Genomic DNA, 227,549 nt, shown 5'->3' with positions numbered 1-227,549 from the left:
CCACATCGGCCGTGACCTGCAGTTCATCCGGATCAACGGCACGGTGGTGGGGTCGCTGGCGGGGCTGCTGATCTATACGGTCTCGCATGCGGTGGGGGGCTGAAGGTTCTGTGGGCGAGGAGCGGCCTGGCGAGGAGCGGTCCGGGGAGCGGTCCGGGGAACGGTCGGGGGAACGGCACAAGGTCGCCGTCCTGATCCGGGACGGCGTACTCCCGATGGAGCTTGGCCTGGTCCACCAGCTCTTCGGCAACGCCCGCGACGCGTCCGGCGCCGCGCTGTACGACGTCCGCACCTGCGCCCTGACCCCCGGCAGGATCCGCACGGACGCCGACTTCCCCGTCCACGCCGAACACGGCCCCGAGGTGCTGGCGGACGCAGGGACGGTGATCATCCCGGCCTCGCACGAACAGGACGAGTCGCTGCGGCGGGGTGAGCTTCCGCCCGCGCTCGCGGAGGCCCTGGGGGCCCCTGAGGCTGTGGGGGCCCCAGGGTCCGGCTCCGGCGCCCGTATCGCCTCCATCTGCACCGGCGCCTTCGTGCTCGCGGCAGCGGGCCTCCTGGACGGCCGCAGGGCGACGACGCACTGGCTCTCGGCGGACCTCTTCGCCCGCACGTTCCCGGCCGTGACGGTGGACCCGGACGTCCTGTACGTCGACGAGGGCCGCGTCCTCACCTCCGCGGGCGAGGCGGCCGGCATCGACCTCTGCCTGCACATGATCCGCCGCGACCACGGCGCGGCGGTGGCCGCGGCCGTGGCCCGCCGCACCGTCGTACCCCCGCACCGCGAGGGCGGCCAGGCCCAGTACATCCAACGCCCGGTGCCGGAGCCCGGGTTGACGTCCACGGGCAAGGCACGCGCCTGGGCCCTGGAGCGCCTGGGCGAGCCGCTGACGCTGGCGGAGATGGCCGCGCGGGAGTCCATGAGCGTACGCACCTTCAGCCGCCGCTTCCGCGAGGAGACGGGCCTGACGCCGATGCGGTGGCTGGCCACGTGCCGGGTGGACCGGGCCCGCGAACTCCTGGAGGAGACGGACCGCACGGTCGACCGCATCGCGGCGGAGACGGGCTTCGGCACGGGAGCGTCGCTGAGGCAGCACTTCCAGGCGGGCCTCGGGGTGTCGCCGGGGGCGTACCGGATGACGTTCAGGGGGGTCAGGGGGGCGGGGCCGCGGCCCTCGGGCTGAGTACGGCTACTCAGCGGCGGATGCGGTGGGCGGCCTGAGTACGCGTACTCTGTCGGCCCCGTGACGGCGGCGGCATGGTCGTACGCATGACAGCGAAGTCGACGCACACGAGTGCTAGTGCCACTGCTACTGCTAGCGAGACCGAGACTCCGGCCGCGGCGGCCCGCGCGCCGATGGCGGCGAACCTGCTGGGCCAGCTGCCCGCACGCCCTCCGCTGGGCCGCTGGACGACCCGCGCCGCGGGCGCCGGGGTCATGGCGGCGGCGTACCTGCTCTGCCTCCCCTGGGACCTGCGCAACCGCCCCGAGACGCCGGGCGCGATCAACGAGACGTCACCGGTGACGGCGCTGGGCATAACGGGCCTGGCCGTGTCGATGCTGGTCCTGGCGGCCTACTTCGGCTTCCGGGACCGCCTCGGCTGGGCGCTCCTGATAGTGGTGGGGCCTCCGGCGACGTTGATGTACGTCTCCTTCGACAGCCATCCGGAGCCGGACGCGGCGGTGTGGCCGGTGGCGTGGGCGTTCTTCGTGCTGGTGATGGGTGCGGGAGTGCTCGCGGTGGCGGGTTTCGCGCGCTTGTTCAGGGACAGCGAGGGCTGAATCGCCGTCTGTCAGCCCCGGCGATCGACGAGGACCCAGGAGGCGAGCGCCACGCCGCCCGCGACGCCGAAGACGGCAGGCCAGGCGCCGACTTTCTTGGCGAGGGGATGAGCCCCGGCGAAGGCGGCGACGTACGCGGCGCTGAGTCCGACCGCGGTCTTGCGGCCCGCGCCCTGCTGCCACTGCCGCGCGGCGGCGGCACCCGCGGCGGCGAGGACGACGCCACCGAGGGGCCGCTTCTTGCTCCACCGGGCGACGGCGAACCCACCGACGAGCCCACTGGCGGCCACTGCCGCGGCCGGTACCTTCGCCATGCTTGCCTCGCTTCCACGACGTACGGCCTTCAACGCGCTATATGGGTTCCCGAGGCTAACGCGCCGCCCGGAAAGCCTTGCGGCGAGGGGGCCTGCCCCACGTAGGTTGGTGCGCGGGCACGCCGCGGCGCCTGGCGGCCCGAAAGCGCACCCGACGAGGGACCGATAGCAGTGAAGACCGTCAAAACCCCTGCCCGCATCCGTACCGCCCTGGTCATCGGGGGTGGAATCGCGGGCCCGGTAGCGGCGATGGCGCTGCACAAGGCGGGCATCGAGGCGACGGTCTACGAGGCGGGCGACTCCGGCGGCTCCGGCGGCTCCACGAAGCGGGAGGGGGAGGACGAGGGCCCGAGCGCCGGGATGACGATCGCCCCCAACGGCCTACAGGCACTGGAGGCGATCGACGCGGCGGACGTGGTGGACGCGATCGGAACCCCGGTGACGGCGATGGCCCTGCGCAGTTGGACGGGCAGGTCCCTGGGCCACTTGCCCGCCCCACCGCACCTCCCCGTGACGCGCTTCGTCTGGCGGGCGGACCTGCACCGGGCGCTCGACGAGGAGGCGTCACGCCGCGAAATCGCGATCCACTCCTCCAAGCGCCTCTTGGACGCGACGGACACGGGCACCGGGGTGACGGCCCGCTTCTCGGACGGCTCGCAGGCGCGGGCGGACATCTTGATCGGCGCGGACGGTTTGCGCTCGACGGTGCGCAGGCTGATCGACGCGTCGGCGCCGAAGCCGCACTACGCAGGAACACTGACGTTCACAGCAAGGGCTGTGGGGTGCCAACTCCCGTCCACGGAGGGGGTGTTGTACAGGTGCTTCGGCAAGCGGGCGTACATGGCCTACCAGATCTTCGACGACGGCTCGGCGACATGGTTCGTGAACCTCCCGCACCGCGAGCCGATGACGCCGGCGGAGGCGCAGGCGGTGGGAGCGGTGGAGTGGCTGAAGCGCCTGAGGGAGGCATTCGCCCAGGACCGCACCCCGGCCGCCGAACTCCTCGACGCGACCCCCGAGTCGGCCCTCCTCATCACGGGCCCGGCGGAGACGATGCCCCCGCTCCAGAGGTGGAGCCGAGGCCGCATGACCTTGATCGGCGACGCGGCCCACGCGACGCCGGCGACGTCGGGCCAGGGGGCATCGCTGGCCACGGAGAGCGCGGTAGAACTGGCCCGCTGCCTACGGGACTTGCCCGTGGCCGAGGCCTTCAAGGCGTACGAGTCCCTGCGCCGCCCCCGAGTGGACCGCATCCTGAAACACACAACGGCCACGGCAACGGCCACCTCCGCGGCAGCCCGCACGGCCACTCCCCGCCCGGCGGGCCCACTGAGCCGCGCCTTGCGCGACGCGGTACTCCCGGTGGCGACGAAGGTGGGCGGCGGCGCGGGGGCGGTCTGGGGGGCCTGGCAGTTCGAGCATCGGATTGAGTGGGGGGAGGGGGTGGGGGAGGCTTCGCTTTAGGGGTGGGGGCGTGGGGGCGCGGGGGGCGAGTTGCAGAAAACTTCCGGTAGCCGAGCCCCTTGGGGGCGCGGCACTGGAATTTTTCTGCAATTCCACGTTCTGGAGAGCCAGGGCTTCGGCTCAGGACGGTCCGCCGGCGCGGAACGCGTGGATGAAGCGGGTCCAGGCAGGATGGCGAACGGCGAAGTAAGGGAGTTCGGGACTCTTGGAGTCACGTACACAGGCGGTGCCGGACGTGAACGCGGCCTCCACACACTCGGTACCGCTTCCCCCGCTGTAGGAGGACTTGAACCAGTCGAGCCGCTGCCCGTGAGCCATCAGAGTTCCCTCAGTGTTCGACGGATGGTCTCTGTGGATGCTGCCAGATCCAGGGCCTGGGCACGGAGGTAATCGAACGCCATTGTGTAGCGATCGAGCTCTGGCTGCTTTTCCATGAAAAGACCGCCGCCCAGGATGTCCACGTACACCACATCCAACTCCTGGACAGTGCCCCGCAGCACGACGAAGCTCCCGACCGCTGCGGCATGGGCTCCGGCTGCGAACGGCAGTATCTGCAAGGTCACGTGGGGCGACGCTGCCAGATCCAGCAACCGCTGAAGTTGCTCTCGCATCACGTCCGTGCCGCCGACGCAACGACGGATAACTGCCTCGTCCACGATGGCCCAGATGTGAGGAGGCTCCTCACGTGTGAGGAGTTCTTGCCGCTTCATGCGGATATCCACCATGTGCTGCACCTCCCGCTCCTCGCAGCGCATTTCGGAGGCACGGTGCACCGCCTCGGCGTATGCGCGGGTCTGGAGCAGACCAGGGACGTACATGCAGGCGTAGTGATCCTCTCGGACCACTTCGTCCTCCAGGGTGAGCATCAGGTTCATGGACTCGGGGATCGGGTCGGCCAGGGAGCGCCACCACCCTTGAATCTTGGCCCCTTTGGCGAGCTCGACCAGAGCCCGGCGTTCATCATCGGTCGTCTCGTACTCGCGACAAAGTGCGTCGACCGCGGGCCACTTGACGGTCCCCTCCTTGGTCTCGTAGCGGCTGAGGGTGGCTTTGGAGATGCCTACACGGGCGCCCGCTTCTTCGAGGGTCAGTCCCTTGCGCTCACGTAGACGGCGAAGGTCCGCGCCGAGTTGGCGACGGCGGGTGGTTGGTCCAACTGGCATGGCCTGCCCTTCGTGTTGATCGCAACGAGCGTGCCCGTGTGGCGGGACCTGGGCAAGGTTGCGTGCGCCGGGGGCGTGCGGTCAGCCTCGTGCTCCTTGAAATCCCTTATGAGAGTTCCATTTTGGAAGTTCCACTGCAACCCTGAGTGATGGAGCGGAAGCACCGTGCGACGCTCGGAGGTGTGAGGGAGCTGGACAGTATGGGTGGACCGATCTGTGAAGTACCGCGCATCGGCTGGGAACTGGCATTTGTCGCGGAGCCCGAAGAGGTGGCGGCCTTGCGTCGCATCATTCGGCTGCACCTCGTCCGATGGGGGCTGCCTCATATGGTCGATACCGCGCAACTGTGCGTGAGTGAGCTCGTCACGAATGTCATCGATCACGTGGGAGTTGGCACGCCGACAGTCCTTGGCCTTTCGATGCGTGGGGCGTATGTGCGCATCGAAGTCCGGGACCCGGATGCGCGAGCGCTGCCCACCCTCGTTGCGGCAGAACGGGACGCGGAAGGTGGGCGCGGAATGGCCATCGTGAGTGAGGTGGCCGAGCGGTGGGGGGTTCTGCCCGGGCCGGACTCGAAGGTCACGTGGTGCGAGCTGGAGGCGGGGGGCGGGGTGGGGAACGGAGCTGTGGGCAGTGCCCATGTCGGTCGGGCCGAGGCCGTGCTCGAGGGCTATCTGCAGGCAAGTAGTGAGCGCCTTACGGGGAGTTCACGCCTGGCAACTGCCGCGACGGAAATGCTGGTGATCGATGTGCTGGCCGACCTCCTGCACTGGCTTCATGCGCACGGGTGCGATATGGACGGTGCCTGGGATCGAGCGCAGTCTCGTTTCGAGGGGGCGTGGGCGGCCAGCGGTGACGTTCGGTCAGGTTGATCACTTCGTAGTGAAGAATCAGTCAACTTTCGACGCGGCTACATCGGAGTCGATCGCTCGCGGCCCACGATGGCTGCGTGGAAAGTGAACGAGGTATAGGTCATATAGCCGGCGTCGCGCCTGGAGCGGTTTTCCACCGTCGCGCTGACGTCTTGCGAGCCAAACTGCACGGTGACCAACAGCGAGGGATCTCCATGCTGCGGGATCCGGACGGTAGTAGGGTTGCTGACGCCATTGTCCTGAATGGTGGTTACGAAGACGACGAGGACCATTGGACTTGGGTGCGCTACACGGGGGCGTCGCCTGACAGGGACCGCGACACAGTGACGAAGAAGCTCCTGCGGAGTCAATCTTGGTCGTATGCCGACAATGCGGCTCTCAACCTGAGCCACGAGCGGAAGCACCCCATTCGGATCCTTCGTGGCTACAAGGGAGACGAGCGATACTCCCTGCGTGATCACTACAGATATGACGGTTTGTATGAGATCACCGTCGTGCGTACGGCCACGTCCGCGTCACCTGCGCCTGACGGCACTGCCATCCTGATCTGTCAGTTCGACCTGCACCGGCTCCCTGATTCGCAGCAGCAAGTAACTCCCGTTGAGAAGCGGATCGCCGAACTCCTAGAGCAAGGGGAGCTGGACGGCAACGATGCTGAGAAGATCCCCGAGACCCGTACCACGCAGGTGCAGCGACTGGTCCGTGATGCCGCAGCGGCGCGGCGCATAAAGGATCTCTACGACGGTCGTTGTCAGGCGTGCAACGTTCGTCTGGTGGGTCCGGATGACAAGCCTTACAGCGAGGGCGCTCACATAAAACCGCTTGGCAATCCGCATGGAGGGCCAGATGTCGAGCGCAACATTCTCTGCCTCTGCCCTAACTGCCACGTTCGCCTTGACTTCGGCAGCATCCTCATAGAGGACGACTGGTCGATCGTCGTGCGCAGCGGAGGGGAAGGAGCGAGCGTGCTACCGAAATTGACTGTGAAGAAGGGGCACCAGGTGCACCTCGACTATGTCCGCTATCACCGCAAGTGGTGGGGTAGTGGGAGCAAGCCCTAGCTGATGCTCTCTGTTGGGGGCCTGCCGGGCCCGGTTCCTGGCAGGCCCGGCATGGTTAGGAAGTTCCGCCCCCGTGACACCCCCCATACCCCCGCCCCGACCCACACCAACAAGCCGCATCCCCCCGAGGCGGCCACCCCACAGCCCGGCCCCGCGCCGCCAGTGTCGTCGCGTACTGCGGTAGTAGCGATACGTCCGTCGGCTCCGTGCCCTCTGAGGCTGCGAAGGCCTCGTAGGACGGGACCGTGCCTGTGACGATTCCCAAGTTGGGGGTGCCGGAGGCTGCGAGTTCTCTCAGGGAGGACTCTATGGTCGCCAAGTGGGCCTCGTGGGACGGGTATTCGGACTCCAGGGACGGGTACGCCGTCAGGAGTTCTTCCAGTTCCGTCGAGGGCCAGTGGAGGACCGCCACCGGGAAGGGGCGGGACAGGGCCTCTCTGTATGAGCCCAGTTCTGCCTGGATCCTGGAGATTTCCGCGCGGAGTTCCGCGGGGTTGTTCGAGCCCAGGGACCAGATGCGCTTCGGGTCGTGGAGTTCGTCCAAGGGGATCGGCGAGGTTGAGACCTCGTCCGCCAGCGCGTCCCACGCGTCGTGGGGTGCGCCCAGGAGGCGGCGTACCCGGTGGCGGCCGAAGAGCAGCGGGCGTTGTTCGTAGGACGGGGTGCCCGTGGTGTCCGAAGGCGGGAGCAGGAGTTCCACCGCCTCCGTGAACGTCTCCTGCGCCTGCGGCAGTTCGTCGTGGGACTCCAGCGACTCCGCCACGATCACCCATGGCGCCGGGTCGCGAGGGGCTGCTGCCCGTACGCCGTCGATGATCGCCCTTGCCTCCGCCTCGTGGCCGTACTCCCAGAGATTGGCGGCCTTCAGGGCTCGGATCAGGGTGGGGGCCGCCGGGGGGTGCTGGGCGTCGGGGGCCAGGAGGCGGTCGTAGAGCGTCGTCGCGCGATCGCGCTCGCCCGCTAGCTCTAGGTGGGCTGCGGCCTGAAGGAGGAGCTGCTCGGCGTCCTCGGGGTACAGGCCGGCCGTGCGCTCCAGGCGCTCGGCTTCGGCGATGTGGTCGGCAGGCGTGTCGGGGCGCATACGAGACACCGTACTGCCGAGGGGGTGGGTTACAGCAGGGTTGCCGTGTCGATCCGGCTGGTCCGGATCGGCGTGGCGTGGGCATGGCTAGTTCCGGGCGTCCGCTCTATCGTGCGGGCGGCCGTGAGTGTGGCCGTGGGTGTGGGTGGGTGGCGTGAGTCGGGAGGTGCCTGGTCGTGCGGGAGTGGCGGGAGTGGCGGGAGCGGGTTCCTGTTGTGGTGCAAGGGCGTCGCCTTCGGCGGCGCACCGGGCTCGCCCGCGGGCTCTGGAGCTGCGCCGAAGTCGCCGTCACCCTCGGCGTCGTCCTGCTCCTACTCGTCGTCCATCAGCTCTGGTGGACCAACCGCCAGGCCCGCGCCGACGCCGAGCACAAGGTTCAGGCCCTTGAGAGGGAGTGGGGGAGGGAGGGAAGCGCTGATGCCGGGGGGTCGTCGTCGCCTGTCGCTGAGCCCTCCGCCTCCTCGTCCTCCGGCGGCTCCGGATCCCCGGATGCCTCCGGGCGCTCCCGTCCCGCCGCCCCCCGGAGCGAGCCCGCCCCCGCGCCCCGCTGGGACCAGGCCTACGCCGTCCTGCGCATTCCGCGTATCGGGATCCGCGTGCCCGTAGCAGAAGGGGTGAGCAAGGGAGCCGTACTCAATAAGGGGTACGTCGGGCATTACCCGCGCACCGCTCAGCCCGGCCAAGGCGGGAACTTCGCCCTCGCGGGGCATCGCAATACCCACGGTGAGCCCTTTCGCCGCATCGACCGGCTGAGGGGCGGGGATGAGGTCGTCGTCGAGACCAAGGCGGGGACTTTTACGTACGTCGTCGAGAAGAGCCTTGGTCAGACCTCAGCCCGTGACAGTCGGGTCATCGCTCCCGTCCCCCGCAGTGGCGTCAGGAAGGGGTACGGGTTCAGCTCTCCCGGGTACTACATCACCCTCACCACCTGCACCCCCGAATACACCTCCAAGTACCGGCTCATCGTGTGGGGGAAGTTGCGGTCCATGCGGCCCCGGTAGGCGAGGGCGGGGCCTCACCGCCCCCGAGGGCGCGGCCCCTCACCGCCCCCGAGGGCGGAGCCCCTCACCGCCCCCGCAGCCCCAGCACGCTCGCCGCCCCCAGCGCGCCGAGCCCCGCCGACACCACCAACGCCACCTGTGTCCCATGCGCCGGTGAATCCGTCGACGTCGATACCGCGATCATGAGCGCGACCCCGGCCGCCGAACCGACGTACCGCGCCGTGTTGTTCGCCCCCGAACCCATCGCCGCGCGTTCGGCGGGGACGGACGTGACCGCGAGGAGGGGGAGTGCCGCGTTCAGGAGGCCGCTGCCCGCGCCCGAGATGACGAGGCCGGGGATCAGGAGGGGCCACGGGCCCGAGGTGGCCGCGGGCAGCATGGTCAGGACCGCCGCCGCGTGCAGGGCGAAGCCCAGGGCCAGTTGGTGGCGGGGCGAGACCTTGCCCGACAGGCGGCGTGCCTGCAGGGCCACCGCGAAGGACGTACCGGACCAGATCACGAGTAGCGCCGCCGTGCCCATCGCGGACAGGGAAAGCGTCTGCTGGAGGAGGGTGGGGAGGTAGCTGAACAGCGCGATCACCGCGAAGCCCGTGAAGAAGCCGCCCGCCGACGACGCCAGGAACGGCGGACGGCGGAGCAGGGCCAGGTCCAGCATGGGGGCCGCCGAGCTGCGTTCCACCGCCGCGAAGGCGGCGATCAGGGCTGCCGCCGCCAGGAGCAGCGCCACCACCGGTGTACGCAGCCAGCCATCCCTGCCGAGTGTCAGCGCCGCCACCAGCGCCACAAGCGCGAGGCCCAGCGTCAGCGCTCCCGCGAAGTCCGGCCGACCGCCGCGCGCGGCCCGGGATTCCGTCAGCGCACGCGGGGCGAAGGCGGCCACCACCAGGGCGGCGAGCCCCAGGGCTCCGTACGACCAGCGCCAGTCGGCCAGCGCTATGCCGCCCGCCAGCAGCGGGCCCACCGCGATGCCTCCGCTCACGAAGGCTCCCCAGATCCCGGTCGCCCGGATCCGGCCCTGCCCCGCCGGGAACGCGTGGACCAGCAAGCCGAGGCTGGCCGCGAGGATCGCCGCGCTCGCCGCGCCCTGGGCCACCCGTGCCAGCGTGAACAGCCAGGTCGACGTGGCGAGGGCGCCCAGCGCCGTGGTGATGCCGAGGGCGACCGTCCCGGAGAGGAAGACGCGGCGGCGGCCGTAGTCGTCGGCGAGACTGCCCGCCACCAGGAGCAGGGCGGCCAGGCCCAGCGGGGTGCCGTTGAGCAGCCAGGCCTGGGCGGAGAGCGGGGTGTGCAGGGAGGCGGCCGTGTCGGGGAGCGTGACCATCGGCGCGGTGTACGTCATCAGGGCCACGGCGGTGGCCGCGCTCGTAACGGCGAGGGTGGCGGCCGGGCGGGGCGAGGGCGCGGGTGCCGCCGGGGACGGAGCCGCGACGGGCGGGGCGGGAGCTGCGGGGGCGGGGGCTGCGGGGGCGGGAGCTGTGGTGCGTACTAGCCGGGGCATGGCCTGCTCCTCCAGGGGTGGGCTGGGGCGGTTCTCGTGAGCTTCCGTGTAGGTTCAGTCATTGAACCTGCGTACGACGACACGACCGTAGCAGGGCGAGTTCAGTCACTGAACCTGGAATCCGTAAAGTCGTTAAGGTGGGTCCATGGCTCTCGGCAAGGACTACGCGGCGCAGGAGTGCTCCATCGCCCGCGCGCTTGAGGTCGTCGGGGAGCGCTGGACGCTGCTCGTCGTCCGCGACGCCCTCTATGGAGTGCGGCGCTACAACGACTTCCTCGTCCACCTCGGCATCCCCCGCGCGGTCCTCGCCTCGCGCCTGCAGACGCTCACCGCCGCCGGCGTCCTGGAGAAGCGGCCGTGCGCGCGGGCTCCTTCGCGGCACGAGTACGTCGTGACGGAGCGGGGCCGCGCGCTCTGGCCCGCCCTGCGCGCGCTCGGCGCCTGGGGGCGCGACAACTTCTCCGAGGCGGGGGCGAAGCCGTTGCGCTACTTCCACCACGCGGCCTGCGGCACCGAACTCGGCGTCGTCGGTGAATGTCCCGGCTGCGGCATCCTCGTACCCGTCGAGGACGTCGAGATGACGCCCGGTCCCGGGCTGGACCAGGACCCGGCCGATCCGGTCAGCCGGGCGCTGCTCACGCCCCGGCGGCTCCTTACGGCTGTCGAGACGGCTGCCGAGACCGATCCTGTATAACGGGCACAGTAAGTACTACGACTATTACGTCTATTGCGTCGAGGAGAGGGGGTCGGACTTCATGCAGGACGCGCTTCGCGGCTGGAAGGCCGCCCTCCGTCCCACCGGGCTCCTCCTCTTCCTCCTCATCGAGGTCGTTCTCCTCGACGCGAGCAGCCTCACCGCCGCCGTCGCGCTCGCCGCGACCGCCGCCGCCGGGTCCGCGCTCGCCGCCTGCTCTGTCATCGCCGCGCGCTGCGCGCCCGTCGTACCCCGCACCCGCGTGCGTACGGCCATCCGCGACCGCGAGAAGCGCACCGCGTTCCTGCCCCAGCGCGATCCCGACGCCTCCGGGCGCAGGCGACCCCGAGCGCCGGGCCGTCTCGTCCTGACGGCCGCGTAGGGAGCACCGGAAACCCGAAGCCCCCTTCGCGGGCCGTCACGCCGAAAAGTGCATTTCACCTTTTCTCTCGGCACGACGAGACCCCCGGAGGGCTCCATGCCCGCGTTCCTGTCCGCTTTCATCTCCCTCTTCGCCGACCTGGTCGGCTCCCTCGCCGACCTGCTCCAGCCGGTCTTCCACGCCTCCGCGACGGCCGCCGCCATCGTGCTCTTCACCGCCTGCGTACGACTCCTCGTCCACCCCCTGTCGCGGGCGTCGGCCCGTGGCCAGAAGGCGCGCGCCAAGCTGTCGCCGCGGATCGCGGAGCTGCGCAAGAAGCACGCCAAGAACCCCGAGAAGCTGCAGAAGGCGGTCATGGAGCTGCACCGGGAGGAGAAGGTGTCGCCGCTCTCCGGATGCCTGCCCAGCCTGTTCCAGCTGCCGGCCTTCTTCCTGCTCTACCACCTGTTCTCCAACTCGAAAATTGGCGGCGAGGCGAACTCGCTCCTCGGGCACAAGCTGTTCGATGCGCCCCTCGGCGGGCGGTGGGCGGACGCGCTCGGCGACGGCGGGGTCTTCGGGGCGCAGGGGCTCGTCTACCTCGGGCTCTTCGCGATCGTCGCGGCCGTCGCGACCTTCAACTTCCGGCGTACGAAGCGGCAGATGGCCGCGACGGCCGCGGCCACGCCCGCGGGTGACGCGGGCCAGCAGGTGCCCGGCATGGGCGCGATGACCAAGGTCATGCCGTTCATGTCCTTCATGACGCTGTTCACCGTGGCCTTCGTGCCGCTGGCCGCCGCGCTGTACGTCGTCACCAGCACGACCTGGAGCGCGGTCGAGCGCGCCGTGCTGTACCGGGACATGCCGTACGGGGCCGGAGCGGGCGCCTTGGCTACTGCCCAGTAAAGGTCCGGTCTGTGAACAGGGTCTTGCGGAGTGGACGGTGACCTTGGAGGATCTTCCAATCCTCCGATGGCCGCAATCCTTCCCCGAGCTCTCAACTCCGTTCGAGCAGGGGAGGCCCCAATCCGGGCCACGCGGCGGTCAGGACGCGGGCGCGACTCGACCAAGGGAGATTGACCATGAAGCTGCTGCGAGTCGGTACGGCGGGGGCCGAGCGCCCGGCGCTCCTCGACGCCGAAGGCACCCTGCGGGATCTGTCGGCGACCGTCACGGACATCGACGGAGCGCTGCTCGCCGACGCGGACGCCCTCGACCGGATCCGGTCCGCCGCCGAGGCGGGGGGACTGCCCGCGCTCGACGCGCAGGGGCTGCGGGTCGGGCCGCCGGTGGCCCGGATCGGCAAGGTGGTGTGCATCGGGCTCAACTACCACGACCACGCGAAGGAGACCGGGGCCACGCCACCCGTCGAGCCGGTGATCTTCTTCAAGGCGGCGGACACGGTGGTCGGGCCGCACGACACGGTCCTGGTGCCGCGCAAGTCGGTCAAGACCGACTGGGAGGTGGAGCTCGCGATCGTCATCGGGCGCACCGCGCGCTACCTGGAGTCCGACGAGGAGGCGCTCGCGCACGTCGCCGGGTACGCGGTGTCGCACGACGTCTCGGAGCGCGAGTTCCAGATCGAGCGCGGCGGCACCTGGGACAAGGGCAAGAACTGCGAGACGTTCAACCCGCTCGGCCCCTGGCTCGTGACGGCGGACGAGGTGCCCGACCCGCAGGCGCTCTCCCTCAAGCTCTGGGTCAACGGCGAGCTGAAGCAGGACGGCTCCACCTCGCAGCAGATCTTCCCCGTGGCCGAAGTGGTGCGCTACGTAAGCCAGTTCATGACCCTGTACCCGGGTGACGTCATCAACACCGGTACGCCGGCGGGGGTGGCCATGGGGCAGCCCGAGCCGAAGCCGTATCTGCGGGCCGGTGATGTGGTGGAGCTGGAGATCGAGGGTCTTGGCAGGCAGCGCCAGGAGCTGAAGCCGGCGTAGCCTCGGGCGGGGGCTACTTGGGGCCCTGGGGTGGAGTTCGGCGGGGTTCTGCTGACTCCACCTGCGGGTGCGTCGTGGCTGGGCGCGCAGTTCCCCGCGCCCCTGACGGGGTCCCCTCAGGGGCGCCCCGCTTACGCGAAACGCTCCAGTGCCTCGACCACCAGCGCGTGGTCCGACGCCTGGGGGAGCCCCGACACCACCACAGTGCCGATGACACCCGCGCCCCGCACCGTGATCGGGAACGCGCCGCCGTGCGCCGCGTACATGTCCGGGTCAAGGCGTGAGGACTCCTCGAACGTCGTCCCCTTGGCGCGGAAACGCGTGCCGACCAGGAAGGACGAGCAGCCGTAGCGCTCGACGACCCGGCGCTTGCGGTGGATCCAGGCGTCGTTGTCCGGGGTCGAACCGGGCAGCGCCGCGTGGAAGAGCTGCTGCCCGCCGCGGGTGATATCGATGGCCACCGGGGCCTGGCGTTCGCGGGCCAGGCCGACCAGGAGTGTGCCGAGTGCCCAGGCGTCCTCGTATGTGAAGTGGGGGAGGATCAGGCGGAGTTCCTGGGCCTCCAGCTCCTCGACCGTGGGCGGCTCGGGCCGCTGGGAGCTCGGGGTCGGGGTTGGGCTCGGGGTCGGGCTCGTCATACGACCACCGTCACACCGTCGCGGGCCGAGCGGCGCGCCGCCTCCAGGACGTCGAGGGCGGCTGCGGCCTCGTGCGCGGTGACGGGGTTCGGGCCGGTGCCTCGCAGGGCCGCGGCCACGGCCGCGTAGTACGCGGGGTAGTCGCCGGGCAGCGTCTCGACCGGGGTGCCGCCGCCGGTCAGCGGGGACTCGCCGGAGCCGACGCGGCCCCACATCGACTCGGGCTCCACGCCCCAACTGCCGTCGCCCGTGGGCCGCTTGCCGTCGCGGAGGGCGGCTTCCTGCGGGTCGAGGCCGTACTTCACGTAGCCCGCCACCGAGCCGAGGGCGCGGAAGCGCGGGCCGAGCTGGGCGGTGGTGGCGCTCATGTACAGGTGCGAGCGGACGCCGTTCGTGTGCGTGATCGCGATGAACGTGTCGTCGTCGGCCTCCGCGCCGGGGCGGCGTACGTCGGATTCGGCGTACACGGAGCGGGCGGGGCCGAAGAGGACGAGCGCCTGGTCGACGACGTGGCTGCCGAGGTCGTACAGCAGACCTCCGATCTCTTCCGGGTCTCCGGACTCGCGCCAGCCGCCCTTGGGCTGCGGACGCCACCGCTCGAATCGGGATTCAAAGCGCCATACGTCGCCGAGTTCGCCGTGGGGGGCGACGGAGCCGTCCGCGCCGCCGGATACGAGCTTCTGGAGCGTACGGAAGTCGTTGTCCCAGCGGCGGTTCTGGAAGACGGAGAGAAGGAGTCCGCGTTCGTCGGCGAGCGCGGCGAGCTCGCGGGCCTCGGCGGCGGTGCCGGCGATGGGCTTGTCCACGACGACCGGGAGGCCCGCCTTGAGGGCGGCGGTCGCGAGGGAGACGTGCGTCTTGTTCGGGGAGGCGATCACGACCAGGTCGAGCTCGTCCGCACGGCCCCAGAGCTCGTCGGCGGAGGCGGCGAAGCGCAGCTCGTCGCCGAACTCGGCGCGGGCCTGCGCCTGCCGCTCGGGGTTCGACGTGACGACCGTGTCGAGGACGAGGCCCTCGGTGGCGGCGATCAGCGGGGCGTGGAAGACGGAGCCCGCGAGGCCGTATCCGACGAGGGCTACGCGGAGAGGGGAGCCTGTGGAGCCTGAGCCTGTACCAGTCATGCTTTCCACTTAAGCAACGGTGTTGCCAAAGCGCAAGCGCGGGCGACAATGGGGGTGTGAACAGGACCAATGGCAGGGTGGCGGCGGCAGGCAGCAGGGTCGGCGGGGGAGCGAACCTCCTCGCGCTGCGCGGGCACAACGCGGCCCTGGTGCTCGACCTGCTGCGCACGGCGGGCGAGGCGGGCATCAGCCGCCTCGAACTCGCCGAACGCACGGGGCTCACCCCGCAGGCCGTCAGCAAGATCACCGCACGGCTGCGTACGGAGGGCCTCGCGGCGGAGGCGGGCCGCGGGGCGTCCACGGGAGGCAAGCCGCGGACGCTGCTGCGGCTGGTTCCGGAGGCCGGTCACGCGGTCGGCCTGCACCTGGACCGCGACGAGCTGACGGCGGTGCTGGCCGACCTGACGGGGCGGGTGGTGGTGGAACGCCGGACGGCGCTGGACTTCGGTGCCGGGGCGGAAGCGGTGGTGGATGTGGCGGTGGGGGTGGTGCGGGAGCTGGGCGACTCGCTCGGCGGTGACGGCGGAGGTGACGGGGCCGCTGCTCCCGGGCTGCTCGGGGTCGGGGTCGCGCTGCCCGGGCCGCTCGATCACGCCGCCGGGGTCCTGCATCGCGTGACCGGTTACCCCGCGTGGGACGGCTTCCCGCTGCGGGACGCGTTCGCCGGGCGCCTCGGGCTGCCGGTCGTCGTGGACAAGGACACGAACGCGGCAGCGCTCGGCCTCGCGCTGGGCGGGGTGGCGGACTCCTTCGCGTATCTGCACCTCGGTACGGGGCTCGGGGCGGGTCTTGTCCTGGGGGGAGGCTTGTACCGCGGGGCGCGGACGGGGGCGGGCGAGTTCGGCCACCAGGTGATCCGGCTGGACGGCCCGGTGTGCGGTTGCGGCGACCGCGGCTGCATCGAGGCGCTGTGCCTGGCGGCGGTGGCCCGGGGCGATCTCGACGAGGCGGCGCGGGTGCTGGGGGCGGGGGCGGGGAACCTGGTCAGCCTGCTGGACATCGATCTCGTACTGCTCGGCGGCCGGGTGGTCCTGGCGGACCAGGAGCGTTTTGTACGGGGAGTGGGCACCGTGGTCGCAGAACGCGCGCGGCGGGGCGGCGGAGGCAGGGAGGTCCCGGTCACCATCGCCTCCGGGGGCGAGAGGGGGGTCGCGGAGGGCGCGGCCCAACTGGTCCTTGCCCCGCTCTTCGGCCGGGCGGATGTGGATGTGGCGTTTCCGGGTGGGTGGGTGTCCGGGTAGCGGTAGCTGGAGGCGGTGGAGCTCCTGGTGGCAGGAGTCGGTGGTGGTGTCCGGCAGCGAGGGCGGCAGCGGGGGCGGGAGTCGGGGGCGGTCGAGTGTTCCGCGGTCGGCACCTACGCGCTCGCCCCTCCGGCAATCGCAATTAACGGAAAGTCGGCTGATAGGGCGGACTTGCGCGGTCCAGTCGGCGGTACCGGGCCGTGGCGGGGCCGGTAGGCATGGGCGGGCGTGGCATGGTCGCCGCCCACGGCAAGTGGCATACCGCTGCCCCGCCCCGCCCCCGCCCCGCCTCCGCTCCGTACGGCCCCCGCTCCCCGCTCCCGCCCCTCCGCGCTCAGCAAAGGCCCCTTATGCGACTCCGCCGCTCTCTCGCCTCCGGCGTCACCGCCGTCGCCGCCGCCCTCGCGTCCACCGTGAGCGGAGTGGGTCCAGCGTTTGCGATGGGCCCTCAGATGTGTGCGGTGGGGGAGCCGTTGGGCTCGGCCTCCTGCGGCGCGACAGACGCGACAGACACGGCGGACGCGGCGGACACGGCGGACGCGACGGGCGCGGCGGATGCGACAGACGCGACGGACGTAGCCGTTATGGCCGCCGCCCCACCCCGGCAGCTCACGCAACTCACGCGCGCACAGGCCGCAAGCCCCGCTGAAGCCTCCGCCGAACCCGTGGCCCAGCAGCCCACCTGCGCCGCCCCCGACAGCGGCGGTTTCCCCATCCGGACCCGGATCAAGGGCGGGCCCGCCGCCTACGAAGCCGGCGGCGGCTACCGCACATGGTCCCTCAAGTTGACCAACACCACCCGTGGCACCTGCGGTGACATCCACCCCGTAGTCGTCATCGTCGACCGGGAGCGCGAGCTGCTGCCCCGGCAGATTCAGCTGGACTTCCACGACGGCGAACGGTGGCGTCCGGTGGGCTTCGAGCGGACCGACCGGGACGAGAACGTCGGTGTCTTCGACGACGGGTTCCCCGGGTTCAGGGTCAAGGCGGGGCACACCCTCACCGCCAAGGTCCGCCTCTCCTTCACCTCCGCGGCCCGGTCCGAGCACGCCGTCATCTCCGCCGCCGTCGTCCAGCGCCGTGACGACGACGGCGACTGGGTGGGCGAGTCCGACGACTACCCGTTCGGCATCGACGTCGAAGGAAGCGAAGACGGAAGCGGGGACGCAAGCGGGGACGAGCGCGACGACGGAGGCGCGCGGGACGCGGGCCGGGACGGCGGCAGCGACCCGGGCGGGCACGGATACGGCCGCGGCGACAGCGGGCGGCACGAACGCACCGACGCCGGCGGCTTCTCGTACGCCGATGAACTCGCCGCGACCGGCCCCCGCGCCCTGCTCGGAGCCGGAGCCGTCGCCGCCGCTCTCTTCGCCGGAGGGTGGGGCCTCGTCGTGGCCACCCGGCGGCTGCGCGCCGGCCGAGGACGCTGAGCCCCTGGCGGCGGGCAGGATCCCCAGCCCCGAAGACATGGGAAGACCGCACCGACGCCGCGTACAAGGTCGACAAGGGCGAACTCCGCGCCGCCCACGGTGACAGCGGGCGTACACCGGCCGGGTCAAGATCACCGCATCCTGATTAGGCTGTGGGGCGTCGGCACACAGTCGTCCCGGCGCCCCTTCAGTTGACTTGCAGACCGCTGACCGCAGGAGTGCACCGCATGGCAGAGCGCAAGCCCATCGAATCGTGGCTCACCGACATGGACGGCGTGCTCATTCACGAGGGTGTCCCGATCCCCGGCGCCGACGCGTTCATCAAGAAGCTCAGGGAGTCCGGCAAGCCCTTCCTGGTCCTGACGAACAACTCCATCTACACCGCGCGTGACCTCCAGGCCCGCCTCAACCGCATGGGCCTCCAGGTGCCGGTCGAGAACATCTGGACCTCGGCGCTCGCCACCGCGAAGTTCCTGGACGACCAGCGGCCCGGCGGCACCGCGTACGTCATCGGTGAGGCGGGGCTCACCACGGCCCTGCACGACATCGGGTACGTCCTGACGGACCACGACCCGGATTACGTCGTGCTCGGCGAGACCCGCACGTACTCCTTCGAGGCCATGACCAAGGCCGTACGTCTGATCAACGGCGGGGCCCGCTTCATCTGCACCAACCCGGACGAGACCGGGCCCTCCAACGAGGGGCCGCTGCCCGCAACCGGCTCCGTCGCGGCCCTGATCACCAAGGCGACAGGCCGGAACCCCTACTTCGCGGGGAAGCCGAATCCACTGATGATGCGGACCGGCCTGAACGCCATCGGCGCGCACTCCGAGACGAGCGCGATGATCGGTGACCGCATGGACACGGATGTCCTCGCCGGTCTTGAAGCGGGGATGGAGACCTTCCTGGTGCTCACGGGGCTCACGACTCGTGCCGACATCGACCAGCACCCCTTCCGGCCGTCCAACATCGTGGACTCCATCGCCGATCTCGTCGACCGGGTCTGACCGTCTGACCTGGGCAAAGGCCCCGTTTTCGGCCCGCTCGCCCACCCGTTCACCCCGTACCAAGATGCGAAGGACCCCTGCGCGCGTGAACCTCGTATGAGGAGGTTCACGATGCGTAGAGAACCACTCACCCTGCGTGGGATAGCCGCGGTCGCCGTACTGGCCGCGCTGCCCGTCACCGCGGCGACGCCCGCCCACGCCCATGACCAGGGCAAAGTGCACGCCACGGTCACCCCGTCCAGTGCCGCGCCCGGGGCCCAGGTGGAGGTGAGCGTCTCAGGCTGTGACGGGACGACCGGGTCCGCGGGGTCCGGGGCGTTCAACGGTGAAGCGAAGCTCACCGGCCGGGACGGCGAAAAGTACACGCTGAACGGCTCCGCCATGGTCAAGAACGACATCGCGGGGACGTACGACATCACCGTCATCTGTGACGGCCACCCCCACCAGGGCGTCGGCTCCTTGCAGGTCGTCCAGCAGCACTCCGCCCCCGTATCCCCGGTCCACGCGGGCGGCGGCGGCACCGCGCGGCTGGCGACGCAGACCCAGGAGGCGGGGCCCGGCACCCGGCACGCGGTGATCGGCCTGGTGCTCGCCGGGGTGGCGGCCGTGGCCGTCGCCCTGCGCAGCGTCCGCCGGCGCCGCTCCGAGTGACGGGCGGCGACCGACATGTCGGGCCAGCAGAAGCCGGGCCAGGAGAAGGAGACAGGGCACGGGCGATTCCTCACCGGGATCGCCTGGGCGCTGGTGCTCGTCGGGCTCTGGCTGTGGGGCAGCGAGATCACTGACGTGGGCGGTGGTGTCTCGGCGCCCACGACCGGTGACGTCGCGGCGGTGGGCCGTCCGTTCGCCGTCGAACTCCCGGACGCGCACAAGCCGTTGAGCGCCGCGAAGCCGCAGCGTGTCGATGTTCCCTCGGTGAAGGTGCGGGCGCCCGTGGTCGCCCGCGGCCTCGACGGGGACGGCGCCATCGATCCGCCGCCCTACACGCAGGCGGGCACCGTCGGCTGGTACGGCGGCGGGACGCGCCCCGGTGCGGCGGGTACGTCGCTGTTCGTGGGCCACGTCGACACCGAGACGCGCCCCGCGGTCTTCTACGACCTCAGCGCGGTGCGCCCCGGCGAGAAGGTCCGCGTCACCCGGGACGACGGCTCGGTCGCGGTGTTCACCGTGGACGACGTCCAGGTGCTCAGCCGCGACCGCTTCGACGCCCAGAAGGCGTACGGCCCCCACGAGGAGGGCCGCGCCGAACTCCGCCTGATCACCTGTGGCGGCACCTTCGACCGGGAGACCCGGACGTACTCGGCGAACGTGGTGGTGTCCGCCTACCTCACTGGGGTGGAGCCGTAGGGGCGGCGCCGAGGCGCGAGGGCACTCCCGCCGCGCTCGCGCCCACGGCCCTGCCCCCGGCGGCGGCCCCTTCCCGGACGGCCCGCAGGCCAAGGCCCCCGAAGACCGCGGCGAACACGGCCCAGAGCAGGACCTGCGAGGCGACCGACAGGACGCGGAAGTCCCACAGGAGCGTCGCGTCGACGGGCACCGGGTCCGGGTTGTCCGGCAGCAGGAAGAGCACGGCGAGGACGGCGACCGTCGTGAGGGCCGCCGCGATCTGCCGCACCGGCAGAGGTCTGGGTGCCAGGCGTACGTACACCTGCCAGACCAGGAACATGCCGAGGACGCCGATCGCGACGGACGCCAGCCACATCGCCTGGCGGTCGCCGACCGTGCCCGAGTCGCCGACGCCCGGCGGGTTCGCCGGGTAGCGCAGACCGGGCAGCAGAGAGACGGCGAGGAAGGCCGCTCCCGCGAAGGTCAGGGCGCGCGGCCACGGAGCCGAGCGCGGGTCGCGGCGGTGCACCAGGGCGTACGCCACGGCGAAGAGGATGCCGAGGGCCAGACCCGCGACGACCGCGGCGACGACCAGGCCCGCGTGCTGGGTCGAGCGCGTGAAGAGCTCCTCGTGGTGCTGCACGGACTGAGCGGCGCCGTGCGCGTGCTCCTCGGCGGCCGAACGCTTCTCCTCGACGCGGATCGCCCGGTCCATCAGCGGCTCGGCGAGCAGCAGGGAGAAGAGACCGGCCGCGAGGCCCGCCGCTCCTCCCGCCGCGAGTCCCCGGCCGAGCAGGGGCAGTACAGGTGAGGACGAGGGGGAAGGCATGGTGCTCGGTCCGTCCCCGGTCAGTGGCACGGGGCACCGAAGAGGTGCCTGCCGTCGTGAGCGAACTCGTGCAGATAGCTGCCGGTCGCCGAGATGAGCGAACCGTTGTCGATGAAGACCGCGTAGAGCGCGATCAACGCGAGAATGGCCGCGGCCGACGCGATGAGCCAGTCGCGGGTCTGGGTCGCGGCGGCCTGGGCCGCCACGCTGTCGGTGTGTGCTGCGGTGTGCCCGGAGAGGACTGACATACCGATGGGCCTCCTTCTGGGGTTTCCACGCCCCATCGCAGGAGGACGACAGCTCAGTTCCTGACTTCCGCGCGCCTTGCGGCACGCGGTCACAGTGGCGGGACCGCCCCGGAATCGCACCGGGTTCCTGTCAACCGTCGCCTCGATGTATGGACTTGTCGTCCCGGAGAGTCCCAGTTGGCGATGGACACTGTCAACAGGGCGTGTGTCACTCAGGGGTGCGGGCAACCCGGCCCGGTCGGCGGCCCGCTCCCCCCGGAGCCGTCGACCGGGCTGGTCCTCGACCGCGCGCGCACGGGCTGCGGGAGTAACCCGGCGCCGGCGCGGGAGGTTCACAGGGCCATTCCGGCATACGAAATGGACGATCAGGCCGGGGGCTTGGGCCGTTGAGACGACTGTAGAACGGATGAGCGCCTGAGCCTAGAGGGCGATTGACGCCAAGTCGTGACCTGCTCCCTCTGCGTGATCACCGCAGGTGGCGCCGGTCCTCGGCGAGGCCGCTACTCAGGCCCGGACCAACTGCCGCGCAGCGCCGCGTCGTCGAGTGAGCCCTCGACCACTTCGGTGGCGACCAGCTCCATGACCAGCCGTTCCTTGCGCGCGTACCGCCGTAGGACGTCGAACGCCTCGTCCAGGTCGGTGTGCCAGCGTTCGGCGAGCATGCCCTTGGCCTGTTCGATGCGGATACGGCTGGTCAGAGCTCCCTGGAGCTGCGTGGCCAGGGTCCGGGACTCCCTGAGGGTGCGGTGGTTGTGCAGCCCCACCGCGGTGGCGTCGGCGATCGTCTGCGCCATCCGCAAGTCTCCCTCCGGCAGGCTGTTCAGGGCCGCCTCGGGTACGAAGACGTTGAGCGCGCCCAGCATGGAATCGCGCTGCCGCAGCGGCACCGCGTAGGTCGCGCCGATGCCGTGCTCGCGGGCCCGCGCCGTGAACTCCGGCCAGCGTGCGGCGGTTTCGGCGGCGGTGATCCGGACGGGCGGCACGGGCCGCCCCGTACCGAGGCTCTCCACACAGGGGCCGCCCTCCCGCTGGATCTCAAGCAGGTCGAGTGCCAGATGCCGGGGATGGCCGCTCGCCGCGGGGGAGAGCTTGCTGTGGCCGTTGACCATCACCCCCGCCGCCGTGGCCTCCAGGAGTTCCACGCAGTGGCCCGCGACGCGCCTGAGGTAGCGCTCGGGGTCGAAATCTTCGGAAAGCGTGTCCGAGGCCTCCACGAGGACTTCGGCCAGCCTTAATTCGGAGGTGCGATCCTGCATGATCTCTCCCCTGGTGGCCTTACCCCGCGCCCTGCGTCTACCCGCAGCCGCCGCGCTGTAACAGGTCTCCTACAGGTCTTCGCAGCGGACGGGCGGCCCTCGTGGGCAGGGAGTGCGTATGTCAGGATTGAGAATCGGACAGTGCGCCCAAGGGGGAGTGGATGTACCACAAAGGCACCGGCCGCGGTCATCGGATCGCGGCCAGGGGGGTGAAGGCTGCGGCGGCGTTTGCGGGGGCTGCGCTGCTGCTGTCGGGGTGCTCCTCCGATGACGGGGGCTCGGAGGAAGCGTCGGGGAAGCCGATCAAGCAGCAGCCGAAGGGCTCCGACCCCTACTGGGTCAACCCGGAGGGCAACGCGGCCAAGCAGGTCACCTCGTACGAGAAGGACGGCAAGAAGGACGACGCCGAACTGATCCGCAAGATCGCCGAACAGCCGGTCCCGGAATGGATCATCCCGGAGAACGCGGAGGACCAGGCGCGCGGCTTCACCGAGGCCGCCGACAAGGCCGACAGGGACGCCCTGTTGGTCCTCTACAACATCCCGCACCGCGACTGCGGTCAGTACTCCGGCGGCGGCGCTGCGGACGGCAACGCCTACCGCGAGTTCGTCGACCAGGTGGCCAAGGGCATCGGCGACCGCCGCGCCACGGTCATCCTGGAGCCCGACGCGGTGCTCCACATGGTCGACAACTGCACGCCCGAGGAGTTCCACGAGGAGCGCTACGACCTCCTCAAGGGCGCCATCGGGAAGCTCAAGTCCCTGAAGAACACCAAGGTGTATCTGGACGCGGGCAACGCGGGCTGGAAGAACCCTGATTCGCTCTGGGAGCCCCTGAAGTGGTCGGGCGTCGAGCAGGCCGACGGCTTCTCGGTCAACGTCTCCAACTTCCAGACGACCGAGGCCAGTACGGAGTTCGGCAAGAAGCTGTCGGCGAAGATCGGCAACAAGCCGTTCGTCATCGACACCGCGCGCAACGGCAACGGCCCGTACACGAAGGGCAAGGACGCCTGGTGCAACCCGCCGGGCCGCGCGCTGGGCGAGACGCCCACCACCAAGACCGACGATCCGCTCGTCGACGCCTACCTCTGGGTCAAGCGGCCCGGCGAGTCGGACGGCACGTGCCGGGGTGGGCCCAAGGCGGGGGCCTGGTGGCCCGAGTACGCGTTGAGCCTCGCGAAGGCAGCCGCCAAGTAGTAGCGCCCCGTAAGGGGCGCGGGGAACTGCGCGCTCAGCGCGCGAAAAGCCGCAGTCGCGTCTGCTCAGTACTCGGCAGACGCGACTGCGGCTTTTCTGTGGTTGCTCGCGCAGTTCCCCGCGCCCCTTACGGGGCCCGTCCTACGGCACGTGAACCCACTGAGCCTTGCTCGGGGTGCCCTGGTCGTCCGTCACGAAGAGCATGTACCAGCCGGACTCGACCAGGCTCCGCTCCTGAGGAATCGTCACCGTGACCCCGTCCTTGGCCTTCTTAAGGTCGAGGGCCACCGACGTCTGGTCGATGTCGGTCACGTGCGTCGACGCGCTCGGCCGGATGAGGCGGGCCGTCTTGATGGACGAGGCATGCTTCGACTTGAACGTCCCGGACCCGCCCCGCTTGATCTCCTTCGGACCGTCGCCCAGCGTCGGCTGCGAGCCGTGGTAGAGGTACGGCGGCGTGTAGATCTCGATGCGCTGCTCGAACTCGCCGGGCTTGGTGTTGGCCTCGTCGGCGTAGAGCGAGTCCGAGCCGAAGAACATCACGCGGCCGTCGGGCAGCAGGATCGAGCCCGAGTGGTAGTTGCGGCCGACCTCGGGGTCCGCGACCCGCTTCATGTTGCCGGTCTTGGCGTCGTAGATCCGCGCCTGCTTGATGTTCGAGTCACCCCGGCCGCGGTAGTCCTCCGAGCCGCCGGATATGAGCACCGAGTCGTCGGGCAGCGTCGAGGCCTGCGGGTAGCGGGTGCCCTTCTCCATCTCGGGGCCGTCCACGAACTTCGGGCTGTCGTCCTTGAGGTCGACGATGCGGGTCTTCTTGCTGGACTTGTCGGACTCGCCGACACCGCCGCCGCCGACCACCATGTACTTCTGGTCCTGCGCGGGCGGCAGTTCCACCGTGTTGGAGGTCTCCAGGAGATTCGGGTCGCTCAGCCCGGGGATCCCCTTCCAGCTGCCCTTCTTCTCCAGGTCCCAGGTGCCGGGCTTGCGGCCGACGTCGTCGGGGCCGTAGCCCGCGTTCGAACCCGAGTAGAAGAGCCTGCCGTTCTCCAGCTGGAAGACCGCCGGGTAGGTCGGGAACTGGCGGACCTGCTTGGTGTAGGTCCACTTCTTGGTCTTCGGGTCGTACACCTCGTTCTTGCCCGGGACCAGCTGGCCGATCTCGTCGAGGCCGGAGAGGCTGAGCACCTTGCCGTCCGAGAGCGTGGTCAGCGTGGGGTACCAGCGGGCCTCGTTCATCGGGTCGACCTTGATGTACTTCTCGGCGACCGGGTCGAACTCGAAGGCGTCCTTGATCCCCTGGAAGTCCTTCTTGTCCAGGGCGAGCTTCTGCGCGATGCCGTACGTGTTGCGGGTGGCGGCGCCGCTCAGGCCCTGCACGCGGTAGTTGTCCTGCGTACCCGTCTCGTACTTCGTGCCGCTCTTCTGCGCCTCGACGTACACCCGGCCGAGGCCCGGTTCGTTGCGCACGAACGCGCCGGTCTGCTTGTCGAAGACCTTCTTCGCGCGCTCGATGACGACCGGGTCCTTGGAGACGAACGTCTTGCCGTTCTTCTTGCCGGTGAACTTCGTGCCCTTGGGCAGCGTGATCGGCTTGTCCGGGTCTTCGTTGTGCACCACCATCAGGCCGCCGGCCTTGGTGATGTCGCCCTTGAGCTTCTCGTAGCGCTGGGTGCCGCCGGCTATCAGCAGATTGCCGTTGGCGAGCTGGGTGTGGCCGGTGCAGAAGAGGTCGACGGGCGTCTTGATCTTCTTGATCGTGTTCTTGACCGGGTCCCACAGGCGCGTGTCGAACTTCTTGGCGTCGAAGTTCTTCTGGTTGTTGCCGGAGCCCGCGACCAGGAGGATCTTGCCGGTGTGCAGGAGGGCCGCGTGGATGGTGTTCTGGCGGTACTCCTCGGGGAAGTTCACGACCTCCCAGTGGCCGTTGTCCGCCTTGTACTCCGGCTTGTTGATCTTGTAGTCGTGGTACTTCTCCGAACCCACGCGCCAGAGCCACGGGCCGTTCATGCCGGCCAGCGCTATGACCACCGCCGCGCCTATCGCTATGCGGCGGGCGCGGCGGCGGCTGGAGCGGTCTTTCATTTCTTACGTCCCCCAAGGGCGATCTGCATGGTCTGGTCGTTCGCCGCCCAGCTGGGCTTCTGCTGCGGCGCGTGTGGTGCCTGCGGGGCGTCGTGCGCCTGCGGCAGCTGGGCCGTGGCGTCACGCTGCTGCGGCACCATCGGGTCTCCGCCGCCGGGCGGCGGCTCCGAAGGTCCGGATCCGTGCCGGGACCCGCGCTTCTTCTTGTCCTGCCGCATGCCCCACCGCCAGGCGAAGATCGGCGCGGCTGTGATCAGGAGGGCGAACGTGGCCCAGGTGATCATCGCCGGGTGGACGTGGTCGAAGACGAACGCGGCGGCCATCGAACCGCTGAAGACCAGGATGAAGAACAGGTGGATCCGGAACGTGCCGAACAGTGTGTCCGGGCTCGCCGAATCGCCCTTGGGAGTCACCACGAACTTGCTCTTGCGGCGCAGCACGGCGTCGAGTAGGGAGCGCGCGTACACCGGAGCGGACAGCGCGGACATCACCATGCCCGCGATGCCGCCGGAGCCCTCGGGCTCGTGCGGCGAGACGTTGTGGCGGCGGTTCCAGATGTAGAGGCCGATCTGCAGCGCCGACGCGTTGCCGTAGAGCATCAGCCAGATCGTCGGGTCGATGTTCACGCCGGATGCGCCGAGGCCCAGGAACAGCGCGCAGGAGAGCGCGGCCAGGATCCAGTTCATGGCGGACATCGGGTAGAAGATGACCATCATCGTGTAGTTGAAGAGCCGCCCGGGCGGCAGCGAGAACGGCGCCTTCCAGAACTGCTTGAGGATGGTCTCGTACGTTCCGCGCGACCACCGCAGCTGCTGCGTGAAGAAGTCCGTCCAGGCGTTGGGGCCCTCACCGACCGCGAGCACGTCCGGGGTGTAGACCGACTTCCACTTCTTGCCGGTCCTGGGGTTCGTGGCGCGGTGGATCTCGAAGCCCGTGGCCATGTCCTCGGTGATCGAGTCGTACAGACCGCCGATCTGCTTCAGGGCGCTGATGCGTACGGCGTTGCTCGTGCCGACGAACATGGGGGAGCCGTAGGCGTTGCCCGCGCGCTGGATCAGGGCGTGGAAGAGGAACTGCTGGGACTCGGCGGCCTTGGTGATGAAGTTGTCGTAGTTTCCGTATACCTGCGGGCCGATGACGAAGCCGACGTTCTCGTCACGGAAGAAGCCGAGCATCCGCTCCAGGTAGTTCGGCATCGGGACGTGGTCGGTGTCGACCGACGCGAAGAAGTCGTAGTCGCCGCCGTGAGCGTCGAGCCAGGCGTTGTAGTTGCCGTGCTTGGTCTTGGCGCGGTGCGGGCCCTTGCTCATGTTCCACTTCGCGACGCCCTTGCGGGAGAAGTGGTGCACGCCGAGCCGCAGGCAGACCTCCTTGACGGCGGGGTCGTCGCCCTCGTCGAGGAGCCAGACGTGCATCAGGCCGCGGTGGCGGATGCGGACCGCCGCCTCCAGCGTTTTCGTCACCATCTCCAGCGGCTCCTTGCCGGGCACGAAGGAGGTGAGGAAGGCGACTCTGGTGCCGGTCTCGGGCACCACGGGTATTGGGTCACGGGCGACGAGCGTGGCGTGCGCGTTCGAGAGCACGTTCATACAGCGGAAGAACTCGATCAGGCCGATCGAGACGAGCATGACGATGTCGAGCGCCGGCAGCCAGTCGTTCGCCACGTAGTCGCGCTTCGTCCAGTGCTCCGGCTGGAGCAGCCAGCCGAGCAGCACCAGGGAGAGCAGCGGCGCGGCGCCCAGCATGAGGGCGGCCCGGATCCGGTGCGGCTCCTGCGAGAGCAGGGAGCGGTACTGCACCTTGTACGGCTTGGTCGGATCGGGCTGCGTGAGCGGCCCCGCGAGACGGCTGTAGTGCTCGTAGTCGTATCTCGGCAGCGCCTTCTTGATACGCCTGAACCCGCCTGTCCGGTTCGTCGGCACCCTCAGCTGGGTCGTCTCTGACGGGTCGTTCGGCCGGGCGCCCGTCGGCGTCGACGTCATGAGTCATCCCCCCGCACGCGGTCGCCCGCGTGTTCGTTGGTCCTTCCGCCCGGTCAGGTCCCCCTCGACCCGCTCGGACGCATCAATGGCAGGCCACCGTCCCCTTAGACATGGAACAGCTACCTTCCGGTTGCATGATGCCCCCCTCGGCATCCATTCGTTAACGGGACCCCCGCCCCTGCCCCCGCGGGCTTCGGCCGGGCGGGCCCCCAACTGCCCCGCACCGCCTGCCTCATGAGAGCCAATGGCTCCAGCACAAGGTTCTACGCCCCTAGCCATGATCGCAAGGGCGAAACAAGGTGTTTACCGGTCATACGAGCGATTTCAGTTGCCTGTTGGGACAGGAGCGCTCAATCGCGTTCGAATATTACCGAAGTGTTCCCGTATCGCCCGCTCAGCCCGGAGCGTATCGCCGGAACGGACCGCGTCGAGGATCTCGCGGTGCTGGCGGCAGGTGACCTTGGGATCCTGCGGCACGTCCACGAGATCCATGCGTACGTTGTGGAAGGCGTCCCAGAACGCCTCAAGGACCTCGCCGAGCAGCGGATTGCGCAGACAGCGGTAGAGAGTGGCGTGAAACGCACGGTCGGTTTCGGTGTGCACCGCTCCCTGGCCGCCGGCGTGGATGTCGTCGGCCGCCGCCGCCTCGGTGTCCATCTGATCCACGAGGGCGTCGAGTTCGGCCAGATCCGCGGCCGGGATACGGCCCGCGAGGCGCGCGATGAGCCCGGTCTCCACGGCCTCCCGCAGCTCCAGGAGCTGGAGCAGGCTGTCCTCGCCCCGGTAGTGGCCGGCCACCGTGCGGAATGTGAGGCCCTCGATCATGGGGGCCATCGACATGGGCCCGACATATGTGCCGAAACCATGCCGGATCTCTACGATGCCCATCGCCTGCAGAGCCTTGAGCGCCTCTCGCACGGAGTTCCGGCTGACGCCGAGGCGTGCCATCAGCTCGGGCTCGGTGGGCAGGGTGGCGCCGGAGGGCAGCCGCTGGTCGATGATGAGCTTCTTGATCCGCTCCTGTATGTCGCGCGCCATGGCGCAACGGTAGCGGTACGGGCGCCGGTGGCGACCTTGCGTGCGGCTTGCTCGCGGCGTGCGTGAGGGGGATCGCGGAGGGATCCGTCCCGCGTGCGCGCATGACGAAAGCCCCCCGCGTGAACGGAGGGCTTTCGCTGTCTGTGCGCCGCCAGGGACTCGAACCCCGGACCCGCTGATTAAGAGTCAGCTGCTCTAACCAACTGAGCTAGCGGCGCGCGCTGACCTGGAGAACTCTACCGGACGCGGGCGGGTGCTCCGGACCACCCAGGGGCCTCGCACGGGCGCCCCGGGGCATTGCCGGGGGCGGGCCGGGGAAGCGGCGGGTGCGGGAATGCGGGGCGGCTCCATCATTCGGACCGTCAACATGCGATATCGCGCGACAGTTGAGAAGCTGACGACTGTGCAAATGCGACGCAGGCATTCTTTCCTGGAGTGTGAGGGGAATCGCATGGTGGGTGCTCCGGCATTCGAGGAATTCGATCCCGAGAGCGACTGCGACTGCCCCGGATGTATTCACTGGCGACGGACCAAGGCCCACGCGCTCCCCGTACGAGAGGGTGGCCACCCGGCGGCGCACGGCGCGCGGCGCGCTCTGGTGCTGGCCGCGGCGGCGGGCTCCGTGCTGGGGGGTGGGCAGGTCCTTCCGGCGGCGGCGGCTCCGGGCCCGGCGCTTCCGGGGGCCCCGGGGGCCCCGGGGGTCCCGGAGTCTCCATCGTCCCCGGCGGACGACGACCCGGACCCGGGCCCCGGCAATCCGCAGGGCGGCACGGGCGCGCTGCACGGAGAGTCGCGGAAACCGGGGACTCCGGGGCCCACGGCGGCCTCGACGGCCCTGCCGACCACGCGGGCCGCGATCATCGCCCGGGCCCAGAAGTGGGTCACGGCGAAGGTGCCGTACAGCATGAGCAAGTACTGGTCCGACGGTTACCGGCAGGACTGCTCGGGCTTTGTCTCCATGGCCTGGAACCTCGGCCGCAACGAATGGACGGGCAGCCTCGCCTCGTTCGCGGTCCGCATTACGAAGAACGAGCTCCAGCCGGGAGACATTCTCCTCTTCCACAATCCGGCGAACCCCGAGAAGGGGTCGCACGTGACGATTTTCGGCGGCTGGGCGAACACCGCCCGTACGCAATACACCGCGTACGAACAGACCCGCCCGCACGCCCGTAAACAGGCGACTCCCTATGCCTATTGGAGCAATGCGAGCCGCTATCTGGCCTACCGCTACAAGGGAGTCACGAGCGGCACCGCGGGCGGCTCGGGTCCGACCAGAGGGACGCCCTATCCCGGGCCAGGTTCGTTCGGCCCCGGTGCGAACAACAAGTACGTCACCCAGTTGGGCAAGGCGCTGGTCGCCCGGGGCGGCGGCCGCTTCTACAGGTCGGGCCCAGGCCCGCGCTGGACGGACGCGGACCGCCGGGCCACGCAGGCGTTCCAGCAGGCACAGGGCTGGACGGGCAGGGACGCGGACGGCCTGCCCGGCCCGGCGACCTGGTCCTACCTGATGACGGGCAAGGGCCGCGACATTCCCGGGGCGGGCGGCGGCGCGGGCGGTGCCCAGGGCAGGGCTCCGGCGTACCCCGGCATGGGGGTGTTCCGCCCCGGCCGGACGGACCCGGCGGTCGAGAAGCTGGGCCGCCAGCTGGTGAAGAGGGGCTTCGGCAGGTACTACGCCCAGGGCCCGGGCCCCCGCTGGGGCGAGAACGACCGCCGCAACGTCGAGGCGTTCCAGCGAGCGCAGGGCTGGCGGGGCGCGGCGGCGGACGGGTATCCGGGGCCTGAGACGTGGCGGCGGTTGTTCTCGTGAGACGCGGGCAAAAACGTGACCCGGTTACGGATGAGACCGGGGCACGAATCGAACCGGCGCACAAACGTGACCTGGTTGCGGATGAGATCGAGGCACGTATGAGGCGGAGGCAAGGATGAGTGCGACAGCGGCATCACGGTCACAGGCCCCCCAGCCGGAGGCCCCGCAGCCGAAGACCCCCGACGCGAAGTCTCCCCAGCCGCAGGGCCGGCAGCTCGACGCCGCTCCGGATCTGGTCCTTGCCCCGGACTCGACCGCCCGACGGCGGCTGATCCAGAGCGAGGCCACCACCGAGATCCCCATCCATCTGCTCTTCCGCGACGACCCCGCCGATCCCGGGTCCGGCCCCGGGATGCCGCTCGGTTCCGCCGTGGTGCGGCGCAGGCAGGGGACGGGGGAGCAGCCGCGTACCGCAAGCGCACGGCGGCCCCCCGCCCCCGTGGTGGCCAGGCCCCTGCCCGAGGTCGATCCCGCGCTCGGCGAGCGTCCTGCGCGGGTGCTGCCCGGGATGGCCGGGGTGCTCGGCGGGAGCGTGGGCGTGGCGGGGTGCACGGTCGCGCTGTGGTGGGCGGGGGTGCTGCCGGAGACGGTGGCGCAGGCGGTGCGGCTGCCCGGCTCCGAGGGGTACGACGCGTACGCCGGGCTCGGCATCGCGCAGTGGGCCTCGCTCGCGGGGTCCGGGGCGCTCGCCCTCTTCGGGTTCGGCGGTCTTGCCCGCGGTCGGGTCGGCAAGGCGTGGGTGCTCACCCTCTTCGGGCGCTACCGCGGCAGCGTCCGCCGCACGGGCCTGATGTGGGTCAACCCGTTGCTGCTGCGCAGGCGTGTCGACGTACGCCTGCGGCACTGGCGCAGTGAGCCGATGCCCGCGGTGGACCGGAGCGGGGTCGCGCTGCGGGTCGTCGTCCTCGTCGTCTGGCGGGTCAAGGACGCGGCGCGGGCGACGCTCGGGGTCGCCGACCACCAGGAGTATCTGCGCGAGTGCGCCGAGGCGGCGACCGCCCGCGTCCTGTCCCGGCTGCCCGCCGACGCCTTCCACGACGACACCCCGACCCTGCGCGACGCCGACGCCGTCGGTGACGCGCTGACCCGGATGCTCGCGGCGGACGCCGAACCGGTCGGCATCGAGGTCTTCTCGGCCCAGCCGACGCGGATCGAGTACGCCCCCGAGGTCGCCGAGACCATGCGCCTGCGCCGGGTCGCCGCGCTGGACGCGCGGCACCGCGACAGCGTGCTCACCTCGGTGGTGGACTCCGTCGAGGACACGGTGACCCGGCTGACCACCCGCGGCCTGGTCGAACTCGACGACTACGAACGCAAGGCCTTGGTCAAGGACCTGACGGTGGCGTTCTATACGGGGCATGGAGACCGATGACCACACCGCTGACCACGGCGCCCCTGCCCTCGCGACCCTCGCCCAGGACGCCTGGAACCTGACCGCCGACCGGCCCCGCACCCTCCTGGGGATCGCGGGGCCGCCCGGCGCGGGCAAGTCGACGCTCGCGCGGGCGCTGGTGGAGGCGATCGGTGAGGGCGCCGCGTATCTCCCGCTCGACGGCTTCCACCTGTCGAACGACCAGCTGGCGCGCCTCTCCCTGACCTCCCGTAAGGGCTCGGAGCCGAGCTTCGACGTCCGGGGATACGTGGCGCTGCTCCACCGGATCCTGACGGAGACCGCGGACCACGACATCTACGTACCCGATTACGACCGCACCCTCCACGAGCCGGTGGCCGCCCGCCACCGCGTCCCGCCGACCGCCCGCCTTGTGGTCACCGAGGGGAACTATCTGGCCTGCGATCTGCCCGGCTGGCGGGATGCGCGGCGGCTGATGGCGGAGTGCTGGTACGTGCAGGCACTTGGAGAGGTACGTCAACTACGCCTGATCGAGCGCCAGTTGGACGGCGGCCTCACGCCCGACGGGGCGGCCGCGTGGGTGGCGACGAACGACGGCCCCAACGGTGATCTCGTGGAGAAATCGCGCCGTCGCTGCGATCGGATCCTCTCGACTATTGGTATGGACATGTTCAACTACCGCCCATAATCTGGGCTTGGTCTAGACCGCAGCACTCGCTGCACCCAACTGCACCCACTGCATCCGCAGTGCCGCAGGCGCGCCCGCACGGTTCACGGAACCCCCACGTTTCCCCTGGAGCGGCAGCATGCGAAACAAGAAGATGTACGCGGCCATGCTCGGCGCCACCACGGTCGGGGCCCTCGCGCTCTCGTCCGGTGGCGCGAGCAGTCACGGATACACCGACCTGCCGGCCAGCCGCCAGATCAACTGTGCCAACGGCACGGTGAGCGGCTGCGGTTCCATCCAGTACGAACCCCAGAGCGTCGAGGGTCCCAAGGGCTTCCCGGCGTCCGGCCCCGCCGACGGCAAGATCTGCTCGGCGGGCAACGGCGGCTTCGACTCGCTCAACCAGCCGAAGGCGCCGGGTGGCGGAGCCTGGCCGACGACCAGCGTCAGCGCCGGTCAGAACTACACCTTCCGCTGGCAGTTCACGGCACGCCACCGCACGACGGACTTCAAGTACTACATAACCAAGCAGGGCTGGGACGAGAGCAAGCCGGTGACCCGGGCCGCGCTCGAAACCACGCCGTTCCTCAACGTCCCCTACAACGGCCAGCAGCCGCCCGCCACGCTCTCGCACTCCGGGACCATCCCCGGCGGCAGGAGCGGACACCACGTGATCGTCGCGGTGTGGACGGTCTACGACACGGCCAACGCGTTCTACGCCTGCTCGGACGTCAAGTTCTGAGCCTCGCTTGAGGCTCCTCCGCATTCCCCGCGGGTAGGTTCCGCGTACGCCGTCCATGACCAGGACGGCGTACGCGGAGCAGTACGGGAATCAACCATCGGGGGATGCAGTGGAGTTCATGTTCTACGCGGTACCGGCGTTCATCGGCGCCGTGGTGATCGCGATGGCGGTCAAGGTGATCAAGCGCTCGCTGGAGCTGCGGCAGGCGTGGTCGAGCGGTCTGACGGCGGAGGCGCGCTGCCTGCGCACCTACACCACGACGAGCAGCCACAGCGACAGCAGCCGCGTCACGACCACGCTGCACCACGTCTACGAGTTCACACCGTCCGCGTCCGCGTCTGTGTCCGCGTTTGCGGGTCGCCCCGTCCGCTTCGAGGAGGAGAACGGCCCGGCGACGACCATCGAGGGCGACATCGTCACCGTGCACTACGCGGCCGACCGCCCGGAGAGGGCGACGGCGTACGCCCCGAGCCCCGTCAAGAACGCGGCGGGCACGCTCGGCATGCTCTGCTTCCTGGGCCTCATGCTCGCCTTCTCCATCTACTTCATGGTGACGGCGAACGACATGTTCGCCTCGGACCTGCCGTAGCCCTCCACGCCTCGCTCTCCCTATCTGACGGCGCATCAATTATGGTGCGCGGCCATGAAGTCCACCGGGAGTACGGTCGCGGAACTCGTACAGGCGCGCTGGGAAGACCACCGCCCAGGACTGCACTTCGAGCAGCGGACGCTGACCCATCACCAGGTCACGGCGGGCGCCGCGGCGAGGGCGGCGCTGCTTGCCGACCTGTTGCCGAGAGGGGCTCAGCCGCACATCGGTGTGCTGCTGGACAACACCCCGGAGTACCCGCTGTGGCTGAGTGCGGCGGCGCTGGCGGGGGCGGCGGTGGCGGGCATCAATCCCACGCGCAGGGGAGCGGAACTGGCCCGCGACATCATGCACACCGACTGCCGGATCCTGATCACGGAGCAGTCGCACCTCCCGCTGCTCGACGGCCTTGAACTCCCGGGCGTACGCGTGCTGGTGACGGACACGACCGCGTACGCCGACCTGCTCGCGCCCTACGAGGACGCGCGCCCCGAGATATCACCGACGGTGACCCCGGCCAGCCGCATGCTCCTCTACTTCACGTCGGGCTCGACGGGGGCGCCCAAGGCGGCGATCTGCAGCCAGGGCAGGCTCGCGGCGGCGGGCCGTTCCCTGGTCACCCACTTCCAGGTGGGCCCGGACGACACCCACTACATCTGCATGCCCATGTTCCACGGCAACGCGGTGATCGCCGACTGGGCGCCCGCGCTGGCGGGCGGCGCGGCGGTGGCGCTGCGACGCCGCTTCTCGGCTTCGGAGTTCCTGGACGACGTACGGAATTACGGGGCCACGTACTTCACGTACGTCGGCCGGGCGGTGCAGTACTTACTGGCGACGCCCGAGCGCCCCGACGACGGGCAGAACCCGCTGCGCGTGGGCTTCGGCACGGAGGCCGGGGCGGTGGACGCGGCGCGGTTCGAGAAGCGGTTCGGGGTGCGGCTTGTGGAGGGCTACGGCTCTTCGGAGGGCGGCGCGGCGATCCAGCGGGCGCCGGGGACTCCGTCCGGGGCGATAGGGCGGGCGGCGCCGGGGGACGACTTGGCGGTGGTGGATCCGGCGACGCGCCGAACATGCCCGCCGGCGGAGTTCGCGGCGGACGGCCGCCTGCTGAACGCGGATGTGGCCATAGGGGAGTTGGTGAACAAGGGGCGGTCCCCCTTCGAGGGGTACTGGCGCAACGCGGAGGCGGATGCGGCGCGGCTCCGGGACGGGTGGTACTGGACGGGAGACCTCTTCTACCGGGACGCGGAGGGGTTCCTCTACTTCGCGGGGCGTACGGACGACCGGCTCCGCGTGGACAGCGAGAATCTGGCGGCCGCGATGATCGAGAACATCCTGGCGCGGTGGGAGGGGGCGGCGGCGGTGGCGGTGTACGCGGTGCCGGATCCGGTGGCGGGGGATCAGGTGATGGCGGCGGTGGCTCCGCGCCCCGGGACGCCCTTCGATCCCCTCGCCTTCGCCGAGTTCCTCCTCGCCCAACCGGACTTGGGTACGAAGATGGCGCCCCGCTTTGTGCGGGTGGTGCGGCGGATGCCGGTGACGGCGACGAATAAGGTGGCGCGGGCCGCCTTGCGCGGGGAGGGGTTTTGCTGCGGGGATCCTGTGTGGTGGCGGGGCCCGGGGGTGGCCGCCTACCACCGGCTCACCGCCACCGCGGAGGGTGCCCTGCGGGCCCAGTACCGGGCTCAGTCCCGCGAGGGGCTCCTACCCGGCTGAGGCCCGCGTCCGCCTCCGGCCGGTCCCTCTCCCGCCCACCCGCCCGATCACCCCGCAGCGGCCTCTGGACGAACAAGCTTTCCCGCCCACCCGCCCGATTGCCCCGCAGCACGACCGATTGCCCGCAGTCGGCAGCGCTCGCGAGGGGACGTGTCGGTATTTCCGCCCGGAGCACGGTTCGCGGCGCTCCGGTGCCGCAGTAGCCCATCGGCCACCGGACGATGGCGAGGACGGACATACCGGCGCGGCCCCGCACCCACAGACGGACAGGCGCCGCATACCGTGACCCCATGCCAGGGGAGAGCGTATGGGTGGGGTTGAGGCGGCCGACGTATCTGGGGAGTAGCGCGCCCTGGAGGGGCGTGGCGTATCTGGCAGGGGGCGTGCTGCTAGGCATCGCCGTACTCATCGGCGGTCTCGCCGCCGCCCTCGCCGTAGTACTCATCGGCCTCCCCCTGCTCGCCCTCCTCATCTTCACCGGCATCCCCATCGCCGCCCTCGAACGCCGCCGGACACTGACGGTCACCAGCCCGCCGGGCGGCCCGACCGTACTGTCCGTGGAGATCCCGTGCCGAGCCCAGCACCGAAACCGAGCCCAGCCCTGAGGATCGTCGTCGCCGAGGACAGCCTGCTGCTCCGCGAGGGCATCATCGGCCTGCTCACCCGCTTCGGCCACGAGGTGCCGGCCGCGCTCGGTGACGCGGAGGGCCTGCGCGCCGCTCTCGCGCTGCGGGCCGAGCGGCCGAAGCTGCCGGTCCTGGTGCTCAGCCAGTACGTGCAGCGTGCGTACGCAGCCGAGCTCCTCGACACCGGGGACGGCACCGGCGTGGGCTATCTGCTCAAGGACCGGGTGGGCCAGGTCGAGCAGTTCGCCGAGGCGGTGACGCGGGTGGCGGAGGGCGGCACGGTCGTCGACCCGGAGGTCGTATGACAGCTGCTGAGGCGTCGCCGCGACCCCCTCGAACAGCTCACGCCGCGCGAGCGCGAGGTGCTCGGACTGGTGGCCGAGGGCAAGTCGAACGGCGCGATCGCAGCCCAACTGGTCGTCAGCGAGGCCGCGGTGGGCAAACACATCGGCAACATCCTCGGCAAGCTGAACCTGCCACAGGGGGACGGAACGCACCGCAGGGTGCTCGCGGTGCTGGCGTATCTGCGGGCCTGAGCGACGCCGATCCTGTTGATCCTTGTACTGGCCGTCGGAGCAAGGTCCGGTCGATTACGATCGACAACCATGAGCACGTCAGACCACATACGGGCAGGCCTCACCCCACGCCAGGCCCGGCGTATACGGATCGCCGCGGCCTCGGTGCTGATGGCCGCGGCGGCCGTGGTGCTCGCCGTGCGCCTGGCGAGCCGGTCGTCCGTCCTGGTCGTGGGGGTGTACGGGCTGCTGCTCGTCCTCTGCGGTCTGGTGATCGAACTCAGCAGGCGCGGGCGGACCAGGCTCGGCAGCTATCTGCTGGCCGCCGGTCTGGTGGCGGCGCTGCTCATGGACTGGGTGGTGCTCGCCTGACCGGTGCGGAATCAGCGGACGGCGCCTCGCGGAGCCCGTAGTCCGTACATGCAAAAAGCCCCTCGCTTCCGCGAAGGGCTTCTCACTGTCTGTGCGCCGCCAGGGACTCGAACCCCGGACCCGCTGATTAAGAGTCAGCTGCTCTAACCAACTGAGCTAGCGGCGCCTGCTGACTCGAAAATAATACCTGGTCCCGAAGGGTGCTCAGGACCGCCGCCAAGGGGCGGGGGGTGCCCCTAGATCGCCAGCGAAAGCAGCACCGGCGCCGCCCCGCGATTGAGCGTGTCCGCCGCTTCCCGCAGCCGGTGCGCGTGCTCCATCGGCAGCGAGAGGGCCAGGCAGCCGACCGCGGAGCCCGCGGTGATGGGGACGGCGGCGCAGACCGTGCCGACCGCGTACTCCTGGAGGTCGAGGACGGGCACCGTCGCGGGCTGGGCGGCGAGGCGGTTGAGCAGGACGCGTTCGTTCGTGATCGTCCGCGAGGTGAGGCGGGCCATCTTGTGGCGGGAGAGGTGGTCCCTGCGGCCGTTCAGGTCGAGCTGGGTCAGCAGGCTCTTGCCGATCGCGCTGGCGTGCGCGGAGGAGCGGAAGTCCACCCACTCGTTGACCTTCGGGGTGCGGGGGCCGTCCGCGAAGTCGGTGATCTTGATTTCACCGTCCTCGTACCGGCTGATGTAGACCGCGGCGCCGATCGAGTCGCGCAGTCCGTCGAGGGTCCGCTTGAGCTTCTCCCGCAGCGCCTGGTCACGGCGGTGGGCCGAGCCGAGGCGGGTGAGGGTTTCCCCGGTGACGTACGCGCCGTCAGCGATCTGCTCGACGAAGGCCTCGCGGCGCAGCATCCGCAGCAGGGCGGCGAGCTGGGGCGCGGGCAGTTTGGTCTGCCGGGCGAGCTCGACGTCGGTCACTCCCGCGTTGTGCCGGGCGACGATTTCGAGCACTCGGAGGGCGCTCTGCACCGAGTGCTGCGGCGTGGTCGGCTCATGTTTCAGCGCCACGGCTTCCCCCTGCGTGCAACGGTTCCGGACAGCTGTGCTGTGTCCACAGTAGTGGCCAAGAGGCCGATAGGGAGCGGCTGTTGACGAGAATGGTGGCGCGCTCCGGCTCTGTCAGCAGGAACGCGCCACCCTGGCATATGCCAGCGTCAAGACCCAGTCGTGCGGCCGGCAAAGACTGACCCCACGTGGACCCGGACGATCACAGCACCGCGCTGAGGAACTCCCGGGTCCGCTCGTGCTCGGGCTCGGTGAAGATCTTCTCCGGGGTCCCGGATTCGATCACTCGGCCGGAGTCGAACATCAGGACCTGGTCCGAGATGTCACGGGCGAAGTTCATCTCGTGCGTCACACAGAGCATCGTGATGTCCGTGGTGTGCGCGATGTCCCGCAGGACGTCGAGTACGCCCGCCACCAGCTCGGGGTCGAGCGCGGACGTGACCTCGTCCAGGAGCAGCACCTGCGGGCGCATCGCCAGGGCGCGCGCGATGGCGACGCGCTGCTGCTGGCCGCCGGAGAGCTGGGTCGGGTACTTGTCGATGTGCTCGGTGAGCCCGACCAGTTCGAGCAGCTCGCGGGCGCGCTGCTCGGCCTCGTCCTTGGAGAGGCCGAGCACCTGGACCGGCGCCTCGGTGATGTTGCGCAGGACCTTCATGTTCGGGAAGAGGTTGAACTGCTGGAAGACCATCCCGATGTTCTTGCGGACCTCGCGGATGTACTTCTCGCCCGCCGGCACGAGCTTGCCGTTCTTGGTCTCGTGGGTGAGGTACTCCCCACCGACCTTGATCGTGCCCTCTTCGGGCTTCATCAGGGTCATGAGGAGGCGCAGGATCGTCGTCTTGCCGGACCCGGACGGGCCGATCAGCGTGACGTGCTTGCCCGAGGCCACCGAGAAGTCGAGCTCGTCCAGGACGACATGGTTACCGAACCTCTTGGTGACCTTGTCGAAGCGGATCAGCTCGCTGCCGTCCACCGTCGGGTTGATCGTTTCCTTCGAGATGCTGCTGTCAGCGGACAAGGCGACGCTCCAAGACTCGGAGAAGGACGGAAGCCGGGTAGGCGATGACGATGAAGGCGATGCCCACGATGCTGATGGCCTCGTAGGTGAAGGTGGCCTGGGTGAATCCCTTGGCCTCGCCCAGCATGTCCAGGGCGCCGATGGCGGCGATCTGAGGGGAGTCCTTGAGCATGGACACCACATAGTTGCCCAAGGCGGGGATCACGCGGCGGATGGCCTGCGGCAGGATGATCGCGGTCCAGGTGCGGCGCTTGGGCAGGCTGAGCGCGGTGGCCGCCTCCCACTGGCCGACGGGGACGCCGTCGATGCCCGCTCGGTACACCTCGGCGGTGTACGTCGAGTAGTGCAGACCGAGGCCGACGATGCCCGTGGTGAGCGGGGACATCGTGGGGCCGAACTCGGGAACGACCGTGAACAGGAAGAACAGCTGCACCAGCAGGGGAGTGTTCCGGATGAACTCGGTGACGGCCGTCACCGGCCAGCGGATCCACACCTGATCGGAGCGCTGTGCGATCGCCCAGAGCAGACCGAGGGAGAACGCGATCAGGGTGCCCCAGCCCAGCGCCTGGAGAGTGACGAGCACTCCGTCCCAGAACAGCGGCATGAAGTCCTCGACATGGGACCAGTCCCAGCTCACTTGGCACCCCCGGTACCGGTCACGGCGTCGATCGTCGACTTGGAGCGCAGCCCGCTGAGCAGGCCGATCTTCTCGGGCGCCTGGCCGACCCTCGACTTCGCGTGCCGCTCAAGGAGCCGCATCCCGCGGGTGAGGAGGAACGCCAGCACGAAGTACACCACCAGGAGCACCGTGTAGACCGGGGCGCTCTCGGCGGTGACGAGACGCCACAGGTTGCCCGCGAACGTCATGTCGGCCACCGCGATGAGCGAGACCAGCGAGGTGCCCTTGAGCAGCTCGATGAGCAGGTTGTTGAACGGGGGCAGCATCTCGGGCCAGGCCTGCGGGATCTCGATCTTCCGCAGCCGCTGCCCCTGGGTGAAGTTCAGTGCCACACCCGCCTCACGCTGGGCGACCGGTACGGCCGCGAGGGCACCACGCACGATCTCCGAGCCGTACGCCCCGTACGTCATCCCGAGCGCCAGCACACCGGCGGCGATCGGCACGAAGCTGAAGCCGAACAGCATCGGCACGGTGAAGGCCATCCAGAACATGAAGACCAGGGCCGACGTGCCGCGGAAGATCTCGAAGTAGGTGCCGGCGAGGAACCGTACGATCCAGTGCTTCGACGTACGCAGCACACCGATCGGGAAGGCGATCGCGAAGGCCAGTGCCGCGCTGTAGACCGTGATCTGCACGGTGATCCAGAGCCCGGGCAGGAACCACTTCCCGATGAAGTCGGCCGTCATCATGAGGAGGCCCCCTTCACGGGCGGGCACAGATCATCGAGCGTCAGGTCGGTCATTTCCGCCTTGGTGAACCCGAACTTGCCGACGATCCGCAGGAGTTCACCGCTCTTCTTCATCTTGTGAAGCTCCTTGTTGAAGGCGTCGCGCAGGTTCTTCTCCGAAAGACGGAACGCGAAGCCGCCCGCGCCATAGGCGGGTTTGCCGCCCATCTTGGGCTGGAAGGGCTTCGTCACCTCGGCCCGGTTGTTGCCCTTCACCACGTCACGCGTGGTGATGGCGGTGCCGGCGAAGACGTCCACACGGCCCTGGACCACGGCGTCGAGCCCTGCCACCGGGTCCGGGAGGATGAGGATGTCCTTGATTCCCGCGTCCTTCGCGTAGTCGATCTCGGCGTACGCGGTGCCGCTGGCCATCTTGAGCTTCTTCTCGACGACGTCCTCGTACCGCGTGATGTTGTGCGGATTGCCCTTCTTCACGATGAAGGCGTCGAGCATCAGGTAGTCGGGATCGGAGAACAACACGCGCTCGCAGCGGCCCGGGTTGATGTACATCCCGGCGGACACGACGTCGAACTGCTGCGCCTGGGTCAGTCCCGGGATCAGTGCGCCGAACTCGGTGGGGACGGCCGAGACGTTCGGCACGCCGAGGCGCGGAAAGATCACCTTGGCGATCTCCGGCGCCTCACCGGTGACCTCCCCCTGCTTGTCGATGTAGCCGAACGGGAGCTCGCCCGCCACGCCGATCCTCACGGTCCCCGCGTCGCGGAGCCGACTGAGCAGGTCCCCGCCCTCAACCTTCCCTTCCTCCGGGACCTTGGTGCACCCCGCGGCACCGATCGCCCCGAACGCCGCTGCCCCCGCGAGCAGGGAGCGCCGGCGCAGTCTGCCTGTGAATCCCTCGTTGTTCTCATGTGGTGGAGCCATGGGCGCGCGACTACCCGAGTCCGCACAAGATATGCGGATGTATTTCAGCCCGTGATGGGAGTGAGATGCTCCGGGTTGTGGGGCAGTCATGGGGCATGAGCGATCGCCACATTGAACTCTCCCTCGACAAGCGGGGCGTGCGCTGCACCGCCAAACTGCTCGACGACCGCGCCCCGATCACCTGCGAAGCGGTGTGGAACGCACTGCCACTGAGCGAAGACGTCTATCACGCGAAGTACGCCCGCAATGAGATCTACGCCCTCTTTCCGGCTTTCGCGGACCGCGAGCCGCCCCTGGAGAATCCGACAGTCACCCCCATCCCCGGCGACCTCTGCTATTTCTCCTTCAACGGGACACAGTTGGGCACTCAGGCGTACGGGTACGAACCGGGCGCCGACGTCAAGGCGGGCGCCACGGTCGTGGACCTCGCCCTCTTCTACGAACGCAACAACCTGCTGCTCAACGGCGACGTCGGCTGGGTTCCCGGCATCGTCTGGGGGCAGGTCGTCGAAGGCCTCGACCAGATGGCCGAGGCCTGCAACGACCTGTGGCGCGCGGGCGCGCAGGGCGAGACGCTGAGTTTCCGCCGAGCTTAGGTTCAGGCCGCCGTGGGCGGCGCGATGCGCGCGCTGCCCGCGGTGTACAGGGCGTGCGCGGCCCGCAGGACCAACGCGTCGGCGTGCCGCGCCGCCACGATCTGCACTCCGATCGGGAGCCCGTCCCGGTCCACCCCGCACGGCACCGTCGCCGCGGGCTGCTGCGTCATGTTGAACGGGTAGGTGAAAGGGGTCCATCCCGTCCACCGTCGATGGCCGGAACCTTTCGGTACCTCCACCCCGGCCTCGAACGCGGTGATCGGAAGCGTCGGAGTGACCAGGAGGTCGTACGTCTGATGGAAGCGGCCCATGCGACGGCCGAGCTCCATGCGTACGTCAACTGCCGCGAGGTAGTCGAGCGCACTGGCCCGGGCGCCCTGCGCACAGATCTCCCGGAGCCCCGGGTCGAGCAACTCCCGCTGCCCGAGCGCCAGATGCTGGATCACCCGCGCCGCACCGCTGAACCACAGCGTGTGGAACGCCTCCACCGGATCCGTGAAGTCCGGGTCGGTCTCCTCGACATACGCACCCTGCGCGGCGAGGGACTCCACCGCACGGCGCACCGCGGCGGCGACCGCGGGCCGCACCGCGACCTGGCCGCCGAGCGTGGGTGAGTAGGCGATGCGCAGACCGCGTACGCCGCCGTCGATGCCCGCGCGGAAGCTGTCCGCCACCGGGCCGAGCTGCGACCAGTCGCGCCCGTCGGGCCCGCTGATGACGTCCATCACCAGGGCCGCGTCCGCCGCGTCCCGCGTCATCGGCCCGACATGCGCGAGCGTGCCGAACGCCGATGCCGGATACAGCGGCACGCGCCCGTACGTCGGCTTCAGCGCGAAGATCCCGCAGAAGGCGCCCGGGATCCGCACCGAGCCGCCGCCGTCCGTGCCGAGGGACACCGGTGCCGCACCGAGCGCCACGGCCGCCGCACTGCCGCCGCTCGATCCGCCCGCGGTGCGCGAGGGATCGTACGGATTGCGGGTGATCCCGCTCTGCGGGCTGTCCGTGACGCCCTTCCAGCCGAACTCGGGCGTCGTCGTCTTGCCGATGAACACCGCGCCGTGCTCCCGCAGCCGCGCCACCGACGGCGCGTCCTCCTCCCAAGGTCCCTCCGGACGGACGGACTTCGAGCCACGCAGCGTCGGCCCGCCGCGCTGCAGCAGGATGTCCTTGACCGTGACGGGAACCCCGTCCAGCAGACCTTGCGGCTCACCGCTGTGCCACCGCGCCGCACTCGCCTCGGCCTGGGCGACGGCCTCCTCGGAGTCGACGCGCACGAAGGCGTTCACCACGGGCTGCACCTCGGCTGCCCGGTCCAGGGCCGCGCGTGTCGCGTCGACCGGACTGAACTCGCCCTTGCGATAGCCGTCGACGAGTTGTACCGCGGTGAGATCCGTGAGCTCGGTCATGCACGCTCCTCAGGGGGCCTCAGGGGGCAGGTAAGTGGCTCGGTGAATGACCCGGCGAAGGATCAATGACCGGGTACATACCCGCGTTTCTTGTCGACCACGTTCGGCAGGGGCCGACCGGCCGCCCACTCCTCGTACAACTCGACGAACTGCGCGCCCAGTTCATCGCGCCAGCCCACCGTGTCGCCGCTCATGTGCGGGGACACGAGCAGCCCCGGAGCCGTCCACAGCGGGCTGTCCGCCGGCAGCGGCTCGTGCTCGAAGACGTCGAGCGCCGCGCCCGCGATCCACCGCTTGGCCAGGGCCGCCGCGAGGTCGTCCTCCACGACGAGCGCGCCGCGCCCGATGTTGATGAAGCGCGCCGACGGCTGCATCATGCCGAAGCGCCGCTCGTCGAACATGCCGCGCGTGTCGTCCGTGAGCGGCGCCGCGCACACCACCCAGTCGGCGCGCGCGATGAGCCGGTCGAGCTCGTCGGCCCCGTGCACGCCGTGCTGCGCGGTGCGTCCCACCAGGGCCGTGATGATCCCAAGCCCCTTGAGCATGCGGACGATGGCGTGTCCGATCGGTCCCGAACCCACGACGCACGCCCGCGTGCGCGCCACCCGCTGCGTCTCGCGATGCAGCCAGCCGCGCTCCTCCTGGAGCCGCAGCGTGCGCGGCAGATCCTTGGCCATGGCGAGGACGAGAGCCGCGACGTACTCGGCGATCGGCTGGTCGAAGACGCCACGGGCGTTGGTGACCAACGTGTCGGACGCGGCGAGCTCCGGGCACATCAGGCGGTCCACACCCGCGCTCGCGGTGTGCACCCAGCGGGGCCGCGGCCCCTCACCCGGCCAGGCCAGACGTACCGCGTCGGAGAGGAAATCCCATACGAGGAGCACATCGGCGTGGGGGAGTTGGGCCGCGAGGCCTTCCGCGTCCGCGTGCACGATCCGGGCACGGCCGGTGAGGCTGCCCAGACGGGGCGGCGGGGCGGGCGACGGGGCGTCCAGGACCAGAACGGTTGTATCGGACATCGGATCAGACGTTGATTCGGACGTTGATTCGGACATCGGGGAGAAACCGTTTCGCAATGAGAGTCCGCTTCCCTGAGAGTGTGTCGGCCAGAGCCGTCTGAGATGCGCGGATTGACCACGCTCGCACCTGAAACTACCTTCGTCAACAGAGGTGCTCTATCACAAGCACCCCACAACTGAGTACGCTCCGTACGAGGCTGTAGCACTCTCTGTTGCGCTTTCTTGGCGCCTGCCTTCTGCCCAATCCCGACGTCCCGGCGCGTCGCCGGTCCTCCGCATCTCCCGGCCCCCGGCCGGTCCCTCCAATGCACGCACGCACGAACTTGGGGCCTGCTCATGGACGTCTCTTTCCTCGGCGGACCACACCCTCAGCGCGGTGTAGGTGTCGTCGCCCCTTTCGACTTCGCCCTCGACCGGGAACTCTGGCGCTGGGTCCCGGACGAGGTCTCCCTCCATCTGACACGCACTCCGTACGTGCCCGTCGAGGTAAGCCTTGACCTGGCACGACTGGTCAGCGAGCACGAAACCCTCGCCGAGGCGGTGCGTGCGCTGAGCGCCGCCGAGCCCGAAGTCCTCGCCTATGCCTGCACGTCCGGCAGCTTCGTCGGCGGTACCGCTGGTGAGCGCGCGATGTGCGAGGCGATGACCCGAGAGGGGGCGGTCAGTTCCGTCACCACCTCCGGCGCGCTGCTCGAAGCGCTGGAGGACCTGGACGCGCGGCGCATCGCGCTCGTCACGCCCTACACCTGGTCGGTGACCCAGTCCCTGGAGGACTACCTGGCCGAGTCCGGGGTCTCCGTCACGGGCCGCGCCTATCTGGGCCTGACCAGGCACATCTGGAAGGTGCCCTACCGGGACGTGGCCGACATGGCCAGGCGGGCGGTGCTCGGCGGGGCCGACGCGCTCTTCATCAGCTGCACCAACCTCGCCACGTACGACGTCATCCCGCAGCTGGAGGCCGAGCTGCGGATTCCGGTGATTTCCGCGAACCAGGTGACGATGTGGTCCGCGCTGCGCCGTCTGGGTACGCATGCGGTAGGGCCCTACCAGGCGCTGATCAACCCGAGCGCCAGGCCGGGCGCGGGTCCGGTCACCGGGCCCGGCGATCTGCCGGGCGTGGTGCCGCTCGATCCGCCCCAGGGCCTGCCCGAAGGACCACCGACGCTGCCTTGAAACGCTGCCTTGAAGGAGGCTGGAAGTGACCGCACTTGGTTTCCTCTATCCGGGTCACTCGGCTGAGGACGACTACCCCCGCATGGAACAGATGCTGGGGAGTGATGTCCGGCTGCAGGTCGTCCACACCGACATCGGCGAGGACGCGCACCGGGTCGACGCGCTCCTGGAGATGGGCTCGCCGGAACGGCTCGCGGCCGGTGTCGAGGAGCTGCGCCTGTCCGGCGCGGAGGCCGTGGTGTGGGCCTGCACCAGCGCGAGCTTCGTCTTCGGCTGGGAGGGCGCGCATGATCAGGTCCGCACGTTGGCCCGGGCGGCGGGCCTGCCGGCGTCGAGCACGTCCTTCGCCTTCGCCCACGCGGTGGGCGAGGTGGGCGCGGGCAGGGTCGCTGTCGCGGCGACGTACCCGGAAGACGTGGCTGCCCTCTTCGCCACCTTCCTGAAGGCGTCCGGCGTGGAGGTCGTGTCTACGCGGGGGAGCGGCATCATCACGGCGGCGGAGGTGGGGACGTGGGGCTGGGATGAGGTCAGTGCCATGGCCCGGGCGGGGGATCACCCTGACGCGGAGGCGCTCTTGCTCCCCGATACGGCGCTGCATACGGCGGCGTACGTCCATGATCTGGAGCGGGAGCTGGGCAAACCGGTTCTGACGGCGAATCAGGTCACGGTGTGGGAGGGCTTGCGGTTGGCTGCTCGCCGGGTGAACGCGCCGTCGCTGGGGGCGTTGTTCACTCAGGAGCCGGTGGTGCAGGTTCGGGGGTAGGGCGGGGGCGCGTGCGTGCGCTGGGCTTGGGCGGGGGTGGGGTGCGGGTCCGTCTTGGGGGCGGGGCGGTGGTGTGCTGGGCCGGGGGTTGTGCGGTTCCGTTCTGAGGGCCGGGCGGCGGTGTGCTGGGCCGGGGTGTGGTGCCTGTCTGTCTTGGGGGCGGGGCCCGTGGTGCGGGTGGCCGGGGTGCGGTGCTGCTCCGTCTGTGGGTGCGGGGCCGCGCCGGTATGTCCGTCCTCGCTATCGTCCGGTGGTCGCTGTGGTGCTTCGGCTCCGGAGTGCCGCGAGCCGTGCTCCGGGCGGAAATACCGACACGTCCCCTCGCGAGCGCTGCCGACTGCGGGTGTTCTGGGGCCATTCCCCCACCCGTCCCCACCCCGCTGCGGGGCATGTGCGCTTGCTCCCATGGGTGCTGCGGGGCAATCGGGTGGGTGGGCGGGAGAGCTTGTTCGTTCAGGGGCGGATGCGGGGTGATCGGGGGGGGGGCGGGGGGGGGGGCGGCGGGGGGGGGGGGGGGGCCCGCCCCCCCCCCCCCCCAAATCCGCCGCGAAGCGGCGAAAAGGCCCTCCCCGGCCAGGGGGAATAAACCGGAGCCCCCCTCCTGTTAGAACCTGCGGAGCAGGAAAGACACCGCAAAAGCACGCGCAGCAGGAGGCAGGACCCCGTGACACTGGACCCGAGCGACGACATCCGCGGCGAGCAGCACGGCAGCGCGCCAGTCCCCCTCTCCGTGCTTGACCTGGTGACCGTGGGAGCGGGCCGGACCGCCACCGACGCCCTCCGCAAGAGCGTGGACATCGCCAAGCTGGCCGAGCGCCGCGGATACCACCGCTACTGGGTGGCCGAGCACCACTCCATGCCGGGCGTGGCCTCCTCGTCCCCGGCGGTCATCCTGGCCCACCTCGCCGCGCACACCGAGCGGATCCGCCTGGGATCGGGCGGCGTCATGCTGCCCAACCACGCCCCCCTCGTCATCGCCGAGCAGTTCGGCACACTGGAGGCGATGGCCCCGGGCCGCGTCGACCTGGGTCTTGGCCGCGCCCCGGGCACGGACGGCGCGACCGCCGCAGCCCTGCGCCGCACGGAACGCCTGAACGAAGGCGCCGACGACTTCCCCCAGCAGCTCGCCGAGCTCACCCGCTTCCTGGACGACGACTTCCCGGACGGCCACCCGTACAGCCGTATCCACGCCGTACCCGGCCCGATCCAGGCGACCTCGCCCGGCGGCGTCCAGTCCCCGCACCGGCCGCCCCTGTGGCTGCTCGGCTCCTCCGGTTTCAGCGCCCGCCTCGCCGGAGTGCTCGGTCTGCCGTTCGCCTTCGCGCACCACTTCTCCGCGCAGAACACGATCCCGGCGCTCGACCTCTACCGGGAGTCGTTCAAGCCCTCCGCGGTCCTCGACGCCCCCTACGCCCTCATCGGCGTATCGGCGCTGGCGACGGACGACGAGAACGAGGCGCGCCGCCAAGTCCTCGCCGCCGCCCTGAACATGGTCCGCCTGCGCACCGGCCGGCCGGGACTCGTCCCGACGCCGGAGGAGGCCGAGAGTCACGAATTCTCGGAGATGGAGCGGGAGTTCATCAACAGCTGGAACTCCAACGTCATCCACGGCACCGCCGACCAGGTCCGCACCGGTCTCGACGACCTCGCCAAGCGCACCGGCGCCGACGAGCTGATGATCACGGCCAACGCGCACAGCGGTGACGTACGCCTGCGCTCGTACGAGCTGATCGCGGACGCCTACGGACTGCCCGCGTAACCGTCAACCGGCGGCCAGCAGCGCGGAGATACGATCCGGCGTCACCGGGCGGGAGTAGAGCCACCCCTGCCCGGTGTCGCAGCCGATCCGCTGCAGCCGCGCCGCCTGCGACGTCGTCTCCACGCACTCCGCGGTGACGGTCAGGCCGAGCCGGTGCGCGAGCTGCACAAGGGCCTCGACGATGACCTCGTCGGCGGGGTTGAGATGGGCCTCGCCCGCCTCGGCGTCGTACTGGAAGCCTCGTACGAAGGAGCCGTCCAGCTTCAGGACGGACACCGGAAGCCGGCTCAGATAGGCCAGGTTCGAGTAGCCGGTGCCGAAGTCGTCGATAGCGATGCGCACCCCCATGTCGCTGAGCGACTGAAGTGCCTGCAACGGCCGGCCGGTCGAACCCATCACGGCCGACTCTGTCAGCTCCAACTGGAGGAGTTGTGGGGAGAGTTGGGTCTCGGTGAGGATTTCCGCGACGTCGGCGACCAGGTCCGAGTCCCACACCTGGCGCACCGCGACGTTGACGCTCATGAAGACCGGCGGGTGCTCCGGGTGGTCGAGCTGCCACTGCCGGGCCTGCAAGCAGGCGGTCCGCAGCACCCAGCGGCCCAGCTGCACGATCGATCCGTCCTCCTCCGCAAGTCCGATGAACCGATTCGGCGTCAGCAGGCCGAACTGCGGATGGCGCCACCGCACCAGCGCCTCGACCCCGTTCAGACCGCCGTCGCCGAGGCCCACCAACGGCTGGTAGTCCAGGACGAATTCACCGCGGTCGACGGCCGGGCGCAGTGAACTCGCCAGCGCCTGCCGGGTCATACGGTGGGCGTTGCGCTCGGGGTCGAAGAGGGTCCAGCGGGCCTTGCCGTCCGACTTCGCCCAGTAGAGGGTCGTGTCGGCGGCCTGCATCAGACAGGTCGTCGTCGTCCCGGCGGCCCGGCGCTCCACGACGCCGATGGACGCCGAGACGGAGAGCCGCTGGCCCGACAGGTCGAAGGGCTCCTGCAGCGCCTTGAGCGCCGCGTCGGCGAGGTCGGCCAGCTGGTCGGTGCCCGTCGAGTCCTCCACGAGGAGCGCGAACTCGTCGCCGCCGAGCCGGGCGACCAGCGGCGGCCCCGTCCTGCCGTGACCGGCCTCGTCGGCGCACCGCGTGAGCCGTTCGGCGACGGCCGCCAGGAGCCGGTCGCCGACCCGGTGGCCGAGGGTGTCGTTGACCGCCTTGAACCCGTCGAGGTCCAGATAGCAGAGGCCGATCCGGCCGGTGCCCGTGTCGTCGTACGCACCCGCTTCGAGCGCGGCGGCCAGGCGTTCGAAGAACAGGCTGCGGTTGGGCAGCCGGGTCACCGGGTCGTGCATCTGGAGGTGCCGGAGCCGGGACTGGAGCTCGCGGCGGGCGCTGATGTCCGTGGCCGCGAGCAGGACCGTACGTCCGCCGGGCATCGGTGAGACGGTGACCTGCACCCACAGCGAGTGCCCGTCGGGGTGTTTCAGGCGCCGGGTGCAGCGCAGTTTCGCCTGGCGCCCGCGCAGGACCTCGCGGTAGGCGTGCCAGGTGCGGGCGTCCGACGCCAGGTCCACCAGGTCGGCGGCGAGGCGGCCCGCCAGCTCTTCCGGGGTCGCGCCGAGCAGCTCGGCGAGCGCGTCATTGGCGTCCATGACCAGACCCTCGCTGTCGACGATGCCGAGGGCGAGGGGGGCGGCGGCGAAGGCGGCCCGGTGGTCGGGCCGTTGCCCCGGATGGCGACGCTCCGTGATGGGCGCCCTGGCGAGGTCGGGTGCTGTGACCGCTGTGGGCGCTCGGCCTTCAGACGTTCGGTTCACCACTTGCTCCCGCAGTGCAGTTGTTCGGCGAGGCCGGGCCCGCGCAGGAAAGTGTGCCGATCATAGGGGCTGGCCCGAGGGTGCATCCAGCCACAGCGCGGTGCCGCGTGGCGGCCGGAACCGGCATAGGACAGACGCATGCCCGGTGCGGGTTTGGCACGCGCCCGGCGGCAGATCGTTTCTGCTCTCCCATGTACTGCTTACTTTGCGGCCCCATCCGCACGTCGACCACTTGTGACGTTCCGTGAGCGATCCACGGGCCTCTCTTCACCCGGCTGGGCCAGACAAACAGGGCGTACTCCCCCTAAGCGGCACAGGGTGGGTGGGATGCCTCGTAAACGCCACCCGGAGGTCGACGTGCCGCGTCAGCTGTCCCCCTGGGGACTCACCCGTGGGGAAAGGCCACGGTTGCGCGGCACGGCCGCGGCCCTCACTTCTCTGACCGCGCTCGCGGCCACGGGGCTCGTCGCGGGCCCGGCGGTATCCCAGTCGTCCGCTGTGCCCTGCGCGCTCCAGCGCACACCGGCGCACCACTCGGAGGGCGTCGACACCTGGAACGCCGCCTATCCGCGACCCGACCGGGCCCTCGACGCGGTGATGGTCTTCCTCTCCTTCCCGGACTCGCCGCCCCTGACCGACACCAGGGAACTGGCGGCCGACCACTTCCCCGCCACCAGCGAGTTCTTCGACCACGCCTCCTACGGAAAGTTCACCCTGCGCCCGCATCCGCAGCGCGCCTGGGTCGAGATGCCGCAGGACTCCACCTCGTACGCCATACAGCGCGACTGGAACACGTCCCGGCGCAGCGCCTATCTGCGCGACGCGATGGCCGCGGCCGATCCGCACGTCGACTTCTCGCGGTACGACCTCGTCTACTTCGTGGCCGACCCGGACGCGCCCGGCGTCGACTCCGACGCGACGAAGGTCGTCAACTTCGACCGGCCGCTGCGGGCCGACGGCACGGACATCAAGCGCATCGTCACGGTCTTCGAGCGGCACCCGCCGGACCGCAACGTCCTCGCCCACGAGACGGGACACGTCTTCGACCTGCCCGATCTCTACCACCGGCCGACGGACGGCAAGGGCGACTGGGACACGTACGTCGGCGACTGGGATGTCATGGGCAGCCAGTTCGGGCTCTCCCCTGACCTCTTCGGCTGGCACAAGTGGAAGCTCGGCTGGCTGGACCCGCGTCAGGTGGAGTGCGTGGCGAGCGGCGGGCAGCGGCTGACGCTTGAGCCGCTGTCGGTGAGGCCCGCGCGCGGGGGCGTCGGCGGCACGAAGCTGGCGGTCGTGCGCACGGGCCTGGACAGCGTCATCGCCATCGAGGCGCGCGGCACCGGGGGCAACGACCGTGCGACCTGCAGCGAGGGCGTGCTCGTCTACCGGGTACGCAACGAGGCCTCGTCCGGGGGTGGGCCGATCGAGGTCGTGGACGCCCACCCGGATTCGGAGGCCTGCTGGGGCGGGTCGGTGTATCCGCCGCTCGCGGACGCGCCGGTGAGGACAGGGGAGAGCTTCACGGTGCCGGGGGAGGACGTCCGGATCGAGGTCGAGGGGCGGACGGCGTCGGGGGCGTGGACGGTGAAGGTGTCGGTGGACTGAGCCTCGGCTGCCGCCGGCCGCGCATGCAAGAAGCCCCTCGCTTCCGCGAGGGGCTTCTCACTGTCTGTGCGCCGCCAGGGACTCGAACCCCGGACCCGCTGATTAAGAGTCAGCTGCTCTAACCAACTGAGCTAGCGGCGCCTGCTGACGTCGTAGACCTTAGCATCCTGATCGCCGCCAGGAAAAATCGATATACGGACCGCGGACCCGGCCGCGGCGCGGGCCGCGCGGACGCAGGCCCAGAGCATCACCTCGGGCCCCGGAAGCCAGGGATGGCGGGCGTCGGGGGCGACGAGCCAGCGCGATTCGAGGTGCCCTTCGAGGCGGCCGGGCGGCGGGGTCACGCGGTGGTCCGCGGTGATCGGCGGCACGGTCACGGCGTCGCCCGTGCCGTGACAGAGCACGCCCGGCACGGCACGGCCCCACTCCTCCCAAGCGAGCAGCGAGGGCAGTCGCTGGGCGGTACCGGGGGCGGCGAAGAGCAGCATGCGGCCGCGGTGGGCCGCGACGGGGCCCGAGCCGGGGCCTTCGTCCCATAAGCGGTCGAGCATCCGGCGCCCGAAGACGGCGGGCACGCTCACCACGTCGAAGACGGAGCCGCAGGGGAGGACGGCCGGGGCGGTGGGCCGGGTGCGCCAGTGGGTGAGGGCGCTGCGGGGATACGTTTCCGCGGAGGCGAGCCAGGCGGCGCCCTCGGTCGTGACGGCGGAGGCCGTGGAGGCGCCGGAGACGGTGGCGGTGGCGGGGGTGGGGTTCGGGTGGAGACGCGTGCTGCTCATGGCGGATACATCTACCGGTAGCGAGCATTCCATTTCTGAGAGTTGCCAGAAATCGGGACAGCGGCGGGGGTGGGGGAGTACCTTGCCCTCGCGACTGGCATATGCCCCGCGATCTTGTTGCGGGGACAGCCGGGAACCGGGGGCCTCAGGCCTCCGGACCGCTTCCGCCTGCCCCGGCCCCGCGCAGCAGGTCACGCCCGAACTCGACCATCTTCTTCGCGTAGTCCTCGGTCCACTGCGCGCGCTCGGCGATCGCGGCGTGCGTTAGGCGGTCGAAACGCCGGGGGTCGGCGAGCTGGGCGGCCGCCATGGCCTGGAACTCGATGGACCGGTCCGTCGCGGCGCGGAAGGCGAGGGTCAGCTCGGTGGCGCGGTCGAGCAGCTCCCGGGGGTCCTCCATCGACTCCAGGTCGAAGAAGTGCTCCGGGTCGGCGGCGGCTTCCGCAGGCTCGAAGAGCAGGGGCGCGGGTCGCAGACGCTGCTCGGTCGGGGGCCGCTGGGGCTCCGCCATGGTTCTTCCTCCTCGTACGGTGTCCGGCCGTGGGACCGTCTTCCATTCTCCCTTGCCGCGCAAGAGGGCCGTGGGCACAGGGCTTACGGCCGCCATGGCGTTCGCTGTGCGCCTCGCCCGGGATCAGGGCCGCCATGCCACGCGGTGTTCAGCCAGGCGGGCCAGGACCGCGTGGTTCGCCTCCCAGCCATCTGGGAATTTCACTGTGACGCCCAGCTGGACCGGTTCTGTCGAGGGGTGGTCGTCCAGGAGGTCGCTGACGCCCGCTCGGCAGATCATGATGCAGGCGTGGCGGTGGCGGGATGCCAGGACGCAGAGGCGGCCCGTCTCCAGGTGGAACGCGGTGGCGTCAGGGCGGCCGGAGAGCGGGTGAAGGACCACCGTCACGTCGTACTCGCGGCCCTGCAGGCGGTTGGCGGTGTCCACCGTGACGTCCCTGACCCCGAGCTCCGCGAGGGCCGCCCGCACTGCCGCCGCCTGGTCGCGGTGGGCGGTGCCGACGGCGATGCGGTCGGCTGTCAGGGGCGTGGGGTCCGGGTCGCGCTCCGACGTCGCCGCGCCGCCGCGGTCCAGGAGGCGGCGGACGACCTGCGCCACCGCGCGCACGGCCTCCGGGTCCGTGCGCGGCGTGTTCCGCGCGGGCAGTTCGAGCAGGCCCCAGCCCGACTCCGCCGCCTCGTCGATGACGCGGTCGGGGCCCGAGCCGTCCGACGGCACACCGAAGCCGAGCCGCCGGTCGCCGTGGTCCGTGCCGCTGCGGAAGGGCGTGTACGGATAGAAGGCGGCGGAGACCAGCGGAGCCGCCGACGCCGGGAGCCGCCACGACACCGGGAGCCGGTGCTGGGGCAGCTCGGGATTGTGCGCGAGCAGCGTCGTCACCGCGCTCGCCGCAGGGTCGTACGCGAGGCCCGCCCACTGCTCGGCGCCCACGATCGAGAACGGGTCGAGCTGGCCGGGATCGCCCACGAACAGGGCCCGCTCGAAGAGCCCGGCCACGGCGAGCAACGCGTCCGAACGCATTTGATACGCCTCGTCCACGATGGCGTGCGGCCAGGGCGCGTCGAGCTTGGCGGCGTCGACGTGCGCCCACTTCGCGGCGGTCGACACGACGACGTCGAGCCCCGCCAGGTCAGCCGCCTTCGTGGACGTACGGACATGGGGCAGGTCGTCGAGCGCTCTGTCGTACGCGTCCGGGTCACTGCTGTGCAGGCGGCCGACCGGCAGCTCGGGGTCCTTCTCGGCGAGGCGCAGGACCAGGTCGTCGACCTGCGCGTTCGTCTGCGCGATCACCATCAAAGGGCGGCCCGCGGCGGCCAGTTCGCGGGCCGCGCGGACCACGAGGGTCGACTTTCCCGCCCCGGGCGGGGAGTCGACCACGACACCGCGGTGCGCGCTGTGCAGCGTGTCGTGCAGGATCGCGTCCGTGGCCCGCGCGGCTGCCGCGCCGGGGTCGAAGGGGGCTGACACTGGACTCACAGGGTGTCCTCCGCGGTCACGGGGTCAGGGCGCTCGGCGGCGTCGCCCGGCGGGCCGCCGTGGGTCCAGGGGGTCGCTTCGGGGTCGGGCAGTTTGGGGCCGCCGCGCTGCTCGTGCTCGAAGAGCGTCCAGCAGATCCGCTCGCCCTTCTCGGGCAGGGATCCGGGCTCGGGCTCCTTGCCGCGGCCCATCTTGTCGATGATGCGGAGTACGACGGATGCGGTGCCGGTGCCGGTGCCGGTTCCGGTGTCGGCGTCGGTGCTGGTCTCGGCCTCGTACGCGACGAACTCGGCTGTCTGCGGCTTCCCTTGGAGCGAGCGGTAGACCTTCGCGCGCTCGGCCAGATGCGGTCGGTCGTCCGTGCGGACCGTGACCAGGGGCCGCGGCCTTGGACTCTTGCTCTCGCTGTACGCCATGACGACCTCGGTCACCTCACCGGTGAAGGCCTCGCCCGCGAGCCGGCGGCCCGCCATCACCAGGGGGTCGTCGAGCGCCTCCTGGGCGTCGAGCCTGGACTGCTCGCGCTCGCGCGCGCCGAGCTTGTTCGCCGCTGTCACCGCGTCGTCGATGCGGGGCTGCGGGGGTTCGCCCGCCACCACGCGGTCCCGGTGGCCGGTGAACGACCAGCGGTCGCGGGTCCAGCGGTCGGCGGCGTGCGGGGCTTCGGGGAGGGTGCAGAGCGCGTCGAGGCCGCGCCACACCGCGTCCCACGTGGGGCGGGTCCTGCTCTCGATCAGGGCGCGGATCTCCCGCTCGGCGGCGGCCAGCGCGGCGAGGCGGGCGTCCGCCTGGATGCCGTCCTCGGCGGTGGCGAGGGCTGAGCGCGCGTGGTCGTAGCGCTCGATGGCAGGGGCGAGCAGGCGGTTGTCGAAGGCCGGGTCGGTGGCGGGGCCCGCGGGCGGGCAGAGCAGCTGACCGTCCTTGCCCCTGGCCAGCTCGGCGCGGCGGGCCGCGTCGGCCCCTGACGTTCCTTGCGGGGCCTCGATCCAGGCGAGGAGGGCGCCGAGGTGCTGGTCCTCGAGGCTTGACTGGCCGGTGGCCCAGTGCCGGGAGAGCAGGTCCGTCATGGCCACCAGGAGGGAGGAGCCCGGGACGCGGGCCCGCTCCCCGAAGTGGGTCAGCCAGCGGCCGAGCAGGGGGACGCGGGGCGGGGCGGGATACGGCGTCTGAGGGTCCTGCTCGGCGGTGCGGCGGAAGCGGGTGGAGCGGCCGATGAGCCGTACGAAGTCGATGCCGGCGCGGCTCGGGACGATCAACTGCGGCGCGTCCGCGCATAGTTCGACCTCCACCTTCACGCGCTTGCCGGTCTCCGGGTCCGTCTCGCTGCGCTCCGCCGCTTCGACGTCGTCCGTGAACGTGTCGACGTACTCCAGGACGGTGTCCGCGAGTTGGGCGAGGAAGGTGAAGCGGAGGTCGCGGTCGCGGGGCTGGGGGACGACGAGGATCCGGGGCGAGGTCCGCTCCGTCCCGACGAGCGCGCCGAGCGGGGCGCCGGCCTCACCTGCGGTGATGAGGGGGACGAGGACGAGGGGGCGCTGGGTGAGGTGCCGGTGCCGCACGGTTGCCCTTGGCTGGGCACGGCCTGTGGTGACGGCCTCCAGCCGGGCGAGGTTGTCGATCAGTGACATCAGCGCTTCCTCCCCCTCGGGCCGTCGCCGGTTCCCCCGCCGCTGCGCGGCGGGAGCTCCCCACCCGCCCACCCGATCACCCGGCACCGAGCGGGCACCGAAGAACCCACCGCAGCTCCAGTCAGCACCCCGCACCCCCCGCCCCGCCCAAGGTGCCCACGCCCGACAACGCCTCGGCCCGCAGTGCCGCCGCTCTCCGCAGTGTCGCCACCGCCGGGTCCGTCGGGTCGCCCGACGTGCCTGACGCTGCCGAGAGGACTTCGCCGATGGTTGTCAGGCCGCCCAGTTCGCCCCGGACCGAACGGCCAAGCGCTGTCACCGCGCCCTCCTCGCGGGAGCGTTCGCGGCAGTGGAAGGCCAGTTCGCAGGCGGCGAGGCACTCGGGGGCGTACGTCGCCGGGACCGATTCGACCGCTGCCGTCAGCTCCGCGGCCGGGCGGGTCACGTCGAACGTCGTGCCCTCGGGGAGCGCCGCCGCGATGTCCTCGATGCGGGTCAGCCGGGCCAGCTGGCGCCTCGTCACCGAGAGCTGTCTGCGTACGTCGATCGCCGAAGCCGTGGGGGAGTTCGAGAAGTCCTTGGGGCAGACCAGGAGCACGTGGTGCCGGACCCGGGGCGCGGGGTCCATGTGCGCCGCCACCCGCTCCAGGGCCAGTGCGTACACCGCGGCCTGGCGGGCCGCCGCGCCCACCTTCGCCGCGTCCGCCGAACCGTCGATCATCGGGAAGGACTTGATCTCGACGACCGTCCAGGTGCCGTCGGGGTGGACCACCACCGCGTCCGGTTCGAGGAACGCGGGCGTCCCGGCGACGTCGAGCGCCAGCATGGGATGGTCCAGGAGGGTCCAGCCCCCCGTCGATGTCGCCTCGCGCAGCGCCAGTGAGGTGCGGGCCGCGCGCCCCTCGGGGCCCACCGCGGCGAGGTCAGGCACGGACGACTCGCCCGGCATCGGCTCAGGGCCGCCCCCGAGCCGGCCGTGGACAAGCCGCAGCAGCTCCGCGCCGCCGTCCGCCTTGACCTTCGCCTCGAAGGCGTTGCCCCGCATGAAGGCGAACTGCGACTGCCCGAAGGAAGCGGGAGAGCCGAGCGACTGCGCGAGCGCCGTCTTGTCCACGCCCGCCCCGTCGAGCAGGGCCCGCCGCCGGCAGCCCGGATTCGCGGCGAGGGCCGCGAGGGCGCGGGCGTCGAGCGGCTGAGCGGGGACGTCCGGTCCGCGCAGCTCAGCGAGCCGCTCTCGCAGTGCTGTCCCCCGCTTCGGCGGGGCGGGCACTCGGCTCGGCGCCTGGCTCGGCAGGCCGCCTGCGCGGCCGGGGAATTCGCTCACCTGTCGAAGTCTGGCACCCGCCACTGACAATTGAGGACTCTGGGGCGGCGGAGACGGACGGCGAGCCCACCTTCGCGGCCGAGCCCGAGCCCGTGACCACCGAAGACGTCCCGGCGACCGCCAGCGGCAGCCGCACCCTCGCCTTGACCCGGTCCGCGAGCGCCAGCACCGGCTGAACCAGCAGCAGCCCGAGGCCCATCACCACGGCGCCGGCGACCGCGTCGAGGAAGTAGTGGTTCGCGGTGCCCATCACGACGATCGTGGTGATCAGCGGGTAGGCCACCGCCGCGGCCCTGACCAGCGGCGAGCGCCCGTGACGCCACAGCATCACCCCGCACCACAGCGACCACCCCACGTGCAGGCTGGGCATCGCCGCGTACTGGTTGGTCATGCCGCCGAGCCCGCGCGGCGCGCTCGCCTGGCCGCCCCACCAGCCGTAGTCGCTGTACTGCGCCATGGTGTCGACGAAGCCGTGGCCCACGCTCAGCAGGCGGGGCGGGCAGGTCGGCAGGAGCGTGAAGCCGACCAGGCCGATCAGGGTGGAGACCATCAGCCACGCGCGTGCGGCACGGTAGTGGACCGCGCGGCTGCGGAAGATCCAGACGAGAACCACCGGCGTCACCAGATAGTGCAGCGACGCGTACCAGAAGTCGGCGGGTATGCCTATCCAGGAGTGTGCGGTGAAGATTCGGTTCAGCGGGTTCTCGGCGTTGAGGCGCAGGAACTTCTCGACCCGGAGTATGCCGATGCCGTGGTCGACGGCGCTCGCCACATCGCCCCGGGCGAGCAGCCGCCCCGCCGAGTACGCGGCGTACACCAGCACGAGCAGCGGCAGCTCCGTCCACCAGCGGAGCTTGAACCCACTGGTACCCCCGGTGCCCGGAGCATCCATCTGCGGCATCCGGTCGGTCCCCCATCTGTTCATGGTCATGCGGTGTTCAACGCCGCCTCACCATACGGCGTACGCGAAGGTCCGCTGAGGCGTCCCCCGGTCGTCAAAGACGCAGAGATCGACGAGCGGGTTGCCCCTTACCGGGCACGAGTGATCGGGACTTCGCGCGTGAGTGATGATGGAGGGAACGGACAGTTGCCTGTCCACTGAATTCGGACAGTGCTGTCCACTGAATTTGCTCGATGGCAGCCGACGGCCCCGGCCGGTGGCCGCCGGTTCGGAAAGGCTCGACATGGCACCGCGCATCCTGCTGGCCCGGCACGGACAGACCGAGTGGTCACTGTCCGGGAAGCACACCGGCAGGACGGACATCCCGCTCCTGGAAGAGGGCCGCAACGGCGCGAAGCTTCTGGGCGAGCGCCTGCGCCGCGCTCCCTTCGACGGTCTCCCGGACGTGGAGGTGCGCACAAGCCCTCTCGCCCGCGCGCGGGAGACCTGCGAGATCGCCGGCTTCGGGGACCGTGCCACCGCCTGGGACACGCTCATGGAGTGGGACTACGGCGCGTACGAAGGGATGACCCCGGCCGACATCCAGGCCGTGCGCCCCGGCTGGTTCATCTGGCGGGACGGCGTGCCCGGGGGCGAGACCCTGGAGCAGGTCACCGCCCGCGCGGACGAGGTGGTGGCATGGGCGCGGGACGCGGACCGTGACGTCCTCGTCTTCGCGCACGGGCACATCCTGCGGTCCATCGGCGCTCGCTGGCTCGGCCTCGGCATCGACTTCGCCGCCCGCATCCGCCTCAACCCGACGTCGATCTCGACGCTCGGCTGGGCTTATGGCGAACCGGCCATCGAGTCATGGAACGAGACCGGGCACCTCGCGTAGCCGTGAGAGAGCCGCCAGGTAGCCGTCACACCGCTCGTGGCAGTGAGGCGTGCCGCTCCAGGAAGCCGCAGACTCCCGAGGCGCGGCGGTGCGGCAGCAGCACGCGGGCCGTCGTCGCGAGCATCGACTGGATGCGCGAGGACTGCACCTCGTCGAGGAGCGAGAGGACCCGCAGCCCCGCCGTCGCCGCCTCGTCGGGGCGTCCCGCGCGGGCGAGGTCGTCGGCGAGCTCCGCGGTGTAGAGGGCGATGTTCCGGGTGAACTGCGGGGTCTGCGCCGAGGCCACGCCGACCGCGCGCCGGGCGTGCCGGGCCGCCCGCTGCCAGTCGCCGAGCGCCGACCAGCACTGTGCCTCAAGGCCCTCCAGCTCGGCCCGGCCGTAGAAGCTCATCCACTCCGGGTCGGCGTCCGATGGGCCACGGTCGAAGAGGGCGTGCGCGCGGGTCAGCGACTGTTCGCAGCCCGCCCGGTCGCCGAGCCCCGCCCAGCCCCCGGCCTCGCGCAGCGCCAGCAGCGAGAGCAGCCGGGGCGACGAGAGATGCCGGGCGGCCCGCGTCGCCGCCTGCGCCGCCCGCATCGCCTCCCGGGGGCGCCCGGCGTCGCGCGCCAGGAACGCCGTATTGCAGAAGGCGTGCGCCTCCAGGCCGAGATCGCCGGCCATCCGGGCTGTCGCGAGGGCCTCCGCGTAGTGCGAGCGGGCGTCGTCGAAGCGGCCCGAGTCATGCGCCAACCAGCCCACGGAGATGGCGAGTTCACCGGCGCTCGCCTGCAGCCGGTCCGTCGTGGACTGGCGGGTGGTGCCCGCGTCGAGCAGGGCGTAGGCGGTCCGCAGCGGGGCTGCCGCACGGCGGTAGAGGCCGTCGGCGCCGTGCCGGTCGTCGAGCAGCCGGATGTGGCGTACGGCCTGCTCGACCGCGGTCACCTCGGCCTCGCCGGCCCGGCCGCCGCGCTGTGCCGCGGCTTCGGCCGGGGCGTGGGCAAGCCCGAAGGACCCCAAAGAGGCGGCGGCCACGGTGGCCGTGCCGCTCATGAATGCGCGACGCCGCACGTCGCTCTCCTCGTTGCTCTGGATCTCGTACGGGTCGCACTCGTGCAGTGAGGAGCCGGACGGCTCGGACGGGGGAGACTCATACAGCTGGATCGTGGTGTGTGACACGGGCGCTCGGGACTCGGTGCGCGCCCCCCGCCCGCGCACTGCCGAGCGGGGGGCGAAGCCCAGATCCGTCAGCGTCCGGCCGGGGAACATGTGCAGGAAGACCCGCTCGTAGGCGTAGTTGGGACAGCGGATCTCGCCTGCCTCGACGCGCCCGATGTAACGGGCGTCGCAGCTGACGCGCTCGCCGATCTCGCGAGCGGCCCTGCGGACCGCGGCGGCGAACTCACCCGGCGAGCGCTGGCCGCGCAGACGCCGGAAGAGAAGATTCGGTCGTGGAGACGGAGTTGACGATGTCATCGGTGACGACGCCATGGCCTGACCCTCTCGTACGGATCGTGCCGGAGTGTGCCGGATCCTGCGGACCCGACGGTTCTGCCCCTGTTCCGGTGGAGCAAGAAGGTACCCGCTGTGACGAGTCCGCCACACGGAGTTTGGCTACAAACCGGATATCTCACCCATGATCTGCCATGAAGTGCCATCCTTTGCGGCGGAGTTGTGCCGTAGCTGTTGACGCCGTCCCGCGTTGAACCATGCGGAGAGGGAGCGACATGGCTTCCCCTTCTGTGGAGGAGGGGTCCCCTTGTTGGAGATCGGCGTGGAGAACGACGAAGCGCGGGCGTCGCTGACGACGGCACGGCACCTGCCGACCCAGGACCGCAGCGCACCCCCGCCACAGGGCGGCCGGACCACCGAGGTCCCCCAGCCACCCGACTTCTGCGACCTGGTCACGGTCCCGGCCCGCCAGGGCCTGGAGGCGGTGGACATCCTGCGCCGCGGGTCCGGTGACGCAGTCGGCCCCGTCCTGCACGACGGAGGCTGCGACACCCTCGGGTTCCTCGTGCCGCCCGGCACCGCCGACGGCTGGGACCTGCCGGGCAGCGCGTGTACGCAGACCTTCGGCCGCGGCGGCAGATTGCACGCCGAGCAGGAGCCCGTCCCCCCACCGCCCCCGGTCGCGGGAACCGGCTGGCTGCTGCCTCCGGGCGAGGCCGATCCGGTCACGGACCCCGCTGTCCTGCGCGCCGCGCTCGGCATGGCGGCCCGCACGATCGAGGCCGCCGACAACTGCCGTTGAGCTTTTGAAGAAGCGGTTCTCCAAGGTCATCGGGCCGCACCGTCCGCGTACGCCGATAATGGTCCGATGGCAAGGAACAGGCGATCCCGGGAAGAGGCGGAAGCCGTCGTCGAGAACGTGGACGGTGGGCTCGCCGAGCTGATGCCGGACCGGGACAGGCCGCGCGCGTGGACGCTGCTCGTGGACGGCGCCCCGCAGTCCCATGTCGACCTCGACGACCCGGCGTATCTCGACTTCGAGTACCAGCGCAGGATCGGCCATGTCGCCGACCTCGTCGCCCCGGCAGGAAAGCCGGTCCAGGCCCTGCACCTCGGCGGCGGCGCCTTCACCCTCGCCCGCTACATAGCCGCGACCCGGCCCCGCTCCACCCAGCAGGTCATCGAGCGCGACACGGCGCTCGTCCAACTCGTACGCCGCGAACTGCCGTTCGACCCGCAGGCGCGGGTGCGGGTGCGCGGCACCGACGCCCGCGAAGGGCTCGCGAAGATCGCGGACGGCTGGGCTGACCTCGTCATCGCCGATGTCTTCAGCGGCGCCCGCACCCCCGCGCACCTCACCAGCACGGAGTTCCTCGCCGACGTACGCAGGGTCCTGAAGCCCGGCGGTCTCTACGCGGCGAACCTCGCCGACGGGCCGCCGCTCGCGCATCTGCGCGGCCAGCTCGCCACCGCCGCCACGGTCTTCCCGGAGCTCGCCCTCATCGCCGACCCCGCCGTGCTGCGCGGCAAGCGCTTCGGCAACGCGGTGCTCGTCGCCTCCGGTCTGCCGCTGCCGATCGCCGAGCTGACCCGGCGCAGCGCCGGGGACTCGCATCCGGCGCGGGTCGAGCACGGGCGGGCGCTCATCGACTTCAGCGGGGGAGCGGCGGCCGTCACGGACGCGAGCGCGGTGGCTTCGCCTGCTCCGCCGCGGTCGGTGTTCCGCTGAACCGGCGGGCGGATTCGTTTTGAACCGGCCGGTCAGTAGTCGCTGATCTCGACCGATGGGGCGTGGTCGTGCCAGGTGCAGAACACCGCGATGTTCTTGGAACCCGACGTGAATTCCACCCGGATCCAGGTGTCCTGCTTCCACACCTGCACCGACCAGCCGGCCGCCGGGGTCGCCGAGACCAGCGTCGCGGAGTCCTTGCCGAGGTCGAAGACGACGCGGCCTCCGTCGGAGGAGTAGCTCTTCACGTTCGCGGGGGAGGGGGCGGGCTTGGAAGAGGTGCTCGGCTTGGCGGTGCTCGACTTGGACGGCTTGCTCTCGGGGGTCTTCGAGGGCTTCTGCGACGTCGAGGGCTTTCGCGTCGGCGTCGGCGTCGGGTCCGGGCGGTGCGTGGAGGACGAGAGCGGCTCGGACCGGTCGCCGTCGGCGGCCAGCGGGACGGCACGCGGCGGGTCGTACGCGGTGCCCGCCATGACCGTGTGGACACCCCACCAGGAGAGCGTGACTGCCGCGCCCGTGGCCAGCGACCAAGCTATTGCGTGTATGAGTCCTCTGCGCATCGCGAGCCATACTGCACCACCATCGCCGCCCCTGTCCCAGGAGGACCGGGGTCACTCGTATGGCGTACGGTGCCGCCCATGGCAAGTGTGCTCGTCGTCGAGGATGACCAGTTCGTACGCTCCGCACTCATCCGGCATCTGACCGAGGCAACGCACACCGTGCGCAGCGTCGGCACGGCCCTCGAGGCGCTGCGCGAGGTGGCCCATTTCCGTTTTGACGTGGTGATCCTGGACCTCGGTCTGCCCGACCTGGACGGTTCCGAGGCGCTGAAGATGCTGCGCGGCATCACCGACGTACCGGTGATCATCGCCACCGCGCGTGACGACGAGACCGAGATCGTCAGGCTCCTGAACGACGGCGCCGACGACTACCTGACCAAGCCGTTCTCCGTCGAACACCTGTCGGCCCGCATGGCCGCCGTACTGCGCCGCTCGCGCGTGAGCGCCGGGGAGGCGCCGCCGAGCCGCGAGATCCGGGTCGGCGGGCTCGCCATCGACCCGCTGCGGCGCCAGGCCGAGCTGGACGGGGCGCGGCTCGATCTGACCCGGCGCGAGTTCGACCTGCTGGCGTTCCTCGCGGGGCGGCCCGGTGTCGTCGTACCGCGCAAGGAGCTGCTCGCCGAGGTGTGGCAGCAGAGTTACGGCGACGACCAGACCATCGACGTACATCTGTCGTGGCTGCGCAGGAAGCTGGGCGAAACGGCCGCACGGCCGCGCTATCTGCACACGCTGCGGGGTGTCGGCGTCAAGCTGGAGCCACCGCTGTGAGGTGGGCACTCGTCAAGGTGTGCCTTGCCGTCACGACGATGGTCGTGGTGGCCTTCGCGGTACCGCTCGGCCTCGTCATCCAGGAGATGGCGCGGGACCGGGCCTTCTCGAACGCCGAGCGGCACGCGGCCGGCATGGGCCCCACCCTCTCCATCACCACCGACCGCGATCAGCTGACGCGGGCCGTCGCCACCTCCGAGGCGGGCGGCGAGGGGCGGATGGCCGTGTACGTACCGGCCGTCGACGAGGCGCCCGCCCTGGACATCGGCGACGGGCGTGCGGACGCGGCGGCCGTGGAGACGACACGCAAGGAGGGCCGGGCGCGGACCACGACGGTCGAGGGCGGCTTCGCGCTGCTCCAGCCGATGGCGCTCAGCTCCGGCAAGATCGCCGTGGTCGAGATCTTCGTGCCCGAGGGCGCGGTCAGCAACGGCGTCACCACGGCGTGGCTGGTGCTCGCGGGGGTCGGCATCGCCCTCATCATCGGCTCGGTGGCGGTCGCGGACCGTCTCGGCGTACGGATGGTGCAGCCCGCCAAGCGGCTGGTGGGCGCGGCGCGGTCCCTCGGGGAGGGGACGCTGGGGGCGAGGGTCCCGGAGGAGGGCCCTACGGAGCTGCGGCTCGCCGCGGTGGCGTTCAACTCCATGGCCGACCAGGTGGTGCAACTCCTGGCCAACGAGCGGGAGTTGGCGGCAGACCTGTCACACCGCCTGCGTACCCCGCTGACGGTGCTCCGGCTCAACGCGGCCTCGCTGGGGGACGGTCCGGCGGCCGAGCAGACCCGCGTCGCGGTGGAGAAGCTGGAGCGCGAGGTCGACACGATCATCCGCACCGCCCGGGACGCCAAACCGCGGACCGTCACGGTCGGGCCAGGCGCGGGCTGCGACGCATCCGAGGTGATCCAGGAGCGGATGGCCTTCTGGTCGGCGCTCGCGGAGGACGAGGGGCGTGAAGTGCGCGTCGCCGGGGTGGAGCGGCCGGTGTGGATACCGGTGGCACGCCCCGAACTCGTCGCCTCCCTCGATGCGTTGCTCGGCAACGTCTTCCGGCACACGCGGGAGGGCGCGGCGTTCGCGGTGGACGTGCACAGTGGCGAGGACGCGGTGATCGTCCTGGTCTCGGACGCGGGGGCGGGGATCGCCGACCCCGAGGCCGCGTTGGCGCGGGGCGGGGGGTCGGGGGCGGATGGGTCCACTGGCCTGGGGCTCGACATCGTGCGGCAGCTCGCGGAGTCCACCGGTGGCGATGTCCGCATCGGGCGGTCCGTGCTCGGCGGGACCGAGGTCCGCATCTGGATCCAGCTGGACGGACGGCGGCCGGTGGTGGGCGGCCGCGGGCACGGGGGTTCTGTACGCCGCCGTAAGCGCGCCCCGAGCGTGCGCTAGGCCTTGCCGGCCGGGGGTGCGGTGGGGCGCGGCTGCAGTCGGCGCCGCCGCCACTTCGCGGCGGATCTTTCCCGCCGACCCGCCCGATTACCCCGCGGCTGCCGGGCAATCGGGCGGGCGGGCGGGAAAGATCCGCGCGGAGCGCGGGAAAGCGCCACTGCCCGAGCCCGGGAGGAGCAGATCCGCACCCACCATTAACCGCCCCCGATCGCTCCCTTAAGCCCGCCCTAAGATCCAGACCCCAGGTCCGGTTCGCCCCATAAGTCGCGCTTCCCGAAGCTAACGTGCTGCACGCACCCCAACCCCCCGCACAGCTAAGGCAGGCACGCGATGAGCAGTACGCATCGGCGCACGGTGAGCAGCAAGTCCAAGGTCATAGGCGGGCTCGTGGCCGCAGGCCTCGTCGGCGGCGGCGCCTTCCTCTTCTCCGGGACGGCGCTCGCGACCAAGGCCCCCGCCGAGACCCCCTCCGAGGCCTCCGCGAAGACGGCGGCAGCGGCCAAGTTCGCCCCGTTCGTGGACACTTCGCTCGCCCCCGCGTATGACCTCGTCGACACCGCCGACAAGACCGGCGTCAAGGAGTTCACCCTCGCCTTCGTCACCTCCGGCGGCGGCTGCGAGCCCCTGTGGGGAGGCGTCACCGGCCTCGACGACGACAAGGTCGCCTCGCAGATCGGCGCCCTGCGGGCCAAGGGCGGCGACGTACGCGTGTCCTTCGGCGGGCAGGCGGGCTCCGAGCTCGGCCTCAAGTGCGGCAGCGCCGACGAGTTGGCCAAGGCGTACGGCAAGGTCATCGACAAGTACAAGCTGACCAAGGTCGACTTCGACATCGAGGGCGCCGCCCTTCCGGAGACCGCCGCCAACACCCGCCGCGCGCAGGCCATCACGCAGCTGCAGAAGGAACACGAGGGCCTGGACGTCTCGTTCACGCTGCCCGTCATGCCCGAAGGGCTGACCCAGCCGGGCGTCGATCTCGTCGCCGACGCCAAGAAGAACGGCGTGAAGGTCTCCGCGGTCAACATCATGGCGATGGACTACGGGCCCTCCTACAGCGGTGACATGGGCCAGTACGCCATCGACGCCGCCACCGCCACGCAGAAGCAGATCAAGGGCGCCCTCGGCCTGTCCGACGCCGAGGCGTGGAAGGCCGTCGCGGTCACCCCGATGATCGGCGTCAACGACGTCACCACCGAGGTCTTCAAGGTCGACGACGCCACGGAGCTGGTGAAGTTCGCCGAGGAGAAGGGGCTCGGCTGGCTTGCGATGTGGTCCTCGACCCGCGACAAGGCTTGCGAGGGCGGCGCCAACAACGGTGCGCAGCCCACCTGTTCCTCCATCGAGCAGGAGCCGCTCGCCTTCACGAAGGCGTTCGCCGCCTACAAGTAGCCACACGCCATCACGTACCACCCCCCACGGCGCCTCGACCGGCATCCCCCCCCACCCGGTCGGGGCGCCCACCTCCATGGGTCAGCTCATGACGTCCTCCCGCGGCAGCTCACCGGCGGCCGCGACCGCCGCGTACCAGTGGGCGCTGGACTTCGGGGTGCGGGCCTGCGTCTCGTAGTCGACGTACACCGCGCCGAAGCGCTTGCCGTAGCCGTAGGACCATTCGAAGTTGTCCATGAGCGACCAGAGGTAGTAGCCGCGGACGTCCGCGCCGTCCGTGATGGCCCGGCGCACGGCGGCCAGGTGGCCGTGGAGGTAGGCGATGCGCTCCGGGTCGTGGACGCGGCCTTCCGGGTCGGGCTTGTCGTCGTAGGCCGCGCCGTTCTCGGTGATGTACAGCGGAAGCCCCGGAGCCTCCCGGGTGTAGCGCATGATCAGGTCGTGCAGCCCCGTCGGGTCGATGGTCCAGCCCATCTCGGTGCGCTCGCCCGGCGTCTGGTGGAAGGCCACGTCGTCGGCCCCGGGCCACGGGGAGTGCGCGCTGGCGCCGTGCCCGTCGGCCCGCGCGTCACCCGCGGCGTTCTGCTCGGCCGAAACCAGCGCCGGTGTGTAGTAGTTGAGGCCGAGCGCGTCCAGCGGCTGGTGGATGGCGGTCAGATCGCCGTCGTGCACGAAGGACCAGTCGGTGACCCGCGCCGTGTCGGTGAGCAGGTCCGCCGGATAGGCGCCGTGCAGCATCGGGCCGTGGAAGACGCCGTTGGCGAGGTTGTCGATGCGGCGGCGGGCGTCCATGTCCTCGGGGTGGTCCGAAACGGCTCTGACCACCGAGGAGTTGAGGCTCACCGCCACCTGGGCGCGGGCCGGCAGGGCGCCGCGCAGCGCCTGTGTGGCAAGGCCGTGCGCGAGGTTGAGGTGGTGCGCGGCCTGCAGCGCCGCCGCCGGGTCGGTGCGGCCCGGGGCGTGCACCCCGGAGCCGTACCCCAGGAAGGCGCTGCACCACGGCTCGTTGAGCGTGATCCACGACTCGACCCGGTCGCCGAGGGCCTCGGCGACAAAACCGGCGTACTCGGCGAACCGGTACGCGGTGTCCCGCACCGGCCAGCCGCCCGCGTCCTCCAGCTCCTGCGGCAAATCCCAGTGGTAGAGCGTCAGGGCGGGCTTGATGCCCTTGTCGAGCAGCTCGTCGACGAGCCGCCGGTAGAAGTCGAGGCCGCGCTGGACGGCGGGGCCGCGTCCGGTGGGCTGCACCCGCGACCAGGAGACGGAGAACCGGTAGGCACTGAGACCGAGGTCCGCCATGAGCGCCACGTCGTCGCGGTAGCGGTGGTAGTGCTCGACGGCGACGTCACCGGTGTCGCCGTCGGCGGTCCTGCCCGGCGTATGGCTGAAGGTGTCCCAGATGGAGGGGGTGCGGCCGTCCTCGCGTACGGCGCCCTCGATCTGGTACGCGGAAGTGGCGGCGCCCCAGAGGAAACCGTCAGGGAAGGTGATCGACTCAGGCATGGAAGCGCTCCCATGGGAGGGGGAAAGGACAAGGAAAGAGGGGGTGGGCAGGTGGGCGGGTGGCCAGGGCCGAGGCGGCGGCGGCTCGGCCCTGGCGGGCAGGACGGGCGGGGCGGAGGGACTCAGCCCTTGACCGCGCCCTGCATGATGCCGCTCACGATCTGCTTGCCGAACAGGACGAACGCCAGGAGCAGCGGCAGGGTGCCGAGCAGCGCGCCCGCCATGATCACCGCCCGGTCCGGGATATACCCCGTACCAAGGGAGTTGAGCGCCACCTGCACGGTGGGATTCGACTGGTTCAGCGCGATGATCGGCCAGAGGAAGTCGTTCCAGGCCATCACGAACGTCAGAAGGCCGAGGACCGCCATCGCGGGCCGCGCCGCCGGGAACACCACGTGCCAGATGATGCGCATGCTGCTCGCGCCGTCCATCCGCGCCGCCTCGATGAGCTCGGTCGGCAGCGCCTGCAGTAGGTACTGCCGCATGAAGAACACCCCGAAGGCGCTCACGAACGTCGGCAGGATCACCGCCTGGAGCTGGTTGGTCCACTGCAGGTCGGCGATCCACAGATACAGCGGTACGACACTCAGCTGCGGCGGCACCATCATCGTGCCGATCGTCAGCAGGAGCAGCAGCCCGCTGAACTTGAACTTCAGCTTGGCGAAGGCGAATCCGGCGATCGTGGAGAACAGGACGGTGCCGATGGTGATGCTGCCCGCCACGATCGTGGTGTTGAGCATCGCGTCGCCGAGACTGGCCTCGGTCCAGGCCCGTTCGAGGTTCTTGAAGAGGTTCCCGCCGAACCACAGGGGCGGCGGGGTCTGCGCGAGCCGCCCGCTGTTGCGCGAGGCCGCGATCGCCGTCCAGATCAGCGGCGCCAGCGAGACGGCCGTGAACAGCGTGAGCACGAGGTAGGTCACGGGCCCCGCGTGCATCGTGCGGCCGGCCTTCAGGCCCAGGGTGCGGCCGGCCTTCGGGCCCGTGGTGACGGCAGGCTTCAGGCCCAGGGTGCGGGACTTCATTGGGCCTTCCTCAGACGTCGGGCGATCAGCAGATTGATCGCGGCGATGAGCAGCAGGACCACCAGCATCAGCCAGGCCACGGCGGACGCCCTGCCCAGATGGCCGTTGATCCAGCCCTGGTCGTACAGATAGAGCCCCAGTGTCTGGAACTGGTGGTCGGCGCCGCCCTTGGACCCGGCGGTGCCGCCGAACAGCAGCGGCTCACCGAACAGCTGGGTCGCCCCGATGGTGGAGACGACGACCGTGAACAGGATCGTCGGCCGCAGCATCGGGATGGTCACGTGCCGGAACTGCTGCCAGCGCGAGGCGCCGTCCAGCGAGGCCGACTCGTACAGGTCGTGCGGCACGGCCTGCATCGCCGCCAGGTAGATCAGCGCGTTGTAGCCGGTCCACCGCCAGATGACGATCGACGACACCGCGAACTGCGAACCCCAGGAGGACTCACGCCAGTTGACGGGATCGATGCCGACGGACCCGATGATCCAGTTGACCATGCCGCCGTCCCACGCGAACAGCAGCGTGAAGACCAGTGACGCGCTTGCCACCGAGGTGGCGTACGGAGCGAGCATCGCCACCCGCCACAGGGTGGAGCCCCGCAGCTTGTAGTTGAGCAGATGGGCTATGCCGAGCGCGATGGCGAGCTGGGGAATGGTGGAGATGATGCCGATGGTGAAGGTGTTGCCGAGCGCGTTCCAGAAGTAGTCGCTCTGCAGCAGGTTGGTGTAGTTCTCCAGGCCCAGCCAGGTGCTGTCGTCGAGGTTGGTCAGCTCCAGGCGGTGCAGCGAGGCCCAGCCGGTGTAGAGCAGCGGGAACAGGCCGAAGGCCCCGAAGAAGAGGAAGAACGGCGCGACGAAGACATACGGCGACGCCTTGATGTCCCAGCGGTACAGGCGACTGCGCCACGAGGACCTGGGGGAGTCCTTACGACTCCCGGACGCGGCCGGGGCCGCGTCCCCCTCTTCGGGGGACGCGGTCTCGGCGTACTCAGCGGTCTCGGACATGCGCGTCACTGTCCCAGAACATCCTTGATCTCCTTCTGAGCGGCCTCCCAGCCCTCGGCAGGAGACTTGCCCTGCTGCTCCACCTGGAGCACACCGATGTCGGTGATGGACTGGCCGATCTGGGCGTCCTTGAGGCCGTAGATGACCGAGGGGATGTTCTTGGCGATGTCCGCGTAGATCTTCGTGATGGGCGCGTTGTTGAAGTACGCCTTGGTCGCGGGCGACGGCTTCAGCGTGTCGTACGCCGACGGGGTGGAGGGGAAGCTGGCCTGCTTGGCGAAGACCTTCGAGAGCTGCTCGGGCTGCGTCAGCCAGACGGCGAGCTCGGTCGCCTCCTTCTTGTGCTTGCCCGCGCTCGGCACGCCGAGGAACGTTCCGCCCCAGTTGCCTTCCTTGGGCGCCTTGGCCATGTCCCACTGACCCTTGCCGCTCGCGCCCGTCTTCTCCTGGATGTAACCGGCCATCCACGCGGGGCAGGCCACGGTGGCGAACTTGGCGTTGGCGAAGCCCTGGTCCCAGGTCGGGTCGAACTGCTTGAGCTTGGCCGACATGTCGCCCTTGGCGACCTTCATCGCCGCGTCCCAGGCGTCCTTGCGGCCCTGGCTCTTCTCGTAGATCTCCTTGCCGCTCTTGTCGTAGTACCGCTCGGTGGCACCGGCGAAGACAGCGTTGTAGACGCTGGAGGCGGAGTCGACGAACTTGGTGCCGTCGGGCGCCTTCTTCATGTACTTCTCGCCGAGCGCGACGTACTTGTCCCAGTCGCCGGACCACGCCTTGGCGAGCTCCTCGCGGTCGGTGGGCAGACCGGCCTTCTTGAAGAGGTCCTTGCGGTAACACAACGCGGTGGGGCCGATGTCGACACCGAGGCCGATGGTCTTGCCGTCGTCGGTCGTGCCCTGGTCCCACTTCCAGTCGAGGTACGTGGACTTGTCCACGCCCTTGGCCTTGCCCAGGTCCTCGAACTTGGCGCCCTGGGTCTGCACGACCTCGGTGATGTTGCTGACCTCGATGGCCGCCACGTCGTTGACGCCGGCGCCGGACTGGAGCTGGGTCAGGAGCTTGGGGTAGTAGGCGTCATTACGCTCGATGACGTTTTCTTTGATCTTGATGTTCGGGTGCGACTTCTCGTACTCCTTGTAGAGCCCGGCTTGCTTCAGGCCCAGTACGCCGAACGTGCCGACGTTGAGCGTGACCTTGCCGTCGCCGCCCTCGGAACCGCTGTCGTCGTCACTCGAACAACCGGCCAGCAGGCTCGTTGCCAGCGTGGCCACGGCCGCGAGGGCCACCAGCCGACGTGGTCGGCGGGAACTCGTGCGCATTGCGTCCTCCAATTGCCTGACGTGCCGACCCCCCGGCCAACTGCACTACTTGCCCCGTTGGTTGACTCTTCGGCTCGGGCGGGGAACGTGCGGGATGTGTACGTGTCAGGTAGTGTGGGAGCGCTCCCACAGGTGATGAGTTGAAGAGTCGTGGCTCGGAGCGGGGGTGTCAAGGGACCGGACATAGAGTTATGTGTTCAGTTATCGGGCTGTTACGGGGGCGGTCGCCGTCCGGCCGATCCGACCGGCGATGATCAGGCTGTTACATTCCTCTACATTCCTCGCCCGGGGGAAGTGCGACGGGAGGCGGACAATGCCAGCTCACGGACCGCGCGGCCGCAGTGGCGGACGACCGACCCTGGAAGAGGTCGCCGCGAGGGCGGGAGTGGGACGCGGCACGGTCTCCCGCGTCATCAACGGCTCACCGCGGGTGAGCGAGACGACCCGCACGGCCGTCGAGGCCGCCGTCGCCGAGCTCGGTTACGTCCCGAACACGGCGGCCCGCGCCCTGGCCGCCAACCGCACCGACGCCATCGCCCTGGTCGTGCCGGAACCCGAGACCCGCTTCTTCGCCGAGCCGTACTTCTCCGACGTCCTGCGCGGGGTCGGCGCGGAGCTCGGCGAGACCGAGATGCAGCTGCTGCTGATCTTCGCGGGCAACGACCGCAGACGTCAGCGCCTGGCCCAGTACCTCGCGGCCCACCGCGTCGACGGGGTGCTCCTGGTCTCGGTGCACGCCGACGACCCGCTGCCGGACCTCCTCGCCCAGCTGGAGATCCCCGCCGTGATCAGCGGCCGGCGCTCCGCCGAGGAGGCACTGCCCTCGGTGGACTCCGACAACTTCGCCGGCGCCCACTCGGCGGTGGAGCACCTCCTGTCGCGCGGCCGCACCCGTATAGCCACCATCACCGGCCGCCTCGACGTCTACGGCGCCCAGCGCCGCCTCGACGGCTACCGCGCGGCGCTGTCGGACGCGGGCCGGGGCGTGGACGAGCGCCTGATCGTCCCCGGTGACTTCACCGAGGAGGGCGGCCGGCGGGCGATGACGGAGCTCCTGGCGTCCTTCCCCGACGTGGACGCGGTGTTCGCGGGCTCCGACGTGATGGCGGCGGGCGCCCGCCAGGTGCTGCGGGAGGCGGGGCGCCGCATACCCGACGACGTGGCGCTCGTCGGCTTCGACGACTCGGCGATCGCCCGGCACATGGACCCGCCCCTCACCAGCGTCCGGCAGCCGATCGAGGAGATGGGCCGGGCGATGATCGATCTGCTGCTGGCCGAGATCGCGGACGACCGCCCGGCGAGCGCCCGCCGCCTCGACCGCCGCCAACTGGTGCTCCCCACGGAACTGGTGGAGCGGGCGTCGTCCTGAGAGGGCGGGCGGGCCGCCGACGCGGGAGAGAAGGGTGTGCGCCGGGCGGCCGGGGCGGCGACCAACGAAAGAAGGGCCCCGGTTCCTGAGAACCGGGGCCCTTCATCAGGGTGAGTGACGGGACTTGAACCCGCGGCCACCTGGACCACAACCAGGTGCTCTACCAACTGAGCTACACCCACCATGTCCGGTCGTTTTCGTTCTTCCGACCGGCCGAGAAAAAGTGTACAGGGTCCGAAGGGGTGCTCGCGCACGCGTTTTCCGGACCCCGTACAGGGGGCTGCGCGCGGGCTACTCCGTGGGCAGCACGTACTTGGCCGCGATCGTTTTCGCGGTGTCGGAGTCCGGGCCCGGCTGCGGCACGAAGACCGCCTCCCGGTAGTAGCGCAGCTCCGCGATGGATTCGCGGATGTCGGCCAGCGCACGGTGGTTGCCGTTCTTGTCCGGGCTGTTGAAGTACGCCCGGGGGTACCAGCGCCGGGCCAGCTCCTTGATCGAGGAGACGTCGACGATGCGGTAGTGGAGGAACTCCTCCAGCGTCCCCATGTCGCGCAGCAGGAAGCCGCGGTCGGTGCCGACCGAGTTCCCGCAGAGCGGAGCCTTGCGCGGCTCCTTGACGTGCTCACGTACGTACGCCAGGACCTGCTCCTCGGCGGCCGCCAGCGTGGTTCCGCCGGCCAGCTCGTCGAGGAGCCCCGAGGCGGTGTGCATTTTGCGCACCACCTCGGGCATGGTCTCCAGCGCCGCGTCCGGCGGGCGGATCACGATGTCCACACCTTCGCCGAGCACGTTCAGTTCCGAGTCGGTGACCAGTGCGGCCACCTCGATAAGTGCGTCGTCCGTCAACGAGAGCCCGGTCATCTCGCAGTCGATCCACACCATGCGATCGTTCATGCGTCTTACCCTACGGCGCACTCCTCTGGCCGGGCAGAGGCGGACGACCTGGAGCGTACAGATCCGAGCTCGGCTTGCCCGGATCCGCGGACAGCGAGGCCGAGGGACCAAGGGCGCTCGCGGCCGCCGTACGCCGCGTCTGCGACGGAACTGGACCGTTCTCCGTGCTCATCGCCGGTGCGGCCTGGACGGGCGGTGCGGATTCCAGCATGGCCCGCTCACCCCCCTGCGGCCTGCGGGCGCGGTAAGCGGCCCGGTAGGCGGCGGGCGAGGAGCCCAGCTGGCGCCGGAAGTGGCCGCGCAGGGCCACCGGCGAGCGGAAGCCGCAGCGGCCCGCGACCTCGTCGACGGAGTAGTCGGAGGTCTCGAGCAGCCGCTGTGCCTGCAGGACGCGCTGAGTGATCAGCCACTGCAGGGGAGCGCTCCCGGTGAGCGAGCGGAACCTGCGGTCGAAGGTCCGCCTGCTCATGTAGGCGCGCGCGGCCAGCGTCTCCACGTCGAACTGCTCGTGGAGATGTTCCAGGGCCCAGGCGACGACCTCGGCGAGCGGGTCGGCACCGATCTCCTCAGGTAAAGACCTGTCCAGATAGCGCTCCTGGCCGCCGGCCCTGCGCGGAGGCACGACGAGCCTGCGCGCGAGCGCGCCCGCCGCTTCGTTGCCGTGATCCGTGCGCACGATGTGCAGGCACAGATCGATTCCGGCCGCGGTCCCCGCGCTCGTCAGCACATCCCCGTCATCGACGAAGAGCTCACGCGGGTCCACGTGGACGGACGGATATCGCTTGGCCAGCGTCGGTGCGTACATCCAGTGCGTGGTCGCCGGACGGCCGTCCAGCAGACCGGCCGCGGCGAGCACGAAGGCACCGGTGCACAGACCCACGATGCGAGCGCCCTCTTCGTGCGCGCGGCGCAGCGCGTCGAGCGCCTCCGGCGGTGGCGGCGATGTGATCGACCGCCAGGCCGGCACGACGACGGTGCCCGCGCGCCCTATCGCTTCCAGGCCATGCGGCGCGGTGAGTTCGAGCCCTCCGGTCGTCCGCAGCGGGCCCTCTTCACCGGCGCATACCAGCAGCCGATATCGGGGCACCCCGGCGTCCTGCCGGTCGATCCCGAACACGGAGAGCGGTATGGAACTCTCGAAAATGGGGCCGCCGCTGAACAGCAGCACCGCGACAATCTCCCTGCGGCGGCGCCCGGAGAGTTTCCGAGACGCGGCTTCCTGCACGGCAGTGGAGTCGTGGCTCATGGTGCTAAGCCCCCCTCGGTCGTCGCGGCTCCCTGGTCTTGACCTGCTCTGTGGTCTCTACGCGGTCTGCGTTCTCGGCGTTCTCGGCGTTCCCGTCGGACCTGTCGCTCCTGCACGTTTCCCCTCGGTCCTCCACCAGTCCCCCGCCGTAATACAGTCATGATCGAATCTACTGCGTCCTGTGCCGCCGGGGTGACCAGTTAAGGACCCGGCATTATGTCGACATGGCAACTTGGCGTGAAGCAGTCGATCACGAAGCGTTGCACTCACGGGCGTTGCTGGGAAGTGCGCCTCAGCTCGGTGGCCGGTCCCCGTAGGGTGCGAGCGCCTTCTTCCTCCCTTTCAGCCCTGGTGGGAGGGGGGTTGGGCACCCCTTCGGCCAAGGAATGCATGGCCATAGGAAGTTGGCTGAAAAGCTACGGGGGAGTACGCGTGAATCGGTCAGTCCTCCGGCGCGGACCCACCAGCATGCCGACCGCTCCTGTGCGCCCCCGAGCCCGCCCTCCCGTGCCGCCCGCGACGCTCCTGGCCCTGCTCCTCGATCAGCCGCGCCGCCCCCCGCTCGGACTGCCGGAGAAGCAGCCGGCAGACCCCCGTCACGGCCACCAGGCCGAGGGCCGATCCGGCGGCTCCCGCCAGTGAGGTCCCGTACCCGACGAGGACGACGGGAACCAGGACGCAGCTGAACGCGGCCCAGCGCACGACATCGCTCGCGGAGTCCTGTGAAGGGGTGGGTGGCGTCTCCTCGGCGCGTGGCGTCGGGACACCGCCGCGCGGGCGCTCGCGCGCCCCCTCCGGCGGGCGCCGGCGGCGCTGCGTCGTGACTGGTGAGGACGCGGGCGACGGTCCTGGCACGGCGGGCTCCCTGTGGCGGTGGCGTACCGCAGTTCAACGCGTGGTCGGGCGGCCGGTCACTGGCGTGAAAGCGGGGCCACGCGAGTGGGTGCCCAAACCGCCTGTACGGGGCAGCAACCATTGCCATACGGGCGCGGCTCATGCATGCTCCGGTGAACGCCGTGAGGCTCCCGCAGGGCCTGTCGAAGGCTCTGGGCAGGAGAGGAGTGTCGCCGTACCCTTAGGGGTATGGGGTTGGGAAGATGATTCCCGGACACAGCTCCGGTGGTCGTCGCCACTCTTCCCCGCCCGACCCCACCGCTGTCCGTTGTGCCCGTTCCGTCCGTCCTGTCCGTCCCGCTCCATACTGCGCCGTACGACCCGAACAAAGCCGACCCTCCCACAGAGGACTCCTTCGCCGAGACACCCATGGCCGGTCACGAATTCTCCGAACCCGCGGACCGCAAGCGGCAGGTCGCCGATCCCACAGCGACCCCCCAGGCGGCGGAAGAAACACGTCACTCCTGCGATCCGGCCTTCCGGCACGGGGTCGTCGTCGGCTTCGACGGCTCGACCTCCAGTGAGCGCGCGCTCTCGTACGCGATCGGGATGGCCCATCGCTCCGGCTCAGGCCTGATCATCGTGCATGTCGCCAACCGGCTCCCCACCACGGTGTGGGCGGGCTGCGAACCGCCGGTCTTCGTCGACGTGCCGGATCACCGCACGGAAGTGCTCGGACTCGAACTGGCCTGTGCGGACTATCTGGCCGAGGTGCCGTGGATCCTGGTCGAGCGCGGCGGCGACATCTGCCACGAACTCGAAGAGGTCGGCCGCGAGTACTCCGCGGACGCGATCGTCGTCGGATCGACGCACGGCATCGTGGGGCGCATCTTCGGCTCCGTCGCGGGCCGGCTCGCGCGCCGTGCGCAACGCCCCGTCATCGTCATTCCCTGACTGCCCGTCGTCCCAGGTGGGATGAGGGTGATGTGGGGTCAACTTCCTTGTGGTGTAGATAAATCTACTCGTGCGTAGAGGTGCTGAGTGCCCTTGTGAAGGGTACGTACAGGTGGCACGACAACCTGCCGACCGGGGAGTGACGGCTACCGGCCGAGGCAGGCGCGGGTCAGGGGAATGGGCGCCCCTGATCCTTGAGGAACGGCCCCTCGCGCGCCCGGTGGCACGCGCGAGGGGCCGTTCACTGCCGTGGTGCGGGACTACTCGACCGTGACCGACTTCGCGAGGTTGCGCGGCTTGTCGATGTCGCGGCCCAGGGCCAGCGCCGTGTGGTAGGCGAGGAGCTGGAGCGGGATGCCCATCAGGATCGGGTCCAGCTCGTTCTCGTTCTTCGGGACGAGGATCGTCTGGTCGGCCTTCTCCTGCTCCTGGTGCGCGACCGCGAGGATCTTGCCGCTGCGGGCCTTGATCTCCTCAAGGGCGGCGCGGTTTTTCTCCAGGAGGTCGTCGTCCGGGACGATCGCGACCGTGGGGAGCGCGGGCTCGATCAGCGCGAGGGGGCCGTGCTTCAGCTCGGACGCGGGGTAGGCCTCGGCGTGGATGTACGAGACCTCCTTGAGCTTCAGGGAGGCCTCGCGGGCCACGGGGTAGCCGCGTACGCGTCCGATGAAGAGCATCGAACGGGCGTCCGCGTACTCCTTGGCGATCTTCTTGATCTCGTCCTCCTGCTTGAGGATCTCCGAGATCTGTCCCGGCAGCTTGCGCAGGCCCTCGATGATCCGCTTGCCGTCGGAGACCGACAGGTCGCGGATGCGGCCCAGGTGCAGGGCGAGCAGGCCGAAGGCGACGGTGGTGTTGGTGAAGCACTTGGTGGAGACCACGCAGACCTCCGGGCCCGCGTGGACGTACACGCCCGCGTCGGCCTCACGCGCGATCGCGGAACCGACGACGTTCACGACGCCCAGGACGCGGGCGCCCTTGCGCTTCAGCTCCTGCACGGCCGCGAGCACGTCGTACGTCTCACCGGACTGGGAGACCGCGATGTACAGGGTGTCGGGGTCCACGACCGCGTTGCGGTAGCGGAACTCGGACGCCGGCTCCGCGTCGGCGGGGATGCGGGCCAGCTCCTCGATCATCTGGGCGCCGATCATGCCCGCGTGGTACGAGGTGCCGCAGCCGAGGATCTTGACGCGGCGCACCTTGCGGGCGTCGTGCGCGTCGAGGTTCAGGCCGCCGAGGTGCACGGTGGAGAAGCGGTCGTCGATGCGGCCGCGCAGGACGCGGTCCACGGCGTCGGGCTGCTCGAAGATCTCCTTGTGCATGTACGTGTCGTGGCCGCCCATGTCGTACGACTCCGCCTCCCACTCCACGGTGGTCGGCGAGGCGGTCGTACGGGAGCCCTCGGTCGTGTACGTGCGGTAGTCGTCGGCCTTGATGGTGGCCATCTCGCCGTCGTCGAGGGTGACGACCTGGCGGGTGTGCGAGACGAGCGCGGCGACGTCCGAGGCGACGAACATCTCCTTCTCGCCGATGCCGAGGACGACGGGGGAGCCGTTGCGGGCGACGACGATGCGGTCGTTGAAGTCGGCGTGCAGGACGGCGATGCCGTACGTGCCCTCGACGTGGCGCAGGGCCTCGCGGACCTTCTCCTCCAGCTTGTCCGCCTGGGAGCGGGCGATGAGGTGGGTGAGGACCTCGGTGTCCGTCTCGGAGAGGAACTCGACGCCGTCGGCGGTGAGCTTGGCGCGCAGCTCGGATGCGTTGTCGATGATGCCGTTGTGGACGACGGCGACCTTGTTGTCGCCCGACATGTGCGGGTGGGCGTTCTCGTCGGACGGGGCGCCGTGGGTGGCCCAGCGGGTGTGGGCGATGCCGGTGGTGCCCTTGAAGCGGGCGGGCACCTTGGCCTCCAGGTCGCGGACGCGGCCCTTCGCCTTGACCATCTTCAGGCCGGAGGTCTTGGGGCTGGTGATGACGACGCCCGCGGAGTCGTAGCCGCGGTACTCCAGGCGCTGGAGGCCTTCGAGGAGGAGGGGGGCCACGTCACGCTTGCCGATATAACCGACGATTCCACACATAGAGGGTTTCCTAGCCGTAGATGAGGCGGCGCAGTTGCCGGAGGGTGAGCTCGGGCGGCGCTACCGCGCGGTACTGGAGATCCGCCGAGATCTGTTCGAAGATCGCCGCGTTCAGCAGGCCCTGACCTTGCAGTTCGCGGTGGCGGCGACGGACGAATTCCTCGGTCGTCTCGTCGAAGTAGGCGAGCACGTCCTGGATGACCCGCAGAGCTTCGCCCCGCTGGAGCGGGGTGCTGCGGGTGAGGTGGTCCACCAGGTCGTCGTGCATTCGTTGATCCTGGAGGAATAGCCCTCCGGGTGCAACAATCCTGCCCGGAATCGGGCAGGGGCGCGTCGAAAACGAGCCCCGGGGTAATCAGGGGGTCCTTGAGGATTCTTCCACCGGCGGGCCGCCGAAGTGGTCTACACCCTTGACCCGGCACGGGGTGCAAGGTACGCATGGTGACCATTCGATTGCGATGCACCACAGTGAGGCGCCACCCGTGACGTAGCCCCGTCGAAGGGACCCGCTCGTGAGACAGCACCACAGATCGACCCGCCTGTTCGGCTCGCTGCTGCTCGTCGCGGCGGCCGGATTCTCGTCCGTCGCCGCGGCGCCGGGCGGCAGCGGCGGCCAGGAAGCGGCCACGGCCGCCACCCCGATCCCGCTCGGCCAGGTCATCCCGGCCCCGGCGTCCGCCGCCCCGGGCGGATCCCCGTACGAGATCAACTCCAAGACCCGCATCCGGGTCGACGACTCGCGTGACGCGCGGCGGATCGGCGGCTATCTGGCGGGCGTCCTGCGCCCCTCCACCGGCTACTCCCTGAAGGTCACCGACGACGGGGGCCGCGACGGCATCCGGCTGCGGCTCAGCTCCAAGGACAAGTCCCTGGGGAACGAGGGCTACCGCCTGGAGTCCAGGGGGGGCTCCGTCACCATCACGGCCCGCAAGGCCGCCGGGCTCTTCTACGGCGTCCAGACGCTGCGGCAGCAACTGCCCGCCGCCGCCGAGAAGAACAGCGAACAGCGCGGCCCCTGGCTCGTCGCGGGCGGCACCATCGAGGACAAGCCGCGCTACGAACACCGCGGCGCGATGCTCGACGTATCGCGGCACTTCTTCTCGGTGGACAAGGTCAAGCGCTACATCGACCAGATGTCGCTCTACAAGGTCAACAAACTGCACCTGCACCTGAGCGACGACCAGGGCTGGCGCATCGCCGTCGACTCCTGGCCCAGGCTCACGACGTACGGCGGCTCCACGCAGGTCGGCGGCGGCAAGGGCGGCTATTACACCAAGGCCCAGTACAAGGACATCGTCCAGTACGCGACCTCGCGTCAGCTGGAGGTCATCCCCGAGATCGACATGCCGGGCCACACGAACGCCGCGCTCGCCTCGTACGCCGAACTGAACTGCGACGGCGTCGCGCCCCCGCTCTACACCGGCACCGAGGTCGGCTTCAGCTCGCTGTGCGTCAAGAAGGGCGTGACGTACGACTTCGTGGACGACGTCATCCGGGAGATCGCCGCGATGACGCCCGGCAAGTACATCCACATCGGCGGCGACGAGGCGCACTCCACCAGCCACGAGGACTATGTGGCGTTCATGAACAAGGTGCAGCCCGTGGTCGCCAAGTACGGCAAGACCGCGATCGGCTGGCACCAGCTGACCGGCGCCACGCCCGCCAAGGGCGCCCTCGCGCAGTACTGGGGCTATGACGCCACCGGAGCCGCCGAGCGCGAGCAGGTCGTGAACGCGGCGAAGAACGGCACCAAGCTGATCCTCTCGCCCGCCGACCGGGCCTACCTCGACATGAAGTACGACAAAAACACCCCGCTGGGCCTCGCCTGGGCGGGCTACGTCTCGACCCAGCGCAGCTACGACTGGGACCCGGGGACGTATCTGAAGGGCGCGCCCGCGGAGTCGATCCAGGGTGTCGAGGCGCCGCTGTGGTCGGAGACGATCTCGACGTCGGCGCACATCGAGTACATGGCGTTCCCGCGCCTGCCCGGCATCGCCGAGCTCGGCTGGTCGCCCGCGTCGACGCACGACTGGAACGCGTACAAGGTGCGGCTCGCCCAGCAGGGGCCGCGCTGGGACGCGCTGGGCATCGGGTACTACAAGGCGCCCGACGTGCCCTGGCCGGGCAAGTAGGCGTTACACAAAGGAGTGGGCTCCCGGCCCGCGGCGCAGCCGCTGATGATTGCGGCGTCCCGGGAGCCCACTCGGCTTGAGGGGGCCGCTTACGCGATCGGGTTCTTCAAGGTCCCGACCAGCTGCAGCGCCCCTGACGGGTCGGCGAGGTCGACCATCTGTTCGTTGTCCCGCAGCTGGAGCCGGTTCAGGCAGGACCTGGCGAACTCGGGGGCGAACATGTCGTACTGCTTGAACTTGTCGGCCAGTTGGGGCGTGGCTTCCTGGTAGGCCGTCACGCACTCGGCGACCGTGCCCCAGAACGTGTCCTCGTCGACCAGGCCCTCCGTGACGAGGTTCGCGGACAGGAACCGGAAGAAGCAGTCGAAGACGTCCGTGAAGATCGACAGGAGCTTCTGGTCGTCGGGGACCTCGACCCGCAGGCGCTCGACCGTGGGCGGAAGCACCGCGTCGGGGTCCATGACCGCGATCTCCTCGGCGATGTCCTTGAAGATCGCCCGCTGCACGACGCCGTCCTTCAGGACCAGGATGACGTTCTCACCGTGCGGCATGAAGACGAGGTCGTACGCGTAGAAGCTGTGCAGCAGCGGCGTCAGATAGGCGTGCAGATAGCCCCGCAGCCACTCGGCCGGGGTGAGACCGGAGCGCTCGATGAGGGCGCCCGCGAAGGACGCGCCTTCCAGGTCGGTGTGCAACAGGGATGCCATGGTGGCCAGTTGCTCACCCTCGGCCAGGGACGGCACGGGGCTCTCGCGCCACAGGGCCGCGAGCATTTTGCGGTACGGGGAGTAGCGGTCGGTGGCGGCCTCGTACTCCAGGTGGCGATAGCCGACGGCCGCGCGCTCGCGGATGATCGTGAGGCCCGTCGACTTGAAGGTGTCGTCGGTGTCGATGAGGTGCGCGAGCCAGTCGTTGATCGCCGGGGTCGCCTCCATGTACGCGGCCGAAAGCCCGCGCATGAAACCCATGTTGATGACCGACAGGGCCGTTTTGACGTAGTGCTTGGCCGGGTCGCTGGTGTTGAAGAACGTACGGATCGACTGCTGGGCCAGGTACTCGTCGTCGCCCTCGCCCAGGCACACCAGGTGCCGCTGGGCGACCTCCGCCGCGAAGGTCACGGAGAGTTTGTTCCACCACTGCCAGGGGTGGGCCGGGATCAGGAGGTAGTCCTGAGGGTCCAGGCCCTGGTCACGGAGTCTGCGGTCGAAGCGGTCCAGGGTCTCCTGGCCCAGCTCGGCCCGCAGGAACGATTCGTAGTCGATGCCCGCGCCCGCCGTGAACACGGCCCGGTCCTTGCGCGCGGCCAGCCACACAAGGCGTACGGGGCTCGCGGTCTCGGGAGCGTACGAGAGGTACTCGTGCACGCCGAAGCCGAGCCGGCCGTTGTTGGCGACGAAGCAGGGGTGGCCCTCGGTCATGCCCGTCTCGATCTCCTGGAAGCCGGAGCGGGAGAGCTCGGCGGCCGGGATCGCGGGCTTGGTGAGTTTGTAGCAGGTGCCGGAGAGAGTGGAGGAGATCTCCTCCAGGTAGACCGGCAGGATCTCGTCGCTCAGGCCGAGGGCCGAACGCAGCTCGACGAAGAAGTCGAGGGCGTTCAGCGGGAGTTCGGTGCCGTCGCGGTGCCGGGTGATGGACGTGGCGTCGACCTGCCAGTGGTCGAGCCGAAGGCGACGGGCGGTGAAGCGGTAGCGGGTCAGGGCGTCGTCGCTGCGGATGACGTATCTGTCGTCGCCCACGGGCTCCGGGGTGAACAGCCGCTCGTGCGAGAACTCGGCGATGGCCTTGCGGATGAGGAGACGGTTGGCCTGCTCCCAGCGCTCGGGGGTCAGGTGCGCCGTGGCGTCGGACAGGGTCATATCGCCGATTCCCTTTCGCGTACTGCTGCTTCGAACTGCTGGCGGGTGCAGAAGCTCAGCAGAGCCTTCTTCTCCGGCTTCTGGATGACCTGGGCCGCGCGGAATCCGACGGCTTCGTTGAGGGCGTGCACGGCCTTGTTGTCGACGTCGGGCTCGACCACCACGCGCTCCGTCGCCGGGTCGGCGAAGAGCGTCTCCATGACCTTGGTGATCACGTCCCGCGTGAAGCCGGGGATGCGGACGTCGGACGGCGCGGTGAGGAAGTGCATGCCCACGTCGCCGGGCTCGGGCTCGTAGAGGCCGACGAGTTCGACGTACCGGGGGTCGTAGCGCTCCATGAGGAAGGCGGGCACGCCTTTGTGCAGACCGATGAACGCGTCGTGGTGCTCATGGGCGGCGATCGCCATGTACTCGCGCTCGACGTCCGGCAGCGTCGCGCCCTGCATCATCCAGAACGAGGCCTTGGGGTGGGTGACCCAGCCGTGCAGGAGTTCGGCGTCCTTCAGGGGGTCGAGGGGGCGCAGGGTCAGGTCTGAGGTGTTGCTCATACGGCGAACTCCTGGAACGCGATGGACTTCTCGACGGGGTAGTACTCGGCGCCGAGCAGCTCACCGATGATGTACGCGTTGCGGTACGGGCCCATGCCCAGGTCGGGGCTGGTCAGCGAGTGGGAGTGCACGGCGCCGTTCTGCAGGAAGATGCCGCGGCCCGTGGTGTCGATCGAGTAGTTGCGGGCGACCTCGTAGCGGCCACGGCCGTCCCAGCGGATCCTCTCGCGCACGGGCTCCAGGAAGTCGGGCGTGACGTACTGGTAGCCGGTGGCCAGGATGAGGCCCTCGGATTCCAGCTCGAAGTCCTTGTCCTGCTCGTCCTGGTGCAGGCCGAGGGTGTAGGTGCCGTTCTCGTGACGTGCGCTGCGCAACGAGGAGTTGGTGAGCAGCCGTGTGGGCACCGGGCCGCCGAGGTTCTTCTGGTAGAGCAGGTCGAAGATCTCGTTGATCAGTTCGCCGTCGATGCCCTTGAAGAGGGTCTTCTGCTGGTCCTGGAGGCGGTAGCGGGTCGCTTCCGGCAGCGCGTGGAAGTAGTCGACGTACTCCGGAGAGGTCATCTCCAGCGTCAGCTTCGTGTATTCGAGGGGGAAGAAGCGCGGGGAGCGGGTGACCCAGTTGAGTCGGTAGCCGTGTACGTCGATCTCGCTCAGGAGGTCGAGGTAGATCTCGGCGGCGGACTGGCCGCTGCCGACGAGCGTGATCGACTCCTTCTTCTGGAGCTCCCGCTTGGACTGCAGATAGCGGGAGTTGTGGATGAAGTCCCCGCCGAGGTCCGCGCAGGACTCGGGGATGTGCGGCGGGGTGCCGGTGCCGAGGACGAGGTGGCGGGCGCGGAAGGTGTCGCCGGTGGTGGTGCGGACGACGTAGAGGTCATCCTCGTACGTCACCTCGCTCACCGTCGTACTGAAGCGGACCGAGGAGAGCTTCGCGGCGGCCCAGCGGCAGTAGTCGTTGTACTCGGTGCGCAGCGGATAGAAGTTCTCGCGGATGTAGAAGGAGTACAGCCGCCCCGATTCCTTCAGGTAGTTGAGGAAGGAGTAGGGGGACGTCGGGTCCGCGAGCGTGACCAGGTCCGACATGAACGGGGTCTGGAGGTGGGCGCCCTCCAGGAACATGCCGGAGTGCCACTCGAAGTCCGGCTTGGACTCCAGGAAGAGGCCGGTCAGCTCGTCGATGGGTTCGGTCAGGCAGGCGAGGCCGAGGTTGAAGGGGCCAAGACCGATACCGATGAAGTCCAGTGGTTCGCGTGATGCGTGTGCTTCACGTGGTTCTCGGTGATCAGGAAGCGCGGTCAAGGGTCTCTCCCAGGTACTGCTCGGCGTGGCCGGCGATCAGATCGAGGACGGCCGTGATGTCGGCGACCGTGGTCTCGGGGTTGAGCAGGGTGAACTTGAGGTACTGGCGTTCGCCGACCTTGGTGCCCGCGACGACCGCGTCACCGGAGGCGAACAGGGCCTTGCGGGCGTACAGGTTGGCGCGGTCGATGGCGGACGGGTCGCAGATCGCCTCGGGGATGTAGCGGAAGACCAGCGTCGAAAGCTGGGGCTCCACGACCACGTCGTAGCGGGGGTCGGCGGCGAGCAGCTGCCAGCCCTGGCCCGCGAGGTCGCGTACGGAGTCGAAGAGGTCACCGATGGCGTCGGCGCCCATCACGCGCAGCGTCATCCATAGCTTGAGCGCGTCGAAGCGCCGGGTCGTCTGGAGGGACTTGTCGACCTGGTTGGGGATGCGCTCCTGCACCATGCGGCGCGGGTTGAGGTATTCGGCGTGGTACGTCGCGTGGCTCAGCGTCGCCCGGTCCCGCACCAGGACGGCGGAGGAACTCACAGGCTGGAAGAAGGACTTGTGGTAGTCGACGGTGACGGAGTCGGCGCGCTCGATGCCGTCGATGAGGTAACGGCTCGTGCGCGAGGCGAGCAGGCCGCAGCCGTACGCCGCGTCGACGTGCATCCAGGTGCCGTACTGCTCGCACAGTTCTGCGATCTCGGGCAGCGGGTCGATGGAGCCGAAGTCGGTGGTCCCCGCGGTGGCGACGACCGCCATGGGGGTGAGGTCGTTGTCCCGGCAGCGCTCCAGCTCGCGGGCGAGGGCCACGGTCTGCATGCGCTTTTCGTTGTCGGTGGGGATGGTGACGACGGCGTCCTCGCCGAGGCCGAGCAGCGTCGCGGCTTTCTGGACGCTGAAGTGGCCGACCTCGGAGGCGAAGATACGCAGCCGGGTGAGCGGCTTTCCGGCCTTGGCGGCCTCCTCGCGGGCCAGCAGCAGGGCCTGGAGGTTGGACTGTGTGCCGCCGCTGGTGAACACGCCGTCGGCGGCCGGTCCGAGCCCGATGCGTTCGGCGGTCCAGTCGATGAGGCGGCGCTCGATGAGTGTGCCGCCCGCGGACTGGTCCCAGGTGTCGAGGGAGGAGTTGACGGCGGAGAGCACGGCCTCGCCGAGCACGGCCGGGATGACGACCGGGCAGTTGAGGTGCGCGAGGTAGCGGGGGTGGTGGAAGTAGACGGCGTCGCGCAGGTAGAGCTCGTCGAGCTCGTCCAGGGCGGCGATCGTGTCGTGCAGGGGCTCGTCCAGGTCGACGGCCTCGATCCGGGGCGCGAGGTCGTCGACGGAGATCCCGGTGAAAGGGCGGGAGGTGGTGGCGATTCTGGCCGCCACCCGCTCGACTCCCTCGGTCACGGAGCTGCGGTATCGCTCCGCGGTGGTGTCGTTGAGCAGGTGCGAGCGCATGAACGGTCCTCTGGGTGAGGGGACTTGTGGGGAAGTGAGGTAAGCCTAACCTAACTTCTCTGCCGGTTGTAGTCGGGGGTCACCAGAGGCGGGGTCACCGGCGCGGAAACTGGAGCTGCCCCCTCCGTGGGCATGGAGAGGGCAGCTCGTGGCGCTTGGTGTGCGCGGGGCGGGGCGTGCGCGGGGTGCGCGCGGGGGCTCAGCTGACCTTCTTGGCCTTCTCGATCGCGTCGGCGAGGTCCTCGAGGATCGGGGCGCACTTGTCGTACGAGTAGATCGGCTCGGTGACGCGCGGGATGACCTGGCCGGCCTTGACCGCGGGCAGCTTCGCCCAGGTCGGCTTGTCCTTGCCCAGGCCGGCGGGCTGGAGGGTGGCGGTGCGGTTGTCCATCATGATGATGTCCGCGGCGTGCTTGTTGACGTTCTCCCAGCTCAGGTTCTCGAACCAGCCGCCGCTCGCCTTCTTGGCGCTCTCGGACGGTTCGACGAAGTTCACGCCGAGGGACTTGAAGTACTCCAGGTCGGCGGAGAGATTCGTGCCGGAGACGTAGAAGATGTCCTGGCTCGCCGAGCCGACGAGGACCTTGATGTCCTTGTTCGCCTTGGCGACCTTGCGCAGCCGCTCGGCGGCGGCCTCGAAGCGCTTCTTCGCCTTGACGACCTTGTCGGCCTTCACGTCCGCGCCGAGCGACTCGGCGAGGGCGAGCAGGCGTTGGAGGGGCTGGGTCATCTGGCGGTCGTAGACGCTGATGCCGACGCTCGGAGCGAGCTTGAGGATCTTGTCCTTGCTGTCCTCGGGGACGGACCAGAGGGTGCCCGCGTCGTCGAACATCGTGGAGACGAGGAGGTCGGGGGCGAGGCCCGCGTACTTCTCGATGTTGAACTTGCCCCATTCGTTGCCGAGGACCGTCACCTTGCTGACGTCCATGTCGCCGGCCTGGACATCGGCCTTGCCGTCCTTGGTCTTCGTCGGGCCGAAGACGCCCTTGACCTCGATGCCGTAGTCGAAGAGGGCGGCGGCGACGCCGGTGAAGGCGACGATGTTCTTCGGCGTCGACTCGCTCTTGGCCGTCGTGCCGCGGTCGTCCTTGAAGCTCCAGGGGCCGGAGTCCGCGCCGCTCTCCTTGCTCGAACCGTCCTTCTTCTCGTCGCCGCAGGCCGCCAGCAGGGCCGTGAGGCCGAGGGCGCCGCCGGCGGCGAGGATGCCACGGCGGGAGGGCTGGGGGAGACGGGCGTGGGACATGAGGTTCTCTGCTTTCCTGAGGCGGCTGCGGAGCCACTGGCCTGAACTAGCGCTTAGGTTAACCTAACCTAAGCTGATGTCCAGCGGCTCCCGCGGTCGCCTTCCCCGGGACGCGGGTGGTTATCCCGCGAATCCCAGCTCCCGGGCGATCAGCATCCGCTGCACCTCGCTCGTGCCCTCGCCGATCTCCAGGATCTTGGAGTCCCGCCACATCCGGGCCACGGGGTACTCGTTCATGAAGCCGTACCCGCCGTGGATCTGCGTGGCCTCGCGCGCGTTGTCGACGGCGACCGTGGACGAGTAGAGCTTCGCGATCGCCGCCTGCTTCTTGAAGGGCTCACCGCCGACGAGGCGCGATGCCGCGTCCCGCCAGCCGACCCGGGCCATATGGGCCCGCGTCTCCATGTCGGCGATCTTGAACTGGATGGCCTGGTTGGCCCCGATCGGCTTCCCGAAGGCGTGCCGCTCCTTGGCGTACTTCACGGACTCGTCCACGCAGCCCTGCGCGAGGCCCGTCGCGAGCGCGGAGATCGCGACGCGGCCCTCGTCCAGGATCCGCAGGAACTGGGCGTAGCCGCGGCCCTCTTCGCCGAGGAGGTTCGCCACCGGCACCCGTACGTCCGAGAAGGACAGCTCACGGGTGTCCGAGGCGTTCCAGCCGACCTTCGAGTACGGCGCCGCGACCGTGAAACCGGGCGTGCCGGACGGGACGATGATCGAGGAGATGAGTGGACGGCCGTCCGCCTTGCGGCCGGTGACGGCGGTGACCGTGACCAGGCCCGTGATGTCCGTGCCGGAGTTCGTGATGAAGCACTTGGAGCCGTTGATCACCCACTCGTCGCCGTCCCGCACCGCGGTCGTGCGGGTGCCGCCCGCGTCCGAGCCGCCGTCCGGCTCGGTCAGGCCGAAGGCGCCCAGGAGTTCACCGGAGCAGAGCCGGGGCAGCCACTCCCGCTTCTGCTCCTCCGTACCGAAGAGGTGGATCGGCATCGCGCCCAGCGAGACACCCGCCTCCAGGGTGATGGCCACGGAGGAGTCGACCCGCGCCAGCTCTTCGAGCACGATGCCCAGGGCGAGATAGTCGCCGCCCATCCCGCCGTACTCCTCGGGGAAGGGCAGGCCGAAGAGGCCCATGCGGCCCATCTCGCGCACGATCTCGTACGGGAACTCGTGGCGTTCGTAGAGGTCGCCGATCTTCGGGGCGACGACTTCGTGCGCGAACTCCTCGACCGTGCGGCGGAGTTCCTCGTGCTCGGGGGACAGACGGTGGTCCATCGTTCTTCACTGCTCCTGAGGGGAGGTGCCGGTCAGGGCACGGACGGTGCGGGAGGGGCTGGGTCGGCCCAGTTGTTCGGCCATCCACGCGCTGGTGGCGCTGAGGCGGCCGAGGTCGACGCCGGTCTCGATGCCGAGGCCGTCGAGCATCCATACGAGGTCTTCGGTGGCGAGGTTGCCGGTGGCGCTCTTCGCGTACGGGCAGCCGCCGAGGCCGCCCGCCGACGCGTCGACCGTGCTGACTCCGTGCCGCAGGGCGGCGAGGGTGTTGGACAGCGCCTGGCCGTATGTGTCGTGGAAGTGCACGCCGATGCGGTCCGTCGGTACGCCCGCCGCGTTCAACTCGGTGAGCAGCGACTGGACATGGCCCGGAGTGGCCACGCCGATCGTGTCGCCGAGGCTCAGCTCGTCGCAGCCCATGTCCAGGAGCGCCTTTGCCGTGCGGACGACCTGGGCGATGGGCACGGGGCCCTCCCAGGGGTCACCGAAGCACATGGAGAGATAGCCGCGCACCCGTACTTCCTGCTCACGGGCGCGGGCGACGACCGGCTCCGACATCGCGAGGGCCTCGCCGAGGGTGCGGTTGAGGTTGGCCTTGGCGAAGGACTCCGTGGCGCTGACGAAGACGGCGATGCCGCGGACCCCGAGGGCCAGGGCGCGGTCCAGGCCCCGGTCGTTCGGCACGAGGACGGGGAGCTGCGCCTGCGCGTTCAGTTCGAGGTCCCGGACGAGCGGGAACAGCTGCTCGGAGTCGGCCAGTTGGGGCACCCACTTGGGGTGCACGAAGCTGGTCGCCTCGATGGTGGTGAGGCCCGCGGCGGCGAGGCGGTGGATGAACTCCGCCTTGATCTCCGTGGGGACGACCGCCTTCTCGTTCTGCAGGCCGTCCCGGGCGCCCACTTCGTAGATACGGACGCGGGGCGGCAGGCCCTGGGCGGGGACGGTCATGGGGAGCGTCACTTTTCCTCCTGGGGGGCCTCGTCGGGGATCACCACGGCCAGGATCTGGTCCATGGCGACGGTCGCGCCCGGAGTGACGTCGAGTTCGGCGACGGTGCCCGCGTGCGGGGCGGAGATGACGTGCTCCATCTTCATCGCCTCCACCACGAGCAGGCTCTGGCCCGCGGTCACCCGATCGCCGGTGGAGACCTTGACCACCGTGACCGTGCCGGGCATGGGGGCGGTCAGGGCGTCGGCCCCGCTGTGCGCGGCGCCGGTGAGGCTCGCCTCGACGGGGTCGTGGTCCTGGATGTGCCAGGCGTCGCCCTCGCGGCCGAGCCAGTCGCCCGCGTGGCGGAAGGTGTGCAGCGTGCCGTCGACGGTCACGGAGACCGCGCCGGGACCTACCGTGCGGGCGCCGCCGCCCCGGAGTTGGTGAGTGACGGGTTCAAGTCCCGCGGCGCGCAGCCAGTGGGTGAGGGGAGCCGGGGTGCCGCCGAGCCGCCAGCCGCTGGGCCGCGAGAAGGGGTCGGTCCAGCCGTCGCCCGTGGGGGCGAGACGGGACTCCCGCAGGGCGGCCGCGGCTTCGTACACCTCGTCCGGCACCCCTTCGGGGACCAGCCCTTCCGCCTCGCGCTCCACCAGGCCCGTGTCCAACTCCCCGGAGACCACCGCCGGATGGGCGAGGAGCCGTCGCAGGAACCCCGCGTTGGTCGGCACCCCCAGCGTGACCGTCTCCGCAAGGGCGGCCCGCAGCTTGCGCAGCGCGGTCGGGCGGTCGGGGCCGTACGCGATGACCTTCGACAGCATCGGGTCGTACAGACTCCCGACCTCCGTGCCCTCGCTCAGCCCCGAGTCGGTCCGCACGCCGTCGCCCTGCGGCTCGTGCAGGGCGAGGACGGTGCCCCCGGACGGCAGGAAGCCGCGGGACGGGTCCTCCGCGCAGACGCGGGCCTCGATCGCGTGCCCCGTGAGCGTGATGTCCCGCTGGCTGTACGGGAGTTCCTCGCCGGCCGCCACCCGCAGCTGCCACTCCACCAGGTCCAGGCCCGTGATCAGCTCCGTGACCGGGTGCTCCACCTGGAGCCGGGTGTTCATCTCCATGAAGTAGTACGAGGCCGGGTCCTTGCCCGGCACGATGAACTCCACCGTGCCCGCGCCCGCGTACCCGCAGGAGCGTGCCGCCTGGACCGCCGCCTCGCCCATCGCCGCGCGCGTGGCCTCGTCCAGGAAGACGCTCGGGGCCTCCTCGATGATCTTCTGGTGGCGGCGCTGCAGCGAGCACTCGCGCTCACCGAGGTGGATCACGTTCCCGTGGCCGTCCGCCAGGACCTGGATCTCGATGTGCCGGGGGCGGTCGACCCAGCGCTCCACGAGCAGGGTGTCGTCACCGAAGGAGGACCGCGCCTCGCGCCGGGCGGCGGCGATCTCGTCCGCGAGCAGGGCGGCGTCCCGCACGAGCCGCATGCCCTTGCCGCCGCCGCCCGCCGAGGGCTTGAGCAGGACCGGCATACCGATCTCCCGCGCCGCGCCGGCCAGTTGGGCGTCGCTCAGGCCGCTGCCGGAGGAGCCGGGGACCACCGGGACGCCTGCCTCGCGCACCGTCTCCTTGGCGCGGATCTTGTCGCCCATGAGGGAGATGGCATCGGCGGGCGGGCCGATGAAGACGAGTCCGGCGTCCGCACAGGCCCGCGCGAACTCCGCGTTCTCCGCGAGGAAGCCGTACCCCGGATGCACGGCCTGGGCGCCGCTCCTGGCCGCCGCCTCCAGCAGCCGCTCGGCCGAGAGATAGCTCTCGGTGGCCGGTGCAGGGCCGATCCGCACGGCCGTGTCGGCCTCGCGAACGTGCCGTGCGTCCGCGTCCGCGTCGCTGAACACGGCGACCGAGCGGACGCCGAGCGCCCGCAGCGTACGGATGACGCGGACCGCGATCTCGCCCCTGTTCGCGACCAGAACCGTGTCGAACATCGTCCCTCTCCTGAAGTCGGTCATGCCTCACATCCGGAAGACGCCGAAGCCGGGCTCGCCCAGCGGCGCCTCAGCACACGCGGTCAGAGCGAGGCCGAGCACCTGCCGGGTCTCCATGGGGTCGATCACGCCGTCGTCCCACAGCCGCGCGGTGGCGTAGTAGGCGTTGCCCTGCTGTTCGTACTGGGCGCGGACCGGGTCCTTGAAGGCCTCCTCGTCCGCCTGGGACCACTCCTCGCCCCGCCCCTCCAACTGGTCGCGCTTGACGGTGGCGAGGACCGAGGCGGCCTGCTCGCCGCCCATCACGGAGATCTTGGCGTTCGGCCACATCCACAGGAAGCGGGGGGAGTAGGCCCGGCCGCACATGGAGTAGTTCCCCGCGCCGTACGAACCGCCGATCACGACCGTCAGCTTCGGCACGCGCGTGCAGGCCACCGCCGTGACCATCTTGGCGCCGTGCTTGGCGATGCCGCCCGCCTCATAGTCCCGGCCGACCATGAAGCCGGAGATGTTCTGCAGGAAGACGAGCGGGATGCCGCGCTGGTCGCACAGCTCGATGAAGTGGGCGCCCTTCTGGGCGGACTCGGAGAACAGGATTCCGTTGTTCGCGATGATGCCGACCGGGTGGCCGTGGAGGTGGGCGAAGCCGGTGATCAGCGTCTGGCCGTACTCCGCCTTGAACTCGGCGAAGCGTGAGCCGTCGACCACGCGCGCGATGACCTCGCGTACGTCATAGGGGGTGCGGGAGTCCGTCGGCACCGCTCCATAGAGCCCGAGGGGGTCCACCTTCGGCTCCTCGACCGGGCGCACGGACCACGGGAGTTCGCCGCGCCCAGGGAGTGTGGAGACGATCGTCCGCACGATGCGCAGGGCGTGCGCGTCGTCCTCCGCGAGGTGGTCGGTCACCCCGGAGACCCGGGAGTGGACCTCGCCGCCGCCGAGCTCCTCGGCGGTCACGACCTCGCCGGTCGCGGCCTTCACCAGGGGCGGGCCGCCGAGGAAGATCGTGCCCTGATTGCGGACGATCACCGCCTCGTCGCTCATCGCCGGGACATACGCGCCGCCCGCCGTGCACGAGCCGAGGACGGCCGCGATCTGCGGGATGCCCGCACCGGACATCCGCGCCTGGTTGTAGAAGATCCGCCCGAAGTGCTCGCGGTCGGGGAAGACGTCGTCCTGCATGGGCAGGAAGGCGCCGCCCGAGTCCACCAGATACAGGCAGGGGAGGCGGTTCTCCAGCGCGACCTCCTGGGCGCGCAGGTGCTTCTTCACCGTCATCGGGTAGTACGTCCCGCCCTTGACGGTGGCGTCATTGGCGACGATCACACAGGTGCGCCCGGAGACCCGGCCGATGCCGGCGATCACCCCGGCCGCCGGGGCGTCCCCGCCGTACAGCCCGTCGGCCGCGAGGGGGGCCAGCTCAAGGAAGGGCGATCCGGGGTCGAGCAGGGCGTCCACGCGGTCGCGGGGCAGCAGCTTGCCGCGGGCGACATGGCGGGCCCGGGCCCGCTCGCCACCGCCGAGCCTGGCCGCCGCGAGCTTGGCCCGCAGGTCCTCGACGAGGGCGGTGTGCGCCGCCTCGTTGGTCCGCCATGCTTCGGACGCGGGATCAGCCGCGCTCGCAAGGACCGGTGCCTGCAGCATCAGTCGAGCCCCCTTGCTCGGTTAATGAGCGTTAACGCGTTTCCTTCAGGTTAACGAGCGCTAACCGCCCTGTCTAGAATTGATTCCATGGCCACCAGAACCGACGCCCCCACCCGTCGCGAGCAGATCCTCAAGGAAGCCGCCCGGCTCTTCGCCGAGCGCGGCTTCCACGGAGTCGGAGTGGACGAGATAGGGGCGGCGGTCGGCATCAGCGGGCCCGGTCTCTACCGCCACTTCGCGGGCAAGGACGCGATGCTCGCCGAGCTGCTCGTCGGCATCAGCGGGCAGCTCCTGACCGGCGGCAAGCGGTGCGTGGCCGACACGGACGGATCGCCGAGGCAGGTGCTCGACTCGCTCATCGAGGGGCACATCGACTTCGCCCTCGACGACCGCTCCCTGATCACCCTGCACGACCGCGAGCTCGACCGCCTGCGGGACACCGACCGCAAGCTGGTCCGCCAGCTCCAGCGCCAGTACGTGGAGATCTGGGTCGACGTCGTGCGCAAGGTCTACCCGGACCTCGCCGAGAACGCGGCCCGGGTGTCCGTGCACGCCGTCTTCGGGCTGCTCAACTCGACGCCGCACCTGAGCCGGCGCGACGCGCTGCCGAGCCGTGCGGCCATGGCGGAGCTCCTTCACCGCCTCGCGCGCGGGGCGTTCGCCGCCGCGGTGGCGTGACGGGAGCGACAGGACTTCTCTCTGGACGGTCCGGTGACCGGCGGGTAACGTTGCCCTGAGCAAGCGCTTAGTCGTGTGCGCTTGGCCGAGCCTGTGCCGTATCGAAGGAGTTTTCCGTGCGCCGTACCGTTTTCGATGAAGACCACGAGGCGTTCCGGGAGACCCTGCGCGCCTTTATCGAGGCCGAGGTCGTCCCGGTCCACGACGAGTGGTTCGCCGCGGGTCAGGTGCCGCGCGAGTTCTACTACAAGCTGGCCGAGCTGGGCCTCTTCGGCATCAACGTCCCCGAGGAGTTCGGCGGCGCCGGCATGGAGACGCACAAGTTCGAGGCCATCCAGTACGAGGAGACCGCCCGCGCGGGCGTCAGCTTCGGCGGCAGTGGTGTCCATGTGCTGCTCGCCCTGCCGTACATCAAGATGCTCGCCACCGACGAGCAGAAGAAGCGCTACCTCGAGAAGTTCGTCTCCGCCGAGGAGATGTGGGCCCTGGCGATGACCGAGCCGGGCACCGGCTCCGACCTCGCGGGCATGAAGACCACCGCCAAGCTCTCCGAGGACGGCACGCACTACGTCCTCAACGGCTCCAAGACCTTCATCACCGGTGGCGTCCACGCCGACCGCGTGATCGTCTGCGCCCGCACCTCCGCGCCCACCGCCGACGACCGCCGCTTCGGCATCTCCCTCTTCGCCGTCGACACCAAGTCCGAGGGCTACTCCATCGGCCGCAAGCTCGACAAGCTCGGCCTGAAGACCTCCGACACCGCCGAGCTGGCGTTCGTCGACGTCAAGGTGCCCGTCGAGGACCTCCTCGGCGAGGAGAACAAGGGCTTCTACTACCTCGGAAGCAACCTGCCCTCCGAGCGCTGGGGCATCGCCTACGGCGCGTACGCGCAGGCCAAGGCCGCCGTCCGGTTCGCCAAGGAGTACGTCCAGGACCGCACGGTCTTCGGCAAGACGGTCGCCTCCTTCCAGAACACCAAGTTCGAGCTCGCCGCCTGCCAGGCCGAGGTGGACGCCGCCGAGGCCGTCGCCGACCGCGCCCTTGAGGCCCTGGACCGGGGTGAGCTGACCGCCGCCGAGGCCGCGTCCGCGAAGCTCTTCAACACCGAGGTCGCGCACCGCGTCATCGACAAGTGCCTCCAGCTGCACGGCGGCTACGGCTTCATGAACGAGTACCCCATCGCCCGCCTGTACGCGGACAACCGCGTCAACCGCATCTACGGCGGCACCAGCGAGGTCATGAAGATGATCATCGCCAAGGACATGGGCCTGTAAAGATCGCCCTGTAGAACTTGATTCATGAACAAGGCACTTGAGTCCCTCCTCGATCTGCTCGACCTGGAGCAGATCGAGGAGGACATATTCCGGGGCGTGAGCCGTTCGGCGCTCGTCCCGCGCGTCTTCGGCGGCCAGGTGGCCGCCCAGGCGCTGGTGGCGGCAGGACGCACCGTCCCCGCCGACCGGCCCGCCCACTCCCTGCACGCGTACTTCCTGCGTGCGGGCGACCCGGGCGCGCCGATCGTCTACACCGTCGACCGCATCCGTGACGGCCGCTCCTTCACCACGCGCCGGGTCGTCGCCGTCCAGCACGGGCAGCCGATATTCCACCTCTCCGCGTCCTTCCAGACGTACGAGGAGGGCCTGGAGCACCAGACCGGCATGCCGTCCGCGCCGGACCCCGAGACGCTGCCGACCGCCGCCGAGATGCTGCCGCGCCATCTGCCGGCCCATGTCGCCGAGCGCCTGATCGAGGCCCGCGCGGCCGTCGACCTGCGCTACGTGGACGCACCGCCCTGGGCCACGGTCGGGCAGCCGCGCGAACCGCGCTCCCAGGTGTGGTTCCGCACCAACGGCAAGCTCGACGAGTACGCCGACCGCGCCGCGGACCCCTTGCTGCACGTCTGCCTCGCCACGTACGTCTCCGACATGACGCTGCTCGACTCGGTGCTGCTCGCGCACGGCCGGGGCGGCTGGGCGGTCGGTGACGTCGTCGGGGCCTCGCTCGACCACGCGATGTGGTTCCACCGCCCCTTCAAGGCCGACGAGTGGCTCCTGTACGACCAGGAGTCGCCCTCGGCCTCCGGCGGGCGCGGCCTCGGCCAGGCGCGGATCTGGACGAGGGACGGGCAGCTCGCGGTGACCGTCATCCAAGAAGGCGTGGTGCGCGTTCCGCGTTGAGTGGTTCGCGTTCCGCGCTGATCGGACATACCGTCCGGTACATGAGTGACCAACCGTCAGAGGGCGGTGGCGAGAGCACCTTCACCGTCATCGTCGCCGCCGTCGCCAACCTCGGTATCGCCGTGGCCAAGGCCGTCGCCGGTGTCGTCAGCGGGTCGAGCGCGATGCTCTCCGAGGCGGCGCACTCGGTGGCCGACACCGTCACCGAGCTGATGCTCCTCGTCTCGCTCAAGAGCAGCGACCGGCCGGCCGACGAGGACCATCCGCTCGGCTACGGAGGGGCGCGTTACGTCTGGGCGCTCCTCGCCTCCGTCGCCACCTTCGTCGGCGGTGGTGTCTTCGCGGTCTACGACGGCATCCACACCCTCACGCACCGCGCCGACCCGGGCGATCCGCTCGTCTCGTACATCGTCCTGGCCATCGCCTTCCTTCTGGAGGGCTACTCGCTGCGTACCGGTCTCAAGCAGGCGCGCGGCGCGGCGGACCGCTTCGGGGTGCACGTCAAGCACTACCTGCGGCACACCCCCGACACCGCGGTGAAGGCCGTGGTCATGGAGGACTCGGCGGCGCTCGCGGGCCTGGTGCTCGCCGCGGCCGGACTGCTCGGCGGGCAGCTCACCGGGTCCGGCGTGTGGGACGGCGTCGCCTCACTCTGCATCGGCGTGCTTCTCGTGTACGTCGCGTGGGTCCTCGGGCACGCCAACTCCGAGCTGCTCATCGGGCGCCCGCTGCCCAAGGAGATGCGCGTCGCGATCCGCGCCGAGCTGCTCGCCGACCCGTACGTGGTGGACGTACTGGAGCTGACCACGCTGCTCCAGGGGCCCAAGGAGGCCTTGGTCGCCGCCAAGGTCGACTTCCGGGACATGTCCACGGCCGGGGACATCGAGCGGGCCTGCGACCGGATGGCGCGCCGCATCCAGGAGCGCTTCCCCGCGATCAGCCGCGTGTATCTGGACCCGACGCCGGGCCCGGGCCCCGCTCAGGACTCGGGGGTCAGCCCCGCCGAGTCCAGCAGGTAGGCCGTCAGCGGGTCGTAGAAGCGCGGGCTCGTGACGTGGTCGTCGAGCGGGACCGTCACCTGGAGGGTGCCCTCGGCCTCGCCGATGAACAGCGCCGGGTCGTTGCAGTCCGCGTACCCGACGGAGTCGATGCCGCGCTGGCCCGCCCGTCCGGCCCAGCCGTGGTCGGCGACGACCAGGTCGGGCAGCGGGCGGCCCTCGCGATCGAGGCCGTCCAGGATCGCGTTCATCGGCTCGGGGGAGTGGGTGTGCCACAGGGTCGCGCCGCGCTCAAGGACCGCCACGTCCGCGAACTGGAAGACCATGCCCTCGTCGGCGGTAAGACCCTCCGGGATGACGACGATCTCGCAGCCCGCCGCGCGCAGGGCGGCGGCCGTCGCACGGTGCACGTCGAGCAGGCCCCCGGGGTGGCCGGTGGCGAAAAGGACCCTCTCCTTGCCGGCCGCCGCCTTGCGCAGGCGCGCCGCCATCCGCTCCAGGGCGTCGACCGTCAGCTCCGGGTCGATGGTGTCCTGGCCGTGCCGGAACGCGTCGTCGTCGATGACACCGCACCGCTCCGCCATCACCGCGAGGACGTCCTGCTCGTCGCTCCAGCGGTCGCCGAGCTCCAGGCCGAGCCAGTAGTGGCGGTCGCCGTTCGCGAGCTTGCGGTAGTGGCTGAGGTTGTTCTCGCGTGGCGTGGCGACATCGCCGGCGATGCGAGTGCGTACGAGGTGGTCGACGAGGGCGGCACGGCTGGGTATCGGCATGGACCCCATTGTGCCGTCGGTGACCGGGCGGTGGCGGGGTGTCCCGACGCTTGGACCTGTGAGTTGCGACCCTCCGCAGGCCCAGGTCACCTCTCGCGGCCCAGCGCGAACCACAGCTCCATGCGGACATCGGGGTCGTCCAGGTCCGTCCCCAGAAGCGCCGCGCACCGGGTGATCCGCTGCCGCACCGTGTTGCGGTGGACGCCGAGTGCTGTCGCCGTGCGGTCCCAGCTGCCGTGCAGGGAGAGCCAGGTGCGCAGGGTGCCGGTCAGCGCCTGGCTGTCGCCGAGCGGGGCGAGCAGCACGCGCGCGTGGGCGTCGGCCTCCTCGGGGGCGATCAGGGAAGCGAGGCCCGCCTCGCGGTGCCGGACGAGGACGGCCCGGGTGGCTTCGGCGCGGCGCAGGGCGCGGGCCGCCTGGGCGTCGGCGGCGCGCAGGTCACCGGTGGCGGCGGGGGCGGAGGCGCCGAGGGTCCAGCCGGGCTGCGCCGCGAGGTCGCGGCCCGCGGGGAGCAGCAGCCGTACGAGATCCTGCCCGGCATCCGCGTCGACCAGGCCGCTGCCCAGCGCGGCGGCCAGCGCGGATGCGGCCACGGAGTGGGCCACCGGGTCGTCCCCCGCATCCCCGCGCGCGTGCACCACGGTCCACTCGTCGGCCCCCAGGAGTGATGCCACATCGCCCGCCGCCGCGCCCAGGAGGAGCCGGACAAGCGCCGCCGACCGGGCGGACTCGGCGGCTCCCTGGTGCCTGCCCATGAGGAGGGAGAGCAGCACGAGGGCCACCCCGGTGATGGTGTGGTCGCCGGGTTCGCGCTGCTCGGCGGCGATCCCGAGCGCGAACCCCTGCCCGCCGCCGAGCGCGTACGCGGCGAGGTGGGTGCTGCCCACGCCGCCCACGCCGCCCACAGAGTCGGTGGCGGAGGCGGGAGCGGGCCCGGTCCGCCCCGTAGGACGGACGACCCCGGAGAGGTCGCGCACCGCCTGCCGCACCGCGCTCCCCGGAGCCGTACCCGCCGTGTGCAGCACCGCGCCGTCCGGCGCGTAGAGCACCGCCCAGCCGCCCAGACGCGCCGCCAGGAGACGCAGCACCGCGGGGACGGGATCAGGGCGCGCGGCGGCCGTGGCGAGCCCCTGCTGGGCCTCCGTGACGCGGCGCAGCTCCGCATGCCTGGCCTCCGCCACGAGCCGCCACACCGCGCGGGCGACCCCGCTGAACGTCGTGCGCGGCGGCACCTCAAGAAGCGGCAGTCCGTAGTGGTCGCAGGCCGTCACCAGGGCGCGCGGGACCGTGTCGTGCACCGGCGCGACACCGAAGCCGAGGGCCGCGCCGCCCGCCTCGACGATCCGCGCCACGTAATCGTCGAGGTAGACCCCCGCGCCGACCGGGTCCGTGATGTGCACGCCCGCCGTCAACAGCAGTTCGCCGCCCAGGAGATACGGATACGGGTCGGCCATCTCCGAGGTGTGCACCCAGTGGATGGCCGCCCCGCTCTCCGCGGCGTCGGGGCCCGCGATCTGGCGCAGGCCCAGGTCCTCCCGGGCCAGGAGCGCGGTGAGCGGGACCGGCGGTGTGGGGGGAGCGACAGCAGGGGCAGGAGGTGCGGCAGGTGATGCGGCGGGGTCCGGCACGGTGGATGTTCCATCCATTTCGATCACGAGGAGTGGATGAAACGTACACTTCAGCGTTGCTTTCCAGCCACCTAAGGTCGTGCCGACCCCAGGCCGTGGGTACGGGCGGATGTCCCCACGGCCGGTCGTTGCCACCCCCTACCCCCATCTGCACGACACGCCACCGAGGTGCGCGAAGGAGGGCCCTATGGCCGTCGACTACACAGTGATCGTCGTCTATCTCGCCGGCATGCTCGCCATGGGCTGGTGGGGCATGCGCCGCGCCAAGTCCAAGAGTGAGTTCCTGGTCGCGGGACGCCGCCTCGGTCCGTGGATGTACTCCGGGACCATGGCCGCCATCGTCCTCGGCGGCGCGTCCACCATCGGCGGCGTCGGCCTCGGCTACCAGTACGGGCTCTCCGGCGCCTGGATGGTCTTCACGATCGGCCTCGGTCTTCTCGCGCTGAGCGTCTTCTTCTCGGCACGCATCGCCCGCCTGAAGGTCTACACCGTCTCCGAGATGCTCGACCTGCGCTACGGAGGCAGGGCGGGCGTCATCTCCGGAGTCGTCATGTGGGCGTACACGCTGATGCTCGCGGTCACCTCGACCATCGCGTACGCCACGATCTTCGACGTCATATTCGACATGAACCGCACCCTGGCGATCATCCTCGGCGGTTCGATCGTCGTCGCGTACTCGACGCTCGGCGGCATGTGGTCGATCACGCTCACCGACATGGTGCAGTTCGTGGTGAAGACGATCGGCGTACTGCTGCTCCTGCTGCCCATCGCCGTCGTCAAGGCCGGTGGCTTCGGCGAGATGAAGGCCAAGCTGCCCACCGAGTACTTCGACCCGCTGGGCATCGGCGGCGAGACGATCTTCACGTACGTCCTGATCTATACGTTCGGAATGCTCATCGGGCAGGACATCTGGCAGCGCGTCTTCACCGCGCGCAGCGACAAGGTCGCCCGCTACGGAGGCACCGTCGCCGGTACGTACTGCCTCGTCTACGCGATCGCGGGCGCCGTGATCGGCACGGCGGCCAAGGTCATGTACCCGAAGCTGCCGAGTGCCGACGCGGCCTTCGCGACCATCGTCAAGGACGAACTGCCCATGGGCGTACGGGGCCTGGTGCTCGCCGCGGCGCTCGCCGCCGTGATGTCCACGTCCTCCGGGGCCCTGATCGCCTGCGCGACCGTCGCCAACAACGACATCTGGTCGCGCCTTCGCGGTGTCGTCGCCCCGAAGGAAGAGGGTGAGGCGCACGACGAGGTGAAGGGCAACCGTCTCTTCATCCTGATCATGGGCATCGCCGTCGTCTGCATCGCCATCGCCCTCAACGACGTCGTCCAGGCGCTGACCGTCGCCTACAACCTGCTCGTCGCCGGTCTTCTCGTGCCGATCCTCGGCGGGCTGCTGTGGAAGCGCGGCACCGCGGAGGGCGCGCTCGCGGCCGTCGTCGCCGGCGGGCTCTCGGTCATCGGGCTCATGTGGGGGTACGGAATCCTCGCCAACGAGCCGATCTACTACGGCCTGTTGATCTCTCTCGGCGTGTACGTCGTCGTCTCCCTCGCCACCAAGCCCACCGACGCGAACATCCTCGCCGCCTGGCGTGAGCGGCTCGCGGGCCGGGGGGCCGAGGAAGCGGAACCGGAAGCGCCGGTCGCCGTCTAGCTCTGCGCGCGGCCCACTGTCAGTGGGCCGCGCGACACTTGTCCCAGCAGCACAGCACCACTCGTACCAACAGGAGGAACCCGACCATGAGCAGCGCCGAGACCCCGACCCCCCGCGGCCCGGTCGATTCCTCCCGCATCCCCCGGTACGCGGGCCCGGCGACCTACGCCCGGCTTCCCCGCCTCGACGAGGTGGGCGGCAAGACGGACATCGCCGTGGTCGGCGTGCCCTTCGACTCCGGTGTCTCCTACCGCCCCGGCGCCCGTTTCGGCGGCAACGCGATCCGCGAGGCCTCGCGGCTGCTGCGTCCGTACAACCCGGCGCAGGACGCATCGCCCTTCGCGCTCGCGCAGGTCGCGGACGCGGGCGACATCGCCGCCAACCCGTTCAACATCAACGAAGCGGTCGAGACGATCGAGGCCGCGGCGGACGACCTGCTCGGCTCGGGCGCCCGCATGATGACGCTCGGCGGCGACCACACCATCGCCCTGCCGCTGCTGCGTTCCGTCGCCAAGAAGCACGGCCCGGTCGCCCTGCTCCACTTCGACGCGCACCTGGACACCTGGGACACGTACTTCGGCGCCGAGTACACGCACGGCACGCCGTTCCGCCGGGCCGTCGAGGAGGGCATCCTCGACACCGAGGCGCTCTCCCACGTCGGCACGCGTGGCCCGCTCTACGGCAAGCAGGACCTCACCGACGACGAGAAGATGGGCTTCGGCATCGTCACATCGGCGGACATCTACCGCCGCGGCGCCGACGAGGTCGCCGACCAGCTGCGCCAGCGCATCGGCGACCGCCCGCTGTACATCTCGATCGACATCGACTGCCTGGACCCGGCCCACGCGCCCGGCACCGGCACCCCCGAGGCGGGTGGCATGACGTCGCGCGAGCTCCTGGAGATCCTGCGGGGGCTCTCCTCCTGCAACCTCGTCTCGGCGGACGTCGTCGAGGTCGCCCCCGCCTACGACCACGCGGAGATCACGGCCGTCGCCGCCTCGCACACCGCGTACGAGCTGACGACGATCATGTCCCGTCAGATCGCGGAGGGGCGGGCGGCCAAGTGACGCACGACCACGACGTAGTCCTGCGGCCCACGGACGCGCAGACGGAGGCGGCCCTGAACCCGCCCCCGGGGCGCAACGGCGGCGATCTCGTCGTGGAGACCCTCCAGGGCCTCGGCGCGACGACGGTCTTCGGGCTCCCCGGCCAGCACGCGCTCGGCATGTTCGACGCGCTGCGCCGCTCCTCCCTGGCGTACGTCGGCCTTCGCGTGGAGAACAACACGGGCTTCGCGGCGGACGCGTACGGCCGGATCACCGGCGAGGTGGCCCCGCTGCTGCTCTCCACCGGACCCGGCGCGCTGACCTCGCTGGCCGCGCTCCAGGAGGCGGCGGCCGGGTCATCGCCGGTCCTCGCGATCGGCAGCCAGGTCCCGGTGGCGGGCCTGGGCGGCGGCCGGCACGGCTACCTCCACGAGCTGCGCGACCAGCAGGCGTCGTTCCGCGACATCGTGAAGTCGGTGCACACGGTGCGCACGGCCTCGCAGATCCCCTCCGCGATCGCGGAGGCCTGGGAGTCGGCGCTCACCGCCCCGCACGGTCCGGTGTGGGTGGAGATCCCGCAGGACGTACTGCTCGCGGAGACGACCCTGCCGGTCGTCACGGCGATGGACGCGACCCCGGACGAGGTCGTCCCGCGCCCCGAGCTGACGGCGGTGGCGGCCGACCTGCTGTCCCGGGCCGAGCGCCCGGCGATCATCGCGGGCGGTGGAGTCGTACGTTCGGATGCTTCCGGAAAGCTCCTCGCCCTCGCCGAGCTGGTGAACGCCCCGGTCGTCACCACCTTCGGCGGCAAGGGCGCCTTCCCCTGGGAGCACCCGCTCTCGCTCCAGTCGTGGATGGAGGACCGGCACACCACGGACTTCCTGGAGGACGCGGACGTCCTCCTGGTGGTCGGCTCGGGCCTCGGCGAGCTCTCCTCGAACTACCACACGTTCAAGCCGCGCGGCCGGGTCATCCAGATCGAGGCGGACGCCGGAAAGCTGGAGTCGAACCACCCGGCGCTCGGCATCCACGCGGACGCGCGGCTCGCCCTGTCCGCGCTCCTGGAGACGATCGACACCCCGAGGGAGGACACTTCCGCCCCCGAGCGGGTCCGGGCCGTGCTCGACCGTGTCCGCGAGCGGATCGCCGCCCAGGACCTCACCCTGGAGCAGCAGGTCATCGCCTCGGTGCGCGAGGCGCTGCCGGACGCGTCGCCGTCCTTCTGGGACATGACGATCCTGGCGTACTGGGCCTGGTCCGCCTTCGACGCACGGCACCCGAACACGATGCACTCGGCGCAGGGCGCGGGCGGCCTCGGCTACGGCTTCCCGGCGGCGCTCGGCGCGGCGGCAGCCGACCCGACCACGCCGGTCCTCGCCGTCTCGGGCGACGGCGGTGCGATGTACTCGATCGCGGAGCTGGCCTCGGCCAAGCAGTACGGCCTGCCGGTCACCTGGCTGATCGTGGACGACGGCGGCTACGGAATCCTCCGGGAGTACATGTCGGAGGCCTTCGGCGAACCTACGGCGACGGAGCTGGCGCGGCCCGACTTCGTCAAGCTCGCGGAGTCCTTCGGGGTGCCGGGTGTGCGGACGACTCCGGAGACCCTCCGTGACGATCTGGCGAAGGCGCTCGCGGAGCCCGGTCCGTCCGTTGTCGTGCTCCCGGCGGTGCTTCGGATGTTCGAGCCGACGCACCTCTGAGCCTGCGTTTTTCTGTGATCGGCGGCGGGTCCCGTGACACGGGCTGATTACAGATCGGTCATCTGTTCCCAAACTCGTGCATCCATATGGCGGTACCGGTGAGTCATCTGAGGTGAGTGTGCCGGGGGGCGCGCTTGTACGGGCCCCGTGGGTCTTGTACGGACCCAAGGGGATGGGAAGACTCCATGACTCACCGGACATCCGGTATATCCACGCGTGCCCGCATGCTCTCGGCGGGCCTCGCCGCCGGAGTGCTCGTGCCGCTCGGTACGGCCACGATCGCCACGCCCGCCGTCGCCGCGACGACACCGCAGGTCACCTGCACCTCCACGCAGGCCGGCCTGGCCGCCAAGCTGACGAAGGACATCACGGCGGCGCTGAAGAACCGCAAGGGCACCGTCGCGGTCGGCCTGCGCGACCGCGCCACGGGCACCACCTGCACCCTGCGCGCGACCACCTCGTTCGACTCGGCGAGCGTCGTCAAGGCGACCGTCCTCGCCACGCTCCTGTGGGACGCCCAGAAGACCGGCCGCGCGCTGACGTCCCGCGAGAAGACCCTCGCGACCTCCATGATCACCAAGTCCGACAACGCGGCCACCAGCACGCTCTGGCGCCAGCTCGGCGCGACCAAGGTGAAGGGCTTCCTCCGGGCCGCCGGGATGACGAAGACCGTGCCGGGATCCGGCGGCTACTGGGGCCTCACCCGGATCAACGCCACCGACGAGCAGAAGCTCCTCGCCCTGATCACCGGCGACAACACCGTCCTGACCGAGGCCTCCCGCGGCTACCTCCTCAAGCTGATGGGCAATGTGATCCCCTCGCAGCGCTGGGGAACCCCCGCCGGCGCGCCGTCCGGCGTCAAGATCCACGTCAAGAACGGCTGGCTGCAGCGGTCGACCCACGGCTGGCGGGTGCACAGCATCGGCGCGTTCAAGGGCGGCGGCCACGACTACACCCTCTCCGTGCTCACGCACGGCAACAGCACCATGAACTACGGCGTCGCCACCATCCAGGGCGTGGCCAAGGCCATCCACAAGGACCTGACGCCCACGACCTCCGCGGCCGGGCGCTACGCCCCGACCGGCACGCCGCGGGAGGCGTTCGTGGCGGCCCCCGGCAACTGACAGAGCAGCTGACAGGTCCCGCCCCGGCGAGGCCTCAGGTCCTAGGACCTGAGGCCCGTCTTTGTTGCGGCGGGATGAAATCCGCATCCCGCCGCGTTGGGCCTCTCGGCAGGTCAGGTCGACGGGAGGCAGCACGTGGTGGAGCAACGGGGCGGGGTCCAGGAGGAGAAATCCGGCTGGGCGAAACGTTTGACGGGGTACGCGTGGCGCTACCCCAAGGACGTCGTGCTCGCGCTCGGCTCCTCGCTCGCCGGTATGGCCGTCATGGCGCTCGTCCCGCTCATCACCAAGGTGATCATCGACGACGTCATCGGGGACAAGACGCGGTCCATGGGGCCCTGGGTCGGCGCCCTCATAGGCGCCGCCGCCCTCGTCTACGTCTTCACGTACATCCGCCGCTACTACGGCGGCCGTCTCGCCCTGGACGTCCAGCACGACCTGCGGACCGACATGTACGGGACGATCACGAGGCTCGACGGACGGCGGCAGGACGAGCTGTCCACCGGACAGGTCGTCGGGCGAGCCACCAGCGACCTCCAGCTCATCCAGGGCCTGCTCTTCATGCTGCCGATGACCATCGGCAACATCCTGCTCTTCGTGATCTCCCTGGTGATCATGGCGTGGCTCTCCGTGCCGCTCACCCTCGTCGCGCTCGCCGTCGCCCCCGCCCTGTGGTTCATCGCCAAGCGCAGCCGCAGCCGCCTGCACCCCTCCACCTGGTACGCGCAGGCCCAGGCCGCCGCCGTCGCCGGAGTCGTGGACGGCTCCGTCTCCGGAGTACGCGTCGTGAAGGGCTTCGGCCAGGAGGACCAGGAGACGGGGAAGCTCAGGGAGGTCGGGCGCAAGCTCTTCGCCGGACGCCTTCGCACCATCCGCCTCAACTCCAAGTACACGCCCGCCCTCCAGGCCGTGCCCGCGCTCGGCCAGGTCGCGATGCTCGCGCTCGGCGGCTGGCTCGCCGTACGCGGACAGATCACGCTCGGCACGTTCGTCGCCTTCTCCAGCTACCTCGCCCAGCTCGTCGGACCCGTACGCATGCTCGCCATGGTCCTCACCGTCGGCCAGCAGGCCCGCGCCGGCGCCGAGCGCGTCCTGGAGCTCATCGACACCGAGCCGACGCTGAAGGACGGCACCAAGCAACTGCCCGCCGACGCCCCGGCCACCGTCGAGTTCGACGACGTCTCCTTCGCCTACGAGGACAACCGCCCCGTCCTCGACGGCCTCTCCTTCGAGATCCGCTCCGGCGAGACCCTCGCCGTCGTCGGCACATCCGGCAGCGGCAAGTCCACCGTCTCGCTGCTGCTGCCCCGCTTCTACGACGTGACGCACGGCGCCGTCCTCATCGGCGGGCACGACGTGCGCGAACTGACGGCCGACTCGCTGCGCGCCGCCATCGGGCTCGTGCCCGAGGACTCCTTCCTCTTCTCCGACACCGTGCGCGCCAACATCGCGTACGGAAACCCGGACGCCACCCAGGAGGAGATCGAGACCGCGGCCCGCGCCGCCCAGGCCGACCGCTTCATCTCCGAGCTGCCCGACGGATACGACACCACCGTCGGCGAGCACGGGCTCACGCTCTCCGGCGGCCAGCGCCAGCGCGTCGCGCTCGCCCGCGCCATCCTCACCGACCCCCGCCTTCTCGTCCTCGACGACGCGACGTCCGCGGTGGACGCCCGGGTCGAGCACGAGATCCACGAAGCGCTGCGCGGCGTCATGGCAGGCCGTACGACCCTGCTCATCGCCCACCGCCGCTCCACCCTGAACCTCGCCGACCGCATCGCCGTACTCGATGGCGGCAAGCTCGCCGCCATCGGCACGCACGAGGAGCTGACGGAGAACTCCCCGCTCTACCGGCGGCTTCTGACCGACCCCGACGAGCTCGGCGGCGTCTCGCCCGGCCGCGCGGTCCCGGTCGAGCTCCCTGAGGACACCTCCGTACGCGACGAGCTGGACGCCGAGTTCGACGCCGAGCGCGGCATCACGCCCGCCCTGTGGACCGGCGACCGCGAGCCACGCGACACCGCGATGGACGGGACGCCCGCGACGCCCGAACTCCTCGCCCAGGTCGACGCGTTGCCCCCGGCGACCGACACCCCCGGCATCGACGAGGCACGCGCGGTCACCCCCGAGGAGTCGTACGGGCTTCGCAGGCTGCTCGCCGGTTTCGGCAAGCCGCTGCTGCTCGCGCTGCTCCTGGTCGCCGTCGACGCGGGCATGGGGCTGCTGCTTCCCGTACTGATCCGGCACGGCATCGACGAAGGCGTCTCGCAGCTCGCGCTCGGCGCGGTATGGGTGGCCGCCGGGCTCGCGCTGGTCACCGTGCTCGTGCAGTGGGCGGCGCAGATCGGCGAGACGCGGATGACGGGACGGACGGGCGAGCGCGTGCTCTACTCCCTCCGTCTGAAGATCTTCGCGCAGCTCCAGCGGCTCGGACTCGACTTCTACGAACGGGAGTTGACCGGGCGCATCATGACCCGGATGACCACGGACGTGGACGCCCTCTCCACCTTCCTGCAGACCGGCCTCGTCACCGCGTTCGTCTCCGTCGTCACCTTCTTCGGCATCATGGTCGCGCTCCTGGTGATCGACGTGCAGCTGGCCCTGGTCGTCTTCGCGACGCTGCCGCCGCTGATCATCGGCACGTTCTTCTTCCGCCGCTCCAGCGTCAAGGCGTACGAACTCGCCCGTGAGCGCGTCTCCGTCGTCAACGCCGACCTCCAGGAGTCCGTCGCCGGGCTCCGCATCGTGCAGGCCTTCCGGCGCGAGCGCTTGGGCAGGAAGAAGTTCGCCGCGGCCAGCGCCGACTACCGCAGCGCGCGCATCCGCGGGCAGTGGCTGATCTCCGTCTACTTCCCGTTCGTGCAGCTGCTCTCGGCGGTCGCGGCGGCGGCGGTGCTCTGGGTCGGCGCGGGCCGGGTCGAGGCGGGCACGCTGACGACCGGCGCCCTGGTCGCCTACCTCCTGTACATCGACCTGTTCTTCGCCCCCGTCCAGCAGCTCTCCCAGGTCTTCGACGGCTACCAGCAGGCCACCGTCTCGCTGGGCCGCATCCAGGAGCTGCTCCAGGAACCGACCTCCACCAAGGCCGCGGACGAGCCCATGGACGTCCTGTCGCTGCGCGGCGAGATCGCCTTCGAGGATGTCGACTTCGCGTACGGATCCGCCGACGAACCCGAGGAGGCCCTGAGCGACGTGCGCCTTCGGATCCCCGCGGGCCAGACCGTCGCCTTCGTCGGCGAGACCGGCGCCGGCAAGTCGACGCTGGTCAAGCTCGTCGCCCGGTTCTACGACCCGACCGGCGGCCGGGTCACCGTCGACGGCACCGATCTGCGCTCCCTGGACCTCACCTCGTACCGCCACCGCCTCGGTGTCGTCCCGCAGGAGGCCTACCTCTTCGCGGGCACGGTGCGCGACGCGATCGCCTATGGGCGGCCCGACTCCACGGATGCCCAGGTGGAGGCCGCGGCCCGCGCGGTCGGCGCGCACGACATGATCGCCACCCTGGACGGCGGCTACCTCCACGAGGTCTCCGAGCGTGGCCGCAACCTCTCCGCGGGCCAGCGCCAGCTGATCGCGCTCGCCCGCGCGGAACTCGTCGACCCGGACATCCTGCTCCTCGACGAGGCGACCGCCGCCCTCGACCTCGCCACCGAGGCGCAGGTCAACCAGGCCACCGACCGCATCGCGGGCAAGCGCACCACCCTGGTCGTCGCCCACCGCCTCACCACGGCCGCCCGCGCGGACCGCGTGATCCTGATGGACCACGGCAGGGTCGCGGAGGACGGCACGCACGAGGAGCTGCTCGCACTCGACGGGCGCTACGCGACGCTGTGGCGGACGTTCGTGGGGGAGACCGAGCCGTCGGCCGCGTAATCCGGTGCACGAATCCGGCCGTCCCCGCAACCATGCGCCCTTCGGTCGGCGTCCGTACATCAGTACGCTGATGCGGAAGTGGCAGGAGGGGAACCGGTGAGCAGTGGACGCATACGGCGGCGCATCGCGCTCGGTGCCGCCGTCCTCGCGGCCGCCGTCCTGCTGGGCGTGGTGGGCGCAGGCACGGCGCAGGCCCAGGCGCAGGCGGGCCGCTGCGGCGGGCACAAGGTGCGCACGCTTCCCTTCAGCACCGGCAAGGTCGTGGTCTACAAGAGCCGCGGCTATGTCTGCGCCATGACCGTCGCCAAGCGCCCCGGCGCCCGCAAGACGATGTCCGTCAGCGTCCAGGCCCGCGGCAACCGCCCGGCCAGGGACAAGGGCCGCTACACCCATCACGCGGGCCCCGTGACAGTGCACGCGGGGCATCGGTGCGTGTGGGTGAAGGGCGCGGTCGGCCGAGGGAGCGCCAGCTCGGGCTGGATCCTGTGCTGATCCTGCACTGAGGCACCTGCCCGCATTTGTGCCGTACTGCGTCCTGGTGTGACGCAAGAGCCCCTAGTAGTGAGCGAGTTGCTCCGATAAGTTCCGGCGGACGCAACCGTGAACACAAGGGGAGAGTGCATGCGCAAGGCGCTCAGATGGCTGCTGTCGCTCGTGGTGCTGATAGGCATCGGCTCCGCGGGCACAGTGAGCGCGGCAGGGGCGGCCACCGCCGCCGAGCCGCGGGCCACCGACAGCAAGTCGACGGACAGCACGGCGACCGACATCAAGGACCGGCTCCTCGCGATACCGGGCATGAGCCTGATCGAAGAGAAGCCCTATGCCGGCTACCGCTACTTCGTCCTCAACTACACCCAGCCGGTCGATCACCGGCACCCCTCCAAGGGCACCTTCAAGCAGCGCCTGACGGTGCTCCACAAGGACACCGCCCGCCCGACGGCCTTCTTCACCAGCGGCTACGGAGTCTCCACCAACCCCAGCCGCAGCGAGCCGACGCGGATCATCGACGGCAACCAGGTCTCCCTGGAGTACCGCTACTTCACGCCGTCCCGCCCCGAGCCCGCCGACTGGTCCAAGCTCGACATCTGGCAGGCCGCGAGCGACCAGCACCGCATCTTCAAGGCGCTCAAGCCGATCTACGACAAGAAGTGGGTGGCGACCGGCGGCTCGAAGGGCGGCATGACCGCCACGTACTACGAGCGCTTCTACCCGCGTGACATGGACGGCGTCGTCGCGTACGTCGCCCCCAACGACGTGGTGAACAAGGAGGACTCGGCCTACGACGAGTTCTTCAAGACGGTCGGCACCAAGGAGTGCCGCGCCAAGCTGGAGGCCGTCCAGCGCGAGGCGCTCGTGCGCCGTGAGCCGCTGGAGAAGAAGTACGCCGCGTTCGCCGAGGCCGGCGGCTACACCTTCAAGACGGTCGGCAACCTCGACAAGGCGTACGAGGCGGTCGTCCTCGACATGGTGTGGGGCTTCTGGCAGTACCAGCCGGAGTCCGCGTGCGCGGACGTCCCCGACGCCAAGTCCGCCTCGGACCAGGTGATCTTCGACTACATCGACGCGGTGGGCGGCTGGTCCTCCTACGCCGACCAGGGCCTGACCCCGTACACGCCGTACTACTACCAGGCCGGTACGCAGCTGGGCTCGCCCGACATCACCCAGCCCTGGCTCGGCGACCTGAGCCGCTACGGCTACCAGCCGCCGCGCAACTTCGTGCCGCGCGACATCCCGATGAAGTTCCAGTCGGGCGCCATGAAGGACGTCGACCGCTGGGTGCGGCACAACTCCCAGCGCATGCTGTACGTCTACGGCGCGAACGACCCGTGGGGCGCCGAGCCGTTCCGCCCCGCCAAGGGCGCGAAGCACGACTCGTACGTCTTCACCGCGCCGGGGGCCAACCACGGCGCGAACGTCGCGGGCCTCGTCCCTGCCGAGAAGGCGAAGGCGACGGAGCGGATCCAGGCCTGGGCGGGTGTCTCCACCTCGGCTTCTCCCAAGCCGCTGGCTCCGTACGACGCGAAGCTCGACCGCAAGGACGAGCGGAAGCAGCTGACTCTGCGGCCGTAGGGCGCCGTTGATCACCGGCTTCGCCGGGTTCGTCCTCAAACGCCGGACGGGCTGTTCACCGCCCGTCCGGCGCTCACACCCGCACCGCGCACCCCACCGGCTTCCCGCCCCCCAGCGATACGTACAACTGCGTCGCGTCGGGGCACAGGGCCCGCTCCGAGACGGCCACCGTCACCCGGTACTCCGGGGCCTTCGCGCCCGACCCGTCGCACGCGGTCTCCCGCACCTCGCCCCGCCCCGCGCTGTAGACGCAGTCCCCGACGACCGTCCGGGGCCCGCCCCCGCCCCCGGGGTCCCCGGGATGCGGCTCCTCCAGGTTCCGCATGCAGGCGTAACCCCGCGGCACCGCCCCGTTCCCGTTCTCCTCCGCCGCGGGCCGGTCCTCGCTGATGTGCAGGACGAAGTCCGTGCGTGCCGGGCAGGAGGGGCCCTCCGTGACCTTGCCGTCGTAGCGGGCGATGACGCGCGCCGCGGCCCGCTCGCTCGTGCACGGCACCTCCGCGTAGGTCTCGCGCCCCCGTGAACCGCACTCGTCCACGGCGAGGAAGACCGCGCCGTGCCCTGACGACACCGAAGCGGACGGCTCGCGGCCGTCGAGCCGCCCCGACGAACCCGGCCCCGGATCGTCCGACTTCTGGCACCCCGTCACCCCGCCGAGCAACGCCACCACCGCGAGCAGCGGCAGCGCTGTCGTCCTGCCAAACACGGCAAGCATGGCAAGCATGGCAAACCCCCCGATTGTGCACCCAGCGTGGCCCGCCGGAGCGGGCGCACGCCAGGTGCGCGGGGGGCTTTGGGTCAGGTGGAGGGGGTGAACCGGGGGCGCTGCGTACGGATCAGTACGTCAGGCCGTACCCGACCGGGTACAGCACCTGCGCCGGATCGTCCGCCCGCTGCACCGGCACGGGCAGCCGTCCGTGCGGCTCGGCGCGCCCCGCGATCACCCGTACCGCGGCGCGCAGTTCGACATCCGTCCAGCAGTACGCGGCCAGCGACGCGCCCACCGCGGGCAGGCGTGCCACGTCGTACGGGTTGCGGATCGCCAGTGCGATGACGGGGACGCCGGTGGCGACCAGCGCCCGCACCAGGGCGACCTGCGCGCTGCCCGCCCCGACGTTGTACGTGCCCACGAGCACCGCGTCCTTGCCCGCGGCGGCGGCCACCGCTTCGGCGATCTTCGCGGCGGAGGGGGCGGTGCCCGTCGGCAGCACCGTCGGCGAGAAGCCGAGGTCCGTCAGCTCACGCCCCAGAATGGTCGTCGGCGGTCCTGTCGTCCCCGACGGTGACGCCGGGTCCGCGCCCACCACGAGTACGTTCCGTCGCGTACGCCGCGACAGCGGGAGCAGCCCGTCCTTGTTCAGGAGCAGCGTCGTCGTCTCCTCGGCGATCCGGTCGGCGGCGGCGAGGTGCGCGCGGGTGCCGACCGTACGGTCGACGCCGCGCGAGGTGACGTAGGGGTCGGAGAACAGGTCGAGTTTCGCCTTGAGACGCAGGATGCGCAGCAGCGACGCGTCGAGCCTCTCCTCCGTCAACTCGCCATCCCGCACGGCCTGGAGCACCGCGTTCCAGGCGATCTCCGGCTTCGGCGGGTTCAGGAGCTGGTCGACGCCCGCCTTCAGGGCGAGCACCGGCACGCGGTCGTCGCCGTACTTCGTGCGGACGCCCTGCATGCCGAGCGAGTCCGTGACGACGACGCCGTCATAGCCGAGTTCCTCGCGCAGGATGCCGGTGAGGATGGGGTGGGAGAGGGTGGCCGGGTCCTCGGCGGGGTCGAGGGCGGGGACCACGATGTGCGCGGTCATGATCGAGTCGATGCCCGCGGCCACCGCCGCGCGGAACGGCGGGGCGTCGAGCGTCTCCCACTGCTCGCGGGTGTGGTGGATGTAAGGCAGCTGCGAGTGGCTGTCGTCCTTGGTGTCGCCGTGCCCGGGGAAGTGCTTGGCGGTCGAGGCGATGTCCGCGCCCTGATAACCCTTGACCTGCGCGGCGACCAGGCCGGCGACCGCTTCGGGGTCGGAGCCGAAGGAGCGTACGCCGATGACGGGGTTGGCGGGATTGACGTTCACGTCGGCGACCGGGGCGTAGTTCTGCCGGATGCCGAGGGCGCGCAGTTCGGTGCCGGCGATGCGGGCGGCCTTGCGCGCGGTGGCCTGCGAGCCCGCGGCGCCCAGGGCCATCGCGCCCGGAAGCAGCGTGGCGGGGATGCCGACGCGGGCCACGGCGCCGTGCTCCTGGTCGGTCGAGATGAGCAGCGGGATGCGGGCGGTGGGGGACTGCTCCGGGGCGTCGGGGGTGAGGGCGGCGCGCTGGATGCCGTTCGAGAGGTCGGCGATCTGGTGCGGGGCGCGGGTGTTGTGGGCCCAGCCGAAGTAGATGATGCCGCCGAGGTGGTACTTGGCGACCGCGTCCGCGGCGGTGCGTACGCCGAGTTCCTCCAGGTTGGCGTCGATGTCCGCCTGGTCGGGCTCCGTGGCGGAGTGACCGTACACATGCATCACGAAGAGCTGGCCGACCTTCTCCTCGATGCTCATACGGGAGATGAGCTCGCGCAGCTTCCGGTCGCGGGCCCGGCCCTGGTCGCCGCTGCCCGCCGCGCGGGCGGCCGGGGCGGCGAGCGCCGTGGCGGCGACGGCCGTGGCGGTGAGCAGCGTGCGTCTCGATGCGTTTCGGTGGGACATGTGTGCTCCTTCGGGGGCGGAAGCCGGACCGGAGCCGGGCTGGGGAAACCGGCTGAAGGAAACTTTCCGAGATTCACGGATATCCCGAAGATTTCTGCCAGTCAAGGGACCGGGCAGCCGTGGTGAAGAAGCGGGGCGGAGAGAGGGGCCGTCACCGGCGCTGTTGAAGGGGGGCGCACCGGTGACGGCATGCTGTCGGCCGCAGGCGGCAGAGAGGGTGGTCAGCGTTCGCAGCCAGCAGCGATGCCGACACCGCCTCGCGGAGACTCACCCGGCAGCACGCTGCTTGGACGCCGGTCCGCGTGCGGGGGTTCCCCGCTGGGGGCGTTTTCCGGAAAGTGGTGCGGGTGGGGGTGGTGGGGGGTCAGTGGGGGCGCCCCGCCGTCACGAGAGGGGGCTCTGTGGTGCGGGGTTCCGTGGCGTTGGGCTCTGGGGTGCGGGGTTCCGCACCGGCGGGCCGCGTGGCGTTGGGCTCCGTGGTGCGGGGTTCCGTGGCGTTGGGTTCCGTGGCGTTGGGTCGCGTGGCGTTGGGCTCCGTGGTGTGGGGTTCCGTGGTGTGGGGTTCCGTGGCGTCGGACCCCGTGCCGCCAATCCCCCCGGCTTCCGGCCGCCCCCGGACCCCCGCCGCCTCCGGCCACCGCGCCTGCAGCGTTCGGACCGTCTCGGCGATCGCGGGGCGCCGTGACGCTCCCGCCCGCCACAGCGCGTACAGCCGCCGCACCGGCAGCGGATCCAGCCGCACCGTGACCGCGCCGTCCGGTATCGGGCCCCTGCCCAGGCGAGGGATCAGCGCGATGCCGAGCCCCGCGGCGACCAGCGCGACCAGGGTGGGGTTCTCCTCCGCCATGTGCGCGATGTCCGGCTCGCAGCCCGCCTCCCGGAGCGTACGGACCAGCCACTCGTGGCAGACAAGACCCGGCGGCTGCGTGATCCACCGCTCGCCCTTCAACTCCTCGCGGCGCACGGAATCCCGCCCCGCGAGCCGGTGGCCCGCGGGTACGACGAGGTCGCAGTAGTCGTCGCCGATGACGGCCTGTTCGACGCCGGGAGGCGCCGGCAGCGGCGCGATGTCCCAGTCGTGCACGACCGCCATGTCCACCGCGCCCTTGGCCACCAGGTCCACGGAGAGATGCGGGTCGATCTCCGACATCCGGGCGTCGAGCGCGGGATGCCGACGCGCGAGATCCGCGAGCACACCCGGCAGCAGGCCACGCGCCGCCGAGGCGAACGCGGCGATGGACAGGCGCCCCGCGGGCACCCCGCGCCGCTCTTCGAGCTCCGTCTCCGCGCGCTCCACGATCGCCATCAACTCCTGCGCGGTGGCCGCGAGATGGCGCGCCTCCTCGGTGAGCGCGACACCCCTGCCCCGCCGTTCGAGGAGAGTGGTGCGGGTCTCGCGCTCCAGCTTGGCTATCTGCTGGGAGACGGCGGAGGGGGTGTAGCCGAGCGCGGTGGCGGCGGCGCCGACCGTGCCGTGCACGGATACGGCGTGCAGAGCGCGGAGCCGAGCGAGATCGAGCACGTGAGAGCCACCCCATTCATCAGCGTTGCTTCATCCCATCATGCAGAGATCCGCGCTGGTCCTACATGGTCGCGCCGGGTGATCCTCGACGCATGCGACCCGCACATGTCCTTCTGGCCGTCCTCGTCACCGCCGTATGGGGCGTCAACTTCGTCGTCATCGAGGTGGGCCTCGACCACTTCCCGCCGCTGCTCTTCTCCGCCCTGCGCTTCCTGGTGGCGGCGCTGCCCGCGGTCTTCTTCGTGGGGCGGCCCAAGGTGGCCTGGAAGTGGATCATCGGGGTCGGACTCGTCCTGGGGGTGGCCAAGTTCAGCCTGCTGTTCATCGGCATGGACGCGGGGATGCCCGCCGGGGTCTCGTCCCTGGTCCTCCAGATCCAGGCGGTGTTCACGGCCCTCTTCGCCTTCGTGGCCCTCGGTGAACGACCGGGCCGCGTACGGACGTTGGGCATGCTGATTGCCCTGGCGGGCATCGCCGTCGCCGCGGTCGACGAGGGCGAGGCGGGCCCGCTCACGGCCTTCGCCCTGCTGATCGGCGCCGCGGCCTGCTGGGGCGCCTCCAACGTCCTGACCCGCAAGGCGTCCCCGCCGGACGCGCTGAACTTCATGGTGTGGGTGAGCACGGTCCCGGTCCTGCCGCTGCTCGGGATCTCGCTGCTCTTCGAGGGCCCGTCGGCGGACCTCGCCGCCCTGCGCTCACTGGACTGGCAGGGCGCGGGCATCATCGTCTACGTCGCCTGGATCACGACGGTCTTCGGCTTCGGCGCCTGGGGCTATCTGCTGCGCCGCCACCCCGCGTCGACGGTGGCTCCCTTCTCCCTCCTGGTCCCGGTGTTCGGGATGTCGTCGGCGGCGCTCTTCCTCGACGAGTCGGTGAGCCCGCTGGGGTGGTGCGCGGCGGCGCTGCTCGTGGGCGGCGTGGGACTGACGTCCCTGGCCGGTGTCAGGCGTCGCGGTTCAGCAGCCGCGACAGGAAGTCCCGCCCCGGGCCGAGGAGTTCAGGAAGCGGCGCCGCGTCCTCGTACCACCGCTTCTCGTACTCCCAGCACAGCCAGCCGTTCCGCCGCTCCTCGCTGAGCAGCACGTCCACGCACTCGGCGAGCGGCAGGACTCCCTCGCCGAGGCCCAGCGGCGTCGTGTCGTCGGCCGACGCGATGTCCTTCACCTGTACGTAGCCGAGGTACGGCCCGAGCGCCGCGTGGCTCTCGGCGGGGGACTCGCCGCCGAGCCAGGTGTGCATCACGTCCCACAGGGCGCCCAGGTGCCGGTGGCCGACCGCGCCGAGCACGCGGGTCGCGGCGGCGCCGGTGCGGTGCGAGTCGTGGGTCTCCAGGAGGATGCGTACGCCGTAGTCGGCGGCGTACTCGGCCGCGGTACCGAGCCGCCGGGCGGCCGTCGCGTCGGCCTCATCCGCGCTCTGTTCGGTGCCGCCGCCGGGGAAGACGCGGATGAAGGGGGCGCCCAGGTCACGGGCGAGGGTGAGCAGGGACCGTATGTCTTCGAGGACGGGTTCGTCGTCACCGGGCGCGGCCACGCGCGCGTACCCGGCGACACCGAGGATCTCGACGCCCGCGGCCTTGAACTGGGCGGCCACATCGGCGCGCTCGGTCAGCCCGAGCCCAGGGTGGACCGGCTCTTCGGGGTGCGCGCGCAGTTCGACGCCGTCGTAGCCGTGGGTGGTGGCGAGACGCAGCACGTCGGCGATCGGGAGTCCGGGTACGCCGAGCGTGGAGAAGGCGAGTTTCATGACTCCGACCCTAGGGGCAGCCACCAGTCCTGCCCCAAGAGATCGACTCCAAACGAGCGGTGCGGTTTCTCGTCGACGAGGACGAAACCGTGCCGCTGGTAGATGGCGCGGGCCGAGCCGAGGATGTCGTTGGTCCACAGGACCATCTCGCGATAGCCCACCTCGCGGGCGAAGTCGACGCAGGCGCCGACCAGCCGCGCCCCGATGCCGTGCCCCCGCGCGTCCGGCTCCACGAGCAGCAGCCGCAGCCTGGCTGTCCCCGGCGCCTCGTCGCGTACGCACATCACGCACCCCACGGGCCGCCCGTCGAGCTCGGCGATCCACACCCGCTCCAGGTGGGGGTCGTGATCCTCGGCGAAGTCGGCGATGATGCGGGCGACCAGGCCTTCGTAGTCGGCGTTGAACCCGTACTCGGCGGCGTACAGGGCGGCGTTGCGCTGCACGATCCACCCGAGATCCCCGGCCCCGGGCTCCCGAAGAACCACCTCGGGGGTCTGCGTGACCCTGCCCTCCTCCAGGATCTTCCGCACGGTCCGCATGGCCTCGGCGAGCCGGCTGCGCTGGTCGGGCGCCACGGTGGAGAGCAACGACCCGACCGCCTCGCTCGACCGCTCGTCAAGGAGCGCTGCGGCCTCGCGCCCCCGGGCGGTGAGCGTGATGCTCTGGCGCCGCGGATCACGCGCGGAGGGAGCACGCTCGACGAGCCCGGCCTTCTCGAACTTGCCGAGGAGGCGGCTCAAGTACCCGGCATCGAGGGTCAGTTCGGCCCGCAGGTCGGCCGCGTCGGTGCGCGTCGAGTGGGCGAGTTCGTAGATGACGCGGGACTCGGTGAGGGTGTACGGGACGTAGGTGTGGCGGCTGTAGTCGAGGGCACCGATGAGGTTGGTGTAGAAGCGGTTGAAGGCGCGGATGTCACGGATGGGAGCGTCGGGGGCGGCATGCGGCATGGAGTCACTCCGGAGACCATCGGACTGGTTCACCTTTGACTGAGTCAACGGTACGCCGCGCCGCGCTCGATGGCCACGCCTTGCCGTGTCCGGGAACGCGGGCTCAGGTCAGTCCAGGTCTCCGGCCTTCGGGAAGCCGTCCGTCGTGATGGTGATGTCGCGCCCCTGGAGAGGCAGGACCAGGTCCTGGCCGAAGGGGGTCTTCGTCGCGTCCTCGTAGGTCCCGGTCCCGGTCGGGCCGCGGTGGACGGTGCAGACGCCGTCCTCGGGGTCGATGACCACGTAGAGGGGGATGCCGCATTCCGCGTAGAGGTGGAACTTCTTGGCGAAGTCGTTGTCCCGGCTGCTCCGCGAGACGACTTCGATGACCGCCTCCAGGCTGTGCCACTCGAAGCGGCCGCGACTGTTGCGCTCGGCTCCGGGGGCGACGATCGCGAGGTCGGGCGCGTAGCCGTACTGGCTGGAGGGGAAGTCGATCATGACGTTCGAGAGGGTGGCTCCGCGACGGGCGAGCTGCTGTTCGATCTGCGGGGCGGCCTCAATGATGACGTCCCACTGGTACTCACTTCGCGGCGTCATGATGATCTTCCCGTCGGTGATCTCGACGCGGTAGCCGCGGGGAAAATCGACGCCGTCCAGTACGTCCCAGGCGCTCGGTGCATCCATGGCCATGGCGGTGGGCCTCCCCTTCCCCGGTGATGTCAACGACATCAAGCCCTCACCGACACGGCGGCGCCGTAGACCCCCGCACCATCAGCTCGGCCCCGATCGTCGCCACGCCCCCGGGCGGCGGCGCCTCCGCGCCCGTGGCGAGGCGGCCCGCGCGGGCGCCCGCCTCGTGCAGCGGCAGTCGTACGGTCGTCAGGGCGGGGACGGCGTCCACCGAGAAGGGCAGGTCGTCGAAGCCCGCCACCGAGATGTCCTCGGGAATGCGCAGGCCGCGCTCGCGCAGGGCCGCCGCCGCGCCCAGGGCCACCGTGTCGTTGGCGGCCACGATGGCGGTCAAGTCCGGTGAGCGGCGCAGGAGTTCGAGGGTGGCTTCGTAGCCAGACTGCCGGGTGTAGGGGCCGTGGACGGTCAGTTCGTCCTGGTCGCCCTTGCCCCCGGCAGCCGCGAGCGCGTCCCTGTGGCCTTCGAGCCGGTGCCGCGTGGTCGTGCGCTCCCTGGGGCCCGCCACGTAGCCGATCCTGCGGTGCCCCAGGTTCAGCAGATGCTCGGTGAGCCGTCGGCCCCCGTTGCGGTTGTCGAAGGTGAGCGTGGCCGTCGCCGCGTCCGAGTCCACCAGCGGCGGCCGTCCGCACAGCACGATCCGGGTGCCCGCGTCGGCGAGCCGCGCCAGCTTCGCGGACATCGCCGCCGCGTGCCCGGGATCTTCCAGGGCGCCGCCGGTCAGGACGACCGCGGCGGCGCGCTGGCGTTGCAGCAGCGTCAGATAGGTGAGTTCGCGCTCCGGGGAGCCGCCCGTGTTGCAGACCACGGCCATCCGCTCGCCGCCGGCGCGCCCGCCGGGACCGCCGATCTCGGACTGGACGGCGCCCGCCATGATCCCGAAAAAGGGGTCGGCGATGTCGTTCACGAGGATGCCGACCAGGTCGGAGGTGGCCGCGGCGAGCGAACTCGCGGGCCCGTTGAGTACGTAGTCGAGGTCGTCCACGGCCCGCAGCACGCGCTCCCGGGTGGCCGCGGCCACCGGGTAGTTGCCGTTCAGTACCCGGGAGACGGTAGCGGGGGAGACCTGGGCGAGGGCCGCCACGTCCGCCAAGGTCACGGTCATCTCGTCGTCCTCCGGTCACGGCTCGCTGGTCCGAAGCTCTTGTCCGAACCTTGTGCGGCAGGCTAGCTTCTCCAGTGATAGAAAGCGCTTGCTATGCGCCTACGGCGTACGGAGGGACTGCTGTGACTCGCAAGACGGTGCGCATCGCCATGAACGGTGTGACGGGACGAATGGGCTACCGCCAGCACCTCGTCCGATCCCTGCTCGCCCTGCGTGAGCAGGGCGGACTCCCCCTGGGCGACGCCGAGGGCACGGTGCTGTGGCCCGAGCCGGTCCTCGTCGGCCGCAGGGAGCACGCGCTGCGGGACATCGCGGAGCGCCACGGACTCGACCCCGAGAAGAACGTCTCGACCGACCTGGACGCGGTCCTCGCCGACCCAGCCGTCGACATCTACTTCGACGCGCAGGTCACCTCCGCGCGCGAGGAGTCACTCAAGCGGGCCATCGCCGCGGGCAAGCACATCTACACGGAGAAGCCGACCGCGACCAGCCTCGCCGCGGCCCTCGAACTGGCCCGCCTGGCCGAGTCCGCCGGCATCAAGCACGGCGTGGTCCAGGACAAGCTCTTTCTGCCGGGCCTGCTCAAGCTCAAGCGCCTCATCGACGGCGGCTTCTTCGGCCGGATCCTCTCCATCCGGGGCGAGTTCGGCTACTGGGTCTTCGAAGGCGACTGGCAGAGCGCCCAGCGCCCGTCCTGGAACTACCGCGCCGAGGACGGCGGCGGCATCGTCGTCGACATGTTCCCGCACTGGGAGTACGTACTGCACGAGCTGTTCGGCCGCGTACGCACCGTCCAGGCGCTGACGGCGACGCACATCCCGCAGCGCTGGGACGAGCAGGACAAGCCCTACGACGCGACGGCGGACGACGCCGCGTACGGCATCTTCGAACTCGAAGGCGGCGCGATCGCGCAGATCAACTCCTCCTGGACGGTCCGCGTCAACCGCGACGAACTGGTCGAGTTCCAGGTGGACGGCACGGAGGGCTCTGCGGTCGCGGGCCTGCGCAACTGCCGCGTACAGCACCGCGGTTCCACCCCGAAGCCGGTCTGGAACCCCGACCTGCCCGCCACCCACTCCTTCCGCGACCAGTGGCAGGAGATCCCCGACAACCAGGAGTTCGACAACGGCTTCAAGGCGCAGTGGGAACTGTTCCTGAAGCACGTGTACGCGGACGCGCCCTACCACTGGGACCTGCACGCGGGCGCGCGCGGCGTGCAGCTCGCCGAACTGGGCCTGAAGTCCTCAGCGGAGGGCCGCCGCATCGAGGTTCCGGAGATCGCCCAGTGACGGTTCTGCTTCCCGGCCCGGACGGCACGACGTACGCGTACGAGCCCAACCGCACCCCTGCGGTCAGCCTGGCCGCGTCCACCCCACTCACCTCCCGCACGGTCTTCTCGGCAGCACACGTGGTCGCGGACCCCCGCGCCGACGTCTCCCCGGACTCCCCGGCGGCCGTCGACTGGGACGCGACGCTCGCCTTCCGCCGCCATCTGTGGGCGCAGGGCCTGGGCGTGGCCGAGGCGATGGACACGGCCCAGCGGGGCATGGGCCTTGACTGGAAGGGCGCGGCGGAACTGATCGAACGCTCGGCGGCGGAGGCGAAGTCGGTCGGCGGCGCCATCGCCTGCGGCGTCGGAACGGACCAGCTCACGGCGCCGGCCGACCTGCCGACGGTCGTCGCCGCGTACGAGGAGCAGCTGGCCCTGGTCGAGGCGAGCGGAGCCCAGGTGATCCTCATGGCCTCGCGGGCGCTCGCCGCGGCGGCCACGTCGCCGGATGACTATCTGTCGACGTACGGCCACCTTCTCCGTCAGGCGAGCGAGCCGGTGATCCTGCACTGGCTCGGCCCGATGTTCGACCCGGCGCTCACGGGCTACTGGGGGAGCGAGGACTTGGACGCGGCGACCGACACCTTCCTGGAGGTCATCGCCGCGCACCCCGACAAGGTCGACGGCATCAAGATCTCCCTCCTCGACCCGGAGCGCGAGATCGCCCTGCGCCGCCGCCTACCGGACGGCGTCCGCTGCTACACGGGCGACGACTTCAACTACCCCGAGCTGATCGCGGGCGACGACCGGGGCTTCAGCCACGCTCTGCTGGGCATCTTCGACCCGCTGGCTCCGCTGGCGGCGGAGGCGGTGCGGTTGCTCGACACCGGTGACACGAAGGGGTTCCGCGCCTGCCTCGACCCCACGGTCGAACTCTCCCGCCACCTCTTCCAGCCGCCCACCCGCTTCTACAAGACGGGCGTGGTGTTCCTGGCGTGGCTGGCGGGCCACCAGGAACACTTCACGATGGTGGGCGGCCTCCAGTCGGCGCGTTCGCTGCCGCACCTGTCCCGGGCATACGAACTGGCGGACGCCTTGGGCCTGTTCCCGGACCCGACGCTCGCCGAGTCCCGCATGAAGAACCTGCTCACTGTCTACGGAGTCCCGCAATGACCGAGGCCCTGGCGCGTTTCTCCATCAACCAGATGACGGTCAAGCAGCTGTCACTGCCCGAACTGGTCGCGGCCTGCACGGATTTGGGCATCCCGGGGATCGGCCTCTGGCGAGCGCCGGTCCAGTCGTACGGAATCGAGAAGACCGCCAAGCTCATGCGCGACGCGGGTCTGACCGTCACCACCCTCTGCCGGGGCGGCTTCTTCACCGAGATCGACCCGCACGCGCGCGTGAAGGCCATCGAGGACAACAGGGCGGCGATCGACGAGGCGGCGACGCTCGGTACGGACACGCTGGTCCTGGTCTCCGGAGGGCTACCGGCCGGCAGCAAGGACCTGGGCGGGGCACGGGAGCGAATCGCCGACGCGCTGGCGGAACTCGCCCCCTACGCGGCATCGCGCGGGGTCCGCCTGGCCATCGAGCCCCTCCACCCGATGTTCGCCTCGGACCGCTGCGTGGTCTCCACCCTGACCCAGGCCCTGGACCTGGCGGAACGCTTCCCCGCGGATCAGGTGGGGGTCTGCGTGGACACGTACCACGTGTGGTGGGACGACCAGGCCCCCGCGCAGATCGCCCGCGCGGGGCGCGGGGGTCGCCTCCACGCCTTCCAAATGGCGGACTGGGTCACGCCGTTGCCGGAGGGAGTGCTGAACGGGCGGGGCCAGCTGGGGGAGGGGTCGATCGACATGCGGGAGTGGAGGGGGTACGTGGAGGGGGCGGGGTACGGGGGCCCGATCGAGGTGGAGCTGTTCAACGAGGCGTTGTGGGCGGGGGATGGCAAGGAGCTCCTGGCGGAGACGGCGAGGGGGTACCTCCGGTACGGGTCCCCTGCGGGGGGCTTGAGCGGGTGACGTGCGCCCCCGGGGCGCCGGCGGGGGCGGTGCGTCCCCCGCAGCACCCCCGCCACGAACAACCTCTCCCACCCACCCGCCCGATCACCCCGCATCCAGCCCTGAACGAACAAACCTTTCCCGCCCACCCGCCCGATTGCCCCGCAGCGTCACCCTTCACGAACGAGCCTTTCCCACCCGGCCGCTCGATTGCCCCGCAGCACGACCGATTGGCTGCAGTCGGCAGCGCTCGCGAGGGGGTGTGTCGGTATTTCCGCCCGGAGCACGGTTCGCGGCGCTCCGGTGCCGCAGTAGCCCATCGGCCACCGGACGATGGCGAGGACGGACATACCGGCGCGGCCCCGCACCCACAGACGGAGCAGCACCGCACGCCGCCCAGAGCCCCGGGGCTCGCTCGAAGCTACTTCTTGCCGCCGCTCAGGATCTGACCCAGCAGATCCCCGAGGCCCCCACCCCCCGCAGCCCCGCCCGCCCCCTTCTGCTTCGACGCCGAGGCCCGCCTCGTCAGCACCGTCAACAGCACCGGGATCAGCAGTTCGATCACGCGGGTCACAGAAGCCACCGGCAGGCCCGTCTTCTTCGCTACCGCGTTCGCCACCGGCCTGCTCATCTTCGTCAGCATGCCGGACAACATCCCACCCGCCGCGAGCCCCCCGAACCCTCCGAAGCCGACCACCCCTTGCGGGGCCGGGGCCGGGGCCGGAGCAGGAGGCGCCGCCTCGTCGAAGGCCTGCTTGACCTCGTCCGCCTCCGCGGGATCCGAGGCCCTCTCCCGCAGGTTCCCCGAAAGCGAGGTCACCGTGGTGCTCACCACGTCCTCCGCCCCCGCGGCATCCGTGTGCAGCAGCCCCGCGATCTCCTGAAGTCTGTCGTCACCGAGTTCCTCGAGAACGTCTTTCTGCAACGAGGTCTTGGGAGTTTCATCACTCATGGGTGAAACGCTACTTCTGCCCCACTTCGTCGGCACCCTGAAAAGCCGACTCGGAAAACTCGTGCCCTTGCCCGTGCAACCCTTCCCGCCCGACGCGGGTCGTACTTTGCGTCGGGACTTCCGTAGGGGGGATCTGGGGGGATCGCGGAGTACTGACAGGGGAGGGGAGACCCGAGGGGGCCTGGTCGACGGACCGGGCCCCCTCGAAGTTTTTCCACAGAGTCCAGCGCCCGGCGTCAGCGCCCGGCCGCGAAGTTATCCACAGGCCCCCCACGCTGTCAGCGCCACCCGGTAGCGTCGGATCATGTCGAGCCCCGCCGCCGCAGCAGCCGCAGCACCCAGGACAGTCGTCGAAGGCGTCCTGGAGCGAATCACCTACGCCAACGAGGAAACCGGCTACACCGTCGCCCGCGTGGACACGGGCCGCGGCAGCGGCGACCTCCTCACCGTCGTAGGCGCACTGCTCGGCGCGCAGGCAGGCGAATCCCTCCGCATGGAGGGCCGCTGGGGCTCCCACGCGCAGTACGGCAAGCAGTTCACGGTGGAGAACTACACCACCCTCCTCCCCGCCACCATCCAGGGCATTCGCCGCTACCTCGGCTCAGGCCTCATCAAGGGCATCGGCCCCGTCATGGCCGACCGCATCACCACCCACTTCGGCGTGGACACCCTCGACATCATCGAGAAGGAACCCAAGCGCCTCGTCGAAGTCCCCGGCCTCGGCCCGAAGCGCACCAAGATGATCGCCGCGGCCTGGGAGGAACAGAAGGCCATCAAGGAGGTCATGGTCTTCCTTCAGGGCGTGGGCGTCTCCACCTCCATCGCCGTCCGCATCTACAAGAAGTACGCGGACTCCTCCATCTCCATAGTGAAGAACGAGCCCTACCGCCTGGCCGCCGACGTCTGGGGTATCGGCTTCCTCACCGCGGACCGCATCGCCCAGTCCGTGGGCATCCCGCACGACAGCCCGGAACGGGTCAAGGCAGGCCTGCAGTACGCACTGTCCCAGTCCACCGACCAGGGCAACTGCTATCTCCCCGAGGAGCGCCTCCTCGCGGACGCGGTCAAGCTGCTCCAGGTGGACATGGGCCTGGTCATCGACTGCCTGGCGGAGCTGGCGGCGGAGGACGAAGGCGTCGTACGCGAGACGGTCCCGGGCCCCAACGGGGAAGAGCCCGTCACCGCTGTCTACCTGGTCCCCTTCCACCGCGCGGAACTCTCCCTCTCCGCCCAGCTCCTGCGCCTCCTGCGGACCGGAGAGGACCGCATGCCCGCCTTCCAGGACGTGGACTGGGACAAGGCCCTGTCCTGGCTTGCCACCCGCACAGGCGCCGACCTCGCCCCCGAGCAGGAGGCAGCGGTCAGGCTCGCGCTGACCCAGAAGGCCGCCGTCCTCACCGGCGGCCCCGGCTGCGGCAAGTCCTTCACCGTCCGCTCCATCGTGGAGCTCGCCCGCGCCAAGAAGGCCAAGGTCGTCCTCGCCGCCCCCACGGGCCGCGCCGCCAAACGCCTTGCGGAGCTGACCGGAGCCGAGGCCTCCACCGTCCACCGGCTCCTGGAGCTGAGGCCGGGAGGAGACGCCGCGTACGACAAGGACCGGCCGCTCGACGCCGACCTCGTGGTGGTCGACGAGGCGTCCATGCTGGACCTGCTCCTGGCGAACAAACTGGTGAAGGCCGTGGCCCCCGGCGCGCATCTCCTCTTCGTCGGAGACGTGGACCAGCTGCCGAGCGTCGGCGCGGGCGAGGTCCTGCGCGACATGCTCAGCGAGCAGAGCCCGATCCCGGCGGTCCGGCTCACCCACATCTTCCGCCAGGCCCAGCAGTCCGGCGTCGTCACCAACGCCCACCGCATCAACTCGGGGGTACCGCCCATCACTCAGGGGCTCTCCGACTTCTTCCTCTTCGTGGAGGACGAGACCGAGGACGCGGGACGGGTCACGGTGGACGTGGCCTCGCGCCGCATCCCGGCGAAGTTCGGCCTCGACCCGCGCCGCGACATCCAGGTCCTCGCGCCCATGCACCGCGGCCCGGCGGGCGCGGGCAACCTGAACGGCCTGCTCCAGCAGGCCATCACCCCAGGCAGACCGGACGTACCGGAGAAGCGGTTCGGCGGCCGGGTGTTCCGCGTCGGCGACAAGGTCACCCAGATCCGCAACAACTACGAGAAGGGGCAGAACGGCGTCTTCAATGGGACCGTCGGAGTAGTCACCTCGCTCGACTCCGACGAGCAGCGGCTCATGGTCCTGACGGACGAGGACGAGGAGATTCCGTACGACTTCGACGAACTGGACGAACTGGCGCACGCGTACGCGGTCACCATCCACCGCTCGCAGGGCAGCGAGTATCCGGCGGTGGTCATCCCGGTGACCACGAGCGCGTGGATGATGCTCCAGCGGAATCTGCTCTATACGGCGGTCACGCGCGCCAAGAAGCTGGTCGTCCTGGTCGGTTCGCGCAAAGCTCTGGGGCAAGCGGTGCGAACGGTCTCAGCGGGCAGACGCTGTACTGCCCTGGACTTCCGGCTCGCCGGAGGCCGCGGCACAACCCCCGGATCCAGCCCCGGATCCAGCCCCGGATCCGGCACCGGATCGAACCGTGTATCCGCCCCCCGATCAGCCCCTGGAACTTTTGATCGATCAAACGAGTAGGAAAGGTCACAGAGCACTTCCGCAACCAGGGCGAACGGGGCAGGATGAGCAGGTTGGCGGCACTCAGTGCCGCCAATAGGCCCAATGGTCGACCCCGAGTGCACTCTCCAGGGCCAAATGGGGGATGGTAGAGACAGTCAGGGCACCTCGAAGAAGAGGCACAACGTCGGTGAGGGATGACGTGAGCGACAACTCTGTAGTACTGCGGTACGGCGATGGCGAGTACACCTACCCGGTGATCGATTCGACCGTCGGCGACAAGGGCTTCGACATCGGGAAGCTCCGCGCCCAAACCGGTCTGGTGACCCTGGACAGCGGCTATGGCAACACCGCCGCTTATAAATCCGCCATCACCTACCTCGACGGCGAGCAGGGCATCCTGCGATACCGCGGCTATCCGATCGAGCAGCTGGCCGAGCGCTCCACCTTCACCGAGGTGGCGTACCTGCTGATCAACGGCGAACTGCCGAAGGTCGACGAGCTCGCCAGCTTCAACAACGAGATCACGCAGCACACGCTGCTGCACGAGGACGTCAAGCGGTTCTACGACGGCTTCCCGCGCGACGCCCACCCGATGGCGATGCTGTCGTCCGTGGTCAGCGCGCTGTCGACGTTCTACCAGGACAGCCACAACCCGTTCGACGAGGAGCAGCGCGACCTCTCGACGATCCGCCTTCTCGCCAAGCTTCCGACGATCGCGGCGTACGCCTACAAGAAGTCCGTGGGCCACCCGGTCGTCTACCCGCGCAACGACCTCGGCTACGTCGAGAACTTCCTGCGCATGACGTTCTCGGTGCCGGCCGCCGAGTACGACCTCGACCCGGTCGTCGTCTCCGCGCTCGACAAGCTCCTGATCCTGCACGCGGACCACGAGCAGAACTGTTCGACCTCCACCGTGCGTCTGGTGGGCTCGTCGCAGGCGAACATGTTCGCCTCGATCTCCGCCGGTATCTCGGCCCTCTGGGGCCCGCTGCACGGTGGCGCCAACCAGTCCGTCCTGGAGATGCTCGAGGGCATCAAGCAGGACGGCGGCGACGTCGACAACTTCATCCGCAAGGTGAAGAACAAGGAAGACGGCGTGAAGCTCATGGGCTTCGGGCACCGCGTCTACAAGAACTTCGACCCCCGGGCGAAGATCATCAAGGCGGCGGCGCACGACGTCCTTTCGGCTCTCGGCAAGGACGACGAGCTGCTCGACATCGCGCTCAAGCTCGAAGAGCACGCGCTGGCCGACGACTACTTCGTCGAGCGCAAGCTCTACCCCAACGTGGACTTCTACACGGGCCTCATCTACCGCGCGATGGGCTTCCCGACCGAGATGTTCACCGTGCTGTTCGCGCTGGGCCGGCTTCCGGGCTGGATCGCGCAGTGGCACGAGATGATCAAGGAGCCGGGATCCCGTATCGGGCGCCCGCGCCAGATCTACACCGGCGAGGTTCTTCGGGACTTCGTCCCGGTCGAGGGTCGCTGATCTTCTTCGGGAACTGCGGGCCGCATGTGGCTGGTCGCGCAGTTCCCCGCGCCCCTTCGGGGCGCTAGCCCCATCCAAGCGAAAAGCGCCCCGCCGCCGATCCCCCCACGGGTCGACGGTCGGGGCGCTTTCCTGTTTCCCGGTGCGGATTCCCCCCACGGGATCCGGCCGGGCGTCTGTGGTGGCAGCGCGCCTGGTGAAGCGATCTGCCGGGACCCGCACGTACGGGAGGGCCGCTCAAAGCTCCCCGGTGCACGTGTCCCGGCCAACGCATTCCTAGGAACATCCCCCAAGATGTCCCCGATGTCTAGAGACGTCCCCCAAGACGTCCCTGGCATCGCCCTCTTAGACTCGCGAGCCCCTCCAATGGTTACGTTCAGATCGCTGTGATCTGCGTCTCCTGCATATGTCCTGTACATGCGCAAGAGGCCCGATATGCCGATCGGGGCTCAGGCGTGAGAATGCTGCGACCAAGATGTGAAGAGCTTATGTGAAGTTCCTGAGGCGCAGGCTATTGGTGACCACAAAGACCGAGGAAAATGCCATCGCGGCCCCGGCGATCATCGGGTTCAGGAGCCCGGCGGCGGCGAGCGGCAGTGCGGCGACGTTGTAGCCGAAGGCCCAGAAGAGATTGCCCTTGATGGTGGCGAGGGTCTTACGGGAGAGCCTGATGGCGTCGGCCGCCCCGCGCAAGTCCCCGCGCACCAGCGTCAGATCGCTCGCCTCGATGGCCGCGTCCGTGCCGGTGCCCATCGCGAGCCCCAGATCGGCGGTGGCGAGCGCCGCCGCGTCGTTGACCCCGTCCCCGACCATCGCGACGACCTTGCCCTCGTCCCGCAGCCGCCGCACGACGTCGACCTTCTCCTCGGGCAGGACCTCCGCGTACACGGAGTCCGCGTCGATACCGACGGACCTCGCCACCGCTTCGGCGACGGCCTTGTTGTCACCGGTGAGCAGCACCGGTGTAAGACCCAGGGCGCGCAGTTCACGCACCGCTTCGGCGCTGGTGTCCTTGACGGCGTCGGCGACGGTGAGGACTCCGCGGGCCCGGCCGTCCCAGGCGACCAGGACGGCCGTACGTCCCGTCGCCTCGGCCTCCGCCTTGAGCGTGGCCACCGAGGCGAGACCCTCGACCCCCGCGTCCGCGAGCAGCCGCTCACGCCCGACGAGGACGAGGTGCCCCTCGACCGTGCCGCGCACGCCGGACCCCGCGACGTTCTCGAACCCCTCCACGGCGGGCAGCGCCCCCACCGGGAGCCCCAACTCCGCGGCGGCGCCCGCCGCGACGGCCCGCGCGACCGGATGCTCCGAGGCGTGCTCCAGGGCCCCCGCGAGCCGCAGCAGCTCCTTCTCCTCGGTCTCCCGGGCCGCGTACACGTCCCGCAGTTCCATCCGCCCCGTCGTCACCGTCCCGGTCTTGTCCAGGACGATCGTGTCCACCCGGCGGGTGGACTCCAGGACTTCGGGGCCCTTGATGAGGATGCCGAGCTGCGCGCCGCGCCCCGTGCCGACCATGAGGGCGGTAGGCGTCGCAAGGCCGAGCGCGCACGGGCAGGCGATGATCAGGACGGCGACGGCCGCGGTGAAGGCCGCCGTCACGTCACCGGTGGCGCCGAGCCAGCCGCCGAGCGTGGCGACGGCTATCAGCAGGACCACCGGCACGAAGACCCCGGCGATCCGGTCGGCGAGCCGCTGCACCTGGGCCTTGCCCGTCTGCGCGTCCTCGACGAGCTTGGCCATCCTGGCCAGTTGGGTGTCGGCGCCGACGCGCGTGGCCTCGACGAGGAGCCGCCCCGAGACGTTCGTGGTCGCCCCGGTCACCGCGTCTCCCGCGGCCACGTCCACCGGGACGGACTCGCCGGTCAGCATCGAGACGTCGATCGCGGACGCGCCCTCGATGACGGTGCCGTCGGTCGCGACGGTCTCTCCGGGGCGTACGACGAACCGGTCGCCGACCACGAGCCGCGCGACCGGGACGCGTACTTCCGCACCGTCGCGCAGCACGGCGGCGTCCTTGGCGCCCAGTTCGAGCAGCGCGCGCAGTGCCGTGCCCGCCTTCCGCTTCGAGCGGGCCTCGAGCCAGCGGCCGAGCAGGATGAACGAGATGACACCGGCGGCGACTTCGAGATAGAGCGTCGAGGAAGCGTCGGCACGGGAGACGGTGAACTCGAACCCGTGCCGCATCCCCGGCATCCCCGCGTCGCCGAGGAAGAGCGCCCACAGCGACCAGCCGAACGCGGCGAGCGTGCCCACCGACACCAGGGTGTCCATGGTCGCGGCGCCGTGCCGCAGATTCGTGAACGCGGCCCGGTGGAAGGGGTAGCCGCCCCAGACGACGACAGGCGCGGCCAGCGTCAGCGAGAGCCACTGCCAGTTGTCGAACTGCAGCGCGGGGATCATCGCGAGCAGGACGACGGGCAGCGAGAGCAGCGCCGAGCCGATGAGCCGCTGCCGCAGGGTGTCGGGCTCGGTGATGTCGGCGGTGGTGGCCGGCGCCTCCGGCTCGGGAGGGGCCGGGACGATCTCCTGCGCCGTGTAGCCCAGCTTCTCGACCGTCGCGATGAGCCGCGCGACCTCGACATCGGCCCCTTCCGCGTACGAGACCTTCGCCTTCTCCGTGGCGAGGTTGACCGACGCGGTCACGCCCTCCAGGCGGTTCAGCTTCTTCTCGATGCGGGCGGAGCAGGATGCGCAGGTCATCCCGCCGACGGCGAGTTCGACTTCGTTCATGGCTCTCTCGTACTTCTGAGGCTTATGGAGCTTCTGAGGCCTCTGGGGTGATGCGGCTGCGGGCCCTGTGACGGCGTCACAGGGCCCGGGGTACCCGGCAGGCGGCAGGTCAGGCCTTGACGCCGGTGAGCTCGTAGCCCGCCTCGTCTACCGCGGCGCGGACGGCGGCCTCGTCGAGCGGGGCGTCGGAGACCACGGTCACCTGACCCGTGGAGGCCACCGCCTTGACGGAGCTGACGCCCGCGATCTCCGAGATCTCGCCGGAGACGGCGCCCTCGCAGTGGCCACAGGTCATGCCGGTCACCTCGTACACGGTCGTCACGGCACCCTGCGGCGCCTCGGCGGCACCGTCGGAGTGGCAGGAACCGCTGGGGGAGCAGCAAGAGCCCGTGGTCTCGTTCTCTGCCTGCGGGAGCTCGGTCTGGGCGCTCATGTCGTTCTCCTCCGTGAGGTGCGGCGTGTGGGTGTGCGTGGTGATGCGACGTAATGTGCAAAAGGTGCCCCGGTGTTCCCGGAGGCCCCCTCACACTCACCACTGTATACCCCTAGGGGGTACATCTCAAAGAGGGGTTCGCGGTCGGAGGCGGTCAGCCTCTGCGCCCGCGATTGCCCGGTCTGGCGGCGACCCAGGCGCGGATGGTGTCCGCGTACCAATAGGGTTTGCCGCCCTCCACGTGGTCGGGCTCGGGGAGCAAGCCGTGCTTGCGGTAGGAGCGCACTGTGTCGGGCTGCACCCGGATGTGTGCGGCGATGTCCTTGTACGACCAGAGCCTTCGGTCGGTCATCTGTGGCACCTCCCTGCGGGCGCCGCAGGGGCGACTCGGGGGGAGCCGTCGGGGGAGCTGCGGCGCGACGCTGGCGATCACTCAGCCTTGTGCCCGGTGAACGACGCAGAGTGAGCGCAGGGGGGTGGCTGTCGAACGCCTGTGACGGAAGAGCCGCGTAGGCGGGACATGTGTGACAGGGAGAGGTTGTTTGTGACGCTTGTGATGCATTCGCTCCGAAGCTCTACGCGCCGCAGGAGCGCAGGAACGACCGGGTGCGGCGGGCGATGGGCAGGGGCTTGTCCGGCGGGCACGGGTACATGTCCTGCTCGACGATGGCGAACAGGTCGACGCCCAGTCTCTGCGCCGCCGCGAGCACCGGCTCCAGGGCGGGCACCCCGGCCGGCGGCTCGCACATCACGCCCCGGCCCACCGCGGGCCCGAACGGCATCTCCTGCGCCCGCACCTCGGCCAGGATGCCGGGGTCGACCTGCTTGAGGTGCAGATAGCCGATGCGTTCGCCGTACGTCTCGATGAGCTTGACGCTGTCGCCGCCGCAGTAGGCGTAGTGACCGGTGTCCAGGCAGAGCGAGACGAGGCCGGGGTCGGTCGCGTCGAGGAAGCGGGTGACGTTCTCCTCGTCGTCGATGTGGGTGTCGGCGTGCGGGTGGACGACCACACGCAGGCCGTACCGCTCGCGCACCTCGTACGCCAACCGCTCCGTCTGGAGCGTCAGTTGACGCCACTGCTCCGGGGTGAGCGTGCGGTCCTCAAGGACCTCGCCGGTCTTGTCGTCGCGCCAGAAGGACGGGATGACGACGAGGTGTTCGGCGCCCATCGCCTGGGCGAGCGCGGCGTTGTCGGCCACATGGGCCCATGTCCTGTCCCACACGGCGGGGCCGTGGTGCAGGCCGGTGAAGACCGTCCCCGCCGACACCTTCAGGCCGCGCCGCTGGGTCTCGGCGGTCAGTTCGGCCGGGTCGGTGGGCAGATATCCGTACGGACCGAGCTCGATCCACTCGTACCCGGAGTCCGCCACCTCGTCGAGGAAGCGGCTCCAGGGGACCTGGCCCGGATCCTCGGGGAACCACACGCCCCACGAGTCGGGTGCCGAGCCGATCCGGATGCGTGACAGCGTCGTCATGCGAGCCAGCTTTCCGGGCGGCGGAGAACGATGTCAAGGAGTGGTCCGAATGTAAGGACAATGTGTTGACAGGGCTCTGGGGCGCGGTTAGACCTAGGGGTGGACGTGGGGGAGGGCGACGCCGAGAGGGAGTACAGGGTGACCGATCCGCACGACGTCAGCGATCCGTACGACGTCATCACGATGGGCCGGATCGGGGTGGATCTCTATCCCCTGCAGACCGGGGTGGGGCTCGCCGATGTCACTGCGTTCGGCAAGTTCCTGGGCGGTTCCGCCTCGAACGTCGCCGTCGCTGCGGCGCGGCTCGGCCGCCGGGCCGCGGTCATCACGCGGACCGGCGATGACCCCTTCGGGGAGTATCTGCACCGGGAGCTGCGGCAGTTCGGGGTCGACGACCGCTGGGTGAGCGGCGTCGCGGGACTGCCGACGCCGGTGACCTTCTGCGAGGTCTTCCCGCCGGACGACTTCCCGCTCTACTTCTACCGGCTGCCCAAAGCGCCCGACCTGGAGATGTACGAGGAGGAGCTCGACCTCGGCGCCATCACCGCCGCCAAGGTGTTCTGGGTGACGGGGACGGGCCTGTGCGCGGAGCCGAGCCGGTCGGCGACGCTTGCCGCGCTGCGGCGGCGGGCCAAGGCGGGGCTCACGGTCTTCGACCTGGACTGGCGGCCGATGTTCTGGGAGCGGGCCGAGCAGGCGCGGGACTTCTACGCGCAGGCGCTCGCGCACACCACCGTCGCCGTGGGCAACCTCGACGAGGTCGAGGTCGCCACCGGCGTACGTGATCCCTACGCCGCCGCGTGTGCGCTCCTTGAGGCCGGGGTCGAACTCGCCGTGGTGAAGCAGGGGCCCAAGGGTGTGCTCGCGATGAGCGCGTCGGGTGAGGCGGCCGAGCTGCCGCCGCTTCCCGTGACGGTGCTCAACGGCCTCGGGGCCGGGGACGCGTTCGGCGGTGCGCTCTGCCATGGGCTGCTCGCGGGCTGGGAGTTGGAGCGGACCATGCGGTACGCCAACGCGGCGGGGGCGATCGTCGCCTCACGCCTTGAGTGCTCGTCCGCGATGCCGTTCCCCGAGGAGGTCGAGGCGGCGCTTGCCGCGGGAGCCGTGACCCATGGTTGACCTTGCCGAGCTCATCCGGATCCGCGCCGAACACCCCGAAGCCATCGCGGAAGCCGCGGCCCGGCGCGTCCGGCGTCCGCTCCTCGGCGACAGCGGGCGGCTGATGATCATCGCCGCCGATCACCCGGCCCGTGGCGCGCTCTCCGTAGGCGGGGACAAGCTGGCCATGGCCAACCGCGGGGACCTCCTGGGGCGGCTCTGCCTGGCGCTCGCACGGCCCGGCGTGGACGGGGTGCTCGCCACCGCCGACATCCTCGAAGACCTGCTCCTGCTCGGCGCACTGGACGGCAAGGTCGTCATGGGGTCGATGAACAGGGGCGGGCTCGCCGGGGCCTCGTTCGAGCTGGACGACCGGTTCACGGGGTACCGCGCGGAGGACATCGACCGACTCGGCTTCGACGCGGGGAAGCTCCTGCTGCGGGTCGACTACGACGACCCCGGCTCCCTGGCCACCCTGTACTCCAGCGCCCGCGCCGTCGACGCCATGGCCGCCCGCAAGCTGCCCGTCTTCGTCGAGCCGTTCCTGTGCCGCCGCCCGGCCGCCGGCGGGGCGCCGCGCAACGACCTGAGCGCCGGGGCCGTCACCACGTCCATCGCCATCGCGTCGGGGCTCGCCGGAACATCGGCGTACACCTGGCTGAAGGTCCCGGTGACCGAGAATCCGGACGACATGGCGCGGGTCATGGAGACCTCGACGCTGCCCGCCGTACTCCTCGGAGGTGACCTCGGTGACGACAGTGACGCGGCGTACGAGAAGTGGCGCGGCGCCCTGCAACTGCCCACCGTGCACGGCCTGGTCGCCGGGCGCACGCTGCTGTACCCGGCCGACGGGGACGTGGCGGGCGCTGTCGACACCGCCGTCGGACTGCTGTAGGAGGGCCACATGACGTACGTACCGAAGGGCAGCACGGCCGAAGGGCCCTACGCACTCGATCTCGACCCGAAGCGGTCCGGTCTGGTCTATTCCGCGCTGCGTGTGATCGAGATCGAACCGGGCGCCACGCACTCCTTCGCCACCGGGGAGAGTGAATGGATCGTGCTCCCGCTGACCGGCGGCTGTACGGTGCGGACAGAAGGCGAGATCATCGAACTGCTGGGCCGGGAGAGCGTGTTCGGCGGAGTGAGCGACTTCGCCTACGTACCCCGCGACGCCCAGATCCAGATCGCCTCCGGCGCGGGAGGCCGCTTCGCCCTGGCAGGAGCGAAGTGCGAGCGTCGACTCCCCGCCCGCTACGGCTCCGCGCCGGAGGTTTCCGTCGAGCACCGCGGCAGCGGCACCTGCGCCCGCGAGGTCCGCAACTTCGCGTCCGCCGACGCCTTCGACTGCGACCGGCTCATCGCCGTCGAGGTGATCACACCCGGCGGCAACTGGTCCTCGTACCCGCCGCACAAGCACGACGAGCACCGCCCGGGCGTGGAGGTCGAACTCGAAGAGATCTACTACTTCGAGATCGAGGCCGGACCCGCCGGGCAGGAGGGCATCGGCTATCAGCGCGTGTTCCCCTCCCGGCCGGGCGGCACCGACGTCCTGGCCGAGGTCCGCACGGGTGACGCCGTGCTCGTCCCCGATGGCTGGCACGGTCCTTCGATCGCCCAGCCGGGGCACAGCATGTACTACCTGAACGTGATGGCAGGGCCCGGCGAGGAACGGGAGTGGCGGATCTGCTTCCACCCTGACCACACGGAGGGATACCGATGAACACGGAGGGATACCGATGAGCTCTGTGAGGCTGAGGCTCACCACCGCTCAGGCCCTCGTCCGCTTCCTGTCCCGGCAGTTCACCGAGCGCGACGGCGAGCGGCAGCGGCTCATCGGCGCGACCTGGGGCATCTTCGGGCACGGGAACGTGGCCGGCATCGGCCAGGCCCTCGTCGAGTACGGCGACGACATGCCCTTCCACCAGGGCCGCAACGAACAGGCCATGGTGCACGCCGCCGTGGGGTACGCCCGCCAGTCGGGCCGCCTGTCCACGCACGCCGTCACCACGTCCATCGGGCCAGGCGCGACCAACCTCGTCACCGGCGCCGCACTCGCGACCGTCAACCACCTGCCCGTCCTCCTGCTGCCCGGCGACACCTTCGCGACCCGCCCGGCGGACCCGGTGCTCCAGCAGCTCGAAGTCCCGCACGCGGGCGATGTGTCGGTCAACGACTGCCTGCGCCCGGTGTCGAAGTACTTCGACCGGATCGCCCGCCCCGAGGCCCTGATCCCGGCCGCCCTCGCCGCGATGCGCGTGCTCACCGACCCGGCCGCCACCGGCGCCGTCACGCTCGCGCTCCCGCAGGACGTGCAGGCGGAGGCGTACGACTGGCCGCGGGAGTTCTTCGAGGAGCGGACCTGGGGCGTACGCCGACAGGCCCCCGACCCGCGTGAACTGGCCGCCGCCGCCCGGGCCCTGCGCGCCGCGCGCCGCCCGTTGATCGTCGCGGGCGGCGGTGTCCACCACAGCGCGGCCGAGGAGGCGCTGCGGGACCTCGTGGACGCGACCGGCGTTCCCGTCGCCTCCACCCAGGCGGGCAAGGGCTCCCTGCGCTTCGACCACCCGGCGGACGTCGGCGGCATCGGGCACACGGGCACGGCCACCGCCGACGAACTCGCCCGTACCGCCGACCTGGTGATCGGCGTCGGCACGCGCTACAGCGACTTCACCACGGCGTCCGGCACGCTCTTCGCCGAGCCGGACGTCCGCTTCCTGAACCTGAACATCGCGGCGTTCGACGGCCACAAGATGGCGGCCACACCCCTGATCGCGGACGCGCGGGCGGGCCTTGAGGCCCTGACGGGCGCGCTTGAGGGGTGGCGCGTGCCTGCCGCGTACGTCGCCGAGTACACCGAGCGCAAGGAGCGCTGGGAGCGGCTCGTCGTGGACAAGGCCTACGCGGCCGAGAAACCCGACGCACGACCCACGCAGCTCCAAGTCCTCGGCCTGCTTGACAAGTTGGTCACGGACGAGGATGTGATCATCAACGCGGCGGGGTCGCTGCCCGGCGATCTGCACAAGCTGTGGAGGGCGCGCTCGCCCCGGCAGTACCACGTCGAGTACGGCTACTCCTGCATGGGATACGAGATCCCCGCCTCGATCGGCGTCGCGCTCGCGGCCCCCGACCGCCCGGTCTGGGCGCTGGTGGGCGACGGGACATATCTGATGATGCCCACCGAAATCGTCACCGCGGTCCAGGAGAACATCCCGGTCAAGGTCGTGATCCTGCAGAACCACGGGTACGCGTCCATCGGCGGGCTCTCCGAGTCCGTGGGCGGCGAGCGGTTCGGCACCGCCTACCGCTTCCGGGCGCCGGACGGCACGTACACGGGTGCCCCGCTGCCCGTCGATCTCGCGGCCAACGCGGCCTCGCTCGGGATGCGTGTGATCCGCGCCGAAACAGTTGCTGACCTGCGGGATGCCCTCGCAGAGGCGCGGGCGGCCGACGGTCCCACATGTGTCTACGTGGAGACGGAAACGCCCGACACAGTGTCGCCCCCGCCCCCGGCGCAGGCGTGGTGGGATGTGCCCGTGGCCGAGACCGCGGACCGGCAGTCCGCGATCGAGGCCAGGAAAGAGTACGACCGGCACGTCTCAGCCCGACGCCGCCACCTGTGAGAGTAGGGATGCTTGTCATGACGAAGACCGTCAATCACTGGATCGGCGGGAAGTCCGTCGAAGGCGCGTCGGGTACGTACGGTTCGGTCACCGACCCCGCGACCGGCGCCGTCACCACGCAGGTCGCCTTCGCCTCCGTGGACGAGGTGGACTCCGCCGTCGCCTCCGCGCGCGAGGCGTACGCCACGTGGGGCAAGTCGTCCCTGGCCAAGCGCACCTCGATCCTCTTCGCCTTCCGCGCGCTCCTCGACGCCAACCGCGACGCGATCGCCGAGCTGATCACCGCCGAGCACGGCAAGGTGCACTCGGACGCGCTCGGCGAGGTCGCCCGTGGCCTGGAGATCGTGGACCTCGCCTGCGGAATCACGGTCCAGCTCAAGGGCGAGCTGTCGACGGAGGTGGCCTCGCGCGTGGACGTCTCGTCCATCCGCCAGCCGCTGGGTGTCGTCGCGGGCATCACGCCGTTCAACTTCCCGGCCATGGTGCCGATGTGGATGTTCCCGCTCGCCATCGCGTGCGGCAACACGTTCGTCCTGAAGCCGTCGGAGAAGGACCCGTCGGCCGCGATGAAGATCGCGGAGCTGCTCTCGGAAGCGGGCCTTCCGGACGGCGTCTTCAACGTCGTGCACGGCGACAAGGTGGCCGTGGACGCGCTCCTGGAGCACCCGGACGTGGCGGCCGTCTCCTTCGTCGGCTCCACCCCGATCGCCCGCTACATCCACACCACCGCCACCGCCAACGGCAAGCGCGTCCAGGCGCTCGGCGGCGCCAAGAACCACATGCTGGTCCTGCCGGACGCCGACCTCGACGCGGCGGCGGACGCGGCCGTCTCGGCGGCGTACGGCTCCGCGGGCGAGCGCTGCATGGCGATCTCGGCCGTGGTCGCGGTCGGGGCCGTCGGTGACGAGCTTGTCGCGAAGATCAAGGAGCGGGCCGAGAAGATCAAGATCGGCCCCGGCAACGACCCGACGTCGGAGATGGGCCCGCTGATCACCGCGGCCCACCGCGACAAGGTCGCCTCGTACGTCACCGGCGCGGCGGCGGAGGGCTGCGAGGTCGTCCTCGACGGCACAGGACACACCGTCGACGGCTTCGAGGACGGCCACTGGATCGGACTCTCGCTCCTGGACCGCGTGCCGGTGACGGCGAACGCGTACAAGGACGAGATCTTCGGTCCGGTCCTTTGCGTGCTGCGGGTCGACACGTACGAGGAGGGCGTGGCGCTGATGAACGCGTCGCCCTTCGGCAACGGCACCGCGATCTTCACGCGGGACGGGGGCGCCGCGCGGCGCTTCCAGCTGGAGATCGAGGCGGGCATGGTGGGCGTGAACGTCCCGATTCCCGTGCCGGTCGGCTACCACTCCTTCGGTGGCTGGAAGGACTCGCTCTTCGGCGACCACCACATCTACGGCAAGGACGGCACGCACTTCTACACGCGGGGCAAGGTCGTCACCACCCGCTGGCCGGACCCGTCGGACGCGCCGGAGGGTGTGGACCTGGGGTTCCCGCGTAACCACTGACGGGGGTTTCAGGCCGTCCGTACCGCAGCCGGTGTACGCCCCGCTTCCCTCGTACTCCCCAGGTAGGCCCCCGGGTTCAACCCACCGGCTGCACCGGTTGTCGGTGGCCGCCCGTACGGTTGACGCATGGATCTACGACTGCCCAGGCGCAGACTCTTCGCCGCCGCGGCCGCCCTCGCCGTCCTGGCGGGGGCGGGCACGTGGACGGCGGCGGCTTCGGACGACGGGCCCGCCGTGCACCGTGAGGACCGTCTCATGGAGATGCCCGGTGTGGGCAAAACGGGCGGCGCGAAGATCGACACCTCGTACTTCACCGCGGGGGACCCGGACGAGAAGCGCCCCGCCGTCCTCATCGGCCACGGCTTCGGCGGCAGCAAGGACGACCTGCGCACGCAGGCGGAAGACCTGGCCGGCAAGGGGTACGCGGTCCTCACCTGGTCCGCCCGCGGCTTCGGCAAGTCCACCGGCAAGATCGGCCTGAACGACCCGAAGGGCGAGGTCGCGGACGCCCGCCGGCTCATCGACTGGCTGGCCAAGAGGCCCGAGGTGCAGCTGGACAAGAAGGGCGACCCCCGCGTCGGCATGACCGGCGCCTCGTACGGCGGCGCGGTCTCCCTCCTCGCCGCCGGGTACGACCACCGCGTGGACGCCATCGCGCCCCAGATCACCTACTGGAACCTCAGCGACGCCCTCTTCCCCAACGGTGTGTTCAAGAAGCTCTGGGCAGGGCTCTTCATCAACACCGGCGGCGGCTGCGACCGCTTCGAGAAGCAGCTGTGCGACATGTACAACCGGGTCGCGGTGGCCGGGAAGCCGGACGCCGAGGCACAGAGGCTCCTCACCGCCCGCAGCCCCGAAGCCGTCGGCGACCGCATCAAGGTGCCCGCCCTGCTCTTCCAGGGCCAGACCGACTCCCTCTTCCCGCTCGGCCAGGCCGACGCCATCGCCAAGGCGATCCACGGCAATCACGCGCCCGTGTCCGTCGACTGGATCGCGGGCGGTCACGACGGCGGCGACCGCGAGACCGGCCGCGTGGACGCACGCGTCGGCTCGTGGTTCGACCGCTATCTGAGGGACGACAAGAGCGCGGACACGGGCCCCGCGTTCCGCGTCACCCGCACCGGAGGCATCGACTCCACCGACGGCGCCGCGCAGCTGCGGGGCGCGAGCGGCGGGCGGTACCCCGGCCTGGAGAACGGGCAGCGGAAGATCGCCCTCAGCGGACGCGAGCAGCAGACCTTCGAGAACCCGGCGGGCGCCGCGCCACCCGCCATCTCCGCGCTGCCGGGCGTCGGAGGAGGCGGCCTCAACCAGCTGTCCTCGCTCGGTGTCGGCGTCTCGCTCGACTTCCCCGGCCAGCACGCCGCGTTCCAGTCGGCGCCGCTCAAGGACGACCTGCGGATCACCGGCTCACCGAAGGTGCGGATGCACGTCAAGTCCGACAGCGACGACGCCGTGCTCTTCGGGAAGGTGTACGACGTCGGGCCCGACGGCAAGCAGAAGGTGCTGCCGTCGCAGCTTGTCTCCCCGATGCGCGTGGAAGGCGCCAAGGCGGGCAGGGATGTCGACTTCACCCTCCCGGCCGTCGATCACGACGTGCAGAAGGGCCACCGGCTGCGCCTGGTCGTCGCCTCCACGGACCTGGGCTACGCCTCCCCGGCGCAGCCCGCCTCGTACACGGTGTCCCTGAACAGCGGCCTTGAGGTCCCCACCGCGCCCGGCGTGAAGACGGCGGCGACGCCGCTGCCCGCCTGGGTCTGGTGGCTCCCGGCCGCGGGCGCGGTCATCGCGGTCCTGCTCCTGGTCACCGCGCGGCGGCGGACGACGGCGCCCGCGCCGGACCCCGCGCTCGCCGAAGTGCCACTGGTGATCAAGGACTTGAGCAAGCGGTACGCGAAGTCGGCGGACCGTTACGCGGTCCGTGACGTCTCCTTCAGCGTCGAGAAGGGGCAGGTGCTCGGCCTCCTGGGGCCGAACGGCGCGGGCAAGACGACGACGCTGCGCATGCTCATGGGCCTGATCCGGCCCGACGCGGGCGAGATCCGCGTCTTCGGGCAGGCGATCCGGCCGGGTGCGCCGGTCCTCTCCCGGGTCGGGGCGTTCGTCGAGGGCGCGGGCTTCCTGCCGCACCTCTCCGGGCGCGAGAACCTGGAGCTGTACTGGAAGGCCACCGGCCGCCCCGCCGAGGACGCCCACCTGGACGAGGCGTTGCAGATCGCCGGGCTCGGCGACGCGCTGGCCCGCGCGGTGCGGACGTACTCGCAGGGCATGCGGCAGCGGCTCGCGATCGCCCAGGCCATGCTGGGCATGCCGGACCTGCTGATCCTGGACGAACCGACCAACGGCCTCGACCCGCCACAGATCCGCGAGATGCGTGAGGTGATGATCCGCTACGCCGAAGGCGGTCGCACGGTCATCGTCTCCAGCCACCTCCTCGCCGAGGTCGAGCAGTCCTGCACGCACCTGGTGGTCATGGACCGCGGCCGTCTCGTCCAGGCGGGCCCGGTCGCGGAGATCATCGGTTCCGGCGACACCTTCCTCGTGGGCCTCGCGGACGACATCTCCGATCCGCTGGTCGACAAGGTGGCCGCGCTGCCCGGCGTCACATCGGCGGCCCGCGCGGACGGCGGCCTCCTGGTGCGCCTCGACGGCACGGAGAGCGGCAGTGCCGCGCGGCTGCTGCCCGAACTGGTGCGCCTTGAGGTGCCCGTGGAGTCCATGGGCCCGCACCGCCGCCTCGAAGACGCGTTCCTGACCCTGATCGGAGGCACGGCATGAGCGCCACAGCCACGGAGCGCGCCACGGCGCACGGATACCGCCCCGGCCGTACGCTGCCGCTGCGCGTCGAGGCGGTCCGCCAGCTGAAGCGGCGCCGCACCCTGGTGATGGCCGGGGTGATGGGGCTGCTGCCCTTCGTGCTGGTCATAGCGTTCAGCGTCGCCGGGTCGCCGGGTTCGCGCAGCGGCCGGGTGACGCTGATGGACACGGCCACCGCGTCCGGCGCGAACTTCGCGGCGACGTGTCTGTTCGTCTCGGCGGGCTTCCTCCTGGTCATCCCGGTCGCCCTGTTCTGCGGGGACACGGTCGCCTCTGAGGCGAGCTGGTCGTCGCTGCGCTATCTGCTCGCGGCCCCGGTGCCGCGGGCCCGCCTGCTGTGGTCGAAGCTGGCCGTCGCGCTCGGGCTCAGCGCGGCAGTGATGGTGCTCCTGCCGCTGATCGCGCTCGCGGTGGGGTCGGCCACGTACGGCTGGGGGCCGTTGCAGATCCCGACGGGCGGGGCGTTGCCCGCGGGGACGGCGGTGCAGCGGCTCGCGATCGTGGTGGCGTACATCTTCGTCTCCCAACTGGTCACGGCAGCGCTCGCGTTCTGGCTCTCGACGAAGACGGACGCGCCGCTCGGAGCGGTCGGCGGCGCGGTCGGCCTGACCATCGTCGGCAACGTCCTGGACGCGGTGACGGCACTGGGCGGCTGGCGCGACTTCCTGCCGGCGCACTGGCAGTTCGCGTGGGCGGACGCGATCCAGCCGCAGATGGAGTGGGGCGGAATGATCCAGGGCTCGGCGGTGTCGGTCGCGTACGCGCTGGTGCTGTTCGCGCTGGCGTTCAGGGGGTTCGCGCGGAAGGACGTGGTGTCGTAGGGGCGAGCCGAAAGGCCTCCCCGGAAACGGAAACCTCCCGTAACACCCGCCGTACCCACATCGAGACGCTTCCGCAACGCCCACGACCGATCCCTTCGCCCCCTCCCGGCGTCACAGTCACGAGTGGCTGCGTCCGCTGGCTGGACCCCGGCAGCCGCGCCCCGCACGAGGAGTCGAACCAGATCGAGGTGAGCGACCTGAAGGGCGAGCTGTGGGAGGCGGACCGGGGGCTGCGGGTCACGGCGGTCGCCGCGTACTTCGCGGACGCCCTGCGGAAGGAGAAGCCCCTCCCCGGCACGCCCGACCTGTCCGAACTGGCCACGTGCGCCGAGGAGTTGGCGGGAAGCGACTCGTCCCTGCGGGACCTCGCGACCGCTGTCGCCCAAGCTGACCGCCTCAGCGGCGAGGCGAGGACGGACGCAGGGACGGACTGAGCCTCAGGACCGGCCGCGCGCCCGCAGCCGGTACGCGTACGTGTAGGTGCGGCCCGAGTGCAGCAGGTATTTCTCCAGCGGAAGCGCGCCCCAGGAGTCGTTGCCGCCGACGCCCATCTGCCGGTGGTTGACCCCGAGGATCGTCTCGTCGCGCCGCTTCACCTCATGCGGATGCTTCGGTCCGTCCAGGTCGGACGGCGCGTGGTGCAGCGCGCTGGTCTCCAGGAACGGCTCGCCGTCCGCCGGGTCGGCGAGCACGGTCAGGCCCTCGCCCGACCGGTCGGCGAGCGACAGCTGCCGTACGTCCGTCATGTTGCCGGTCTGCTGCGGCCTGACGTACGGCGCGACCTGCTCGTCGACCGTGGAGCGGTAACGGCCCACGAAAGCCGCCGACTTGCGGTCCTGGTAGTTCTCATGCGGACCGCGCCCGTACCAGTCGATCCGCTCGAACCCGGCCGCGACGGTCAACAGGGCACCCACCATGGGCAGATCGGGCAGACCCGCCGCCGCCTTCAAGGTGTGCCGCACCCGCACCTCGCCGTCGCCGCGCACGGTGAACACGGTGTGCCAGTGGGACGGCGAGGGGGAGGTGGGCAGCGTGGCGGCCACCTCGATGGTGACCTCGCCCGGCGACGGCTGCGCGGCCTCGACCTCCGTGACCTTCGCCTTGGCGCCCGCGTCACGCCAAGTGGCGGCCTTCTCCGGGTACTTGCGGCCGATGTCGTTGTCCGTGGGCCCGCGCCAGAAGTTGGCCACCGGGCCGCCCGCGAGGAGGGGCTTCCCCTTGATCCGGTACGAGCTGAGGGTGCCGGTGGCCTTGGAGAGGACCACCTCGACATCGCGTCCTGTGACCTTGACCTCGGCGTCCGTCTCGGAGAGTTCGAGGGCGGGCAGGGTCGAAGGTGCCGGGTCGGCCGCCGCCGGGGCGTGCCAGTCCAGGGGGAGCTGCTCGGCGGCGACCGTGTGCCCGGCGGGGGCCCAGCGCGTCTTGGCACGGAGGGCGAAGGTGACGTCGAGCCAGTACTCGGCGCCGGGCTTGAGGTCGCCAGGCTTCTTGTACGGGATGCGTACGTTCCCCGTGGCGCCCGGAGCCACCTTGGGCGCGGGCAGCGTGCCGTGCTGGATCTCCTCGCCGTCGCGCGTCACGCTCCAGCGCAGCTCATAGGCGTCCAGGCCGCGGAAGAGGTGCTTGTTGCCGACCTTCACGGAGCCCGTGGCGAGGTCGTCGGCCGTGACGGACACCGGCTGGTAGACCTTCTTGATCTCCATGAGGCCGGGGTGGGGTTCACGGGTCGACGCGACCAGGCCGTTGCAGCTGAAGTTGCCGTCCGTCGGATAGCCCGCGTGCCAGTCGCCGCCGTACGAGAGATAGGTGTGCCTGGGGTCGCCGGGTATCGGCCGCCGGATGTTCTGGTCGACCCAGTCCCAGACGAAGCCGCCGTGCAGATTGGGGTAACGCTCGAAGATCTCCCAGTACTCGGGGAGGTTGCCGTTGCTGTTGCCCATGGCGTGCGTGTACTCGCAGAGCATGTACGGCTTGGGGTTGCCGGACTTGCCGTACTTCTCGACGTCGGCGGGCTTCGTGTACATCTCGCTGTGCACGTCGGCGACGGAGTTCATGCCTTCGTAGTGCACGGGCCGCGAGTCGTCACGGGCGCGCACCCAGTCCGCCATGGCCTGGAAGTTGCTGCCCGCCCCGGCCTCGTTGCCGAGGGACCACGCCACCACGCACGCGTGGTTCTTGTCGCGCTCGACCATCGAGCGGATCCGGTCCACGCAGGCGTCGGTCCAGTCGGGCAGCGAGGCGGGGAGCCGGTCGCGTACGCCGTGCGTCTCCAGGTTGGTCTCGTCGATCGCGTACAGGCCGTACTCGTCGCAGAGTTCGAGCCAGCGCGGATGGTTGGGGTAGTGCGAGGTGCGTACGGCGTTGATGTTGTGCCGCTTCATCAGCAGGACGTCCTCGACCATGACCGACTCGGGGACGGCCTGGCCGTGCTCGGGCGTCGACTCGTGCCGGTTGGTGCCGTGGAACATCACGGACTTGCCGTTGACCGTCCACTTCCCGGGCCCGAAGCCGACCTCGCGGAAGCCGATGCGGGTCCGCTGGATGTCGGTCTTGTGCCCCTTCCCGTCGGTGAGGGTGACGACGACGGTGTAGAGGTTCGGCTCCTCGGCGGACCAGAGCGCGGGCGCCTTGACGTCGGCCTTCAGCGTGAGGGGCTCGTCGAAGACGGGCTCGCCCGTCAGCGGTTCGCGCAGGACCGGGCGGCCCTTGGCGTCGTACAGCTGCGCCTCGACGCGGTGATCGCCGCTGCGGGACTCCTTGGCTGCCTTGCCGGCTGCCTTGCCGCTCCTGTCGCGTACGACGGTGGTGACGGACAGCGTCGCGTCGCGGAACGCGGAGTCCAGATCCGTCCGTACGAAGAGGTCGTGCACATGGACCGGGGCGAGGGAGTAGAGGTAGACGTCCCGGAAGATGCCGGACAGGTCGATCATGTCCTGGTCCTCCAGCCAGCTCCCGTCGGACCAGCGGTAGACCTGGACGGAGAGGGAGTTCGACCCCGGGCGCAGGTAAGGGGTGATGTCGAACTCGGCGGGGGTGTAGCTGTCCTCGCTGTAGCCGACCTTCTTGCCGTTGACCCAGACGAAGAAGGCGGACTTCACGCCCTGGAAGGAGATCAGGGTGCGGCGCCCGGACCAGTCGTCGGGGACGGTGAAGGTGCGGCGGTAGGACCCGACCGGGTTGAAGTCCTTGGGCACGTCGGGGAAATCGGGCTTCTCGTAGCCCTCCCACGGGTACCTGATGTTGAGGTAGATCGGCTCCGGGTAGCCCTCGATCTCCCAGTTGGAGGGCACGGGGATGCGGTCCCAGCCGCTCACGTCGTAGTCGTCGGCCTCGAACCCGTCCGGGCGGCGCTCGGGGTTCTTGGCCCAGTGGAAGCGCCAACTTCCGTTCAGGGAGCGGTGGTACGGAGACTTGGCGAGGTCACCGCGCAGGGCGTCGGCGGTGGAGGCGTACGGGACGAGTCTGGCCCTCGCCGGTTCTCTGTTGACCTGGAAGACACGCGGGTTCGCGTCCCACTCGGGGGCGCCCGCGGCTCGCCCCTCCGCCGCGAAGGCCTGCTTCTGCGCCATGAAGGCGGCCCAGCCGACCAGTGCGGTGCCGGTGGCGAGGAAGGAACGGCGGCTCGGCAGATGTGCACCCATGCTGCAACTCCGAACGTAAGGCAACAAGAACCGCCAGCATCGGACGGGATCACTCAACATTCAAGGCCCGTGTCAGGAAGGGCAGTTGATGTTCGACGGGCCGCACGGAAGCGGCGCAAATGAGCCGCAGAGCCGTGCGTTTCGGCCGCCGGTGTTCGTTCGGGTCATGCGTGTGTCATCCGCCGCAGAGCTGCCGCTCGGCCTGCTCCGGGTTGTTGGGGAAGCGGAAGGATGTGCGGTCCCAGGCTCCGGTGAGGTTGTGCCAGAACCTGGCGGGGGTCATCGGGTCCCGCGTCGCCGCCCGCAGCTCGGCGAGCTGACCACAGTCCAGGGCGCGGCGGGCGGCGGCGACGTCCACGGGGGACATGCCCGCGGGAAGGGTGCCATGGCCCCGGTCGGCGAAGATCCACGCGTCGGGCAGCCGCTTGTCGTGTCCCACGCGGCCGTGGAAGCGCTCGGAGTGGGCGGCCAGGGGGTAGGCGAGGCCGATGGGGTCGAGCGCGGCGCCGTCGAGCGGGACCACCGTGCCGCTGAACCCCAGCGTGTTGTAGACGCCGGTCACCGTGGGGGAGTTGGCGCCGACGACGGTCCTGCCGAGGATCAGCGCCGGTGTGCTCTCGCGCTCCGCGTCGCGTACGAGACGGGCATAGGCGACGGTGCCGGGCTGACCCGCGAAGGTGTGGTGGAGCGGGTGGGGTGCGGCGTTCTGCTGTACGTACACACCGCGCTCGTCGGCCACTCCGGCGGGGCCGATCCACCCCGCGTACGGAATGCGCAGGAACGCCGCGCAGACGATGGCCCAGGCCCCGATGCCCACCGCCGCGATGGTCCAGGCGCGCGTGAGGGGCACCAGGAAGACGGGCAGGAGCATGAGCAGCAGCCCCGGCAGGAACATCCGGCCGTGCATGAAGTCGCCGCCCACCTTGATGACGTAGACCCAGCAGAGGAGTCCGGCGACGATGGGCGCGAGCGCGGGGATCAGGGGAGGGGAGTGCCGGCGGGGCGACGCCGCCGGCAGCAGGGCCGCGACGAGGAACAGCGCGGGCACCCAGAGCAGATAGGGCTCGGCGAAGTCCTGGAGATAGTCGAGCCCGCGCGCCCACAGGCTCTGCGAGGCCTCCTTGGTGACGCCCGGCAGCGGCATCAGCTGTCCGTAGTACCCGGCCCGGAAGATCTCGTACGCGACCGGCAGCGCGAGGGCGGCTCCGAGCCCGCCAAGGGTGGCCCGCCGCTTGGGCCGCACCATCAGCCACTGCGCGCCGAGGAAGACGGCGGAGACAAGGGCCAGGTCGGGCCGGACGAGGGGGCCGAGCCCCAGGACCACGCAGGTGACGATCGACCGGGCCCGGGTGACGAGCAGCAGCCAGGATCCCGCGATCCAGCAGGTGGCGAGGCCGGTCTCAAGGCCGGAGGTGGCGAAGTCCCACATGGGCGGCAGGGCCAGCAGGACGAGGCAGCCGAGGGGAAGCACGGCGCTGCCCGCGTACAGCCGCATCGCCCCGAGCGAGGCGAACGCGAACCCGGCGGCGGTCAGCAGCAGCCCGCCGTACATCGCCGCCGTCGCGATGTCGGCCCCCGGCAGCCCCGCGAGCACGAGCAGCCACTGCCAGAGGGTGCCGGTGGAGGACTCGGCGCGTTCACCCGCGTTGAAGACGGGGCCGTTGCCGGCCAGGATCTGCCGGACCGTACGGACGTAGATGTGCCCGTCGTCGGACATCCACCGCCGCTGGAACCCGGCGAACGCGATGACGACCGCGGGCAGCAGACAGAGGATGATGCCGCGGCGCGGACCGCGGCCGCCCACGCGCCGCTTGTTGAGCAGCCCAAGGACGGCATCGGGCTCACGGGGGGAGAGTTGCGTCGACGTCATGATCCTTTTATCGGCGCAGGTCAGGGGTGGCTTGAGGGGAGTTTTCAGGCCGTCCGCCGTTTGAGGACGAGCCCTCCCCGGGGCCCTCCCGGGGGCCCTCCCGGGGGCCCTCAGCGGATCTGCCGCCCGGAGATCGCCCGGGCGATCACGAGACGCTGGATCTCACTCGTCCCCTCGAAGATCGTGTAGATCTTCGCGTCCCGGTACATCCGCTCCACCGGATGCTCCCTGCTGTACCCCGCACCCCCCAGCACCTGCACCGCCTTCTCCGTGGCCGCCACCGCGAGCTCCCCGGCCCGCAGCTTCGACATCGACCCTTGCCCCGCGTCGAACGTCTTGTCGTTCCGTGCCATCCACGACGCCTGCCAGATCAGCAGCCGCACGGCCTCGATCTCGGTCCGCAGATCGGCGAGCGCGAAGGCGATCGACTGGTTCTCGATGATCGGGCGGCCGAAGGCGACCCGGGAGCCCGCGTAGTCGAGCGCGTATTCGTACGCGGCCCGCGCGATCCCCAGCGCCTGCGCCCCCACGGTCGGCCGGCTGACCTCGAACGTCGCCATCGCGGCCTGCCCCTTGCGGTCACCTGCACGGCCAGCACCACCCCCCTCGCGGGCCCGCGCGAGCCGCGCCTCAAGACGCTCCCTGCCGCCGAGCAGACAGTGCCCCGGTACGCGTACGTCGTCCAGGAAGACATCCGCGGTGTGCGAGGCCCGCAACCCCAACTTCCTTATCTTCTTGGCACCTTCGAGACCCCGCGTACCCGGCGGCACGATGAACGCGGCCTGCCCCCGCGCCCCCAGTGCGGGGTCGACGGACGCGACGACCACATGGACGTTCGCGATGCCGCCGTTCGTGATCCACGCCTTCTGGCCCGCCAGGGTCCACTCGTCGCGTGCCTCGTCGTACGTCGCACGCGTCCGCATCGCCGACACGTCCGAGCCCGCCTCGGGCTCGGAGACGCAGAACGCCGCCACCTTGGGCTCGTCCTCGTCACCGAAGCACTGCGGCACCCACTCGGCCAGCTGGTCCGGCGTGCCCGCGGAGAAGATCCCGGCCACCGCGAGTGACGTGCCGAAGAGGGCCATTCCGATGCCCGCGTCGCCCCAGAACAGCTCCTCGTTGGCGATCTGCAGCGAGAGTCCGCTCGGGTCGCCGAAGAGATCGGCCAGGGACTCGAAACCGTACAGACCGATCTTCGCGGCCTCCTGGATGACCGGCCAGGGCGTCTCCTCGCGCTCGTCCCACTCGGCGGCGGCCGGCCGCACGACACCGGCCGCGAAACCGTGTACCCAGTCACGCAGATCCCGCTGCTCCTCGGTCAGTTCGAGGGAGAAGGCCATGGTGTGCTCCTTTCCGGAAGTCGGTGTGGTGGGTCAGGCCTTGGGGATGTCGAAGTAGCGGGTCAGCCCGGCGGCGAGCGCCACATCGCCCGCGACCTTGAGCTTGCGCGTCATGAACATCGTCACGGGATTGGCGTTGCCGGAGACCAGCTTGAGGAACTCGGCGTCGCCCATGACGAGCGTGACGCGCGGCTCGGCGTTCGAGCGGCCCGCGGAGACGGTGCAGGTGCCTTCCGAGATGTCCGTCTCGTAGACCGTCTCGTCGGCCGCCTTGTCGGCTCCTTCACCGACCGCTTTGTCGGCCCCCGTGATCTTCCAGCGGATCAGGGCCTTGAGCGTGCCCGCCGCCTCCGGCTTGAACTGCCGGCCCATGCGCCCGAAGACCTCGGCCAGGACGCGGGCGCGCAACTCGCCGTCCTGGGCGATCTCGGTGATCTCCTTGTTGGAGAGCCCCTTCACGATCTTCGCGAACTCCTCGGGAGTGACGCTCGCGAAGTCCAGACCGGCCACACCATCCCGGCCTTTCGCGCCGTCCGTGCCGCCGCCGACGCCGTCCGCCATGGCAATCTCCTTACTTAAGAGTAAACTTACTAAGGGGTAAGGTAGCCCCGAGTCTGGGAGGCTGCAAGGGTGACGGTCAACGGGAGAACTGAAGGACGGCGGCGCCGCGTTCCGCGCCAGGAGCGCGAGCAGCAGATCATCGACGTGGGGGTGACCGTCTTCGCCAAGCGCGGCTATCACGCCGCGTCCGTGGACGAGATCGCCGAACTCGCCGGGATCTCAAAGCCGATGGTCTATCTCTACCTCGACTCCAAGGAGGGGCTGTTCCTCGCCTGCCTGCGGCGCGAGGCCGACCGCCTCGTCGCCGCCTTCCAGGGGGCGGCGCAGGCCGGGGGCGCGGCGCCCGAACTGCGCCTGTACGCGGGCCTCTCGGCGTTCTTCGCCTTCGTCGCCGAGCACCGCGACAGCTGGGTCGTCCTGCACCGCCAGGCATCGGAGCTGAGCGAGGCGATCGCCGCGGCGGTGGCCGACGCGCGGCGGGCGGTGATGGCGGAGGTCGCGGGCCTGGTCTGGGACGGCATCACGGAGCACGGCGGGGGCTCCCAGCTCTCGGACGAGGACGCCGACTTCGTGGCGCACGCGCTGGTCGGCGCGGCGGACTCGCTCACCGACTGGATGGGCAGCCACCCCGGCCAGTCCCCGGAGGGGGTCACTCTGCGGCTGATGAACATGGTGTGGGTGGGGATGGGGCGCGTACTTGAGGGGGAGGTGTGGGTGCCGGGGTCGGGGGACTGAGGCGCCGCCGCCCCGGGTCACTGTCCCGCTCGCTGCTCCCGCCCACTGATTCTTCGCTGCCCGACCCATTGAACTTTCCCTACGCATGGGTAAGTTGACCCATCAGTAAGTAAGCACCGCACCACCTCTGCACGACCTGTACCACCTGCACGACCTGTACCACCTGCACCACCTCTGTATGTCAGCTGGTAGCCGGGAGCCAGGAGCCGTCATGGGCGTACGCAAGGATCTGAAACGGGCGCAGCGCAACATGGGGCTCGCGGACCGCGCCACGGTCGAGCTCGTCCGGGACGAGCACGGCGTCGTACGCGAGGCGCGCACGGCCCCGCTCGCGGCGCGGGCCGCCGCGGGCAGCACCGCCGACATCCCCTTCACCAACGCGGCCGAGGCGCCCGACGCCGTCGTCCTGCGCCGCAAACAGGGCGGCCAGTGGCGTCCGGTGACCGCGGCGGCCTTCGCGCGCGAGGTCACCGCCGTGGCCAAGGGCCTGATCGCCGCCGGGCTCGAACCGGGCGGCCGGGTCGCGCTGATGTCCCGTACGCGGTACGAGTGGGCCGTACTGGACTTCGCGATCTGGGCGGCGGGCGGGCAGACCGTGCCCGTGTACGCGACCTCGGCGGCCGAACAGATCGAGTGGATCGTGCGGGACTCGGGCGTGAGCCTCCTGATCGCGGAGACGCCGGAGAACGTGGAGACGGCCGAGGCAGCGGTCGAAGCCCTGACGGAGCCGCCCCGCCTCCTCTGCGTGGACGACGGCGCCCTCACCGAACTCGCCTCCCTGGGGCGTGAGGTGCCGGACGAGGACGTGACCAAGCGCCGCTCCGATCTCACCCCGGACTCCATCGCCACCATCTGCTACACCTCGGGCACCACGGGCAAGCCCAAGGGCTGCGTCCTCACCCACGGCAATCTGCACGCGGAGGCCGCGAACACGGTCGACCTGCTGCACCCCGTCTTCAAGGAGATCACCGGCCAGGTCGCCTCGACGCTCCTGTTCCTGCCGCTCGCCCACATCCTGGGCCGCAGCATCCAGATCGCCTGCATGCTCGCCCGCATCGAGGTCGGCCACTGCCCCAGCATCAAACCGGACGAACTCCGCCCCGAACTACGGGCGTTCAGGCCGACGTTCATCGTCGGCGTCCCGTACCTCTTCGAGAAGATCCACGACACGGGTCGCGCGACCGCCGAGAAGATCGGCCGGGGGGCGTCCTTCGACCGGGCCGAGAGGATCGCGGTGCGGTTCGGCGAGGCGTACCTGAACAAGTTCCTCGACAAGCGCGGTCCCGGCCCCTCAGCCGGGCTGTACGCCGGGTGGGCGCTGTACGAACTGCTGGTCTACCGCCGCATCCGCAAGGAGGTCGGCGGCAGGCTGCGCTACGCGATCAGCGGCGGCTCGCCCCTGGACCGCAGCCTCAACCTCTTCTTCTACGCCGCCGGGATCATCATCTACGAGGGGTACGGCCTGACGGAGACCACGGCCGCCGCGACGATCACCCCGCCGCTGAAGCCGCGTCCCGGCACGGTGGGGACGCCCGTGCCCGGCACATCCATACGCATCGCGGACGACGGTGGCGTGCTCATCAAGGGCGGCATCGTCTTCACCTCGTACTGGAACAACCCGGCCGCGACGGACGCCGTGCTGCGGGACGAGTGGTTCGCGACCGGAGACCTCGGGGCGCTCGACGACGACGGCTACCTCACCATCACCGGACGCAAGAAGGACATCATCGTCACCTCGGGCGGCAAGAACGTCTCCCCGGCGATCCTGGAGGACCGGTTGCGCAGCCGGGCGCCGGTGGGACAGTGCATCGTCGTCGGCGACAACCGCTCGTATGTCGCCGCGCTCATCACGCTGGACGCCGAAGCGGTCGAACACTGGCTGACGGTACGAAAGCGCCCCAAGGACACCCCGCTCGCGGAGCTGTGCCGGGACCCGAAGCTGATCGCGGAGGTCCAGAAGGCGGTGGACTACGCCAACGCGGCGGTCTCAAGGGCGGAGGCCATCCGAAAGTTCACCCTGGTCGAGGGCGAGTTCACCGAGGACAACGGCCTGCTCACGCCCTCACTGAAGATCAAGAGGCATGCGGTGACGGCGGCGTACGCGGAGGAGATCGAGGCGCTTTACGGGGAATCGTCCCGGTAAGTCCTCGGTGCGTCCTCGGTGAGTCCTCGCGGTGAGTGGCGAAGGGGCCGACCGAGTACCGTTCCAAGGTCATTCGCGGTCATTTCGCGTCTCTTCACACTCTTCAGATGGGTAGCTCACTGTGCGCGCCATACAGTTCGACCGATTCGGCGGCCCGGAAGTCCTCGGCGTGGTCGAGGCCCCCGAACCGGTGCCCGGGCCAGGGCAGTTGCTGATCCAGGTCGAGGCCGCCGGGGTCAATTTCGCCGACACGCATCAGACGGACGGCTCCTACCTGGCCGCCGACCAGCTTCCGTACATCCCGGGCAGCGAGGTCGTCGGCAGGACCCACGACGGGCGCCGGGTCCTCGCCAAGGTCCGGGGCGGCTACGCGGAGCTCGCCGTGGCGCAGGAGACGGCGGTCTTCGACATCCCCGAGGACATGCCCGCCGCCCACGCCCTCGCCCTGGTGATGCAGGGGGTCACCGCCTGGCATCTGCTGCGCAGAGCCGCCCGCCTCTCGGCCGGCGAGAGCGTGCTGGTGCACTCGGCGGCGGGCGGAGTGGGCAGCCTCGCCGTGCAGCTGGCCCGGGAATTCGGGGCGGGCCGGGTCCTTGCCATGGCCTCCACGCGGCAGAAGCGGGAGTTCGCCCTGAAACTGGGGGCGGACGCCGCGGTGAGCTACCCGCTGGACGAGCCGGTGGACGTCATCCTTGACGGCACGGGAGGCCCGCTCTTCGACCAGGCGCTTGACTCACTGGCCGACTTCGGGCGCATCGTCACCTACGGAAGCGCCTCGCGCACCAGCTTCACCCCACTCGACGACGCCCGCATGCGCTCGCTCAACGCGGCTGTCGTCGGTTTCTGGCTGCGTCCCACGCTGGCCCGGCCCGGCGCGTTCACCGAACCGCTGCGGGAACTCCTTGAGATGACCTCGCAGGGACGTCTGCACCCGGTCGCCGGGCCCGAGTACGCGCTGGCCGACGCGGGCCGGGCACACCGCGACCTGCTGGACCGCCGGACCTCAGGGAAGCTGACGCTGCTTCCCTGAGGCTGTCTCTCTCAGGACGTAAGAACCAACCGGCATGGCGGTTGGTTCTTACGTCCGCAGCTCAGGCGGCGGCGCCGCGCAGGGTCACCGTGAACGCCGTCCGGTCGTCCTGGGTGCCGGTGACCCGGATGTCGGATCCCGTCGCGACCGCCTCGATCCAGCACGGCGCGTCGAACTCGATGTAGCGGTCGAAGGTGCTGATCACCTGGTGGGCCTTCGGCGCGTCCGGGCCGGTCAGGACGTGGGCGGCCTGGTAGGCGGCCTCGATCAGGGCGAGTCCGGGGACGTGGTCGACGGGGTGGTCGTAGAGGGTGATGTCGGAGGTGTCGGTGCGCAGCTGCCACCGGCCGGGCCGCTCGGTGGGGGTGATGGCGATGCGGCTGGTCACGTCGCATCCGGTGAGACCGGCGGGGGCGGCCGGGGTGCGGGGCACTGCCGCCCAGTCGACCTGGAGGTGCTCGCCGCGCAGCCGGCGGTACACGGCCGGGCCGATCCAGCTGAACGTGAGGGTCGACTCCCCGATGGCGCGGCCGTCATGGTGGACGGTGAAGTCCACGCTCATCGACCGGGGGCCGGTGCCGCGGCACGTGACGTCCAGGACGAAGTGGTCGGTCCGCCCTGGTGCGGTACGGAATCCGGGGTCGAAGGAGAAGTCCAGGCGCTCCATCAGGGTCTGGTGCTTCAGCGGGACACCGCGTTCGGCGTGTGCGATCAGCAGGCACGCCTGGCGGATCGTCTGCGTCAGCTTCAGCGGGTCGTACGCACCCCCGGCCGCGGGCTCCGGCCAGGCGGCGGTGACCATGTACTGGTCGGAGCCGAGCCGTGTCCAGCCGGTGACCAGGGCCGACTCCTCCCGGTGCAGATGGAGGAACTCCTTGGGAACTGTGGTGGTCGCGGCCTCGTTGGTCGACAGAGAGCCGGCGGTTATGGAATCAAGGACGTCGGCAGACAGTACGTTGGACATTGGATTCCCCCATGAAGTGGTGAACACTTGGTAGTTCAATCAATGCCAGTAACATACCGTCTGCCTGGTTTTTTTCAAGTGATCACCATCATAAGGAGGCGTTACCGTGGTGCAGCAGGAGCGGGCCGTCCGGACTCGCAGAGCCATCCTGGAGGCCGCCGCGGCCGTCTTCGACGAACGGGGATACGAGGCGGCAACGGTCTCGGAGGTCCTCGAACGGGCCGAAGTCACCAAGGGCGCCCTGTACTTCCACTTCTCGTCCAAGGCTGACCTGGCGCGAGGAGTGCTCGACGGCGCGGTGACCACCGACGGCGTACGGCCCCACCGCCTCAAACTGCAGGAACTGGTCGACGTGCTCCTGCTGTTGGCCTACCGGCTTCCGCGTGAGCCGATGCTCAGCGCGGCCCTGCGCATGTCGGTGGACATCGAGGCGCGGCGCCTGTTCGGGACGCGCTGGCCGGACTGGACGGAGCTGCTCGCGGGTCTGCTGGCCGAGGCCCGAGAGCGGGGCGAGGTGCACGCGCACGTCGACGCGACGGAGACCGCGAGGATCCTGGTGTGCGCCTGGACAGGCGCGAGCGTGGTGTGTGAAGGCCTGCCCGACGACTACGACTTGACGAGCGAGGTGGCCAAGCTGTTCCAGCTGGTCCTTCCCGCGATCGCCGCACCCCTCGTTCTCGCCAAGCTGGAGGTGTCCGTCGACCGGGCCGCCACGCTCTACGCCGATATGCCGATGGCGAGGCTGGAAGCGTCCGGCATCAGCCACTGAAGTCCGTTCCCCGGCCGACATTTCCGGGCATGCGCGGTGCTATTGGGCCGCGAACTCGGGTGCCGGCACCGGAGCCGACGACACGGAGATATCCGGAAAGGCGCGGCGCGTCAGTGCGGCCAGAGTGCGCCCGGGTCCGAAATCAATCATCTGGTCGCAATTCATGGAATGCACCAGAGTTTCGAGCGTTTCCAACCAGCGTACGGGGCTCACGAGTTGCCGTGCGCACAGCTCGGCCCATTCGGCCCCTTCGGTGTGTGGCCGCGCGTCGACATTCGCGACCACGGGCCTGTGCGCCGGTGCGAATCGCGTGGCGTCGAGCGCCGGTCGCAGAGCTCCGGCCGACGGCGCCATCAGCGGCGTATGGCAGGCGGCGGAGACCGGGAGCACCGTGTAGCGCAAGCCGTCCTCACGAGCGAGCTTCGCTCCGAGCCGGATGGCGTCCGGAGTGCCCGCGATCACCGTCTGGTGCCCGCTGTTGAGATTGGCCACCCACACGCTCTCGCCGCTCTCGCGTACGCGCTCGGTGAGTGCCTCGACCCGGTCGAAGGCCGCCCCCATCACCGCCGCCATGGCGCCCGGAGCGGGGCGCGCCACGGCGGCCATCGCGCGGCCCCGCTCGCCGACGAGCCGGGCGCCCTCGGCGACGGTCAGCGCGCCCGCGGCGACCAGCGCCGTGTATTCGCCGAGGCTGTGACCGGCGAAGGCGGCGACGGGGGCGTCCGGCTGGGTGCGGCGGAACTCGAACCAGGACAGCAGTGATGCGCTGAAGACCGTGATCTGGGCCAGGTCGGTCCGCCCGAGAGACTCCGTCCCCGTCTCCAGGAGCAGCTCCTCGACGTCGTACCCCGACGCCTCGGACACTTCGGCGAGCACCGGCCACGACGGTGTCCCGCGCCAGCGGGTGCCGAGGCCCTGGCGCTGCACGCCCTGCCCCGGGAAGAGCGCGGCGGTCGACCGCCCGGTGTTTTCCTGCTGAGTGGCCACTGAGAAACCCTCCCGACGAAGCGTGCATCCGACCCATCAAGTCGCCAGACGATTGTCGGGAGCGGGAACTCAAGCGGGAAACAAGCGCGGAACAACTCGGCCCGGCCAAGTGCCCGGCTTGAGTTGAACATTGGCCCGCACCCTCGATGCTGGTTGACGTGCCCGCCGACTGCCCCGAAGACACGGGGGCCCGGGTGCATTGGTGAACGTTATCTAGGGGGCACGGATTCATGAAAGCCGAGGTTTCGCACGGTTTTCCACCAGGCGTGGAGAAGCTGGAATTCAAAAGGACCGTGGATCGCGGATCCCTGCACCGCTGGGCCATTTCCGAGGTCTTCCTCACGGACGCCAGGAAGACGAGCGAGACGGAGTACGTCGCCGCCGCCCAGCTCCCGCCGGCCCACACCTACTACGCCGACCGCTGTTCACGGCTCGGCACACCGGACCCGCTCCTGCTGCTCGAATGCGCCCGGCAGGCGGAGACGTACGGCGGGCACGAGTTCTTCGGGGTGGCCCGGGACAGCAAGTTCCTGCTGCGTTCCTGGTCGATGTCGCTGCCCGGCCTTCTCACGGCACCGCGCGAGGACCGTCCGGGCGAGCTCGTCATGAGCGTGCGCACCAGTAACCGCAGGGGAGCGGAAGGCGATGTGCGGCGGCTCACCTACGACATCGACCTGGCTCTCACGCGGCACTATCTGGGCCGGGTGAGCATCGACGTGGGCTACATACCGGGACAGGTCTACGACACCGTCCGCGAACGGGGCCGGGGCAGGCCGCTCGCGCCCTTCTCGCGGCTGCGCGGGTCCGGTTCCTCGGTGCGGCCCGTGCACGTGGGCCGCTCCGATCCGGCGAACGTCGTCCTGGCGGACATCGCGGCCGGCCCCGACGGCGTCACGGCCGCCGTCCGCGTCCCACTGGACAACCCCAGCATGTTCGACCACGCCCAGGACCATCTGCCGGGCATGGTCCTGATGGAGGCGGCCCGGCAGACCTGCCTCTACGCGGCTGCCGAGCTGCTCGGTGCCTCGGTGTCCCACACCACCGTGACGGGCTTCGATTTCACCTTCACGCGGTACGCCGAGCTGGATGCCGTCACGAAGGTCCGTGTCACCAGGGGCGAGCCGGGCCCTTCCGCCGGAGTGCACACGTTCCATGTGGAGTTCATCCAGGACGAGACGGTCATCGCGTCCGGCGTGACGCACACGGCCACCGGCTCCGCGGCCCCCCGGCTACCCGATGACAAGGACCGGGCGGCATGAGGGCACCGGACGGCATCCGTGTCACGGCCGCCGAGTGGCTGCCCGCCGCCACCGTCAAGGCGACCGCCGCGGTCGCCGACGGAAGGGCCGCCGCAAACGAGGCGGAGGCGGTGGGCTACGAGCAACTCCCGGTGTCGGAGGGGGAGTCGGCGCCCGAGATGGCCGTACGGGCAGGCCGGGACGCCCTGGAGCGGTCGGGCGTCGCACCCGAATCCGTCACCGCTGTCCTCCACGCGTGGACGTACTACCAAGGCCATGACTTCTGGTCCCCGGCGCACTACGTGGCCGAGCGGACCGGAGCCACCGGCGCGGTGCCCACCGGCATCCAGCAGATGTGCAACGGGGGTGGCGCGGCACTGGAGGCCGCGCTCACCCGGCACCTCGCGGTGCCCGGGCACGGGCCGGTGCTCGTCACCACCGGAGACCGGTTCTGCGGGCCCGGCTTCGACCGCTGGCGCGGTGACTACGGCGTCTGGTACGGCGACAGCGGCACGGCGGCCGTCGTCGATCGCGTCGGACAAGACCCCCGGGGAGCAGGCGAGGGCGCGCTGCTGCTCCGGGCGCTCGTCACCGAGGCGGCACCTGACCTGGAGGTCGTCCACCGGGACCTGAGCGGGTTCCAGGACGCCCCGCACACCGTCAGCGCCACCGTCGACGTACGGCGCACGAAGAAGGCGTTCCTCACCGGCGCCGGCCGCGAACCGTTCGTGGCCCGGCTGCGGGAGACCACCACCCGGGTCGTCGCCTCCGCGCTCGCCGAGGCAGGCCTCGCCCCCGACGACCCCGCTCTGCGTGCGGTGCTGCTGCCCCGCCTCGGCCAGGCGACCGCACGGGACATCTACGGACCCGCGGTGGCCGCCGTCACGCCCGCCCCCGCCGTGGACCTCGGCGCGGGAACCGGTCACCTCGGCGCCGGAGACCTCTTCTCCAACCTCGCGGCGCTGTCCGGCGCTGGGCCCTGGGCGCTGCGGCCCCGTGAGTACGCCCTGGTGCTGAGCGCGGGCGCGGGATTCACCTGGAGCGGCGTCGTCGTACGACGGCCGTGACCGCTCCCTCCATGACGAAGACGAAAGGCGTAAGGATGACGATTTCCCCGCGTGAGAACTCCGGGGGCGAGCGGCCCGTGCTGGTCGTGGGAGCGGGCCCGGTCGGCCTGGTCCTCGCCTGTGAACTGCTCGGCCAGGGTGTGCCGGTGAGGATCATCGACGGCACGCCGCCCGGCTCCTCGCTGCACTCCCGCGCCATCGTGGTGTGGCCGCGCAGCCTCGAACTGCTGAACCGCATAGGCGCCGCCGAACCGCTCGCCGAGGCGGGCAACCGCCTGGACGCGGTGTCGTATTACTCGCAGAAGCGGCCCCTCGGAGCCATCGAGATGAGCCGGCTGCGGGACACCCCCTATCCGTTCGGGCTAGTCATCCCCCAGCACCGCACGGAGGACGCGGTCCGCGACCGGCTCATCAAACTCGGCGGGCAGGTCGAACAGGGCACGGTGACGGGGCTCGACAACGCGGGCCGGCGCCCCGTCGTCGACGTGGAATGGACCGACGGGCGCACCGAGCAGATCGAGGCCGACTGGGTCATCGGCGCGGACGGCGCGCACAGTTCGGTGCGCCGGCTGGCCGGGATCGAATTCCTCGGCAGCGGCGAGGACGTCCTCTTCGCGATCGGCGACGGCCCGATCGAAGGGGATCTGCACAACAACGAACTGCTCTACTGCTACACCCGTGGCGGCGCGCTCGGCCTCGCACCCTTCGGCGACGGCCAGTTCCGTCTCGCCGTCAGCGTTCCCGGCTGGACCGAGGAGCACGCACCGCCGCGCGATCTGTTCCAGCGCGTCATGGACGAGCGGGCGCCGCACCCCGGCCTGATCGGACCGCTGAACTGGACCACGATCTTCCGGGCACGGCGCCGGGTCGCCGAAACCCTGCGCGACGGCCGGATCTTCCTCGCGGGCGACGCCGGGCACATCTTCAGCGCCGCGGGCGCGCAGGGCATGAACACCGGAATCCAGGACGCCGTGAACCTCGGCTGGAAGCTGGCGGGCGTCATCCGCGGCAAGCTGGAGCCCGGCATCCTCGACACCTACGACTCCGAACGGCGGCTCGCCGCGGAACGGGTCGTCCTCACCACCGCGAAGCAGACCAGCTGGGGACTGTTCAAGGGGCGCAGGGAAGTCGCCGTACGGGACACCCTCGTGCGGATGGCCCGGCGCACCGGCGTACTGCAGCGCTTCGGCGCACCCCTGATGGCTCAGCACGATGTCACCTACCGTCCCGCGGACTCGCTCTGGCAGACCCTGCCGGGACTCACCAGGACCGTCCGCGCGGGCGACCGGCTCCCGGTCTTCAGCGAGCACGCCGCGGCGGCCGGTGACCCGGCCGCGAGTAACGGACGCTGGCCCTCCATCGACGCCGAGCGGCCCACGGTCCTGCTGTGGGCGGGCGAGCGGCAGGACGATGCCTGGGTCAAGCGGTGCGCCGCCCTGCGCGCGTCCCTGCCGGACACCTTCCCGGTACGGGACATCTCCGCATGGCCGGGCTTCGCGCCGCTGCTGGGCAAGGAGCCGCGCGCGGTGCTCGTGCGCCCTGACGGCCACATCGCCTCGATCACCGACCTGGACCCGGCCGAGCTGAGGATGGCGCTGCGCCGGGCGCGGGTCGCACTGGGGGCGCTGCCCCATGCCGCGCGGGTCGGCAGCGAGACGGTCACGGAGCTGGGGGCCGGTGCGGCGGCGCCCGCGACAGCGCCGCCCGCGGGCAAGGCCCCGAAGGGGTCCGCTCCCGGCAAGGTGGCCTCATGAGCGACGCGGCCGTGGTCTGCGGCCTCGGTGGCGCGCTGCCCGAGACCGTCGTCTCCAACGACGAACTCGCCGCCACTCTCGACACATCGGACGAGTGGATCCGCACCCGGACCGGCATCGAGCGGCGGCACGTCATCAAACCCGGCGAGGCCACCTCCGACCTGGCGGTGGAAGCGGGCCGCAGAGCACTGGAGTCGGCCCGCGCGCAGGACGGTACGGCGCCGGACGACATCGACCTCGTCGTTCTCGCCACGAGCACCCCCGACCACCCCTGCCCCGCCACCGCACCCCTGGTGGCCGAGCGCCTCGGCCTCGGTGGAGTAGCCGCCTTCGACATCTCCGCGGTCTGCACCGGGTTCGTCTACGCCCTCGCAGCCGCCGCCTCGATGCTCAGCGCGGGGACGGCCCGCCGCGCCCTGGTCATCGGCGCGGACACCTTCTCCACGATCCTCGACCCCTGTGACCGCACCACGCGCGCCATCTTCGGCGACGGCGCGGGCGCGGTGGTCCTGCGTACGGGGCACGCCGGTGAACCGGGCGAGCTCCTCGGGTTCGACCTGGGCAGCGACGGCGCGGGCGCCGAAATGATCACCGTGCGGGCCGGCGGCTCCCGCCAGCGGTCCACCGGACTCGCGGCGCCCGACGGCGACCAGTGGTTCTCGATGCAGGGCCGTGCCGTGTTCACCGAAGCGGTCCTGAACATGAGCAAGTCCGCGCAGGCGCTCATCGGCAGGGTCGGCTGGGCGGGCGAAGGACCCGACCGGGTGGTCGCGCACCAGGCGAACGTACGCATCCTGCGTGCGGTCGGCGACCAACTCGGCCTGAGCGCAGAGCAGATCGTCGTCAACCTCGACCGGGTCGGCAACACCGTGGCGGGCTCCATCCCGCTCGCGCTCGCCGACGCGGTGGCCACCGGCGGCCTCAGGCCGGGACACCGGGTGCTCCTGACCGGCTTCGGCGGCGGACTCACCTGGGGCTCCACGGCCCTCATCTGGCCGGAGCTGGCCACCGTACCCACCCACATCCACGCATGACGAGAGGAACAGCCATGACCACGGCGACCGTGACGCAGAAGATCAAGACCCATCTGGTGTCCGTCCTGAGCGGGAAGTTCGGACTGCCCGAGGACGAAGTGCTCTCCGGGGCCTCCTTCGAGGAGCTCGACATCGACTCGCTCATCCTCGTCGAACTCGGTCTGATCCTCCGCAAGGAGATGGGGATAGTGCTCGAGGAAGGCGAACTGAAGTCCTCGTTCACACTCGACGACGCGGTGGCGGTCATCGAGGCCAAGGACCCCCGCGTGTGAGTACCGCATCCACAGGTGCCGTGGCGATCACCGGCATCGGCCTGCTCACCCCGGCGGGCTCGGGAGCCGAGGAGAACTTCAGGCGCGTGTGCTCCGGCGTCTCCGCGGCGGCGACCGACCCCGAACTGCACGGCCTGCAGGCCGACTTCTCCTGCCGGGTGCCCGGATTCGACGCCAACGCCCTGCTCGGCAGGCGTACGGCCTGGAAGCTGGACCGCTTCGTGCAGCTCGCCCTGGTCGCCGCCCGGCAGGCCGTCGCCGACGCGGGGCTCGACCCCACGTCCTGGGAATCGGCCAGGGTCGGTGTGGTCCTCGGCAACTCCCTCGGCGGGACCGCGACGTTCGAGCGGCAGCACCGCGCGTATTACGAGGGAACACCCGAGGACGTATCGCCCCTGATGATCCCCATGGGCATGGTCAACATGGTGGCCGGATACGTCGCCATGGACCAGCGCATCCACGGCCCGAGCCTGGTCACGGCCACCGCCTGCGCCTCCGGGGCATCCGCCGTCGGCACCGCGCGGCAGTGGCTCGACGCGGGCCTGTGCGATGTGGTGCTCGCCGGCGGCACGGAATCCGCGATCAGCCCCGCCACCCTGACGGGCCTGTCCCGGATGGGCGCGCTGTCGGGCCGCAAGGACGATCCGGGCGCCGCGTCCCGGCCGTTCGCCGCCGACCGGGACGGCTTCGTGGCCGGCGAGGGGGCCGCGGTGCTCGTCCTGGAACGCGAGCGGGACGCCTTGGCCAGGGGGAGGCGCGGCTACGCGCGGATCACCGGGTTCGGGGCGTCGTCGGACGCCCACCACGCCACCGCACCGGAACCTCAAGGGGCCGGGCTCGAACGGGCGTTGCGCACCGCGCTGGCCGACGCGGGCGTCGCACCCGACGACGTGGACCACGTCAACGCCCACGGCACATCGACGCCATTGAACGACCTGACTGAGGCACGCGCCCTGCGCCGCGTCCTCGGCAGCTCGCCCGCGGTGACCTCGACCAAGGGCGTCACCGGTCACACCCTGGCCGCGGCCGGAGCGGTCGAGGCCGCCTACACGGCGCTCGCCCTGCACCACGGGGTGGTGCCGCCGACCGCCAACGTGACCGAACTCGACCCGGAGATCGACATCGACGTGGTGACCGGCGCGGCCCGCCGCGCACGGCTCGACGTCGCGGTCAGCACCTCTCTTGGGTTCGGCGGGCACAACGCCGCGCTCGTCCTGACCACCAGCTGAACCACGCAACCACCCGACAGGAGCATCAGTGAAGACACGCCAACTCGCCGACGGAGGACCGGTCGTCGGGGCTATCGGGCTCGGCTGCATGGGAATGAGCTGGGGCTACGCCGAGTCCCGGCGCGACGACGAGCAGTCCGTCGCCGTGATCCGCCAGGCCGTCGACGCGGGAGTCACCCACCTTGACACCGCCGACGCGTACGGCGACGGCCACAACGAATCCCTCCTGGGCCGCGCCCTCGAAGGGCGTACCGACGACGTGGTGGTGGCCACCAAGGTCGGCATCGTCGTGGACGACCTGGCCACCCGGACCCTGAGCCGGGACGGTTCGCCCCGCCACATCAGGGAGTCCGTCGAAGCCAGCCTGCGGCGCCTGCGCAGGGACACCCTCGACCTGTACTACCTGCACCGGGTGGACCCGGCCGTGCCGCTCGAGGAATCCTGGGCGCAACTCGCCGACCTGGTACGCGAGGGCAAGGTGCGCCGCATCGGCCTCTCCGAGGCGACCGTGGACCAGGCGGAGAGCGCCCACCGCGTCCACCCCGTGTCGGCCGTCCAGTCCGAGCTGTCGCTGTGGACCCGTGACGCCCTGGCCCCCGGCGCCGACATGGTCCGCTGGTGCGCGGACAACGGGGCGTCGTTCGTGCCCTTCGCCCCGCTCGGCCGGGGGTTCCTCACCGGGTCGTTCACCTCGCCCAGCTTCGAGGACGGCGACTTCCGGGCCGCCAACCCGCGGTTCGCTGACGAGGCGTTCACCGCCAACCTGCGCATCGTGGATGCCGTACGCGCCGTCGCCGCCCGGCACGGGGCGACCCCGGCCCAGGTGGCCATCGCCTGGACGCTGGCCCAGGGCGAGCACGTCATCCCGATCCCGGGCACCAAGAACCCGCGTTACCTGGCCGAGAACATCGCGGCCGCGTCGCTGGAGCTGACCGCGGACGACCTGGCCGAGCTCGACCGGGTGCCGGCGCCCGTCGGCAGCCGGTACTGAGAGGGCGTACGACATGGCAGCGGACTCTCTCTTTCCCGACCCGTCCGACCCGTCCGACCCGTCCGGTCGGCCGGTCGCTCGCGCAGCCGTCGTCGGACTCGGCGCCACCGGCAGGGAGCTGGCGCGGCGGCTGGTCGCGGCAGGCATCTCGACGACCGGCGTCGAACCGGACCCCCGGGCCGCCGCACAGGCCAGGACCGAGGCGTCATCGGACCTGCTCACGGTCACCGACGACCTCTCCGCGACCGCCGCGGCAGAGGTGGTCTTCGAAGCGGTACCGGAGCCGGAGCCCCGCAAACGCGCCGTACTGCGGGCCCTCGCCCTGTACAGCGGCGCCCCCGTCGTGACCACGGCACTCACCACCCCGGTGGCCGAACTCGCGGACCCGGAAGGCGCCGAACTGCTCGCCCTGCGGTTCGTCCGCGCCGACCGCCTCGACACCGCAGAGCTGGCCCGGGGGCCGCACACATCGGACGGCACCGCGGCCCATGTCACGGAGCTCCTGCGCCGCATGGGCATCACCTCGCACGCAGTGCCCGACCGGCCGGGATCCCTCGCCCCCGCCCTGCTGTTCGGCATCCTGAACCAGGCGGCCTGGACCTACCACGAGGGATACGCGGACCGGGAGGCGCTGGAGACGGCACTCCGCCTCGGCTGCGGCTGGGACGAGGGCCCGCTGGCGATCCTGGACGCCATCGGCCACCGCACGGCCCGCGACATTCTGGAGGGTCTCCACCAGCGCCTGGGCGAGCGCTACCGGCCGGCTCCCCTCGTCGCCGAACCGGTCACCCGCGCCGACCCGCCGCGGCAGGCCGCCGAACCCGGCGTCAGGACCGTCGCCGTGATCGGCTCGGGCACCATGGCCACCGGCATCGCGGAGGTGTTCCTGCGCGCGGGCTACCGGACCCTGCTCGTCGCCCGCACCCCGCAGAAGGCAGAAGACGCACGCGAGGCCGTCGAGTTCGGGCTGCAGCGTTCCGGAACCAGTGCCGATGACCTCGCGCGGGCCCTCGGCCGCTGGACCGGAACGACCGACCTGGCGCGGGCCGCGGAGGCCGATCTCGTGGTGGAGGCGGTCGTCGAGGACCTGGCGGTCAAGCGGACCTTGTTCGCCGAGCTCGGCCAGGTGTGCGGCCCGGGGACGCTCCTCGCCACGACCACCTCCAGTCTCTCCGTCCATGAGATCGCGGAACCGACAGGACGCCCGGAGAACGTCGTCGGGCTGCACTTCTTCAACCCGCCGCCCGCCATGCGCCTGGTGGAGCTGGTCCACGGCAGGCACACGGGAGACACCGCGTTGCAGCGGGCCCGCGCCGTCCTGAACCGCCTGGGCAAGGTCCCGGTGGAGTGCGCGGACCGCACCGGCTTCCTCGTCAACGCGCTGCTCTTCCCCTGTCTGAACGACGCCCTGGGGCTGCTGGGCGAGGCCGGGGTGGAGCCACCGCTCCTGGACGCCGTCATGAAGTCCGTGGGGCGACAGCCGCTCGGGCCGACCCGGCTGCTCGACACCGTCGGCGCTGATGTGGCCCTGGAGGTCCAGCGGCGCCTCCATGAGGCCACGGGGAGGCCCGAGTTGGTTCCAGCGCGACTTCTGGAGCAGCTCGTGGCCGAGGGCTTCCTGGGACGCAAGAGCTCGGGCCGGGGCGTACGCGCGTACCTGACCGCCCGGTCACAGGCTGACGCGGCCTGAACGGCGTCAGCAGTCCATACCGCCCCCCGTCCCCGCGCGAATCAACCGCGCGAATCAACCGCGCGAACCGACTACGCGAATCAACCACCGAGAGGCGATACCCCATGCCCCGCACCTTCCTGACCCCCCGTCGGCGCAAGCTCGGATACGGCGTACTCGCCGCGGCCCTGTGCCTCACCGCCGGCGGAGTGGCCGACGCCGCCACGTCCGACAAGGCGGACCCGGGCCCGATCACCAGCGAGACCCTCTCCGAGGGCGACTCCTCCCTCCCCTTCAAGGTGAACGCCGACGGGCCGCGCCACCTCGTCTACCGCAAGGCCGTCATTCCGCCGGGCGCGAGCACCGGCTGGCACTACCACCAGGGCGAGGAGATCGCGGTCATCAAGTCCGGGACCCTGACCCGGTACAACGGCTCCGACTGCTCGGTTCGCGTCATCAAGCCCGGCGACGCGCTGGTCGAGCCCACCGGCCCCGAAGAGGTCCACTTCGGTGTCAACAAGGGGAGCGAACCGGTGGTCCTGTACATCACCGACGTACTCCCGGAGGGCGCCGGATTCTCGACACCGGCCCCCGACCCCGGCTGCGACACGTCGAAGTGACCCCGCAGCAGCCCGGGAAGCCCCCGCGGCCCACCGCGTCCCTCGACGAATGGACCTCCCTCATGCTCGCCGCCATGAACTCGGCACCCCCCGCCGTGCAGCCGTCCCGGTCCGTGCACGACGCGCGGCGCCGCCCGCTGGCCCTGGTCGGCGGCCTGTTGCCCCGGACCGTGACGTTCCTCGCCCTTGAGGGCGGCGCCGGACATGGCTGAGCGGGGCGGGGCAGCGGCGGCCAAGGGCAGCGCCCCCATCGCCGTGGCCTTCTTCGACGTCGACGAGACTCTGCTCACCTTCAAGAGCATGTTCCGCTTCCTGGCCCACCACTTGGCGGCCAGGGGCCTGCCGCCCGAGCGGTATCTGCGGGCCGAGGCGGAGCTGCGGGCGAGGGCCGCGGCCGGAGCCGCGCGCTCCGACACCAACCGCGACTACTACCTCCAGTACGCCGGTCAGCCGGTGCGGGAGGTGATGCGGCACGGCCGCGAGTGGTTCGCGGGCGAACTGGCGGGGGGCGGCGCCTTGCACGCCCCCGTGGTGGCCGCTCTGGAGCGGCATCGCGGGGCGGGCGCGCTGACCGTCCTTGTCTCCGGTTCCTTCGTGCCCTGCCTGGAGCCGGTCCGTGAACTCCTGGGCGCGGACCTGCTGCTGTGCAGCGAACCCGAGCAGGCCGAGGGCCACTACTCGGGGCATCTGGAGACGCCGATGATCGGCGAGGAGAAGGCGTATGCGGCCCTGAAGCTCCTGGCGGGGCGGGGCGTCACCCCGTCCGAGGCCGCTGCCTACGGCGACCACGCCTCGGACCTGGCCCTGCTGAAGGCCGTCGGCCATCCCGTGGCCGTCGGGGACGACAGCGTGCTGGGTGCGTACGTCACCGAGGCGGGCGGCGGCAGACTGCCGGGCGTACCGGCCTGAGCCGAGATTCCGGCATGGATGCCGACACATTTGGGGGGTGCCGCGGATCGCGGCACCCCCCACTCGTACATGGCATCGGTCCGAAGCCGGATCAGGACGCGACGCCGGACAAGGCCAGGAACTGCTCATCGGGTTCGTCCTGCAGCAGCACGTGGTGCAGGGTGTTGATGGTGGGGGACGGGGAGATGCCCAGGGTGTCCTTCATGTGGTTCCTCAGCTGCTGGTAGACCTCCAGTGCCGCGGCCCTGCGCCCCGACGAGTACAGCGCCCGCATCAGCTGCGCGTGCACCAGCTCGTGGTAGGGGTGTTCGGTCACGAGCTCGCGCGCCTCCTCGACGGCTTCCTGGGTGCGCCCCATCCGCAGCATCGCGTCGACGAGCAGGGTCCGTGCCCCCAGGTGCAGTTCGACCAGGCGTTGGATGTGCGGCGCGATGAGCCGGCCGGCCCGGACGTTGGCCAGTGGCCGCCCGTGCCACTGCGACAGGCCCCGGCGCAGCAGGCGTTCGGCCTCGGCCGCGTCATCGCGGGCGAAGGCCTCCCTGCTGTCCTGGACGAGCCGCTCGAAGAGGGGTTTGTCCCACTCGCCTTCGCCGACGTTGAGCAGATAGCTGTTCCCGTCGGTGATCAGCCGCTCCGCCGCCACTGCCTTGACCGTGCTGCCGGTGGCCTCGGCCATGGCGCGGCGGATCTGGCCGACGTACGTCTGCAGCGCTGTCATCGCCGTGCGAGGCGCGAGGCCTCCCCAGATCTCGTCGATGAGCATCGGCATGCTCACGCGCTGACCGGCCCGCAACGTGATCAGCGCGAGCGCCTGCCGCTGTTTGGGCGCGGTCGGGGTGATGTCGCGCCGGTCGACGAGAAGGGCCAGGTTTCCGAGTGTGCGGAACTCCATCAAGTCCTCCCGAATAAACCGCGATGGCGGTTTGTTTTTGGTAAAAAAAGAGAGCGCCGACACCACGCCGACACGTGAATGAATCCTGCACCACTGCGGTGAGTCCGGACAACACGACCAGGCGAAACTGTCAGGAACTTGCGATGATCCCGCAGTGATGAAAAATTCCGACACCCTCGACGTCGCCGACAGCCGTGTGATCGCGGCGCTGCAGCTGAACCCACGGGCCGGAAGCGGAGAAATCGGGAGAGCCATCGGCGAGCACGAGCGCACGGTGGCAAGAAGGATCCAACGGCTCATAGCCTGGCGGGTGATTCACCCCACAGCGCTCTACGACGCGGCGCGCAGCGGACTGGGGAGCGTGGTCCAACTCCGGCTCGAAGTCGAGCGAGGGTGCGTGCAGCAGGCCGCCCGCGCCCTCGCACAGCGCAAGGACATACGGCGAGTTGTGGCGGTCAGCGGCCGAAGTGACGTGCTGTGGTGCGAAGTCGTGGTCGACGGACGTGGCGGACTTCACACACTGATGACGGAGGGGATACCCGACGTCCCCACCGTCGAGAAATTCCATGTGAGCACCACGCTGCGGACCTTCACCACGGTCGCCCAGTGGCGCGCGCCGGTGCTGACGACGGCGGAGGAACGCGCGCTGCGGGCGCGCGCGGTGCCTTTCACCTCACCGCTGGCGGACCGGTACGAGCTGACCACGACCGATCACCGTGTCGCCGCGGCGCTGATCAGGAACGCGCGGATCAGCCTCACTGACATGGCGGGCGAACTCGGATTCTCCGTGGCGACCGCGGGCCGTCGCGTCAACTCCCTTCTGGAGCGCGGAATCCTGGCCCTGCGCACCGAGGTCGAACCCGCTCTGCTCGGGCTGCCCGTGCAGGCCCAGATCTGCCTCAAGGTCAGCCCGGCGAAGCTGGACGCCGTCGGTTCCGCACTGGCCGCGTGCCCCGAGGTGCGGTACTGCGCGGCGATCACCGGGACGCACAATCTGATCCTGGAGGTCGCGGTGGCGCACGAGGCCGGCCTCTACCGCTTCTTCGGCGAGCAGTTGGGGAGTATCGAGCACATCGCGGATTTCGCCTGTGAACTGATCACGCACGCCTACAAGCGCGGCTCCGTCATCAAGGACGCGGAACCCGAAGCGGAAAGGAGCCGCTCCAGCTTGTGACGCCCTTCGCTGCCGCGCGGCAAATGCACGGATACCCGCAGGTCCTGACGGGTCGAGGGATGCATGACGAGGTGATCGAATGTCATCTCACCCATCACCGGATGAACCACTGCCTTGGTTCCGTTGGATTCCGCGCGGACTTCGTGCTGATCCCACAGCCGTGCGAATTCCGGGCTCCTTTCATAGAGCCCACTCTGGATTGCGGTGAATCGCGGATCATCGGGAAATGAAGCCGCCGCGCTGCGAAAGTCGGCGACCACCTGTGGTGCGAGGGTGGACCAGTTGGTGAAGAAGTACCGGTATCGCGGTTCGGTGAAGAAGAGGACCAGGCAGTTCTGGCCCTTGCGCGGCACCCCGAACACCGCCTGCGCCGATGAATTGGTCAGGACGTAGTTCCACCAGCGGTCGAGTACGTAGGCGGGATACGGCGACCACGAGTCCATGAGCCGCACGAGTTCAGGCATGGGAGCCGTGTCCGCCCCCACCGCCGGTGGCGGGTTGAGCCCCACCAGGCGGTAGAAGTAGCCGCGTTCGGCGGCGTCGAGGCTGAGGACGCGGCTGATCGACTCGACGACCGAGTCCGAGACCTTGATGATCCGCCCCTGTTCGAGCCAGGTGTACCAGGAGACGCCGATACCGGCGAGCGTGGCCACCTCCTCGCGGCGCAGTCCAGGGGTCCGCCGCAGGCCGCGGCCGGGGAGACCGACGTCCTCGGGCATCACCCTGGCGCGGCGCGATCGCAGGAAGTCACGCAGATCCTCCCGGCGCGGCCTGGCCTGAACCGTACGGACGGCTGTGGTGTGGGTGGTGGTCATAACACCACCATAAGTTGGCTCTACTCATGTCTCGGCAATAGCGAGCAGGATGCTCCACGTGAGCACGAACCTGCCTCGTACGGGGACTCTTAGCCCGCCGACGCACCCGCAGCGAAGAAGCTGCGCTTTCGCAGGCCGTCGCCGTGCGGGCCGTCCTTCCGCAGAGGCGTAATCAGCCCACTGTTCCGGACTTTTCCACGTCGCGCCGTCCAAGCCTTCGTGGCAGCTCATATCTATTGAATGGCTGGGGATTTCACTATGCAGAACACGACCGACGCGGCCCGTTTCGACGGCAAGGTCGCCCTCATCACCGGCGGCGCCACCGGCATGGGTTTCGCCGCCGCCAGGCTCTTCCTCGACGAGGGCGCGAAGGTGGTCATCACCGGCCGCAGCGAGGACCGCCTCAAGCGCGCCGCGGAGCGCCTGGACGCGGGTGACCGGCTGCTCGCGCTGCCCGCCGACGTCTCGCGGCCCGCGGACCTCGACCGGCTGATGGGTGAGGTGCGCGAGCGCTTCGAGCGGATCGACGTGGTGTTCGCCAACGCCGGGATCGGCGTCTTCAAGCGGATCGAGGAGTTCACCGAGGAGGACTTCGACAGCGTGGTGGACGCCAACTTCAAGGGCGTCTTCTTCACCGTCAAGCACGCGCTCCCGCTGCTCCGGGACGGCGGCGCCATCGTCATCAACGCCTCGTGGACCCACCACAAGGGCCTGGCCATCGGCTCGTTGTACGCGGCCGCCAAGGCCGCCGCGGCCAACCTGGCCAAGACCCTTGCCAGCGACCTCTCCGACCGCGGCATCAGGGTCAACGCCATCAGCCCCGGCTACATCGACACCGACATGTTCCGTGAGTCCGTGCCCACCGAGGAGGCCCGCGAGGCGAGCCGCCAGGACGTGGTGCTCAAGCGGATCGGCACCCCCGAGGAAGTCGCCTCCGCCGTGGCCTTTCTCGCCTCCGACGCGGCCTCCTACGTGAACGGCGTCGATCTGCTGGTCGACGGCGGCGTCGCCAACTCCATCCCCGCCTGACCGTCCGGCCCTTCCGAACACATCTACTACAAAAGGGTTGTGGAATGCGCCGCAGCATAGAGACCTACGTGACCATCGACGCACCGGTCGACGTGGTGTGGGACGTGGTCGTCGACCTCGACCGGTACCGCGAGTGGAACCCCTTCATCATCGAGGCGCGCGGCAAAGCCGAGGTGGGCCAGGAACTGAGCCTGCGGATGCAGCGCCCCAAGAAGTCCGAGGAAGAGGTCCACAAGCCCACGGTCACCGTGGTCGAGCAGAACCGCCAGCTCCAGTGGTCCGGAATCATCCGGCACCCGAACGTCTTCCGGGCCCGGCACGAGTTCCTGCTGGAGAAGGGCGACGACGGCGGTGTTCTCCTGCGCCAGCGGGAGGACTTCGGCGGTCTGACCATGCCCTTCGCCGGCGGCATGGTGTGGCGGATCGAAGAGGGCTTCATGCTCATGAACGCGGCACTCAAGGTGCGCGCCGAATCCATCGCATGAAGCGACCCATCGCATGAAGCACACCCAGGCAGTTCACAGCGGCACGCGGCCGGCCGCCGGTCGGCGTACCGCGGCATGCGACTAAGGAGCGCACACGTTGTCTTCCCGTTCAGGTGGGCGAACCCGGGGGCCGAGCCCCCACATCACGTTGATCGCAGTGTTGTTGACCCTGCTGATCCTGCCGACCTCCGTGACCGGGTCGGGTGTGGCGCTGCCGCACATCGGTCTGGACACGGACGCATCCCTTGATGCCCTGCAATGGGTGGTGCACGCCTACAACTTGACCTTCGCCAGCTTCATGCTGGCCTGCGGAGCCCTGGCCGACCTGCTCGGCCGGCGCCGCGTGTTCACCATCGGCGCCGTGCTGTTCACGGCGGCCTCGCTCGTCAGCGCGGTGGCCAGCGACATCTACGTACTCGATCTGGCGCGCGCGGTGGCGGGTGTCGGCGCCGCCGGGCTGCTGACGAGCGGCAGCTCCATTCTCGCCACGAGCTTCGACGGCGCGGCCCGCACCCGGGTGTTCGCGGCCGTCGGTATCGCCACGGGCGGTGGCCTCGCGCTCGGCGCCATGATCGCCGGTGTACTCGCGGACACCCTCGGCTGGCGCTCCTTCTACGGGGTGCACGCGGTGCTCATGCTGCTCGTCCTGCTCGCGGTGCCGTTCATGCAGGAGTCCCGCAGCGAGACCGCGGCCAAGGTCGACTGGCCCGGCACGGCCACCTTCGTCGGCAGTCTCTTCCTGCTCATGCTGGGCATGGTCGAGGGGCCGCAGTGGGGCTGGGCCAGCCCGGGCGTGCTCGGCTGCCTGGCCGGGGCGGTGCTCCTGATGGCGGTCTTCGTCCTGGTGGAGAAGCGGCAGACGCATCCGATGTTCGACCTGGCGCTGCTGCGCAACGCCAGGTTCATGGCGCTCTGCCTGATCCCCGTCGTGGTCACCTTCGCGTTCGTGATCCTGTTGCCGCTGCTGCCGAACTACCTGCTGGTCGCCAACAAGTCGACGAGCCAGGCCGCGGGCAGCACGATGCTCCTGATGACGCTGCCCATCCTGCCCACGCCGCTGCTCGCCGGACGGCTGGTCAGGTGGGGCTGGTCGGCGCGCTCGGTCTTCGCCCTCAGCCTGGCCTGTCTGACGCTGGGCGTCGCCTGGCTGGCCGTCGTCCTGGAACCCGGTATCGGCCTCGGGGGGCTCGCGGGCCCGCTGATCCTCCTCGGCATCGGTCTCGGCCTCAACTTCGGCCTGGTCGACGGCGCGGTCCTGACCGTGGTGGCCCCCGAGGCCACCGGCACCGCGGCGGGGTTCCTCAACACCCTGCGGCTCGGCAGTGAGGCCGTCGTCATCGCCGCCGCCGGATCGGCGCTAGTCAACCTCGTACAGAACTGGCTGAACGACGGCCTCGACAAGTTCCCCGCGTACAAGGGTGACCCCGCCGAGCTGGCCAACAGCGTCAACTCAGGTGATCTGACGGGGCCTTTGGAGAAGCTGCCCGCGGACGTGCGTCCCAGCTTCTTCGACTTCGTGGCCGACGGCTTCACCGGCGCCTGGCAGGCCGTGCTCTGGGCCAGCGCCGCGATCTGCGCGCTTCTGTCGGTGGCCATCTACGTGATGCTCTCCGAGCGGAAGCAAGAGGTGACCGTCGCTCGGGGCGGACAAGCACCGGCTCCCCGGCGGGACGAGGCCACGGCGGACACCGTTTCCTGACGACCGGATCCGGTGGCGGACCGGCCCGATGGCAGACTGGCCTGCATGTTTGAATCGGCTGGTCTGTTGTCGGGCAAGGTCATATTGGTCACCGGGGCCAGCAGCGGCATAGGCGCGGCAGCCGCCGCGGTGTTCGCCCGCGAGGGGGCAGCGGTGGTCCTGACGGCCCGCCGCGAGGCGGAACTCGCGGCGCGGGTGGCGGAGTTGACCGCCAAGGGCCTCAAGGCGTCGTACGTAGTGGCGGACATGACGCGCAGCGAGGACGCGCGGCGGGCGGTCGACACCGCCGTGGAGCGTCACGGAACGCTGGACGGCGCCTTCAACAACGCGGGCACCGGCGGGAATCCGGAGCCCTTGCACACCATGAGCGACGAGGTCTACGACCGCATCGTCGACACCAATGTCCGCGGCCTGTGGAACTGCCTGCGCCCGGAGATCGCAGCCATGCTGAAGGGCGGCGGCGGCTCGATCGTGAACAACAGCAGCGTCGGCGGCCTGGTGGCCATCGCGACAGCCGCCCCCTACGTGGCCTCCAAGCACGCCGTCATCGGCTTCACGCGGGCCGCGGCCGATGAGTACGCGCGGCAGGGGATCCGGGTGAACGCGGTGGCCCCCGGCTCGACGCGCAGTGAGATCACGGCGGACTGGTACGCCGACAACCCCGGCCTGGAGGACGCGATCCACGCGGCGACGCCCCAGGGCCGTACGGCTGCCCCCGAGGAGATCGCCGAAGCGGCGGCCTGGCTCCTGAGCGACCGCGCGTCCTACGTGACCGGCGCGGTGCTCCCGGTCGACGGCGGCTACGTCAACCGGTGAGGCCGCGGATACCGCTGAGGCCGCGGATGCCGATGAGGTCGCTGATACCGAGTTCAGGACGGCTCGTCGGGCAGCAGCCCCATCTGCCCAAGGAACTCCATCTCGTCGAAGTAGAGCCGGTAGTCGACGATTTGGCCGTCCGTCACGGTGGCGATGTCTACCCCGCGGACCCTGATCTCCTTCTGGGTCGCGGGAAGAGTCTCCCCGGAGGGCAGATGCAGCGGCCCGGTGTTCCTGCCGCTGTACTCAACGATGTTGTCGCGCCCGCGGATCTCGCCCTCGTCGGGGGTGACGGCGACCGCGTCCTCGGCGTACAGCGCGGCGATGGCCTTCAGGCCCATTGACCCACCGCAGCCACGGACAGACCGAGGACATGTTCGCGGCCCTCAGTCGATGCAGAACTCGTTGCCCTCGATGTCCTGCATCGGGATGCACGAATCGTTGCCGTCATACAGCGTTTGCACATGAACCGCGCCGAGCGGGACCAGCCGTGCGCACTCGGCCTCGAGCGCGGCGAGGCGCTCTTCCCCCACGAGCCCGGTGCCGACCCGCACATCAAGATGCACCCGGTTCTTGGCGGCCTTCCCTTCGGGGACACGCTGGAAGTACAGACGCGGGCCCACACCTGAGGGGTCGCTGCACGCGAACCACGCGTCCTGCTGCTCGGGCGGCAGCGAGCGCTTGAAATCGTCCCAAGCGGCAAAGCCCTCCGGCGGCGGCGGTACGACGTACCCCAACACCTCGCACCAGAAGCGAGCGAGGCGCTCGGGTTCCGCGCAGTCGAAGGTGACCTGGAACTTCTTGATCGACATCATCCGGTCACCGTATTGGCGCGTGCTGATCACCGAAACCCCCGGCGCGGACTTCACGACGCGGCCACTGTCATGTCACGAACGTGTCCGGAACACGATCAAGATGCAACCGAGATGATCACATCGACTGTCTGGGAAATCAGAAAGCCACACGGGCGAACATTCGCCCAGCTCACTCGCCCGCTCCCCAGGAGCGACAGCCCCACGCAGAGGACAGAGACCAGCATGCGCACTCGGAAGATCTCGGTACTGACCATGACCGCAGTGGCCCTCGGCCTGGCGCTGACGGCATGCGGCAACGACGGCGCCGACAGCACCCCCTCTTCTGCGAGCAGTTCATCGGCGACGGCCACGAGCACCCCGCCGTCCGACACCGCCAAGGGCAAGTCGTCGGGCACGCCCGCCAAGTCCGACACGAAGTGCACCGACCAGGTGGACTACGCGGGCGACTCGCGCTCCAATGCCGAGATCAACTCGATCGGCGAGGACACGGGCACGTGCCCGCCGGTGCAGAAGTCGGCGGCCGACACGAAGTGCACCGACCAGCTCGACTACGCGGGCGACTCCCGCTCCAACGCCGAGATCAACTCGATCGGCGAGAGCACGGGGTCGTGCCCCGAGCCCCAGAAGGCCGACGAGGCGTCGGGTACGCCGAAGGACCCCGACACGGAGTGCACGGACCAGGTCGACTACGCGGGTGACTCGCGCTCCAATGCCGAGATCAACTCGATCGGCGAGGACACGGGCACCTGCCCGCCGGTCAAGCAGAAGTGAATCGCTGACCGTCCGGGGCACGAAGGGTGCCTCACGCGTTACCGCGTGCGGGCGGTGGGTTGGTACATCCGGATGAATCTCACCTGAGGCGCGATCCAGATTTTTCGGAGTCCGGCGGTCCGGGGATGTCGAGGACGTGACATCGGCTCCGTCCCAGGGACATCAGCGGCCACCACCGGCCGGACGAGGAAGAAGGAGAAGCCATCATGGCGATTCAGCGGATGGACAACGTCGGCATCGTCGTCGAGGACATGGACGCCGCCATCGCGTTCTTCGTGGAACTCGGTATGGAGCTGGAGGGCAGGGCGGAGGTCCAGGGCCTCTTCGCCGACCAGTGCACCGGACTCGACGGCGTCCACTGCGACATCGCGATGGTCCGGACCCCGGACGGTCACAGCCGGCTCGAACTGGCGAAGTACCGCAGCCCCGCGGTGATCAGCGCCGGGCCGCGCAACCGGCCGCACAACATTCTGGGCACGCACCGCGTCATGTTCGCCGTCGACGACATCGAGGACACCGTCGCCCGCCTGCGGCCCCACGGCGCCGAACTCCTCGGCGAGATCGCCCGGTTCGAGAACAGCTATCTGCTCTGCTACGTGCGCGGCCCGGAGGGCATCATCGTCGGACTGGCCGAGCAACTGAGCTGAGAAGGCGGGACCGAACAGCAGAAACACGGCGACCCGCTGGAGCGCCCCTGACCAGCAAAAAGGCCCCACCGAAGTGAGGCCTGTGAGAGGCGCCCCCGGCAGGACTCGAACCTGCGGCCAAGCGCTTAGAAGGCGCCTGCTCTATCCACTGAGCTACGGGGGCCGGATGGTGGCCGGTGGCCTGGAGCCCGGGTGGGTCGAGCCGTGACCTTGCCGGAGACAAGGATAGGGCTCCCGGGTCCTTGTCCCTGGCGCTTCGCCTCCGCGGCGCTATGTGGAGGTTCAGTGAAGCGGTCCTGATAATCGCAGGCAGGTGCGAATCCCGCATCGCTTTTGGCGTCTCGCGCCCCGGGTGTTGTGCACTCGTTATGCCTGCGCCCCAGTCGCCCCTTCCGTCCCGAGTGTCCGATCGGCGCGCAGGGGTGCCCATATGCTTCAGAAAGCCGCCAAAATTGGGCATTCTTCGCATGTGGTGACCTTGGACGTACGGCCTCAACTGCTCGACGCACTCTCCGCCCTGCGCGAGCGTGTCGCCGCCGCACGCTTTCCGCTCCCCCTGGCGGGGGCGCCACGCGCGCGTGCCAACCGGGACGAGCTCCTTGCCCAGCTCGACGACTACTTGGTGCCCCGCCTGCGGGCCCCCGAAGCGCCGCTGCTGGCCGTGATCGGGGGATCAACCGGGGCGGGCAAGTCCACCCTGGTGAACTCCCTCGTCGGGCGGCAGGTCAGTGAGGCGGGGGTGCTGCGGCCGACGACCCGTACGCCCGTCCTCGTGTGCCATCCGGAGGATCACCACTGGTTCGCCGGCATGCGCGTACTGCCCGACCTCATGCGCGTATGGGCGCCTCGGCCCGTTCCCCGGAGCGAGGACGACGAGGGGGACGACGGGGGCGAGGAGCTGCTGCCCATCGAGATGGACGGCGAGCGCGCGCTGCGTATCGAGACCTGCGACACCCTGCCCCAGGGGCTCGCCCTGGTGGACGCGCCGGACGTCGACTCGCTCATCTCCGACAACCGGATCCTGGCCGCCGAGCTGATCTCCGCGGCCGACGTGTGGGTCATGGTGACCACCGCTTCCCGGTACGCGGACGCCGTGCCCTGGCATCTCCTGCGTACCGCCAAGGAGCACGACGCCACCCTCGTCACCGTCCTCGACCGGGTGCCGCACCAGCTGGTGGGCGAGGTGTCGCGGCAGTACGGGGCGCTGCTCGCCAAGGCGGGCCTGGGTGACGTGCCGCGCTTCACCGTGCCCGAGCTGCCCGAGTCCGCGGGCGGCGGCGGGCTCCTGCCGGCCACCGCGGTCGCGCCGCTGCGGGCCTGGCTCACCCATCGGTCCCAGGAACCCACGGCCCGTACGCAGGCCATCGCGCGGACGGCGTACGGCGTCATCCAGTCGCTCAACGTGCGGGTACCGGAGATCGCGGGCGCCGTCGCCGCGCAGTACGCGGCCGCGCTGCGGCTCACCGCCGCCGTCGACGATGCGTACGAGAGCGAGCACGCGCGCGTGCAGACGCGTCTGCAGGCGGGCGCCGTCCTCGCGGGGGACGCCCTGAAGCGGTGGCGCAGCTACCCCCTGGACTGCGGCGCGGGCGAGCTGCTCGACGCCGTCGCCGAGAGCCTGGAGGCGCTGCTGCTGTGCGCGGTGACCGCCGCCGACGAGCGCATCGACGAGGCCTGGCGGCGTGAGCCCGCCGCGGCCGCCCCCGGGCTCGGCGACCGCGACAGGGCCGCTGAGAGCGCCGATGGTGCCGAGAGCGCCGAGCATCGCATCGGGATGGCCGTACGACGCTGGCGGCGCGTCCTGGAGGAGTACGCCGATGACGAGATCCGCGCGCTCGACAGGCTGGAGAAGAACCTCGTCCCCGACTCCGAGATGGTGGCCGCCCTGCTCGCCACCACCCTGCTCGGCGGGCGCCGCGCGGCCTCGGCGGGCGAGACGCTCGCCGAACGCATGGGCGCCCAGGGCGCGCTCCGGCTGCGGGACCGGGGCGGACGCCTGCTCGCCACCTACCTGGACAACGTCCTGCGCGCCGAACGCGAACGACGCCTCGCCCCTCTCGACGCCCTCGACGTGAACCCCGAACCCCAGGCCGACCTGATCGCCGCGCTGTCCGTACTGCAGAAGGAGAGGTGACCGCGGTGACTGCTCTCACTGATCACACCGAGCACGAACATGAGCGCGATGGGGAGCGCGACGGGAAGCGCAAGCGTGAGCGCGCCCGCGAGGGCTCCCGGGAGCGTGATGAGCGTTCCGCGGGGCCAGGAAGGGCCGCCGAGGGTGCTTCCGCAGCCACTTCCGCTTCCGCCTCCACGGGTGACCGTGGCGGCGCCGAAGTCTCCGAAGTCGTCTGGGACGACGGGCTGATCGCGCGGCGGGGCGGCTCCACGCGCGGCGGCGCGGGCCAGGGCCCGGCAGGTGGCGCCGACGCGTACGCACCGGCGGCGGCCCCCTCCGCCACTACGCCGTCCGGTGCCTCCTCCGCTGCCTCCGCTTCCTCCCCCTGCGCCCCTCCCGCCGATGCCACGCCTTCGACCGCGTACGACGGGCCTCTGCGCTCCCGGCTCGACGCCCTGCGCGAACTCGTCGGGCTCTCCCGCACCCGCCTCGACAGCGGGACGCTCGCCGAAGCGGGCCGGGTCCTCGACGAGGCGGCGGCCCGGCGCAGGCTCTCGGGCCGGCACACCGTCGTAGCCATCGCGGGCGCCACGGGAAGCGGCAAGTCGACGCTGTTCAACGCCCTGGCCGGGGTGACGATCTCGGAGACCGGGGTGCGCAGGCCGACCACGGCGGCCCCCATCGGCTGCAGCTGGACCGACGGCGCCGCGGCGCTCCTGGACCGGCTCGGCATCCCGGGGCGCCTGCGCAGGCGCCCGCTCCAGGGCCCGGACGCGAGCACCCTGGAGGGGCTCGTCCTGATCGACCTGCCCGACCACGACTCGGCGGTCGGGGAGCACCGCGCGCACGTGGACCGGATTCTCGAGCTCGTCGACGCGGTCATCTGGGTCGTCGACCCGGAGAAGTACGCCGATGCCATGCTGCACGAGCGCTATCTGCGGCCCATGGCCGGGTACGCCGAGGTCACCTTCGTGGTGCTCAACCAGATCGACCGGCTCCCCGGAGACGCCGCCGACCAGGTCCTCGACGACCTCCGGAGGCTGCTCGACGAGGACGGCATCGCCCTCGGGGAGCACGGCGAACCCGGCGCCACCGTACTGGCGATCTCCGCCCTTACCGGCGACGGAGTCGGTGAACTCCGGGAGTCCCTCGGGCAGTTCACCCAGGAGCGGGGCGCCGCGGCCCGGCGGATCACGGCCGACCTGGACACCGCCGCCGACCGGCTGTGGCCCGTGTACGCGGCCGGGGCAGGCGGCCGGGGCAGGGCGCGGGCCGGGCTCAGCGAGGAGGCGCGCGAGGAGTTCGCCGACCGGCTGGCGGACGCGGTGGGTGCGGCGGCGGCGGGGCAGGCGGCCGAACGGGCCTGGCGGCGCAATGCGGGCAAGGCGTGCGGCACTCCCTGGCTACGGCTGTGGCGGTGGTACGAGGCTCAGCGTTCGCCGAGCAACGTCGGCTGGCCCGTGGCGCCGGCACCGGCGGACGAGGAGGCGACCGCTCGCCAGCGCGTCGAGCACGCGGTGCGCACGGTGGCTGACGAGGCGGCTTCGGGGCTGCCCACGCCCTGGGGTCTTGCCGTGCGGGAGGCGGCGGCGCGCGGAGCGGAGGGGCTGTCCGAGGCGCTCGACAAGCTGACGGTGAAGGCCGGAGTGCCACAGGGGCGGCCGCCGCGCCCCGGGTGGTGGCCGGTCGCGGTCCTCGCCCAAGCGGCGATGACGCTGCTCCAAGTCGTGGGCGGGCTCTGGCTGGTGGGGCAGATCATCGGGATCGCCGTACCGAATCTGGGCGTGCCGGTGCTGCTCATGGTGGCGGGCATCGTGGGCGGTCCCTGCGTGGAGTGGGCGAGTCGGATGGCGGCGCGGGGGCCGGCGCGACGCTATGGCCTGGAAGCGGAACGGCGGCTGCGGGAGGCGGCCGCGGGGTGCGGCCGTGCGCGGGTCCTGGATCCGGTGGCGGCGGAGCTGCTGCGGTATCGGGAGGTCCGGGAGCAGTATGCGCGGGTGATGGGGGCCTCGGCCGGGTGATGGGGGCCGCGGCCGGGTGAGTTACGTCCGTTGAGGGCTCGTTCGGGTGAGGGAGTTTTCCACAACTGCCCGGTAGCCCACAGGGCTCAGCAGGATCTTCCCGACCGGTCCACTCTGAGATCGAAGCCGCGGGACCGACCGCCGCGGCAGCGAAATCGGAGTGGACGAGGGAGGGGTTCGGCATGAACGAGACCTTGGTGACGGTGGTGGGGAATGTCGCGACGACGCCGGTGTTCCGGGAGTTGCCCTCCGGACCGGTGGCGCGGTTCCGGCTAGCGGTGACCTCGCGGTACTACGACGCGGTGCAGAACGTCTGGACGGACGGGCACACCAACTTCTTCACGGTGTGGGCGAGGCGGACACTCGGGACGAATGTGCAGGGCTCGCTGACGATCGGAGAACCCGTCATCGTGCAGGGGAAGTTGAAGGTGCGCGACGAGGAGCGGGGCGGCCAGCACTGGACGTCGGCGGACATCGACGCGATGGCCATCGGCCACGATCTCTCGCGGGGTACGGCGGCGTTCCGGCGGGTGCTCAAAGCCAATGCGGCGCTGACGGATCCGGGCGCGGGGCGTGAGCCGGACCATGGTGCGATGCGCGAGCCGGAACCTGAGCCGGTGGGGTGACGGGGCGTCAAAACATGGTCGCCCGCGAGGCGACCGATGTGCGGCTTATCGGCGAATGGGTGCCGTTGATTTGTCGATAAGCCCAGCTGGGGACGGGTGTTGGCGATAACGATTCCGGATCGGATCGGTTATCGAACGGCAGTACTGGGGACCATGGTGTGCCGCGTCTCTAGGATGCCGAACGTAGCTCACGGGGCAGTTGGTAGTGGATGCCACACAGGTGGCAGGTGATTCTGCCCCTTTCAATCTGATGGCGGGACCACCCCCCTCGAAGTGAACGGGTCCCGTCCGGAGGGGAATTCTGTGTCTTTTGCGCGTTCTGTGTTCTCTGTGTTCTCCGCGTCCTCCGGGGGCTCCGCGTGCTCGGCGCCGTCCCGGCGGAGACGGGGCACCGCGCGCCTCGCCGCCGTGTCCTTGGCGACCGGGCTCGTCGCCGCGGGCGCGATAGCCGCCGCGGGGCCGGCCGCGGCGGACGAGGCTCCGCAGCACTCGGGTGGAGCCACCGCGACCCTGAGCGGTCTCCAGACGTACGACCAGGCCGTCATCCGTGACCACGGCTCGAGCCAGCAGGTGCCCGCCGGACTCTTCGAGATGTCCGTGGACGGCGGCGGCACCCTGCAGACGTACTGCGTGGACATCCACAACCCCACGCAGAAGGACGCGCAGTACCAGGAGACCCCCTGGAGCGGCACTTCCCTGAACGGCAACAAGGACGCGGGCCGGATCCGCTGGATCCTGCAGAACTCCTACCCCCAGGTGAACGACCTCGCCGCACTGGCCGACAAGGCAGGCGCACGGGCGCTCACCGAGCAGTCCGCGGCGGCCGGCACCCAGGTCGCGATCTGGCGCTACTCGGACAACGCCAAGGTGGACGCGGTCGACCCGCAGGCCGAGAAGCTCGCCGACTACCTCTACAAGAGCGCCCGCGGCGGCGCGGAGCCCAAGGCGTCGCTGACGCTCGACCCGCCCGCGCTGTCCGGGCGTGCGGGGGAGCTGCTCGGTCCGGTCACCGTGCGGACGGACGCGGACGCCGTGACCGTGACGCCGCCCGCGGACTCGGTGGCGAGCGGGGTGAAGATCGTCGGCAAGGACGGCAAGCCCGTCACGTCCGCGGCCAACGGCAGCCGGCTCTTCTTCGACGTACCCAAGGGCGCCCCGGACGGCTCGGCGGCGCTCGCCGTCCAGGCCTCCACCACGGTGCCGGTCGGCCGGGCCTTCGCATCCGAGACCCGGAGCCAGACGCAGATCCTCGCGGGCTCGAGCGAGTCGACGGTCTCCGCGTCGGCGAGCGCCAGCTGGGCCAAGAAGGGCGCGATACCGGCACTGTCCGCCGAGAAGAACTGCGCCGAGGGCGGCGTGGACATCACGGCGAGCAACAAGGGAGACGAGGCGTTCACCTTCCGCCTCATGGGCTTCAAGCACACCATCGAGGCCGGTACGTCGCGGACCGTGACGATACCGCTGCAGGAGGACCAGCCCTACGACTTCACGATCAAGGGGCCGAACGGCTTCGAGAAGCGGTTCAAGGGCGTACTCGACTGCAAGACCGAGGGCAGCGCGCTCGGCAACAAGGCAGAGCCCGCCTCCGAGCCGAGCCCGGCCTCGGCAGGCGGCACGGGCATCGGTGACGGCGACCTCGCGGAGACCGGCGGATCCAGTGCGACGCCGATGATCGCGGGTATAGCGGTCCTGATGGTGGTGCTTGGCGCGGCGGCGATGTTCTTCCTGCGCAAGAGAACGTCATCGAGAAACCGTCAGTGACCGCCCAAATACAGGGGAGTGCCGGAGAACGCCCAGCTCACGGCCCCCGCCCCATACTGGTTTCCTCCGGGAGGTGGCCGTCAGGCAAGATGGGGTGTATCTGCCCACTCACTGATTGCCGGACGGTTTCTCTTGGCTGAGTACATCTACACCATGCGCAAGACGCGCAAGGCGCACGGCGACAAGGTGATTCTTGATGACGTCACCTTGAGCTTCCTCCCTGGCGCGAAGATCGGTGTCGTGGGCCCCAACGGCGCCGGTAAGTCCACGGTGCTGAAGATCATGGCCGGGCTCGAGCAGCCGTCCAACGGTGACGCGTTCCTCTCGCCCGGGTACAGCGTCGGCATCCTCATGCAGGAGCCGAAGCTCGACGAGTCGAAGACCGTCCTTGAGAACGTCCAGGACGGCGCCGCCGAGATCATGGGCAAGCTCAGGCGCTTCAACGAGGTCGCCGAGCTCATGGGGACCGACTACTCGGACGCGCTCATGGAGGAGATGGGCAAGCTCCAGGAGGACCTGGACCACGCCAACGCCTGGGACCTCGACGCCCAGCTCGAGCAGGCCATGGACGCGCTCGGCTGCCCGCCCGGCGACTGGCCCGTCACCACCCTCTCCGGTGGTGAGAAGCGCCGCGTCGCGCTCTGCAAGCTCCTCATCGAGGCGCCCGACCTGCTCCTCCTCGACGAGCCCACCAACCATCTCGACGCCGAGTCGGTGAACTGGCTGGAGCAGCACCTGTCGAAGTACGCGGGCGCCGTTGTCGCCGTCACTCACGACCGGTACTTCCTCGACAACGTCGCCGAGTGGATCCTTGAGCTCGACCGTGGCCGCGCCCACCCCTACGAGGGCAACTACTCCACCTACCTGGAGAAGAAGCAGACCCGCCTCAAGGTCGAGGGCCGCAAGGACGAGAAGCGCGCCAAGCGGCTCAAGGAAGAGCTCGAGTGGGTGCGGTCCAACGCCAAGGGGCGTCAGGCCAAGTCCAAGGCGCGTCTCGCTCGCTACGAGGAAATGGCCGCCGAAGCCGACAAGATGCGGAAGCTGGACTTCGAGGAGATCCAGATCCCGCCGGGTCCGAGGCTCGGTTCCATCGTCGTCGAGGTCGAGAACCTCTCGAAGGCCTTCGGCGACAAGGTCCTCGTCGACGACCTCAGCTTCTCGCTGCCGCGCAACGGCATCGTCGGCATCATCGGCCCGAACGGCGCGGGCAAGACCACGCTGTTCAAGATGTTGCAGGGGCTTGAGACGCCGGACTCCGGCAAGATCAAGATCGGTGACACGGTCAAGGTCTCCTACGTCGACCAGGGCCGCGCCAACATCGACCCGAAGAAGACCCTTTGGGCGGTCGTGAGCGATGAGCTCGACTACATCAACGTCGGCCAGGTCGAGATGCCCTCGCGGGCCTATGTGAGTGCCTTCGGGTTCAAGGGGCCCGACCAGCAGAAGCCGGCCGGCGTGCTCTCCGGTGGTGAGCGCAACCGCCTCAACCTGGCGCTGACCCTCAAGGAGGGCGGCAACCTGCTCCTCCTCGACGAACCGACAAACGACCTCGACGTCGAGACCCTGTCGTCGCTCGAGAACGCGCTCCTGGAGTTCCCCGGCGCGGCCGTGGTCATCTCCCACGACCGGTGGTTCCTCGACAGGGTCGCCACGCACATCCTCGCGTACGAGGGCGACTCCAAGTGGTACTGGTTCGAGGGCAACTTCGAGTCGTACGAGAAGAACAAGGTCGAGCGGCTCGGCGCCGACGCGGCCCGTCCGCACCGTGCCACCTACAAGAAGCTCACCCGAGGCTGAGGTCGAGACTGAGGCTGGGATTGACATGAGTCGGCATATCTACAGTTGCCCCCTCCGATGGTCGGACATGGATGCCTTCGGGCACGTCAACAACGCCGTCTTCCTGCGGTACTTGGAAGAGGCGCGGATCGACTTCATGTTCCGGCTGGCACCGGGGGACGGCAGCCCGTCGTTCTCGGGCGGGTCCGTCGTGGCCCGTCATGAGATCGACTACGTACGGCCGTTGGTCCACCGGCACACGCCGGTGACCATCGAGTCGTGGGTGACGAAGATAGGCGCTGCCTCGCTCACCATCTCGTACGAGGTCAAGGACCCCGACCAGGTGTACGTGCGGGCCACGACGATCGTCGTCCCGTTCAACCTGGAGGCGCAGCGGCCGCGGCGGATCACCGCCGAGGAGAAGGCCGTGCTCCAGCGGTACATGGACGATGACGGCGACGACGCCGGGGGTACGGAGGCGCTCGTCGCATGACGGCGCAGCTGCACTTCGCCGATGCCGGGGAGGCGGGGGATCTCGCCGCCTTCCTGGCCCGGCTGATCCACTACGACAAGGCGGCCGCGGTCCGTCTCCAGGCGGCGGGTGACACCCTCGCCGTCTTCGGCCGCCCGCCGTCCTTCGAGGTGCTCGCCATCCGTACGGCGCGCCTCGCGAAGCCGTACGAGTACGGGCTCGACTCCTCGCTCGACGTCACCGTGTCCGCCGGTGAACTCCTCGAAGCCGTGGGGGAGTCGGCGGAGTCCGTCGAGTCGGCGGGCGTCGCCTTCGTGCCGCAGGCCGTCACCGGGCCGCCCTGGGCCGGAGTCCTGCCGCCTCGCGGTGGCTGGCAGCCGGAGCGGGGGCTGCCGCCGGTGGACGCGGTACGCGCCCTCGTGGCCGCCGCGGTCGCCGAATTCAAGTCCCGGGTCGAGGAGTTGCCGCAGGAGCGGCGCGTCCGGGCCGAACTCGACAGGGTGGGGCGGGAGATCTGGTCCCGGACCATCGGCGATACGGGACTGCCCGTGCGGGCCGCTCATGCCGCCCATGCCCTCGGGTTCCTGCGGGGGGACTCACTGGACCTGCTTGCGTCCGGGGCGTGGCTGCGGCTGCGTACGGACTACGGATCCGTCGCCGTACGACGAGCCGGTGCCGGATCTGGTGTCGGAGCCGGTGTCGGGGGACTCTCCGTCACGCCCGCGTAGGGTCACGCCGCGCGGGAGAGGCCCCCGGGAACCGCTCAGCCCTCGGAGTTGACCATGGAAGCCGCCGCATACGTCAGGTAGTTCCACAGCGTCCGCTCGTGCTCCTCGGAGAGCTTCAGCTCCTCCACCGCCGCCCGCATATGCGTGAGCCAGGCGTCGTGCGCGGCCCTGTCGACGGTGAAAGGGGCGTGGCGCATCCGCAGCCGGGGATGCCCGCGGTTGTCGCTGTACGTGCGGGGGCCGCCCCAGTACTGCATGAGGAACAGCGCGAGGCGCTCCTCGGCCGGGCCCAGATCCTCCTCCGGATACATCGGCCGCAGCAGCGGGTCCTCCGCGACCCCCTGGTAGAAGTGGTGCACCAGGCGCCTGAAGGTCTCCTCGCCGCCGACCTGTTCGTAGAAGGTCTGCTCCTGAAGCGTGCCGCGCGGGATCTCGTTCACACGGTCCATGGTCTCAGACGGGGCGACCGAGGACGGAAGACTTAGGACCGGCCGTCCGCCGCGAGGACCGATCTCCTCCGGATCGCTACGTTCTGCCGCTCGCATCGCGGGCCAAACCGCAGCACAGTGGCTATATGGGACCCACAGACGAGCCGATTCTCGCCGCGGAGGCCGGATCCGCTCTGGTGCGCGAGATCGAGGCGAGCGGCGCCTTGGCGCGCGACCCCGCGCTCCGGGCGGCGTTCGAACATGTCCCGCGGCACCTGTTCGTGCCCTATTACTACGTCCCCTCGGCGGGCGGCGGCTACGAACGCCTGTGGGGCGAGGACCCCGACCCGGCCCGCCGCGCACGCTGGCTGCAGGGCGCCTACGCCGACTCCCCGCTCGCCACCCGCGTACGCGACGGAGATCTGCTCTCCTCGAGCAGCCAGCCCTCCCTGATGGCGAAGATGCTGGACGAGCTGGATCTGCGGGACGGCGACTGTGACGTACTGGAGATCGGGGCGGGCACCGGCTACAACGCGGCCCTGCTCGCCCACCGGCTCGGCGAGGAACACGTCACCACCGTCGACCTGGACCCGGAGATCACCGAGTCCGCGCGGCGGCATCTCACGGCCGCCGGATACCACCCGGCGGTCGTCACCGGCGACGGCGGCGCCGGGTGCCCCGAGCGCGCTCCGTACGACCGGATCATCGCGACCTGCTCCCTGCCCTCGGTGCCGCGCCCCTGGCTGGCCCAGTGCCGCCCAGGAGCCCACATCCTCGCCCCGCTGGCCACCGGCCTGATCAGGCTGACCGTGCGCGACGCCGAGCACGCCGAAGGCCGCTTCCTGCACACCCCCGCGTACTTCGTGCCGCTGCGGGGCGGCAGCACAAGGGCCCCGCACGAGCAGCACCTCGGGGGGCTGCCACGCAGGGCCCTGCAGAACGAGCTCTTCCGTTTCCTCCTGGAACTGACCGCGGGCAGCCTCGACCCCTACGAGGCCCTCGCCCTGTGGCAGCGCGAGGGGCGCCCGGCGCGCGAGCGGTTCGGGGTCACCGTCAGCGGGCCGCACGAGTGGGCCTGGCTTGACGACCCCGAAGGGCCGTACGCCTGGCCACTCGCGTGAGCCTTCGGGGCCCGTCGCTCAGCTGTGCCGGATCGTGATCGTCGTCCAGGCGCCCACGTGCACCCGGTCGCCGTCCTGCAGCGGCACCGGGACGAACGGCTGGATGGGCTCCTCGCCGTTGTTGACCGTGGTGCCGTTGGTCGAGTTCTGGTCGACGACCGCCCAGCTGCCGTCCGGCTGCTGGACCAGGACCGCGTGCTGGTGCGATACGCCCGGGTCCTCCGGCGGCACCGACAGGTCGATGTCCGGGGTGTCGCCCGTGGAGTGGCGGCGGCGGCCGATCGTGATCTGGTTGCCGGCCAGCGGGCGCTGCTGCTCGGGCGAGTACGCGGGCAGGTTCAGGCCCGACGCCTCGGGACCGCTGCGGTGCATCATCGCCATGAAGTACTCACGGTCGGGGCCGATCGTCGCCGACCAGGTGACCGTGCCGGTGGCCGGACCCGGCACGGCCTGGAAGCCGGGAGGCCCCTGCGGCGCCTGGGTCTGCGGGGGCGGCGGCTGCTGGCCCCACTCGCCCTGCTCGGGAGCGCGCGGGGCGCCGGGGCCCGGAGCCGACGACGAGGGCGGCGGGAGCATCCAGTCGTCGCCACCGTCACCGAACGGCGCACCGCCGGGGCCGGAAGGACCCGGCCCGCCGTGCTGCGGAGGCGGAGGCGGCGGAGTCCCCGTCTCCTGCGGGAACGCGGGCGGCGCAGACGCACCCTGCTGCTGGAAAGGCTCCGGCTGCTGGAACGACTGCGGGAAAGCCTGCGGAGGCTGCCCCTGCGGGTCGCCGCTGTACGGCGGAGGCACCTGCCCGGACGGATTGCCGTTGCCGCCGCCATTGCCGAACGGCGGAATCGGCTCGGCGGGCCGGTTCATCTGCGAGGGCCGCGAGCCCTGGTACCCGAACGGGTCCTGCCCCGGCTGCGTGCCCGCGGGCGGGCCCTGCTGCTGGAACTGCTGCGCCGGGTTGGGCGCGGGCGGGTGCGGGGCGGCCGGGGTGTACGACGTCGCCGTATTCGTCAGGAAGTTCCACCGGCACTCCTCGCAGAACGGCGCGTTCGCCTCGCGGGGCGTGCGGCACTGCGGGCAGAGCTCGGCCTCGGCCGCCTGGTCGGGCACGGCGGACAGATGCGGGCGTCCGGAGCCCGGCTGCGGATAACCGGGGTCCTGCTGCGGGAATCCGGGGTCCTGGCCGGGGCCCGGCGGCGGATAGCCGTAGCCGGGAGCGGCCGGGGGCGGCGGGGGAGGCGGTACGGCACCGGCCATGCGGTGACCGCAGACCTCGCACCAGTCGTCGGAACCCGACTGGTGTCCGTTCGGGCAGGTCGGCATGTCGGCGCTTCCCCCTCTCCTTCTCCGGCCCGAGGGCCGTACGTGCTGCTGTGGGGCTACTTGACGGGCATGTGTGGGGCTTTCGGCACCTGCGTGCCGGTTACTTCTTCACGCGAACAGTCTTCGTCGACCGCGTCTCGAGTGTCATCTCGTCGGCCTCGGCAACCCTCGCCTTCAATCGAACAGTACCTGCCACGGCGTCGACCACGTCGACCACCTTCGAAAGCAGCTTGGCGGTGTCCGCGTTCCCCGAGGCGCTGGCGAGCTGAACGGCGCGGCCCAGTTTGGCCGTTGCTCCGTCGATATCGCCCGACTTGCGCGCGTCGAGGCCCTGCTGGATGACCTGGGCCAGTTCCGCCTGGCCGGTGTAGTGCGCCACCTGCGGGTTGATCGACGTGGAGGCGGACATGTCGTCCGTCCACACGGCCCGTACGAGCCCCTGGGAGAGCGTCTGGGCGCTGCCGTCCGGCTGCGGCACGATCAGTGAGACCCGGGCCGCGAGCATCTCCTGGCCCAGCTCGGCGCCCGGCACCTCGACGCAGACGTGGTAGTCGCGGGACTCGTCGCCCCAGGACCCGGTGGGATAGTCCCCGGCGCGCGGTCCCGCCTCCGTGCGGCGCTCGGTCAGCTCCTCGACCGTGGGCGCCACCTGCTTGACGAACTTGATCCGCACGCCCATCGGCGTCCACAGCCGCAGGCTGACGTCGGCGACCTCCTTGCCCATCGCCGTCTCCATCATCTGCGTGAAGTCGGCGGCCAGGCCCGAGGGGTCGGCGACGATGTCGGAGGTGCCGAGGAGCGCGGACGCGATGCCGGTGACCTCCTTGACCTCCCAGTCGGTGCCGACGCCGCGTGCGTCGCAGGTGAAGCGGCCCGCGCAGGCGTCGAGGGAGGCTTGCAGGTCCTCGGGTGACTCGTGTTCGTTGCGGCCGTCCGTCAGCACGATTCCGTGCCGGATCGAGACGTCGGCCGAGGACAGGAGCCGGTCGGCCAGACGCAGCCAGGTGCCGATCGCCGTGCCGCCGCCCGCGCTGAGCTTGCGCAGCGCCTGCTTGGCGTCGGCCCGGGTCTGGGCATCCGCGACCGCGAGGCGGCCATTGCCCGGGTAGACCTCTTTGGCGACGTGGGTGCCGCCGATCACCGCGAAGTGAACTCCGTCACGTACGGCGTCGATCGCGGCGGATGTCGCGTCACGGGCACCGCGCATCTTCGTCGGCGGGTAGTCCATCGAGCCCGAACAGTCGACCATGATCGCCACGGCCGCGTCCGGGGTCTGACCCGTCGAGTACAGATGCGGGGCGCTCACCGCGGAACCCACCGTGCCGCCGCCGGTCGAGGTGACCGTGGCGATCGCGTTGACCTCGCGGGCGCCCTCCGGGAGGTACTCGTTCTGGTACACGTCGACCGAGAACTGTGGCACGTTCGACTTCGAGAATTTGGCCATGGATCCCTGCTCCCCCTAGACATTCCCCCCGGCTTCCCCAAGCCGGGGGGTGACGAGTGCGCGTGTCGGTCGGCCCGATTCGGGCCCCTTCGCTAGGCGGATCCTGCCCCTTGCGGCACCACACGGAACGGCAGAATCGCCACTGTTACGTTGTCGTGGCCGCCGCCGTCCAGGGCGTGGCCGACCAGGACCTGGGCGCTGTGCAGCGGACGCAGGGCGGAATCGACGGGTACGGCACGCGCCATGTCCTCCACCGCTTCCGCGTAGTTCCACAGTCCGTCCGTGCATACGACCACTACACCCGCACGGTCCGGCTTGAAGGAAGCGGTGTGCGGCTCCAGTTCGTACGCGTCGGCGCCGAGCCAGCCCGTGATGGCGTGCGCCCGCTCGTCGGCGTACGCCTCCGCCTCGTTCATCAGGCCCGCGGCCACCATCTGTGCGGCCCACGAGTCGTCCTCGGTGAGCCGGACGGTCGGGCCGCCGCGGTCGTCGGGAACCCAGTAGGCGCGGCTGTCGCCGACCCAGCCGACGACCAGGAGGCCGCCCGCGACGATGGAGCCGACGAGGGTGCACGCGGGGGCGTTCTGGTGCGGGGAGTGCTCCCTGGCCTGAGTGGGCTCCGCCGCAAGGGCGTTGACCGCGTCGGACGCCGCGAGGATCGCGTCGTGCATGGCCTGCTGCGGGTGGGTGCCGCGCGGCAGGGCGGCGAGCAGCGACTCGTTGGCCGCGCGTGACGCGGCGAGCGAGGCCTCGTCGGGGCGGGTCGCGGAGGAGACGCCGTCGCAGACGATCGCGATGACGGCGGGCGAACCGTCGGGCAGCGCGGCCGACGAGATCGCGAACGCGTCTTCGTTGCGGTGGTGGCGAAGGCCACGGTCGCTGACCGCGGCGACCGCGTCCAGCTCCTGCTCCATGTGGTCGCGCTCGCGCGGCTGGGCGTGCCCGCAGTTCTCGCAGTAGCCGTCCGGGTCGACGCGGCCCGAACGGCAGGCCACGCAGAGCTTGGTGCCCGCGGGCGGCGTGGGGTCGGGAACCACCGTGCGGGGGTCGGCGGGCTCGGGGACGCCGGGGGCGGGCAAGGGGTACTCGTCCGGTTCGGCGGGGCGCTCGACGGGCTCGTCCGTACGCACGTCCGGTACGCCGTGGGGGTGCCGCGCTGCCTCGGCGTCCTGTGTGTTCGGGGCGAGTTCGCCGCCCGCCGAGTCCGTGCCCGGCAGGTCGGTGGGCAGGTGCGCGGGCACCGGCACGTCCGAACTGTCCGCCGCCGGGGCGGTGGGCCACTGTGACGAGGCGCCGGGGGCTCCCGCCTGCGCCGAGCCGTTCATCGCGACGGTGGGGCGGTCGTCCGAGCCCGCCGGCTGCGCCGACAGGTCGTAACCGCACGCGCCGCAGAACAGGTCACCCGTTTCCAGCGGTTCTTCGCAGCCGGGGCACGTATCGGCGGCCCCGGCAGTCTGCTGGTGCATCTGCGACATCTTCACACCCACGTCCGAGGGCGGAAACGGTTGGCCCGTTCCACCAGTTCGATCCTCTCCTGGCCACCCTGTGCGAGCCGGGCGAGCGTTCGGTACGAGCGCTCCAGGCCGAACCGGAGGCCGCGCTCGTCCAGGTCGCTGCCGAGCAGCACGGTCCGCGCGCCGCCCGCCGGTGCAGCGGGTGCTGCCGGTGGTGCGGTGGCGTGACCAGAGTGCCTACCGGAGAGTACCCAGTCCAACGCGGTGCCAAGGACCTCGGTGGAGAGCCGCTCACGGCGCACGGCGTCGAGGCCGAAGCCCGCGAGGGCCTCGACCTGCCCCGCCGCAGCCGTCAAGTCGTCGAGGAAGTCGAGGAAAGCGCCGCCGGACGACGGCGTGGTGTCCGGCGTCATACGGTGGCGCAACCGCGCCCGCACCGCGGCGACCCGGGCCGCCGTGTAGTGGATCGAGGCCTCGGGCACCGACTCCAGGGTGTGCACGGCACCACGCCGGTCGTCCGAAGCGAGCTGTACGCGGGCCAGGCCGAACGCGGCGCTGACATAGCTCGGGTCGGTGGCCCACACCAGGCGGTAGTACTCGGCGGCGTTGTCCAGCTGTCCCAGGACCTCCGCGCAGACGCCGAGGGCCAGCTTGGGCGCGGGCTCGCCGGGGAACGCGTCGTACACGGCGTCGAAGGACAGCGCCGCGTTCTCGTGGTCGCCGGTGGCGAGCGAGGCGACGCCGCGGTACCAGACCACCCGCCAGTCGTCCGGATGCTTCACTTCCAGCTCGGTCAACGCCTGGGCCGCGGCGGCCAGTTCACCCATGGCCAGGCGTGCGCGCAGCCCGCGCAGCCGCAGCTCCACGGAGTCGGCGGGCGCGGCCCGCAGCGCGGTGATCAGCTCGGCGGGCGCGGAGGCCATGAGCCCGGCGAGGAACCCGGCGTTCGGGTCGTTCGGGTCGACGCGCGGCACCGGCAGGGCCAGGCCCGTCGCGGCGGCGTCGAGGTCACGCACGATCCGGGCCCGCGGGGCGGCCGGCGGGACAGGCGCCACCTGCGCCGCGAGCGCCGGAGAACCGTTGCTCTCGCCCGCCGTCAGCGCGGGGCGCCCCTTGCGCCGCCCCGTGGGCAGCGCGCGTACCCCGAAGTGCGACACGTCCCCGGTCAGCTCGGCGAACAACTCGGTGTCCGTGACCTTCACTTCGGGCCCGAACAGCGTGGAAAGCGCGGGCCGCGGCCGTCCCGTCTGGAGGGCCACTACCTCCCTCAGGACGCCCGTGAGCTGCTCGGCCATTTCCTGCGCGGAGGCGAACCTGCGGGCCGGGTCGGGGTCCGTGGCGCGTACGAGGAGGCGGTAGAACGACTCGTACGTACGGAAGACCTCGATGTTGTCGGGGTCCGGCAGGGAGTCCACGAAGACGTTCGTGTAGCCCTGGAAGTCGAAGGTCAGCACCGCCAGGGTGCGCGCCACCGTGTACAAGTCCGAGGCCACCGAGGGGCCCACCTCGGCGACTTCGGGGCCCTGATAGCCGACCGTGCCGTAGATCGCCGACTCGTCGTCGTCCATGCGGCGGACCGCGCCCATGTCGATCAGCTTGAGCTGGTCCTCGGTCTGGATGGCGTTGTCGACCTTGAAGTCGCAGTACAGGAGATTGCGGCTGTGCAGGTGCCCCAGGGCTTCGAGCGCCTCGATGCCGAACGCGCAGGCCTGCTCGACCGGCAGCGGATCACGCTTGCCCAGCGCCGTGCGGCGGTCGTTGGCGATCTCCTTGAGGGACTTGCCGCCGACGTACTCCATGACGATGTAGCCGTCCATGGAGCCCGTGCGCTGGTCGAGGTGCTCGACGAAGTTGTAGATGCGGACGATGTTGCTGTGCTCGATCTCGGCGAGGAAGCGCCGCTCGGAGATCGCGGCGGCCATCGCGTCCTGGTCGCCCGTGTCGAGCAGGCCCTTGAGGACCACCCAGCGGTCGGAGACCGCGCGGTCGACGGCGAGATAGACCCAGCCGAGCCCGCCGTGCGCCAGACAGCCCACCACTTCGTACTGACCGTGCACGATGTCGCCGGCGCCCAGCTTCGGCACGAACGAGTACGGGTGCCCGCACTTGGTGCAGAACCCCTCGGTGCGGCCGGGCCGCTCACCGCGCGAACGGCCCACCGGCGCCCCGCAGTCGGAGCGCGAGCAGAACCGCTTCCGCTCGGGAACCTCGGGGTTCTCCTGCACCGCCTGGCGCGGATCGGGGCGCGGCACCTCGGGCACTTGCACCAGACCCACGCCCAGCCTGCTGCGCGCCGATGAACCCGCCGCCGAGCCCGAGCTGCGCACGGAGACCGAGCGGGACGTCGAGCTGCCGGACAGGGAACGCGAGAGGCGCCCCGAGACCGACCTGCGGGACGACTGGGACCGCGAGGAGCGGGATGACGCGCGTGAACTGGACCGTGAGCTGGAGCTGCCCGACCCCTTGCCGCCGCCCGTGATGCCGGTCGGGGGAGAGTTCACCAGGCCGTTCGGTGAGACCACGGGGGCAAGGCCGCAGGTGTCGCAGTACAGCTCGCCGCCGCCCACGTCCTCGTACGACCCCGTGCATCCGGGACGCTGGCACTCTTGCTGCTCACTCATGCTTCCCCCCTCCGGTCTGTGGGGCCGCCCGGTTGCGGCACCCTTGATGCGAGGACTTCGGCGGCCGCCTGCTGATAGCGGAGCACCGCCTGCTCGGCCACGCGCAGGTCGCAGGGCGCGCTCCACAGCATCCGGCGCGCCGCGTCGTACCGCTCGACCAGGAGCGGGTCCTCGGCGAAGCCGAGCCGGCCGACCTTCGCCTTGTAGGCGTCCAGGCGCCCGCGCAGCTCGGCGCGGACCGCGAGGGGCTGGGTGACGGCGCTCAACGACTCGCGGGCCCGCATGAGTTCGTCCTCGGCCTTCTCCTCCAGGGATTCCAGGAGCGGGGAGAGCCGGTGCCACTGGGCGTGCCTGCGGTAGTCGGACGCCTTGGCCAGCTGCTCCTGCAGCGCGGTCGACGGGCCGCTGACCGCGGGCACCTCGGACGCGGCGATCTTGGCGAGGACCTCACCGCGCGCGGAGCGTGCCTCGGCCAGGGTGCGGTCCGCGCGCGAGAGCACGTCACGGAGCCTGCCGAGCCGCAGCTCCGCGTCCTGCCGGACGGTGAGCACCGCGTCGATCTCACGGCGTACGTCCTCAAGGGCGCGCGCCTCACGGTCGTACCGGTCGGTGTGCGGCCGGCCGCCGCCGGGCGCCGAACTGCCCGCGGCGGGCTGCCAGAAGGCCAGGGGGTCGGAGATCACCTGCTCGCGCAGGAGCGTCAGCTCGGCCGTGATCCGCTCCAGGTCGTCGCCCGCGGGGTGCTCCCCGGGACGCACTCCCACGGAGTGGGCGAGCTGGCGGGTGCGGTGCAACTCGGCGGCAAGCAGGTCTATGCGGGCGGGCAGCGCGGACCACACCGCGTCGGCGGCGACGACCATGTCGAGCGAGTGCGCGTACAGGTCGTTCATCCGCGAGACGAGCTCGGCGAGCGTGAAGCGTTCGGTGAGCTTGGCGGGTCCGGTGATCGAGGCCGACGGCGCGGGGGCGGCGCCGCCGGCGACGGTGACGCTCTCACCGCGCAGCAGCTCGGTCAGCTCCACCAAATCGTCTCTGCTGGGCCAGCGTCTGCGGGCCCGCAGCTCACGCGCCGCGTGCAGGGCGGCGGCGTACGCGTCGAAGTATGCCCAGAGCAGCGTGATCTGCTGCTCCGTGGCCTGCCAGCGCTCCTGTGTGGTGCCGGTGAGACCGGCGCCTTCGAGGAGTCTGCGGCCCGCGTGATCCTGAAGGGCGAGGAGCGAGGTCTCGATCGCCTCGTGCTCGGCGTCGAGCCGCGCCAGCGCACGGTCCACCTCGTCCCGGTCCATCACAGGACCGGGGGGTCCCGCGACGCTCATCGATCACCTCTCCGCTCTGCGTTGCTGTGCATGTGAGGCTCAGTCGCTGTACTTCGGCGCGGGCGGTCCCGCCGATTCGCCGAGGCCCGGCTTGAGCCACTTGTCGTACGACTTCTGCCAGCCGCTGTCGCGGTAGTCGTCCAGGACCTGGTTGACCCGGCGCACCAGGTCGTCCTTGCCGTCCTCCGGCTTCTTCATCGCCACGCCGTAGTACTCGGTGTTGAGCGGGGCGTCACCCTTGAGTTCGACCGTCGGGTCCTGTGCGGCCTGGCTCGCGGCGAGCGCGCTGTCGGTCACCACGGCGTCCACCTCACCGAGCTGGAGCCTTACCAGGCAGTCGAGTTGGTTCGGCACCGTCGTACCGATGTCGGCATCGAGGCCCTTCTTCTTGAGCTCCTCCAGCTGGGCGAGCGCGGTGGAACCCTTCGCGGAGCAGACCTTCTTGCCGTCCAGGGAGTCGTCGAACCCGGTGATGTCGGAGGACTTGGGGGCGAGGACCTGCTGGCCGGTCTTGAAGTAGGCGGTGGAGAAGGTGACGTCCTTCTCCCGCTCACAGGTGATCGTCATGGTCCGTACGACCATGTCGACCTGGCCGCTCTGGATCGCCTTGACCCGCTGATTGGTGGGGATGGCGCGGAAGAGCACGGCGTCGCGGTCGCCGAGGATGTCCTCGGCGATCTTGTGCGCGAGGTCGATGTCGAAGCCTTCGAGCGTCGCCGTCTTCTTGTTCGGGTCGCGATAACCCCAGCGGTAGCTGTTCTGGTCGACGCCGACGATGAGCTTCTTGACCTCGCGGTTGCGGATGGCATCGATCGTCGGGCCGTCCTTGCCCGAGGGCGAGAGGCTCGCCTCCGGGTCCTTGCACTCATCGGCGCGCGCGGGTCCCGCCGCGGAGGCGCGGCTCGCGGCGGTGTCCCCGGGGTCGGCCGCGCTGCCCGCTTCGGGCAGCACAAGGACGAGGGAGCCCGTGAGGGCGCAGGCCACCGCCATGGTGGCGGCTCCACCCCAGCCGCGCAGCCTCGCCAGTCCTCGCGTACGCATCGTCCGCTCGCCCCCTCTCACCGGTACTCCGACAGCCTGCGGCCGACGCCGAGCACGGCGCCCGCCGCGGCGAGCACCGCGAGCACGGCGGCGCCGACGGGCAGTCCGGCCATGGCGCCCTTGCCGTCCTCGGCCGCCTGCCTGAACTCGCTCCGCTCGTGCTCCAGCGCGTCTTCGAGCGCCTTGTCGACATTGTCGAAGCACTCGCCGGTGGGCTCGTCGCTCTTGTCGCCGACGACCTTGGCGAGCGCGCCCTTGTAGTCACCCGCGTCGTCGCTGTTGCGTGCGGTCTTGTGGCGGTCCTTCCAGACCGAGACGTTCTTCGCGGCCGCCTCGACGGGATTCTTGCCCTCGGTGTCGTCGGCGATGTCGGCCGCCCTGCCCAGGAGCCCGCTGTCGACGGTGCCGAGCTGCTTCATCTGCGTCTGGTAGTCGACGTCGAACTTGTCCTTGATCTCCTTGGCCCTGCCGACCTCGACGGTCTCCGCGCCGCGGCTGACCAGGGTGAGGTTTTCGTTGCCGCGTGCCTTGAGCGAGCTGATGCGGGCGTCGTTCAGGACGTTCAGGGACTTCACGCCGTGGTCGTACGAATCATTCAGCCCCGAGCGCGCGAAGGTGTGCCCGGCGACGAGCCACAGGAGGACGACCGTGGAGGCGGTCGTCGCGGCGACCAGGCCGTGGTTGAACACCCGGTTCGTGCGGCGGTAGTTGCGCCGCTGGGCCCACGCGAGGCCGCCGATGGCGACCACGCCGAGGCCGATGGCGAACCAGGGGTAGGGCTTCGCGTCGGCGTAGTCCGAACTCAGCCGCTGGTTCTCCGCGGTGTAGAGCTTCTCGGCTGCCGGAAGCATGTCGGTCTGCATCTTGTCGTTGGCGTACCGCAGATAGGCGCCGCCCAGCGGGAGGCCCTGGCGGTTGCTCGCGCGGGCCCGCTCGATCAGGCCCGTGTACTCCGGGAGCAGCTTGTTCAGCTTGCTGACCGAGGCGGCGGCCGACGAGCCCGAGCCCGCGTTCGACGCGGCCATCGCCAGCTTCTCGGATGCCGTCTTGATGTCGCGCTTGTACCGGTCGCGCAGGTCGGCGGGTTCCTGGCCGCCCGAAAGGAAGCCGCTGGAGGCCGCCGTGTTGGCGTCCGCGAGTGAGCGGTAGATGGCCGCGGCGTCGTCGCTCAGCGGCTGGCTGCGGTTCAGGACGTTGTCCGCGGCGGCCGAGCGGTCGGACATCTGCCAGGTGGTGACCGCGCCGAACGCCACGACGAGCAGCGCGATGACGGCGCCGATGATGCGCAGCTTGCCCGGTTCAGTCGTCGCGGCGGCGCGCAGCCGGTCCCGGCCCTCGACCCAGGCGGGACGGCGGGGCGGAGCGGGCGGCGCGCCCGGTGCCACTGGCCCGGAGCCCGCCTGCGGCGGGACGGCGGGCATCGTCGGCGCGGCCAGTCCCGGCGGCGCGGCGCTGCCGTTCGGCGGGTATGTCACCTCGACCTCGACCTCCCCCTTGGTCATCGGACGTTCACTTCCTCCCGGCATCCGCGGTGCGGGAAGAAGCTCACGGCCGCAAGTATCGCCGCAGGGACTGACATCCGCACAGGCATTGACTGGATCTTGTTCGGATCATCATCTCCGGATCACTGCCTGTGAATCGGCCCGCACGGCTCGCGCGAAGATCGCGCACCACCCCTGCCCTTGAATACGCGATTCAGTACGGTTCGGTTCCCGGCCGGGCCAACGGGCTCAGCCGCCCCAGGTTCCCACGTCCCCGGCACCCTGCGCCGCCTCGTAATGCCCCCGCACGCGCGCGTGCACCTCGACAGGTGCTCCCACCTGGTCGAGGCCGAGCAGTGCCGCGCCGAGGACGGGGCGGGCGGCGACCACGCGGGGCACCGCCTTGGGGGCCCGGTCGGCGAGCAATGCCCGGACGCGGTCGTCCAGTTGCGGGTGGCGTGCGGCCAGGACGCTGCCGCCGAGCAGGACCGGGGTCTCCTCGCCGAGCAGGCCGAGGCGGTCCAGGGCCACGGTGGACATGGCGACGACCTCGTCGGCCATCCGGTCCACAAGGGAGCGCGCCACCGCGTCGCCCGCCGCCGCCGTGGCGAAGAGCACCGGCGTCAGTTCATGCCGCCGTACCGGGGCGATGGAGCCCAGGTGCAGCGCCTCGATCAGCGCGTACATCGACGCAAGGCCGAAGTGCGCGGGCAGCGCCTCGCGCAGCGCTGTCGCCTCGCCGCGGCCGTCCTCGGCCCGCGCCGCGTACCAGAGCGCCTCCTCGGCAAGGCCCCCGCCGCCACCCCAGTCGCCGGAGATCCGGCCGATGGCGGGGAAGCGCGCCGTGCGCCCGTCCGGCAGCATGCCCACGCAGTTGATGCCCGCGCCGCACACCACGGCCACGCCCCGCGGCTCGGCGTCCTCCAGGAGACCGGCCCGCAGCACGGCGAAGGTGTCGTTGCGTACGTCGACCCCCCGCCCCCAAGCCCGTCGCCGTAGCGCCGCCGCCAACTCCCGCTCCTCGACGGGAAGATCCGCGTTGGCCAGGCACGCGGACACATGGCCGACGGAGTCGACGCCCGCCTCGGTGAACGCCCGCGTCACCGCATCCGCCAGGATGTCCACCGCGGCCTCGACCCCGACCTGGGGCGGCTGGAACCCGCCGCCGCGTGCCGAGCCGACGACCTCGCCGCCGGCCGCGATCACCGCGACGTCGGTCTTGCTGTTGCCCGCGTCGATCGCGAGCACGCTCGTGCCTACGCCCACGCCAGGTGCTCCCGGTTGTGCGCGATCAGCCGGTCGGTGAGCGCTTCCGCCTGCGCGTACTGGCCGACCAGCGGGTGGGCGAGCAGCGCCTTGAAGACGCGGTCGCGGCCACCGTGCAGCGCGGCCTGGAGGGCCAGGTCCTCGTACCCGGTGACGTTCGCGATCAGACCGGCGTACAGCGGGTCCAGCTTCGGGACGGCCAGCGGCTTGGCGCCCTTGCCGTCGACCGTGGCCTGCACCTCGATGACCGCGTCGTCGGGCAGGAACGGCAGCGTGCCGTTGTTGACGGTGTTGACCACCTGGTAGGGGCTGCCGCCGTTGCCGAGCAGCGAGGCCGCCAGGTCCACGGCGGCCTCCGAGTAGAAGGCGCCGCCCCGCTTGGCGAGCAGCTCCGGCTTCTCGTCGAGCGTCGGGTCGCCGTACATGGCCAGCAACTCCCGTTCCATCTCGGCCACTTCGGCGGCCCGCGACGGCTTGGTCCGCAGCTCTTCGACCACCGCGTCGTGCTGGTAGAAGTAGCGCAGGTAGTACGAGGGCACGACGCCGAGCCGGTCGACGATCTCGCGCGGCATACGCAGGTCCGCGGCGACCGCGTCCCCGTGCTCGGCGAGCAGCCTGGGCAGGATGTCGTCGCCGCCAGGACCCCCCAGACGTACGCCCGTCTCCCACGTCAGATGGTTGAGCCCCACGTGATCGAGGTGCACATCGCCCGGCGCGACGTCGAGCAGCCTGGCGAACTTGCGCTGGAAGCCGATCGCCACGTTGCACAGGCCTACGGCCTTGTGCCCGGCCTGGAGCAGCGCGCGCGTGACGATGCCCACCGGGTTGGTGAAGTCGATGATCCACGCGTCCGGGTTCGTACGCCGTACGCGCTCGGCGATGTCGAGGACGACGGGCACGGTGCGCAGGGCCTTCGCGAGGCCGCCCGCGCCGGTGGTCTCCTGGCCGACGCAGCCGCACTCCAGGGGCCACGTCTCGTCCTGCTTGCGGGCCGCCTGGCCGCCGACGCGCAGCTGGAGGAGGACCGCGTCGGCGTCCGCGACGCCCGCGTCCACGTCGGACGTGGTGCGGATGAGGCCAGGGTGGCCCTGCTTGGCGAAGATGCGGCGGGCGAGGCCGCCCACCAGCTCAAGACGGTCGGCGGCCGGGTCCACGAGGACCAGTTCCTCGATCGGCAGGGAGTCCCTCAACCGCGCGAATCCGTCGATGAGTTCGGGTGTGTAGGTCGACCCTCCGCCGACCACTGCGAGCTTCATATCGGTTCTCAGCCCTTTACTCCGGTGAGGGTGACGCCTTCGACGAAGGCCTTTTGCGCAAAGAAGAAAATGAGGATGACGGGGGCCATGACGAGCAGTGTCGCGGCCATGGTCATGTTCCAGTTGACGCTGTGGGCGCTCTTGAAGGATTCGAGGCCGTAACTCAGCGTCCAGGCCCCGGGGTTCTGGGCCGCGTAGATCTGCGGTCCGAAGTAGTCGTTCCAGCAGTAGAAGAACTGGAAGAGCGCGATGGCCGCGATGCCCGGCTTGGCCATCGGCACGACGATCTTGACCATGGTGCGGAACTCGCCGCAGCCGTCGACCTTCGCCGACTCGATGTACTCCTTGGGAATGGTGAGGAGGAACTGCCTGAGCAGGAAGATCGAGTACGCGTCTCCGAACGCCATCGGGATGATCAGTGGCCACAGCGTGCCCGAGAGGTGGAACTGCTGGGCCCACACCAGGTACATCGGGATCACGATGACCTGCGGCGGCAGCATCATCGTCGAGATGACGAGCATCATCGCGGTGCGCCGGCCGCGGAAGCGGAACTTGGCGAGCGCGTACGCCACGGGGATCGCCGAGCAGACGGTGAAGAGGGTGCCGAGGCCCGCGTACATGATCGAGTTGCGCCACCAGTCCAGGAAGCCCGGCGTCTCGAACACCGCCTTGTAGTTCGACCAGTGCCAGGAGTTGGGCCACAGGTCACCGCTCATCGCCTGCGAGTCGCTCATCACCGACGTAAGGAAGACGAAGACGAACGGCAGGACGAAGAGCAGCGCGACGGCTATCGCCACGCTGTGTACGGCGATCCAGTGCAGGATCCGCTTGCGGCGGGCCCGGGCGGCGGCGGGGCCGCGTTGTCTCGACGCGGCGGGGACGGGCGTGGTGGGCGCGGAGAGAGTCGTGGTGGTACTCGTCGTTGTCATGAGTCCTCAGTCCTCCGCCGCGAGGAGCCCGGAGCGCTTGCGCATCAGGAGCATCGTCACGGCCATGGCGATGGCGAAGAGCACGAGCGAGAGCACGCACGCGGCACCGGTGTTGAAGTTCTGGAAGCCCATCTGGTAGACGAGCTGGGGGACCGTGAGGGTCGAGTGGTCCGGGTAGCCGGGCTGGACCACCGAGCCGGGGCCGATGTTGACGCCGGACGCGACCTTCCCCGCGACCAGGGCCTGCGTGTAGTACTGCATGGTCTGCACGACGCCCGTGACCACCGCGAACATCACGATCGGTGTGATCGCGGGCCAGGTCACGTAGCGGAACTTGCTCCATGCCCCCGCGCCGTCGAGCTCGGCGGCCTCGTACTGCTCCTTGGGCACGTCGAGCAGCGCCGCCATGAAGATGACCATCAGGTCGCCGATGCCCCACAGGGAGAGCAGGACGAGCGAGGGCTTGGCGGTGTCCGGGTCGTTGAACCAGTTGGGCCCGGAGATCCCGACCGCGTCCAGGATCTCGTTCACCGGGCCCGTGCCGGGGTTGAGCAGGAAGACGAAGGCCACGGTCGCGGCCACCGGCGGCGCGAGATACGGGATGTAGAAGGCGGTGCGGAAGAACCCGGCCCCCGTCTTGATCTTCGTGATGAGCAGCCCGAGCGAGAGCCCGAAGACCACCCGCAGGGCCACCATGATCACGACCAGCCAGAGGGTGTTCCACAGGGCGGGCCCGAACAGCGGCATCTGCTCGAACACGTACTTCCAGTTGCGGAGGCCCACGAAGGTGGGCTCCTTGATCTGGTTGTAGTGCATGAACGAGAAGTAGACGGTGGCGAGCAGCGGATACGCGAAGAAGACGCTGAAGCCGACCAGCCAGGGGGAGAGGAAGCCGAGCGTGCGCAGTCTGCGGCGCGCGGGGTTGGAGAGTTGCAGTGCCATGGCTCGGGTCCTCAGCTCTTCGACTGGAGGGTGTCGGCGTCGATCTGCTCGTCGAGCTTCTTCAGGCCCTTGCGCAGATCGCCCATGCGCCCGGCCTCGACGGAGTACGCGAAGTCCATCAGCGAGAGGACGTAGGCGCCGCCGTTGACGGAGGGCGGCAGGGCCTTGCTGTGCTTGTTCGCCAGGATGTCGAAGAAGGCCCGGAAGGTCGGATCGGCGTCCAGACGTGGCGACTTGAGCGCCGCGAAGGTGGAGGGCACGTTGTGGATGGCGTTCGCGAAGTTCACGACCTGATCGGTGTCCGCGGTCAGGAACCTCACCAGCTCCCACGCGGCGTTCTGATGCTTGCTGCTGTGCGCGATCCCGGCGACGGTGCCGGTGATGAAGCCGCGCCCGTACGTCTTCGCCTGGTCGTCGGGAACGGGCAGCGGCGCCACGCCCCAGTCGAACTTCGGCTTCGCCTCGTCCAGCATCAGACCGCGCCACTCGCCGTCCAGGTGCATCGCCACCTTGCCGGTGAGGAAGGCGTTCTGGCTGGACATCTCGTCGCCGAAGGACATCCGGAAGCGCTCAAGGTCGTTGAAACCGCCTTGCGCGTCGGCGAGTTGGCGTGCGGTCTTGAAGAACTTGTACGTCTTCGGCTCGTCGGCGAGGTGTGACTTTCCCTCGGCGTCGAAGTACTCGGGGCCCCACTGCGCGAAGAGGCGGTCCGGACTGTTCTGGTAGAAGCGGAAGTTGGGCAGATACCCGACCTGCTTGTACGAGTGCTGACCGCTGCGAAGGGTCAGCTTCTTGGAGACCTTCTCGAACTCGGACATGGTGCGCGGGGGCCGCTTGATGCCCGCCTTCTTGTAGGCGTCCTTGTTGTAGTACATCCCGTAGGCGTCCGCGAGGAGTGGGAGGGCGCACTGGTTGCCCTGGTAACTCGTGTAGTCCAGAAGCGTCTTGGGGAAGACCTTGCGCTTGTCCAGGCCGGTCTTCTTCATGAACGGATCCAGGTCCGCCCACATCCCGGAGTCGCAGTACTGGCCGACATTGTTGGTGGTGAAGGACGACACCACGTCCGGGGCCTTGCCGCCGCCCGCCCGCAGGGCCTGGTTGACGGTCTCGTCGGAGACGTTCCCGGTGGCCTTCACCTTGATGTTCGGGTGCAGCTTCTCGAAGCGGTCGATGCTGTCGTTGACGGCCTTGACCTCGCCGGGCGTCGACCAGCCGTGCCAGAACTTCAGGGTGACCGGCTCGGTCGGGTCGTCGTTCGCGCTGCCGACGCTCGGGTTGGCGCAGCCGGAGAGCAAGAGGCCGGCTGCGGCGAGCGCCGCGGACGCGCAGGTGGGCATGCGCCATCGCGGCATGGCGGACTTCCTTTACGGGGAGGGGAGTTGAGGTTCTTCGAGGCTGTGGGCGGGGAGGGGGCGGGCTCAGGCGGTGTCGAATACCTGGTCGCGGGCCTGGGTGAGGGCCGAGCGGAGTGCGCCGGTGAGGATCGGGTCGCCGTCGAGTTCGCTGATGCGGATCTGCGGGCGGGGCAGCGCGAGCCCGGTCAGCTCCTCCTCCACCCGGAGGCGCAGCTTGTCGCCGCCCGCCTGGGCCACCGAGCCGGAGAGCACCACGAGTTCGGGGTCGACGACGGCGACGACCGCGGCGATGCCGGTGGCGATACGCCGTGCCACCTCGTCGAGCACGGTGTCGTCGGCGAAGGCGTCCGCCAGGGTGGCCTCGCCGCCCGCCAGTGCACGGACGACCGGTGCGGAGACCAGACTCTGGAAGCCGCCGCCCCCGTCCGGGCCACGGGTGGCCTCGGGGCCGCCGTGCGCCAGGGGAGCGCCCGGCAGCGGCATGTAGCCGATCTCGCCCGCGCCGCCGGTGGCGCCGCGCAGCAGGGTGCCGCCGAGCACGATGGCGGCGCCGACGCCGTCGTCGAGCCAGGTGAGCACGTAGTTGTCGTTGTCCTGGGCGGCGCCCTCGTACTGCTCGGCGACGGCGGCCAGGTTCACGTCGTTCTCGATGACTACGGGTGTGCCGAGTACGGCGGCGAGGTCGTCGCGCAGCGTCCGCGAGTGCCAGCCCGGCAGGTGCGGGGCGTACCGCAGCTCGCCGGTGTGCGGGTCGATGGCGCCGGGGGTACCGATCACCGCGGCCCGCAGGTCGTCGTGGCCGAGTCCCGCCTGGCGCAGCGCCTCGTCGACGGCCTCCGCGACCAGTTGTGCGGTGCGGTGGCGCACGTCCTCGGCGACGGCTTCCGCCTCGACGCGGGCCCGGCCGATGACGGTGCCGGTGATGTCGGCGACGAGTGCGGTGATCCCGGTGGGGTCGGCGGAGAGCGCGGCGACATGGGCGGCGCCCGGGTCGATCTCGTACAGCAGGGCGTTGGGTCCTGGCCGTCCGCTGAGGCTGCCGGTGGTGTGCACGAGCCCCGCGGTCTCCAGGCGCCCGAGGAGCTGCGAGGTGGTGGGCTTGGAGAGGCCGGTCAGCTCGCCGATGCGGGTGCGGGTGAGCGGCCCGTGGACGACGAGGAGATCGAGTACGGCACGGTCGTTCATGGCCCGCAGGACGCGAGGCGTGCCCGGGGTCCCCGGAGTGCTGCCTGTGCTGCCTGCTGCCATGGGGACGCCTGCTTTCAGGGGTTCGGGAGCTCTCCGAGCTCGGTGCGGCGCAACTGTTAGGAAACTTTCCAATTGGTGAGGACCGTACGGTCGGCGTGAATGAGCCGTCAATAGCGCACGCCCTCGCGGCAACCAACTCGTTACCTGCGGGGGCGGGGTGGTGCCCCAGGGGAGCTCCTCCATCAGCTGGGCAGAACCGTCCCCCCTGTTTCAGGCGTCCCGAACTTCACCGGCGGATCGACTGCGCCTATTCTCACGTCAGTTCGACCGACCAGGCGGGGCTAGCGGGGGACCAGACCACCATGACCAGTGCGACCGGCGGGGGCCGTGACAAAGATGCAGCCGAGGGCATCGGCGGTGACGACGGCGACGGCGACGACGACCTGAGCGGCGGCATCAAACCGCTCACGGCGGCCGATCCGGCCCGCATCGGGCCCTATCTGCTGCTCGGGCGGCTCGGGGCGGGCGGAATGGGGCGGGTCTACCTCGCCCGCTCCGAGAGCGGCCGCACGGTCGCGGTGAAGGTCGTCCACGAAGAGCACGTCACGAACGCCCAGTTCAGGGCCCGCTTCCGCCGGGAGATCGACGCCGCGCAGCGCGTCGGCGAGCGCTACACCGCGCCCGTCCTCGACGCGGACTCGGATGCCGAGTTCCCGTGGGTCGCCACCGGATACGTCCCCGGCCTCTCCCTCGAACAGGTCGTACGCGGCCACGGCCCCCTCCCGGTGAAGTCGGTCCACGCGCTCGCCGATGGGCTCCTGCACGCCCTCAAGGACATCCACTCGGCAGGAATCGTCCACCGGGACCTCAAGCCGTCCAACGTGATGCTCACCGTCGAGGGCCCCCGCGTCATCGACTTCGGCATCGCGCGCGCCATGCGGACGTCCTCCGTCGAGTCGCTCCTGACCAGCACCGGCATGGTCATCGGCTCGCCAGGCTTCATGGCCCCCGAGCAGATCCGCGGCCAGAGCGCGGGCCCGAAGAGTGATGTGTTCACGCTGGGCTGCGTGCTGACGTACGCCGCCACGGGCGTCCTCCCGTTCGGGAACGGGGTGAGTAACCAGCACGCGGTCATGTACCAGATCGTCGAGGCCGAGCCGGGCCTGGACAAGGTGCGTGATGAGGGGCTGCGGGCGCTCATCGCGCGCTGTCTGACCAAGGAGGTCGACGAACGCCCGGGCGTGGACGAGCTGTTGGCGGAGGTGGGGCGCGCCCGCCCACTGACGGCGGCGGCGTCCTGGCTGCCCGCCGAGGTCGTGACGCACCTGGCCCAGCAGGCGGCACGGCTCCTGGACGCGGAGGTGGCGGAGCCGGTCCGGGAGGAGGCGCCGCAGGTCGCCGGGACCCTCGACCGGGAGACGGCGCGGCTCCGCCGGGAGGGGGCGGCCCCTGGGGTGGCGGTGATCGCGGCCGAGGGCACAGCGGCGGGTACCTCCGCTCAGGAGCACAAGCGGGCCAGGCGCCGCCGCCCGCTGGTGATCGCGCTGCCGGTCGTCGCCGTGCTCTCCGTGGGCGGCGGCACGTTCGTGGCGCTGCAGCCGTTCGGCGGCGACAGCGACGACCAGGCGTCACCCCCGTCCAGCAGCGCGCCGGCGGCACCGGGCCCGGACGGGTCGGGGTCGCCCAGCGGTTCACCGTCCAAGGACGGCAAGGAGGGTGGCGACCGGAAGGACAAGAAGGACAGGGGCGGCAAGGACGGCGCGGACGGCAAGGACGGGGAGAACGCGGGGGACGGCGAGGGCGGCGAGGACTCGAAAGGGGCGGGAGGCTCGGGCGGTTCATCGGGCAGCGGCTCTGACTCCGACTCCGGCTCCGGCTCGGGCTCCGGCTCGGGCTCCTCGGGAAGCGGTACGTCACCGGGAGGCTCGTCCGGCAGTGGTAGCGACTCCGGTTCCGGCTCGGAGGGCGACGGCGGCTCGGGTGACTCCGGCTCCGGCGGGGGCGGTTCGGGCAGCGGAGGCACGGTCCCGGCGTTCTTCTCCGACTCCTGGAGGTTCGGGGGTGACTACAACATCGGGCAGCCGGACAAGGTGACCATTTCCGGGAGCGGCACGGTCCGCCTGGTCATGGAGAGCAATACGTCGTGCACGTACTCCGCCAAGGTCACGTCCACGGAGAGCCAGGGCAGCCGGATCAACGTCGGCACGGCAAGCTTCGTAGGCGACAGGCCCCCCTTCTGCTCGGCGACGCTGGACCCCTCCTACTTCACGATCAACGGCAACGGAATCCAGCACAACGTGGGGCCTTCCCATGGGGAGGGGTATTACTACAAGCGGGCGTGAGGGCTGTGCGTCTGGGGGCGGGGCTCGGTCTGGGCGGTGGCTTTGGGTGGGTCGGGGGCGTTGATGGTCACCGGTGCCGCCCGGCTCTCGGGAGTGTGGCGCCTCCGGCGGCCCAGTAAAGGGCGCTCCTGCGTCGCGTCGGCTACGCCGATTCCGCTGCGCTTCACCCTTGACTGACCCACCTCCACCGCAGGAGCTTTTGTTGGCCGGGCGGCCGGGGTGGGGTCGTGTGGGGACGTGGGTGGGCTCGTCGGTTTTCCTGCCATCTGCGGACTGGTTCTTCCGGGGTGGCCGTCAGGGGGAGGGGCGGGGCCAGGCGGGACGGTTGCGGTTTCCTGCGGCGTGCGGACTGGCTCTTCTTGAGCGGGCGTCACGGGAAGGGCGAGGCCCAGTTGCCGGGGGTGCTTCGGTGGGTGGAGGTGCGGGTGTGTGCGGCAGGGGGAGAGGCGAGAGGGCTCGGGCTTAGCGGGGTGAGGCCGGAGGCGGCCGGCCGGTCACCGGCCTCGGCGATGGGGAGGGGGTGGCCGAGGTGCGTGTGACTGGTGGGACCTCACGGGCCGCTCCCCAGCCTGACATATCGGGCATCTGGGGTGGTTGGAGGGGTGATTCGGAGCGAGTTGCAGAAAAGTTCCACGGTTCAGGGTCTGGGGCGGCGTGCCGTGGAACTTTTCTGCATTCCGGTCTCCGGTCCCGCCCTCCCATTCCGCAAGCCGCGATCCATCTCCCCCTCGCCCGCCGCAGAGCCGCCCGGCTCGTCGGGGAGTGGGGGCGGCCCGGCCTCGCGGGGGACGCCGCTCTTGTTCTCTCCGAGTTGATGACCAATGCCCTGCTCGAGGTCAGCGATCCGCGCGGTGAGCGGTTGCCGGCCATGCGGAAGGCGGGCGAAGAGGAGCAGTTCGGGCGGGGGCTGGTGTTGGTGGGGGTGCTGGCGGATGAGTGGGGGGTGGAGCCGAGGGACGGTGTCGGCAAGACGGTCTGGGCCGTGCTGAGAGGGGGCCGCCCATGCTGACGGAACGCTCCCGCGCCCAGGTGCCTGCCTCCGTATGCTGGAGATCTGCCCCCCGCAGTGGCAGGAGGACACAGGTGACCATGCTCGCCGATCGCCCGCAGATGCGAGCCATAGCGTTCGAGGAAATCGCGCGTCACGCGGCCCGCACCACGGAAGGTGCCCGGCTGGGGGAATGGGCCGACCCCGCTCCCCTCCTCATGGTTGTCGAGGTCACCTCCTACGACTCCGACACCGACACCGACCGGCGCGACCGCGTCGAGAAGCCGCGTGCCTACGCCGAGACCGGCATCCCGGTGTACCTCCTGATCGACCGCGACACCTGCGAACTCAAGGTGCACAGTCAGCCGGACGGCGGTCGCTACGAGCAGGTTCTGACCCTGCCCTTCGGTAAGGAGTGCACGCTCCCGGACCCGGTCGGTATCACCCTCGACACCGGGGAACTGAAGAACTGGGTTCGTTGAGGGGCGTATCTGTAGCGGTCGTACGTGAGTGGGGCGGCCCCGGATCTACCGGGGCCGCCCCACTCACGTACTACCCCTACTTCGCCAGATTCGGCGGCGGTGCTATCGGCGAAGCCGCCAGCGACTGCGGGGACGTCGAGGAGGCGTAGGCCGAGGGGGCCGCTACGCCCGCCGAGGTGTCCGCTGCCTCCTCCGTCGCCTGGAGCGGCAGGCCGCCCACGATGCGGATGCCCGCCTCGTCGAACGCCCGCTTGATGCGCCAGCGCAGCTCCCGCTCCACGCCGAGGGACTTGCCCGGCATCGTCTTGGCGGTGACGCGGACGACCATCGAGTCGAGCAGCACGCTGTCCAGGCCGAGAACCTCCACCGGGCCCCACAGGCGCTCGTTCCACGGCTCGTCCTTGGCCATGCTCGCGCCGACCTCGAGGAGTGTCGACTGCACCTTCTCCAGGTCCTCGTCCGGGCGGACGGTGACGTCCACGCCCGCCGTGGACCAGCCCTGGGAGAGGTTGCCGATGCGCTTGACCTCGCCGTTGCGGACGTACCAGATCTCTCCGTTGTCGCCGCGGAGTTTTGTGACGCGCAGGCCGACCTCGATGACCTCGCCGGATGCCACGCCCGCGTCGATCGAGTCGCCCACGCCGTACTGGTCCTCAAGGATCATGAAGACGCCGGAGAGGAAGTCCGTGACGAGGTTCCGGGCGCCGAAACCGATCGCGACGCCCGCCACACCGGCCGACGCGAGGAGCGGGGCCAGGTCGATCTGGAACGTGCCGAGGACCATCAGGCCCGCGGTGCCGAGGATCAGGAAGGACGCCACCGAGCGCAGCACCGAACCGATGGCCTGCGAGCGCTGGCGGCGGCGCTCCACATTGACAAGCAGACCGCCGAGCGCCGTGCCGTCCACCGCCTGGGCCGTGCGGTTCATGCGGTCTATGAGCTTGGTGATGGCACGCCGGATGACCACGCGCAGCACGATCGCTATCGAGATGATCAGCAGGATGCGCAGGCCGATGCCCAGCCACGCCGACCAGTTCTGCTCGACCCAGCTCGCGGCGTTCCCCGCGCTCTCCTGGGCGTCTTCGAAGGTCGGCGGCTTCGACGTCGACTTGTCGTCCGGGTCCGTTCCGGCTGCCGACAGGACGGACAGGAACACGGCAGGTACCTCCAGGCATAGCGGTCTGCCCAGGAGATGCACCGGACAGAGTCACCACACTAACGGGGCATTGTGTGTGGATCGTTGTGATGTTCGAGGGAGAGACAGTGCTCACCTGGGGAAGATGAGGGTGACGTACAGGTGTGGTCGAAAACACTCCGAGCCCGTTACCAGCACATGGTGGCGCTTGGACCAGGCATGAGGGGAGACTGGCTACAGATCGTCCCGGCGCGAGCCACGCGCCGCCGGCGTACAAGGAGGCATCCGTGCCGCACGTCCTGGTCCTCAATGCGTCGTACGAGCCTCTGGGCGTCGTACCGCTCCGCCGCGCGCTCGTCCTCGTCCTGGAGAACAAGGCTCTCTGCCTCGAGGAATCCGGCGCCTTCATGCACAGCGCAACGCGCACTGTCCCCGCACCCAGCGTGGTCCGCCTCAAGCGGTTCGTCCGGGTCCCTTACAGGGGGCCCGTTCCTCTGACCAGGCGGGCGCTCTTCGCCCGCGACGGCGGTCGGTGCATGTACTGCGGTGGCGTCGCAACCAGCGTCGACCACGTCATTCCGAAGAGCCGTGGCGGCCCGCACGCGTGGGAGAACGTGGTGGCCTCCTGCCGCCGCTGCAACCACGTCAAGGCGGACCGGCACCTCCTGGAGCTGGGGTGGCGCCTGCGTCACAAGCCCGCGCCGCCCTCGGGGCTCGCGTGGCGCATCATCGGGACCGGGCACAGGGATCCGCGCTGGCTGCCGTATTTGCAGCCGTTCGGCGCGGACGACGCGATGGCCCGGATCGATGGCATTTCCGCCTAATAATCGATCCGGGCTCTGTTGTACCTGCGCCCTGCACGGGTACGTGGCAGTCCGCCGCCGTCAGTCCGCGGCGGCCGCGGCCACGCCGTACGCCTCCACCGACCACAGCGAGTAGCCGAAACGCGTAGCCCGCTCGTCGCCCTGTATCCGGATGTAACGAGTGTCACGCGCGTCCATGCGGACCGCCTCGCGCCCGCCCCTGCCGTCCTTCACGGTCGCCGCCGTGCGCCACGTCCTGCCGTCGGCGGACGTCTGCACGCGGTAGCCCGCCGCGTACGCGTCCTGCCAGCGCAGCACGACCTGGCCGAGCCTGACCGGCTCCTTCAGCTCAAGCTGCCACCAGGCGCCGTCCTCGGCCGGTGAGGACCAGCGCGTCTTCGGGTCGCCGTCGTTGGCGCCCGACGCGGGGAAGTCCTTCGTCTCGTCGCCCGACGACGACGCCTTCGCGCCGCGCGCCAGGTCGGGCCCGTCGGTACGCGGATAGGCGCGGACCGAGACCGTCCGGGTCTGCCCCTCGAAGGTCACCGGCACCTCGTACGTCCCCGCGCGCGTGCCCGCGGGGACGGTGACGTCGACGGGGACGTCCACCTGCGTGCCGCGCGGCAGCGTGGACTTCGCGGGGGTGCGGACCTCGATGCCCTTGGGGGCCTCCGTCGTGACCTTGCCCTGTACGTCGCCGGGGCGCAGGGACAGCAGCTCCGCCATGACCCGATGCGGGCCGCCGCCGATCTCCACGTCGGCCTCGGTGCGGGCCAGGGAGAGGCGGGCGGCGGGGGAGTCGGCGTACCAGGGGACCAGGTGGCGGACCGTGCCCTCGGCGAGGGTGACGCGGACGGCGTCGGCGCGGGTCCCCTTCTCCTTGGCCCCGGTGAACGCCTTGGTCTCCGTGAAGCCACTGCCGGACAGGGCGCCGATACGGCGCCAGCCCTCGCCCGGGACGTGCGCCTCGACGCTGCCCTTGGTGCCGGGGTCGGTCAGGGCGGTCACCGCCGTGAGGGGGCGGGCGCGGGGGATGCGCACCGTCGCGTGGTCCGACGCCTGCTCCCCGTCGAGCCCCGCCCACGTTTCGTACGCCTTCTGCGACCGCGTCAGGAAGGGGGCGAGGACGCCCTTGCCGACGGTCACCCGGCCGGCCTTCAGGTCCTTCTGGAGCCCACTCAGGGTGCGCGCGGCGCGCCAGGCGGCGGCGCCGTCCCCCTTGGACTGCGCGCGGAGCATGTCGACCGCCGTCTCGCCGGCTTCGCCGTAGCGCGCCAACTGCTCCACCCAGGGCCCCACCTCGGTGTCGAGCTCGCTGTCGGCGAGCCGCCGCGGCGCCTCCTTCATGACGGTGAAGGCGTCCCGCAGAGCCTGCGCGGTCTTCTCGACGCGGGCGGCGTCCGTCGTCGTACGCGCGCGCCAGAAGTCGGCCATGAGCGGGCGCAGGTACGCCGACTCGTCCGCGCCCAGCACGGACGACGCGTCATTGCCCGCGAGGGCCCGCAGGGCGCCCCGGGCCTTCGTGTCGCCGCCCGAGAGGTCGTCGATCGCGGCGAGCCAGGACTCGTGGGGGCGGTAGGCGCGCGGGTTCCACGCGTAGTCGGCGGCGGTGAACAGCGGGATGCGGGACGCGGACGGCTGCTCCATCGCATTGCCCAGCAGGGCCGCCGAACCGGTGGCCACGGCGGGCTCACGGCCGGTGTAGGGGCCGAGGAAAATACGATCCTGCGCGAAGTCGTTGACGGGGTAGTTGTCCATCGTCACGAGCGGGTGCGCGCCGAACGCCTTGCGGGCGCCCGCGAGTTCACGCCCGGTGATGGTCTTGGGGACCACGCCGACCCCCGTCCACGCCACCTCGATCCCTTGGTGGAGGCGCTCCGCGATGGCGTCGCGGTACTCCGTGGAGCCGTCCTGGTAATACTCGGTCGGCATGAGGGAGAGCGGCTTCGCGCCCGGGTGGCGCTCGGCCAGGTGCGTGGCGACGGCGTTGGCCACGCGGGACTGCGCCTTCGCCGCGGCCTCGGGCCCCGAACCGAAGGCGTCGGCGTCCGCACCGCAGTGCCACTCGCTGTAGCTGACGTCCTGGAACTGCAGCTGGAAGGCGCGCACGCCGAGCGCCCACATCGCGTCGATCTTGCGGTTCAGGGCCTTGATGTCCTTGTCGGAGGACATGCACATGGCCTGGCCGGGGGCGACCGCCCAGGCCAGCGTCACGTGGTTGCGCTCGGCCCGCTCGGCCAGGGCGCGGAAGTCGGCGCGCTGACCGGCGGGGTACGGCTCGCGCCAGCGGGCCTGGCGGTACAGGTCGTCGCCGGGGGCGTACAGGTAGCGGTTCTGCTTCGTGCGGCCCATGAAGTCCAGCTGCGCGAGTCGCTGCTCGCGGGTCCAGGGGGTGCCGTAGAAGCCCTCCGTCATGCCGCGGACCGCGGTGCCGGGCCAGTCGCGGATCTGGACCCCGGGGACGGTCTTCCCGGTGCCGGACTTCCCGCTGATCAGTTGGCGCAGGGTCTGCACGCCGTGGAAGAGGCCGTCCTCGCCCGCGCCCGCGAGCGCGACGGTGCTCTGACCGCCGACCCGGCCCACCGCGAGGCGGTAGCCGCCGGAGGGCAGGTCGCGGAGGTCGCGGGCGCCGAGGCTGCGCAGCGCCTGGTCGGCGCCGGTGCCGTCGGCGCGGACGACGAGGCCGTTCGCGGCGCCCGCCGGGAGCTGCCCGCCGTCCTCGACCTCGGTGATCGTGCGGGCGCCCGCGTCGTGCAGGAGAGTGCGCAGGGCGTCCACGGCGTACGGGTCCGGGGCGTGGCCGGTGACCAGGACGACCTCGGGGGTCACGGTGACGGCGGTTCCGGCCGTGGTCATCGACTGGGGGCGGGGCCAGACCTGGGGGAGGGTGCCGTCGGAGGTGCGGTCGTCGTCCGGGGACGTCGCGGGGGTGCCGGGCTTTCCGGAGCCGGAGCCGGAGCCGGGTCCGGGGACGCCGGGGGCGGCGATGGCGCCGGGGGCGCCGCTGAGTGCGCCCGCGATGACGGCGACGGCGATGGCGGCCGCGCCCTTCCTGCGCCGCAGTTGCACGGCCCTCTCCTCGTTGTTTCCGGCGTTGATTCCGGTCTCGGTGATCACGTGTGGTGCTTCGGTTGTCTCAGGGTGTCACTGAGCCCACCACTCGCGGCGTGGGGGTGTCAACGTCGGTGGGCGTTGTGGGGTGTTCCTCCTTCCGCTTTGCCGCCGTCCGCGCCGCCGTCCTGTCTCGGCGCTTCCTGGATGCGTCTATATGGCGGCTCTGCCGGAGAAAAGGAAGATCTTGCGTCTTGACCCCCAAACAGAGAAACGAATGTGACCACGCGCACGTTCATACAACGGATATGTCTGCGATCGCGCTTTCGGGGTAGGGCTGCTGCCGAAGAGTTGCTGCCGATGACCTACTGCCGAAGAATTGCCCCTGACAAGGAGCCTTACGTGCCCGCCTCCGCTCTCCTCCTCTCCGCCCTCTCCAAACAGGTCTCCGGGCCTGACTCCGGACTCGACGGTTCCTGCTCCTGCGGCTTCCTTGAGCCGCCCCTGACCAGCGAGCCCCCGCTCGCCGACGCAGCTCCTCTCACCAGTGAGCCCCCGCTCGCCGACGCCGCCCCGCTGACCAGCGAGCCGACCTCCACCGGTACGGCCGCGGGCCTGGACTACATGGGGGTCTGAATGGCCCCACCGAGAGCCACCGGCCCCGCCGGGCTTTCCCGCCTCGCCTCCCTGTACGGCGTGGCGACCTCTTACTCCCCGTCCCCGGACCGCACGGTGCCGGCCACCGACGCCGCGGTGATCGCGGCCCTGGCCGCCCTCGACGTGGACGCGAGGACCCCCGAGGCGGTCCGGCGCGCCCTCGCGGCCCGCGAGGCGGAGCTGAGCGCCCGGCTGCTGCCGCCGACCGTGGTGGCGTGGCAGGGCGGCCCCGAGCCACCGCTGGCGGGGTTGCTGCCGCACGGGGCGCGGATCCGGGTGACGACCGAGCAGGGCGAGCGGATCGCGTGGGAGACGCCGGAGGCCGTGGAGGTCCTTGCGACCCCGGAGCCCCCGGAAGGCCTGGAAGCCCCGGAAGACCCGGAGCCCCCGGAAGCCTTGCAGCCCCCGGAAGCCCCGAAGCCCCCGGACGCCTCGCCGCACGCGGCGCCCCCGCTTCCGCACGCGGCGCCCCCGCTTCCGCCCGGTGTCCACCGCCTCCGCGTCGACACCCCCGCCGGGTCCGCCGAGGCCCATCTCATCGTCGCCCCGTACGCGTTCCCGGCCCCGCCCCCCAGGACGTACGGCCTGCTCGTCCAGCTCTACTCCCTCCTCTCCTCCCGCTCCTGGGGCATGGGCGACCTCGGTGACCTCGCCGAGCTCGCCGCCTGGTCCGGGCGGGCCCTGGGCGCAGGATTCGTGCAGGTCAACCCCTTGCACGCGGCGGTGCCGCGCCCGGTGGACGGCGCATCCGACCCTTCCCCGTACCGGCCGTCGTCGCGCCGCTTCCCCGACCCGGTCCATCTCCGCGTCGAGGACATCCCCGAGTACGCCCACCTCGACGGCGAGGCCCGCGACCGGGTCGCCTCCCTCGCCCGCCGGGCCGCCGTACTGCGCGAATCCGTCCTCAGCCAGGGCGAGTTGATCGACCGTGACGCCGTCTGGGAGCTCAAGCGTGAAGCCCTGGAGCTGATTCACGAGGTGCCGCTCGGGCCCGGACGGGGCGCCGCCTACAGCGACTTCCTCGCCGAGCACGGCGAAGCCCTTGAGGACCACGCCACTTGGTACGCCCTCGCCGAGCGGTACGGCTCCGACTGGCACACCTGGCCCGCGCCCCTGCGCGACCCCGCGTCACCCCGAACCGCCCGTGCCCGCCGTGAGCTGATGGGCCGCGTCGACTTCCACTCCCGCCTCGCCTGGCTCACCGACGCCCAGCTCGCCACCGCCCAGCGTGCCGCGCTCGACGCGGGCATGGGCATCGGCCTCGTGCACGACCTGGCGGTCGGCGTGCACCCGGCGGGCGCCGACGCCTGGGCGCAGCAGCGGCACTTCGCCGCGGGCATGTCGGCGGGGGCGCCGCCGGACGCGTTCAACGCGCGCGGTCAGGACTGGGGGCTTCCGCCCTGGCGTCCCGACCGCCTCGCCGAATCCGCGTACGCCCCCTACCGCGCCCTCCTGCGCGCACTGCTCCGCCGCGCGGGCGCGATCCGCATCGACCACGTGATGGGGCTCTTCCGGCTCTGGTGGGTCCCGGAAGGCCGCGCGCCCACCGAGGGAACGTATGTCCACTACGACGCCGAGGCGATGCTCGCCGTCCTCGCCCTCGAGGCGCACCGTGCGGGCGCCCTCGTCATCGGCGAGGACCTCGGCACCGTAGAGCCCGGCGTCCGCGAGACCCTCCAGCGGCACGGCGTGCTCGGCACCTCCGTGCTCTGGTTCGAACGGGACTGGGCGGGCACGGGACGGCCCCTTCCGCCCGACCGGTGGCGCGCGGACTGCCTGGCCACCGCCACCACCCACGACCTGCCGTCCACCGCGGCCCGCATCACCGGCGAGCACGTCCAACTCCGCGACCGCCTCGGCCTGCTCGCCCGCTCCGCGGCCGTCGAGCAGGCGGAGGCGGCGGCCGACGTGGCGGAGTGGCTCGCGCTGCTCTCGCGGCTCGGGATGCTGCCGGGCGGCGGCGGGCACGAGGAGGAGGAGATCAGGGCCGTGCACCGCTTCCTGCTCGCCACCCCGGCCCGCATGGTGGGCGTCTGGCTGCCGGACGCGGTCGGCGACCGCCGCCCGCAGAATCTCCCCGGCACCTGGGACCAGTACCCCAACTGGCGGCTGCCGATCGCCGACGCCGCGGGCCGCCCCGTCACCCTGGAGGAACTCGCCGCCTCACCCCGGCTGCACGCGTTCATGGACGTGTTCCGCACCCGTACGGCACCCCCGGGCGCGCGCCCCGTTTAGCCGTTCGCTACGTTGGCACCGTGGACAAGAAGAACGCCCTGCGCGCCGGCGCCCTGGCTTCCGGTACGACGCTGATGATGCTGCTCATGTCGTCCCCCGCGCTCGCGCTCACGCGCGACGACGGTGACGACCCGGGTCCCGGCCTGAGCGTGATCGAGACGCTCGGCCTCTACGTCGCGGCGCCCATCGTGCTGTTCCTGGTGATCGCGGGCCTGGTCATGGTGGGTGACAAGACCCGCAAGCAGCAGAAGCAGAGCTGACGCCGCCTCTCTTCCCGAGCTCTCCGCAGGGGGCCCTTCGCCGACGTACGTACGCGTACGTCGGCGAAGGGCCCCCTGCGTACGTTCACGGCCGTTCGGCGGTCAGATAGCGCTGCACCGTCGGCCCTGCCCAGTCCACGATCTCCTCGCGGGCCATTGCGACCATCGGCGGAAAGCGCAGCACGTAGCGGGTCATCGCCATCCCCAGGATCTGCGAGGCGCAGAGCCCGGCCCGTAGCGGGGCGGCGGCGGGATCGGGACAGACGCGGCTCGCGACCGGCAGCAGCTGGTCCCTGAAGATGGACTGCATGCGCTCGGCGCCCGCCGCGTTCGTGATGCCGACGCGCAGCATCGCGGTGAGCACCTCGTCCTTCTCCCAGACGTCGAGGAAGTGCGTCACCAGAGCGCGCCCGACGTCCTCGCGCGGCACCGCCGCGAGGTCGGGCAGCCGCAGGTCGATGGAGATGGCCGCCGCGAACAGGCCCTCCTTGTTGCCGTAGTAGCGCATCACCATCGACGGGTCGATGCGTGCGTCCTTGGCGATGGCGCGGATGGTGGCCCGTTCGTAGCCGTCGGCGGCGAATCGCTCGCGGGCGGCGTCGAGGATCGCGCCTCGGGTCGCGTCGGAGCGGCGGGGGGCTGTGCTCTCGGTCATGCCAACAAGCGTAGGCCAACATGTGTTGACAGTCCATGGCGGCGGTCCTACGTTAGCCAACAAGCGTTGACCAACGGGCGTTGGCAGCGGTTGTCGTGAGGGTATGAGGAGGCCGCCATGAACGGAACCGGAAACCAGGGCACGACCGGCACGACTGGCACCAACGGCACGACCGACACCCCCGGCCCCGCCGTGATCGTCGTCGGCTGCGGCCCCACCGGGCTGCTGCTCGCCGGCGACCTGGCCGCCGCGGGCGTCCGCGTCACCGTCATCGAGAGGCGGGCGCACGAGATCAGCAACCTCTCCCGCGCCCTGGTGCTGCACGCCCGCACCCTCGAACAGCTCGACGCGCGCGGCCTCGCCGACGAACTGGTGGCCAAGGGTCAGGTCCTCGACCGGCTGCGCCTCTTCGCCCGCCTGGAGGTCGGCCTCGACAAGCTGCCCTCGCGCTACAACCACCTCCTGGTCCTGCCGCAGTACGAGGTGGAGCGGGTCCTTGAGCGGCGGGCGGTCGCGGCAGGCGTCGACTTCCGGTACGAGAGCGAGGTCACCGGACTCACCCAGGACGCGGACGGCGTGACACTCGAAGTCCGGGGCCCAGGCGGCGAGTCGAGCACCGTGCGGGCCGCCTACGTGGTCGGCGCCGACGGACTGCACAGCCCGGTGCGCGAGGCGATCGGCCTACCCTTCCCCGGCAGGTCCGCCATCCGCTCGCTCGTCCTCGCCGACGTGAAGCTCGCCGAGAAGCCCGAATCGGTCCTCACCGTGAACGCCGCGGGTGACGCCTTCGCCTTCATCGCGCCCTTCGCCGACGGCTACTACCGCGTCATCGGCTGGAACCGCGCCCACAACGTCCCCGACACCGCGCCCCTCGACCTCGAAGAGGTCAAGGAGATCACCCGGCTCGCCCTCGGCCGCGACTACGGCATGCACGACGCCCGCTGGATGTCCCGCTTCCACAGCGACGAGCGCCAGGCACCCGCGTACCGCGTCGGCCGGGTCTTCCTCGCCGGGGACGCCGCGCACGTCCACACCCCGGCGGGCGCGCAGGGCATGAACACCGGCCTCCAGGACGCCGTGAACCTGAGCTGGAAGCTGGTGGCGGCGGTCAACGGCCACGCCCCCGACGGTCTGTTGGACACCTACCAGTCCGAGCGGCACCCCATCGGCAAGGCGGTCCTGCGCAGCAGCGGCGGGATCGTACGACTCGCGATGGCCAAGCGCCCCTGGACCATCGCGGCCCGCGCCGCGCTCGCGACCTTCCTCGGAGCCGTGGCACCGCTCCGCGATAAGGCGATCGGCCAGATCACCGGCATCGGCTACACCTACCCCGCCCCCAAGGGAGCCCACCGCCTGACCGGGCACCGCGCCCCGGACATCGCGCTCAAGGAGGGGCGGCTGTACGAAGCCCTGCGCGAGGGCAAGTTCGTGCTGATCGCCCCCGAGGTGGTCGATGTGAAGGGCGACGTCGTCGGGGTGCGCTGGGCGAGTGAGCGGCGTACGACCGTGCTGGTGCGGCCTGACGGGTACGTGGCGTGGGCGGCGGAGGGGGCGGACGCGGGGGCGGTGGGGGAGGCGTTGGCGCGGTGGGGTGTGGGCGCGTGAAGGTTCTGATCCGTCGACCGTTCGGTTTTGCTTCACGTAAGGCTCGAAAAGATTCGATGGACCTGATGGGTGTGGGAGTGCGACGGTAGTCCCGCAACCAGCCAACAGATCAGCCAAGAGATCCCCGCCGGGTGTGCCCACCTCGGCGGGGTTCGTGTTTTCCCAGGTCGACTGGGAGAGAGCCGAGGAATGCCCGTGACCGTCCTGGACCGGACAACGCCCCTCACGCCGATTGCCTCGGAGGCGAGTTCGGAGGCGAGTTCGGAGGCGAGCAAGGCGCGGCGGGCCGCGCGCCCCATCGGCCTCGGTCTCGCTCTCGCGGCGCTCGCCACGGTCGTCTGGTCGGGCAGCTTCGTGACCTCGCGCGCCCTCGCCGACAGCGTGCCGCCCATCCAGCACGCGTTCTGGCGGTGGATCATCGCGATCGCGGCGGTGGCGCCCTTCGCGGCACGTCAGACCTGGCGGCAACGGGCCGTGCTGCGCAAGCACATCGGCTTCCTGCTCCTCGCCTCGCTCCTCGGCGTCACCATCTACAACACCCTGGTCAACCAGGCGGGCGTGACCACCACCGCGGGCAACATGGGCATGATCATGGCGGCGTCGCCGGTCCTGATGGCGGTGTACGAGCGCATCGGCGGCGCGAAGCTCGGGGCGCGGCGGGTGACGGGCATGCTGATCGCCTGCGCGGGCGTCCTGGTCCTGGTGTCCGGGGGATCGCTCTCCATGGACTTCGCGGCGGGTGACCTGTGGGTGATCGCTGGGGCCGTCTCGTTCGGCTCGTACAGCGCGCTGCTCAAGCGCAAGCCCGCGGAGATCGGCGGGCTGCCGTTCCTCTTCGCGACGTTCACGCTGGGCGCGCTGATGCTGTTTCCGGTGTTCGTGGCGAGCTTCGTGATCCAGGGCGGCTTCGAGCCGACCATGGGGACCCTCTCCCCGCTCCTGTACGTCGGTGTCGTCTCGTCCGCGATCGCCTTCTTCGCCTGGAACAAGGCGATCTCGATCATCGGAGCCGCCCGCGCCGGGGTCATCTACTACCTCCAGCCGGTGTGCGTCGCCCTGCTCTCCTTCGCGGTGCTCGGCGAGGCGTTGGGGTGGCTGCAGGTGGTGTGCATGGGGCTGATCCTGGGCGGGGTCGTGCTCGGCTCGGCGCGCGCGAAGCGGTGACGCGTGGGGCGCGGGGCTCCGGGCCCCTGACCTCTGGGTACGTTGACTCCATGAGCGAGTGGGACATCAAGAAGCTGCAGATCCTGCGTACGTTGAGCGAGCGGGGCACGGTCACGGCGACGGCGCGGACGCTGCAGATGACGCCGTCGGCGGTGTCGCAGCAGCTGTCCAACCTCGCGAAGCAGCTGGGGGTGCCGCTGCTCGAGGCGCACGGCCGCCGGGTCCGTCTGACGGACGCGGCGCATCTCGTCCTGCGTCACGCGGAGGCGGTCTTCGCTCAATTGGAGCTCGCGGACGCGGAGTTGGCGGCGTACACGCAGGGTGAGGCGGGGGAGGTGAGGGTCGGCGCCTTCTCGACGGCGGTGCCCGCGCTCGTGGTCCCCGCGGTGCGGGCGCTGCGGGCCGCGGCGCCCCGGATCTCGGTGCGGGTGCGCGAGACGGAGGCGGCGGAGGCGTACGAGCTGCTTGCCGCGGGGGAGGTGGACGTGGCCCTCTCCCTGGCGGTACAGGCACCGGCCGCGGCGGACGTGGACTCCCGCTTCACCCGGGAGTCACTCCTGGCGGATCCACTGGACGTGGCGCTGCCGGGGGACCACGCGCTGGCGGCTTCGGAGGGGCTGCGGCTGGCGGATCTGGCCCGGGAGCCGTGGATCTTCGGCGGCAGCGGCCCCTGGTCGGAGATCACCCGGGCGGCGTGCGAGGGGGCCGGTTTCACCCCTGAGCAGGCACATTCCGCCTCCGGCTGGACGGCGATCCTGGCGATGGTGGAGGCGGGGATGGGGGTGGCCCTGGTCCCACGGATGGCGGCGGTCCGCCGTGACGGCGTGGTGATGCGGGCCCTGACCGCCGATAGGCCTCGCCGGCATGTGGTGGCTGCGGTGCGGAGGGGGGCGGCGGGGGGTGCGGCGGTGGGGCGGGTCCTCTCGGCACTGCGGGATGCGGCGCCGGCGCCGGGGGCGGCGTTGTAGGGGACGGTTCCTTGACCCGGGGTGGTGGGCCTGGCCACGGGGTGGCGGCCGGTCCTTCGCCTGCGGGGCGCTGTCCCGCGCTCCGCGCGGATCTCTCCCGCCCACCCACCCGATACTCCGAAGCTGCGGGGTAAACGGGTGGGTGGGCGGGAAGATCCGCGCGCAGCGCGGGACAGGTTCGCCACCGGCGGTGGGACAGGTTCGCCGCCGGCGGCGGGGCAGGTTCGCCGCCGGCGCAGGCGGGAGGCCGCCGGCAGAGGCAGCCCGCCGCCCGTGCAGCCCGGGGTTACACGTCCGCCGACTGCGCCCGCAGGGCCCGCTCGACGCCCGCCCGAGACTCCGTGATCAAGCGGCGCAGCGCCGCCGACGGGTTCGCCGAGGCGAGCCACGCGTCCGTGGCGTCCAGGGTCGCCTGGGAGACCTGGAGCGCCGGGTACAGGCCCACCGCGATCTGCTGCGCCATCTCGTGCGAACGAGAGTCCCACGCCCCCTTGACCGCCGCGAAGAACTTCTCCGTGTACGGGGCGAGGAGTTCGCGCTGGTCCGTCTGGACGAAGCCGCTGATCACGGCCTCCTGGATCGAGTTCGGGAGCTTGTCGGACTCGACGACCGAGGCCCACGCCTCCGCCTTCGCCTCCGCGGACGGCCGCGCCGCCCGCGCCGCCGCCGCGTGCCGCTCGCCCGCGGCCGTCCTGTCGCGCTCCAGCTCCGCCGCGATCCCGGCCTCGTCGAGGCGGCCCGTCGCCGCGAGCCGGTGCACGAAGGCCCAGCGCAGCTCCGTGTCCACGGCGAGGCCCTCGACCGACTCCTTGCCGGACAGCAGGCCCTCCAGGAGGGCCAGCTGCTCCTCCGTACGCGCCGTCGCCGCGAACGCCCGGGTCCACGCGAGCTGGTGGTCGCTGCCCGGCGCCGCGTCCCGCAGATGCGCGAGCGTCGCCTCCGTCCAGCGGGCCAGCGCCTCCTCGCGCCCGGCCGGGGCCGCGTACAGGTCGAGGGAGAGCTTCACCTGGCGGTGCAGCGACTGCACCACCCCGATGTCCGACTCCTTGCCGATGCCGGACAGGACCAGGGAGAGGTAGTCCCGCGTCGGGAGTTCCCCGTCACGCGTCATGTCCCACGCCGAAGCCCACGACAGCGCCCGCGGCAACGACGCGTCGAAGTCACCGATGTGCTCCGTCACGAAGGCGAGCGACTCCGTGTCCATGCGGACCTTCGCGTACGAGAGGTCGTCGTCGTTGAGCAGGATCACCGCCGGACGCGCGCGGCCCACCAGGGCGTCCACCGCCGTCAGTTCACCGTCCACGTCCAGTTCCACGCGGTCCGTGCGCACCAGCTTGCCGCTCGCGTCGTCGAGGTCGTACAGGCCGATCGCGATCCGGTGCGGACGCAGTGTCGGCTCACCCTTCGCACCCGCGGGAAGCGCGGGGGCCTCCTGCTTCACCGCGAAGGAGGTGATCTTTCCGGCCGTGTCGACGTCCACCACCGGCCGCAGGACGTTGATGCCCGCGGTCTCCAGCCACTTCTTCGACCACGTCTTCAGGTCGCGCCCGCTGGTCTCCTCAAGCGCGCCGAGCAGATCGGACAGACGCGTGTTCCCGTACGCGTGCGCCTTGAAGTATGCCTGCACGCCCCGGAAGAACTCGTCCATGCCGACGTACGCGACCAACTGCTTCAGCACCGACGCGCCCTTGGCGTACGTGATGCCGTCGAAGTTGACCAGGACGTCGTCGAGATCGTTGATCTCCGCCATGATCGGGTGCGTGGAGGGCAGCTGGTCCTGGCGGTACGCCCACGTCTTCATGGAGTTGGCGAACGTCGTCCAGGAGTGCGGCCAGCGCGAGTTCTCCGCGTACGCCTGGCAGGCGATCGAGGTGTACGTGGCGAACGACTCGTTCAGCCACAGGTCGTTCCACCACTCCATCGTCACGAGGTCGCCGAACCACATGTGGGCGAGCTCGTGCAGGATCGTCTCCGCGCGCGTCTCGTACGCCGCGTCCGTCACCTTCGAACGGAACACGTACTGGTCGCGGATGGTGACCGCACCCGCGTTCTCCATCGCGCCCGCGTTGAACTCCGGCACGAAGAGCTGGTCGTACTTGGCGAAGGGATACGCGTAGTCGAACTTCTCCTGGAACCAGTCGAAGCCCTGCCGCGTGACCTCGAAGATCGCGTCCGAGTCGAGGAACTGGGCCAGCGAGGGGCGGCAGTAGATGCCGAGCGGAACCGATTGGCCGCCAGGACCCTCGTACGAACTGTGGACCGAGTGATACGGACCGACGATGAGTGCCGTGATGTACGTCGACATGCGCGGCGTCGGCTCGAAGGCCCAGACGTCACCGCTGGGCTCGGGAGTCGGCGAGTTCGAGATGACCGTCCAGCCGGACGGGGCCTTCACGGTGAACCGGAACGTCGCCTTCAGGTCGGGCTGCTCGAAGGACGCGAAGACGCGACGCGCGTCCGGGACCTCGAACTGCGTGTAGAGGTATGCCTGTTGGTCGACGGGGTCGACGAACCGGTGCAGGCCCTCACCGGTGTTGGTGTAGTCGCAGTCGGCGACCACCCGCAGCTCGTTGGGGCCCGCCTCCAGGTGCTTCAGCGCGATGCGCGAGTCCCTGAACACGGCGGCCACGTCCAGCGAGTGGCCGTTCAGGACGGCCTCGTGCACCGCCGGGGCCACCAGGTCGATGAAGGTCTCGGCGCCCGCCTCCGCGGAGTCGAAGCGCACCGTGGTCACCGACCGGTAGGTGCCGCCCTCTTGCGCGCCGGAGAGGTCGAGGTCGATCTCGTACGAGTCGACGGTGAGCAGCTTCGCCCGCTGCTGTGCCTCTTCGCGGGTCAGATTGGTGCCGGGCACGCGGTCATCTCCTCAGGAACGTCAGGTACGACTTGTGGCGTTTCCGGCCATCCTTCCATGCGGCTCCGCGGACGTGCCGGGGCATTGTTCGCGGGCCGCGCTGCCGCTAGCATCCGCGCGTCGGCTCACGCCCCGGGGGGAGCGTTCATGGGAACCGGACGAGCACGGCGATTACACGGCGCGGGGTGCGCCGCATGACGGACGTACTCGTCGCGGGAGCCGGTATCGGCGGGCTCACCACCGCGCTCAGCCTGCACGCGGCGGGCATCGGGGTGCGGGTCGTCGACGCGGTGGAGGCGCTGCGGCCCGTCGGGGTCGGCATCAACCTCCTCCCGCACGCGGTACAGACGTTGACGGAACTGGGCCTCGGCGCCGATCTTGCCGCCACGGCCGTGCCGACCGCCGGGGTACACCACTTCGACCGGCACGGCGGCCACATCTGGGGCGAGCCGCTCGGCCTCGCCCGCGGCCACCACTGCCCGCAGTACTCCCTGCACCGCGGAGCCCTGCAGCTGATCCTCCTGGACGCGGTACGCGACCGCCTCGGCGAGAGCGCCGTCCAGACCGGTACGGCGTTCGTGCGGTACGCCGAGGCGGAGGGCTCCGGGGCGCTGCGCGTGACCCTGCGGGACGTGCGGCGCGGGCGGGAGTTCGCGGTGCCGGTGCGGGCCCTGGTCGGGGCCGACGGGCTCTACTCGGCGGTCCGGGCCCGGCTGCACCCCGGGGAGGGGCCGCCGCTGTGGAACGGCATCCGGATGTGGCGGGGCGTCACCGAGTGGGAGCCGGTGTTCGGCGGCCGGACGATGGTGATCGCGGGCAGCAACGCGGCAGCGAAGTTCGTCGCCTACCCGATCTCGCGGGAGGCGGAGGTACGGGGGCGCGTGCTGCTCAACTGGGTGGCGGAGGTGCGGTTTCCGGTACACCACCATGGATCGCCGGGCCCGGCGGACTGGAACCGCTCGGGGCGCCTCTCCGATGTCCTCCCGCATTTCTCCGGCTGGCGGATCGGCGACCTGGACGTGCCGGCGCTGCTGGCCGCGACCAACTCGACGGGACGGATCCTGGAGTACCCGATGGTGGACCGGGACCCGCTGCCGTGGTGGGGCCGGGGAGCGGTGACGCTGCTGGGCGACGCGGCCCATCCGATGTATCCGGTGGGGTCGAGCGGAGGCTCGGAGGCGGTGCTCGACGCGCGGGTCCTTGCGCGCTGCGTGGCCCTCGCCGGGACGGACCGGGTGTCCGGACTGCGGGCCTACGAGGCGACGCGCTGGGGTCCCGCCAACGCGGTGGCGCTGGCGAACCGGGCGATGCCGGTGGATGCGGTGCTGCGGGCCGTCGCCGAGCGGGCGCCGGAGGGGTTCGGGCGGGTGGAGGAGGTTTTGACGGGGGAGGAGTTGGAGGGGTTGGGGGAGGGGTATCGGCGTATGCGGGGCTGTTGGTAGGGGTCTACCTGGGGCTCCGCCCCAGACCCCGCTCCTCAAACGCCGGAGGGGCTGATTCTCAGCCCGTCCGGCGATTGAGGACGAACTCGGCGAAGCCGGTGATGACGGCAAGCAAGGCCCCCGCGCAGCGGGTTTTCGGGAATGGGCGGGGTTGGGGAAATCAACGTCTGAAATGCGCCAGCCCCCACCCACCCCCACGCGCGACCCTCGACCCATGACCGCAACCCCGACCCTGACCTCGACCCCGACCTACGCCCCTCTCCCCATCACCCCCACCGCCCTGAAACAACTCCGCACCACCGACGACGCCGCCCACCCCTGCGCCCCCTACGTGGACACGGAAGGCGGCGACCCCCTCCGCTGCTGCCTGCGCCCCATCGCCCCCGGCGAACACGTCGCCCTCGTCTCGTACGCGCCCCTGCGCCGCTGGGCCGAGGAGACCGGCGCGACCCCCGGTGCCTACGACGAGCAGGGCCCCGTCTTCATCCACGCGGAGGACTGCGACGGCCCGGCGGCCGACAGCGCCGACTACCCCTTCGCCCGCCCCGGAGCCCTCCGCACCCTCCGCCGCTACAACGCCGAAGGCCGCATCGTCGGCGGCCGTCTGCTGGAGATCCCGGACCCGGCGACCCAAGGCTTCGACGCCGCCTTCGCGGAGGCCTTCGCCGACCCCGAGGTCGCCCTCGTCCACGTCCGGGCGGTCGAGTACGGCTGCTTCCACTTCGAGGTGCGCCGCTCCTAGACAGCTCCTAGGAGACAGCTCCCACCGCCCCCACCGCCCGCGCGAACCCCCGCACCCGCTCCGTCTCCCCGCCCCGCCGCCACACCATCCCGAGCACCGAGTCCGGCACCCCCTCCACCGGCACGAACGTGACATCGCGCCGCCCGTGGTACTCCGCGGTCGGACGGCACAGCAGCATCGCCCCCCGCCCCGCCGCCACCAGCGTCAGCCCCTCCTGGAGGGTGCGTACCTCAGGCGCGGGCACGGCCGACGGGGCGTGCGCCTCGCGCCAGTACGCGGGTGCCGGAGCCGTCGCCGAGATCAGCGGCGTCTCCGTCAGCTCGGCCGCGTGCACCGAAGCACGGCCCGCGAAGGGGTGGCGTACCGACACCGCGACCGTCTGCTGCTGACGGGAGAAGACCGGGCCGAGCGCCAGATCCGGTTCCTCGACCGGAAGCAGCACGATCGCCGTGTCCACGTCTCCGTGCCGCACCGCCCCGAAGGGGTCCGCGAACGGCACCTCCACGATCTCCGTCACGCAGGCCGGATGCCGCTCCTGGAACTCCGTGATCGCCCCCATGAGCCGCGCGTCCGCCGTCCCCTGGAAGCCGATCCGCAGCCGCCCCGAGACGCCCCGTGCCGACTCCCGCGCCGCGTCCACCGTGGCGCTCAACGTCTCGTACGCCGGGCGGAGTTGGACCAGGAACCGCGCGCCCGCCGGAGTCAGCCGCACCCGGCGGCTCGACCGCTCGACGAGCCGCGTACCGATCCGCCGCTCCAGGTCCCGCAGCAACTGGCTGACGCGGCTCTGCGAGAGGTACAGGCGCTCGCCCGCGCGGCCGAAGTGCAGCTCGTCGGCGAGCGCCATGAAGCACTCCAGCTCCCGTATTTCAAGCCCGCTCAACCGGCACACTCCCTCACCCGCATCTATGAGCCTCGCTCATTGAAGGATGAGACCTTCGCCGTTGTTCCCGACGGGCGCCCGGCGAAGGCTTGAGCGCATGTTGCCCCTCTCCGTCCTCACCGTCGCCGCCACCACCTTCTCCGTCGTCACCACGGAAATGCTGCCGGTCGGCCTCCTTACCTCCTTCTCCGAAGGGCTCGGCGTCTCCGACGGGACCGCGGGTCTGACCGTCACCATGCCCGGCGTGATCGCGGCGCTCGCCGCCCTGCTCCTTCCGGTCGCCGTGCGGCGCGCCGACCGGCGGACGGTGCTGTGCGCGCTGATGGCCCTGCTGGCCGCCGCCAACCTCCTCTCCGCGCTCGCGCCCGCCTTCGGCGTGCTCCTCGCCGCGCGCGTGCTCGTGGGGGTCTGTATCGGCGGCGTGTGGGCGATCGCGGCCGGTCTCGGCGTACGTCTGGTGCGCGAGGAATCCGCGGGGCGGGCCACCACGGTGATCTTCAGCGGGATCGCCGTGGCGTCCGTACTCGGTGTGCCCGCCGGGACCCTCCTCGGTGAACTCGCGGGCTGGCGCTGGGCGTTCGCGGTGATGGCGGCGTTCGCCCTCGCGGTCGCCGGGCTGCTCGCGGCGGCGCTCCCCGCCCTGCCCGCGTCGGCGGTGGTA

Annotated in this window: 194 protein-coding genes, 5 tRNA genes, 4 pseudogenes and 1 riboswitch (2 of these 204 cut by a window edge); of the genes and pseudogenes, 108 read left to right on the top strand and 95 right to left on the bottom strand. The window is 70.6% G+C overall.

The window, feature by feature from the left end:
* From ACGFX9_RS05790 to ACGFX9_RS05780, 3 genes are all read left to right on the top strand, one after another.
* Positions 1-103: the 3' portion of a DUF445 domain-containing protein gene (locus ACGFX9_RS05790; RefSeq protein WP_393465061.1), read on the top strand. The gene continues 1,313 nt to the left of window position 1, outside the view; only the last 103 of its 1,416 coding nucleotides appear in the window; its start codon lies off the left edge, out of view; the stop codon is at positions 101-103.
* Between the two features lie 112 nt (positions 104-215).
* Entirely contained in the window at positions 216-1,184 is a 969-nt protein-coding gene (locus ACGFX9_RS05785; RefSeq protein ID WP_393465678.1) for a GlxA family transcriptional regulator, read from the top strand.
* 86 nt (positions 1,185-1,270) lie between these two features.
* Positions 1,271-1,783: a hypothetical protein gene (locus tag ACGFX9_RS05780; protein WP_393465058.1), complete on the top strand. Its 513-nt coding sequence runs from the start codon at positions 1,271-1,273 to the stop codon at positions 1,781-1,783.
* An 11-nt stretch (positions 1,784-1,794) separates the two neighbouring features.
* Here the strand turns inward: ACGFX9_RS05780 and ACGFX9_RS05775 are convergent, their stop codons facing one another.
* Positions 1,795-2,097 carry a hypothetical protein gene (locus tag ACGFX9_RS05775; RefSeq protein ID WP_393465055.1) on the bottom strand — a complete coding sequence of 101 codons (303 nt, stop codon included), beginning with the start codon at positions 2,095-2,097 and terminating at the stop codon, positions 1,795-1,797.
* A 171-nt stretch (positions 2,098-2,268) separates the two neighbouring features.
* On the opposite strand from ACGFX9_RS05775, the gene ACGFX9_RS05770 reads away from it, so the two are divergent.
* Complete coding sequence (locus ACGFX9_RS05770; RefSeq protein ID WP_393465052.1) at positions 2,269-3,561, top strand: FAD-dependent oxidoreductase; 1,293 nt, start codon at positions 2,269-2,271, stop codon at positions 3,559-3,561.
* 120 nt (positions 3,562-3,681) lie between these two features.
* Here the strand turns inward: ACGFX9_RS05770 and ACGFX9_RS05765 are convergent, their stop codons facing one another.
* Together ACGFX9_RS05765 and ACGFX9_RS05760 are read right to left on the bottom strand one after the other, a co-directional pair.
* Positions 3,682-3,879, bottom strand: coding sequence for a DUF397 domain-containing protein (locus ACGFX9_RS05765; RefSeq protein ID WP_393465049.1), 198 nt, complete (start codon positions 3,877-3,879; stop codon positions 3,682-3,684).
* Positions 3,879-4,724 (bottom strand): helix-turn-helix domain-containing protein, encoded by an 846-nt coding sequence (locus ACGFX9_RS05760; RefSeq protein ID WP_393465046.1) that lies wholly within the window; start codon positions 4,722-4,724, stop codon positions 3,879-3,881. Before ACGFX9_RS05760 ends, ACGFX9_RS05765 begins: the two co-directional genes overlap by 1 nt.
* Positions 4,725-4,924: 200 nt before the next feature.
* Here ACGFX9_RS05760 and ACGFX9_RS05755 point away from each other — a divergent pair, with 200 nt between their 5' ends.
* Entirely contained in the window at positions 4,925-5,596 is a 672-nt protein-coding gene (locus ACGFX9_RS05755) for an ATP-binding protein (protein ID WP_393465043.1), read from the top strand.
* A 77-nt stretch (positions 5,597-5,673) separates the two neighbouring features.
* Positions 5,674-6,657, top strand: a complete 984-nt coding sequence (locus ACGFX9_RS05750; protein ID WP_393465040.1) for a YDG/SRA domain-containing protein — start codon at positions 5,674-5,676, stop codon at positions 6,655-6,657.
* A gap of 55 nt (positions 6,658-6,712) precedes the next feature.
* On the opposite strand, the gene ACGFX9_RS05745 is transcribed toward ACGFX9_RS05750, so the two are convergent.
* Complete coding sequence (locus tag ACGFX9_RS05745; protein ID WP_393465037.1) at positions 6,713-7,738, bottom strand: tetratricopeptide repeat protein; 1,026 nt, start codon at positions 7,736-7,738, stop codon at positions 6,713-6,715.
* Positions 7,739-7,914: 176 nt separating this feature from the next.
* Here ACGFX9_RS05745 and ACGFX9_RS05740 point away from each other — a divergent pair, with 176 nt between their 5' ends.
* Complete coding sequence (locus ACGFX9_RS05740) at positions 7,915-8,739, top strand: class E sortase (RefSeq protein WP_393465035.1); 825 nt, start codon at positions 7,915-7,917, stop codon at positions 8,737-8,739.
* 64 nt (positions 8,740-8,803) lie between these two features.
* Here ACGFX9_RS05740 and ACGFX9_RS05735 read toward each other — a convergent pair whose 3' ends face one another.
* Positions 8,804-10,237 carry an MFS transporter gene (locus ACGFX9_RS05735; RefSeq protein ID WP_393465031.1) on the bottom strand — a complete coding sequence of 478 codons (1,434 nt, stop codon included), beginning with the start codon at positions 10,235-10,237 and terminating at the stop codon, positions 8,804-8,806.
* A gap of 145 nt (positions 10,238-10,382) precedes the next feature.
* Between ACGFX9_RS05735 and ACGFX9_RS05730 the strand changes: the two genes are divergently transcribed.
* The 4 genes from ACGFX9_RS05730 to ACGFX9_RS05715 all read left to right on the top strand — a co-directional run bounded on the left by ACGFX9_RS05730 (position 10,383) and on the right by ACGFX9_RS05715 (position 13,232).
* Positions 10,383-10,931 carry a winged helix-turn-helix transcriptional regulator gene (locus ACGFX9_RS05730; RefSeq protein ID WP_393465028.1) on the top strand — a complete coding sequence of 183 codons (549 nt, stop codon included), beginning with the start codon at positions 10,383-10,385 and terminating at the stop codon, positions 10,929-10,931.
* Positions 10,932-10,992: 61 nt separating this feature from the next.
* Positions 10,993-11,313 (top strand): DUF6412 domain-containing protein, encoded by a 321-nt coding sequence (locus ACGFX9_RS05725; RefSeq protein WP_393465025.1) that lies wholly within the window; start codon positions 10,993-10,995, stop codon positions 11,311-11,313.
* 108 nt (positions 11,314-11,421) lie between these two features.
* Positions 11,422-12,198 carry a YidC/Oxa1 family membrane protein insertase gene (locus ACGFX9_RS05720; protein ID WP_393465675.1) on the top strand — a complete coding sequence of 259 codons (777 nt, stop codon included), beginning with the start codon at positions 11,422-11,424 and terminating at the stop codon, positions 12,196-12,198.
* Positions 12,199-12,374: 176 nt separating this feature from the next.
* Entirely contained in the window at positions 12,375-13,232 is an 858-nt protein-coding gene (locus ACGFX9_RS05715) for a fumarylacetoacetate hydrolase family protein (RefSeq protein WP_393465022.1), read from the top strand.
* Between the two features lie 131 nt (positions 13,233-13,363).
* On the opposite strand, the gene ACGFX9_RS05710 is transcribed toward ACGFX9_RS05715, so the two are convergent.
* Positions 13,364-13,870 (bottom strand): heme-degrading domain-containing protein, encoded by a 507-nt coding sequence (locus ACGFX9_RS05710; RefSeq protein WP_393465019.1) that lies wholly within the window; start codon positions 13,868-13,870, stop codon positions 13,364-13,366.
* Complete coding sequence (locus ACGFX9_RS05705; protein WP_393465016.1) at positions 13,867-14,991, bottom strand: Gfo/Idh/MocA family oxidoreductase; 1,125 nt, start codon at positions 14,989-14,991, stop codon at positions 13,867-13,869. Before ACGFX9_RS05705 ends, ACGFX9_RS05710 begins: the two co-directional genes overlap by 4 nt.
* A 56-nt stretch (positions 14,992-15,047) precedes the next feature.
* Here ACGFX9_RS05705 and ACGFX9_RS05700 point away from each other — a divergent pair, with 56 nt between their 5' ends.
* The 5 genes from ACGFX9_RS05700 (at position 15,048) to ACGFX9_RS05680 (ending at position 20,016) form a co-directional block, all read left to right on the top strand.
* Complete coding sequence (locus tag ACGFX9_RS05700) at positions 15,048-16,232, top strand: ROK family protein (protein WP_393465013.1); 1,185 nt, start codon at positions 15,048-15,050, stop codon at positions 16,230-16,232.
* A 461-nt stretch (positions 16,233-16,693) separates the two neighbouring features.
* Positions 16,694-17,662: a hypothetical protein gene (locus ACGFX9_RS05695; RefSeq protein WP_393465011.1), complete on the top strand. Its 969-nt coding sequence runs from the start codon at positions 16,694-16,696 to the stop codon at positions 17,660-17,662.
* Positions 17,663-17,889: 227 nt separating this feature from the next.
* Entirely contained in the window at positions 17,890-18,669 is a 780-nt protein-coding gene (locus tag ACGFX9_RS05690; protein ID WP_393465008.1) for an HAD-IIA family hydrolase, read from the top strand.
* Between the two features lie 111 nt (positions 18,670-18,780).
* Positions 18,781-19,320, top strand: coding sequence for a hypothetical protein (locus tag ACGFX9_RS05685; RefSeq protein WP_393465005.1), 540 nt, complete (start codon positions 18,781-18,783; stop codon positions 19,318-19,320).
* Between the two features lie 15 nt (positions 19,321-19,335).
* Positions 19,336-20,016, top strand: a complete 681-nt coding sequence (locus ACGFX9_RS05680; RefSeq protein ID WP_393465003.1) for a class F sortase — start codon at positions 19,336-19,338, stop codon at positions 20,014-20,016.
* On the opposite strand, the gene ACGFX9_RS05675 is transcribed toward ACGFX9_RS05680, so the two are convergent.
* From ACGFX9_RS05675 to ACGFX9_RS05665, 3 genes are all read right to left on the bottom strand, one after another.
* Entirely contained in the window at positions 19,997-20,824 is an 828-nt protein-coding gene (locus ACGFX9_RS05675; RefSeq protein WP_393465000.1) for a CbtA family protein, read from the bottom strand. The genes ACGFX9_RS05680 and ACGFX9_RS05675 overlap by 20 nt on opposite strands.
* 20 nt (positions 20,825-20,844) lie before the next feature.
* Positions 20,845-21,072, bottom strand: coding sequence for a CbtB-domain containing protein (locus tag ACGFX9_RS05670; RefSeq protein WP_393464997.1), 228 nt, complete (start codon positions 21,070-21,072; stop codon positions 20,845-20,847).
* A gap of 32 nt (positions 21,073-21,104) precedes the next feature.
* Positions 21,105-21,226, bottom strand: a riboswitch (cobalamin riboswitch).
* 346 nt (positions 21,227-21,572) lie between these two features.
* Entirely contained in the window at positions 21,573-22,328 is a 756-nt protein-coding gene (locus ACGFX9_RS05665; protein WP_393464995.1) for an ANTAR domain-containing protein, read from the bottom strand.
* Between the two features lie 161 nt (positions 22,329-22,489).
* On the opposite strand from ACGFX9_RS05665, the gene ACGFX9_RS05660 reads away from it, so the two are divergent.
* Positions 22,490-23,524 (top strand): glycoside hydrolase family 6 protein, encoded by a 1,035-nt coding sequence (locus tag ACGFX9_RS05660; protein WP_393464992.1) that lies wholly within the window; start codon positions 22,490-22,492, stop codon positions 23,522-23,524.
* A gap of 141 nt (positions 23,525-23,665) precedes the next feature.
* Here ACGFX9_RS05660 and ACGFX9_RS05655 read toward each other — a convergent pair whose 3' ends face one another.
* The 4 genes from ACGFX9_RS05655 to ACGFX9_RS05640 all read right to left on the bottom strand — a co-directional run bounded on the left by ACGFX9_RS05655 (position 23,666) and on the right by ACGFX9_RS05640 (position 28,844).
* Positions 23,666-25,606, bottom strand: coding sequence for a galactose oxidase-like domain-containing protein (locus tag ACGFX9_RS05655; RefSeq protein WP_393464989.1), 1,941 nt, complete (start codon positions 25,604-25,606; stop codon positions 23,666-23,668).
* Entirely contained in the window at positions 25,603-27,588 is a 1,986-nt protein-coding gene (locus ACGFX9_RS05650; protein ID WP_393464986.1) for a glycosyltransferase family 2 protein, read from the bottom strand. The genes ACGFX9_RS05655 and ACGFX9_RS05650 overlap by 4 nt, the downstream gene beginning before the upstream one ends.
* Positions 27,589-27,912: 324 nt before the next feature.
* Positions 27,913-28,626 carry a FadR/GntR family transcriptional regulator gene (locus ACGFX9_RS05645; protein WP_393464983.1) on the bottom strand — a complete coding sequence of 238 codons (714 nt, stop codon included), beginning with the start codon at positions 28,624-28,626 and terminating at the stop codon, positions 27,913-27,915.
* A gap of 144 nt (positions 28,627-28,770) precedes the next feature.
* A tRNA-Lys gene (locus tag ACGFX9_RS05640) sits at positions 28,771-28,844 on the bottom strand.
* A 236-nt stretch (positions 28,845-29,080) separates the two neighbouring features.
* On the opposite strand from ACGFX9_RS05640, the gene ACGFX9_RS05635 reads away from it, so the two are divergent.
* The 9 genes and pseudogenes from ACGFX9_RS05635 to ACGFX9_RS05595 all read left to right on the top strand — a co-directional run bounded on the left by ACGFX9_RS05635 (position 29,081) and on the right by ACGFX9_RS05595 (position 37,014).
* Positions 29,081-30,436 carry a peptidoglycan-binding protein gene (locus ACGFX9_RS05635; RefSeq protein WP_393465672.1) on the top strand — a complete coding sequence of 452 codons (1,356 nt, stop codon included), beginning with the start codon at positions 29,081-29,083 and terminating at the stop codon, positions 30,434-30,436.
* A 115-nt stretch (positions 30,437-30,551) separates the two neighbouring features.
* A complete protein-coding gene (locus ACGFX9_RS05630; protein ID WP_393464981.1) occupies positions 30,552-31,808 on the top strand; it encodes an SPFH domain-containing protein in 1,257 nt (418 codons plus the stop codon).
* Entirely contained in the window at positions 31,795-32,475 is a 681-nt protein-coding gene (locus ACGFX9_RS05625) for a nucleoside/nucleotide kinase family protein (RefSeq protein ID WP_393464978.1), read from the top strand. Before ACGFX9_RS05630 ends, ACGFX9_RS05625 begins: the two co-directional genes overlap by 14 nt.
* 118 nt (positions 32,476-32,593) lie before the next feature.
* A complete protein-coding gene (locus ACGFX9_RS05620; RefSeq protein ID WP_393464975.1) occupies positions 32,594-33,196 on the top strand; it encodes a lytic polysaccharide monooxygenase in 603 nt (200 codons plus the stop codon).
* Between the two features lie 55 nt (positions 33,197-33,251).
* Entirely contained in the window at positions 33,252-33,785 is a 534-nt protein-coding gene (locus tag ACGFX9_RS05615; protein ID WP_393464972.1) for a DUF3592 domain-containing protein, read from the top strand.
* A 54-nt stretch (positions 33,786-33,839) separates the two neighbouring features.
* Positions 33,840-35,501 (top strand): AMP-binding protein, encoded by a 1,662-nt coding sequence (locus ACGFX9_RS05610; RefSeq protein WP_393464969.1) that lies wholly within the window; start codon positions 33,840-33,842, stop codon positions 35,499-35,501.
* Between the two features lie 290 nt (positions 35,502-35,791).
* On the top strand, positions 35,792-36,106 hold the full coding sequence (locus ACGFX9_RS05605) for a hypothetical protein (RefSeq protein ID WP_393464966.1): 315 nt from the start codon (positions 35,792-35,794) through the stop codon (positions 36,104-36,106).
* A gap of 2 nt (positions 36,107-36,108) precedes the next feature.
* Positions 36,109-36,663, top strand: a pseudogene (locus ACGFX9_RS05600) (LuxR C-terminal-related transcriptional regulator).
* Between the two features lie 69 nt (positions 36,664-36,732).
* Positions 36,733-37,014: a hypothetical protein gene (locus ACGFX9_RS05595; RefSeq protein WP_393464963.1), complete on the top strand. Its 282-nt coding sequence runs from the start codon at positions 36,733-36,735 to the stop codon at positions 37,012-37,014.
* 92 nt (positions 37,015-37,106) lie between these two features.
* Here ACGFX9_RS05595 and ACGFX9_RS05590 read toward each other — a convergent pair.
* The 6 genes from ACGFX9_RS05590 to ehuB form a co-directional block, all read right to left on the bottom strand.
* Positions 37,107-37,180 (bottom strand) — tRNA-Lys (locus tag ACGFX9_RS05590).
* A 70-nt stretch (positions 37,181-37,250) separates the two neighbouring features.
* The gene (locus tag ACGFX9_RS05585) at positions 37,251-38,009 is read right to left on the bottom strand and encodes an IclR family transcriptional regulator (protein WP_393464960.1); all 759 of its coding nucleotides are present in this window, start codon (positions 38,007-38,009) and stop codon (positions 37,251-37,253) included.
* Positions 38,010-38,208: 199 nt separating this feature from the next.
* Positions 38,209-38,979 carry an ectoine/hydroxyectoine ABC transporter ATP-binding protein EhuA gene (gene ehuA / locus ACGFX9_RS05580; RefSeq protein WP_393465668.1) on the bottom strand — a complete coding sequence of 257 codons (771 nt, stop codon included), beginning with the start codon at positions 38,977-38,979 and terminating at the stop codon, positions 38,209-38,211.
* Between the two features lie 34 nt (positions 38,980-39,013).
* Positions 39,014-39,661, bottom strand: a complete 648-nt coding sequence (gene ehuD / locus ACGFX9_RS05575; protein WP_393464957.1) for an ectoine/hydroxyectoine ABC transporter permease subunit EhuD — start codon at positions 39,659-39,661, stop codon at positions 39,014-39,016.
* Entirely contained in the window at positions 39,658-40,392 is a 735-nt protein-coding gene (gene ehuC, locus ACGFX9_RS05570) for an ectoine/hydroxyectoine ABC transporter permease subunit EhuC (RefSeq protein WP_393464954.1), read from the bottom strand. The genes ehuD and ehuC overlap by 4 nt, the downstream gene beginning before the upstream one ends.
* The gene (ehuB, locus tag ACGFX9_RS05565) at positions 40,389-41,312 is read right to left on the bottom strand and encodes an ectoine/hydroxyectoine ABC transporter substrate-binding protein EhuB (RefSeq protein ID WP_393464951.1); all 924 of its coding nucleotides are present in this window, start codon (positions 41,310-41,312) and stop codon (positions 40,389-40,391) included. The genes ehuC and ehuB overlap by 4 nt, the downstream gene beginning before the upstream one ends.
* 95 nt (positions 41,313-41,407) lie before the next feature.
* Here ehuB and ACGFX9_RS05560 point away from each other — a divergent pair, with 95 nt between their 5' ends.
* Positions 41,408-41,908 (top strand): DUF3830 family protein, encoded by a 501-nt coding sequence (locus ACGFX9_RS05560; RefSeq protein ID WP_393464949.1) that lies wholly within the window; start codon positions 41,408-41,410, stop codon positions 41,906-41,908.
* Between the two features lie 2 nt (positions 41,909-41,910).
* Here ACGFX9_RS05560 and ACGFX9_RS05555 read toward each other — a convergent pair whose 3' ends face one another.
* Entirely contained in the window at positions 41,911-43,314 is a 1,404-nt protein-coding gene (locus ACGFX9_RS05555) for an amidase (RefSeq protein ID WP_393464946.1), read from the bottom strand.
* Between the two features lie 62 nt (positions 43,315-43,376).
* The gene (locus tag ACGFX9_RS05550; protein ID WP_393464944.1) at positions 43,377-44,333 is read right to left on the bottom strand and encodes a D-2-hydroxyacid dehydrogenase; all 957 of its coding nucleotides are present in this window, start codon (positions 44,331-44,333) and stop codon (positions 43,377-43,379) included.
* A 336-nt stretch (positions 44,334-44,669) separates the two neighbouring features.
* Between ACGFX9_RS05550 and ACGFX9_RS05545 the strand changes: the two genes are divergently transcribed.
* From ACGFX9_RS05545 to ACGFX9_RS05535, 3 genes are all read left to right on the top strand, one after another.
* Positions 44,670-45,506 carry a decarboxylase gene (locus ACGFX9_RS05545; protein ID WP_393464942.1) on the top strand — a complete coding sequence of 279 codons (837 nt, stop codon included), beginning with the start codon at positions 44,670-44,672 and terminating at the stop codon, positions 45,504-45,506.
* Positions 45,507-45,531: 25 nt separating this feature from the next.
* Positions 45,532-46,269 carry a decarboxylase gene (locus ACGFX9_RS05540; protein WP_393464939.1) on the top strand — a complete coding sequence of 246 codons (738 nt, stop codon included), beginning with the start codon at positions 45,532-45,534 and terminating at the stop codon, positions 46,267-46,269.
* Positions 46,270-46,933: 664 nt separating this feature from the next.
* Positions 46,934-48,028 carry an LLM class flavin-dependent oxidoreductase gene (locus tag ACGFX9_RS05535; RefSeq protein WP_393464936.1) on the top strand — a complete coding sequence of 365 codons (1,095 nt, stop codon included), beginning with the start codon at positions 46,934-46,936 and terminating at the stop codon, positions 48,026-48,028.
* Positions 48,029-48,031: 3 nt separating this feature from the next.
* Here the strand turns inward: ACGFX9_RS05535 and ACGFX9_RS05530 are convergent, their stop codons facing one another.
* A complete protein-coding gene (locus tag ACGFX9_RS05530; protein ID WP_393464933.1) occupies positions 48,032-49,837 on the bottom strand; it encodes a putative bifunctional diguanylate cyclase/phosphodiesterase in 1,806 nt (601 codons plus the stop codon).
* A gap of 327 nt (positions 49,838-50,164) precedes the next feature.
* Here ACGFX9_RS05530 and ACGFX9_RS05525 point away from each other — a divergent pair, with 327 nt between their 5' ends.
* The gene (locus ACGFX9_RS05525; RefSeq protein ID WP_393464931.1) at positions 50,165-51,442 is read left to right on the top strand and encodes a M6 family metalloprotease domain-containing protein; all 1,278 of its coding nucleotides are present in this window, start codon (positions 50,165-50,167) and stop codon (positions 51,440-51,442) included.
* 67 nt (positions 51,443-51,509) lie between these two features.
* Here ACGFX9_RS05525 and ACGFX9_RS05520 read toward each other — a convergent pair.
* From ACGFX9_RS05520 to ACGFX9_RS05490, 7 genes are all read right to left on the bottom strand, one after another.
* Positions 51,510-51,583: transfer RNA gene (locus ACGFX9_RS05520), tRNA-Lys, on the bottom strand.
* Positions 51,574-52,221: a bifunctional DNA primase/polymerase gene (locus ACGFX9_RS05515; RefSeq protein WP_393464928.1), complete on the bottom strand. Its 648-nt coding sequence runs from the start codon at positions 52,219-52,221 to the stop codon at positions 51,574-51,576. The genes ACGFX9_RS05520 and ACGFX9_RS05515 overlap by 10 nt, the downstream gene beginning before the upstream one ends.
* 145 nt (positions 52,222-52,366) lie before the next feature.
* Positions 52,367-52,732, bottom strand: coding sequence for a hypothetical protein (locus ACGFX9_RS05510; protein ID WP_393464926.1), 366 nt, complete (start codon positions 52,730-52,732; stop codon positions 52,367-52,369).
* Positions 52,733-52,855: 123 nt separating this feature from the next.
* Positions 52,856-54,199, bottom strand: coding sequence for an AAA domain-containing protein (locus tag ACGFX9_RS05505; RefSeq protein ID WP_393465664.1), 1,344 nt, complete (start codon positions 54,197-54,199; stop codon positions 52,856-52,858).
* Between the two features lie 5 nt (positions 54,200-54,204).
* Entirely contained in the window at positions 54,205-55,836 is a 1,632-nt protein-coding gene (locus ACGFX9_RS05500) for a hypothetical protein (protein ID WP_393464923.1), read from the bottom strand.
* 121 nt (positions 55,837-55,957) lie between these two features.
* Positions 55,958-57,106: a hypothetical protein gene (locus ACGFX9_RS05495; protein ID WP_393465661.1), complete on the bottom strand. Its 1,149-nt coding sequence runs from the start codon at positions 57,104-57,106 to the stop codon at positions 55,958-55,960.
* The gene (locus ACGFX9_RS05490) at positions 57,057-58,061 is read right to left on the bottom strand and encodes a phosphatase PAP2 family protein (RefSeq protein ID WP_393465658.1); all 1,005 of its coding nucleotides are present in this window, start codon (positions 58,059-58,061) and stop codon (positions 57,057-57,059) included. The genes ACGFX9_RS05495 and ACGFX9_RS05490 overlap by 50 nt, the downstream gene beginning before the upstream one ends.
* 283 nt (positions 58,062-58,344) lie before the next feature.
* Between ACGFX9_RS05490 and ACGFX9_RS05485 the strand changes: the two genes are divergently transcribed.
* On the top strand, positions 58,345-58,938 hold the full coding sequence (locus tag ACGFX9_RS05485; RefSeq protein ID WP_393464920.1) for a histidine phosphatase family protein: 594 nt from the start codon (positions 58,345-58,347) through the stop codon (positions 58,936-58,938).
* 25 nt (positions 58,939-58,963) lie between these two features.
* Here the strand turns inward: ACGFX9_RS05485 and ACGFX9_RS05480 are convergent, their stop codons facing one another.
* The gene (locus tag ACGFX9_RS05480) at positions 58,964-60,406 is read right to left on the bottom strand and encodes a tetratricopeptide repeat protein (RefSeq protein ID WP_393464917.1); all 1,443 of its coding nucleotides are present in this window, start codon (positions 60,404-60,406) and stop codon (positions 58,964-58,966) included.
* A gap of 268 nt (positions 60,407-60,674) precedes the next feature.
* Between ACGFX9_RS05480 and ACGFX9_RS05475 the strand changes: the two genes are divergently transcribed.
* On the top strand, positions 60,675-61,169 hold the full coding sequence (locus ACGFX9_RS05475; protein WP_393464914.1) for a hypothetical protein: 495 nt from the start codon (positions 60,675-60,677) through the stop codon (positions 61,167-61,169).
* 66 nt (positions 61,170-61,235) lie between these two features.
* Entirely contained in the window at positions 61,236-62,096 is an 861-nt protein-coding gene (locus ACGFX9_RS05470; RefSeq protein ID WP_393464912.1) for a spermidine synthase, read from the top strand.
* 32 nt (positions 62,097-62,128) lie between these two features.
* Here ACGFX9_RS05470 and ACGFX9_RS05465 read toward each other — a convergent pair whose 3' ends face one another.
* A complete protein-coding gene (locus tag ACGFX9_RS05465; protein WP_393464909.1) occupies positions 62,129-62,656 on the bottom strand; it encodes a hypothetical protein in 528 nt (175 codons plus the stop codon).
* Between the two features lie 78 nt (positions 62,657-62,734).
* On the opposite strand from ACGFX9_RS05465, the gene ACGFX9_RS05460 reads away from it, so the two are divergent.
* The 3 genes from ACGFX9_RS05460 to ACGFX9_RS05450 all read left to right on the top strand — a co-directional run bounded on the left by ACGFX9_RS05460 (position 62,735) and on the right by ACGFX9_RS05450 (position 66,195).
* Positions 62,735-63,424: a response regulator transcription factor gene (locus tag ACGFX9_RS05460; protein ID WP_393464906.1), complete on the top strand. Its 690-nt coding sequence runs from the start codon at positions 62,735-62,737 to the stop codon at positions 63,422-63,424.
* The gene (locus tag ACGFX9_RS05455) at positions 63,421-64,809 is read left to right on the top strand and encodes a sensor histidine kinase (protein WP_393464903.1); all 1,389 of its coding nucleotides are present in this window, start codon (positions 63,421-63,423) and stop codon (positions 64,807-64,809) included. Before ACGFX9_RS05460 ends, ACGFX9_RS05455 begins: the two co-directional genes overlap by 4 nt.
* Before the next feature lie 330 nt (positions 64,810-65,139).
* On the top strand, positions 65,140-66,195 hold the full coding sequence (locus ACGFX9_RS05450; RefSeq protein ID WP_393464900.1) for a chitinase: 1,056 nt from the start codon (positions 65,140-65,142) through the stop codon (positions 66,193-66,195).
* A gap of 81 nt (positions 66,196-66,276) precedes the next feature.
* Here ACGFX9_RS05450 and ACGFX9_RS05445 read toward each other — a convergent pair whose 3' ends face one another.
* The 4 genes from ACGFX9_RS05445 to ACGFX9_RS05430 form a co-directional block, all read right to left on the bottom strand.
* On the bottom strand, positions 66,277-67,698 hold the full coding sequence (locus tag ACGFX9_RS05445) for a GH1 family beta-glucosidase (RefSeq protein WP_393464897.1): 1,422 nt from the start codon (positions 67,696-67,698) through the stop codon (positions 66,277-66,279).
* 122 nt (positions 67,699-67,820) lie between these two features.
* Entirely contained in the window at positions 67,821-68,720 is a 900-nt protein-coding gene (locus ACGFX9_RS05440; protein WP_393464895.1) for a carbohydrate ABC transporter permease, read from the bottom strand.
* A complete protein-coding gene (locus tag ACGFX9_RS05435) occupies positions 68,717-69,721 on the bottom strand; it encodes a carbohydrate ABC transporter permease (RefSeq protein WP_393464893.1) in 1,005 nt (334 codons plus the stop codon). Before ACGFX9_RS05435 ends, ACGFX9_RS05440 begins: the two co-directional genes overlap by 4 nt.
* Positions 69,722-69,726: 5 nt before the next feature.
* Complete coding sequence (locus ACGFX9_RS05430; RefSeq protein WP_393464890.1) at positions 69,727-71,040, bottom strand: ABC transporter substrate-binding protein; 1,314 nt, start codon at positions 71,038-71,040, stop codon at positions 69,727-69,729.
* Positions 71,041-71,353: 313 nt separating this feature from the next.
* Between ACGFX9_RS05430 and ACGFX9_RS05425 the strand changes: the two genes are divergently transcribed.
* Positions 71,354-72,409 (top strand): LacI family DNA-binding transcriptional regulator, encoded by a 1,056-nt coding sequence (locus ACGFX9_RS05425; RefSeq protein WP_393464888.1) that lies wholly within the window; start codon positions 71,354-71,356, stop codon positions 72,407-72,409.
* A 109-nt stretch (positions 72,410-72,518) separates the two neighbouring features.
* On the opposite strand, the gene ACGFX9_RS05420 is transcribed toward ACGFX9_RS05425, so the two are convergent.
* The 4 genes from ACGFX9_RS05420 to ACGFX9_RS05405 form a co-directional block, all read right to left on the bottom strand.
* Positions 72,519-72,591 (bottom strand) — tRNA-His (locus ACGFX9_RS05420).
* A gap of 109 nt (positions 72,592-72,700) precedes the next feature.
* Positions 72,701-73,303 (bottom strand): oligoribonuclease, encoded by a 603-nt coding sequence (gene orn / locus ACGFX9_RS05415; protein WP_393464885.1) that lies wholly within the window; start codon positions 73,301-73,303, stop codon positions 72,701-72,703.
* A gap of 10 nt (positions 73,304-73,313) precedes the next feature.
* Positions 73,314-74,549, bottom strand: a complete 1,236-nt coding sequence (locus ACGFX9_RS05410; RefSeq protein WP_393464882.1) for a GlxA family transcriptional regulator — start codon at positions 74,547-74,549, stop codon at positions 73,314-73,316.
* A gap of 441 nt (positions 74,550-74,990) precedes the next feature.
* On the bottom strand, positions 74,991-75,251 hold the full coding sequence (locus tag ACGFX9_RS05405) for a hypothetical protein (protein WP_393465656.1): 261 nt from the start codon (positions 75,249-75,251) through the stop codon (positions 74,991-74,993).
* A 561-nt stretch (positions 75,252-75,812) separates the two neighbouring features.
* Between ACGFX9_RS05405 and ACGFX9_RS05400 the strand changes: the two genes are divergently transcribed.
* Positions 75,813-76,337: a universal stress protein gene (locus ACGFX9_RS05400; protein ID WP_393464879.1), complete on the top strand. Its 525-nt coding sequence runs from the start codon at positions 75,813-75,815 to the stop codon at positions 76,335-76,337.
* Between the two features lie 260 nt (positions 76,338-76,597).
* On the opposite strand, the gene glmS is transcribed toward ACGFX9_RS05400, so the two are convergent.
* Together glmS and ACGFX9_RS05390 are read right to left on the bottom strand one after the other, a co-directional pair.
* Complete coding sequence (gene glmS / locus ACGFX9_RS05395) at positions 76,598-78,415, bottom strand: glutamine--fructose-6-phosphate transaminase (isomerizing) (RefSeq protein WP_393464876.1); 1,818 nt, start codon at positions 78,413-78,415, stop codon at positions 76,598-76,600.
* A gap of 10 nt (positions 78,416-78,425) precedes the next feature.
* A complete protein-coding gene (locus tag ACGFX9_RS05390; RefSeq protein WP_160505170.1) occupies positions 78,426-78,683 on the bottom strand; it encodes a hypothetical protein in 258 nt (85 codons plus the stop codon).
* A 244-nt stretch (positions 78,684-78,927) separates the two neighbouring features.
* Here ACGFX9_RS05390 and ACGFX9_RS05385 point away from each other — a divergent pair, with 244 nt between their 5' ends.
* Complete coding sequence (locus tag ACGFX9_RS05385; protein WP_393464873.1) at positions 78,928-80,547, top strand: beta-N-acetylhexosaminidase; 1,620 nt, start codon at positions 78,928-78,930, stop codon at positions 80,545-80,547.
* 89 nt (positions 80,548-80,636) lie between these two features.
* Here ACGFX9_RS05385 and ACGFX9_RS05380 read toward each other — a convergent pair whose 3' ends face one another.
* The 9 genes from ACGFX9_RS05380 to ACGFX9_RS05340 form a co-directional block, all read right to left on the bottom strand.
* On the bottom strand, positions 80,637-82,403 hold the full coding sequence (locus ACGFX9_RS05380; RefSeq protein ID WP_393464870.1) for an IucA/IucC family protein: 1,767 nt from the start codon (positions 82,401-82,403) through the stop codon (positions 80,637-80,639).
* A complete protein-coding gene (locus ACGFX9_RS05375; RefSeq protein WP_393464867.1) occupies positions 82,400-82,951 on the bottom strand; it encodes a GNAT family N-acetyltransferase in 552 nt (183 codons plus the stop codon). The genes ACGFX9_RS05380 and ACGFX9_RS05375 overlap by 4 nt, the downstream gene beginning before the upstream one ends.
* A complete protein-coding gene (locus tag ACGFX9_RS05370; RefSeq protein ID WP_393464864.1) occupies positions 82,948-84,249 on the bottom strand; it encodes a lysine N(6)-hydroxylase/L-ornithine N(5)-oxygenase family protein in 1,302 nt (433 codons plus the stop codon). Before ACGFX9_RS05370 ends, ACGFX9_RS05375 begins: the two co-directional genes overlap by 4 nt.
* Positions 84,233-85,681: a pyridoxal phosphate-dependent decarboxylase family protein gene (locus tag ACGFX9_RS05365; protein ID WP_393464861.1), complete on the bottom strand. Its 1,449-nt coding sequence runs from the start codon at positions 85,679-85,681 to the stop codon at positions 84,233-84,235. Before ACGFX9_RS05365 ends, ACGFX9_RS05370 begins: the two co-directional genes overlap by 17 nt.
* A 199-nt stretch (positions 85,682-85,880) precedes the next feature.
* On the bottom strand, positions 85,881-86,924 hold the full coding sequence (locus tag ACGFX9_RS05360) for an ABC transporter substrate-binding protein (RefSeq protein ID WP_393464858.1): 1,044 nt from the start codon (positions 86,922-86,924) through the stop codon (positions 85,881-85,883).
* 120 nt (positions 86,925-87,044) lie between these two features.
* Positions 87,045-88,199: an acyl-CoA dehydrogenase family protein gene (locus ACGFX9_RS05355; protein WP_393464855.1), complete on the bottom strand. Its 1,155-nt coding sequence runs from the start codon at positions 88,197-88,199 to the stop codon at positions 87,045-87,047.
* A 6-nt stretch (positions 88,200-88,205) separates the two neighbouring features.
* Complete coding sequence (locus tag ACGFX9_RS05350; RefSeq protein WP_393465653.1) at positions 88,206-89,147, bottom strand: hydroxymethylglutaryl-CoA lyase; 942 nt, start codon at positions 89,145-89,147, stop codon at positions 88,206-88,208.
* Between the two features lie 8 nt (positions 89,148-89,155).
* Positions 89,156-91,105 carry an acetyl/propionyl/methylcrotonyl-CoA carboxylase subunit alpha gene (locus ACGFX9_RS05345; RefSeq protein WP_393464852.1) on the bottom strand — a complete coding sequence of 650 codons (1,950 nt, stop codon included), beginning with the start codon at positions 91,103-91,105 and terminating at the stop codon, positions 89,156-89,158.
* Between the two features lie 27 nt (positions 91,106-91,132).
* A complete protein-coding gene (locus ACGFX9_RS05340) occupies positions 91,133-92,749 on the bottom strand; it encodes a carboxyl transferase domain-containing protein (RefSeq protein ID WP_393464849.1) in 1,617 nt (538 codons plus the stop codon).
* An 87-nt stretch (positions 92,750-92,836) separates the two neighbouring features.
* On the opposite strand from ACGFX9_RS05340, the gene ACGFX9_RS05335 reads away from it, so the two are divergent.
* The 4 genes from ACGFX9_RS05335 (at position 92,837) to ACGFX9_RS05320 (ending at position 96,623) form a co-directional block, all read left to right on the top strand.
* Positions 92,837-93,427: a TetR/AcrR family transcriptional regulator gene (locus tag ACGFX9_RS05335; RefSeq protein WP_393464846.1), complete on the top strand. Its 591-nt coding sequence runs from the start codon at positions 92,837-92,839 to the stop codon at positions 93,425-93,427.
* Positions 93,428-93,543: 116 nt separating this feature from the next.
* Positions 93,544-94,701, top strand: coding sequence for an acyl-CoA dehydrogenase family protein (locus tag ACGFX9_RS05330; protein ID WP_393464843.1), 1,158 nt, complete (start codon positions 93,544-93,546; stop codon positions 94,699-94,701).
* A gap of 24 nt (positions 94,702-94,725) precedes the next feature.
* Complete coding sequence (locus tag ACGFX9_RS05325) at positions 94,726-95,604, top strand: acyl-CoA thioesterase (protein WP_393464840.1); 879 nt, start codon at positions 94,726-94,728, stop codon at positions 95,602-95,604.
* A gap of 41 nt (positions 95,605-95,645) precedes the next feature.
* Positions 95,646-96,623 (top strand): cation diffusion facilitator family transporter, encoded by a 978-nt coding sequence (locus ACGFX9_RS05320; RefSeq protein ID WP_393464837.1) that lies wholly within the window; start codon positions 95,646-95,648, stop codon positions 96,621-96,623.
* Here ACGFX9_RS05320 and ACGFX9_RS05315 read toward each other — a convergent pair.
* On the bottom strand, positions 96,584-97,381 hold the full coding sequence (locus ACGFX9_RS05315; protein WP_393464834.1) for a phosphatase: 798 nt from the start codon (positions 97,379-97,381) through the stop codon (positions 96,584-96,586). The two genes, ACGFX9_RS05320 and ACGFX9_RS05315, sit on opposite strands and share 40 nt — an antisense overlap.
* 77 nt (positions 97,382-97,458) lie before the next feature.
* Complete coding sequence (locus ACGFX9_RS05310; protein ID WP_393464831.1) at positions 97,459-99,018, bottom strand: PucR family transcriptional regulator; 1,560 nt, start codon at positions 99,016-99,018, stop codon at positions 97,459-97,461.
* Positions 99,019-99,187: 169 nt separating this feature from the next.
* Here ACGFX9_RS05310 and ACGFX9_RS05305 point away from each other — a divergent pair, with 169 nt between their 5' ends.
* The 7 genes from ACGFX9_RS05305 (at position 99,188) to ACGFX9_RS05275 (ending at position 110,470) form a co-directional block, all read left to right on the top strand.
* Positions 99,188-100,654 (top strand): sodium:solute symporter, encoded by a 1,467-nt coding sequence (locus tag ACGFX9_RS05305; protein ID WP_393464828.1) that lies wholly within the window; start codon positions 99,188-99,190, stop codon positions 100,652-100,654.
* 86 nt (positions 100,655-100,740) lie between these two features.
* Positions 100,741-101,721: an agmatinase gene (gene speB / locus ACGFX9_RS05300; RefSeq protein ID WP_363309477.1), complete on the top strand. Its 981-nt coding sequence runs from the start codon at positions 100,741-100,743 to the stop codon at positions 101,719-101,721.
* Positions 101,718-103,403 (top strand): thiamine pyrophosphate-binding protein, encoded by a 1,686-nt coding sequence (locus ACGFX9_RS05295; RefSeq protein ID WP_393464825.1) that lies wholly within the window; start codon positions 101,718-101,720, stop codon positions 103,401-103,403. Before speB ends, ACGFX9_RS05295 begins: the two co-directional genes overlap by 4 nt.
* Positions 103,404-103,588: 185 nt before the next feature.
* On the top strand, positions 103,589-104,527 hold the full coding sequence (locus ACGFX9_RS05290) for a serine hydrolase (RefSeq protein WP_393464822.1): 939 nt from the start codon (positions 103,589-103,591) through the stop codon (positions 104,525-104,527).
* 135 nt (positions 104,528-104,662) lie between these two features.
* On the top strand, positions 104,663-108,400 hold the full coding sequence (locus tag ACGFX9_RS05285; RefSeq protein WP_393464819.1) for an ABC transporter ATP-binding protein: 3,738 nt from the start codon (positions 104,663-104,665) through the stop codon (positions 108,398-108,400).
* Between the two features lie 96 nt (positions 108,401-108,496).
* Positions 108,497-108,892 carry a hypothetical protein gene (locus ACGFX9_RS05280; protein WP_393464817.1) on the top strand — a complete coding sequence of 132 codons (396 nt, stop codon included), beginning with the start codon at positions 108,497-108,499 and terminating at the stop codon, positions 108,890-108,892.
* Between the two features lie 129 nt (positions 108,893-109,021).
* Positions 109,022-110,470, top strand: coding sequence for a S28 family serine protease (locus tag ACGFX9_RS05275; RefSeq protein ID WP_393464813.1), 1,449 nt, complete (start codon positions 109,022-109,024; stop codon positions 110,468-110,470).
* Between the two features lie 73 nt (positions 110,471-110,543).
* Here ACGFX9_RS05275 and ACGFX9_RS05270 read toward each other — a convergent pair whose 3' ends face one another.
* The 3 genes and pseudogenes from ACGFX9_RS05270 to ACGFX9_RS05260 form a co-directional block, all read right to left on the bottom strand.
* Positions 110,544-111,185: a hypothetical protein gene (locus ACGFX9_RS05270; protein WP_393464810.1), complete on the bottom strand. Its 642-nt coding sequence runs from the start codon at positions 111,183-111,185 to the stop codon at positions 110,544-110,546.
* A gap of 121 nt (positions 111,186-111,306) precedes the next feature.
* Positions 111,307-113,148, bottom strand: coding sequence for a glycoside hydrolase family 3 protein (locus ACGFX9_RS05265; protein ID WP_393464807.1), 1,842 nt, complete (start codon positions 113,146-113,148; stop codon positions 111,307-111,309).
* 613 nt (positions 113,149-113,761) lie between these two features.
* A pseudogene (locus ACGFX9_RS05260) lies at positions 113,762-114,670 on the bottom strand (LysR family transcriptional regulator); the annotation flags it as partial.
* A 92-nt stretch (positions 114,671-114,762) separates the two neighbouring features.
* Between ACGFX9_RS05260 and ACGFX9_RS05255 the strand changes: the two are divergent.
* The gene (locus ACGFX9_RS05255; RefSeq protein ID WP_393464804.1) at positions 114,763-115,746 is read left to right on the top strand and encodes an EamA family transporter; all 984 of its coding nucleotides are present in this window, start codon (positions 114,763-114,765) and stop codon (positions 115,744-115,746) included.
* Here ACGFX9_RS05255 and ACGFX9_RS05250 read toward each other — a convergent pair.
* From ACGFX9_RS05250 to ACGFX9_RS05235, 4 genes and pseudogenes are all read right to left on the bottom strand, one after another.
* A pseudogene (locus ACGFX9_RS05250) lies at positions 115,700-116,416 on the bottom strand (sugar phosphate isomerase/epimerase family protein); the annotation flags it as partial. The gene ACGFX9_RS05255 and the pseudogene ACGFX9_RS05250 sit on opposite strands and share 47 nt — an antisense overlap.
* Positions 116,413-117,363, bottom strand: a complete 951-nt coding sequence (locus ACGFX9_RS05245) for a GNAT family N-acetyltransferase (protein ID WP_393464801.1) — start codon at positions 117,361-117,363, stop codon at positions 116,413-116,415. The gene ACGFX9_RS05245 and the pseudogene ACGFX9_RS05250, both read right to left, overlap by 4 nt.
* A 108-nt stretch (positions 117,364-117,471) precedes the next feature.
* Positions 117,472-118,035, bottom strand: coding sequence for a Uma2 family endonuclease (locus ACGFX9_RS05240; protein WP_393464798.1), 564 nt, complete (start codon positions 118,033-118,035; stop codon positions 117,472-117,474).
* A 46-nt stretch (positions 118,036-118,081) separates the two neighbouring features.
* Positions 118,082-119,137, bottom strand: a complete 1,056-nt coding sequence (locus ACGFX9_RS05235; RefSeq protein WP_393464795.1) for a LacI family DNA-binding transcriptional regulator — start codon at positions 119,135-119,137, stop codon at positions 118,082-118,084.
* 122 nt (positions 119,138-119,259) lie between these two features.
* Between ACGFX9_RS05235 and ACGFX9_RS05230 the strand changes: the two genes are divergently transcribed.
* Genes ACGFX9_RS05230 through ACGFX9_RS05220 form a run of 3 tightly spaced genes read left to right on the top strand, consistent with a single transcriptional unit; the run spans position 119,260 to position 122,431 of the window.
* Positions 119,260-120,426, top strand: a complete 1,167-nt coding sequence (locus ACGFX9_RS05230) for a Gfo/Idh/MocA family protein (protein WP_393464792.1) — start codon at positions 119,260-119,262, stop codon at positions 120,424-120,426.
* Positions 120,423-121,580 (top strand): dihydrodipicolinate synthase family protein, encoded by a 1,158-nt coding sequence (locus ACGFX9_RS05225; RefSeq protein ID WP_393464789.1) that lies wholly within the window; start codon positions 120,423-120,425, stop codon positions 121,578-121,580. The genes ACGFX9_RS05230 and ACGFX9_RS05225 overlap by 4 nt, the downstream gene beginning before the upstream one ends.
* Positions 121,577-122,431 (top strand): sugar phosphate isomerase/epimerase family protein, encoded by an 855-nt coding sequence (locus ACGFX9_RS05220; RefSeq protein WP_393464787.1) that lies wholly within the window; start codon positions 121,577-121,579, stop codon positions 122,429-122,431. The genes ACGFX9_RS05225 and ACGFX9_RS05220 overlap by 4 nt, the downstream gene beginning before the upstream one ends.
* Before the next feature lie 400 nt (positions 122,432-122,831).
* On the opposite strand, the gene ACGFX9_RS05215 is transcribed toward ACGFX9_RS05220, so the two are convergent.
* Positions 122,832-123,362: a DUF937 domain-containing protein gene (locus ACGFX9_RS05215; RefSeq protein WP_393464784.1), complete on the bottom strand. Its 531-nt coding sequence runs from the start codon at positions 123,360-123,362 to the stop codon at positions 122,832-122,834.
* 304 nt (positions 123,363-123,666) lie between these two features.
* Here ACGFX9_RS05215 and ACGFX9_RS05210 point away from each other — a divergent pair, with 304 nt between their 5' ends.
* Entirely contained in the window at positions 123,667-126,012 is a 2,346-nt protein-coding gene (locus ACGFX9_RS05210; RefSeq protein ID WP_393464781.1) for an ATP-dependent RecD-like DNA helicase, read from the top strand.
* A gap of 124 nt (positions 126,013-126,136) precedes the next feature.
* Complete coding sequence (locus tag ACGFX9_RS05205) at positions 126,137-127,483, top strand: citrate synthase (protein ID WP_393464778.1); 1,347 nt, start codon at positions 126,137-126,139, stop codon at positions 127,481-127,483.
* Between the two features lie 486 nt (positions 127,484-127,969).
* On the opposite strand, the gene ACGFX9_RS05200 is transcribed toward ACGFX9_RS05205, so the two are convergent.
* The 4 genes from ACGFX9_RS05200 to ACGFX9_RS05185 form a co-directional block, all read right to left on the bottom strand.
* Positions 127,970-130,213 carry a heavy metal translocating P-type ATPase gene (locus ACGFX9_RS05200; protein WP_393464775.1) on the bottom strand — a complete coding sequence of 748 codons (2,244 nt, stop codon included), beginning with the start codon at positions 130,211-130,213 and terminating at the stop codon, positions 127,970-127,972.
* A 109-nt stretch (positions 130,214-130,322) separates the two neighbouring features.
* On the bottom strand, positions 130,323-130,646 hold the full coding sequence (locus ACGFX9_RS05195; RefSeq protein ID WP_393464772.1) for a heavy-metal-associated domain-containing protein: 324 nt from the start codon (positions 130,644-130,646) through the stop codon (positions 130,323-130,325).
* A gap of 154 nt (positions 130,647-130,800) precedes the next feature.
* Positions 130,801-130,998: a helix-turn-helix transcriptional regulator gene (locus ACGFX9_RS05190; protein WP_393464769.1), complete on the bottom strand. Its 198-nt coding sequence runs from the start codon at positions 130,996-130,998 to the stop codon at positions 130,801-130,803.
* A 223-nt stretch (positions 130,999-131,221) separates the two neighbouring features.
* On the bottom strand, positions 131,222-132,121 hold the full coding sequence (locus ACGFX9_RS05185) for a sugar phosphate isomerase/epimerase family protein (protein ID WP_393464766.1): 900 nt from the start codon (positions 132,119-132,121) through the stop codon (positions 131,222-131,224).
* 138 nt (positions 132,122-132,259) lie between these two features.
* Between ACGFX9_RS05185 and iolC the strand changes: the two genes are divergently transcribed.
* From iolC to ACGFX9_RS05145, 8 genes are all read left to right on the top strand, one after another.
* A complete protein-coding gene (gene iolC, locus ACGFX9_RS05180) occupies positions 132,260-133,240 on the top strand; it encodes a 5-dehydro-2-deoxygluconokinase (RefSeq protein WP_393464763.1) in 981 nt (326 codons plus the stop codon).
* The gene (locus ACGFX9_RS05175) at positions 133,233-134,114 is read left to right on the top strand and encodes a deoxyribose-phosphate aldolase (protein WP_393464761.1); all 882 of its coding nucleotides are present in this window, start codon (positions 133,233-133,235) and stop codon (positions 134,112-134,114) included. Before iolC ends, ACGFX9_RS05175 begins: the two co-directional genes overlap by 8 nt.
* 9 nt (positions 134,115-134,123) lie before the next feature.
* Positions 134,124-134,939, top strand: coding sequence for a 5-deoxy-glucuronate isomerase (gene iolB / locus ACGFX9_RS05170; RefSeq protein WP_393464758.1), 816 nt, complete (start codon positions 134,124-134,126; stop codon positions 134,937-134,939).
* A 16-nt stretch (positions 134,940-134,955) separates the two neighbouring features.
* Positions 134,956-136,839 carry a 3D-(3,5/4)-trihydroxycyclohexane-1,2-dione acylhydrolase (decyclizing) gene (iolD, locus tag ACGFX9_RS05165; RefSeq protein ID WP_393464755.1) on the top strand — a complete coding sequence of 628 codons (1,884 nt, stop codon included), beginning with the start codon at positions 134,956-134,958 and terminating at the stop codon, positions 136,837-136,839.
* Between the two features lie 17 nt (positions 136,840-136,856).
* The gene (gene mmsA / locus ACGFX9_RS05160; RefSeq protein WP_393464752.1) at positions 136,857-138,359 is read left to right on the top strand and encodes a CoA-acylating methylmalonate-semialdehyde dehydrogenase; all 1,503 of its coding nucleotides are present in this window, start codon (positions 136,857-136,859) and stop codon (positions 138,357-138,359) included.
* Between the two features lie 126 nt (positions 138,360-138,485).
* The gene (locus ACGFX9_RS05155; protein ID WP_393464749.1) at positions 138,486-141,137 is read left to right on the top strand and encodes an alpha/beta fold hydrolase; all 2,652 of its coding nucleotides are present in this window, start codon (positions 138,486-138,488) and stop codon (positions 141,135-141,137) included.
* On the top strand, positions 141,134-141,997 hold the full coding sequence (locus ACGFX9_RS05150) for an ABC transporter permease (protein ID WP_393464746.1): 864 nt from the start codon (positions 141,134-141,136) through the stop codon (positions 141,995-141,997). Before ACGFX9_RS05155 ends, ACGFX9_RS05150 begins: the two co-directional genes overlap by 4 nt.
* A 188-nt stretch (positions 141,998-142,185) precedes the next feature.
* Positions 142,186-142,431: a hypothetical protein gene (locus tag ACGFX9_RS05145; RefSeq protein ID WP_393464743.1), complete on the top strand. Its 246-nt coding sequence runs from the start codon at positions 142,186-142,188 to the stop codon at positions 142,429-142,431.
* Positions 142,432-142,434: 3 nt separating this feature from the next.
* Here ACGFX9_RS05145 and ACGFX9_RS05140 read toward each other — a convergent pair whose 3' ends face one another.
* The 4 genes from ACGFX9_RS05140 to ACGFX9_RS05125 form a co-directional block, all read right to left on the bottom strand.
* A complete protein-coding gene (locus ACGFX9_RS05140; protein ID WP_393464740.1) occupies positions 142,435-145,638 on the bottom strand; it encodes a glycoside hydrolase family 2 TIM barrel-domain containing protein in 3,204 nt (1,067 codons plus the stop codon).
* 175 nt (positions 145,639-145,813) lie between these two features.
* Complete coding sequence (locus ACGFX9_RS05135) at positions 145,814-147,508, bottom strand: hypothetical protein (protein WP_393464738.1); 1,695 nt, start codon at positions 147,506-147,508, stop codon at positions 145,814-145,816.
* 110 nt (positions 147,509-147,618) lie between these two features.
* Positions 147,619-148,848: an acyl-CoA dehydrogenase family protein gene (locus ACGFX9_RS05130; protein WP_393464736.1), complete on the bottom strand. Its 1,230-nt coding sequence runs from the start codon at positions 148,846-148,848 to the stop codon at positions 147,619-147,621.
* Between the two features lie 33 nt (positions 148,849-148,881).
* Positions 148,882-149,409, bottom strand: a complete 528-nt coding sequence (locus tag ACGFX9_RS05125; protein WP_393464733.1) for an SCP2 sterol-binding domain-containing protein — start codon at positions 149,407-149,409, stop codon at positions 148,882-148,884.
* Between the two features lie 69 nt (positions 149,410-149,478).
* Between ACGFX9_RS05125 and ACGFX9_RS05120 the strand changes: the two genes are divergently transcribed.
* From ACGFX9_RS05120 to ACGFX9_RS05110, 3 genes are all read left to right on the top strand, one after another.
* Positions 149,479-150,144 carry a TetR/AcrR family transcriptional regulator gene (locus ACGFX9_RS05120; protein ID WP_393464731.1) on the top strand — a complete coding sequence of 222 codons (666 nt, stop codon included), beginning with the start codon at positions 149,479-149,481 and terminating at the stop codon, positions 150,142-150,144.
* 211 nt (positions 150,145-150,355) lie between these two features.
* The gene (locus tag ACGFX9_RS05115; RefSeq protein ID WP_393464728.1) at positions 150,356-152,287 is read left to right on the top strand and encodes an AMP-dependent synthetase/ligase; all 1,932 of its coding nucleotides are present in this window, start codon (positions 150,356-150,358) and stop codon (positions 152,285-152,287) included.
* Between the two features lie 121 nt (positions 152,288-152,408).
* The gene (locus tag ACGFX9_RS05110; RefSeq protein ID WP_393464725.1) at positions 152,409-153,317 is read left to right on the top strand and encodes a zinc-binding alcohol dehydrogenase family protein; all 909 of its coding nucleotides are present in this window, start codon (positions 152,409-152,411) and stop codon (positions 153,315-153,317) included.
* Between the two features lie 61 nt (positions 153,318-153,378).
* Here the strand turns inward: ACGFX9_RS05110 and ACGFX9_RS05105 are convergent, their stop codons facing one another.
* Positions 153,379-154,281, bottom strand: a complete 903-nt coding sequence (locus ACGFX9_RS05105; RefSeq protein WP_393464723.1) for a ScbA/BarX family gamma-butyrolactone biosynthesis protein — start codon at positions 154,279-154,281, stop codon at positions 153,379-153,381.
* Between the two features lie 106 nt (positions 154,282-154,387).
* On the opposite strand from ACGFX9_RS05105, the gene ACGFX9_RS05100 reads away from it, so the two are divergent.
* Positions 154,388-155,050, top strand: a complete 663-nt coding sequence (locus ACGFX9_RS05100; protein ID WP_393464720.1) for a ScbR family autoregulator-binding transcription factor — start codon at positions 154,388-154,390, stop codon at positions 155,048-155,050.
* A gap of 39 nt (positions 155,051-155,089) precedes the next feature.
* On the opposite strand, the gene ACGFX9_RS05095 is transcribed toward ACGFX9_RS05100, so the two are convergent.
* Positions 155,090-156,037: an ACP S-malonyltransferase gene (locus tag ACGFX9_RS05095; RefSeq protein WP_393464717.1), complete on the bottom strand. Its 948-nt coding sequence runs from the start codon at positions 156,035-156,037 to the stop codon at positions 155,090-155,092.
* A 293-nt stretch (positions 156,038-156,330) separates the two neighbouring features.
* Between ACGFX9_RS05095 and ACGFX9_RS05090 the strand changes: the two genes are divergently transcribed.
* The 11 genes from ACGFX9_RS05090 to ACGFX9_RS05040 all read left to right on the top strand — a co-directional run bounded on the left by ACGFX9_RS05090 (position 156,331) and on the right by ACGFX9_RS05040 (position 166,820).
* Complete coding sequence (locus ACGFX9_RS05090; RefSeq protein ID WP_393464714.1) at positions 156,331-157,296, top strand: AfsA-related hotdog domain-containing protein; 966 nt, start codon at positions 156,331-156,333, stop codon at positions 157,294-157,296.
* Positions 157,293-158,342 carry a 3-oxoacyl-ACP synthase gene (locus ACGFX9_RS05085; RefSeq protein WP_393464711.1) on the top strand — a complete coding sequence of 350 codons (1,050 nt, stop codon included), beginning with the start codon at positions 157,293-157,295 and terminating at the stop codon, positions 158,340-158,342. The genes ACGFX9_RS05090 and ACGFX9_RS05085 overlap by 4 nt, the downstream gene beginning before the upstream one ends.
* A 35-nt stretch (positions 158,343-158,377) precedes the next feature.
* Positions 158,378-160,096, top strand: coding sequence for an FAD-dependent monooxygenase (locus ACGFX9_RS05080; RefSeq protein ID WP_393464708.1), 1,719 nt, complete (start codon positions 158,378-158,380; stop codon positions 160,094-160,096).
* The gene (locus tag ACGFX9_RS05075; RefSeq protein WP_393464705.1) at positions 160,093-161,130 is read left to right on the top strand and encodes a beta-ketoacyl-ACP synthase III; all 1,038 of its coding nucleotides are present in this window, start codon (positions 160,093-160,095) and stop codon (positions 161,128-161,130) included. Before ACGFX9_RS05080 ends, ACGFX9_RS05075 begins: the two co-directional genes overlap by 4 nt.
* A 14-nt stretch (positions 161,131-161,144) precedes the next feature.
* Positions 161,145-161,402 (top strand): acyl carrier protein, encoded by a 258-nt coding sequence (locus ACGFX9_RS05070; RefSeq protein WP_393464702.1) that lies wholly within the window; start codon positions 161,145-161,147, stop codon positions 161,400-161,402.
* Positions 161,399-162,631, top strand: a complete 1,233-nt coding sequence (locus ACGFX9_RS05065; protein WP_393464699.1) for a beta-ketoacyl-[acyl-carrier-protein] synthase family protein — start codon at positions 161,399-161,401, stop codon at positions 162,629-162,631. The genes ACGFX9_RS05070 and ACGFX9_RS05065 overlap by 4 nt, the downstream gene beginning before the upstream one ends.
* Positions 162,632-162,659: 28 nt before the next feature.
* Positions 162,660-163,622 carry an aldo/keto reductase gene (locus tag ACGFX9_RS05060; protein WP_393464696.1) on the top strand — a complete coding sequence of 321 codons (963 nt, stop codon included), beginning with the start codon at positions 162,660-162,662 and terminating at the stop codon, positions 163,620-163,622.
* A 13-nt stretch (positions 163,623-163,635) separates the two neighbouring features.
* Positions 163,636-165,312, top strand: coding sequence for a 3-hydroxyacyl-CoA dehydrogenase family protein (locus ACGFX9_RS05055; protein WP_393464693.1), 1,677 nt, complete (start codon positions 163,636-163,638; stop codon positions 165,310-165,312).
* A 104-nt stretch (positions 165,313-165,416) separates the two neighbouring features.
* A complete protein-coding gene (locus tag ACGFX9_RS05050; protein WP_393464691.1) occupies positions 165,417-165,911 on the top strand; it encodes a cupin domain-containing protein in 495 nt (164 codons plus the stop codon).
* A gap of 74 nt (positions 165,912-165,985) precedes the next feature.
* A complete protein-coding gene (locus tag ACGFX9_RS05045) occupies positions 165,986-166,123 on the top strand; it encodes a hypothetical protein (protein ID WP_393464688.1) in 138 nt (45 codons plus the stop codon).
* Positions 166,116-166,820: an HAD family hydrolase gene (locus ACGFX9_RS05040; RefSeq protein WP_393464685.1), complete on the top strand. Its 705-nt coding sequence runs from the start codon at positions 166,116-166,118 to the stop codon at positions 166,818-166,820. The genes ACGFX9_RS05045 and ACGFX9_RS05040 overlap by 8 nt, the downstream gene beginning before the upstream one ends.
* 91 nt (positions 166,821-166,911) lie before the next feature.
* Here ACGFX9_RS05040 and ACGFX9_RS05035 read toward each other — a convergent pair whose 3' ends face one another.
* Positions 166,912-167,712: a BTAD domain-containing putative transcriptional regulator gene (locus tag ACGFX9_RS05035; RefSeq protein WP_393464682.1), complete on the bottom strand. Its 801-nt coding sequence runs from the start codon at positions 167,710-167,712 to the stop codon at positions 166,912-166,914.
* A gap of 157 nt (positions 167,713-167,869) precedes the next feature.
* Here ACGFX9_RS05035 and ACGFX9_RS05030 point away from each other — a divergent pair, with 157 nt between their 5' ends.
* Positions 167,870-168,886, top strand: a complete 1,017-nt coding sequence (locus tag ACGFX9_RS05030) for an Lrp/AsnC family transcriptional regulator (RefSeq protein WP_393464679.1) — start codon at positions 167,870-167,872, stop codon at positions 168,884-168,886.
* Here ACGFX9_RS05030 and ACGFX9_RS05025 read toward each other — a convergent pair.
* A complete protein-coding gene (locus ACGFX9_RS05025) occupies positions 168,820-169,701 on the bottom strand; it encodes a helix-turn-helix transcriptional regulator (protein ID WP_393464676.1) in 882 nt (293 codons plus the stop codon). The genes ACGFX9_RS05030 and ACGFX9_RS05025 overlap by 67 nt on opposite strands.
* Before the next feature lie 258 nt (positions 169,702-169,959).
* Between ACGFX9_RS05025 and ACGFX9_RS05020 the strand changes: the two genes are divergently transcribed.
* The 4 genes from ACGFX9_RS05020 to ACGFX9_RS05005 all read left to right on the top strand — a co-directional run bounded on the left by ACGFX9_RS05020 (position 169,960) and on the right by ACGFX9_RS05005 (position 173,730).
* On the top strand, positions 169,960-170,730 hold the full coding sequence (locus ACGFX9_RS05020) for an SDR family NAD(P)-dependent oxidoreductase (RefSeq protein WP_393464673.1): 771 nt from the start codon (positions 169,960-169,962) through the stop codon (positions 170,728-170,730).
* A 44-nt stretch (positions 170,731-170,774) separates the two neighbouring features.
* Positions 170,775-171,215, top strand: coding sequence for an SRPBCC family protein (locus tag ACGFX9_RS05015; protein ID WP_393464670.1), 441 nt, complete (start codon positions 170,775-170,777; stop codon positions 171,213-171,215).
* A 157-nt stretch (positions 171,216-171,372) separates the two neighbouring features.
* Positions 171,373-172,914: an MFS transporter gene (locus ACGFX9_RS05010; protein WP_393464667.1), complete on the top strand. Its 1,542-nt coding sequence runs from the start codon at positions 171,373-171,375 to the stop codon at positions 172,912-172,914.
* Between the two features lie 45 nt (positions 172,915-172,959).
* Positions 172,960-173,730: an SDR family NAD(P)-dependent oxidoreductase gene (locus ACGFX9_RS05005; protein WP_393464663.1), complete on the top strand. Its 771-nt coding sequence runs from the start codon at positions 172,960-172,962 to the stop codon at positions 173,728-173,730.
* Positions 173,731-173,783: 53 nt separating this feature from the next.
* Here the strand turns inward: ACGFX9_RS05005 and ACGFX9_RS05000 are convergent, their stop codons facing one another.
* Together ACGFX9_RS05000 and ACGFX9_RS04995 are read right to left on the bottom strand one after the other, a co-directional pair.
* Positions 173,784-174,071, bottom strand: coding sequence for a hypothetical protein (locus tag ACGFX9_RS05000; protein ID WP_393464660.1), 288 nt, complete (start codon positions 174,069-174,071; stop codon positions 173,784-173,786).
* 45 nt (positions 174,072-174,116) lie between these two features.
* Positions 174,117-174,545, bottom strand: coding sequence for a VOC family protein (locus ACGFX9_RS04995; protein ID WP_393464657.1), 429 nt, complete (start codon positions 174,543-174,545; stop codon positions 174,117-174,119).
* A 222-nt stretch (positions 174,546-174,767) separates the two neighbouring features.
* Here ACGFX9_RS04995 and ACGFX9_RS04990 point away from each other — a divergent pair, with 222 nt between their 5' ends.
* Both ACGFX9_RS04990 and ACGFX9_RS04985 read left to right on the top strand, forming a co-directional pair.
* A complete protein-coding gene (locus tag ACGFX9_RS04990; RefSeq protein ID WP_393464654.1) occupies positions 174,768-175,316 on the top strand; it encodes a hypothetical protein in 549 nt (182 codons plus the stop codon).
* Between the two features lie 206 nt (positions 175,317-175,522).
* The gene (locus tag ACGFX9_RS04985; RefSeq protein ID WP_393464651.1) at positions 175,523-175,963 is read left to right on the top strand and encodes a VOC family protein; all 441 of its coding nucleotides are present in this window, start codon (positions 175,523-175,525) and stop codon (positions 175,961-175,963) included.
* Between the two features lie 90 nt (positions 175,964-176,053).
* On the opposite strand, the gene ACGFX9_RS04980 is transcribed toward ACGFX9_RS04985, so the two are convergent.
* Positions 176,054-176,126 (bottom strand) — tRNA-Arg (locus ACGFX9_RS04980).
* A gap of 267 nt (positions 176,127-176,393) precedes the next feature.
* Between ACGFX9_RS04980 and ACGFX9_RS04975 the strand changes: the two genes are divergently transcribed.
* The 7 genes from ACGFX9_RS04975 (at position 176,394) to ACGFX9_RS04945 (ending at position 185,463) form a co-directional block, all read left to right on the top strand.
* Entirely contained in the window at positions 176,394-178,097 is a 1,704-nt protein-coding gene (locus ACGFX9_RS04975) for a dynamin family protein (RefSeq protein WP_393464648.1), read from the top strand.
* Entirely contained in the window at positions 178,094-180,100 is a 2,007-nt protein-coding gene (locus ACGFX9_RS04970; RefSeq protein WP_393464645.1) for a GTPase, read from the top strand. Before ACGFX9_RS04975 ends, ACGFX9_RS04970 begins: the two co-directional genes overlap by 4 nt.
* Positions 180,101-180,282: 182 nt before the next feature.
* Positions 180,283-180,726, top strand: coding sequence for a single-stranded DNA-binding protein (locus tag ACGFX9_RS04965; protein ID WP_393464643.1), 444 nt, complete (start codon positions 180,283-180,285; stop codon positions 180,724-180,726).
* 321 nt (positions 180,727-181,047) lie between these two features.
* On the top strand, positions 181,048-182,487 hold the full coding sequence (locus tag ACGFX9_RS04960; protein WP_393464640.1) for a Cys-Gln thioester bond-forming surface protein: 1,440 nt from the start codon (positions 181,048-181,050) through the stop codon (positions 182,485-182,487).
* A 132-nt stretch (positions 182,488-182,619) separates the two neighbouring features.
* Complete coding sequence (gene ettA, locus ACGFX9_RS04955; protein ID WP_393464637.1) at positions 182,620-184,284, top strand: energy-dependent translational throttle protein EttA; 1,665 nt, start codon at positions 182,620-182,622, stop codon at positions 184,282-184,284.
* A 25-nt stretch (positions 184,285-184,309) separates the two neighbouring features.
* Positions 184,310-184,756, top strand: a complete 447-nt coding sequence (locus tag ACGFX9_RS04950) for an acyl-CoA thioesterase (RefSeq protein WP_393464635.1) — start codon at positions 184,310-184,312, stop codon at positions 184,754-184,756.
* A complete protein-coding gene (locus ACGFX9_RS04945; RefSeq protein WP_393464632.1) occupies positions 184,753-185,463 on the top strand; it encodes a hypothetical protein in 711 nt (236 codons plus the stop codon). The genes ACGFX9_RS04950 and ACGFX9_RS04945 overlap by 4 nt, the downstream gene beginning before the upstream one ends.
* Before the next feature lie 35 nt (positions 185,464-185,498).
* Here the strand turns inward: ACGFX9_RS04945 and ACGFX9_RS04940 are convergent, their stop codons facing one another.
* On the bottom strand, positions 185,499-185,912 hold the full coding sequence (locus tag ACGFX9_RS04940; protein WP_393464629.1) for a globin: 414 nt from the start codon (positions 185,910-185,912) through the stop codon (positions 185,499-185,501).
* Between the two features lie 125 nt (positions 185,913-186,037).
* On the opposite strand from ACGFX9_RS04940, the gene ACGFX9_RS04935 reads away from it, so the two are divergent.
* Complete coding sequence (locus tag ACGFX9_RS04935; protein ID WP_393464626.1) at positions 186,038-187,012, top strand: methyltransferase domain-containing protein; 975 nt, start codon at positions 186,038-186,040, stop codon at positions 187,010-187,012.
* 18 nt (positions 187,013-187,030) lie between these two features.
* On the opposite strand, the gene ACGFX9_RS04930 is transcribed toward ACGFX9_RS04935, so the two are convergent.
* From ACGFX9_RS04930 to ACGFX9_RS04870, 13 genes are all read right to left on the bottom strand, one after another.
* Positions 187,031-188,329, bottom strand: coding sequence for an FHA domain-containing protein (locus ACGFX9_RS04930; RefSeq protein WP_393464624.1), 1,299 nt, complete (start codon positions 188,327-188,329; stop codon positions 187,031-187,033).
* A 100-nt stretch (positions 188,330-188,429) separates the two neighbouring features.
* Entirely contained in the window at positions 188,430-189,773 is a 1,344-nt protein-coding gene (locus tag ACGFX9_RS04925; protein ID WP_393464621.1) for a VWA domain-containing protein, read from the bottom strand.
* Positions 189,774-189,865: 92 nt separating this feature from the next.
* Positions 189,866-191,248 (bottom strand): protein phosphatase 2C domain-containing protein, encoded by a 1,383-nt coding sequence (locus tag ACGFX9_RS04920; protein ID WP_393464618.1) that lies wholly within the window; start codon positions 191,246-191,248, stop codon positions 189,866-189,868.
* Positions 191,249-191,250: 2 nt separating this feature from the next.
* Positions 191,251-193,848, bottom strand: a complete 2,598-nt coding sequence (locus tag ACGFX9_RS04915; RefSeq protein WP_393464615.1) for a tetratricopeptide repeat protein — start codon at positions 193,846-193,848, stop codon at positions 191,251-191,253.
* Positions 193,845-195,164, bottom strand: a complete 1,320-nt coding sequence (locus ACGFX9_RS04910; protein WP_393464612.1) for a hypothetical protein — start codon at positions 195,162-195,164, stop codon at positions 193,845-193,847. Before ACGFX9_RS04910 ends, ACGFX9_RS04915 begins: the two co-directional genes overlap by 4 nt.
* A 39-nt stretch (positions 195,165-195,203) precedes the next feature.
* A complete protein-coding gene (locus ACGFX9_RS04905; protein WP_393464609.1) occupies positions 195,204-196,205 on the bottom strand; it encodes a glutamate ABC transporter substrate-binding protein in 1,002 nt (333 codons plus the stop codon).
* Between the two features lie 17 nt (positions 196,206-196,222).
* Positions 196,223-197,680 (bottom strand): hypothetical protein, encoded by a 1,458-nt coding sequence (locus ACGFX9_RS04900; RefSeq protein ID WP_393465649.1) that lies wholly within the window; start codon positions 197,678-197,680, stop codon positions 196,223-196,225.
* Between the two features lie 255 nt (positions 197,681-197,935).
* Positions 197,936-198,952: an N-acetylglucosamine kinase gene (locus ACGFX9_RS04895; RefSeq protein ID WP_393464606.1), complete on the bottom strand. Its 1,017-nt coding sequence runs from the start codon at positions 198,950-198,952 to the stop codon at positions 197,936-197,938.
* Positions 198,943-200,208, bottom strand: coding sequence for a 6-phospho-beta-glucosidase (locus ACGFX9_RS04890; protein WP_393464603.1), 1,266 nt, complete (start codon positions 200,206-200,208; stop codon positions 198,943-198,945). The genes ACGFX9_RS04895 and ACGFX9_RS04890 overlap by 10 nt, the downstream gene beginning before the upstream one ends.
* Positions 200,209-200,216: 8 nt before the next feature.
* On the bottom strand, positions 200,217-201,137 hold the full coding sequence (locus ACGFX9_RS04885; RefSeq protein WP_393464600.1) for a carbohydrate ABC transporter permease: 921 nt from the start codon (positions 201,135-201,137) through the stop codon (positions 200,217-200,219).
* Positions 201,138-201,143: 6 nt separating this feature from the next.
* Positions 201,144-202,079 carry a carbohydrate ABC transporter permease gene (locus ACGFX9_RS04880; RefSeq protein ID WP_393464597.1) on the bottom strand — a complete coding sequence of 312 codons (936 nt, stop codon included), beginning with the start codon at positions 202,077-202,079 and terminating at the stop codon, positions 201,144-201,146.
* A gap of 11 nt (positions 202,080-202,090) precedes the next feature.
* A complete protein-coding gene (locus ACGFX9_RS04875; RefSeq protein WP_393464594.1) occupies positions 202,091-203,431 on the bottom strand; it encodes an ABC transporter substrate-binding protein in 1,341 nt (446 codons plus the stop codon).
* 66 nt (positions 203,432-203,497) lie between these two features.
* Positions 203,498-204,682 carry an ROK family protein gene (locus ACGFX9_RS04870; RefSeq protein WP_393464591.1) on the bottom strand — a complete coding sequence of 395 codons (1,185 nt, stop codon included), beginning with the start codon at positions 204,680-204,682 and terminating at the stop codon, positions 203,498-203,500.
* A gap of 302 nt (positions 204,683-204,984) precedes the next feature.
* Between ACGFX9_RS04870 and ACGFX9_RS04865 the strand changes: the two genes are divergently transcribed.
* From ACGFX9_RS04865 to ACGFX9_RS04855, 3 genes and pseudogenes are all read left to right on the top strand, one after another.
* Positions 204,985-206,964 carry a protein kinase gene (locus tag ACGFX9_RS04865; protein WP_393464588.1) on the top strand — a complete coding sequence of 660 codons (1,980 nt, stop codon included), beginning with the start codon at positions 204,985-204,987 and terminating at the stop codon, positions 206,962-206,964.
* 814 nt (positions 206,965-207,778) lie between these two features.
* A complete protein-coding gene (locus ACGFX9_RS04860) occupies positions 207,779-207,973 on the top strand; it encodes a hypothetical protein (protein ID WP_393464585.1) in 195 nt (64 codons plus the stop codon).
* Positions 207,974-208,140: 167 nt separating this feature from the next.
* Positions 208,141-208,434, top strand: a pseudogene (locus tag ACGFX9_RS04855) (Uma2 family endonuclease); the annotation flags it as partial.
* A gap of 76 nt (positions 208,435-208,510) precedes the next feature.
* On the opposite strand, the gene ACGFX9_RS04850 reads toward ACGFX9_RS04855, so the two are convergent.
* Positions 208,511-209,590: a mechanosensitive ion channel family protein gene (locus tag ACGFX9_RS04850; protein ID WP_393464583.1), complete on the bottom strand. Its 1,080-nt coding sequence runs from the start codon at positions 209,588-209,590 to the stop codon at positions 208,511-208,513.
* A 266-nt stretch (positions 209,591-209,856) separates the two neighbouring features.
* Between ACGFX9_RS04850 and ACGFX9_RS04845 the strand changes: the two genes are divergently transcribed.
* A complete protein-coding gene (locus ACGFX9_RS04845; RefSeq protein WP_135331961.1) occupies positions 209,857-210,393 on the top strand; it encodes an HNH endonuclease in 537 nt (178 codons plus the stop codon).
* 60 nt (positions 210,394-210,453) lie between these two features.
* On the opposite strand, the gene ACGFX9_RS04840 is transcribed toward ACGFX9_RS04845, so the two are convergent.
* Positions 210,454-213,441, bottom strand: a complete 2,988-nt coding sequence (locus ACGFX9_RS04840; RefSeq protein WP_393465645.1) for a beta-N-acetylglucosaminidase domain-containing protein — start codon at positions 213,439-213,441, stop codon at positions 210,454-210,456.
* A 384-nt stretch (positions 213,442-213,825) separates the two neighbouring features.
* Between ACGFX9_RS04840 and ACGFX9_RS04835 the strand changes: the two genes are divergently transcribed.
* From ACGFX9_RS04835 to ACGFX9_RS04825, 3 genes are read left to right on the top strand one after another with little or no spacing between them, the layout of a single operon-like run.
* On the top strand, positions 213,826-214,059 hold the full coding sequence (locus ACGFX9_RS04835) for a hypothetical protein (RefSeq protein ID WP_393464580.1): 234 nt from the start codon (positions 213,826-213,828) through the stop codon (positions 214,057-214,059).
* Entirely contained in the window at positions 214,060-216,315 is a 2,256-nt protein-coding gene (gene malQ / locus ACGFX9_RS04830; protein ID WP_393464578.1) for a 4-alpha-glucanotransferase, read from the top strand. It begins immediately after the preceding gene.
* A gap of 20 nt (positions 216,316-216,335) precedes the next feature.
* Positions 216,336-216,575 carry a hypothetical protein gene (locus tag ACGFX9_RS04825; protein WP_393464575.1) on the top strand — a complete coding sequence of 80 codons (240 nt, stop codon included), beginning with the start codon at positions 216,336-216,338 and terminating at the stop codon, positions 216,573-216,575.
* Between the two features lie 85 nt (positions 216,576-216,660).
* Here the strand turns inward: ACGFX9_RS04825 and ACGFX9_RS04820 are convergent, their stop codons facing one another.
* Complete coding sequence (locus tag ACGFX9_RS04820) at positions 216,661-217,230, bottom strand: TetR family transcriptional regulator (protein ID WP_393464573.1); 570 nt, start codon at positions 217,228-217,230, stop codon at positions 216,661-216,663.
* 117 nt (positions 217,231-217,347) lie between these two features.
* Between ACGFX9_RS04820 and ACGFX9_RS04815 the strand changes: the two genes are divergently transcribed.
* The 3 genes from ACGFX9_RS04815 (at position 217,348) to ACGFX9_RS04805 (ending at position 220,967) form a co-directional block, all read left to right on the top strand.
* On the top strand, positions 217,348-218,835 hold the full coding sequence (locus ACGFX9_RS04815; RefSeq protein ID WP_393464570.1) for an FAD-dependent monooxygenase: 1,488 nt from the start codon (positions 217,348-217,350) through the stop codon (positions 218,833-218,835).
* Positions 218,836-219,030: 195 nt separating this feature from the next.
* Positions 219,031-219,999, top strand: a complete 969-nt coding sequence (locus tag ACGFX9_RS04810; RefSeq protein ID WP_393464567.1) for a DMT family transporter — start codon at positions 219,031-219,033, stop codon at positions 219,997-219,999.
* A gap of 50 nt (positions 220,000-220,049) precedes the next feature.
* The gene (locus ACGFX9_RS04805) at positions 220,050-220,967 is read left to right on the top strand and encodes a LysR family transcriptional regulator (protein ID WP_393464564.1); all 918 of its coding nucleotides are present in this window, start codon (positions 220,050-220,052) and stop codon (positions 220,965-220,967) included.
* Between the two features lie 286 nt (positions 220,968-221,253).
* Here ACGFX9_RS04805 and pepN read toward each other — a convergent pair whose 3' ends face one another.
* Positions 221,254-223,821: an aminopeptidase N gene (pepN, locus tag ACGFX9_RS04800; RefSeq protein ID WP_393464562.1), complete on the bottom strand. Its 2,568-nt coding sequence runs from the start codon at positions 223,819-223,821 to the stop codon at positions 221,254-221,256.
* Positions 223,822-224,015: 194 nt separating this feature from the next.
* Between pepN and ACGFX9_RS04795 the strand changes: the two genes are divergently transcribed.
* Both ACGFX9_RS04795 and ACGFX9_RS04790 read left to right on the top strand, forming a co-directional pair.
* Positions 224,016-225,263, top strand: a complete 1,248-nt coding sequence (locus tag ACGFX9_RS04795; RefSeq protein WP_393464559.1) for a flavin-dependent oxidoreductase — start codon at positions 224,016-224,018, stop codon at positions 225,261-225,263.
* A 214-nt stretch (positions 225,264-225,477) separates the two neighbouring features.
* Complete coding sequence (locus ACGFX9_RS04790) at positions 225,478-226,005, top strand: DUF1203 domain-containing protein (RefSeq protein WP_393464557.1); 528 nt, start codon at positions 225,478-225,480, stop codon at positions 226,003-226,005.
* Positions 226,006-226,012: 7 nt separating this feature from the next.
* On the opposite strand, the gene ACGFX9_RS04785 is transcribed toward ACGFX9_RS04790, so the two are convergent.
* Positions 226,013-226,888 (bottom strand): LysR family transcriptional regulator, encoded by an 876-nt coding sequence (locus ACGFX9_RS04785; RefSeq protein WP_393464554.1) that lies wholly within the window; start codon positions 226,886-226,888, stop codon positions 226,013-226,015.
* Positions 226,889-226,985: 97 nt separating this feature from the next.
* On the opposite strand from ACGFX9_RS04785, the gene ACGFX9_RS04780 reads away from it, so the two are divergent.
* On the top strand, positions 226,986-227,549 hold the start of the coding sequence (locus tag ACGFX9_RS04780) for an MFS transporter (protein ID WP_393464551.1). 612 nt of this gene lie beyond the right edge of the window; the window shows 564 of its 1,176 coding nt (coding positions 1-564); its start codon is at positions 226,986-226,988; its stop codon lies off the right edge, out of view.

Origin of the sequence: Streptomyces sp. NPDC048436, assembly GCF_043200355.1 — a bacterium.
GTDB lineage: Bacteria > Actinomycetota > Actinomycetes > Streptomycetales > Streptomycetaceae > Streptomyces.
This window is presented reverse-complemented; position numbering and strand designations above follow the sequence as displayed.

Excerpts from the sequence above, each read along its gene's own strand:
- ACGFX9_RS05785 (WP_393465678.1), top strand. The coding sequence starts at position 216 with ATGGAGCTTGGCCTGGTCCACCAGCTCTTCGGCAACGCCCGCGACGCG.
- ACGFX9_RS05780 (WP_393465058.1), top strand. The coding sequence starts at position 1,271 with ATGACAGCGAAGTCGACGCACACGAGTGCTAGTGCCACTGCTACTGCT.
- ACGFX9_RS05775 (WP_393465055.1), bottom strand. The coding sequence starts at position 2,097 with ATGGCGAAGGTACCGGCCGCGGCAGTGGCCGCCAGTGGGCTCGTCGGT.
- ACGFX9_RS05765 (WP_393465049.1), bottom strand. The coding sequence starts at position 3,879 with ATGGCTCACGGGCAGCGGCTCGACTGGTTCAAGTCCTCCTACAGCGGG.
- ACGFX9_RS05760 (WP_393465046.1), bottom strand. The coding sequence starts at position 4,724 with ATGCCAGTTGGACCAACCACCCGCCGTCGCCAACTCGGCGCGGACCTT.
- ACGFX9_RS05755 (WP_393465043.1), top strand. The coding sequence starts at position 4,925 with ATGGGTGGACCGATCTGTGAAGTACCGCGCATCGGCTGGGAACTGGCA.
- ACGFX9_RS05745 (WP_393465037.1), bottom strand. The coding sequence starts at position 7,738 with ATGCGCCCCGACACGCCTGCCGACCACATCGCCGAAGCCGAGCGCCTG.
- ACGFX9_RS05735 (WP_393465031.1), bottom strand. The coding sequence starts at position 10,237 with ATGCCCCGGCTAGTACGCACCACAGCTCCCGCCCCCGCAGCCCCCGCC.
- ACGFX9_RS05730 (WP_393465028.1), top strand. The coding sequence starts at position 10,383 with ATGGCTCTCGGCAAGGACTACGCGGCGCAGGAGTGCTCCATCGCCCGC.
- ACGFX9_RS05725 (WP_393465025.1), top strand. The coding sequence starts at position 10,993 with ATGCAGGACGCGCTTCGCGGCTGGAAGGCCGCCCTCCGTCCCACCGGG.
- ACGFX9_RS05715 (WP_393465022.1), top strand. The coding sequence starts at position 12,375 with ATGAAGCTGCTGCGAGTCGGTACGGCGGGGGCCGAGCGCCCGGCGCTC.
- ACGFX9_RS05710 (WP_393465019.1), bottom strand. The coding sequence starts at position 13,870 with ATGACGAGCCCGACCCCGAGCCCAACCCCGACCCCGAGCTCCCAGCGG.
- ACGFX9_RS05705 (WP_393465016.1), bottom strand. The coding sequence starts at position 14,991 with ATGACTGGTACAGGCTCAGGCTCCACAGGCTCCCCTCTCCGCGTAGCC.
- ACGFX9_RS05690 (WP_393465008.1), top strand. The coding sequence starts at position 17,890 with ATGGCAGAGCGCAAGCCCATCGAATCGTGGCTCACCGACATGGACGGC.
- ACGFX9_RS05685 (WP_393465005.1), top strand. The coding sequence starts at position 18,781 with ATGCGTAGAGAACCACTCACCCTGCGTGGGATAGCCGCGGTCGCCGTA.
- ACGFX9_RS05680 (WP_393465003.1), top strand. The coding sequence starts at position 19,336 with ATGTCGGGCCAGCAGAAGCCGGGCCAGGAGAAGGAGACAGGGCACGGG.
- ACGFX9_RS05675 (WP_393465000.1), bottom strand. The coding sequence starts at position 20,824 with ATGCCTTCCCCCTCGTCCTCACCTGTACTGCCCCTGCTCGGCCGGGGA.
- ACGFX9_RS05670 (WP_393464997.1), bottom strand. The coding sequence starts at position 21,072 with ATGTCAGTCCTCTCCGGGCACACCGCAGCACACACCGACAGCGTGGCG.
- ACGFX9_RS05665 (WP_393464995.1), bottom strand. The coding sequence starts at position 22,328 with ATGCAGGATCGCACCTCCGAATTAAGGCTGGCCGAAGTCCTCGTGGAG.
- ACGFX9_RS05660 (WP_393464992.1), top strand. The coding sequence starts at position 22,490 with ATGTACCACAAAGGCACCGGCCGCGGTCATCGGATCGCGGCCAGGGGG.
- ACGFX9_RS05655 (WP_393464989.1), bottom strand. The coding sequence starts at position 25,606 with ATGAAAGACCGCTCCAGCCGCCGCCGCGCCCGCCGCATAGCGATAGGC.
- ACGFX9_RS05650 (WP_393464986.1), bottom strand. The coding sequence starts at position 27,588 with ATGACGTCGACGCCGACGGGCGCCCGGCCGAACGACCCGTCAGAGACG.
- ACGFX9_RS05645 (WP_393464983.1), bottom strand. The coding sequence starts at position 28,626 with ATGGCGCGCGACATACAGGAGCGGATCAAGAAGCTCATCATCGACCAG.
- ACGFX9_RS05630 (WP_393464981.1), top strand. The coding sequence starts at position 30,552 with ATGAGTGCGACAGCGGCATCACGGTCACAGGCCCCCCAGCCGGAGGCC.
- ACGFX9_RS05625 (WP_393464978.1), top strand. The coding sequence starts at position 31,795 with ATGGAGACCGATGACCACACCGCTGACCACGGCGCCCCTGCCCTCGCG.
- ACGFX9_RS05620 (WP_393464975.1), top strand. The coding sequence starts at position 32,594 with ATGCGAAACAAGAAGATGTACGCGGCCATGCTCGGCGCCACCACGGTC.
- ACGFX9_RS05615 (WP_393464972.1), top strand. The coding sequence starts at position 33,252 with ATGACCAGGACGGCGTACGCGGAGCAGTACGGGAATCAACCATCGGGG.
- ACGFX9_RS05610 (WP_393464969.1), top strand. The coding sequence starts at position 33,840 with ATGAAGTCCACCGGGAGTACGGTCGCGGAACTCGTACAGGCGCGCTGG.
- ACGFX9_RS05605 (WP_393464966.1), top strand. The coding sequence starts at position 35,792 with ATGCCAGGGGAGAGCGTATGGGTGGGGTTGAGGCGGCCGACGTATCTG.
- ACGFX9_RS05595 (WP_393464963.1), top strand. The coding sequence starts at position 36,733 with ATGAGCACGTCAGACCACATACGGGCAGGCCTCACCCCACGCCAGGCC.
- ehuC (WP_393464954.1), bottom strand. The coding sequence starts at position 40,392 with ATGATGACGGCCGACTTCATCGGGAAGTGGTTCCTGCCCGGGCTCTGG.
- ehuB (WP_393464951.1), bottom strand. The coding sequence starts at position 41,312 with ATGGCTCCACCACATGAGAACAACGAGGGATTCACAGGCAGACTGCGC.
- ACGFX9_RS05560 (WP_393464949.1), top strand. The coding sequence starts at position 41,408 with ATGAGCGATCGCCACATTGAACTCTCCCTCGACAAGCGGGGCGTGCGC.
- ACGFX9_RS05555 (WP_393464946.1), bottom strand. The coding sequence starts at position 43,314 with ATGACCGAGCTCACGGATCTCACCGCGGTACAACTCGTCGACGGCTAT.
- ACGFX9_RS05550 (WP_393464944.1), bottom strand. The coding sequence starts at position 44,333 with ATGTCCGATACAACCGTTCTGGTCCTGGACGCCCCGTCGCCCGCCCCG.
- ACGFX9_RS05545 (WP_393464942.1), top strand. The coding sequence starts at position 44,670 with ATGGACGTCTCTTTCCTCGGCGGACCACACCCTCAGCGCGGTGTAGGT.
- ACGFX9_RS05525 (WP_393464931.1), top strand. The coding sequence starts at position 50,165 with ATGCCTCGTAAACGCCACCCGGAGGTCGACGTGCCGCGTCAGCTGTCC.
- ACGFX9_RS05515 (WP_393464928.1), bottom strand. The coding sequence starts at position 52,221 with ATGAGCAGCACGCGTCTCCACCCGAACCCCACCCCCGCCACCGCCACC.
- ACGFX9_RS05510 (WP_393464926.1), bottom strand. The coding sequence starts at position 52,732 with ATGGCGGAGCCCCAGCGGCCCCCGACCGAGCAGCGTCTGCGACCCGCG.
- ACGFX9_RS05500 (WP_393464923.1), bottom strand. The coding sequence starts at position 55,836 with ATGTCACTGATCGACAACCTCGCCCGGCTGGAGGCCGTCACCACAGGC.
- ACGFX9_RS05490 (WP_393465658.1), bottom strand. The coding sequence starts at position 58,061 with ATGCCGCAGATGGATGCTCCGGGCACCGGGGGTACCAGTGGGTTCAAG.
- ACGFX9_RS05485 (WP_393464920.1), top strand. The coding sequence starts at position 58,345 with ATGGCACCGCGCATCCTGCTGGCCCGGCACGGACAGACCGAGTGGTCA.
- ACGFX9_RS05480 (WP_393464917.1), bottom strand. The coding sequence starts at position 60,406 with ATGGCGTCGTCACCGATGACATCGTCAACTCCGTCTCCACGACCGAAT.
- ACGFX9_RS05470 (WP_393464912.1), top strand. The coding sequence starts at position 61,236 with ATGGCAAGGAACAGGCGATCCCGGGAAGAGGCGGAAGCCGTCGTCGAG.
- ACGFX9_RS05465 (WP_393464909.1), bottom strand. The coding sequence starts at position 62,656 with ATGCGCAGAGGACTCATACACGCAATAGCTTGGTCGCTGGCCACGGGC.
- ACGFX9_RS05460 (WP_393464906.1), top strand. The coding sequence starts at position 62,735 with ATGGCAAGTGTGCTCGTCGTCGAGGATGACCAGTTCGTACGCTCCGCA.
- ACGFX9_RS05450 (WP_393464900.1), top strand. The coding sequence starts at position 65,140 with ATGAGCAGTACGCATCGGCGCACGGTGAGCAGCAAGTCCAAGGTCATA.
- ACGFX9_RS05445 (WP_393464897.1), bottom strand. The coding sequence starts at position 67,698 with ATGCCTGAGTCGATCACCTTCCCTGACGGTTTCCTCTGGGGCGCCGCC.
- ACGFX9_RS05440 (WP_393464895.1), bottom strand. The coding sequence starts at position 68,720 with ATGAAGTCCCGCACCCTGGGCCTGAAGCCTGCCGTCACCACGGGCCCG.
- ACGFX9_RS05435 (WP_393464893.1), bottom strand. The coding sequence starts at position 69,721 with ATGTCCGAGACCGCTGAGTACGCCGAGACCGCGTCCCCCGAAGAGGGG.
- ACGFX9_RS05430 (WP_393464890.1), bottom strand. The coding sequence starts at position 71,040 with ATGCGCACGAGTTCCCGCCGACCACGTCGGCTGGTGGCCCTCGCGGCC.
- ACGFX9_RS05425 (WP_393464888.1), top strand. The coding sequence starts at position 71,354 with ATGCCAGCTCACGGACCGCGCGGCCGCAGTGGCGGACGACCGACCCTG.
- orn (WP_393464885.1), bottom strand. The coding sequence starts at position 73,303 with ATGAACGATCGCATGGTGTGGATCGACTGCGAGATGACCGGGCTCTCG.
- ACGFX9_RS05410 (WP_393464882.1), bottom strand. The coding sequence starts at position 74,549 with ATGAGCCACGACTCCACTGCCGTGCAGGAAGCCGCGTCTCGGAAACTC.
- ACGFX9_RS05400 (WP_393464879.1), top strand. The coding sequence starts at position 75,813 with ATGGCCGGTCACGAATTCTCCGAACCCGCGGACCGCAAGCGGCAGGTC.
- glmS (WP_393464876.1), bottom strand. The coding sequence starts at position 78,415 with ATGTGTGGAATCGTCGGTTATATCGGCAAGCGTGACGTGGCCCCCCTC.
- ACGFX9_RS05390 (WP_160505170.1), bottom strand. The coding sequence starts at position 78,683 with ATGCACGACGACCTGGTGGACCACCTCACCCGCAGCACCCCGCTCCAG.
- ACGFX9_RS05380 (WP_393464870.1), bottom strand. The coding sequence starts at position 82,403 with ATGACCCTGTCCGACGCCACGGCGCACCTGACCCCCGAGCGCTGGGAG.
- ACGFX9_RS05375 (WP_393464867.1), bottom strand. The coding sequence starts at position 82,951 with ATGAGCAACACCTCAGACCTGACCCTGCGCCCCCTCGACCCCCTGAAG.
- ACGFX9_RS05365 (WP_393464861.1), bottom strand. The coding sequence starts at position 85,681 with ATGCGCTCGCACCTGCTCAACGACACCACCGCGGAGCGATACCGCAGC.
- ACGFX9_RS05360 (WP_393464858.1), bottom strand. The coding sequence starts at position 86,924 with ATGTCCCACGCCCGTCTCCCCCAGCCCTCCCGCCGTGGCATCCTCGCC.
- ACGFX9_RS05355 (WP_393464855.1), bottom strand. The coding sequence starts at position 88,199 with ATGGACCACCGTCTGTCCCCCGAGCACGAGGAACTCCGCCGCACGGTC.
- ACGFX9_RS05350 (WP_393465653.1), bottom strand. The coding sequence starts at position 89,147 with ATGACCGTCCCCGCCCAGGGCCTGCCGCCCCGCGTCCGTATCTACGAA.
- ACGFX9_RS05345 (WP_393464852.1), bottom strand. The coding sequence starts at position 91,105 with ATGTTCGACACGGTTCTGGTCGCGAACAGGGGCGAGATCGCGGTCCGC.
- ACGFX9_RS05340 (WP_393464849.1), bottom strand. The coding sequence starts at position 92,749 with ATGCTGCAGGCACCGGTCCTTGCGAGCGCGGCTGATCCCGCGTCCGAA.
- ACGFX9_RS05335 (WP_393464846.1), top strand. The coding sequence starts at position 92,837 with ATGGCCACCAGAACCGACGCCCCCACCCGTCGCGAGCAGATCCTCAAG.
- ACGFX9_RS05325 (WP_393464840.1), top strand. The coding sequence starts at position 94,726 with ATGAACAAGGCACTTGAGTCCCTCCTCGATCTGCTCGACCTGGAGCAG.
- ACGFX9_RS05320 (WP_393464837.1), top strand. The coding sequence starts at position 95,646 with ATGAGTGACCAACCGTCAGAGGGCGGTGGCGAGAGCACCTTCACCGTC.
- ACGFX9_RS05315 (WP_393464834.1), bottom strand. The coding sequence starts at position 97,381 with ATGGGGTCCATGCCGATACCCAGCCGTGCCGCCCTCGTCGACCACCTC.
- ACGFX9_RS05310 (WP_393464831.1), bottom strand. The coding sequence starts at position 99,018 with ATGGATGGAACATCCACCGTGCCGGACCCCGCCGCATCACCTGCCGCA.
- ACGFX9_RS05305 (WP_393464828.1), top strand. The coding sequence starts at position 99,188 with ATGGCCGTCGACTACACAGTGATCGTCGTCTATCTCGCCGGCATGCTC.
- speB (WP_363309477.1), top strand. The coding sequence starts at position 100,741 with ATGAGCAGCGCCGAGACCCCGACCCCCCGCGGCCCGGTCGATTCCTCC.
- ACGFX9_RS05290 (WP_393464822.1), top strand. The coding sequence starts at position 103,589 with ATGACTCACCGGACATCCGGTATATCCACGCGTGCCCGCATGCTCTCG.
- ACGFX9_RS05275 (WP_393464813.1), top strand. The coding sequence starts at position 109,022 with ATGCGCAAGGCGCTCAGATGGCTGCTGTCGCTCGTGGTGCTGATAGGC.
- ACGFX9_RS05270 (WP_393464810.1), bottom strand. The coding sequence starts at position 111,185 with ATGCTTGCCGTGTTTGGCAGGACGACAGCGCTGCCGCTGCTCGCGGTG.
- ACGFX9_RS05265 (WP_393464807.1), bottom strand. The coding sequence starts at position 113,148 with ATGTCCCACCGAAACGCATCGAGACGCACGCTGCTCACCGCCACGGCC.
- ACGFX9_RS05255 (WP_393464804.1), top strand. The coding sequence starts at position 114,763 with ATGCGACCCGCACATGTCCTTCTGGCCGTCCTCGTCACCGCCGTATGG.
- ACGFX9_RS05245 (WP_393464801.1), bottom strand. The coding sequence starts at position 117,363 with ATGCCGCATGCCGCCCCCGACGCTCCCATCCGTGACATCCGCGCCTTC.
- ACGFX9_RS05240 (WP_393464798.1), bottom strand. The coding sequence starts at position 118,035 with ATGGCCATGGATGCACCGAGCGCCTGGGACGTACTGGACGGCGTCGAT.
- ACGFX9_RS05235 (WP_393464795.1), bottom strand. The coding sequence starts at position 119,137 with ATGACCGTGACCTTGGCGGACGTGGCGGCCCTCGCCCAGGTCTCCCCC.
- ACGFX9_RS05220 (WP_393464787.1), top strand. The coding sequence starts at position 121,577 with ATGACCGAGGCCCTGGCGCGTTTCTCCATCAACCAGATGACGGTCAAG.
- ACGFX9_RS05215 (WP_393464784.1), bottom strand. The coding sequence starts at position 123,362 with ATGAGTGATGAAACTCCCAAGACCTCGTTGCAGAAAGACGTTCTCGAG.
- ACGFX9_RS05210 (WP_393464781.1), top strand. The coding sequence starts at position 123,667 with ATGTCGAGCCCCGCCGCCGCAGCAGCCGCAGCACCCAGGACAGTCGTC.
- ACGFX9_RS05205 (WP_393464778.1), top strand. The coding sequence starts at position 126,137 with ATGGTAGAGACAGTCAGGGCACCTCGAAGAAGAGGCACAACGTCGGTG.
- ACGFX9_RS05200 (WP_393464775.1), bottom strand. The coding sequence starts at position 130,213 with ATGAACGAAGTCGAACTCGCCGTCGGCGGGATGACCTGCGCATCCTGC.
- ACGFX9_RS05195 (WP_393464772.1), bottom strand. The coding sequence starts at position 130,646 with ATGAGCGCCCAGACCGAGCTCCCGCAGGCAGAGAACGAGACCACGGGC.
- ACGFX9_RS05190 (WP_393464769.1), bottom strand. The coding sequence starts at position 130,998 with ATGACCGACCGAAGGCTCTGGTCGTACAAGGACATCGCCGCACACATC.
- ACGFX9_RS05185 (WP_393464766.1), bottom strand. The coding sequence starts at position 132,121 with ATGACGACGCTGTCACGCATCCGGATCGGCTCGGCACCCGACTCGTGG.
- ACGFX9_RS05175 (WP_393464761.1), top strand. The coding sequence starts at position 133,233 with ATGGTTGACCTTGCCGAGCTCATCCGGATCCGCGCCGAACACCCCGAA.
- iolB (WP_393464758.1), top strand. The coding sequence starts at position 134,124 with ATGACGTACGTACCGAAGGGCAGCACGGCCGAAGGGCCCTACGCACTC.
- iolD (WP_393464755.1), top strand. The coding sequence starts at position 134,956 with ATGAGCTCTGTGAGGCTGAGGCTCACCACCGCTCAGGCCCTCGTCCGC.
- mmsA (WP_393464752.1), top strand. The coding sequence starts at position 136,857 with ATGACGAAGACCGTCAATCACTGGATCGGCGGGAAGTCCGTCGAAGGC.
- ACGFX9_RS05155 (WP_393464749.1), top strand. The coding sequence starts at position 138,486 with ATGGATCTACGACTGCCCAGGCGCAGACTCTTCGCCGCCGCGGCCGCC.
- ACGFX9_RS05150 (WP_393464746.1), top strand. The coding sequence starts at position 141,134 with ATGAGCGCCACAGCCACGGAGCGCGCCACGGCGCACGGATACCGCCCC.
- ACGFX9_RS05140 (WP_393464740.1), bottom strand. The coding sequence starts at position 145,638 with ATGGGTGCACATCTGCCGAGCCGCCGTTCCTTCCTCGCCACCGGCACC.
- ACGFX9_RS05135 (WP_393464738.1), bottom strand. The coding sequence starts at position 147,508 with ATGACGTCGACGCAACTCTCCCCCCGTGAGCCCGATGCCGTCCTTGGG.
- ACGFX9_RS05130 (WP_393464736.1), bottom strand. The coding sequence starts at position 148,848 with ATGGCCTTCTCCCTCGAACTGACCGAGGAGCAGCGGGATCTGCGTGAC.
- ACGFX9_RS05125 (WP_393464733.1), bottom strand. The coding sequence starts at position 149,409 with ATGGCGGACGGCGTCGGCGGCGGCACGGACGGCGCGAAAGGCCGGGAT.
- ACGFX9_RS05115 (WP_393464728.1), top strand. The coding sequence starts at position 150,356 with ATGGGCGTACGCAAGGATCTGAAACGGGCGCAGCGCAACATGGGGCTC.
- ACGFX9_RS05105 (WP_393464723.1), bottom strand. The coding sequence starts at position 154,281 with ATGTCCAACGTACTGTCTGCCGACGTCCTTGATTCCATAACCGCCGGC.
- ACGFX9_RS05085 (WP_393464711.1), top strand. The coding sequence starts at position 157,293 with ATGAGGGCACCGGACGGCATCCGTGTCACGGCCGCCGAGTGGCTGCCC.
- ACGFX9_RS05080 (WP_393464708.1), top strand. The coding sequence starts at position 158,378 with ATGACGATTTCCCCGCGTGAGAACTCCGGGGGCGAGCGGCCCGTGCTG.
- ACGFX9_RS05075 (WP_393464705.1), top strand. The coding sequence starts at position 160,093 with ATGAGCGACGCGGCCGTGGTCTGCGGCCTCGGTGGCGCGCTGCCCGAG.
- ACGFX9_RS05070 (WP_393464702.1), top strand. The coding sequence starts at position 161,145 with ATGACCACGGCGACCGTGACGCAGAAGATCAAGACCCATCTGGTGTCC.
- ACGFX9_RS05055 (WP_393464693.1), top strand. The coding sequence starts at position 163,636 with ATGGCAGCGGACTCTCTCTTTCCCGACCCGTCCGACCCGTCCGACCCG.
- ACGFX9_RS05050 (WP_393464691.1), top strand. The coding sequence starts at position 165,417 with ATGCCCCGCACCTTCCTGACCCCCCGTCGGCGCAAGCTCGGATACGGC.
- ACGFX9_RS05045 (WP_393464688.1), top strand. The coding sequence starts at position 165,986 with ATGAACTCGGCACCCCCCGCCGTGCAGCCGTCCCGGTCCGTGCACGAC.
- ACGFX9_RS05040 (WP_393464685.1), top strand. The coding sequence starts at position 166,116 with ATGGCTGAGCGGGGCGGGGCAGCGGCGGCCAAGGGCAGCGCCCCCATC.
- ACGFX9_RS05035 (WP_393464682.1), bottom strand. The coding sequence starts at position 167,712 with ATGGAGTTCCGCACACTCGGAAACCTGGCCCTTCTCGTCGACCGGCGC.
- ACGFX9_RS05030 (WP_393464679.1), top strand. The coding sequence starts at position 167,870 with ATGAAAAATTCCGACACCCTCGACGTCGCCGACAGCCGTGTGATCGCG.
- ACGFX9_RS05025 (WP_393464676.1), bottom strand. The coding sequence starts at position 169,701 with ATGACCACCACCCACACCACAGCCGTCCGTACGGTTCAGGCCAGGCCG.
- ACGFX9_RS05020 (WP_393464673.1), top strand. The coding sequence starts at position 169,960 with ATGCAGAACACGACCGACGCGGCCCGTTTCGACGGCAAGGTCGCCCTC.
- ACGFX9_RS05015 (WP_393464670.1), top strand. The coding sequence starts at position 170,775 with ATGCGCCGCAGCATAGAGACCTACGTGACCATCGACGCACCGGTCGAC.
- ACGFX9_RS05005 (WP_393464663.1), top strand. The coding sequence starts at position 172,960 with ATGTTTGAATCGGCTGGTCTGTTGTCGGGCAAGGTCATATTGGTCACC.
- ACGFX9_RS05000 (WP_393464660.1), bottom strand. The coding sequence starts at position 174,071 with ATGGGCCTGAAGGCCATCGCCGCGCTGTACGCCGAGGACGCGGTCGCC.
- ACGFX9_RS04995 (WP_393464657.1), bottom strand. The coding sequence starts at position 174,545 with ATGATGTCGATCAAGAAGTTCCAGGTCACCTTCGACTGCGCGGAACCC.
- ACGFX9_RS04990 (WP_393464654.1), top strand. The coding sequence starts at position 174,768 with ATGCGCACTCGGAAGATCTCGGTACTGACCATGACCGCAGTGGCCCTC.
- ACGFX9_RS04985 (WP_393464651.1), top strand. The coding sequence starts at position 175,523 with ATGGCGATTCAGCGGATGGACAACGTCGGCATCGTCGTCGAGGACATG.
- ACGFX9_RS04975 (WP_393464648.1), top strand. The coding sequence starts at position 176,394 with ATGCTTCAGAAAGCCGCCAAAATTGGGCATTCTTCGCATGTGGTGACC.
- ACGFX9_RS04965 (WP_393464643.1), top strand. The coding sequence starts at position 180,283 with ATGAACGAGACCTTGGTGACGGTGGTGGGGAATGTCGCGACGACGCCG.
- ACGFX9_RS04950 (WP_393464635.1), top strand. The coding sequence starts at position 184,310 with ATGAGTCGGCATATCTACAGTTGCCCCCTCCGATGGTCGGACATGGAT.
- ACGFX9_RS04945 (WP_393464632.1), top strand. The coding sequence starts at position 184,753 with ATGACGGCGCAGCTGCACTTCGCCGATGCCGGGGAGGCGGGGGATCTC.
- ACGFX9_RS04940 (WP_393464629.1), bottom strand. The coding sequence starts at position 185,912 with ATGGACCGTGTGAACGAGATCCCGCGCGGCACGCTTCAGGAGCAGACC.
- ACGFX9_RS04935 (WP_393464626.1), top strand. The coding sequence starts at position 186,038 with ATGGGACCCACAGACGAGCCGATTCTCGCCGCGGAGGCCGGATCCGCT.
- ACGFX9_RS04930 (WP_393464624.1), bottom strand. The coding sequence starts at position 188,329 with ATGCCGACCTGCCCGAACGGACACCAGTCGGGTTCCGACGACTGGTGC.
- ACGFX9_RS04925 (WP_393464621.1), bottom strand. The coding sequence starts at position 189,773 with ATGGCCAAATTCTCGAAGTCGAACGTGCCACAGTTCTCGGTCGACGTG.
- ACGFX9_RS04920 (WP_393464618.1), bottom strand. The coding sequence starts at position 191,248 with ATGTCGCAGATGCACCAGCAGACTGCCGGGGCCGCCGATACGTGCCCC.
- ACGFX9_RS04915 (WP_393464615.1), bottom strand. The coding sequence starts at position 193,848 with ATGAGTGAGCAGCAAGAGTGCCAGCGTCCCGGATGCACGGGGTCGTAC.
- ACGFX9_RS04910 (WP_393464612.1), bottom strand. The coding sequence starts at position 195,164 with ATGAGCGTCGCGGGACCCCCCGGTCCTGTGATGGACCGGGACGAGGTG.
- ACGFX9_RS04905 (WP_393464609.1), bottom strand. The coding sequence starts at position 196,205 with ATGCGTACGCGAGGACTGGCGAGGCTGCGCGGCTGGGGTGGAGCCGCC.
- ACGFX9_RS04890 (WP_393464603.1), bottom strand. The coding sequence starts at position 200,208 with ATGAAGCTCGCAGTGGTCGGCGGAGGGTCGACCTACACACCCGAACTC.
- ACGFX9_RS04885 (WP_393464600.1), bottom strand. The coding sequence starts at position 201,137 with ATGACAACGACGAGTACCACCACGACTCTCTCCGCGCCCACCACGCCC.
- ACGFX9_RS04880 (WP_393464597.1), bottom strand. The coding sequence starts at position 202,079 with ATGGCACTGCAACTCTCCAACCCCGCGCGCCGCAGACTGCGCACGCTC.
- ACGFX9_RS04875 (WP_393464594.1), bottom strand. The coding sequence starts at position 203,431 with ATGCCGCGATGGCGCATGCCCACCTGCGCGTCCGCGGCGCTCGCCGCA.
- ACGFX9_RS04870 (WP_393464591.1), bottom strand. The coding sequence starts at position 204,682 with ATGGCAGCAGGCAGCACAGGCAGCACTCCGGGGACCCCGGGCACGCCT.
- ACGFX9_RS04865 (WP_393464588.1), top strand. The coding sequence starts at position 204,985 with ATGACCAGTGCGACCGGCGGGGGCCGTGACAAAGATGCAGCCGAGGGC.
- ACGFX9_RS04860 (WP_393464585.1), top strand. The coding sequence starts at position 207,779 with ATGACCAATGCCCTGCTCGAGGTCAGCGATCCGCGCGGTGAGCGGTTG.
- malQ (WP_393464578.1), top strand. The coding sequence starts at position 214,060 with ATGGCCCCACCGAGAGCCACCGGCCCCGCCGGGCTTTCCCGCCTCGCC.
- ACGFX9_RS04820 (WP_393464573.1), bottom strand. The coding sequence starts at position 217,230 with ATGACCGAGAGCACAGCCCCCCGCCGCTCCGACGCGACCCGAGGCGCG.
- ACGFX9_RS04815 (WP_393464570.1), top strand. The coding sequence starts at position 217,348 with ATGAACGGAACCGGAAACCAGGGCACGACCGGCACGACTGGCACCAAC.
- ACGFX9_RS04805 (WP_393464564.1), top strand. The coding sequence starts at position 220,050 with ATGAGCGAGTGGGACATCAAGAAGCTGCAGATCCTGCGTACGTTGAGC.
- ACGFX9_RS04795 (WP_393464559.1), top strand. The coding sequence starts at position 224,016 with ATGACGGACGTACTCGTCGCGGGAGCCGGTATCGGCGGGCTCACCACC.
- ACGFX9_RS04790 (WP_393464557.1), top strand. The coding sequence starts at position 225,478 with ATGACCGCAACCCCGACCCTGACCTCGACCCCGACCTACGCCCCTCTC.